This is a genomic window from Plantactinospora sp. A48 (genome assembly GCF_055793945.1).
In genome coordinates this window covers 115,343-341,127 of record NZ_JBTIXF010000001.1, presented here as the reverse complement: position 1 = coordinate 341,127, position 225,785 = coordinate 115,343, and the positions used below count along the sequence as shown (strand labels likewise).

Annotated in this window: 202 protein-coding genes and 2 riboswitches (2 of these 204 running past the window's edge); of the genes, 110 read left to right on the top strand and 92 right to left on the bottom strand. The window is 72.7% G+C overall.

The window, feature by feature from the left end:
• Nucleotides 1–385, top strand: partial view of a hypothetical protein gene (locus ACXN5W_RS01555; protein ID WP_473156278.1) — the end only. It extends 518 nt beyond the left edge of the window; only the last 385 of its 903 coding nucleotides appear in the window; its start codon lies beyond the left edge, outside the window; it ends in the stop codon at nucleotides 383–385.
• 166 nt (nucleotides 386–551) lie between these two features.
• On the top strand, nucleotides 552–950 hold the full coding sequence (locus ACXN5W_RS01550) for a nuclear transport factor 2 family protein (RefSeq protein WP_473156277.1): 399 nt from the start codon (nucleotides 552–554) through the stop codon (nucleotides 948–950).
• Nucleotides 951–1,134: 184 nt separating this feature from the next.
• On the opposite strand, the gene ACXN5W_RS01545 is transcribed toward ACXN5W_RS01550, so the two are convergent.
• From ACXN5W_RS01545 to ACXN5W_RS01515, 7 genes are all read right to left on the bottom strand, one after another.
• Nucleotides 1,135–2,175 carry an ABC transporter permease subunit gene (locus ACXN5W_RS01545; RefSeq protein ID WP_473156276.1) on the bottom strand — a complete coding sequence of 347 codons (1,041 nt, stop codon included), beginning with the start codon at nucleotides 2,173–2,175 and terminating at the stop codon, nucleotides 1,135–1,137.
• Nucleotides 2,172–3,071 carry an ABC transporter ATP-binding protein gene (locus tag ACXN5W_RS01540; protein WP_473156275.1) on the bottom strand — a complete coding sequence of 300 codons (900 nt, stop codon included), beginning with the start codon at nucleotides 3,069–3,071 and terminating at the stop codon, nucleotides 2,172–2,174. The genes ACXN5W_RS01545 and ACXN5W_RS01540 overlap by 4 nt, the downstream gene beginning before the upstream one ends.
• The gene (locus ACXN5W_RS01535; protein ID WP_473156274.1) at nucleotides 3,068–3,457 is read right to left on the bottom strand and encodes a GntR family transcriptional regulator; all 390 of its coding nucleotides are present in this window, start codon (nucleotides 3,455–3,457) and stop codon (nucleotides 3,068–3,070) included. Before ACXN5W_RS01535 ends, ACXN5W_RS01540 begins: the two co-directional genes overlap by 4 nt.
• Nucleotides 3,458–3,682: 225 nt before the next feature.
• Nucleotides 3,683–4,153, bottom strand: coding sequence for a hemerythrin domain-containing protein (locus ACXN5W_RS01530; protein WP_473156273.1), 471 nt, complete (start codon nucleotides 4,151–4,153; stop codon nucleotides 3,683–3,685).
• A gap of 89 nt (nucleotides 4,154–4,242) precedes the next feature.
• The gene (locus tag ACXN5W_RS01525) at nucleotides 4,243–5,163 is read right to left on the bottom strand and encodes a hypothetical protein (protein WP_473156272.1); all 921 of its coding nucleotides are present in this window, start codon (nucleotides 5,161–5,163) and stop codon (nucleotides 4,243–4,245) included.
• Nucleotides 5,164–5,192: 29 nt separating this feature from the next.
• A complete protein-coding gene (locus ACXN5W_RS01520) occupies nucleotides 5,193–6,032 on the bottom strand; it encodes an SAM-dependent methyltransferase (RefSeq protein ID WP_473156271.1) in 840 nt (279 codons plus the stop codon).
• A 166-nt stretch (nucleotides 6,033–6,198) separates the two neighbouring features.
• Nucleotides 6,199–6,807, bottom strand: a complete 609-nt coding sequence (locus ACXN5W_RS01515) for a nucleotidyltransferase domain-containing protein (protein WP_473156270.1) — start codon at nucleotides 6,805–6,807, stop codon at nucleotides 6,199–6,201.
• A gap of 145 nt (nucleotides 6,808–6,952) precedes the next feature.
• Here ACXN5W_RS01515 and ACXN5W_RS01510 point away from each other — a divergent pair, with 145 nt between their 5' ends.
• A complete protein-coding gene (locus ACXN5W_RS01510; RefSeq protein WP_473156269.1) occupies nucleotides 6,953–7,285 on the top strand; it encodes a YciI family protein in 333 nt (110 codons plus the stop codon).
• The gene (locus ACXN5W_RS01505; RefSeq protein ID WP_473156268.1) at nucleotides 7,282–8,502 is read left to right on the top strand and encodes an RNA polymerase sigma factor; all 1,221 of its coding nucleotides are present in this window, start codon (nucleotides 7,282–7,284) and stop codon (nucleotides 8,500–8,502) included. The genes ACXN5W_RS01510 and ACXN5W_RS01505 overlap by 4 nt, the downstream gene beginning before the upstream one ends.
• A 99-nt stretch (nucleotides 8,503–8,601) precedes the next feature.
• Here the strand turns inward: ACXN5W_RS01505 and ACXN5W_RS01500 are convergent, their stop codons facing one another.
• A complete protein-coding gene (locus ACXN5W_RS01500; protein WP_473156267.1) occupies nucleotides 8,602–9,840 on the bottom strand; it encodes an MFS transporter in 1,239 nt (412 codons plus the stop codon).
• Nucleotides 9,841–9,865: 25 nt separating this feature from the next.
• On the opposite strand from ACXN5W_RS01500, the gene ACXN5W_RS01495 reads away from it, so the two are divergent.
• A complete protein-coding gene (locus ACXN5W_RS01495; RefSeq protein WP_473156266.1) occupies nucleotides 9,866–10,753 on the top strand; it encodes a winged helix-turn-helix transcriptional regulator in 888 nt (295 codons plus the stop codon).
• 37 nt (nucleotides 10,754–10,790) lie between these two features.
• Here ACXN5W_RS01495 and ACXN5W_RS01490 read toward each other — a convergent pair whose 3' ends face one another.
• From ACXN5W_RS01490 to ACXN5W_RS01475, 4 genes are read right to left on the bottom strand one after another with little or no spacing between them, the layout of a single operon-like run.
• Entirely contained in the window at nucleotides 10,791–13,565 is a 2,775-nt protein-coding gene (locus ACXN5W_RS01490; protein ID WP_473156265.1) for an FtsX-like permease family protein, read from the bottom strand.
• On the bottom strand, nucleotides 13,565–16,837 hold the full coding sequence (locus ACXN5W_RS01485) for an FtsX-like permease family protein (protein ID WP_473156264.1): 3,273 nt from the start codon (nucleotides 16,835–16,837) through the stop codon (nucleotides 13,565–13,567). The genes ACXN5W_RS01490 and ACXN5W_RS01485 overlap by 1 nt, the downstream gene beginning before the upstream one ends.
• A 19-nt stretch (nucleotides 16,838–16,856) precedes the next feature.
• Nucleotides 16,857–17,537 (bottom strand): ABC transporter ATP-binding protein, encoded by a 681-nt coding sequence (locus tag ACXN5W_RS01480; protein ID WP_473156304.1) that lies wholly within the window; start codon nucleotides 17,535–17,537, stop codon nucleotides 16,857–16,859.
• Between the two features lie 14 nt (nucleotides 17,538–17,551).
• Nucleotides 17,552–18,478, bottom strand: a complete 927-nt coding sequence (locus tag ACXN5W_RS01475; RefSeq protein ID WP_473156263.1) for an ABC transporter ATP-binding protein — start codon at nucleotides 18,476–18,478, stop codon at nucleotides 17,552–17,554.
• Between the two features lie 313 nt (nucleotides 18,479–18,791).
• Between ACXN5W_RS01475 and ACXN5W_RS01470 the strand changes: the two genes are divergently transcribed.
• On the top strand, nucleotides 18,792–19,574 hold the full coding sequence (locus ACXN5W_RS01470) for an alpha/beta fold hydrolase (protein WP_473156262.1): 783 nt from the start codon (nucleotides 18,792–18,794) through the stop codon (nucleotides 19,572–19,574).
• 6 nt (nucleotides 19,575–19,580) lie between these two features.
• Here ACXN5W_RS01470 and ACXN5W_RS01465 read toward each other — a convergent pair whose 3' ends face one another.
• The 10 genes from ACXN5W_RS01465 to ACXN5W_RS01420 all read right to left on the bottom strand — a co-directional run bounded on the left by ACXN5W_RS01465 (nucleotide 19,581) and on the right by ACXN5W_RS01420 (nucleotide 32,711).
• Complete coding sequence (locus ACXN5W_RS01465) at nucleotides 19,581–20,429, bottom strand: ECF transporter S component (protein ID WP_473156261.1); 849 nt, start codon at nucleotides 20,427–20,429, stop codon at nucleotides 19,581–19,583.
• A complete protein-coding gene (locus ACXN5W_RS01460) occupies nucleotides 20,426–22,054 on the bottom strand; it encodes an ABC transporter ATP-binding protein (protein WP_473156260.1) in 1,629 nt (542 codons plus the stop codon). Before ACXN5W_RS01460 ends, ACXN5W_RS01465 begins: the two co-directional genes overlap by 4 nt.
• Nucleotides 22,051–23,289, bottom strand: coding sequence for an energy-coupling factor transporter transmembrane component T (locus ACXN5W_RS01455; protein ID WP_473156259.1), 1,239 nt, complete (start codon nucleotides 23,287–23,289; stop codon nucleotides 22,051–22,053). Before ACXN5W_RS01455 ends, ACXN5W_RS01460 begins: the two co-directional genes overlap by 4 nt.
• Complete coding sequence (locus ACXN5W_RS01450) at nucleotides 23,282–24,178, bottom strand: hypothetical protein (protein WP_473156258.1); 897 nt, start codon at nucleotides 24,176–24,178, stop codon at nucleotides 23,282–23,284. Before ACXN5W_RS01450 ends, ACXN5W_RS01455 begins: the two co-directional genes overlap by 8 nt.
• Entirely contained in the window at nucleotides 24,175–25,644 is a 1,470-nt protein-coding gene (locus ACXN5W_RS01445) for a prenyltransferase/squalene oxidase repeat-containing protein (RefSeq protein ID WP_473156257.1), read from the bottom strand. Before ACXN5W_RS01445 ends, ACXN5W_RS01450 begins: the two co-directional genes overlap by 4 nt.
• Nucleotides 25,645–25,780: 136 nt before the next feature.
• Nucleotides 25,781–25,895: riboswitch (cobalamin riboswitch) on the bottom strand.
• A 205-nt stretch (nucleotides 25,896–26,100) separates the two neighbouring features.
• Complete coding sequence (locus ACXN5W_RS01440; protein WP_473156256.1) at nucleotides 26,101–26,586, bottom strand: hypothetical protein; 486 nt, start codon at nucleotides 26,584–26,586, stop codon at nucleotides 26,101–26,103.
• A gap of 35 nt (nucleotides 26,587–26,621) precedes the next feature.
• A complete protein-coding gene (locus tag ACXN5W_RS01435) occupies nucleotides 26,622–27,764 on the bottom strand; it encodes a peptidase (protein WP_473156255.1) in 1,143 nt (380 codons plus the stop codon).
• Between the two features lie 97 nt (nucleotides 27,765–27,861).
• Nucleotides 27,862–27,984, bottom strand: a riboswitch (cobalamin riboswitch).
• Between the two features lie 126 nt (nucleotides 27,985–28,110).
• A complete protein-coding gene (locus tag ACXN5W_RS01430) occupies nucleotides 28,111–28,872 on the bottom strand; it encodes an aminoglycoside phosphotransferase family protein (protein ID WP_473156254.1) in 762 nt (253 codons plus the stop codon).
• 138 nt (nucleotides 28,873–29,010) lie between these two features.
• Nucleotides 29,011–29,856, bottom strand: a complete 846-nt coding sequence (locus ACXN5W_RS01425; RefSeq protein ID WP_473156253.1) for an SAM-dependent methyltransferase — start codon at nucleotides 29,854–29,856, stop codon at nucleotides 29,011–29,013.
• A gap of 239 nt (nucleotides 29,857–30,095) precedes the next feature.
• Entirely contained in the window at nucleotides 30,096–32,711 is a 2,616-nt protein-coding gene (locus ACXN5W_RS01420) for a CHAT domain-containing protein (protein ID WP_473156252.1), read from the bottom strand.
• Nucleotides 32,712–32,896: 185 nt separating this feature from the next.
• On the opposite strand from ACXN5W_RS01420, the gene ACXN5W_RS01415 reads away from it, so the two are divergent.
• The 3 genes from ACXN5W_RS01415 to ACXN5W_RS01405 are packed head-to-tail and all read left to right on the top strand — an operon-like array spanning nucleotide 32,897 to nucleotide 35,332.
• The gene (locus ACXN5W_RS01415; protein ID WP_473156251.1) at nucleotides 32,897–34,210 is read left to right on the top strand and encodes a S8 family peptidase; all 1,314 of its coding nucleotides are present in this window, start codon (nucleotides 32,897–32,899) and stop codon (nucleotides 34,208–34,210) included.
• Nucleotides 34,207–34,893 carry an RNA polymerase sigma factor gene (locus ACXN5W_RS01410; RefSeq protein WP_473156250.1) on the top strand — a complete coding sequence of 229 codons (687 nt, stop codon included), beginning with the start codon at nucleotides 34,207–34,209 and terminating at the stop codon, nucleotides 34,891–34,893. The genes ACXN5W_RS01415 and ACXN5W_RS01410 overlap by 4 nt, the downstream gene beginning before the upstream one ends.
• The gene (locus ACXN5W_RS01405) at nucleotides 34,868–35,332 is read left to right on the top strand and encodes a hypothetical protein (protein ID WP_473156249.1); all 465 of its coding nucleotides are present in this window, start codon (nucleotides 34,868–34,870) and stop codon (nucleotides 35,330–35,332) included. Before ACXN5W_RS01410 ends, ACXN5W_RS01405 begins: the two co-directional genes overlap by 26 nt.
• 61 nt (nucleotides 35,333–35,393) lie before the next feature.
• On the opposite strand, the gene ACXN5W_RS01400 is transcribed toward ACXN5W_RS01405, so the two are convergent.
• Nucleotides 35,394–36,419, bottom strand: a complete 1,026-nt coding sequence (locus ACXN5W_RS01400; RefSeq protein WP_473156248.1) for a hypothetical protein — start codon at nucleotides 36,417–36,419, stop codon at nucleotides 35,394–35,396.
• Between the two features lie 235 nt (nucleotides 36,420–36,654).
• Here ACXN5W_RS01400 and ACXN5W_RS01395 point away from each other — a divergent pair, with 235 nt between their 5' ends.
• Both ACXN5W_RS01395 and ACXN5W_RS01390 read left to right on the top strand, forming a co-directional pair.
• Entirely contained in the window at nucleotides 36,655–37,047 is a 393-nt protein-coding gene (locus tag ACXN5W_RS01395; RefSeq protein WP_473156247.1) for a hypothetical protein, read from the top strand.
• A gap of 86 nt (nucleotides 37,048–37,133) precedes the next feature.
• Complete coding sequence (locus tag ACXN5W_RS01390) at nucleotides 37,134–39,596, top strand: DUF4132 domain-containing protein (RefSeq protein ID WP_473156246.1); 2,463 nt, start codon at nucleotides 37,134–37,136, stop codon at nucleotides 39,594–39,596.
• A 71-nt stretch (nucleotides 39,597–39,667) separates the two neighbouring features.
• Here the strand turns inward: ACXN5W_RS01390 and ACXN5W_RS01385 are convergent, their stop codons facing one another.
• Complete coding sequence (locus tag ACXN5W_RS01385; protein WP_473156245.1) at nucleotides 39,668–40,732, bottom strand: glycoside hydrolase family 10 protein; 1,065 nt, start codon at nucleotides 40,730–40,732, stop codon at nucleotides 39,668–39,670.
• Nucleotides 40,733–40,830: 98 nt separating this feature from the next.
• On the opposite strand from ACXN5W_RS01385, the gene ACXN5W_RS01380 reads away from it, so the two are divergent.
• Nucleotides 40,831–41,916: a hypothetical protein gene (locus ACXN5W_RS01380; protein ID WP_473156244.1), complete on the top strand. Its 1,086-nt coding sequence runs from the start codon at nucleotides 40,831–40,833 to the stop codon at nucleotides 41,914–41,916.
• A 10-nt stretch (nucleotides 41,917–41,926) separates the two neighbouring features.
• On the opposite strand, the gene ACXN5W_RS01375 is transcribed toward ACXN5W_RS01380, so the two are convergent.
• Nucleotides 41,927–42,766, bottom strand: a complete 840-nt coding sequence (locus ACXN5W_RS01375; protein WP_473156243.1) for a hypothetical protein — start codon at nucleotides 42,764–42,766, stop codon at nucleotides 41,927–41,929.
• A gap of 445 nt (nucleotides 42,767–43,211) precedes the next feature.
• Between ACXN5W_RS01375 and ACXN5W_RS01370 the strand changes: the two genes are divergently transcribed.
• From ACXN5W_RS01370 to ACXN5W_RS01355, 4 genes are all read left to right on the top strand, one after another.
• Complete coding sequence (locus ACXN5W_RS01370) at nucleotides 43,212–44,483, top strand: ABC transporter substrate-binding protein (RefSeq protein WP_473156242.1); 1,272 nt, start codon at nucleotides 43,212–43,214, stop codon at nucleotides 44,481–44,483.
• Between the two features lie 73 nt (nucleotides 44,484–44,556).
• Entirely contained in the window at nucleotides 44,557–45,513 is a 957-nt protein-coding gene (locus ACXN5W_RS01365) for a carbohydrate ABC transporter permease (protein ID WP_473156303.1), read from the top strand.
• Nucleotides 45,510–46,379, top strand: coding sequence for a carbohydrate ABC transporter permease (locus ACXN5W_RS01360; protein WP_473156241.1), 870 nt, complete (start codon nucleotides 45,510–45,512; stop codon nucleotides 46,377–46,379). The genes ACXN5W_RS01365 and ACXN5W_RS01360 overlap by 4 nt, the downstream gene beginning before the upstream one ends.
• The gene (locus ACXN5W_RS01355) at nucleotides 46,376–48,523 is read left to right on the top strand and encodes a family 43 glycosylhydrolase (protein ID WP_473156240.1); all 2,148 of its coding nucleotides are present in this window, start codon (nucleotides 46,376–46,378) and stop codon (nucleotides 48,521–48,523) included. The genes ACXN5W_RS01360 and ACXN5W_RS01355 overlap by 4 nt, the downstream gene beginning before the upstream one ends.
• On the opposite strand, the gene ACXN5W_RS01350 is transcribed toward ACXN5W_RS01355, so the two are convergent.
• Entirely contained in the window at nucleotides 48,466–49,215 is a 750-nt protein-coding gene (locus tag ACXN5W_RS01350; protein WP_473156239.1) for an alpha/beta fold hydrolase, read from the bottom strand. The two genes, ACXN5W_RS01355 and ACXN5W_RS01350, sit on opposite strands and share 58 nt — an antisense overlap.
• An 85-nt stretch (nucleotides 49,216–49,300) precedes the next feature.
• Between ACXN5W_RS01350 and ACXN5W_RS01345 the strand changes: the two genes are divergently transcribed.
• Nucleotides 49,301–50,119: an AraC family transcriptional regulator gene (locus tag ACXN5W_RS01345; RefSeq protein WP_473156238.1), complete on the top strand. Its 819-nt coding sequence runs from the start codon at nucleotides 49,301–49,303 to the stop codon at nucleotides 50,117–50,119.
• Between the two features lie 193 nt (nucleotides 50,120–50,312).
• Nucleotides 50,313–50,972 carry a hemerythrin domain-containing protein gene (locus ACXN5W_RS01340; RefSeq protein WP_473156237.1) on the top strand — a complete coding sequence of 220 codons (660 nt, stop codon included), beginning with the start codon at nucleotides 50,313–50,315 and terminating at the stop codon, nucleotides 50,970–50,972.
• 73 nt (nucleotides 50,973–51,045) lie between these two features.
• On the opposite strand, the gene ACXN5W_RS01335 is transcribed toward ACXN5W_RS01340, so the two are convergent.
• Nucleotides 51,046–51,798 (bottom strand): GNAT family N-acetyltransferase, encoded by a 753-nt coding sequence (locus ACXN5W_RS01335; RefSeq protein ID WP_473156236.1) that lies wholly within the window; start codon nucleotides 51,796–51,798, stop codon nucleotides 51,046–51,048.
• Nucleotides 51,799–51,802: 4 nt separating this feature from the next.
• On the bottom strand, nucleotides 51,803–52,783 hold the full coding sequence (locus tag ACXN5W_RS01330) for an RNA polymerase sigma factor (protein WP_473156235.1): 981 nt from the start codon (nucleotides 52,781–52,783) through the stop codon (nucleotides 51,803–51,805).
• A gap of 217 nt (nucleotides 52,784–53,000) precedes the next feature.
• On the opposite strand from ACXN5W_RS01330, the gene ACXN5W_RS01325 reads away from it, so the two are divergent.
• From ACXN5W_RS01325 to ACXN5W_RS01315, 3 genes are read left to right on the top strand one after another with little or no spacing between them, the layout of a single operon-like run.
• A complete protein-coding gene (locus ACXN5W_RS01325; RefSeq protein ID WP_473156234.1) occupies nucleotides 53,001–54,827 on the top strand; it encodes an AfsR/SARP family transcriptional regulator in 1,827 nt (608 codons plus the stop codon).
• Nucleotides 54,828–54,863: 36 nt separating this feature from the next.
• Entirely contained in the window at nucleotides 54,864–55,715 is an 852-nt protein-coding gene (locus ACXN5W_RS01320; protein WP_473156233.1) for an alpha/beta fold hydrolase, read from the top strand.
• A 32-nt stretch (nucleotides 55,716–55,747) separates the two neighbouring features.
• Entirely contained in the window at nucleotides 55,748–56,254 is a 507-nt protein-coding gene (locus ACXN5W_RS01315) for a hypothetical protein (protein WP_473156232.1), read from the top strand.
• 357 nt (nucleotides 56,255–56,611) lie between these two features.
• Here the strand turns inward: ACXN5W_RS01315 and ACXN5W_RS01310 are convergent, their stop codons facing one another.
• On the bottom strand, nucleotides 56,612–57,109 hold the full coding sequence (locus ACXN5W_RS01310; RefSeq protein ID WP_473156231.1) for a cupin domain-containing protein: 498 nt from the start codon (nucleotides 57,107–57,109) through the stop codon (nucleotides 56,612–56,614).
• A 226-nt stretch (nucleotides 57,110–57,335) separates the two neighbouring features.
• On the opposite strand from ACXN5W_RS01310, the gene ilvC reads away from it, so the two are divergent.
• The 5 genes from ilvC (at nucleotide 57,336) to ACXN5W_RS01285 (ending at nucleotide 63,886) form a co-directional block, all read left to right on the top strand.
• Nucleotides 57,336–58,343, top strand: a complete 1,008-nt coding sequence (gene ilvC / locus ACXN5W_RS01305; RefSeq protein ID WP_473156230.1) for a ketol-acid reductoisomerase — start codon at nucleotides 57,336–57,338, stop codon at nucleotides 58,341–58,343.
• A gap of 292 nt (nucleotides 58,344–58,635) precedes the next feature.
• Nucleotides 58,636–59,325, top strand: coding sequence for a TMEM175 family protein (locus ACXN5W_RS01300; protein WP_473156229.1), 690 nt, complete (start codon nucleotides 58,636–58,638; stop codon nucleotides 59,323–59,325).
• A gap of 164 nt (nucleotides 59,326–59,489) precedes the next feature.
• On the top strand, nucleotides 59,490–62,525 hold the full coding sequence (locus ACXN5W_RS01295) for an AfsR/SARP family transcriptional regulator (RefSeq protein ID WP_473156228.1): 3,036 nt from the start codon (nucleotides 59,490–59,492) through the stop codon (nucleotides 62,523–62,525).
• Nucleotides 62,526–62,640: 115 nt separating this feature from the next.
• Nucleotides 62,641–63,174, top strand: coding sequence for a hypothetical protein (locus tag ACXN5W_RS01290; RefSeq protein ID WP_473156227.1), 534 nt, complete (start codon nucleotides 62,641–62,643; stop codon nucleotides 63,172–63,174).
• 190 nt (nucleotides 63,175–63,364) lie between these two features.
• The gene (locus tag ACXN5W_RS01285; RefSeq protein ID WP_473156226.1) at nucleotides 63,365–63,886 is read left to right on the top strand and encodes a YbaK/EbsC family protein; all 522 of its coding nucleotides are present in this window, start codon (nucleotides 63,365–63,367) and stop codon (nucleotides 63,884–63,886) included.
• 92 nt (nucleotides 63,887–63,978) lie between these two features.
• On the opposite strand, the gene ACXN5W_RS01280 is transcribed toward ACXN5W_RS01285, so the two are convergent.
• Complete coding sequence (locus tag ACXN5W_RS01280; RefSeq protein WP_473156225.1) at nucleotides 63,979–65,262, bottom strand: ATP-grasp domain-containing protein; 1,284 nt, start codon at nucleotides 65,260–65,262, stop codon at nucleotides 63,979–63,981.
• Nucleotides 65,263–65,477: 215 nt separating this feature from the next.
• Here ACXN5W_RS01280 and ACXN5W_RS01275 point away from each other — a divergent pair, with 215 nt between their 5' ends.
• A complete protein-coding gene (locus ACXN5W_RS01275; RefSeq protein WP_473156224.1) occupies nucleotides 65,478–66,812 on the top strand; it encodes an MDR family MFS transporter in 1,335 nt (444 codons plus the stop codon).
• Nucleotides 66,813–66,887: 75 nt separating this feature from the next.
• Here ACXN5W_RS01275 and ACXN5W_RS01270 read toward each other — a convergent pair whose 3' ends face one another.
• The 14 genes from ACXN5W_RS01270 to ACXN5W_RS01205 form a co-directional block, all read right to left on the bottom strand.
• Complete coding sequence (locus ACXN5W_RS01270; protein WP_473156223.1) at nucleotides 66,888–67,586, bottom strand: hypothetical protein; 699 nt, start codon at nucleotides 67,584–67,586, stop codon at nucleotides 66,888–66,890.
• A 224-nt stretch (nucleotides 67,587–67,810) separates the two neighbouring features.
• Nucleotides 67,811–68,635, bottom strand: a complete 825-nt coding sequence (locus ACXN5W_RS01265; RefSeq protein WP_473156222.1) for a thioesterase II family protein — start codon at nucleotides 68,633–68,635, stop codon at nucleotides 67,811–67,813.
• Between the two features lie 48 nt (nucleotides 68,636–68,683).
• Nucleotides 68,684–69,748: an HAD-IIIC family phosphatase gene (locus ACXN5W_RS01260; RefSeq protein ID WP_473156221.1), complete on the bottom strand. Its 1,065-nt coding sequence runs from the start codon at nucleotides 69,746–69,748 to the stop codon at nucleotides 68,684–68,686.
• Complete coding sequence (locus tag ACXN5W_RS01255; protein ID WP_473156220.1) at nucleotides 69,745–70,917, bottom strand: acyl-CoA dehydrogenase family protein; 1,173 nt, start codon at nucleotides 70,915–70,917, stop codon at nucleotides 69,745–69,747. The genes ACXN5W_RS01260 and ACXN5W_RS01255 overlap by 4 nt, the downstream gene beginning before the upstream one ends.
• A gap of 51 nt (nucleotides 70,918–70,968) precedes the next feature.
• Entirely contained in the window at nucleotides 70,969–71,235 is a 267-nt protein-coding gene (locus ACXN5W_RS01250; RefSeq protein WP_473156219.1) for an acyl carrier protein, read from the bottom strand.
• Between the two features lie 32 nt (nucleotides 71,236–71,267).
• The gene (locus tag ACXN5W_RS01245) at nucleotides 71,268–72,152 is read right to left on the bottom strand and encodes a 3-hydroxyacyl-CoA dehydrogenase family protein (RefSeq protein WP_473156218.1); all 885 of its coding nucleotides are present in this window, start codon (nucleotides 72,150–72,152) and stop codon (nucleotides 71,268–71,270) included.
• A complete protein-coding gene (locus ACXN5W_RS01240) occupies nucleotides 72,149–78,013 on the bottom strand; it encodes a type I polyketide synthase (protein ID WP_473156217.1) in 5,865 nt (1,954 codons plus the stop codon). The genes ACXN5W_RS01245 and ACXN5W_RS01240 overlap by 4 nt, the downstream gene beginning before the upstream one ends.
• Nucleotides 78,013–80,010, bottom strand: a complete 1,998-nt coding sequence (locus tag ACXN5W_RS01235; RefSeq protein ID WP_473156216.1) for a non-ribosomal peptide synthetase — start codon at nucleotides 80,008–80,010, stop codon at nucleotides 78,013–78,015. The genes ACXN5W_RS01240 and ACXN5W_RS01235 overlap by 1 nt, the downstream gene beginning before the upstream one ends.
• Nucleotides 80,001–80,795, bottom strand: a complete 795-nt coding sequence (locus ACXN5W_RS01230; RefSeq protein WP_473156215.1) for a 4-hydroxy-tetrahydrodipicolinate reductase — start codon at nucleotides 80,793–80,795, stop codon at nucleotides 80,001–80,003. Before ACXN5W_RS01230 ends, ACXN5W_RS01235 begins: the two co-directional genes overlap by 10 nt.
• 1 nt (nucleotide 80,796) lies before the next feature.
• Entirely contained in the window at nucleotides 80,797–81,828 is a 1,032-nt protein-coding gene (locus ACXN5W_RS01225; RefSeq protein ID WP_473156214.1) for a hypothetical protein, read from the bottom strand.
• Complete coding sequence (locus ACXN5W_RS01220; RefSeq protein ID WP_473156213.1) at nucleotides 81,825–82,115, bottom strand: acyl carrier protein; 291 nt, start codon at nucleotides 82,113–82,115, stop codon at nucleotides 81,825–81,827. The genes ACXN5W_RS01225 and ACXN5W_RS01220 overlap by 4 nt, the downstream gene beginning before the upstream one ends.
• A gap of 23 nt (nucleotides 82,116–82,138) precedes the next feature.
• Nucleotides 82,139–83,659, bottom strand: a complete 1,521-nt coding sequence (locus tag ACXN5W_RS01215; protein WP_473156212.1) for a class I adenylate-forming enzyme family protein — start codon at nucleotides 83,657–83,659, stop codon at nucleotides 82,139–82,141.
• Complete coding sequence (locus ACXN5W_RS01210; RefSeq protein WP_473156211.1) at nucleotides 83,656–84,969, bottom strand: acyl-CoA dehydrogenase family protein; 1,314 nt, start codon at nucleotides 84,967–84,969, stop codon at nucleotides 83,656–83,658. Before ACXN5W_RS01210 ends, ACXN5W_RS01215 begins: the two co-directional genes overlap by 4 nt.
• 56 nt (nucleotides 84,970–85,025) lie before the next feature.
• Nucleotides 85,026–86,441, bottom strand: a complete 1,416-nt coding sequence (locus ACXN5W_RS01205) for a nitroreductase family protein (protein WP_473156210.1) — start codon at nucleotides 86,439–86,441, stop codon at nucleotides 85,026–85,028.
• Nucleotides 86,442–87,153: 712 nt separating this feature from the next.
• On the opposite strand from ACXN5W_RS01205, the gene ACXN5W_RS01200 reads away from it, so the two are divergent.
• Nucleotides 87,154–88,632, top strand: coding sequence for a family 43 glycosylhydrolase (locus ACXN5W_RS01200; RefSeq protein ID WP_473156209.1), 1,479 nt, complete (start codon nucleotides 87,154–87,156; stop codon nucleotides 88,630–88,632).
• A gap of 62 nt (nucleotides 88,633–88,694) precedes the next feature.
• On the opposite strand, the gene ACXN5W_RS01195 is transcribed toward ACXN5W_RS01200, so the two are convergent.
• From ACXN5W_RS01195 to ACXN5W_RS01180, 4 genes are all read right to left on the bottom strand, one after another.
• Nucleotides 88,695–89,846 carry an MBL fold metallo-hydrolase gene (locus ACXN5W_RS01195; RefSeq protein WP_473156208.1) on the bottom strand — a complete coding sequence of 384 codons (1,152 nt, stop codon included), beginning with the start codon at nucleotides 89,844–89,846 and terminating at the stop codon, nucleotides 88,695–88,697.
• 176 nt (nucleotides 89,847–90,022) lie between these two features.
• Entirely contained in the window at nucleotides 90,023–90,784 is a 762-nt protein-coding gene (locus ACXN5W_RS01190) for a succinate dehydrogenase/fumarate reductase iron-sulfur subunit (protein ID WP_473156207.1), read from the bottom strand.
• On the bottom strand, nucleotides 90,781–92,715 hold the full coding sequence (locus ACXN5W_RS01185) for a fumarate reductase/succinate dehydrogenase flavoprotein subunit (protein WP_473156206.1): 1,935 nt from the start codon (nucleotides 92,713–92,715) through the stop codon (nucleotides 90,781–90,783). Before ACXN5W_RS01185 ends, ACXN5W_RS01190 begins: the two co-directional genes overlap by 4 nt.
• Nucleotide 92,716: 1 nt before the next feature.
• A complete protein-coding gene (locus ACXN5W_RS01180) occupies nucleotides 92,717–93,394 on the bottom strand; it encodes a succinate dehydrogenase cytochrome b subunit (protein ID WP_473156205.1) in 678 nt (225 codons plus the stop codon).
• Nucleotides 93,395–93,474: 80 nt separating this feature from the next.
• On the opposite strand from ACXN5W_RS01180, the gene ACXN5W_RS01175 reads away from it, so the two are divergent.
• Together ACXN5W_RS01175 and rfbB (ACXN5W_RS01170) are read left to right on the top strand one after the other, a co-directional pair.
• Nucleotides 93,475–94,410 (top strand): LysR family transcriptional regulator, encoded by a 936-nt coding sequence (locus ACXN5W_RS01175; RefSeq protein ID WP_473156204.1) that lies wholly within the window; start codon nucleotides 93,475–93,477, stop codon nucleotides 94,408–94,410.
• A 233-nt stretch (nucleotides 94,411–94,643) separates the two neighbouring features.
• Nucleotides 94,644–95,699, top strand: a complete 1,056-nt coding sequence (rfbB, locus tag ACXN5W_RS01170) for a dTDP-glucose 4,6-dehydratase (protein WP_473156203.1) — start codon at nucleotides 94,644–94,646, stop codon at nucleotides 95,697–95,699.
• A gap of 181 nt (nucleotides 95,700–95,880) precedes the next feature.
• Here the strand turns inward: rfbB (ACXN5W_RS01170) and hrpA are convergent, their stop codons facing one another.
• A complete protein-coding gene (gene hrpA / locus ACXN5W_RS01165; RefSeq protein ID WP_473156202.1) occupies nucleotides 95,881–99,945 on the bottom strand; it encodes an ATP-dependent RNA helicase HrpA in 4,065 nt (1,354 codons plus the stop codon).
• Between the two features lie 222 nt (nucleotides 99,946–100,167).
• Between hrpA and ACXN5W_RS01160 the strand changes: the two genes are divergently transcribed.
• Complete coding sequence (locus tag ACXN5W_RS01160) at nucleotides 100,168–100,653, top strand: cytidine/deoxycytidylate deaminase family protein (protein ID WP_473156201.1); 486 nt, start codon at nucleotides 100,168–100,170, stop codon at nucleotides 100,651–100,653.
• Nucleotides 100,654–100,789: 136 nt separating this feature from the next.
• Nucleotides 100,790–102,964 carry a multicopper oxidase family protein gene (locus tag ACXN5W_RS01155; RefSeq protein ID WP_473156200.1) on the top strand — a complete coding sequence of 725 codons (2,175 nt, stop codon included), beginning with the start codon at nucleotides 100,790–100,792 and terminating at the stop codon, nucleotides 102,962–102,964.
• Here the strand turns inward: ACXN5W_RS01155 and ACXN5W_RS01150 are convergent.
• The gene (locus ACXN5W_RS01150) at nucleotides 102,961–103,614 is read right to left on the bottom strand and encodes a hypothetical protein (protein ID WP_473156199.1); all 654 of its coding nucleotides are present in this window, start codon (nucleotides 103,612–103,614) and stop codon (nucleotides 102,961–102,963) included. The genes ACXN5W_RS01155 and ACXN5W_RS01150 overlap by 4 nt on opposite strands.
• Nucleotides 103,615–103,784: 170 nt before the next feature.
• A complete protein-coding gene (locus ACXN5W_RS01145) occupies nucleotides 103,785–104,516 on the bottom strand; it encodes an SDR family NAD(P)-dependent oxidoreductase (RefSeq protein ID WP_473156198.1) in 732 nt (243 codons plus the stop codon).
• Nucleotides 104,517–104,585: 69 nt separating this feature from the next.
• Here ACXN5W_RS01145 and ACXN5W_RS01140 point away from each other — a divergent pair, with 69 nt between their 5' ends.
• From ACXN5W_RS01140 to ACXN5W_RS01125, 4 genes are all read left to right on the top strand, one after another.
• Complete coding sequence (locus tag ACXN5W_RS01140; protein ID WP_473156197.1) at nucleotides 104,586–105,413, top strand: LysR family transcriptional regulator; 828 nt, start codon at nucleotides 104,586–104,588, stop codon at nucleotides 105,411–105,413.
• Between the two features lie 588 nt (nucleotides 105,414–106,001).
• Complete coding sequence (locus ACXN5W_RS01135) at nucleotides 106,002–106,754, top strand: hypothetical protein (RefSeq protein WP_473156196.1); 753 nt, start codon at nucleotides 106,002–106,004, stop codon at nucleotides 106,752–106,754.
• Entirely contained in the window at nucleotides 106,754–107,746 is a 993-nt protein-coding gene (locus tag ACXN5W_RS01130) for a hypothetical protein (RefSeq protein WP_473156195.1), read from the top strand. The genes ACXN5W_RS01135 and ACXN5W_RS01130 overlap by 1 nt, the downstream gene beginning before the upstream one ends.
• A gap of 59 nt (nucleotides 107,747–107,805) precedes the next feature.
• On the top strand, nucleotides 107,806–108,075 hold the full coding sequence (locus tag ACXN5W_RS01125; protein ID WP_473156194.1) for an HIT family protein: 270 nt from the start codon (nucleotides 107,806–107,808) through the stop codon (nucleotides 108,073–108,075).
• Between the two features lie 48 nt (nucleotides 108,076–108,123).
• Here ACXN5W_RS01125 and ACXN5W_RS01120 read toward each other — a convergent pair whose 3' ends face one another.
• Together ACXN5W_RS01120 and trmB are read right to left on the bottom strand one after the other, a co-directional pair.
• Entirely contained in the window at nucleotides 108,124–110,625 is a 2,502-nt protein-coding gene (locus tag ACXN5W_RS01120; protein ID WP_473156193.1) for a DEAD/DEAH box helicase, read from the bottom strand.
• A 50-nt stretch (nucleotides 110,626–110,675) separates the two neighbouring features.
• On the bottom strand, nucleotides 110,676–111,494 hold the full coding sequence (trmB, locus tag ACXN5W_RS01115) for a tRNA (guanosine(46)-N7)-methyltransferase TrmB (protein WP_473156302.1): 819 nt from the start codon (nucleotides 111,492–111,494) through the stop codon (nucleotides 110,676–110,678).
• 194 nt (nucleotides 111,495–111,688) lie between these two features.
• On the opposite strand from trmB, the gene ACXN5W_RS01110 reads away from it, so the two are divergent.
• Entirely contained in the window at nucleotides 111,689–112,240 is a 552-nt protein-coding gene (locus ACXN5W_RS01110; protein WP_473156192.1) for a hypothetical protein, read from the top strand.
• A gap of 100 nt (nucleotides 112,241–112,340) precedes the next feature.
• Complete coding sequence (locus ACXN5W_RS01105; RefSeq protein ID WP_473156191.1) at nucleotides 112,341–112,913, top strand: class F sortase; 573 nt, start codon at nucleotides 112,341–112,343, stop codon at nucleotides 112,911–112,913.
• 191 nt (nucleotides 112,914–113,104) lie between these two features.
• On the opposite strand, the gene ACXN5W_RS01100 is transcribed toward ACXN5W_RS01105, so the two are convergent.
• The 3 genes from ACXN5W_RS01100 to ACXN5W_RS01090 form a co-directional block, all read right to left on the bottom strand.
• Nucleotides 113,105–113,896: an exodeoxyribonuclease III gene (locus ACXN5W_RS01100; RefSeq protein WP_473156190.1), complete on the bottom strand. Its 792-nt coding sequence runs from the start codon at nucleotides 113,894–113,896 to the stop codon at nucleotides 113,105–113,107.
• Nucleotides 113,897–114,033: 137 nt separating this feature from the next.
• Entirely contained in the window at nucleotides 114,034–114,951 is a 918-nt protein-coding gene (locus ACXN5W_RS01095; RefSeq protein ID WP_473156189.1) for a proteasome assembly chaperone family protein, read from the bottom strand.
• Complete coding sequence (locus tag ACXN5W_RS01090) at nucleotides 114,944–115,105, bottom strand: hypothetical protein (protein WP_473156188.1); 162 nt, start codon at nucleotides 115,103–115,105, stop codon at nucleotides 114,944–114,946. Before ACXN5W_RS01090 ends, ACXN5W_RS01095 begins: the two co-directional genes overlap by 8 nt.
• A 183-nt stretch (nucleotides 115,106–115,288) precedes the next feature.
• Between ACXN5W_RS01090 and ACXN5W_RS01085 the strand changes: the two genes are divergently transcribed.
• The gene (locus ACXN5W_RS01085) at nucleotides 115,289–115,438 is read left to right on the top strand and encodes a hypothetical protein (protein WP_473156187.1); all 150 of its coding nucleotides are present in this window, start codon (nucleotides 115,289–115,291) and stop codon (nucleotides 115,436–115,438) included.
• A 14-nt stretch (nucleotides 115,439–115,452) separates the two neighbouring features.
• Here the strand turns inward: ACXN5W_RS01085 and ACXN5W_RS01080 are convergent, their stop codons facing one another.
• A complete protein-coding gene (locus tag ACXN5W_RS01080) occupies nucleotides 115,453–116,301 on the bottom strand; it encodes a GDSL-type esterase/lipase family protein (RefSeq protein ID WP_473156186.1) in 849 nt (282 codons plus the stop codon).
• A 126-nt stretch (nucleotides 116,302–116,427) separates the two neighbouring features.
• Between ACXN5W_RS01080 and ACXN5W_RS01075 the strand changes: the two genes are divergently transcribed.
• The 7 genes from ACXN5W_RS01075 (at nucleotide 116,428) to ACXN5W_RS01045 (ending at nucleotide 122,233) form a co-directional block, all read left to right on the top strand.
• Nucleotides 116,428–116,697 (top strand): hypothetical protein, encoded by a 270-nt coding sequence (locus ACXN5W_RS01075; protein WP_473156185.1) that lies wholly within the window; start codon nucleotides 116,428–116,430, stop codon nucleotides 116,695–116,697.
• A 12-nt stretch (nucleotides 116,698–116,709) separates the two neighbouring features.
• Entirely contained in the window at nucleotides 116,710–118,119 is a 1,410-nt protein-coding gene (locus ACXN5W_RS01070; protein ID WP_473156184.1) for an NADP-dependent succinic semialdehyde dehydrogenase, read from the top strand.
• Between the two features lie 59 nt (nucleotides 118,120–118,178).
• Nucleotides 118,179–119,141, top strand: coding sequence for a TIGR03885 family FMN-dependent LLM class oxidoreductase (locus ACXN5W_RS01065; protein WP_473156183.1), 963 nt, complete (start codon nucleotides 118,179–118,181; stop codon nucleotides 119,139–119,141).
• A 35-nt stretch (nucleotides 119,142–119,176) separates the two neighbouring features.
• Nucleotides 119,177–120,745, top strand: a complete 1,569-nt coding sequence (locus ACXN5W_RS01060) for a Na+/H+ antiporter (RefSeq protein WP_473156182.1) — start codon at nucleotides 119,177–119,179, stop codon at nucleotides 120,743–120,745.
• A complete protein-coding gene (locus tag ACXN5W_RS01055; RefSeq protein ID WP_473156181.1) occupies nucleotides 120,742–120,996 on the top strand; it encodes a UBP-type zinc finger domain-containing protein in 255 nt (84 codons plus the stop codon). The genes ACXN5W_RS01060 and ACXN5W_RS01055 overlap by 4 nt, the downstream gene beginning before the upstream one ends.
• Nucleotides 120,997–121,259: 263 nt before the next feature.
• Nucleotides 121,260–121,406 carry a hypothetical protein gene (locus tag ACXN5W_RS01050; protein WP_473156180.1) on the top strand — a complete coding sequence of 49 codons (147 nt, stop codon included), beginning with the start codon at nucleotides 121,260–121,262 and terminating at the stop codon, nucleotides 121,404–121,406.
• An 89-nt stretch (nucleotides 121,407–121,495) separates the two neighbouring features.
• Nucleotides 121,496–122,233 carry a PP2C family protein-serine/threonine phosphatase gene (locus ACXN5W_RS01045; protein ID WP_473156179.1) on the top strand — a complete coding sequence of 246 codons (738 nt, stop codon included), beginning with the start codon at nucleotides 121,496–121,498 and terminating at the stop codon, nucleotides 122,231–122,233.
• A gap of 180 nt (nucleotides 122,234–122,413) precedes the next feature.
• On the opposite strand, the gene ACXN5W_RS01040 is transcribed toward ACXN5W_RS01045, so the two are convergent.
• Both ACXN5W_RS01040 and ACXN5W_RS01035 read right to left on the bottom strand, forming a co-directional pair.
• Nucleotides 122,414–123,229: a SigB/SigF/SigG family RNA polymerase sigma factor gene (locus ACXN5W_RS01040; RefSeq protein WP_473156178.1), complete on the bottom strand. Its 816-nt coding sequence runs from the start codon at nucleotides 123,227–123,229 to the stop codon at nucleotides 122,414–122,416.
• 194 nt (nucleotides 123,230–123,423) lie between these two features.
• Nucleotides 123,424–125,013, bottom strand: a complete 1,590-nt coding sequence (locus tag ACXN5W_RS01035) for a phospholipase D family protein (protein WP_473156177.1) — start codon at nucleotides 125,011–125,013, stop codon at nucleotides 123,424–123,426.
• Between the two features lie 156 nt (nucleotides 125,014–125,169).
• Here ACXN5W_RS01035 and ACXN5W_RS01030 point away from each other — a divergent pair, with 156 nt between their 5' ends.
• Entirely contained in the window at nucleotides 125,170–125,295 is a 126-nt protein-coding gene (locus tag ACXN5W_RS01030; RefSeq protein WP_473156176.1) for a hypothetical protein, read from the top strand.
• Nucleotides 125,296–125,591: 296 nt separating this feature from the next.
• Here the strand turns inward: ACXN5W_RS01030 and ACXN5W_RS01025 are convergent, their stop codons facing one another.
• Genes ACXN5W_RS01025 through ACXN5W_RS01015 form a run of 3 tightly spaced genes read right to left on the bottom strand, consistent with a single transcriptional unit; the run spans nucleotide 125,592 to nucleotide 127,877 of the window.
• On the bottom strand, nucleotides 125,592–126,350 hold the full coding sequence (locus ACXN5W_RS01025; protein ID WP_473156175.1) for a class I SAM-dependent methyltransferase: 759 nt from the start codon (nucleotides 126,348–126,350) through the stop codon (nucleotides 125,592–125,594).
• Between the two features lie 41 nt (nucleotides 126,351–126,391).
• Nucleotides 126,392–127,381 (bottom strand): pirin family protein, encoded by a 990-nt coding sequence (locus ACXN5W_RS01020; RefSeq protein ID WP_473156174.1) that lies wholly within the window; start codon nucleotides 127,379–127,381, stop codon nucleotides 126,392–126,394.
• Nucleotides 127,382–127,391: 10 nt separating this feature from the next.
• The gene (locus ACXN5W_RS01015; RefSeq protein ID WP_473156173.1) at nucleotides 127,392–127,877 is read right to left on the bottom strand and encodes a MarR family winged helix-turn-helix transcriptional regulator; all 486 of its coding nucleotides are present in this window, start codon (nucleotides 127,875–127,877) and stop codon (nucleotides 127,392–127,394) included.
• 133 nt (nucleotides 127,878–128,010) lie between these two features.
• Between ACXN5W_RS01015 and ACXN5W_RS01010 the strand changes: the two genes are divergently transcribed.
• Nucleotides 128,011–128,589 carry a DUF1684 domain-containing protein gene (locus ACXN5W_RS01010; RefSeq protein WP_473156172.1) on the top strand — a complete coding sequence of 193 codons (579 nt, stop codon included), beginning with the start codon at nucleotides 128,011–128,013 and terminating at the stop codon, nucleotides 128,587–128,589.
• A gap of 110 nt (nucleotides 128,590–128,699) precedes the next feature.
• On the opposite strand, the gene ACXN5W_RS01005 is transcribed toward ACXN5W_RS01010, so the two are convergent.
• Nucleotides 128,700–129,329, bottom strand: a complete 630-nt coding sequence (locus ACXN5W_RS01005; RefSeq protein WP_473156171.1) for a YflT domain-containing protein — start codon at nucleotides 129,327–129,329, stop codon at nucleotides 128,700–128,702.
• Nucleotides 129,330–129,541: 212 nt separating this feature from the next.
• On the opposite strand from ACXN5W_RS01005, the gene ACXN5W_RS01000 reads away from it, so the two are divergent.
• Nucleotides 129,542–130,042, top strand: coding sequence for a metallophosphoesterase family protein (locus ACXN5W_RS01000; protein WP_473156170.1), 501 nt, complete (start codon nucleotides 129,542–129,544; stop codon nucleotides 130,040–130,042).
• A 107-nt stretch (nucleotides 130,043–130,149) separates the two neighbouring features.
• On the opposite strand, the gene ACXN5W_RS00995 is transcribed toward ACXN5W_RS01000, so the two are convergent.
• Nucleotides 130,150–130,365: a DUF3072 domain-containing protein gene (locus ACXN5W_RS00995; protein ID WP_473156169.1), complete on the bottom strand. Its 216-nt coding sequence runs from the start codon at nucleotides 130,363–130,365 to the stop codon at nucleotides 130,150–130,152.
• 182 nt (nucleotides 130,366–130,547) lie between these two features.
• On the opposite strand from ACXN5W_RS00995, the gene ACXN5W_RS00990 reads away from it, so the two are divergent.
• Complete coding sequence (locus ACXN5W_RS00990; RefSeq protein ID WP_473156168.1) at nucleotides 130,548–131,627, top strand: NAD(P)/FAD-dependent oxidoreductase; 1,080 nt, start codon at nucleotides 130,548–130,550, stop codon at nucleotides 131,625–131,627.
• A 112-nt stretch (nucleotides 131,628–131,739) separates the two neighbouring features.
• Here ACXN5W_RS00990 and ACXN5W_RS00985 read toward each other — a convergent pair whose 3' ends face one another.
• The 3 genes from ACXN5W_RS00985 to ACXN5W_RS00975 form a co-directional block, all read right to left on the bottom strand.
• Nucleotides 131,740–133,020, bottom strand: a complete 1,281-nt coding sequence (locus ACXN5W_RS00985; RefSeq protein WP_473156167.1) for a cation:proton antiporter domain-containing protein — start codon at nucleotides 133,018–133,020, stop codon at nucleotides 131,740–131,742.
• 130 nt (nucleotides 133,021–133,150) lie between these two features.
• Nucleotides 133,151–133,828 (bottom strand): HAD family hydrolase, encoded by a 678-nt coding sequence (locus ACXN5W_RS00980; protein WP_473156166.1) that lies wholly within the window; start codon nucleotides 133,826–133,828, stop codon nucleotides 133,151–133,153.
• Nucleotides 133,829–133,837: 9 nt separating this feature from the next.
• Nucleotides 133,838–135,991 carry an ATP-binding SpoIIE family protein phosphatase gene (locus tag ACXN5W_RS00975; RefSeq protein ID WP_473156165.1) on the bottom strand — a complete coding sequence of 718 codons (2,154 nt, stop codon included), beginning with the start codon at nucleotides 135,989–135,991 and terminating at the stop codon, nucleotides 133,838–133,840.
• 202 nt (nucleotides 135,992–136,193) lie between these two features.
• On the opposite strand from ACXN5W_RS00975, the gene ACXN5W_RS00970 reads away from it, so the two are divergent.
• The gene (locus tag ACXN5W_RS00970) at nucleotides 136,194–137,036 is read left to right on the top strand and encodes a membrane protein (RefSeq protein WP_473156164.1); all 843 of its coding nucleotides are present in this window, start codon (nucleotides 136,194–136,196) and stop codon (nucleotides 137,034–137,036) included.
• Nucleotides 137,037–137,199: 163 nt separating this feature from the next.
• On the opposite strand, the gene ACXN5W_RS00965 is transcribed toward ACXN5W_RS00970, so the two are convergent.
• Together ACXN5W_RS00965 and ACXN5W_RS00960 are read right to left on the bottom strand one after the other, a co-directional pair.
• On the bottom strand, nucleotides 137,200–137,577 hold the full coding sequence (locus ACXN5W_RS00965; RefSeq protein WP_473156163.1) for a DUF6401 family natural product biosynthesis protein: 378 nt from the start codon (nucleotides 137,575–137,577) through the stop codon (nucleotides 137,200–137,202).
• 160 nt (nucleotides 137,578–137,737) lie between these two features.
• On the bottom strand, nucleotides 137,738–137,950 hold the full coding sequence (locus ACXN5W_RS00960; protein ID WP_473156162.1) for a hypothetical protein: 213 nt from the start codon (nucleotides 137,948–137,950) through the stop codon (nucleotides 137,738–137,740).
• A gap of 321 nt (nucleotides 137,951–138,271) precedes the next feature.
• On the opposite strand from ACXN5W_RS00960, the gene ACXN5W_RS00955 reads away from it, so the two are divergent.
• Nucleotides 138,272–139,492, top strand: a complete 1,221-nt coding sequence (locus ACXN5W_RS00955) for an MFS transporter (RefSeq protein ID WP_473156161.1) — start codon at nucleotides 138,272–138,274, stop codon at nucleotides 139,490–139,492.
• A 70-nt stretch (nucleotides 139,493–139,562) separates the two neighbouring features.
• On the opposite strand, the gene ACXN5W_RS00950 is transcribed toward ACXN5W_RS00955, so the two are convergent.
• Both ACXN5W_RS00950 and ACXN5W_RS00945 read right to left on the bottom strand, forming a co-directional pair.
• Nucleotides 139,563–139,841, bottom strand: coding sequence for a hypothetical protein (locus tag ACXN5W_RS00950; protein ID WP_473156160.1), 279 nt, complete (start codon nucleotides 139,839–139,841; stop codon nucleotides 139,563–139,565).
• 159 nt (nucleotides 139,842–140,000) lie between these two features.
• On the bottom strand, nucleotides 140,001–140,411 hold the full coding sequence (locus tag ACXN5W_RS00945; RefSeq protein ID WP_473156159.1) for a DUF2795 domain-containing protein: 411 nt from the start codon (nucleotides 140,409–140,411) through the stop codon (nucleotides 140,001–140,003).
• A 257-nt stretch (nucleotides 140,412–140,668) separates the two neighbouring features.
• Between ACXN5W_RS00945 and ACXN5W_RS00940 the strand changes: the two genes are divergently transcribed.
• Nucleotides 140,669–141,103, top strand: a complete 435-nt coding sequence (locus tag ACXN5W_RS00940) for a ChaB family protein (protein ID WP_473156158.1) — start codon at nucleotides 140,669–140,671, stop codon at nucleotides 141,101–141,103.
• Between the two features lie 143 nt (nucleotides 141,104–141,246).
• Here the strand turns inward: ACXN5W_RS00940 and ACXN5W_RS00935 are convergent, their stop codons facing one another.
• On the bottom strand, nucleotides 141,247–142,686 hold the full coding sequence (locus ACXN5W_RS00935; protein ID WP_473156157.1) for an aldehyde dehydrogenase family protein: 1,440 nt from the start codon (nucleotides 142,684–142,686) through the stop codon (nucleotides 141,247–141,249).
• A gap of 133 nt (nucleotides 142,687–142,819) precedes the next feature.
• Here ACXN5W_RS00935 and ACXN5W_RS00930 point away from each other — a divergent pair, with 133 nt between their 5' ends.
• Nucleotides 142,820–144,409 (top strand): phytoene desaturase family protein, encoded by a 1,590-nt coding sequence (locus ACXN5W_RS00930; protein WP_473156301.1) that lies wholly within the window; start codon nucleotides 142,820–142,822, stop codon nucleotides 144,407–144,409.
• A 162-nt stretch (nucleotides 144,410–144,571) separates the two neighbouring features.
• On the opposite strand, the gene ACXN5W_RS00925 is transcribed toward ACXN5W_RS00930, so the two are convergent.
• Complete coding sequence (locus ACXN5W_RS00925; protein ID WP_473156156.1) at nucleotides 144,572–145,339, bottom strand: polyprenol monophosphomannose synthase; 768 nt, start codon at nucleotides 145,337–145,339, stop codon at nucleotides 144,572–144,574.
• Nucleotides 145,340–145,622: 283 nt separating this feature from the next.
• Here ACXN5W_RS00925 and ACXN5W_RS00920 point away from each other — a divergent pair, with 283 nt between their 5' ends.
• Genes ACXN5W_RS00920 through ACXN5W_RS00890 form a run of 7 tightly spaced genes read left to right on the top strand, consistent with a single transcriptional unit; the run spans nucleotide 145,623 to nucleotide 153,848 of the window.
• On the top strand, nucleotides 145,623–147,314 hold the full coding sequence (locus tag ACXN5W_RS00920; RefSeq protein WP_473156155.1) for an HAD-IIIA family hydrolase: 1,692 nt from the start codon (nucleotides 145,623–145,625) through the stop codon (nucleotides 147,312–147,314).
• Complete coding sequence (locus tag ACXN5W_RS00915; protein ID WP_473156154.1) at nucleotides 147,311–148,282, top strand: glycosyltransferase; 972 nt, start codon at nucleotides 147,311–147,313, stop codon at nucleotides 148,280–148,282. The genes ACXN5W_RS00920 and ACXN5W_RS00915 overlap by 4 nt, the downstream gene beginning before the upstream one ends.
• A complete protein-coding gene (locus tag ACXN5W_RS00910; RefSeq protein WP_473156153.1) occupies nucleotides 148,267–149,481 on the top strand; it encodes a glycosyltransferase in 1,215 nt (404 codons plus the stop codon). The genes ACXN5W_RS00915 and ACXN5W_RS00910 overlap by 16 nt, the downstream gene beginning before the upstream one ends.
• Entirely contained in the window at nucleotides 149,481–150,401 is a 921-nt protein-coding gene (locus tag ACXN5W_RS00905; protein ID WP_473156152.1) for a D-sedoheptulose-7-phosphate isomerase, read from the top strand. The genes ACXN5W_RS00910 and ACXN5W_RS00905 overlap by 1 nt, the downstream gene beginning before the upstream one ends.
• Nucleotides 150,398–152,035 (top strand): PfkB family carbohydrate kinase, encoded by a 1,638-nt coding sequence (locus ACXN5W_RS00900; RefSeq protein ID WP_473156151.1) that lies wholly within the window; start codon nucleotides 150,398–150,400, stop codon nucleotides 152,033–152,035. Before ACXN5W_RS00905 ends, ACXN5W_RS00900 begins: the two co-directional genes overlap by 4 nt.
• Nucleotides 152,032–152,733 (top strand): SDR family oxidoreductase, encoded by a 702-nt coding sequence (locus ACXN5W_RS00895; protein WP_473156150.1) that lies wholly within the window; start codon nucleotides 152,032–152,034, stop codon nucleotides 152,731–152,733. The genes ACXN5W_RS00900 and ACXN5W_RS00895 overlap by 4 nt, the downstream gene beginning before the upstream one ends.
• Nucleotides 152,730–153,848, top strand: a complete 1,119-nt coding sequence (locus ACXN5W_RS00890) for a glycosyltransferase family 9 protein (RefSeq protein WP_473156149.1) — start codon at nucleotides 152,730–152,732, stop codon at nucleotides 153,846–153,848. The genes ACXN5W_RS00895 and ACXN5W_RS00890 overlap by 4 nt, the downstream gene beginning before the upstream one ends.
• A gap of 51 nt (nucleotides 153,849–153,899) precedes the next feature.
• Here ACXN5W_RS00890 and ACXN5W_RS00885 read toward each other — a convergent pair whose 3' ends face one another.
• A complete protein-coding gene (locus tag ACXN5W_RS00885) occupies nucleotides 153,900–154,691 on the bottom strand; it encodes a TetR/AcrR family transcriptional regulator (RefSeq protein ID WP_473156148.1) in 792 nt (263 codons plus the stop codon).
• Between the two features lie 321 nt (nucleotides 154,692–155,012).
• Here ACXN5W_RS00885 and ACXN5W_RS00880 point away from each other — a divergent pair, with 321 nt between their 5' ends.
• Nucleotides 155,013–156,548, top strand: a complete 1,536-nt coding sequence (locus ACXN5W_RS00880) for an MFS transporter (protein ID WP_473156300.1) — start codon at nucleotides 155,013–155,015, stop codon at nucleotides 156,546–156,548.
• A gap of 96 nt (nucleotides 156,549–156,644) precedes the next feature.
• On the opposite strand, the gene ACXN5W_RS00875 is transcribed toward ACXN5W_RS00880, so the two are convergent.
• The 3 genes from ACXN5W_RS00875 to ACXN5W_RS00865 all read right to left on the bottom strand — a co-directional run bounded on the left by ACXN5W_RS00875 (nucleotide 156,645) and on the right by ACXN5W_RS00865 (nucleotide 160,034).
• On the bottom strand, nucleotides 156,645–157,148 hold the full coding sequence (locus tag ACXN5W_RS00875) for a hypothetical protein (protein ID WP_473156147.1): 504 nt from the start codon (nucleotides 157,146–157,148) through the stop codon (nucleotides 156,645–156,647).
• 140 nt (nucleotides 157,149–157,288) lie between these two features.
• On the bottom strand, nucleotides 157,289–158,926 hold the full coding sequence (locus tag ACXN5W_RS00870) for a RecQ family ATP-dependent DNA helicase (RefSeq protein WP_473156146.1): 1,638 nt from the start codon (nucleotides 158,924–158,926) through the stop codon (nucleotides 157,289–157,291).
• A 154-nt stretch (nucleotides 158,927–159,080) separates the two neighbouring features.
• On the bottom strand, nucleotides 159,081–160,034 hold the full coding sequence (locus ACXN5W_RS00865; protein WP_473156145.1) for an LLM class F420-dependent oxidoreductase: 954 nt from the start codon (nucleotides 160,032–160,034) through the stop codon (nucleotides 159,081–159,083).
• Between the two features lie 132 nt (nucleotides 160,035–160,166).
• Between ACXN5W_RS00865 and ACXN5W_RS00860 the strand changes: the two genes are divergently transcribed.
• Nucleotides 160,167–160,940, top strand: a complete 774-nt coding sequence (locus ACXN5W_RS00860) for a methyltransferase domain-containing protein (RefSeq protein WP_473156144.1) — start codon at nucleotides 160,167–160,169, stop codon at nucleotides 160,938–160,940.
• Here the strand turns inward: ACXN5W_RS00860 and ACXN5W_RS00855 are convergent.
• Nucleotides 160,909–161,931: an MBL fold metallo-hydrolase gene (locus ACXN5W_RS00855; RefSeq protein WP_473156143.1), complete on the bottom strand. Its 1,023-nt coding sequence runs from the start codon at nucleotides 161,929–161,931 to the stop codon at nucleotides 160,909–160,911. The genes ACXN5W_RS00860 and ACXN5W_RS00855 overlap by 32 nt on opposite strands.
• A gap of 139 nt (nucleotides 161,932–162,070) precedes the next feature.
• Here ACXN5W_RS00855 and ACXN5W_RS00850 point away from each other — a divergent pair, with 139 nt between their 5' ends.
• From ACXN5W_RS00850 to ACXN5W_RS00840, 3 genes are all read left to right on the top strand, one after another.
• Nucleotides 162,071–163,105 (top strand): DUF5937 family protein, encoded by a 1,035-nt coding sequence (locus tag ACXN5W_RS00850; RefSeq protein WP_473156142.1) that lies wholly within the window; start codon nucleotides 162,071–162,073, stop codon nucleotides 163,103–163,105.
• A 361-nt stretch (nucleotides 163,106–163,466) separates the two neighbouring features.
• A complete protein-coding gene (locus ACXN5W_RS00845; RefSeq protein WP_473156141.1) occupies nucleotides 163,467–164,447 on the top strand; it encodes a helix-turn-helix transcriptional regulator in 981 nt (326 codons plus the stop codon).
• Between the two features lie 267 nt (nucleotides 164,448–164,714).
• Nucleotides 164,715–165,428, top strand: a complete 714-nt coding sequence (locus tag ACXN5W_RS00840) for a GAF and ANTAR domain-containing protein (RefSeq protein ID WP_473156140.1) — start codon at nucleotides 164,715–164,717, stop codon at nucleotides 165,426–165,428.
• Nucleotides 165,429–165,508: 80 nt separating this feature from the next.
• Here the strand turns inward: ACXN5W_RS00840 and ACXN5W_RS00835 are convergent, their stop codons facing one another.
• Nucleotides 165,509–166,660: a DICT sensory domain-containing protein gene (locus ACXN5W_RS00835; protein WP_473156139.1), complete on the bottom strand. Its 1,152-nt coding sequence runs from the start codon at nucleotides 166,658–166,660 to the stop codon at nucleotides 165,509–165,511.
• A gap of 74 nt (nucleotides 166,661–166,734) precedes the next feature.
• On the opposite strand from ACXN5W_RS00835, the gene ACXN5W_RS00830 reads away from it, so the two are divergent.
• On the top strand, nucleotides 166,735–167,937 hold the full coding sequence (locus ACXN5W_RS00830) for a GNAT family N-acetyltransferase (RefSeq protein ID WP_473156138.1): 1,203 nt from the start codon (nucleotides 166,735–166,737) through the stop codon (nucleotides 167,935–167,937).
• 658 nt (nucleotides 167,938–168,595) lie between these two features.
• On the opposite strand, the gene ACXN5W_RS00825 is transcribed toward ACXN5W_RS00830, so the two are convergent.
• The 3 genes from ACXN5W_RS00825 to ACXN5W_RS00815 form a co-directional block, all read right to left on the bottom strand.
• Entirely contained in the window at nucleotides 168,596–170,068 is a 1,473-nt protein-coding gene (locus tag ACXN5W_RS00825) for a M1 family metallopeptidase (protein ID WP_473156299.1), read from the bottom strand.
• A 283-nt stretch (nucleotides 170,069–170,351) separates the two neighbouring features.
• The gene (locus tag ACXN5W_RS00820; RefSeq protein WP_473156137.1) at nucleotides 170,352–170,486 is read right to left on the bottom strand and encodes a hypothetical protein; all 135 of its coding nucleotides are present in this window, start codon (nucleotides 170,484–170,486) and stop codon (nucleotides 170,352–170,354) included.
• A 75-nt stretch (nucleotides 170,487–170,561) separates the two neighbouring features.
• Nucleotides 170,562–170,849, bottom strand: coding sequence for a GNAT family N-acetyltransferase (locus ACXN5W_RS00815; RefSeq protein WP_473156136.1), 288 nt, complete (start codon nucleotides 170,847–170,849; stop codon nucleotides 170,562–170,564).
• A gap of 486 nt (nucleotides 170,850–171,335) precedes the next feature.
• Here ACXN5W_RS00815 and ACXN5W_RS00810 point away from each other — a divergent pair, with 486 nt between their 5' ends.
• From ACXN5W_RS00810 to ACXN5W_RS00780, 7 genes are all read left to right on the top strand, one after another.
• A complete protein-coding gene (locus tag ACXN5W_RS00810) occupies nucleotides 171,336–171,647 on the top strand; it encodes a hypothetical protein (RefSeq protein WP_473156298.1) in 312 nt (103 codons plus the stop codon).
• A 110-nt stretch (nucleotides 171,648–171,757) separates the two neighbouring features.
• The gene (locus ACXN5W_RS00805; RefSeq protein ID WP_473156135.1) at nucleotides 171,758–172,579 is read left to right on the top strand and encodes a DUF1206 domain-containing protein; all 822 of its coding nucleotides are present in this window, start codon (nucleotides 171,758–171,760) and stop codon (nucleotides 172,577–172,579) included.
• A 129-nt stretch (nucleotides 172,580–172,708) separates the two neighbouring features.
• A complete protein-coding gene (locus ACXN5W_RS00800; protein ID WP_473156134.1) occupies nucleotides 172,709–173,911 on the top strand; it encodes a mechanosensitive ion channel family protein in 1,203 nt (400 codons plus the stop codon).
• A 237-nt stretch (nucleotides 173,912–174,148) separates the two neighbouring features.
• Nucleotides 174,149–174,583: a phage holin family protein gene (locus ACXN5W_RS00795; RefSeq protein WP_473156133.1), complete on the top strand. Its 435-nt coding sequence runs from the start codon at nucleotides 174,149–174,151 to the stop codon at nucleotides 174,581–174,583.
• Nucleotides 174,580–174,891: a DUF3618 domain-containing protein gene (locus ACXN5W_RS00790; protein WP_473156132.1), complete on the top strand. Its 312-nt coding sequence runs from the start codon at nucleotides 174,580–174,582 to the stop codon at nucleotides 174,889–174,891. The genes ACXN5W_RS00795 and ACXN5W_RS00790 overlap by 4 nt, the downstream gene beginning before the upstream one ends.
• Nucleotides 174,888–175,160 (top strand): DUF4235 domain-containing protein, encoded by a 273-nt coding sequence (locus ACXN5W_RS00785; RefSeq protein WP_473156131.1) that lies wholly within the window; start codon nucleotides 174,888–174,890, stop codon nucleotides 175,158–175,160. Before ACXN5W_RS00790 ends, ACXN5W_RS00785 begins: the two co-directional genes overlap by 4 nt.
• A gap of 291 nt (nucleotides 175,161–175,451) precedes the next feature.
• Complete coding sequence (locus tag ACXN5W_RS00780; protein WP_007075740.1) at nucleotides 175,452–175,655, top strand: cold-shock protein; 204 nt, start codon at nucleotides 175,452–175,454, stop codon at nucleotides 175,653–175,655.
• A gap of 201 nt (nucleotides 175,656–175,856) precedes the next feature.
• On the opposite strand, the gene ACXN5W_RS00775 is transcribed toward ACXN5W_RS00780, so the two are convergent.
• Nucleotides 175,857–176,057, bottom strand: coding sequence for a hypothetical protein (locus ACXN5W_RS00775; protein WP_473156130.1), 201 nt, complete (start codon nucleotides 176,055–176,057; stop codon nucleotides 175,857–175,859).
• 155 nt (nucleotides 176,058–176,212) lie between these two features.
• Here ACXN5W_RS00775 and ACXN5W_RS00770 point away from each other — a divergent pair, with 155 nt between their 5' ends.
• Complete coding sequence (locus tag ACXN5W_RS00770; RefSeq protein WP_473156129.1) at nucleotides 176,213–176,989, top strand: trans-aconitate 2-methyltransferase; 777 nt, start codon at nucleotides 176,213–176,215, stop codon at nucleotides 176,987–176,989.
• A gap of 35 nt (nucleotides 176,990–177,024) precedes the next feature.
• Nucleotides 177,025–178,050: an adenosine deaminase gene (locus tag ACXN5W_RS00765; protein ID WP_473156128.1), complete on the top strand. Its 1,026-nt coding sequence runs from the start codon at nucleotides 177,025–177,027 to the stop codon at nucleotides 178,048–178,050.
• 452 nt (nucleotides 178,051–178,502) lie between these two features.
• On the opposite strand, the gene ACXN5W_RS00760 is transcribed toward ACXN5W_RS00765, so the two are convergent.
• The 4 genes from ACXN5W_RS00760 to ACXN5W_RS00745 form a co-directional block, all read right to left on the bottom strand.
• A complete protein-coding gene (locus tag ACXN5W_RS00760) occupies nucleotides 178,503–179,894 on the bottom strand; it encodes a HAMP domain-containing sensor histidine kinase (RefSeq protein WP_473156127.1) in 1,392 nt (463 codons plus the stop codon).
• 29 nt (nucleotides 179,895–179,923) lie between these two features.
• Entirely contained in the window at nucleotides 179,924–180,613 is a 690-nt protein-coding gene (locus ACXN5W_RS00755) for a response regulator transcription factor (protein ID WP_473156126.1), read from the bottom strand.
• A 111-nt stretch (nucleotides 180,614–180,724) separates the two neighbouring features.
• On the bottom strand, nucleotides 180,725–182,485 hold the full coding sequence (leuA, locus tag ACXN5W_RS00750; RefSeq protein ID WP_473156125.1) for a 2-isopropylmalate synthase: 1,761 nt from the start codon (nucleotides 182,483–182,485) through the stop codon (nucleotides 180,725–180,727).
• Nucleotides 182,486–182,522: 37 nt separating this feature from the next.
• On the bottom strand, nucleotides 182,523–183,338 hold the full coding sequence (locus tag ACXN5W_RS00745) for an AfsR/SARP family transcriptional regulator (protein WP_473156124.1): 816 nt from the start codon (nucleotides 183,336–183,338) through the stop codon (nucleotides 182,523–182,525).
• A gap of 330 nt (nucleotides 183,339–183,668) precedes the next feature.
• Here ACXN5W_RS00745 and ACXN5W_RS00740 point away from each other — a divergent pair, with 330 nt between their 5' ends.
• From ACXN5W_RS00740 to ACXN5W_RS00710, 7 genes are all read left to right on the top strand, one after another.
• A complete protein-coding gene (locus ACXN5W_RS00740) occupies nucleotides 183,669–184,523 on the top strand; it encodes a UbiA family prenyltransferase (RefSeq protein ID WP_473156123.1) in 855 nt (284 codons plus the stop codon).
• 126 nt (nucleotides 184,524–184,649) lie between these two features.
• Nucleotides 184,650–185,651, top strand: a complete 1,002-nt coding sequence (locus tag ACXN5W_RS00735; RefSeq protein WP_473156122.1) for a sensor histidine kinase — start codon at nucleotides 184,650–184,652, stop codon at nucleotides 185,649–185,651.
• 1 nt (nucleotide 185,652) lies between these two features.
• Nucleotides 185,653–186,321: a response regulator gene (locus ACXN5W_RS00730; protein ID WP_473156121.1), complete on the top strand. Its 669-nt coding sequence runs from the start codon at nucleotides 185,653–185,655 to the stop codon at nucleotides 186,319–186,321.
• A 234-nt stretch (nucleotides 186,322–186,555) separates the two neighbouring features.
• The gene (locus ACXN5W_RS00725; RefSeq protein ID WP_473156120.1) at nucleotides 186,556–187,092 is read left to right on the top strand and encodes a flavin reductase family protein; all 537 of its coding nucleotides are present in this window, start codon (nucleotides 186,556–186,558) and stop codon (nucleotides 187,090–187,092) included.
• 159 nt (nucleotides 187,093–187,251) lie between these two features.
• The gene (locus tag ACXN5W_RS00720; RefSeq protein ID WP_473156119.1) at nucleotides 187,252–188,520 is read left to right on the top strand and encodes a beta-ketoacyl-[acyl-carrier-protein] synthase family protein; all 1,269 of its coding nucleotides are present in this window, start codon (nucleotides 187,252–187,254) and stop codon (nucleotides 188,518–188,520) included.
• Complete coding sequence (locus ACXN5W_RS00715) at nucleotides 188,517–189,803, top strand: ketosynthase chain-length factor (RefSeq protein ID WP_473156118.1); 1,287 nt, start codon at nucleotides 188,517–188,519, stop codon at nucleotides 189,801–189,803. Before ACXN5W_RS00720 ends, ACXN5W_RS00715 begins: the two co-directional genes overlap by 4 nt.
• On the top strand, nucleotides 189,800–190,060 hold the full coding sequence (locus ACXN5W_RS00710) for an acyl carrier protein (protein WP_473156117.1): 261 nt from the start codon (nucleotides 189,800–189,802) through the stop codon (nucleotides 190,058–190,060). Before ACXN5W_RS00715 ends, ACXN5W_RS00710 begins: the two co-directional genes overlap by 4 nt.
• 195 nt (nucleotides 190,061–190,255) lie before the next feature.
• Here the strand turns inward: ACXN5W_RS00710 and ACXN5W_RS00705 are convergent, their stop codons facing one another.
• Nucleotides 190,256–190,915, bottom strand: coding sequence for a dTDP-4-dehydrorhamnose 3,5-epimerase family protein (locus tag ACXN5W_RS00705; protein WP_473156116.1), 660 nt, complete (start codon nucleotides 190,913–190,915; stop codon nucleotides 190,256–190,258).
• Between the two features lie 159 nt (nucleotides 190,916–191,074).
• Here ACXN5W_RS00705 and ACXN5W_RS00700 point away from each other — a divergent pair, with 159 nt between their 5' ends.
• From ACXN5W_RS00700 to ACXN5W_RS00665, 8 genes are all read left to right on the top strand, one after another.
• Nucleotides 191,075–192,145: a glucose-1-phosphate thymidylyltransferase gene (locus tag ACXN5W_RS00700; RefSeq protein WP_473156115.1), complete on the top strand. Its 1,071-nt coding sequence runs from the start codon at nucleotides 191,075–191,077 to the stop codon at nucleotides 192,143–192,145.
• Nucleotides 192,142–193,116, top strand: a complete 975-nt coding sequence (gene rfbB, locus ACXN5W_RS00695; RefSeq protein ID WP_473156114.1) for a dTDP-glucose 4,6-dehydratase — start codon at nucleotides 192,142–192,144, stop codon at nucleotides 193,114–193,116. The genes ACXN5W_RS00700 and rfbB (ACXN5W_RS00695) overlap by 4 nt, the downstream gene beginning before the upstream one ends.
• A gap of 114 nt (nucleotides 193,117–193,230) precedes the next feature.
• On the top strand, nucleotides 193,231–194,400 hold the full coding sequence (locus ACXN5W_RS00690) for a nucleotide disphospho-sugar-binding domain-containing protein (RefSeq protein WP_473156113.1): 1,170 nt from the start codon (nucleotides 193,231–193,233) through the stop codon (nucleotides 194,398–194,400).
• Nucleotides 194,397–195,842 carry an NDP-hexose 2,3-dehydratase family protein gene (locus tag ACXN5W_RS00685; protein ID WP_473156112.1) on the top strand — a complete coding sequence of 482 codons (1,446 nt, stop codon included), beginning with the start codon at nucleotides 194,397–194,399 and terminating at the stop codon, nucleotides 195,840–195,842. Before ACXN5W_RS00690 ends, ACXN5W_RS00685 begins: the two co-directional genes overlap by 4 nt.
• Before the next feature lie 41 nt (nucleotides 195,843–195,883).
• Entirely contained in the window at nucleotides 195,884–196,888 is a 1,005-nt protein-coding gene (locus ACXN5W_RS00680) for a Gfo/Idh/MocA family protein (RefSeq protein WP_473156297.1), read from the top strand.
• Nucleotides 196,889–196,907: 19 nt separating this feature from the next.
• Nucleotides 196,908–197,663 (top strand): NAD-dependent epimerase/dehydratase family protein, encoded by a 756-nt coding sequence (locus tag ACXN5W_RS00675; RefSeq protein WP_473156111.1) that lies wholly within the window; start codon nucleotides 196,908–196,910, stop codon nucleotides 197,661–197,663.
• Nucleotides 197,664–197,718: 55 nt separating this feature from the next.
• On the top strand, nucleotides 197,719–199,065 hold the full coding sequence (locus ACXN5W_RS00670) for a nucleotide disphospho-sugar-binding domain-containing protein (protein ID WP_473156296.1): 1,347 nt from the start codon (nucleotides 197,719–197,721) through the stop codon (nucleotides 199,063–199,065).
• On the top strand, nucleotides 199,062–200,156 hold the full coding sequence (locus ACXN5W_RS00665) for a MupA/Atu3671 family FMN-dependent luciferase-like monooxygenase (protein WP_473156110.1): 1,095 nt from the start codon (nucleotides 199,062–199,064) through the stop codon (nucleotides 200,154–200,156). The genes ACXN5W_RS00670 and ACXN5W_RS00665 overlap by 4 nt, the downstream gene beginning before the upstream one ends.
• Nucleotides 200,157–200,429: 273 nt before the next feature.
• Here ACXN5W_RS00665 and ACXN5W_RS00660 read toward each other — a convergent pair whose 3' ends face one another.
• Nucleotides 200,430–200,735, bottom strand: a complete 306-nt coding sequence (locus tag ACXN5W_RS00660) for a DUF6059 family protein (protein ID WP_473156109.1) — start codon at nucleotides 200,733–200,735, stop codon at nucleotides 200,430–200,432.
• Between the two features lie 431 nt (nucleotides 200,736–201,166).
• On the opposite strand from ACXN5W_RS00660, the gene ACXN5W_RS00655 reads away from it, so the two are divergent.
• Nucleotides 201,167–202,390 carry a nucleotide disphospho-sugar-binding domain-containing protein gene (locus ACXN5W_RS00655; RefSeq protein ID WP_473156108.1) on the top strand — a complete coding sequence of 408 codons (1,224 nt, stop codon included), beginning with the start codon at nucleotides 201,167–201,169 and terminating at the stop codon, nucleotides 202,388–202,390.
• Nucleotides 202,391–202,529: 139 nt separating this feature from the next.
• Here ACXN5W_RS00655 and ACXN5W_RS00650 read toward each other — a convergent pair whose 3' ends face one another.
• The gene (locus tag ACXN5W_RS00650; protein ID WP_473156107.1) at nucleotides 202,530–203,495 is read right to left on the bottom strand and encodes an aldo/keto reductase; all 966 of its coding nucleotides are present in this window, start codon (nucleotides 203,493–203,495) and stop codon (nucleotides 202,530–202,532) included.
• Nucleotides 203,496–203,823: 328 nt separating this feature from the next.
• Here ACXN5W_RS00650 and ACXN5W_RS00645 point away from each other — a divergent pair, with 328 nt between their 5' ends.
• From ACXN5W_RS00645 to ACXN5W_RS00565, 17 genes are all read left to right on the top strand, one after another.
• Complete coding sequence (locus ACXN5W_RS00645; protein ID WP_473156106.1) at nucleotides 203,824–204,777, top strand: aromatase/cyclase; 954 nt, start codon at nucleotides 203,824–203,826, stop codon at nucleotides 204,775–204,777.
• A complete protein-coding gene (locus ACXN5W_RS00640) occupies nucleotides 204,770–206,437 on the top strand; it encodes a class I adenylate-forming enzyme family protein (RefSeq protein WP_473156105.1) in 1,668 nt (555 codons plus the stop codon). Before ACXN5W_RS00645 ends, ACXN5W_RS00640 begins: the two co-directional genes overlap by 8 nt.
• Nucleotides 206,438–206,477: 40 nt before the next feature.
• On the top strand, nucleotides 206,478–206,780 hold the full coding sequence (locus ACXN5W_RS00635) for an antibiotic biosynthesis monooxygenase family protein (RefSeq protein WP_473156104.1): 303 nt from the start codon (nucleotides 206,478–206,480) through the stop codon (nucleotides 206,778–206,780).
• 43 nt (nucleotides 206,781–206,823) lie between these two features.
• A complete protein-coding gene (locus ACXN5W_RS00630) occupies nucleotides 206,824–208,674 on the top strand; it encodes an FAD-dependent oxidoreductase (protein ID WP_473156103.1) in 1,851 nt (616 codons plus the stop codon).
• A gap of 72 nt (nucleotides 208,675–208,746) precedes the next feature.
• Nucleotides 208,747–209,769: a methyltransferase gene (locus ACXN5W_RS00625; RefSeq protein WP_473156102.1), complete on the top strand. Its 1,023-nt coding sequence runs from the start codon at nucleotides 208,747–208,749 to the stop codon at nucleotides 209,767–209,769.
• Nucleotides 209,770–209,906: 137 nt separating this feature from the next.
• On the top strand, nucleotides 209,907–211,181 hold the full coding sequence (locus ACXN5W_RS00620) for an FAD-dependent monooxygenase (protein ID WP_473156101.1): 1,275 nt from the start codon (nucleotides 209,907–209,909) through the stop codon (nucleotides 211,179–211,181).
• Nucleotides 211,182–211,197: 16 nt separating this feature from the next.
• A complete protein-coding gene (locus ACXN5W_RS00615) occupies nucleotides 211,198–211,989 on the top strand; it encodes a cyclase family protein (RefSeq protein ID WP_473156100.1) in 792 nt (263 codons plus the stop codon).
• Nucleotides 211,986–212,519, top strand: a complete 534-nt coding sequence (locus ACXN5W_RS00610) for a nuclear transport factor 2 family protein (RefSeq protein ID WP_473156099.1) — start codon at nucleotides 211,986–211,988, stop codon at nucleotides 212,517–212,519. The genes ACXN5W_RS00615 and ACXN5W_RS00610 overlap by 4 nt, the downstream gene beginning before the upstream one ends.
• Before the next feature lie 31 nt (nucleotides 212,520–212,550).
• Nucleotides 212,551–213,783, top strand: coding sequence for a nucleotide disphospho-sugar-binding domain-containing protein (locus ACXN5W_RS00605; protein ID WP_473156098.1), 1,233 nt, complete (start codon nucleotides 212,551–212,553; stop codon nucleotides 213,781–213,783).
• Nucleotides 213,783–215,009 carry a nucleotide disphospho-sugar-binding domain-containing protein gene (locus tag ACXN5W_RS00600; RefSeq protein ID WP_473156097.1) on the top strand — a complete coding sequence of 409 codons (1,227 nt, stop codon included), beginning with the start codon at nucleotides 213,783–213,785 and terminating at the stop codon, nucleotides 215,007–215,009. The genes ACXN5W_RS00605 and ACXN5W_RS00600 overlap by 1 nt, the downstream gene beginning before the upstream one ends.
• 32 nt (nucleotides 215,010–215,041) lie before the next feature.
• Nucleotides 215,042–216,040 (top strand): NAD-dependent epimerase/dehydratase family protein, encoded by a 999-nt coding sequence (locus ACXN5W_RS00595; protein WP_473156096.1) that lies wholly within the window; start codon nucleotides 215,042–215,044, stop codon nucleotides 216,038–216,040.
• Between the two features lie 53 nt (nucleotides 216,041–216,093).
• Nucleotides 216,094–217,401 (top strand): lipopolysaccharide biosynthesis protein RfbH, encoded by a 1,308-nt coding sequence (gene rfbH, locus ACXN5W_RS00590; RefSeq protein WP_473156295.1) that lies wholly within the window; start codon nucleotides 216,094–216,096, stop codon nucleotides 217,399–217,401.
• Between the two features lie 5 nt (nucleotides 217,402–217,406).
• Entirely contained in the window at nucleotides 217,407–218,432 is a 1,026-nt protein-coding gene (locus tag ACXN5W_RS00585) for a ketoacyl-ACP synthase III family protein (RefSeq protein WP_473156095.1), read from the top strand.
• Nucleotides 218,429–220,204, top strand: coding sequence for a class I adenylate-forming enzyme family protein (locus tag ACXN5W_RS00580; protein WP_473156094.1), 1,776 nt, complete (start codon nucleotides 218,429–218,431; stop codon nucleotides 220,202–220,204). The genes ACXN5W_RS00585 and ACXN5W_RS00580 overlap by 4 nt, the downstream gene beginning before the upstream one ends.
• A gap of 6 nt (nucleotides 220,205–220,210) precedes the next feature.
• Complete coding sequence (locus ACXN5W_RS00575; protein WP_473156093.1) at nucleotides 220,211–220,534, top strand: phosphopantetheine-binding protein; 324 nt, start codon at nucleotides 220,211–220,213, stop codon at nucleotides 220,532–220,534.
• Nucleotides 220,534–221,286, top strand: coding sequence for an SDR family NAD(P)-dependent oxidoreductase (locus ACXN5W_RS00570; protein ID WP_473156092.1), 753 nt, complete (start codon nucleotides 220,534–220,536; stop codon nucleotides 221,284–221,286). Before ACXN5W_RS00575 ends, ACXN5W_RS00570 begins: the two co-directional genes overlap by 1 nt.
• 15 nt (nucleotides 221,287–221,301) lie before the next feature.
• Nucleotides 221,302–222,834 (top strand): nucleotide disphospho-sugar-binding domain-containing protein, encoded by a 1,533-nt coding sequence (locus ACXN5W_RS00565; RefSeq protein WP_473156091.1) that lies wholly within the window; start codon nucleotides 221,302–221,304, stop codon nucleotides 222,832–222,834.
• 59 nt (nucleotides 222,835–222,893) lie between these two features.
• Here the strand turns inward: ACXN5W_RS00565 and ACXN5W_RS00560 are convergent, their stop codons facing one another.
• Together ACXN5W_RS00560 and ACXN5W_RS00555 are read right to left on the bottom strand one after the other, a co-directional pair.
• Nucleotides 222,894–223,769 (bottom strand): aminoglycoside phosphotransferase family protein, encoded by an 876-nt coding sequence (locus tag ACXN5W_RS00560; protein ID WP_473156090.1) that lies wholly within the window; start codon nucleotides 223,767–223,769, stop codon nucleotides 222,894–222,896.
• 124 nt (nucleotides 223,770–223,893) lie between these two features.
• A complete protein-coding gene (locus ACXN5W_RS00555; protein WP_473156089.1) occupies nucleotides 223,894–224,928 on the bottom strand; it encodes a ketoacyl-ACP synthase III family protein in 1,035 nt (344 codons plus the stop codon).
• 338 nt (nucleotides 224,929–225,266) lie between these two features.
• Here ACXN5W_RS00555 and ACXN5W_RS00550 point away from each other — a divergent pair, with 338 nt between their 5' ends.
• A protein-coding gene (locus ACXN5W_RS00550; RefSeq protein WP_473156088.1) for an acyltransferase domain-containing protein crosses the window boundary here: on the top strand, nucleotides 225,267–225,785 show its 5' end (the start). The gene runs 723 nt beyond the window's last position; the window shows 519 of its 1,242 coding nt (coding positions 1–519); its start codon is at nucleotides 225,267–225,269; its stop codon lies beyond the right edge, outside the window.

Below are 225,785 nucleotides of genomic sequence, written 5' to 3'. Positions count from 1 at the left end.
GCTGCGGCAACTTCTGGCCGCGCTACTGGCCGCGTTGGGTGCGCTGGTGGCGCTGGCCACCGTCGCGTTGGGCGCGGCGTTGCAGGTCACTCAGCGGTCCCAACCGACCGAGGTGGTGGTGTTCGGTGCGGCGCTGTCGGTGATCGTGGCGGTGTCGTACGCGCCGGCCGCCGGAGCGCTCACCGGGTCTGCCCGGCAGGTGTGCCGGGAGATCACGCCGTTGGGCGGCCTGACGGCCGCCGACCTGCCTGCTCGACTCGACGAGCGGCGCCGGATGGAAACCGCCCTCGGCGTCGATCGGGGTCTGCTCGCCGACCTGCAGTCCGGGATCATCATTGTGGCGCCGCTCCTGGCCAGTGCCGCCGCGGCCTTCCTGCCAGGTTGACCGTCCGCCCTCATGCGTGTGCCAACACATCGGTGGTGGTGATGTCCGACCGTAGCGCTGGTTGAGCACGCCGTACCAGCCTGCACCCGCTTGCTATTCGGGGACGTCCCCGATTACGGTGCAGAAGGGAAACGGGGAATTCCCCACTTAAGTCGAGGGGGTAGCGGTGCTGACTGCGGCGGATCGGGTCGCCATCGAGGACATCATTAATCTGCACGGGCATCTGACCGACCGGGGCGACTTCGCCAACATGCCCCTGCTCTTCACCGAAGACGTCACCTACGACGTCAGCGCGCTCGGCGGTGGCGTTCTCGCCGGACTGGCCGGGGCGCGGGACGCGGCACTCGCCCTCGGCGAGGCGAACCCGCTGGCCCACCATGTCACGAACATCGTCCTCGAAGAAGCATCGGACGGAACGGTCCACGCGCTGTCCAAGTACCTCGGTGTGATGGCGAACGGGTCCGTCGCGAGCGGGACCTACGAGGACACGGTCAAGCTCGGCGACAGCGGTTGGCGGATCACGCACCGAGTCATCCGGCCGCGCCGCATCCCCCTGCAACCATGACGCGGGCGCCTGATCCGTCGCACCCGGCAGGGTCCGCGGGCCACGGCGCCCGAGTCGGCGCGACCGGGGATCGAGCAGCGCCGGTCGCCCCCGGCGGGGTCAGGACCCGTCCTTGCACACCTGCCTGAGCGTCCCGTCGATCTCGCCCAGCCACCCTGATCCGCCAGTTGGGCGGTGATCCCGGTCAGTTCTGTCGGCGGCGGATCCGCCAGAAGCAGGTACCGGCCAGCGCTCCGGCGAGCACGAGGAAGATCCCGGTTTCCATCAACTGCAACGGCCAGTAGTGGCTCGCGGGGTGGTAGGTGACCGTCTGGTGGAGGTTGTCCTTGGCGAGGCAGGCGCCGATCTGGCCCAGATCCGGGGCGTCACCCGGGTTGTCCGGGAAACAGTCGGGGTAGCTCTCGATGCGGACCACCTGGCCGGCCGAGTTCATCACGGGTGGCTGGGACGTCAGCCATGCGCCCCGGGGTATCGGCAGGTCGAAGCGAAATTCCGTCTGCGAGCCCCCGAAGCTGCGGAACTGGCTGGCGCTGGCCTGATTGATCGGGACGGTGGCCGTGGTCGACGGCAGCAGGTGGGGCCGGAGAAGAGTGGGTACGAGAATCTGGACGGCGATGAACACGGCGAGGGTGACGGCCATGGCCGGAAGGGTGCGGCGCAGCAGCAGTCCCAGCGTGGTACCCAGGGCGAAGGCGAACGCGGCGTAGCCGAGCGGGACGATGTCGCGCGACGCGAAGGTCATCGCCGCCCACCGGTTCCCGTTGAGGTCGTCCAGCGGCCCGGCCCACCAGGTCAACAGCCAACTGAGGATCGCGGTGGTGGCGATCGCGGCGACGCCGACGACGGTGAGTTTGACCGCGAGCCACCGGGTGCGCGTCACGGTCTGGTTCCAGGCGAGTTGGTGCGTACCGGTTTCCAGTTCGCGGCCGATCAGTGGCGCGCCCCAGAAGATGCCGATCAGCGCCGGTACGGCGATCACGAGGAGCTGGAGGAGCTGGAACGTGGGCTCGTAGCTTCGCTGCAACTGGTTGATCTGCGCGCCCAGCGCCCGCGCGGCGGGGGTTGCTCCGTCACAGGCGTGCGGTTGAAGACACGCGGCCAGGTCCGCGGCGTAGCTGTGGTGCATCCGTAACCCGGTGGTCAGGAAGACGATCGCGGCGGCGGCGAGCAGGACCAGCACGGTGAGGGCCTGGACACGGAACTGCCGCCAGGTCACCCAGATCATCGCGCTTCTCCCGTCGATCGCCGCGCCGAGCTCCCGCCGTGGCCGACGGACCTTTCCAGGTAGGTCAGCACGAGATCCTCCAGTTCGAGATGTTCGGCGGACCAGTCCCCGACGGGCAGTTCGGTGGCGCTCCGCACGACGAACGTGGACTGTCGGTCGGTGTGCTCCGCCGAGATGACCTCCAGCCCCGCGGGCAGGTCGGACTCGTGGCGCCGGGTGCACACGATCCGGTAATGCTGCGCGATCAGCTCCTCGGTCTCGCCGGCCAGCTGTACGCGGGAGGCGACCAGCACGACCAGGTAGTCACAGACGCGTTCCAGGTCGGAGACCAGGTGGGAGGAGAGGATGACGCTGGTGTCGTGCTCGGCGACCGACTCCATCAGGTGGCGCAGGAAGTCGCGGCGGGCCAACGGGTCGAGGCTGGCGACCGGCTCGTCGAGGATGAGCAGTTCGGGTCGCTTGGCGACCGCGACGGTCAGGGCGAGCTGGGCACGCTGCCCGCCGGAGAGCCGGCCCGCCTTCTGCCTCGGGTTCAGGCCGAGCTGCTCGACGCGGTCCTGTGCGAGCCTCGCGTCCCAGGCCGGGTTCATCTTGGCGCCGAACTTCAGGTGGTCGGCGACGGACAGGCTCGGGTAGGTGGGGGTGTCCTGGGCGACGTACCCGACCCGGGCAAGTTGCGCGGTTCCACCGTTGGGCTGTTCGCCCAGCACCTCGATCCGCCCCGTGGTCGGTGCGAGCATGCCGCAGGCGATCTTCAGCAGCGTGGTCTTGCCCGCGCCGTTGGGTCCGACCAGTCCGACGACGTGCCCCGCCGGGAGTTCGAGGGTGCAGTCGGCCAGCGCCTGCCGCTGGCCGTATCTCTTGCCCAGCTCGTGGGCTTGCAGTATCGCGTTCATTGCTCCTCTTCGGCGCTCTCGCGCAGGGTGTTCTGGAACATCGCCTCGATGCCCGGCTCAGTCAGGCCCGCGCTGCGAGCCTTGGCCAGCCAGGCGCGCAGCTCCTGCTGCAGCGGACCGTGCTCGGTGAGTGAGGCTTCGCCGAGCGATCGGGTGATGAAGGTGCCCACCCCCGGCTTCGCCGCGGCCAGGCCGAGGTGTTCGAGTTCGCGGTACGCCTTGCTCACGGTGTTCGGGTTGATCGCCACCTTGGCGACCACCTCCTTGACCGTGGGCAGCTTGTCGCCCTCGGCGAGCAGCCCCAGCAGCAGTGCTTGGCGTACCTGCCGGACGATCTGCAGGTACGGGGCGATCCCTGAGCGCGCGTCGAGGTGGAAGTCGATCACCCGTAATCCTGTTCCACTAGGTTACTAGTGGAACTAGAGTGCACGGGAGCCGGGCACGTGTCAAGCAGCTGGCGTCGGTGAAAGCCGCCGGGAAGGCCGATGCTCACCGAGTGGCTGGCGGGCAGGCTCTGGCGGGCAGGCTCAGGCGGGCAGGCTCAGGCCGTGGCTGAGTTCAGCGACTGGGGACGGGCCGGCCGGACCTGCCGGTTCGCGGGTCCGGGTTGCTCACAACGGGCCCAGGATCTCCCCGGGCGGCGCGTCCAACGAGAGCGTCTCGAGCACGCCGAGCAACTCGCGTTCCTCGTACCGGAAATGGCTCTCCATAATGGCCGCGACACCCTCGACGTGCCGAGCCAACTCGGCGGCCGGAGCGCCTCGATCGACCGCGGCCTGCAGGCTGGCGAGCAGGTGCGAGATCATCGAGTGGTCCTGGCTGAGGTTGCGGAGCACAGGCTCCAGTTCCGGGTGAGCCTTCCTGATCGCCGGGAACAGGGTGTCGTCCTCGCCCCGATGGTGTCCGTCGAGGGCGGCGCAGAACCCGTGGCAGTACAGCAGCAGGTCACGGCCGGGCCCCTCGCCGGACCGGCCCTCGGCAACCGCGGCGCGGGTGAGGCTGAGCGCCTCGCGCAGGCGCGCGTGTGCCCGGCGAAGCTCGTGGCTCCAGGCGATGAGCCTGGTCGTCTCGCGATCAGTCACGCGAATACGAAGGATACGACGTTGACATCGTCGGTCTCCCCAAGTTGGGCGCCTCCATGCCTGACACGGTCTGCCACCGGTACGCGACGCTACTCGAAGCGTAGTGCAAGGCGCGATCCTGGCTCCTGGCCGTGTAGCAGTTCCAGAACCCACAATGTCTCAAGCCGGTCGACGGGGTCGCGCAGGGCGCGTAGCAGGACCGGATGGTCACACCCGGCCGCTGCGAGCTGATCGGCCAGTTCGGCGGGATCCGGGTCTTCTCCCGTGGCGGCCCTGGCTCGGATCGCGGGCAGCGACCGCCAGGCGGGATCGACCGTCGCTTCGTAGGCGGCCACGACGTCGTTCATGAACGTCGCCCACTGCCGGAACGGGAAATCGGGGCTGTCCGCGCTGCGGAGGGTGAGCGAGCCCCACCCGTCCTCGTCGGTTTCCGTGAGGACCCAGCCTTCGGCACCGAAGACCCACCGCTGGCCTGAGCCGTCCGCACGGCAGTCCCAGTGATCCAGGTGATATGCCAGCCGCTCCGACAGGCTGGGGCCGAAGCGCGGCTCCGGCAGCGGCGGTCCGTCGCTGAGCAGGTCCAGCGCGACAGCCAGCATCGGGCGGCCGACGCGGATTTCCTCGTCGCTGGTCAGCGGCGTGAAGCGTGACAGCAGCGCCAACAACGGACCCGGATGGCGCAACCGCGCGTCGCGCAGGGCGGCGAGCCGGGCGATGTACTCCAGCTCGACCCAGCGGAAGGTCCAGGGCAGGAACTGGGCGCAGTCGTCGTCATAGCCCAGCTCGGGCAACAGCTCAGCGCCCTGCCGAAGGAAGAGCGTCATCAGGTTGGGGTTCTGCAACATCCGAACCTCCAACGAAATCTCACCAGCGGTCAGGAGCGAGAGCTCCGAGACACGTTCGGGTGGATCGTCGTCGGGGTCCTCCCAGGGGCGGTCGAGATAGCCGTCCCAGAACCCGTAATCCAGCACGATTCGCCGGATCAGATCACGACTCGCGGGCAACACCACGCAGTGATCCTCTGCCCCGCTGAGCTGGGTCAGGGCTTGCGGCCCAGGCCGGCCCCGATGATTTTCCCGGCGAAGCTCATCGGCTCCGGTACGACGTCGCCCGGATCCGGCCGCCACAGCGGGTTGTAGACAACGCCCGGCTCCAGCAGCTCCATCCCGGTGAAGAAGCCACGGACCTCGTCGAAGCTCCGGAACCGGCCGCTGCCCAGGTCGCTGAGCAGCACCCGTTCGATCTCGGCGGTCTCCTCGCCGCCGTCGATGAAATGGGTGATGAAGACGAAGCTGCCGGACGGGACCGCGTCCAGGTAACGCGCGACCAGCTCGCCGGGGCGCTGGGCGTCATCGAGGTGGTGGAGGACGGCGACCATCAGCAGCCCCACCGGGCGATCGAGATCGATCAGAGTGCGTAGATCGCGGTTGTTCAGCACCTCGTCGGGTTCACAGAAGTCGGCCGTGATCACCGTGGTGTTCCCGTTCTCGGCCAGCAGGGCGCGACCATGGACCAGCACCATCGGATCGTTGTCGACGTAGACCACCTTGGCCTGCGGATTCTCCGCCTGCGCGACCTCGTGGGTGTTCTGCACCGTCGGCAGTCCGGCGCCGAGGTCGATGAACTGATCGATGCCCTGCTTGACCATGTGCCGGACACCCCGGCCCAGGACGGCTCGATTGTAGAGCGGCACGTTGGCCCCGCCGGGAGTCAGCCGCATGAGCTGGTCCGCGATGGCCCGATCGACGGCGAAGTTGTCCTTACCGCCCAGCAGCGCGTCGTAGACCCGCGCCACGCTCGGCACCGTGGCATCCACCCCGACCGGCATCTTCCGCTTCAGGCCCTGGGTGTCGTCGACGGATTCGGCGGTGTGATCCACTGTGTACTCCAGGGTCAGCGGGGAGCTGGGAGGCACAGCGTACCCGGCCTGATCGATGTCACCCAGCCGGCCTTCGGAGATCTCCGACTACCGTGCGTCACGGTGGGCCGCCTTCCGCGACCAGAGGTGTGATGGCCGATGCGGGATCACTGCTACGTCGGCCGCTTCAAGCCGACCTCAGTCGGGCTCGCCACGGGTGCCCGGGGTGGATGAGGCCGAGTGTCGCGTCGAGCCAGCCGCGTTCGGCTCGGGACAGCAGCGGCAGCGCGCCGGTGAAGTCGGCTTCGTCCTTGTCCCGGGTGTGCTTTGCCTTGAACAGCAGCACGGCCTCGATGCCCAGGTACGGGATGCCGTCGTCGGTGTGCGGGATGACCTCGCGGTACGGCCGGCGGATCCGCCGTTCGTCGCGGCGGCAGATCCAGACGTCACCGTCGTGCGGCTCCCGGAAGATGTCGAAGCGCCACCGGCCAGCCGCCGGGTCCCAGGCCCAGGTCTGATGCGAGTCGCCGGCCAGGGTCTCGGCCGTCAGGGGCGCCAGCACGCCCTTGCCCGCCGGCACCCAGAAGTCAAGCTCGGGAAACAGCGGCGGCAGGAACGGGAAGTGCGCCGACGGTACGGCGATCTCCAGGTCCCCGTGGACGCGGGTCTGCTCACCGCGGAACAGGTCCACCGCCCAGCCGGCCGCGACGTACCAGGGCAGGGGCAGGTCGCGGAGGCGTTCGGCCAGGTGGTTCGGATGCCAGGCTTCCCATGCGTCGATGTCGGGATGGGTCACGCGGGCGAGCCTATGGTGTGGGAGACGTCCCGGTCATCCCGGAATCAGGGAAGGCTCGGCGGAGCGTGTCGGATCGGGGCGGCGGCGTTCGTAGCAGGGTGAGGGGCAGGCCGAGGGGTCGGCCAACGACGACAGGAGATGGGCCGTGGCGCGGTATCTGATGTCCGTCCTCGACGAGACGACCGACCTCGCCACCGCCCAGGAGATGGCCGCGATCGACGCCTTCAACGAGCGTCTGAGGGCCGACGGGCAGTGGGTTTTCGCCGGAGGACTCGCGTCACCCGGCACGGCCACCGTGGTCGACGGCCGGTACGGGGAACCGGTGTTCACCGACGGCCCCTACCTGGAGGCGCCGGAACACGTCGTCGGGTTCTGGGTCGTCGAGGCGCCCCACCTGGACGTGGCGCTGCGACTCGCGGCCCTCGGCTCGAAGAACTGCAACCGGAGGATCGAACTCCGGCCGTTCCTGAGCCGATGACCGATGTCGGTGAGGTGATCGCCCGGGTCCACCGCGAGGAGTGGGCCCGGGTGGTCGCGACCCTGGCCAGAAGGTTCGGGGACCTCGACATCGCGGAGGAGATGGCCGCCGAGGCGTTCGCGACCGCGGTCGAGCGCTGGCCGGTCGACGGCGTACCGCCGGGTCCCGGCGCGTGGCTGACGACCACCGCCTACCGCAAGGCCATCGACCGGCTTCGCCGGGAGGCCCGGCGCGACGAGAAACACCGGGAGGCGCTGATGCTGTTCGACACCGCCGAGCCGCTCGGCGCCATCGACGACGACCGGCTGCGCCTCATCTTCACCTGCTGCCACCCCGCACTGGCCATGCCGGCGCGGGTGGCGCTGACCCTGCGGATGGTCGGCGGGCTCACCGTGGCTGAGATCGCCCGCGCGTTCCTGGCCCAGGAGACCGCCATCGGCCAGCGGATCACCCGCGCGAAGGCGAAGATCAGGGCGGCGAAGATCCCCTACGGCGTGCCGTTGCGCGCGGACCTGCCGGGTCGGGTCACGGGGGTGCTCGCCGTGCTCTACCTGATCTTCAACGAGGGTTACCTGGCATCGGGCCCCGAGCCGGAGCCGGTCCGCGGCGAGCTGACCACCGAGGCGATCCGGCTGACCCGGCTGGTCCGTGCGCTGATGCCGGCGGATGACGAGGTCGCCGGGCTCCTGGCGCTGATGCTGCTGACGGAGGCCCGCCGGGCGGCGCGGCTGTCACCGGCCGGAGTGCTCGTCACCCTCGGTGATCAGGACCGTGGCGCCTGGGACCGCGAGCTGATCGCCGAGGGCCACGCTCTGGTCCGCGCGTGCCGCACCACCGGCCGGGCGCCGGGCCGCTATCAGATCCTCGCCGCGATGAACGCCGTCCACACGGCCGCCCGGGACGCCCGGGACACCGACTGGTCGCGGATCGTCGCGCTCTACGACCAACTGGTCCAGCTCGATCCCTCACCGATCGTGCGGCTCAACCGGGCGGTCGCGGTCGCCGAGTCCGACGGCCCGGAGGCCGCGCTCACGGAGGTGAACGTCCTGCCGTTGGAGGGTTACCACCCGTACCACGCCACCCGCGCCGAGCTGCTGCGCCGGCTGGGGCGGAGCGAGGAGTCGCGGGCGGCGTACGACCGGGCCATCGAGCTGACCGGCAACACCGCCGAGACCGCGTACCTCACCCGGCGCCGCGACGAGCTGGCCGGCCGTTGACGGGAGCCGGTGGCTGACCCGGGCCCGACGATGGCGTGGGCCCGTGGATGACGAGGCCGGCCAGCTGCGCGGGTCCGCGGCTGACGGGGGCGGCCCGGTTCACACCCGGACCTCGGCGCGTTCCTCGGCGGCGCCGAGCGGCAGATCGCGCAGCCGGCGGATCGGGGTGGACAGATAGATGAGCGGGGACAGCACGGTGAGCGCCCCGAAGACCAGCAGGGTGGTACGGGCACCGAGCGGCCCGGCCAGGACGCCGGCGAGGAGGCCGCCGAGCGGGATGGCGCCCCAGGAGACGAACTTGACCGTGGCGATCACCCGGGAGAGGAGTTCCGGCGGGCTGGCGAGCATCCGGTAGGTGCGGGTGGTCACGCTGAGCACCACCGTGGAGCCGGCGAAGATGAGGTTGCCGGCGGCGAAGGCGAGGTAGCCGGCGGTGCCCGTACCCAGCGGGATGATGAGCGCGCCGGCCACGCCGACGACGGCCGCGATGATCAGCCCGCGCGCGGTGCCGAACCGGTCGGTGAACCGGGTGGTCAGCGCGGCGCCGACGAGCGTGCCGAGGCCGTCGGCGGCGACCAGCAGCCCGACCATGACCGGCGGCGCGTGCAACTCGCGGACCAGATAGTACGGAAAGAGCGCCAGCATCGCGCCGCAGACGAAGTTGGTCGCGGTGGCGTCCCACATGGCCGGTCCGATGATCGGGTGCCGGAGCACGAAGTGCCAGCCCTCGCGGATCATCGTGACCATCGGCGGTCGCTGCGCCGGTTGCCGTACCCGGCGGGCCGGAAGGGTGCGCAGCAGCACGGCGGAGATCAGGTAGCTGGCCGCGTCCACGAACAGCGTCGGCACCGCACCCAGCAGTTGCACCGCGAGCCCGCCCAGGGAGGGTCCGCCGAGCTGGGTGGCGGCGTGCGTGCCGGAGTTGAGGCTGTTCCGCGCCTGTAGCTGCGCGGCCGGCACGATCTCCGGCAGGAAGGTCTGGTTGGCCACGTCGAACAGCACGTTGGCGAAGCTCACGACCAGGGCGACCGCCACCAGTTGGGCCACGGTCAGGGTGTCGAACCACCAGGCCAGGGGGATGGACGCGATCGCGGCGGCGCGGATCAGGTCCGACGCGACCTGCATGCCGCGCAGTGGCACGCGCTGCACGAACACTCCCGCCGGCAGGCTGATCAGCAGGTACGCGAGGTAGCCGGCCGCCGTGATGAGACCCATCTGGAAGGCCGACGCGTTCAGCACGGCGAGTGCGGTCAGCGGCAGGGCCACCCCGCCGACCGCCGAACCGAGGTGGCTGGTGGTGCCGGCGACCCACCAGCGCCAGAAGGCAGTCAGTTTCATAATGGAACTGACTATAGTGGTGGGTGTGAGAAAAGTCGACCTTGCCGATGCGGACTGCGGCATCGCGCAATCCCTCGGCGTGCTGACCGACTGGTGGACCTTCCTGCTCATCCGCGACGTCGCCGGCGGCGTGACCCGGTTCGACGGCCTGCAACGAGGGCTCGGAATGAGCCGCCGCGCCCTGACCGAGCGCCTCGCCGCCCTCGTCGAGCACGGCGTGCTGCACCGCCGGCGGTACACGGACCGCCCGCCGCGTTACGACTACCTGCTCACCGCCAAGGGCGAGGGCCTGCTCCCGGTGCTGATCGCGCTGCAGGAGTGGGGCGACCGGCACGTGCTCGGCGACGGGTCGCTCACCGCAACGGCGGCGACCGGCTCGGCGGAGGCACGCCGGCTGCACGCCCACATCGGGCGCCGGCTTCCCGAGCTGACCCTGGTACGCCACGACGGCGTACCGGTGCCGCCCGCCGACCCGGCCGCCTGGACGGTGCTCTACTGCTTCCCCGGCGCCTTCGTCCCCGGCGTGCAGGGCCTCCCGCCGTACTGGTCGGACATTCCCGGCGCCCCCGGCTGCACGCTCGAATCCAGCACCTACGCGGCACGGGCCGCCGACTTCGTCGCCGCGGGTGCCCGGATCCACGGGGTCAGCACCCAACGCCCGGACCAGCTGGCCGCCTTCGCCGCGCACGCCGACCTGCCGTTCCCGCTGCTGTCCGACGCCGACGGGCGGCTCGCCGCGGCACTGCTGCTGCCCACCTTCCGGGCCGCCGGCGTCGACCGGCTCAAACGGGCCACGCTGCTGCTCGACCCGGGCGCGACGGTGCGCGCGGTCCAGTTCCCGGTGACCGATCCGGCCGGCTCGGTCGACGAGATGCTGAACCTGGTCCGCGATCACGTTCCGGTCGCCGGATAGCGCCGACCACACGGATACGGCGGACGGTGCGCCGGAGTTACCGCTCCCCGACCCGCAACACGTCGCCGAGGCGCCGGCGGCGGCGCAGCGCGGACTCCACGGGGACGATCACGGCCACGGCGGCCAGCGGCAGCGCGGCGATCGGAACGACCATCCACCAGGGCAGGACCAGCGCGGGGTTCGTGGCCTCGCCGGTCAGCAGCCGCAGCGCCAGCGCGCCGACGGCGACACGGGCGACGAGCAGGCCGAGCAGCGGACCGCCGACGGCGGCCAGCAGCGCGGCGGGGAGCAGCTCACCGGCGGCGACCCGGCGGGCGTCCCGGGGTCGCAACCCGAGGGTGCGCAGCCGGGCCAGCGTCTGCCACCGCTCGGGCGCCCCGGCGGCGGCACCGAGGACGAACGCGAGCAGGCCGAGGCCGGCGAGCAGCGTCGCGGCCACCCTCGCCAGCTCCAGCAGCCCCGTGGTCAGCGGGGCGCCACGCAGCTGGCGTAGCACCTCGGCCCGCAGCACCACGCCGGCGGGGACGGCGCTGCCGGCCACCGCCCGCGCGGCTCCGGGGCCGGTGGCCCACACGGTGTTGAGCGCCGCCGGCTGGCCGGCGGCGGCGAGGGCGGCGGCGTCGACCACCACCACGTCGTCGTCGGCGTCGCCCACCGGGGGTGCCGTGCCGACGATCGTGAGGGCGATCGAGGGGGCGTTCTCGCGGAGCAGTTCGAGGCGGGTTCCGGGACGCAGGTCGCCGTCGACGGAGCGGACCAGGGCCGGTACGCCGGACCGGCCGTGGGCGGTGAGCAGGCTCAACTGCGGCGCGTCCGGCAGTGGGCTGGTGGCGAGCAGGGCCTGGAAGGCGTTCGCGTCGACGACGACGAGCCGGGGCGCCACGACGAGCGAATCGGCCGCCATCTGGGTCCGGTCGGTGACCTGGGCGGCAACCGCCCGCTGGACACCGGGCGCGGCCGCGATGCGGGCGGCGAGTTCCGGGGTGGACCGGGCGACGTCGGCGGGCACGTCGAGACGGGCGTCGCCGCCGACGCTGCGCCACGCGCCGGCCTCGATACCCCGAGTGGCGGTGGCGTCGATGGTGCCGGCGAGGGTGGCCAGCGCGAGCGCGGCGATGGTGGCGAGCAGCGGCAGGACCCGCCCGGCGGTGTCGGCGGCGCGGGCGGCGCCGAACACGGGGAGCGGCCGGCGGGAGCGCAGCGCGCGGCGGAGGGTCAGCCGGGTCGCGGCGGGCAGCAGCCGCAACAGGATGAGGGCGCCGGCGAGCACGCCGAGGGCGGGCGCTCCGGTGGGCAGCGCCGAGCCACCCGCCGGTCCGGCGTCCGGGCCGGCGACGGTACCAGCCGGGCCGGCGGCCCCGGTCGGTCCGGCGGCGCCGGTCGGGAGGACACCGCGCTGGTGCAGGGCCACGAACGCGGCAAGGGCGGCGGCGAGCACGGCCGCCTCGATCGCGGCGCGGCGCAGCCAACGGGTCCGCGCGGCCCAACGGCGGGCGGTCCGGTTGGCCGGCGCGCGGCGGGCGCTGGTGGCGCGTGCGGCGGTGACCATCCCGAGCACCGGACCCGCCAGGGCACCGGCGAGCACGATGGGCGGGAGCCAGGCCCAGGCGAGGTGCGTGGTCAGGCCACGGGCGACGGCGACGCCGGCCAGGGTGGCCGCCAGGGTCAGCGCGACGGACTCGACGAGCAGCTCGGCGCCGAGGGCGGGCAGGGCGGCACCGCGCTGGCGGGCGGCGGTGAGCTGCGGGGCACGGCGCCGCACGAGCAGGTCGGCGGCGAGCAGCAGGACGAGCACCGCCGCCGTGAGCACGGCGATCAGGAGCACCGCGGCCTGCGCGGACGCGGCGGCCACCCGGGTACGGGCGCCGCGGATCGCCGCGTCCAGCCAGGTGTCCCAGCGCGGCGACCGGTCCGCCGCGCTGGACGAGCCGGAGGTGGCCTTCAGGGTGACGACGGCGGCCGCGATGTCCGGCGCGTTGGCCCAGTTGAGCGCGGCCGGATCGGCGCCGAAACGAACGCTGGGCCGCAACTGATCGTCGTCGAAGGCCAGCCGGGCGTCGGGCAGCGAGTCCCGGGACAGCAGACCGACGAGGCGGGTGGTGCCGACGCCGTCGGCGCCGGATGCGGGGTGCAGCAGTCCGGGAACGAGCCGCCAGGCGGGATCGTCCTCGTCGACGGCCCGGAAGACGCCGCTGACGCGGACGTTCTTGACGATGCCGTGTTCGTCGGCGACCGGGACGGTGGCGCCGGGACCGGCACCGAGGGCTCGCGCGTCGGCCTCGGACAGGCCGACCTGTACCGGCCAGGCGGGAGCGCCGACGCCCCGCTCGACGCTGCCGCCGTCCGCCGGTCCGGGGGCGACACCGGCGGTCCAGACCACGGCGGGACCCCCGGCGTTGCCGGCCTCGGCGAGATAGGCCAGTTGGAACGTGCGCAGCGTGCTGCCGTCGGTGACCTTGAGGATGGTGCTGGTGACCGTGGCGACGGGGGGCCGGAGCGCGGCGTCCAGGCCGGGTCCGAGCGCTTCGGCGGCCCGACTGGTCAGGTCGTCGAGTTCGTCGGCGAGGCGTGCGTCGCGGAGCCGTCCGTCGGTCGGACCGTCGTCGGGCTCCCACCGGGCCCCGACGACGAGGTCGGCGTCGGGGCCGGCGTCGGCGACGGCGTCCCGGACGGCCCGGTCGGCGGTGCCGTGCAGCAGCCCGGGCGCGGCGGCGGCCAGCGCGCTGACCACCGCCAGCACGGCGGCGGCCAGCAGCAGCGGTCCGCCATCGCGCCGGGCCCGGCCCCGCACACTCGGCCAGTGTGGTGTCATCACGGCATCCGCAGGGTGGCGGTGTCGGTGCGGCGGACCTGGACGGTGGTCACGATGGTGACCACCAGGAGGCAGCCGAGCACCAGCCCGCCGAGCAGTGCGGCCTCCGGGGCCCACGGCCACCGGGGTACGGCGGCAGGCAGCGGGGCGGCACCGGTTTCGGCGCGGACGAGCAGCGGCGCGACGAGGTACGTGGCGAGCGATCCGATGGCGGCGCCCGAGGCCAGCAGGACCAGCAGGACGCCGCTGTGCTGGGCCATCAGCATGCGGCGGATGGTGCGGCGGGACAGGCCGAGGCCGTGCAGCCGGGCCAGCTCCAGCGCGCGCTCGCGCAGGTCGTACAGGACGTGCAGGGCGACGCCGGCGAGCAGGAGCAGCGCGGCGGCCGGGACCAGCAGGAGCAGCGCGGCGGGCAGGCCGGCACCCAGCGGACCGTGGGCCAGCCGGTCGGTTTCGGCGACGCGGCTGGTGACGGTGCCCAGCGCGAGTGCCGAGGCGCGTTCGGCGGCACCCGGCGTCGGGTCACCGACCCACCAGGCGTCGACGGGACAGGCGAAATCGCCGTAGCCGGCCAGGGCGCGGGAGAGGGTGTCAAGGTCGGCGAGGACGGCGGCGGCGCCGGGCGCGGCGGGTACGTCCGGCAGGATCGTGGCGACGACGAGCGGGACCGGAGTGGCCCCCACGGTGATGGTGAGCCGGGTCCCGGTGTGGACGCCGAGTTCGTGGGCGAGACGGGTGTTCACGGCGACCGGTACCTGGGTGGGGATGCCGAACGCGGTCGCCACGAGGATGCGGGCGGCTTCCTGCGGGCCGAAGAACTGCACGGTGGTCGCCAGGGTCAGGCGGGTCCCGGCCGGACCGGCGGTGACGGTGATCGCGGGGTCGATCAGCTGCCCGGGGGCAGGCGGCGCCGAGGTGGCGGTCCAGCCGGCGCCGGCCGCACCAGGTGGGTCCGCCGCGCCGGGCGGGTTGCCCGCGCCGGAAGGGCTGGGCGGGTCCGGGTCCGCGACGTCCGGTGGGTCCGCCGCGCCGGGGACAGCCGGCCGGGGCACGGTGACTGTGATCGTGACGTGCGGCGGGCCGACCAGGTCGTCAACGGCTTCGGGCAGGGTGAACGGCACGGCGACGCCGATCAGCCGTACCCCGTCCGCCTCGGCGCAGCCCGGCAACGGATACTCGGCGCCGTCGAGGACCATCGGGGGGCCGGTGCAGGCGGATCGCAGGCCGGTGGCGTCCTCCAGCAGGAGCCGTGGAACGACGGTGAGGTTGGCGCCGTCGGAGGCGGTCCCGGTGAGGGCGAGGGTCGCGCCGGCCGGGACGGGGACGCCGGTCACCGGGCCCGAAGGTGCGAGGCTGGCGCCGACATCGGCCCAGCGGCGCCCGTCGAGGCGACCGCGCAGCAGCGTACCGGCGCTGGTGGTGTCGACGGCGACGAGCCGGGGCGGGTCGCCGGCACCGCCGAGCCACTGTCCGACCGCGACGCCCCGGTTGGCCGCCGGCCGCACGGTGCCGCCGGTGGCCGCGGCGAGCTGGGCTCCCTGCCCGACGGCGGGCGGGCCGGCGAGCGCGACGGCGAGATCCGTGCCGACGGCCAGGTCGGCCTGGTCGTGCTGGGAACGCTGCCAGGTGGCGTCGAGGCCGAGGCCGAACGTGGCGGTGGCGCAGGCCAGGGCGACGAGCAGGCCGGCCGCGACGGCCTGGGGGCGGCGGGCGGCCCCGAACGCGGCGAGTGGCAGCACGAGGCCCCGCGCGCGGCCGGCGAGGCGTTCGACGGCGCGCAGCAGGGCCGCGGTGGCGCGCAGCGCGAGGGCGGCGCCGCCGACGAGCAGCAGCGCCGGGGCGAGGACCTGGACGGTGTCGGTACGGACGTCGGCGGCGGTGGGCTGGGCGTGCAGCTGCCACCACCCGGCGGCGGCGAGCGCGACGAGCAGGACATCGACGCCGGTCCGGGCGCGGGCGCCCCGGGGCCGCTGCCGCTCCGGTGCCGGTGCGGCGAGGTCGAGGCCGAGCAGCACGGCCGCGAAGGCGGTGGCACCGGCGGAGACGGCGAGCGCCTGCGGGACGGTGACGGCCGGGGCCTCGGCCAGCCCGGCGGCGGACAACCATGGCAGCCGGGTCAGCGCGGCGTGCAGGGCGGTCGAGGCGGGGACGGCGATCCCGGCGGCGAGCAGGGCGACAGCACCGGCCTCGGTGCCGGTGGCGACCGCCAGCCGGCCCCGGCCGCTGCCGAGCGCGACGAGCAGCGCCCGTTCGCCGGTACGGATGCCGGCGGCGAGCCGCCCGGCCAGCGCGAGCGCGGCGGCGGTGAGTACCCCGCCGAGCACGGCGATGGTGAGAACCACGGCGGCGTTGACGAGTTGCTGGTCGCGGGCGGCTGCCAGGGTCTGCGGCAGGCGGGAGGCGACGCGCTCGATCTGGACCCGGTCGCCGAGCGCCCGGGCCAACCGCCGGTCGGCACCGTCGACGGCCCCGGCGGTCTCGGCGAGGTGCCGGCGGGTCGGCGCGGACAGGTCGGGGTGGGCGGTGATCTCCAGCCGGTCCACCGTGGTGGCGCCGGCGAGCAGGTCGGTGACGTCGACGATGACCGGCCCGTAGACGGTGACCGGCTGGGCGAACCGGCTGTCCCGGTAGGCCTGGGCGTAGCCGGTGCCGGCGAGCGGGTCGCGGTTCCAACCGGCCCCCGGCAGCGCCCGGACGATGCCGACGACCGTCACGTCCAGTGGCGCGCCGGCGCGGGCGGGTGCTTCCGGGCCGAGGCGGATGCGGGCCCCGACGGCCACGCCGAGTCGCCGCGCGGTGGGCTCGAGGAGCACGGCCTCCAGCGGCACGTCCGGTCCCGCTCCGGGGTCGGCCGCGCGCGGCCAACGGCCGGCGGTCAGCCGGGCGCTGGCGGTCAGGTCGTCGCGCCCGGACAGGTATGTCTGGCCGGCCGGGCCGGCGCCCGGGACGAGGCCGGCGGGCAACGGCCGTGGCGCCGAGGAGAGCTGCGCGACGGTGGTCGACCGGAACGGCGCCAGCGTCGAGGTGAGCACGTCGCGGGTTTCGGTCGCCACGTCCCGGGCGTCCCGGCCGCGCACGGTGACGGCGTAGGCGGTCACGTCGACATCGGCGGGCATGGCCCGGGACGCGGCGACCTCCAGGGCCCGGTCCGCCGTACGGGTGACGAGCAGGGCGCAGACGCCGAGCAGGGTGGCGCCGATGGCGACGACGGCGAACAGGGCGGCCAGCAGCGACCACTGGGCGCGGGCGCGCAGCGCGAGCAGCCTCAGCACCGGCCGGTCCGAGGGGTCATCAGGCCGGGTCCGCCGGGTCGGACACGCGACCGTCGGCGATCCGCAGCACCCGGTCGGCGAGGGCGACCATCACGGGGTCGTGCGTGGACACCAGCGCCGTGACACCCTCGGACTCGACGACACCGCGCAGCAGCGCCATCACCGACAGACCTGTCTCGGCGTCGAGTTGGCCGGTGGGCTCGTCGGCGAGCAGCAACCGGGGCGAGGCGGCCAGGGCCCGGGCGATCGCCACCCGCTGCTGCTGACCGCCGGACAGCTCGGCGGGTCGCTGCCGGGCGTGGTCGGCGAGGCCGACCAGTTCGAGCAGCGTCGCGACCCGCCGCTCGCGCTCCGCCGGGGCGACCCGGGCCAGCCGTAGCGGAACGCCGACGTTCTCCGCGGCGGACAGGACCGGGATCAGACCGAAGGTCTGGAAGATGTACGCCACCTTCCGCCGCCGCAGCAGGGACAGGCCCTCCTCGTCCAGGGCACCGACGTCGGTGCCGTCGACCTGGACGGTTCCGGCGTCGGGCCGGTCGAGGCCACCGATGACGTTCAGCAGGGTGGTCTTGCCGGACCCGGACCGGCCGACCAGCGCGACCATGGTGCCGGCGGCGACATCGAAGGTGACGCCGCGCAGCGCGTGGACGGTCGCCGGCCCGGTGCCGAAGGTGCGCCGGACGTCCTGGAGGGCGAGCATCGGCGGGCCCGCGCTCACCGCTGACCGCCGACGTCGGGTCGGATCGCGACGTGGTCGGACTCGAGGGCCAGCCGGACCCGGCGGGTCAGCGCGAGCGCCTCGCGGAAGTCGCGCGGGACCTGCACCCGACCGGCGCGGTCCATCACGGCGTACTCCTCGGCGATGACGTGGGTCCCGCCGTCGTCGGCGGTGGCGGTACGGCGCAGCACCTCGCTGCTGGTGCGACCGTCGCGGATGGCGACGGTCCGCTCGACCTGGCCGCTGACGGCGGCGTCGTGGGTGACCACCACGACGGTGACCCCGAGGTCCTGGTTGACCCGGCGCAGCACCCCGAACACCTCGGCCGAGGTGGCCTGGTCCAGTTCCCCGGTCGGCTCGTCGGCGAGCAGCACCCGGGGCTCGTTGGCCAGGGCGACGGCGATGGCGACCCGCATCTGCTGGCCACCGGAGAGCTGGGCCGGACGGCGGTCGGCGCAGTCGGCGATGTCGAGCGCGAGCAGCAGCTCGGCCACCCGGGCGCGGCGGACCCGGGCCGGGGTGCGGGCCGTGGTCATCGGCAGGTCGACCATCTGCGCGGCGGTCAGGTACGGGATGAGGTTGCTCGTCGACTGCTGCCGGATGAACCCGACGGTGTGCCGGCGGTAGCGGACCCGATCGGAGCCGGACATTTCGAGCAGGTCCCACCGGTCGACCCGGACCCGGCCGGCGGTGGGGGCGTCGATGCCGGCGAGGATCGCGAGCAGCGTCGACTTGCCGGATCCGGAGGCGCCGACCACGGCGATCAGCTCACCTCGCTCGACCACGAGGTCGAGCCCCTGCAACGCCTGGACCTCGATGGTGCCGGTCTGGTAGATCCGTACCAGGCTCTCGCAGACGATGAGCGCGTCGTCGCCGGACCCGGGGGCGGGTAACTGCGGCTGCGGCAGAGCCAGTGGAGTCATCGACGGGCGGTGGGGCGCCGGCCCAGCTGGATCATCCGTGCATGATAGCGGTCATCTCGCGGGCGGGGGGACCGTCGGTCCGGGCCGTCCACGACCGCCCGGGGCCCGGTCGGAGGAATCCACCGGCTTGGGACGTCCATCTCTCCACGGCACCAACCCCGCCGGCCGATGTCCGTCCGTGTCGGTGTCCGTGTCCGTGTCCGTGTCCGTGTCCGCAGGTTAGCCGAGCCGATCCCCGGGAAACCGCGTCCCTCCTCGTCGCCCCGCTCCCGCACCACGTACCCGTGGTGCGGCGACGAGAAGGGAGACGGACATGAGTCAGGTCGCGACGGGCGGCGCGCTCGTGCCGTACCGGGTGCTGGGGACCGGCCGGCCGCTCGTTCTGGTGCATGGGACCGGTCCGGGGTCGAGCGCCTGGGACGGCCTGGTCGGGGCGTTGGCGGAAACCGGCACGGTGGTGCTGCCGGACCTGTCGGGCAGCGACGCGGCCCGGGACGACGGGCGGGACCTCACCGTCGACCTGCTCGCCGGGCAACTCACCGCCGTGCTCTCCGACCTCGGCCGGTCGCCGGCCGACGTGGTCGGACACTCCCTGGCCGCTCCGGTGGTCGCCGCGTTCGCCGCCGCCCGACCCGACCTGGTCCGCCGGCTCGTGCTGATCGCGGGCTGGGCCGGACCGGGTGACGAATACCTCCGCAACGTGATGACCGTCTGGCGCGATCTCATCGGCGATGCCGGCACCTTCGCGCGATTCTCGATGCTCACCGCCTTCAGCCGCGAGTGGCTGAACTCCATCGGTCACACCGCCGTGGCGGAACTCGCCACGGCCTACCAGGCGAATTCCGGCCGGCTCCGGCAGATCGAGCTGGGTCTGCGGCTGGACGTCCGCGACCTGCTGCCACGGATCCAGACACCGACCCTGGTGATCGGATGTGCCCGCGACGCGCTGGTCCCGGTGGAGAACTCCGCGGAGTTGGCCTCGGCCATCCCGGGTGCCTCGTACGCGGAACTGGACAGCGGACACGTGGCGATGGTCGAGCGGCCGAAGGAGCTGCTGCGGCTCATCCGCGACTTCATCGACCAGGGAGTTGGTTGACCGGATTCACCCCTGGTGAGGCTGCTCATCCCCGCCCGGCGGCGGGTCGGGTGCGGCGAAGGTGACCGGGGCGTCGAACGCGGCCCGCCGGGCCGCGCGGCGGAGTGCGGCGAGCACCGCCGGGCCGGCGAGGACGATCGCGACAGCGGTGGTGATCGCCCGCCCGGTGTCCCAGCCGAACGTGGAGGTGACGGCGGTGAACAGCGCCAGGCGGTGCAGGTTCTCCAGCACCGGCGCACCGGGAACGTAGGAGAGCTGGGTGTGCGCGCCGGTGCTGAACGGCCAGAACCACAGGTTCATCAGCAGGCCGTAGCCGTATGCGGCCAGGGCGCCGTAGCCGGCCAGGAGCGCGGTCTCGGCCCGGCCGCGCAACCGGCCCGGCAGCAGCCCGGCACCGAGGCCGATCCACGACGCGCACAGCATCTGGAACGGCAGCCACGGTCCGACACCGGCGGTGAGCAGCGCCGAGGCGAACAGCGAGACGGACCCGAGCAGAAACCCGAAGCCGGGACCGAAGACCCGGCCCGCGAGCACCAGCAGGAAGAAGACGGTCTCGATGCCCGCGGTGCCGGCGCCCAGCGGACGTAGCGCGGCGTTGACCGCGGCGAGCACGCCGAGCATGGCCAGGGCCTTGCTGTCGATGCCGCCGGAGCTGAGTTCGGCCAGTACGAGAGCCACGAGTACCGGCAGCATGATGACGAAGACCAGCGGGGCCTCACCGGTGCGGCCCGCGCCGTCGGGCTGCGCCGGAACGAAGAACGGCCAGGTGAACGTGGCCAGCGCGGCGGCCGACGCGAGGGCCAGCACCACGACGGTACGCGGCGCGACCCGCAACACGCTGCGGTGGAACCTCATGGCGGCCCCTCGCCGCGCTCGCGCAGAGCGGCGGCGACCTGCTCGACGGTCAGCCACGGCGCGGGGGCGAGCACCTTGGCCACCTGCGGGGCGAAGGCCGGTGAGGCGAGCATGACCTCCGCCGTGTCGCCGTCGGCGACGATGTCCCCGTCGGCCATCACCACCACCCGGTCGGCGAGGGTCGCGACGAGTTCGACGTCATGCGTCGCGATCACCACGCTCGTGCCGGCGGCGGCCAGGGCACGGATGACCGCGCCGAACTGCCGTTTGGCGTGGTAGTCCAGCCCCCGGGTCGGTTCGTCGAGCAGCACCACCGGCGGTGCGGCGGTGAGCTGGACGGCCAGGGCCAGCGCCAACCGCTGCCCCTCGGACAGGTCGCGCGGGTGCCGCTCGCCGGGCAGACCGGGGGAGAGCCGGTCCAGCAGGGCCAGACAGGTCCCGGGGGGCGCCATCGTCTCCCGGTCGGCCTGGGCGCACTCGGCGTCGACCGTCTCCAGGTACAGCAGGTCGCCGGAGTTCTGCGGGACGAGTCCGACGTGTCGGCGGGCCCGACCGGCCGGCAGGGCCCGGGGGTCGACGGTGCCGCCCGCGACGGCGACGGAGCCGCCGTGCCGGGGACCGCTGCCCTGTAGCGCCCACAGCAGGCTGGACTTGCCGGAGCCGTTGCGGCCCATCAGCGCGACGACCCGGCCGGGGTGCAGGTCGAGGTCGACGCCGGCCACGGCCAGCGTGCCCGGGTACCGCACGACGACCTTTCCCGCGGTCAGCGCCGGGGTGGTCACCGGGGGCGGCGGAGGCTGGCCGGGGGTCGCCTCGGCGAGCCGCTGGCGCAGCCCGGCGGCTCGGCGTCGGGCGTCGCGCACCGACAGCGGCAGCGGCACCCAGCCGGCGAGTCGGCCCAGTTCGATCAGCGGCGGCGCGAGGTCGACCCGGGCCAGCACGGTGGCCGGATCGCCGTCCTCCACCCGGCCGTCACCGGGCAGGTAGAGCAACCGGTCGGCGTACTGCACGACCCGTTCCAGCCGGTGTTCGGCCAGCACCACGGTCACCCCGAGGTCGTGTACCAGCCGGGTGACGGTGGCGAGCACGTCCTCGGCGGCCGTGGGATCCAGCGCCGAGGTGGGTTCGTCGAGCACCAGCACCCGGGGATGGCTGGTGAGCACCGCGCCGATGGCGACCCGCTGCTGCTGCCCGCCGGAGAGCGTCCGCAGTGGCCGGTCGCGTAGCTCGGCGATGCCCAGCAGGTCCAGCGTCTCCTCCACCCGCTTGCGCATCACCGGTGCCGGCAGGGCCAGCTGCTCCATGCCGTACGCCAGCTCCTCCTCGACGGTGTCGGTGACGAAGCCGGACAGCGGGTCCTGGCCGACCACGCCCACGACGTCGGCGAGATCGCGCGGCGGGTGCCGGCGGGTGTCCCGGCCGTCCACAGTGACCGTGCCGTGCAGGGTGCCGCCGGTGAAGTGCGGCACCAGCCCGTTGATGGCCCGCAGCAGGGTCGACTTTCCCGCCCCGGTGCGGCCGGCGACCAGGCAGAGTTCGCCCTCCTCGATCTGGAGCGTCACGTCCCGCAGCGGTGGGGGACCGCCATCGGCGTAGCGGACGGTGACCCGGTCGAAGACGATCATGGGTGGCCTCCGGTTCCGGCCGACGACGCGCCGGGACGCCCTGCGTCCGCCGGTACCCGTGCGGTGATCGGCGGATCCACCGTCGACGCGTGGGCGGCTCGCGCGACCGGCGGCGGTGGCGCCAGCCAGGCCGGTGCCACCGCGGCCGCGATCGCGAGCAGCACCGGCGGCGTCAGCTCGGGCCAGGTGAGCGGGCTGACCGGTGGGTAGAGCAGGTCCGGAGCGAGCCGGCCGGCGTAGCTGGTGAGGACCGCGGCGGTCAGCCCGCAGCCGGCCACGAGCAGTTCCGCACCTCGCCAGCGGTCCGGCCGGTAGCGGCTGCGCCGGACCCGGCGGCCGGCCAGCAGCATGCCGGCCACGGCGGTGGCCAGCCCGGCCAGCAGCATCGGCAGGCCAAGATAGCCGGGACCGGTGGCGTCGAGCAGCCCGTACGTGCCGGCGCACACCCCGATCAGCCCGCCGAGCACCAACACACCCGTGGTGGCGCGCTGCCCGGCCGGCACCGCCGCGGTGCGACCGTAACCCCGCGAGTCCATGGCCGCCGCCAGCGCCAGGGACCGGTCCAGGGCGTCGGCCAGCACCGGCAGGGCGATGCCGCGCAACGCCCGCATGCCCCGCCCCGGTACGCCGCGCAGCCGTCGCGCCCGGCGGACCCGCAACACGCTCTCCACCAGTTGCGGGGCGACCGAGAGCGCGACCACCACCGCCGTACCCACCGCGTACAGCGCCCCGGGTACGGCCTTGAGCAGGCGTTTCGGGTTAGCCAGGGCGTTCGCCGCGCCGAGACAGACCAGCATGGTCGCCAGCCGCAGCCCGTCGTAGAACCCGCCGAGGATCTGTTCGGCGGCGACCGGCCCGAACAGCCGGATGCCCGCCGCCCACGCGGGCAGCGGAACCTCCGGCAGCCGGACCAGCACGTGTTCGCCCTGCCCACCGCCGAAGACGACCCGGAACACCACCCGCAGGGCCACGACCACCGCGCCCAGCCACACGTACATCCGGAACGCCAGCGCCCACGGGGCGTCCCCGCGGCGACGGACCACCACCAGCGCGGCGGCCCCGACGAGCAGGCCCAGGGCCAGCGGGTTGGTGGTGTGGCTGGCCGCCGTGGCCAGACCGAGCGCCCACAGCCACCACGCGCCCGGGTGCAGGCCCCGGGGCAGCCGGACCACCGACCACCGGTACGGGTTCGGGCCGGCGGACCGGGCCGGCGATCGGTCGATGGCCTCAGCCATCCGCGTCGGCGGCCCGGCGCCGCCGGGCGACGATCAGCCCGGCGGCGGTGAGCAGGGCCAGCAGCAGCACGCCGAGCAGGGTGCCCAGCGGTGGACCGGTACGGTCGCGGGGCGCGGCCACATCGGTCACCGGCGACCCGTGGGTGGCCTCGTCCGACGCGCCGGTGCCGGCACCCGACCCCGGGCCGGGAGCCGACGCGCTGGCGCTCAGCGGCAGGGCAGCGCTCGCCGACCCGCCGGGGGCGACCGGTGAGCCGCCGGCCTCGCCCGGCGGGCTCGACGTGCCGGGCCGGGCGGCGCCGGTCGGCGCGCCGGGCGTAGCCGCGACCGGTGGCGGCACCACCGGACCGCCACCGGCCGATGGCGTCCGGGGTGGCGGCGGCGGGGGCGGGGCCGGCCGCTTCGGCGTGACCCCGGGTCGTGGCAGGTCGTTGGCGTTGCGGTTGAGCGCGAAGGACCAGCCTTCGAAACTTCCGGCCGGTGGCCGGCGGCCCAGCACCCCCTGGTCGCTGTACGTCCAACCGCCGCCGTTCGAGGCGTGCCAGTACGACCAGTACGCGCTGGCTGGCGGCGTGTCGACGCACTTCTCCGCCGCCGTCGAGGGCTTGCCCTCGATCCGGCAGACGAACCCCTCACCCCAGCGCAGGGTGCCGGTCACCTGGAAGCCCGCGTTCTTGAGCGCCGTCAGACCGCTGGCCTGGTCACCCGGTGCGCACCGGATCACCGTTCCACCGCCGAGTTCGTTGAAGTCGACCACGACCGTGACGCCGGAGGCGTCCGGGCAGAAGCCCGCCGACCCGGCGGCCGTCGCCGGACTGCCCCATCCGGTCGCGGCACTCGCCGTGACCAGCACGACGACCAGCCCGGCCCGGGTGGCCCGGGCGGTCATGCCCGGCGCCGGCGGCCGAGCACCAGCAGCAGCACCCCGCCCCCGACCAGCAGGAACGCGATCAGCAGGTAACCGGTGATGGCGGCGCCGGTGGTCGGCAGCCCGCCCGGCCCCGACGGCCCAGGCGTGCCGGTCGGACCGGTGGTGGGCGCCGGGGAGGTGCTGCCGGTCGGTGCCGTCGGCACGGCGGAGCCGGTGGGGGACGGCGTTGGACCGGCCGAACCCGTGGCGGTCGGTGACCCGCTGGCCGTGGCGGTGACCGTGGCGCTGGGTGTGACCGTGGCGGTGGGTGTGACTGTGGCGCTGGGCGTGGCCGTGGCGGTCGACGTCGGCGGCGGGTCGAGGCCGATCCGGCCGAGGGGCACCTGGGCGAGCCCGAGCAGCGCCTGCGCGGTCGCCCGGCGCCACTGGTCCCGGTCGGACTCCGGGATACCGGCCGTCGGGGCGGACGCGAACCCGGCCGGGTTGTAGGCGATGGCGCCGGCGTCGGCGGCGCCGCCGCTGGCCGGGGTGCGCTGCACCGCGGTGAGCGCCCGCGCCGCCCGCGCGGCTTCGGCGTCGTGTCCGGCGGCCGCGAGGGCCTGCCCGGCCAGACCGGTGCTGTTGGAGTTCGCGCCGGTCGTCGGCCCGGAACCGCCGAAGGAACCGTCGCTGTGCTGCTGGGCGACCAGCCAGTCGGCGCCCTTGCGTGCCGCGTCGGCCGCACCGGTGGCGCCCTTCCCGGCGGCGGTCAGCAACGCCTGCACGGCGATGGCGGTGGAGTCGACGTCGAGGATGGCGCCGGCCTGGTCGTCGCACGACGGTGACGGGCCGGCCGCGGTGTCCGGGTAGAGCCGGAAGCCGCCGGCCGCACACTGCTGCCGGCTGAGGAAGTCCACGGTGTCCTGCGGCAGGTCGCCGCTGCGGGCCAGGCCCAGCACCGCGAAGGACTGGTCGAAGGTGTTGCTGGCATCCGGGCCGCTGTCGGCGGTGGTGCGGCTGGTGATCCGTCCCCGCTGGGCTCCGGCGTCCGCCCCGGCGATCAGCGACAGGGTTTCGGCGCGCAGGTCGAATTCGCCGAAGTCGGTGGGATCCGCGCCGGCGGCGGAGGCGGCGTAGAGCAGTTTCGCGGTGGCCCCGCCGTCGGTGAAGCCCTCGATGCCCCAGTCGTCATAGCTGTTGTAGGACCGCACGTGCGCCGCGATCTGCGCCGTCGCGGCCTGCCGGACCGGGGTGTCCACTCCGGTGGCGGACAGGGCGAGGACGCCGTCGATGGTCAGCCCCCAGTCCTGGCCGCCGAACGGGCCCGGCAGCGTCCCGTCGGTGAACTCACCGGCCAACCAGGACGCGGCCGACCGCGCGGCGGCGGCGTCGGCCGGGTCCGGTGCGGCCACCACGGCCCAGGGTGCGGCGGCGAGCGCGACGAGGGTCGTCACCGCGGTGGTGACGAGACCGGCGCCGATTCGCCAGGATCGGGGCAGGGGCATGAGAGGTGCCTTTCGCAGAGCGGTCGGTGAGGGCTCCGGAAAGCAGCCGAGGACACGACACCCCGCTCGTCGCAGACGTGAGCGGGGTGGGGTCGGACCTCGATGGTCCGGACTTCACCCTGTAAACCTCGACAGTGGAAGCCGCTCGTCCCGGGCGGGGCATTCCGACTCGCGAGAGGACTCTCGCTCACGGCTGCGGGTCAGTGCCGGCTTCTACCGGCTTCCCCCCACCACGGGACGTATGCAGTTGGATGCCCGGCGTACACACCGGGGTGTCGACACCGTACCGCTCGCACGTCCGCGGACGCCAGAGCGGCGGCGGACCGGCCCCCCGACGCGGTCCCGGCCAGACCGCCACGCCGGCCGACACGGCGGCGGCCAGACCGCGACGCCGGCCGGCACGGCGGGCAGACCGTGCCGGTCGGTCCGGGTGTGGCGGTCAGACCGCGACGCCGGTCAGGGCGCCGTGATGCTCGGCGCCGCACCCGCGCCGAAGGCCCAGCCCTCGACGCTGCCCGGCGCGGGGTTGTAGCTGCTCGCCCCCGACGAACTGAAGGACCACGGGCCACCGTGCGGGGCGTGCCAGTACGACCAGTACGCGGTGACCGGCGGGGTGTTGACACACGGTTCGGTGGCCGAGGTCGGCTTGCCGTTGATCCGGCAGACGAAGGCCAGGCCCCAGCGGGCGGTGCCGGTCACGGTGAAGCCAGCACCCTGCAGCGCGGCTGTTCCGGTGGCCGGATCGCCCAGCGCGCAGGCGACCTGGACCCCGCCGCCGAGCGCGGCGAAGTCGACCACGACGGTGACCCCCGAGGTGCCGGTGCAGGCGGCGGCGTGCGCGGCCCGGGGTGCCGGTTCGACGGCGGTCAGGGCGACGGCGGCCAGGGCAGCGGCCAGCAGCCCGGCGATCCGGACGCGGATGGCGGATCGGTGACGGAACACGGGTCCTCCTGAGATCGGGTGAGCTACGGGACGGGTCACGGGCAGGTGGGGGCAGGTGCGCCGGGGGTGGCGCCGGCGGCGGACAGGTGGGCGTACCCGGTGCCGGTCAGACCGAGGACGGCCTGGCTGGTGGCCCGGACCGCGGTGTCGGGGTCGAACGCGCCGCCGTCGAAGTCGACCGCGCCCCGGTCGGTCGGTGTCCCGGCGCAGCCGACCTGGAGCCCGGCCAGGAACGCGCGGGCCCGAGCCCAGACCAGCGGCCGACCCCCGGTCCGCAGCGCCTGCGCGGCGAGGCCCGTGCTGTTGGCGTTCGGGGTGCCGGCCGCGTTGCCGAAACCGCCGTCGGAGCCCTGCACCGACGCCAGCCAACGCAGCCCGGCGGCGGCGTCGGTCGGGCGGTCGGCGGCCTGTAGCGCCTGCACCGCGAGTGCGGTCGCATCCACATCGGAGGTGCAGACCGGCTGCTCGGGCAGGACCGGATAACCCCCGTCGGCACACCGGGTACCGGCCAGCCAGGCGGCCGCCCCGGCGGGCGCACCCTGCGCGGTGCGGTCCAGGGCGAGGATCGCGAACGACTGGCTGAACGCGTTGCTGAAGTCCCCGTACGCCGACCGGTCGGTGAACCGTCCGGTGGCCGACTGGAGCGAGCGCAGCCGGGCGGTCAGGTCCACCCCGCCGACGTCGCTGGGGTCACCACCGCGCACCTCGACGGCGAGGGCGAGCTTGGCGGTGGCGCCCGCGTACGCCTCGGCGGTGCCGTCGCCGAGGTATCCGTCGCGGATGTCCGGCCGGGTGACCCAGGCCAGCGCCCGGGCGCCGAAGTCGTCGGCGACACCGGCGGCGGCGAAGGCGAACACCGCGTCCAGGGTGAGCCCCTGATCGGGGTAGGTGACGCCGTCGAAGACCGCCTCGAAGCGTTCTCCGTCGACGAGTTGCCGGGCGAGCCAGCCGGCGGCGGCCGCCGGGCGATTCACCACCGGTGGTGTGCCGGCCCCGGTCGCGGGTTCGGCGGTTCCGGTCAGCGCGGCGGCCGGCCCGGGTATGCCGGCGGCGGTCGCGACAGTGGTGGCGGCGGTCGCGGATCCGCCGGCGGCGCTGGCGGGTGTGCCGAGGGTGAGGGCGGCGAGCGTGCCGCAGAGCAGGGTGAGCAGGCGGTGCCGGCTCAGGCGGACGACCATCGGAAGCGCCTTTCCGGCCCGGCGGTCGTCAGAACCCGGCCGACCACCGACGCGGCGGGTCGACCGGGACTCCGACCCGTGGGCCACGACGGGTGGGGGAGCGGATGCGGGTACGGCGGGTATTCGGGCTCACCGTCGAGATGCCTCTCGACCGTCTACCGTTGCGGGCCAGCGCCGGACTTCGACCGGACTTCCCCCGCGCGTACGGGCTGATTGAGTTGTGGCGTCAGTCTGGCCAGGCGTGGCCGCCGGTGTCAAACACCGGTCGGAAGCTGGTGCCGTGGGTGCCCAATCTTCTGCGGGCGACCGCCACCCGTGGACGGGATCGGCGAGAATGCGGGTTGCCTCACATCCGGGATCTCAGCACGTCGACCTCGCAGCCCGGCGATGAGGGGTCGAAGCCGTGCTCGGCCAACCAGCGGATCGCCAGCAGGCTGCGCAACGACCACCACGCGCGGATCACGTCGAGATCGACGTCGGTGCCGTAGCCGGCGACGACGTCGGCAAGGTGCTCCGGGTGTCCCAGCGTCAGGCTGGCGAGGTCGTACAGGGCGTCGTCCCGGCCGGCCTCCGACCAGTCGATCACGCCGGTGACCTGATCGTCGTCGACGAACACGTGGGCGACCTGAAGGTCGCCGTGCGTGAAGACGGGCGTCCACGGCCGGAGCGCGACCTCGGCGACCTCGCGGTTGCGGACGACCAGGTCGGTGGGCAGGACGTCGTTCGTGACGAGCCACTCGCATTCGCCGTCGAGGCGCGATGTGATCTCGTCGAGGTTCCGACCGGGCCATGGTGGCGGTGGGGCCTCGTGCAGCTTCCGGACGGCGGCCCCCGCCGCGGCCCACGCCGCCGGCGACGCGGTCGACGGCTGGCCGAGGCGGCCGAGAGCCGTCCCGGGGAGGGCGGCGAGCGCGAGCACCGGCGGTTTGCGCCACCGGACCTCCGGGGTCGGGATCGGCGCCATGGCCATCGCGGCGACCTCGATGTCGGTGCGCGTCTGATCAGCGTCGATCTTGAGGAACACGTCACCGACGCGCAGGGTCGCGCGCTCCTGATGGGCGACGATGACCTTGACCTCAGCCATGTCGGTCGCCATGGCGGAATCCATGCCGACCACTATGGCGGACTGGCGCCGAGGCCACCACGGGTTTGTCGGCCCGGCCAGCGACCCTCGGTCCGTTGCCCTGCCCGCCCCGGACGGCCCGGTCCCCGGCCCGCCGACCGGGCGAACGTTTCCGGGGTCGCGCTAGCGGATCTTCGCGACCGCGCCGTACATGGCGGTCTCGGCCGCGCTGGGGCGGGGCGGCACCTCGTCCTCGGCGTGCCACTCGGCCACCGAGACGATGCCCGGCGGCACGAGTTCCATCCCCGGCAGGAACCGGGCCAGCTCGTCGCGGCCGCGGAACTGGAACGACACCTGGGTACGCTTGTCCGCCTCGTTGACCGCCGAACTGGTCTCCGGCGGCATGTGGTCGTCGGTGGCGTGGGTGATGGTGAGGTAACTGCCGGCGGGCATGGCGGAGGCCAGTCGCGCGACCGCGCTGTACGGGTCGTCGTCGTCCGGTACGAAGTGCAGGATCGCGAGCAGCATCAACCCCACCGGTTGACTCAGGTCCAGCGTGGCGTGCAGTTGGGGATCCTCGATGATCCGCTCCGGATCCCGCAGGTCGGCGTCCAGATAGGCCGTCCTGCCCTGCGGGGTGCTGGTGAGCAACGCGCGGGCGTGGACGAGCACGATCGGGTCGTTGTCGACGTAGACGATGCGGGACTCCGGGGCGATCGCCTGGGCCACCTGATGGGTGTTGTTCGCGGTGGGGATGCCGGTGCCGATGTCGAGGAACTGCCGTATCCCGGCCTCGCGCGCCAGGTACGTCACCGCCCGGCGCAGGAAACGCCGGTTCTCGATCGCGGACGTACGGACGGTGGGGAACGCGGCGGCCACGGCGTCCCCGGACTCCCGGTCGGCGGCGAAGTTGTCCTTGCCGCCCAGCCAGTAGTCGTACCGCCGGGCCGGATGGGCGACGTCGGTGTTGATCCGGGACGCCAGGGAGCCGCCTTCGGTCGGATCGGGCTCGGTCACCGTTGCCCCCATCGATCGCCGGTCTCCGGGCATCCTCGGCAGGCCCGAACTGCGGTCGAGTCGGACATCCGAGCCGTTATCGTAAGCCGCCGATGCGCGTCGGTGGCGTCCGGGTGCGGCAGCTCACCGTCCGGCCCGGACGGTCACGGGTGCGGCAGCTCACCGTCCGGGTCGGCCGGTCACGGGTGCGGCAGCTCACCGGTCGGGCCGGCCGGTCGCGGGTAGGGCCGCTCACCGTCCGGGTCGGACGGTCAGCCGGCGCCGAGGCAGACGAACGCCGCCGCGGTGGCCCGGACGGTGCTGTCCCCGGACGCGACGAACGCCCGTTGGGCGTCGGCCAGCGCCCGCGCGGGCCGGGCACCGGACCGCATCCGGCGGTGCAGGTCCAGCATGAGCGCGGTGGTGGGCTCGGCGGGCACCGGTAGCACGGTGGCGATCAGGCACCGGGTACCCAGTGCCAGCAGCACCGCGGCGAAGCCCATCACCTCGTCGCCGGGGCGTACCCCGGTCAGGCCCGATTCGCAGGCCGACAGGACCACGCAGCCGGGCGGCCGGGCGACCCGCTCCCACTCGTACGCGAACAGGGGTCCGTCGGCCAGTTCCAGGGTGGAGAACTGGGGATTGTCGGCCCGGAACCTGCCGTGCGCGGCGATGTGGACCAGCCCGGCGCCGTCCAGCGCCTCGGTCAACGCCCCGGCGGTGGCGTCCGACCCGGCCAGCAGCCGCGCCCCGGGCAGTACCCGGGCGAGCCGGTGGACCTCGGCCTGGGCGGCCGGCAGGCGCGGCCCGCCGGCCAGGACCGGTGGGCCGGTCGGCGCCTCCCGGTGGTCCGCACCGAGCCAGACCGTGGCCGACGGGGCGACCGTCACGGCGCGCCCGGCACAGGTCGGCAGTCCGGACCACGGCACGGCGTGCAGTGCCCCGACCGGGACGATCACCATGGCACGGTCGGCCAGCTGGCGCCGCAACGGATCGAAGAGCTGGCGGTCGAGCGCCGTGGCGGCGTGCGTCGCTCCGGCCCGGGCGGCGGCCGAGTCCCCGGTGGTGATCAGCCGGCGCAGGGCGAACCGGTACCGGCGGGCCAGGCCCACCGCCTCGGCGAGCGGACCGAGGTCGTGCAGGCTGGCCCGCCCGTCGCGGACCAGCACCGCCCGGAGCCGGTCGCCGTGGGCCACCAGATCGACAAGTACGCGGCAGCCGAGCCGGTCGGCCAGCCTGCCCACTCCGGGCGGGCTCACCACACCGGGCGCGCCGGGCACCCGCCGGGCCAGATCCCGGATGCGCTGCTCGAGCCGGGCCTGCCGGCCCCGCAGGACGCTCGCCGGCCGGCCGGCCAGCACCTCGTCCTCCAGCAGTCCACTGACGAGCCTGAGTTCGGTCAGCGCGGCGACCAGGTCCGGATCGTCGGGCGGAAGCGCCGCCCGCATCCGCAGCGCGTTGGCCCGCCACCGTTCGGCCCAGGCCAGAACCCGGGCCGGCGCACCGGACCGGACCGCGATGTCCAGGCCCTCGGCCGCCAGTTCCCGCCCGTACGCCCCGCTGTGCGCCCGCAGTTCCGTGGCGCCGAGCGATGTCCGGTACCGGTCGAGTACGGCCAGTCCCCGCCGCAGCGCCTGGGCCGCGCCGCGGTCGTCCCCGCCCAGCCGACGGGACAGGGCCAGCGCGTACCAACCCTGCCCACGCCGGGTGGCGGTGCCCCGGCGGCGGGCTCGGGCGGCCGTCGCGAACAGCGTCGCCGCCCGGTCGGCGTGCCCGGTCGCGGCGGCAAGTTGACCGGCCTCGATCCGGGTGGTCAGTGCCGGACCCGACCAGCCGGTGGCGTCGAGCTGGTCGGCGGTGCGCGCCATCGCCGTGAGCAGGGCTGTCGACCGGGTGCCCCGGCGGAACTGGGCGCGCAGTTCGACGTGCCGGGCCAGGACCGACCAGGTGCGCCGGCCCTGCCGCTGGAACCGGACCCGCGCCTGCGCGGCGGCCTCCGCGGCGGTGTCCAGGTCGTCGGCCAGCAGCGCGGCCCGGGCCCGGGCCAGCAGTGCCTCGGCCAGGTCTGACGCCATTCCCCGGTGTTGCAGCTCCCGGATCGCCGTGCTGGCGACCTCGACGGCCTCGTCGACCAGGGGCACCGAGAGCAGCAGCTCGAAGCGGTCCAGCAGCAGCGCCGGCCGGGGAATGGCGAGCCGCCGGTACTCCTCGTCGACCTCGGCGAAGCAGCGCAGCGCCCCCACGACGTCGCCGCGTTGGCCGGCGGCGATCCCGCCGTTCCAGCGGGCGTCCGCCGCCGCGAGGTCCAGCCCGAGCCGACCGAAGGCCACGGCCGCCCGGTCAAGGTCGTCGTCGTTGCCGCCTGCGGCGCCCCGGTGGGCGTTCAACAGGCCCCGGTTGTTGCGGGCCCGTGCCTCCAGCAGTTGGTCACCCTCGCGCTGGGCGATCTCGATGGCGACCTCGTAGTCCCGCACCGCCTCGTCGTACCGGCCACGGAAGTGCAGCACGACGCCGCGCTGCATCCGGGCGCGCCCGGAGTCGGCCCCGGTGAGCTGGGGCAGCGCCGCGGTCACCGCCCGCAGCGCCGCGGCGGTACGGCCGGCGTTTGCCAGCACGTACCCCAGGCTCATCTGGGCCAGGGCCCGGGTCCGGGGCGTGCCGGCGATCCGCACGGCGCGGCGCAGATGGCGCACCGCGCCGGGCAGGTCGTTGAGTTCCCGCAGGGCCAGCCCGGTGGCGCGTTCGGCGGTGGAGCGTTCGTCGTGGTCGACGGCGCGGCCGGCGGCGAGTACCCGCTGGGCGATCGCGATCGCCTGCCGTGGGGAGCGCTGGACGGCGTCGAGCGCGGCCCGGGCCGTCCCGGCACCGGAACCGGCGCTGTCGGGCATGCCCCAAAGAGTCCATCATCCGGGCGCGGCCGTCAACGTCGACAAACCGTCAGCGAGAATGCTCATGAATGAGCTCTCCACCATTCAGGTAATTGACAACGGGCGATTGTTCGGAAGAATCAAGTGCGCCAGGAAATTCGTCTTCCTGGGCGGTGAGCATTTCTTGGTGACCGCATGGAGGACCGGTGCAACCTGACCACTCCACCCCGTCGCGTCCGCTCCACCGGCTGTCCCGGCGCGGGCTGCTGACGATGTCCGCGCTGGCCGCGGCCGTGGTGCCGCTCGGGGTCGGGCCGCGCCCCACCCCGGCATTCGGCGACGGCAACGACGACGGCGCCTACCAGAAGGCGTTCCAGGACGCGCTCGCCGCCGATCACAACGTTCGCCGGTACACGGTGCCGGGCCGGGAGATCCTCTATCGGCCCCGACAACTGCTCGTCGCCAACGCCGACACCCAGCGGGTCATGGCCTGGCTGGCCAGCCGCGGCTATCCGGTGACCCTGGGCGCCGGCTTCGCCGGGGTCAGCCGGCTGCTGTTCGCCCAGGAGACCGACATTCCCGCCGTGGTGCTGAAGCTGCGCGATCCCCAGCAGTGGGCCGGCCGGCCGGTGCCGCTGGTCCAGCCGCACCATGTGCTCCTCGGCCTGGGCAACATCATGGGTAATCCCGGCGGACCACCCCAGGCGGCCGGCGCGCTGCCGCCACCGGACCCGGCCCGGCTCGGCGAAGGGGCGGGCGTGACGGTCGGAATCTGCGACACCGGCATCTGGCGGCAGGCCGGCAGTTACCACCCGCTGTGGCTCGGCGGCGCCTACCTGCCGGAACCCGACGACGAGGACACGCTCTACGCCTACGCCGACGTGCTCGCCCCGCAGGGCGGTCACGGCACGTTCGTCGCCGGGGTGGTCCGGCAGGCCGCACCGGGGGTACGGGTCGACCCGGAACAGGCGCTGAACCCGACCGGAGTGGGTGACGAGTCGACGGTGGTGGCCGCCATGGGTCGGCTCGGGCCGGACGTCTCCGTGATAAACCTGTCCCTGGGCGGGTTCACCCTCGACGACCAGCCCTCGCTGCCGCTGGCCAACGCCGTGGCGGCGCTGTCCCCGAAGACCGTCGTGGTCGCGGCGGCCGGCAACGCCAGCACCAGCCGACCGATCTGGCCGGCCGCCCTCGAACAGGTCCTGGCGGTCGCGGCGGTCAGCCGCGGCTCCAAGGGTCTGGTGCCAGCGACCTACAGCGACTACGGGCCGTGGGTCGACGCCTGCGCGCTCGGCGAGTACGTCAGCACGTACGTCGAGGGGGAGCTGGCGCTGCCCGGCCTGCCGATCCGGGTCATCCACGGGTTCGCCACCTGGGCCGGCACGTCGTTCGCCACGGCGTACGTCTCCGGTCGGCTCGCCGCCATGATGACCGCCGGTGGCCTGACCGCCGACGCGGCCCGCACGGCGCTGCTGGCGACGCCCCGCTGGCAGCCCGACTACGGAGTGCTGGTCGGATGACGGGCCCGGCGGGCGACGGGGTGGCGCCGTCGACCGGGCGCGGCGTGACCAGCCTGGTGTCCGCCGCCGTGCGCGGCGACGAGTCGGCGTGGGCCGAGCTGGTCCACCGGTACACCCCGCTGGTCTTCTCCGTGATCCGGTCCCACGACCTGAGCCGCGCCGACGCGGCCGACGTCAACCAGACCGTCTGGCTGCGCCTGGTGGAGCACCTCGGTCAGCTACGTGAGCCGGAGGCGCTCGCCGCCTGGTTGTCCGTCACCACCCGCCGGGAGTGCTACCGGATGTCCCGCCTCGGCCGGCGCATCCAGCCCGTCGACCCGTACGACGGGTCGCTGGACGCCCACCAGGAGCTGTTCCGGGCGGCGGACGCGGCGACCCCGGACGAGGAGTTGCTGCGCGCGGAGCGGCGGCAGGCCCTGCGGGAGGGCTTCGCGCAGCTCCCGCCGCGCTGCCAGAAGCTGCTGTCGCTGCTGATCGGCGAGCCTCCGCTGAGCTACCGGGAGGCGGCCGAGCGGTTGACGGTGCCGCTCGGCAGCATCGGGCCGACCCAGGCCCGGTGCCTGCGCCGGCTGCGCGAGTGTCCGGCGCTCGCCCCGTACCTGGTGCAGCCCCGGGTCGTCAGCACCAGAGTCGCCAGCACCAACGGAGGTGAACGCGATGGAGCCGTGGCCGCCGGTCGATGACGACGCGCTGACGGGGGAGTTGCGTACCGCGCTGCGGGACACCGGGTCGGTCCCGGAGGAGTTCGTGGCGGCGGCGCGGGCGGCGTACGCCTGGCGGACCGTGGACGTCGATCTGGCGCTCGCCGAGCTGATGTTCGACTCGGCCTGCGACGCGGCGCCGGCGGGGCCGACCCGGTCGGCCGGTTCCGTGCGGACCCTGTCCTTCCGCAGCGGGCCGGTCGTGCTGGAGATCGAGGTGAGCGATGCCGGGATCGTCGGCCAGCTCACCCCGGCCGGGGGCGGACGGGTCACCGCCCGGACGGCGTCCGGCACCTACGACGAGGCGCCGGTGGACGCGGTCGGGTTCTTCTCGCTGGGCGTTCCGCCGTCCGGTCCGGTCCAGCTCCGCGCCCGGGCCGACGGGTACGTGGTGGCCACCACCTGGGTCTGCCTGCGTTGACGACCGGCGACGGGGTCACGGGCCGGACGGCCCGCGACCCCGCGCGGTCGTGCTGCGAGTGCTAGCCCTTTCCGGCGCTGACCAGGTACTCAACGCCGCCGAGGTCGGCTCGGCCGGCTCCACTTGAGTCCGGTCCGAACTGGGTCACGTCGAGCGCGATCTCCTTGTCGAAGGCGACGCTCGCCGAGAAGGAGATCGAGAACTCCAGCCGCTCACCCGGATTCAGCGTCAGGTTGCCGAGGCTCGCCTTGGTCGGATCCAGGATCTCCAACTGGGTCTCGCCCACCTGGCGGACGTTCGTGGCGGTCTTGCCACCGGCCTGCCAGCGCTCGAACAGGGTCTGACCGAGGTCGACGACGACCCGGCCGCCCACGTTCTGGAACGGTTCGGTCGCGGTGAAGGCCAGCTCGTTCCGGGTCGCGGTCTGGAGCGAGTTGCCAATGGCGAAGGGCCGTATGACAGGCTTACCCACGATGATCCGTACCGAGTCGACATTGCGCCAGGCGATGTTGTTGTTGTAACGGGTGTTGATGTGGATGTCCGGACCCTCGATGGTCATCGGGTCGGTGGGGGACACCCAGCGGGCCAGCAGGCAGAAGTGCCCCGGTCCCGGCACCCCGGTCCACGGGATCGTCACCGTCGTGGTCCCCGCGGGCACCGGAACCCCGACCGTGGCGATCTGCGTCCAGGCCGTCGGCCAGGTGGCGCCGCCGCCCGGCGTGGTCCGGTACATCTTCAGCTGACCCTGGTCGGTGCCCGAGCCGTACGGCCCGGGGTTGTGGAGCTTCACGAAGATGTAGTTGGTCACGCCGACGATCGGGTTCTGGCTGACGGCGCACTCGATTGCGGTCGGGCAGACCTTGATGTCGGGGCTGGCCCAGAGCGGGTTGTACGAGTGTGGCTGGTAGCCGACATCCGCGGCGACGTCCCGGATGTAGACGTCGGTGCGAGCCGCCGCGACGGCCCCCGCCGACGTCGTTTCGACCGGTGCCGCGGCGGCCGCGGTGACCGTCAGCAGACCGATCAGGGCCGCACCCCCGAGCACGGCGAACGCCGCACGCCGGATGTGTCTCTCCACGATGTCCATGACAGGCTCTTCCCATCGAAGGGGCGCCGGATCCGACGGGTTTCGGTGCCGGGTCGGCGAGGTGACGCTCTTAAGAGCCGCTGACACCGCCGGAAATACCTTTGGGACGCGGGTTCACCGTCAGATGGCGCCAGGGAGGGCGAAATGGAGGAAAAGCCTTCGAGGTGGGCGCCGCGTCCGGCGGTGGACTTCACGGCCGGGGACCTGTCGGAGGGCTGTCCTAGACTGCGGCGCCATGGCGATGGTGAGTTTCGTCGACGAGACGACCGCGGGTGAGCGCAGTGCCGCGTGGCATCTGGAGATCTTCGAGGAACGCCTGCCGCTGCGGGAGGTGATCCGCCGCCGGGTCTTCCAGGAGGTCGCCGAGCACAACGCGAAGGACGGGGACGTCTTCCGTGGGTTGGTGCAGCCGACCGACACCGAGCGGACGCTCAACGGCTTCAAGTTCAAGCGGCCACGTCGGGTCGATCCGGAGGAGCAGGCCGCCCTCGCCCTGGCGGCGTTCTCCCGCAACGGCTTCGTCGTCTTCGTCGACGACCGGCAGGTCGAGGAGCTGGACACGGTCGTGGAGCTGACCCGTGGAACACAGGTCACCTTCCTCAAGCTCGTGCCGCTGGTCGGTGGATGATGCCGACCACGACACCCCTTTCCGACCGGACGACGACGGGGTCCGCCCCGGCCGAGGCAGCGGCGGAGTCCAGCCTTGCCGAGCGGATGGCCGAGTCCACCCGGCGTGGTGACGTCGAGGGCCTCGCCGACGAGGTCATGGAATACACCGCCGGTTACTCCGGCGACTGGGGCCGGGAGAGCCGGTACGTGACCGACGCGCTCGCTCTCGTCGCACCCGCGCGCAAGCCCGACCTGCTGATGGCGCTCGTCGACCGGTGCAGCCGGGTCACCGGGGCGGAGCAGCGCCGGGTCACCAACGACCTGCTGGAGATCCTGGTCAAGCCCTACGGCGCCAGCGGGACGACGGATCCGGACTCGGCGGCGGTCGCGCTCGCCTTCGCCGCCCGGCACACCTCCTACTTCGGCGGCGACGCGCAGCGGCGGATGGCCGAGCAGCTCCTCGACGCCGGCCGGCCGCTGCCGTTGGACGTCGTCGCCATGATGCGCCGCACCGTCGTGCAGAGCTACTGGAGTTCGGCCGGGGCACTCAAGCCGCTGCTGGACCGGCTCGACGTGCCGGTGGTCAACCCGGGCGAGGCCTGGGCCGATCGCGCCCTGACCGAGGTCGCGTCGCTCGACCCCGCCGAGGCCGACCGATGGCACGGGCTCTTCCGGCACGCGGCGACCGCGACCAGCGCCAAGCCGTCGCCGAAATGGGAAGCGACCGGCCGGAAACTGCTCACCGAGCTGACCGAGCCAGGCGACCGGCTACGGACCTGGCTCGCGCTGGTCGGGCGCCCGCGCACCATCCGGCTCAACCGCGCCCGGTGGGAGCACGACGTCAACGAGGCGTTCGACCAGTTCAACGCGACGACGCTGCGTGGGCTCGTCTGGCTGACCGCGTTCCTGCCTGAGCATCCCGAGACGCCACGGGTGCTCGGGGCGCTCGTCGAGACGTCACTTCGGAAGGTCGCCGGCCTCGGCCCGCGTAATCCGAAGGTCGCCAACGCCGCGGTGTACGGGTTGTCGCGCAGTCCGGCCGAGGGGGCGCTCGCCCAGCTCGCCCGGCTCGCCGCGCGGGTGACCTACAAGGGCACGCTGAAGGAGTTGAACGCGGCCCTCGACGCCCGGGCGTCGGCGCTGAACCTCAGCCGGGACGAGGTCGAGGAGCTGGCCGTCCCGACGTACGGGCTGACCGAGGTGGGTCGCCGGGTCGAGCACTTCGGTGCCGCCTCGGCCACCCTGGACGCCACCTCCGGGACGGTCGCGGTCACCTGGCGCAACAGCGCCGGGAAGATCGTCAGGTCGGTCCCCGCCGCGGTGCGATCCGGGTACGCCGAGCGGCTCGCCGAGTTCAGGAACGCGGTCAAGGACATCGAGAAGATGCTGTCGGCCCAGACGGAACGTCTGGACCGCCAGTTCCTCGCTCAGCGGGTCTGGCCGTTCGAGGCATGGCGCGCCCGCTACCTGGACCATCCGCTGGTCGGCACGCTGGCCCGCCGGCTGATCTGGCTGGTCGACGACGTGCCGTGCGCGTACTGGGACGGGGCCCTGCGCACCGGTGCGGACCAGGAGATCGCGGCGGGGGAGACGGTGCGGTTGTGGCATCCGATCGGTCGCGAGCTGGACGAGGTGCTGGCGTGGCGCGGGTGGCTGGAGGCCAGGCGCGTGACCCAGCCGTTCAAGCAGGCGCACCGCGAGGTCTACCTGCTGACCGCGGCCGAGGAGAACACCCGGGTCTATTCCAACCGGTACGCCTCGCACATCCTGCGCCAGCACCAGTTCCACGCGCTGGCCGCGGCCCGGGGTTGGCGTAACAAGCTCCGGCTGATGGTCGACGACTCGTACGAGCCGGCCACCCGCGAGCTGCCGCAGTGGGGGTTGCGGGCGGAGTTCTGGATCGAGGGTGCCGGCGAGAACTGGGAGACCGACACGACCGAGTCGGGAGCCTACCTGCGGATCGCCACCGACCAGGTCCGGTTCTATCCGATCAAGGCGCCCGAGAACTACGCGCACGCCGGGGGCGGTGGCTACGAGCAGTGGGTGGATCCCGACGCGCGACCCACCGACCCGCTGCCGCTGGCCGAGATCCCGCCGCTGGTGCTCAGCGAGGTCCTGCGGGATGTGGACCTGTTCGTCGGCGTCGCGAGCGTCGGCAACGACCCGACCTGGCAGGACGGCGGCCCCGAGGGGCGGTTCCGCGAGTACTGGGCCTCCTACAGCTTCGGCGAGCTCAGCGGCACGGCGCAGACCCGCAAGGAGATGCTCGAACGCCTCGTTCCCCGGCTGGCCATCGCCGACCGGGCGAAGGTCGACGGTCGCTTCCTCGTTGTCCGGGGTGACCTGCGCACCTACCGGATCCACCTCGGATCGGGCAACATCCTGATGAGCCCGAACGACCAGTACCTGTGCATCGTGCCGAAGCAGTCGGTCGGCTCCTCGACCGGCGACCTCTTCCTGCCCTTCGACGGGGACCGGGTGCTCGCCGTCATCCTCAGCAAGGCGCTCATGTTGGCGAAGGACACCCAGATCACCGACCCGACGATCACCCAGCAACTGCGTCGCTGACCGGACATGCCGGTGCTGGTGCCGACCCGGCACCAGCACCGGCGCGACGTCGACGGCGCGCGGGCGACACCTCAGAGCGTGGACAGCACCGCGTAGTAGGCGGGTTTCGGGTTGCCGGCCGCGTCGAACAGCACCGGGGTGTCGCTGCTGCGCCAGGAGTCGATGTCCCGGACGCCCCAGACCGTGAGCCCCGAGCACCTGGGGGTCACGAGGCAGGCGATCACCGCCCGGCGGTAGGTGTCGGCCTGCGGGGAGCCGGAACCGGCCACGTCCAACTCGCTGACCTGCACCTCGATGCCGAGCGCCGCGAACTCGGCGAGGGTGCGCTGGTAGTTGCTCGGCAGCGGGTAGGTGGCGGCGAAGTGGCTCTGCAGGGCGACGCAGTCGATCGGCACGCCACGGGCCTTGAAGTCGCGGACCATCGCGTACACGGCCTGGGTCTTGGGCTTGTTGAAGTCGTCGATGTTGAAGTCGCTATAGCACAGGGTGGCGGCGGGGTCGGCGGCCCGCGCGGTGCGGAAGGCCGTCTCGATGAAGCTGCTGCCGAGGTACGTCTCGAACTGCGAGTGGCGTAGCGTGCCGGTCTCGCTGAACGCCTCGGTGACCACCCCCCAGGAGCGGATCTGTCCCCGGTAGTGGGTCAGCATGCTGGTGATGTGGTGGTTCATCGCCGCGGTTATGCTCGCCGCGCTGCCCAGGTTGCTGAACCAGACGGAGTGGATGTTGCCCGGCGTGACCAGGCTGCGTCCCCGGACCGTCATGTCGTTGGCTCGGGCGTGCGCGACGATCTGGTCGGCACGGGTGAAGACGAACTGGCCCTGGAGCGGTTCGACCGAGTCCCACTCCAGTTCGGTTTCCGGGGTGACGGAGTTGAACTCCCGGTCGAGGATGCCGGTGTAGGCGGGATCGCCGAGCTTGTACGCCTGGGTGGCGGCGCCGATGTGCCGGCCCCGGGCCGTGAAGCCGGCGCGCAGGGTGTTGGCCGTGATGGTGGCACTGTGGCCGGTTCGGCTGGTGTGGTCGACTTGACTGGTGTGGTCGGCCCGGGCCGGGGTGGTCGGGCCGAACGCTGTACCGAGGGCTAGGACCAGGCCGAGCGCGAGAACTCGGACGGGTTGGTGGGCGTGGCGCCGCATGAGAGCCTCCTGACCGGACAGGGGGCCTGATTATATGGAAAATTATCGATCGATGGAGGGGTGGTTGACGCGCCCCGCCAACACCTTGGGGAGGACGGATGCGGGCCGAGGACATCGTCCAGGCGTTGCACGGCTTGGTGGCGGAGGTGTACGTCGCGGCCGACGACCGGGTCGAGGTCCGGATACCGGCCGTCGGTGATCGGGTGCGGCTGCGACCCGACGACGTACGGCGGTTCCGGCGGATCTTCGCGGTCACCGGCGATCCGGCGGTGGAGTTCGCGGTGGCCGACGGGCCCGACGAATGGCCGCTGATAATCATGCGGAACGACGTGGTGTTCGCGCCCGTCGCCACCGAGGGGCTGCTCGACTCGAGTCTGCCGGTCGTGGTGCGGGACGTGCCGCCGCTGGTGGCGTACTCGGAGATGGCCCGGGACGCCGAGGCGGCGGCCCGGGTCCCAGCGGACCAGAACCTGGTCGCCGTCGCGGGTCTGCTGTTGATGCTGCGGGCGTTCGTCGCCGGCGCGACCCGGTTCGGGCTGCGGCCCGTCCACACCGCCGCCTGGTGGGAACGGGCCCGCGCGGCCACCGGCGCCGATGAGCTGCTGCCGCCGTTCCGGCCCGATCCGGTCTGGGACGAGCTGATCCGCGCGGCGGCCGAGCTCACACTGCCTTGCACCGCGCCGGAGCCTGACCGGGTGGAGTCGGCGGCTGGACCGGTGACGGCGGCCGACTTCATCGCGCTGGAACCGACCCTGACGGCGACCCCGCTCGACGAGGAATTCCTGGCCTGCTGGACGAGGTGGGTCGGCATCCCGCCCGCCGTCGTCGCCCGGACCCTGACCGAAGGCATCGCCGACGGACGGGCCGATGTCTCGCTGTACCCGGAGGGTACGGCGGGTGTCGACCTGCGGATCCACCACGGTGACCGGCTGGCCGCGCTGCTCCAACTTCGGGTCTCGTTTCCGCAGCGGCGGATGATGGTGGACGAGGTCCGGATCACCGACGCGGCCAAGGGCGGTGGGCTGTTCCAGCGGCTGATGTTCAACGCCGACCAGCTGGCCCGGTTGTTCGGGCTGGCCGAGACGACCGTGCTCGCCACCGGGATCGGGGCGTACGCGCTGGCTGCCGAAGGTGTCTACCCGCGCGATCCGGAGCTCCACCGGCGGACCCGACGGCGGCCGTGACCCGGGCGGATCAGGTCGAGCGGGCCACGATCTGCCGGCGCAGCCGGGCCAGCGCCTCCGGCCCGACGGCGGCCTCGACGGCGGTGGCCAGGCGGGCGCACAGGGCCTTCGCCCGGTCCAGTTCCGTGCCCGCCGTCGTGAGCTGAGCGCGGAGCCGATCCGCGTGGTCCGCCGAGGACCGCGTGCGGACGTCCCGCACCTCACGCCGGCGTACCTCGCGGATGCCGTCCGCGAGTGCCAGCACGTACTCGGCCCGCTCGGTGTCCAGACCGTCCGGTCCGACGTATCCCCGAGCGGTCTCGAGCATGCGCCGGACCTCGGCGACGGGCAGGAAGAACAGTGTGGTGGTCGAGTAACGGCTCTGCTCGACCTGTTGCAGCCAGCGGGTGAGCAGCCCGGACTTGGCGTCGAGGAACGGCACGAGGTCGAGGGAGAAGCCGACGTCGACGGTGGCGAGCAGGACGCGGCTGTCGTCCAGCCGGCGACGTACCTCCGCCACCGTGGACACCTGGGCCCGCAGCAGCCGGTCGAACTCGGCCACCCGGTCGGCATCCACCGCAGCGGCCCCGGCCGGACCCACCGGCCCGGCCTCGGCCGGACTCACCGCACCAGATCCGGCCGGACCCACCGGCCCGGATCCGGTCGGACCCTCCGGCTCGGATCCGGCGTCGAGGAAACCGTGCATCAGGGCGAGCAGGCGATCCCCGCGTACGCACAGTTGCTGGAGGTCGAGCACGACGAGCAGCAGCCGCTCGGCGACCTCGCTGTCCCGGGCCACCCGTCGACCGTCGAGGATTCGGCCGGCATGCGCGGAGATGACGTCCAGCAGCATCGACAGCATCGCGAACATGTGACCCCCGATCCCGCAGAGGTACCGGAGTGTACCGATGGCCACGCCGGACCACGGCGCTGTTCCACGCCGCCGGTGGATCCTCGCGGCCGGGGCGCCGAACGGGCCGAGCGGTCCTCCCGTCGGGCGCGGCACGGGTCGAGCGGGTCCCGGCCGTGACCGGGCGAGGGGTCGCTCAACGGTTGTCGATCTTCCGGGCCGCAGGTCATTGACGGACTCTGTGATGTTGAGTACCGTCATACGACACATGACAGATTGATGTAGTTCAAAGCCGCGTCTGCGTCATGCGGCAGATAGGCGATCTCGACGGGGCCGTCGCTCACGTCTGAGCCGTACGTGCGGTGGCCGCGTCACCACCCTCTGCGGTCCGGTCGTTAACCGGCTCATGCCATTTACCGTGATCGCTTGAGTCGCCACAGTTCACGACCATCGTATGGAGGGCCGCTTGAAGCGCGTCATCACCACCGCAGCCGTCTTCGCCACAGCCGCGCTCCTGGTGGTCGGCTGTTCGCCCGGGTCGGGCGGCGACTCCGGACCGTCGGATTCGAAGACGTTCGAGTTCTGGTCGTTCAGCGGAATCAACCAGAAGGTCGACGTCGAGGCGTACAAAAAGAAGCATTCGGACATCAACATCAAGCTCACCGAGGTGGGCAGCACGAGTGAGACGGCCCAGGCCCTCACCACCGCGCTGGCCGGCGGCAAGGTGCCCGACCTCGTGCTGATCCAGGGCGACGACCTGCCGAAGTTCATGCAGTCTCCGGAGAACTTCGTCGACCTGAACACGCTCGGTGCCGACAAGATCAAGGGCAACTACCTCGACTGGGTGATGGCGCAGCCGACGACCCAGGACGGCAAGATCATCGGGATCCCGACGGATGTCGGCGGGATGGCTGTCGCGTACCGCACGGACCTGTTCAAGGCCGCCGGCCTGCCCACCGACCGCGACCAGGTGTCCAAGCTGTGGCCGACCTGGGACGCCTTCATCGAGACCGGTAAGAAGTACGTCCAGGCGACCGGCAAGCCGTTCATCGACAACACCCCGACGAGCGTCTTCTTCCAGGCCGTCAACCAGGGATCCGAGCGCTACTACGACGCGGACCACAAGCTGTCGTACGACAAGAACCCGCAGGTCAAGTCGGCGTTCGAGCTGACGCTGAAGGCCTTCGGCGCGGGCATCTCCGCGAAGCAGCCCTCGTTCGACACCGGGTGGACCGCGGGCATGGGCAAGGGTAGCTTCGCGGTCGTCTCGGCGCCGGCGTGGATGCTCGGCTCGATCCGGACCAACGCCCCCGGCACCACCGGTAAGTGGGACGTCGCCACCATCCCCGGTGGGTCTGGAAACTGGGGCGGTAGCTACCTCGCCATCCCGAAGCGGGCGAAGAACCCGCAGGCGGCCTGGAACTACATCACCGAGATGCAGTCGCCGGAGGGCCAGCTCGAGAACTTCGTGGCGAAGGGGAACCTGCCCACGACGCCGTCCGTGTACACGGACCCGAAGCTCGTCGGCAGGCAGGACCCGTTCTTCTCCAACGCGCCGGTCGGCAAGATCTACACGCAGTCCGTGGTGAACGTCAAGCCGTTCTACATCGGTCCCGAGGACGGCACCATCGGCACGGAGTTGCTGAACGTGCTCACCAGCGTCGAGCAGGGCAAGGTCGCTCCCGACAAGGCGTGGGACACCGCGATGACCAACGTCAAGAACGCCATCCGCGGCTGAACAGACGACTGATGCGCGGCGGCCGGGGCTGACCCGGCCGCCGCTCGTCGGGAAGGTGACCGCTGTGACCATCATGCTCAGTCCGGCCGCGGGCGCCGAGGCCGCCACCGCGCGGCCCGCCCGGAACCGCCGCATCCAGCAGGGGATACGCGAGCGGCTGGCGCCCTACGCGTACATCGCGCCGTTCTTCCTGCTCTTTCTCATCTTCGGCCTCTTCCCGCTGCTGTTCACGTTCTACGTCGCCCTGTTCGACTGGAACCCCATCGGCGAGCATCGCTTCGTGGGCCTGGCCAACTTCAGCCAGCTCATGCAAGATGCGCGGTTCTGGGACGCGATGCGGAACACGTTCGTCATCTGGGTGCTGTCGACGGTGCCGCAGCTGTTGCTCGCGCTGGGCACGGCGCACGTGCTCAACCACCCCCGGCTGCGGGGGGCCACGTTCTTCCGGATGTCGGTGCTGGTTCCCTACATCACCTCGGTGGCGGCGACGGCCATCGTGTTCGCCCAGCTCTTCGACCGCGATTACGGCATGCTCAACTGGTTCCTCGGGCTGCTGGGCTTCCAGCACATCGACTTCACGGCCTCGGCGTGGGGCAGCCAGATCATGATCGCCGTGATGGTCGCCTGGCGGTGGACCGGATACAACACCCTGCTCTACCTCGCCTCACTCCAGGCGGTTCCCCGCGAGCTGTACGAGGCCGCCGCCGCGGACGGCGCGAACGGTTGGAAGCAGTTCCGCCACATCAGCGTTCCCATGCTGCGGCCGATCATCGTGTTCACCGTCATCACCTCGACGATCGGCGGGTTGCAGATCTTCACCGAGCCGCTGCTGGTCAACCCGGTGGGCGGCCTCACCTGCGGGGCGGCCCGGCAGTGCCAGACCCTCACCCTGTTCCTCTTCGAGCAGGCCTTCGGCCGGTTCCACTTCGGCTACGGCGCCGCCGTCGGCGTGGCGCTCTTCGTCATGGTCGTGATCATCACGGCGATCAACTACCTGCTGGTCACCCGCATCCGCTCGGAGCGCCGATGAACCCCATCTCCTCGACCGCCACACCCGCAGCGCGGCGGCGGCGTAGCGTCAACCGCGTCTCCCTCGGGGTGTACGTGCTGCTGTGCGTCATGGCGTTCCTCAGCATCTTTCCGCTCTACTGGATGTTCGTGGTGGCCACCACGGACTCGGCCACCGCGTACAGCCTGCCCCCGCACGTCCTGCCCGGCGGCAACTTCTTCCATCTGGCCGGCCTGGTGTTCGACACCGTGCCGTTCGTGCAGGCGCTGATCAACAGCATCGCCATCGCCACCGCGATCGGCGTCGGTCAGGCACTGCTGTGCGCGCTGGCCGGTTTCGCCTTCGCCAAGCTGTCCTTCCCCGGTCGCAACACGCTGTTCCTCATCGTCGTGCTGACCATGACGGTCCCGGCCCAGCTGGCGGTCATCCCGCAGTACCTGATCATGTCGAGGCTCAACTGGGTGGACACCCTCCAGGCGGTGTTCGTCCCCGGGCTGGTCAGCGCGTTCGGCATCTTCTGGATGCGCCAGCACATCGGCAACACCATCAACGACGAGCTGATGCACGCGGCCCGGGTGGACGGCGCCACGACCTGGCAGATCTTCTGGCGCATCGCGTTCCCGCTGGTCCGCCCGGCGGCCTTCGTCCTGGGGCTGTTCACGTTCGTCTACAGCTGGAACGACTTCCTGTGGCCGTTCATCGTGTTGAAGTCCCCGGAGCGCTACACCGTGCAGATCGCCATCAAGGCGCTGCAGAACCACCGGGACATCGACCTGGGCCTGGCGATGTCCGGCTCGTTCCTGGCCACGTTGCCGCTGCTGGTGCTGTTCGTCTTCGTCGGGCGGCGCCTGGTCCAGGGGATCATGGAAGGAGCGTTCAAGGGTTGACGAACTCCAGCGTCGCCACCCAGGTCCGGGTGGTGCTGCCGCCGGTCCTCGGCTCGGGTACCGCCATCCCGGCCGGTGTCCAGCTCGACGCCGACCACCCCGACCTCGACGTCACGGCCGGCGTGCTGACCAGCCGGTCGGCGACCGAGGTCGTCACCCGGATCAGGGTACGGACCGTGCCCGAGGCCGCCGACGGCCGCGAGGCCACCGATGGGCCCGAGGCCGCCGACCGGTCCGAGGCGACCGACCCGGCCGAGCAGACCGGGACGTACGAGGTCACCGTGCTGCCGGCGGACGCGCCGGTGCTGCTGGTCGGCACCCGGACCCCGGACCCCGACCCGGCGGTCTACGCGCCGCAGATCGCGTTCAGCCTGCACCTGGCGTTGGCGACGCCGGACGGCGCGGTGAACCGGCTCAACGACGACCGTGGGGTCCTGTTCCCCCGCGCGGTTCCCACCGAGCACGTGGACAGCTACCGGCTGCGTACCCTCACCGATCCGTGGGTGTTCGCCGTCCCCGGCGGGTACGTCGTCGTCGCCTCGCCGGCCCGGTCGGATGGAACACCGGAGCCCTCGGCCGACTCGGCGGTGCTGCTGTTCGACTCGCCGGACCTGATCACGTACCGGGAGATCGGCCTCGTCCCGGTCGCGGCCGGCGGCGGCGTGCGGCGACCGCGCGGGGTGTACGACCAGGCCCGCGCGGAGTTCCTGCTGTGGTGGACCGACGACGAGGACCGGGCGTGGTCGGCCGGCGCCACCGAACTGCCCGGCCCGTGGACGTCCCCGGTTCCGGCGGCGCCCGTGGTGCTCACGCCGGCGGTGCCCGACGGGGCGCCCGGACACGTCCTGACCGGTGCGCTGCCGATCGGCGAGGCCGACGCGATGCGGCTGCGGCACCGGTTCGGACGGATCCGCAACGTCGCCGTCGAAGTCCCGCCGATCGAGACCACGGCGGGGGAGGCCCCCCGTGAACTGCCGTGGGCCCGGCTGAGCTACGACGACGGTTCCACCGCGCGACGCCCGGTCGACTGGGATCCGGACAGTCTCGCCGGTGTCGAATGGGATCAACCGGGCGAGTACGCGGTGACCGGCACGGTGCGGCAACGGGTCTACCCGTTCCCGTTCGTCGTCGATCGCGCCGATCCCACGGTGCTCGCCTACGGTGGCCGGTACTACTTCATCGCGACCGACGACCTGGGCGGTGACTGCGTGTCCCGGACCGGGTTGCTGCTGCGCGTCGCGGACAGCATCGCCGGGCTCGCCACCGCGCCGGACCACACGATCCTCGAGGTCGGTCCGGCGGACATCGCCGGCTGCTTCTGGGCGCCCGAACTGCACGTGATCGGGGGTCGCCTGTGTTGCCTGTTCGCCCCCAGCGTCGGCGCCGCGGACTGGACGAAGGTGCGCTGCCACGTGCTGCGGCTGCGCGACGGCGGCGACCCGGTGGTCGCCGCCGACTGGGAGGCGCCCCGCCCGGTGCTCCAGGCCGACGGCGCGCCCCTGCAACGTGACCCCGAGCACCCGGGGCTCAGCCTCGACATGACGTACCTCGAGGACGGTGGGCGCGGCTACGTCATCTGGTCCCAGCGGTACGTCACCGACCACATCGGCGACGCCGAGCTGTGGATCGCGACCATCGACCCCGCCGACCCGTGGCGGCTGACCAGCGATCCGGTCCGCATCGTCACGGCCGGGTACGGCTGGGACCACCCGGTCGCCGAGGGGCCGTTCGCGCTGCGGCACGACGACCGGCTGGTGGTCACCTACTCCGGTTCCCAGGTGGGGCCGACGTACGCGGTCGGGGCGATCGAGGCGCGCAGCGGTGCCGACCTGCTCGACCCGGACGCCTGGACCAAGGCCGCCACGCCGGTGCTCGGCACGGGCAGCAACTTCAGCCACTGGGGACCCGGCCACAACACGTTCAGCCGGGACGAGGACGGCGTCGAACTCGTCGTCTTCCACGCACACCCGACAATCACCACCCGCGGGCGGTGCTCGGCGCTGCGCCGGATCCACTGGGCCGCCGACGGACACCTGGTGCTCGATCAGCGGCCCGACGAGGAGGTCGCGCCGCACCTGCGCCGGGTTCACGCGGTCGTCCGGGTCGGCGCCGAACACTTTCCGACCCGGACCGACAGCTCCTGACGGTGTCGAATCATCCGTCCCGCCCGGCGCTCGTCGAGTAGCAGGGCGGCGACGGCCTCCGGTGCCTCGTGCATCGCGTCGTGGCCGGTTGGCAGGTCGTGGACCTGCCAACCGGGATCGGCTCCGAGTCGGGACCGGAGTTCGGCGAAGGGCGTGCGGTCCCAGCCGGAACAGAAGACGAACTCGCGGCGCGGGACCTGGGCGAGCACGCCGCTGAGCCGGATCTTCTGCAGGAACGAGGCGAGGGGATGCGGACGGCGGCGGGGATCACCGCCGTCCGGTGGCTGGACGGCGTACCCGGTGATCGCGGCGCCGGCGGCGAACAGGTCCCGGAAGTGCTCGTTCGTTGCCGACCAGCACGAGTCGCCGTCGCCCGGGACGTAGGCGTCGAGGTGGACCAGCCGGGAGACCCGGCCCCCGGCGCGATCGGCCGCGGCGGCGATCACCATCCCGGCGTAGCTGTGGCCGACCAGCGTCGCGTCGGTGATGTGGGCCCGATCGAGGCGCCGCAGCACGTCGTCGGCGTGCGTGTCGAGGTTGGCGGTCGCGACCGCCGCGTTGTCGTCGTCCGGGCGCAGGCCGGTCAGGGTCAGGGCGTGGACGGTGTGACCGGCCCGCTCCAGCAGCGGAACCACCGCCTCGAACGACCAGGATCCCTTCCAGGCACCGGGTACGAGAACGAACGTCGCCATCTGTTCCTCCACTCTGGGGATCGCTCCACCTGGGGGAAGTCTCACCGGATCGAGGGATGGCCCACCACCGGTAGAATGCCAATCGATGCCCGTTCCCCGCCAACCTCGCCGGGCCACCGGCGTGACGTCACAGCTGTGGCCCTCCGGTGGGCGCCACCTCTGGCCCTCCGGCGGGACCAGCGCGGCCCAGTCGCACACCCGGGGACACCTGGTGTACGCGGCCAGCGGCGTCCTGGCGGTGCACAGCGAGCACGGCACGTCGGTCGTCCCCGCCAACCGGGTCGGCTGGACCCCGGCCGGGTTCACGCACCAGCACCGCGCCCACGGCGACACCGACATGCGGATCGTCTTCCTCGCTCCCTCCCTCGCCCGGCTCATGCCGGCCCATCCCGCCGTGTTCCTGACCTCCGACCTCGCCCGCGAGATCCTGCTCGCGTTGACCGGCCCCCGGGACCATCCCGACGCGGCACCCGGTCCGGTACCCGCCCACAGCCGCGCCGCGCGTTCCCGCCTGCTTCGGGTGCTCGTCGACGAACTCCGGGAAACCCCCGAACAACCGCTGCGACTGCCGGAGCCCCGGGACGACCGGCTGCGGGCGATCGCCCGGGTGCTGCGCCAGAGGCCGGCGGACAACGCCACACTGGCCGAACTCGGGAAGAGGGTCGGCGCCAGTCCCCGTACCCTCAGCCGGCTGCTCCGCGACGAACTGGGCATGACCTTCTACGAGTGGCGCACGCAGCTACGGGTCTACCACGCGCTCGTGCTTCTCGCCGACGGTCTCGACACGGCCCAGACCGCGCACGCCTGCGGATGGGCGAATCCCAGCAGCTTCATCGCGGCGTTCAGCGGCATCATCGGGACCACTCCCGGCCGTTACCGGGCCAGTCGCGAAACCACCGGTTGAGGGTTCAGTTTTCGTAAAGAGCGGGCCGATACGGTTGTCCGGACGGGCCATTCGGCGACGAAGCGCTGAATAGCACCCGAACTGCCGAATGACCAATTGCGGTGCTGAACGGCCACCCGTGGGGCTTGGGTCGTCGCAGAACGCGACCCCGTTCCACCAGCATTCTGCCTTCAATCGAGACGGAGAGAAATACATGGCCGACAGCCGTGACATGTACGTCGTCCACAGCGCCTTCCGGCGCGAGTTTCCGGCCGCCGCGGTCCTGATCCGGAGCGTGGCCGCGAATGACAGCGCGTCCGCCGCACGGGTCGCCGACCATGTGCTCCTGCTCACCGGCATGCTGAACCTGCACCACACCGGCGAGGACGAGCACGTCTGGCCGAAACTGCTGCGGCGCGTCCCGGACGAGATCGCGCCGTTGGTCGAGACCATGGAACGTCAGCACGAGGGTCTGCACGAGGCACTGACCGAGGTGGAGAAGCACGCCAGCGCCTGGGCTCGGACCGCGACACCGGCCGACCGGGACGCGCTGGCCACGGCCGTCGACGCCATGATCGCGCCGATGCTGGAGCACCTCGCCACCGAGGAGACGCACGTGCTGGCGTTGATCGACAAGCACCTGACGGACAGGGAGTGGGCCGAGGTGGGCGAGGCCTCGATGGCCTCGGTGCCAAAGAGCCGGTTGCCGTTGGCCTTCGGGATGGTGCTGCGCGACGGCCGGCCCGAGCACATCGCCGCGCTCAGGGCGGTCATCCCGGGCCCGGCCTGGTTCGTGCTCTCCCGGCTCGGGCCCCCTGCCTACGCCCGGTACGCCCGCCGGCTGGGCCTGGACCGGGTGCGCAGCGTCGGCTGACCCGGATCGGGCAGTTCCGTGAGGAGAGGCAGCCGGTTTCCCGGCTTCCTCACCTCACAGCCCCACCGGATACTCACTCGGGGAGTTCGTAGAGGCGGTAGCGGGCCACGGTTTCGAAGCCGATCTGCCGGTACACCGGCTCGCCCTCGCTGCTCGCCTGCAGGGTGACGATCCGCCGACCGGACTCGCGCGTGATCCGCAGCGCCTCCCGGGTGAGCGCGGTCGCGATACCGCGCCGGCGGAATCCGGGATCGGTGGCGATGCAGTACAGGGCGCCGACGTCGGTGGCCAGCGACAGGGTGCAGGTGCCGACGGTGCGGCCGGCCACGGTGCCGGCGAGCCGGACCACGTCCGGGTAGGCGAAGTCGCGTTCCCGCTCGGCGACGAGCCCGAGATCACCGGAGAAGCCGAGCGGTTCCGCGTAGGCGCCGACGTACTCCCGCAACTCGGCCGGGTCGACGGCGGGCCGGATCTTCAATTCGGCGGGCGCCTCGGTCTCGGCCACGGTGGTCACGTCCACCGCCATGACCGGCATGTCGCTGATCTGCTTCGCACCGCGCGCGAGCAGACCCTCGGCGGTGCCCTCGGCGCTGTCCGCACCCACCCACCAGGCCCACCGCGAGCCGGTCAGGTGCTTGCGGGCCTCCTCGATCGCGTCGTCGAGTTGCCGGTCGCGGACCCGAAGGACCCCGTTGAGCAGGGGATGGGGGAGGTCGGTGCGATAGGTCGGCAGGTCGACGTCGGGATCGGAGCCGGCCCAGCCACACCAGTACCGGCGGTTGGCGGCGAGTTGCGGTTCGAGGTCATGAATGGAGGTGGTGGTCATACCTTCAAGAGGTGGGCCGGCGGGCAGAAGTTCGGTTCTCCCGGCAGGTGACCTCCGGTCGGTCCGGTCGCGGGGTGTGCAGCAGGCGCACCTCGCGCACGATGCCGGCCTTCTCGCGCAGCAACCAGGTCCCGCCGGGTGGGCAGTGGTACGGGTCCTCCGGCGGGTTGATGAAGGCGTTCTCCCAGATCGTGATGCCGGAACCGGCCACCACTCCGGTGATCCTGGCAGTCACCCCGGAGTCGTAGTCCCGCCGCATGGTGTCGAAGAGCGGTTCTCGGCCGATTGTCCGGGTGCCGCCCGGCCAGCGGAAGGTGACGTCCTCGGCCCAGCGCGCGGCCACCTTGTTCATCGGGGCGCCGTCGGGCACCGCGGACAACATGGTCATGGCCTCGTCGCGGCGTTCGGCGGTCAGCGCCGCGGCGTCGTCGTGCCGCTCGTCCCGGACCCGGGGGAGGACCTCGGCCAGTTGGCGGCGCGCGTCGCTCAGCCGGCTGCGCACGGTGCCGATCGGGATCCCGCACAGTTCCGCGATCTGCTCGTACGAGTTGTTCTCGGTGAAATAGCGCAGCATCGCCACCATCTGGGCGGCTGGCGACAACTGTTGCAATCCGTGCCAGATCCAGTCCCGCAGCGCGCTGCGTTCGATGCGGGCGACCGGGTCGTCCAGCTCCGAGGCGAGCAGGTTCTCCCCGGCCACCCCGACCGGCACGGGCCGGCGGGCGCGCAGGAACGACCGGCAGTTGTTGCGGACGATGGTGTGCAACCAGGGGCGCACCGCGGCGGGGTCGCGCAGCTCACCGATCCGGCCGAACGCCGTGATCGCCGCATCCTGGCAGGCGTCCTCGGCCTCGGGCACGGCACCCAGAATGTGGTGGGCCACCGCGAGCATGCCGGCGTAGTGGAGTTCGAACAGCAGCGTGAAGCCTCGAGGATCGCCCTGTTGGGCGGCCCGGACCAACTGCTCGGTCTCGTCAGCCGTCATGGGTCCCGTGGTTGACAGCAGCATGTTCCGAACGCTAGCTCGGCCCAGTGGAAAACCTCTGTACCGGATCGAACTTCCGTCCGGGCGACCGCATCTTGCAGGACATGAGTATCGACACAGGAGGGAACCACGGCCCCGGTGCGGCGACCGGGGAATGCCTCGGTCAGCCCCGAAGTCCGTTTCGGCGGACCCGACAGGTTCCGGTTCCGGGCGCCGGATGACTGGCGCGTTACGCCTGCAGATCATGGGCCCGCTGCGACTGTGGCGCGGCGAGGTCGAGCTCGACGCGGGACCGCGCCAGCAACGCTGCCTGCTGGCGGTTCTGCTGGCCCGCGCGGGGCGTCCGGTCAGCACCGGCGACCTGATGGACCTGATCTGGGGGCCGGAGCCGCCGGCCAGCGCCGTGAACGTGATCCACAAGTACGTCGGGGCGTTGCGCCGCCTGCTCGAACCCGGGTTGCCCGCCCGAGCGGCCGGCTCGTACCTGCTCCGGCACGGCAACGGTTACCGCTTCGCGGCCGGACCGGAGACCCTCGACCTCGTCGAATTCCGCCGGCACGTCTCGGCGGCGCAGACCAGCCTGGGACAGGACCGTCCCGCCGAGGCTCTCGACCACTACCTCGACGCCCTTGAGCTGTGCCACGGTTCGGCGGGTGACACCCTGGGCGGCGGCGGCGCGGCGGCGATCTTCGCGGGCGTCGACGGCGAGTTCTTCGACGCCGCGATCGCCGCCGCCACCATTGCGGTGCGGGTGCGCCAGCCCGCTCGGGTGCTCGCTCCGCTGCGGCTCGCGGCGGAACTGGGCCGGCTCAACGAGCCGGTCCAGGCGAGCCTGGTGACGACCCTCGCCGCGGCCGGCCATCAGGCCGAGGCGTTGGCGGTCTACGGCGTGGTCCGGGCGCGGCTGACCGGGGAGCTGGGCATCGATCCCGGCGGCGACCTCCAGGACGCCCACCGGCGGGCCCTCACCCAGACGGTGCTGCCGCCCGCCGGGGAGCCGGGTCCGACGCCCCCGCCCCCGGGCCCGGGTCCGGCGGTTCCGGCTCCGCCCTCGGCCTTCCGGGAGCCGGGTCCGGCGGCCTCGACCCCGTCTTCGGGGATCCTGGAACCGGCGGTCGCGGAAGTCCGGCCGGCTCCACTGGTACGCCCGGCCCAGCTTCCCCCGGACCTGCCCCGCTTCGTGGGTCGCGGTGCCGAGCTGACGATCCTGGAGGATCTCGTGACCGGGCTGCGGGCCGCCGGACGGACCAGCCCGGTGGTGATCGCGCTGGACGGCATGGGCGGAGTGGGCAAGTCGACGCTCGCCACCCATTTCGCGCACCGGGTGGCCGACGCGTTCACCGACGGCCAGCTCTACCTCGATCTTCGGGGCTGTGCCGGCGACGCGGCGGTCCTGCCGGCCGGGGAGGCACTGCGTTCCCTGCTGTACGCGGTGGGTGTGCCCGCCTCGGACGTACCCGACATCTTCGACGCGCGCCTCGGGATGTACCGCAGCATGACCGCCCGAAAACGGATCCTGATCCTGCTGGACAACGTGCACGACGCCGCCCAGGTGCGTCCGTTGCTGCCGAACTCGGCGGAAAGCCTCGTGCTCGTCACCAGCCGGCGGCCGCTGGTCGGCCTGGCCGCGTTCGACGGTGCCCAGCTGCTCCGGGTCGACCTGCCCGACCCGGTGACCGCGCGGCGGCTGTTCGTGGATCGGCTCACCGGTCCGCCGAGTCGGATCGTCGACGACGCCGCCAGTGCCGAGCTGATCGACGAGATCATCGAGCTGGGCGGCCGGCTTCCGCTGGCGCTGGCCCTGCTGGCCGCCCAGCTCGCCGCCAGTCCGAGGCTGTCGCTCGGCACCGTCGTCGCCGAACTGCGCGACGGGGTCCGCCGGCTCGACGCGTTCCCGGGCGGCGAGGGTCGCCACGATCCGCGTACCGGGTTCTCGTGGTCCTACCGGCGGTTGCGGCCCGGAGGTACCGGCCCGACGAGGAGGGATCAACCTCACAGCGGCGGGGCCGCTCCGAACCTTCGCGCGGCGAGACGCATCGGTTAGGCGATGACCCTCGAACCCCATAGGGAGTTTCGCTCGATGAGCAACCTCGCCCCCGGCACCCACACCTTCACCGCCGACGGCGTCCGGCAGGTCTATCACGTCGCCGGTACCGGCCCGGTGATGATCAGCCAGTCGGGAGGACCCGGTACGGAATACACCTACCTGCGCTCCACGCGACTGGAGCGGAATTTCACGATGGTCTATCCGGAGCTGCCCGGTACCGGCGCGTCCGGACCGCTTCCCGAAGGCTCAACCTTTGTGGACGCGTACGTCGGTTTCCTCCGCGCTCTCCTCGACCATCTCGGCGAGGCGCGGGCGTACCTGCTGGGCCACTCCCACGGCGGCTTCACCGCCCAACGGTTCGCACTCGACCATCCCGACCGGGTAGCCGGTCTCGTCCTCTACAGCACGTCCCCGACCAATGGCGCGGAGTTCTGGGACGTCGGGCGGGCGGAGATCGACAAGTACCTGACCCGGCACGCCGACAACCCGGAGATCCCGAGGGTGGCGGCGATCCGCAGCTCCGTCCCGGCGCAGACCCACGCGGAGAAGACCGCCCAGCTCCGGGACTACCTGCCGATCTACTTCGCCGACTTCTGGGGCCGGCGCGCCGAGTTCGAAGCTCTCCGGGAGAACGTGCTGGCCTGGGTGGTACGGCTGGCGGACACGACGTTCGACTACCGGCCGGAGCTGTCCTCGATCACCGCTCGCACCCTGGTGATCACCGGCCGGCACGACTTCATCTGCGGTCCGGTCTGGTCCGAGCTGCTGCACGAGGGCATCTCCGGCTCCCGGCTCACGATCCTGGAGAACAGCGGTCACTTCGGCCACCTCGAAGAGCCGGAGGCGTTCCACGAGGCGGTGGACTGGCTCCTGGCCGACCGCTGAGCGCCGCCGGCGAGGTCGTCCGGATCGAGGCGTTGGCGCTGCGCAGGTTCGTCGCCCGACTCCTCTTGTCGAACACCTGGTTGGACGCCTGGTCGTTGTCCGGACGCGCGCTGATCCGGTCGGCCGGTGCCGGCGAGGCGGACCTGCCGATCGTGGTGATCGACGGCGCCGGGAACCGGCCGACCGTCGTTCTGACCGATGGTTCCCGGGTCCGGGCGGGCGCGGTGATCGCGGCGACCGACGCGCACCACCGGCGCATCGACATCCCGCGCTGGGCCGAGTTGGAGGGGATCAGGATCCACGCCGACAGCACGGTCCGGGACCTCGACGGGGACGGGATGCTCTCGTCGGTCACCGTCGAAGGACCCGACGGTGGCCGGGAGCGGCTGGACTGTCGATCACTGTTCTGCCTCATCGGCGCCGACCCGGTATCCGGCGCCTCGGTCGACGAGTTGAGGGCGCCGATGGCCAGGGCCGGTGTCAAGGATGGCCTGTCGGTTCGGTGGGGCGCCGCCGGCCGTTCGCCGACGACACCGTGAGTGATGACGCCGGCGAGCATCACGTCCGTGACATTCGGTAGTCGCCGGGGAGGGCTCGTCCACCGCCTGTTCCTCGCTTTGCAATGCTTCCCTCCCGGCGACACCGGCACTGGTCTGCGGTTCTGGCTCGGCGCCGGGTTCCTTCGGGCCAGACCGCTGGTTACGCGGTGTGCCTGTTGCCTGGAGGGAAGCATTGCAAAGGCGGGTGAGGGCACCCGAGCGGAGGGCACCTGGCGCTCACTTTCGGTGAGCGGGCGCTCCCGGAGAATGGTTCGGTGACCCGATGCAGGCTGGTGGACTGCTGGTGGACACCGCACCGGCGCGCTACCCGGCGTTGCCCGTGGCCTCGGACTCCCGCTATTCCTGGTCGCGAAGCTGACTCCACGGACGGCCCTCGTCGCCCGGAAGCGACGTGGTGGCGAAGCGCTCGTTGATGGCGGCGAGCTGATCCGCCGTGGGGTCGGAGCCGAGTTCTCCGAGCTCGACGAAGAGCTGTTCGTTGCCGGCGGGCGCGCTGACGAACAGGAGCTTGCCGCCGGTGGGCGTCACGAAGGTGTGATAGGAGCCGCGCGGAACGACGACAGTGGTGCCCGGCCCGCCGGAGAATTCGGCGTCACCGACCCGGAAATGGTATGTGCCTTCGATTACGTAGGCGATTTTCATGAAGTCGTGGTGCGCGTGCGGCGGATTCTGCGTAATGACGTCGTGGTGGAACACGAACGCGCCGAGGGCCCCGTCGACGTCCGCGCCGGACACGAGGATTTCCGGCCGGTGTGGGCCCCCGAGCTGGATCGACGTTCCCGTGCCGGACTGAACAGCCCAGCCGTCCCGACCCCAGTCCTTCCGTTTGGTCATGGCCGGAAACCTAACATCGCGCCACACAACTCCGAGTGAACTCTCCGTCCACTCGTGCCGCTGGTCCGATGAAGTGGGTGTTCACCGGGTGTCCACTGGATCCTTTTACGCTGCCAACAGCGGCGGTCCTTAGGTGCCAGCCCGAAATCATGTGCCAGTCCGAAATCGTCCGGTGGCACCCGGGCGGGTCCCCGCGCAACACCCGGACCACGAGAGAGAAGCGAGAATGACCGCAACGGTGTACTACGACGCCGACCTGTCCGTCATCCAGGGTCGGAAGGTCGCCGTGATCGGCTACGGCAGCCAGGGGCACGCGCACGCACTGTCGCTGCGCGACTCGGGTGTCGACGTGGTTATCGGTCTGCCCGCCGACTCCAGGAGCCGGGCCAAGGCCGAGGAGCAGGCCCTGCGGGTCTTCTCACCGGCCCTGGCGTCCGCCTGGGCAGACGTGATCATGGTGCTCGTCCCGGACACCGCCCAGCGTTCCGTCTATGCCAACTCGATCGCCCCGAACCTGCACGCCGGGGACGCGCTGCTGTTCGCGCACGGGCTGAACATCCGCTACGACCTGATCAAGCCCCCCGCCGACGTGGTCGTCGCGATGATCGCGCCGAAGGGACCCGGCCATCTCGTCCGCCGGCAGTACGTCGACGGCAAGGGCGTGCCGTGCCTGGTCGCCGTCGAACAGGACCCCACGGGCCGGGGCCTCGAGTTGGCCCTGTCGTACGCGAAGGCGATCGGTGGCACCCGGGCCGGGGTGATCGAGACGACGTTCACCGAGGAGACCGAGACGGATCTGTTCGGCGAGCAGGCGGTGTTGGCCGGCGGCGTCACCGCGCTGGTCCAGACCGGCTTCGAGGTGCTGACCGAGGCCGGCTACGCGCCGGAGACCGCGTACTTCGAGTGCCTGCACGAACTCAAACTGATCGTCGACCTGATGTACGAGGGTGGCATCGCCCGGATGCGGTACAGCATTTCCGACACGGCGGAGTTCGGTGACTACACCCGGGGACCCCGGGTGATCGACTCCCGGGTCAAGGACGTGATGCGGAAGATCCTCTCCGAGATCCGGACCGGCGAGTTCACTCGCGAGCTGATCGAAGACGACGACAACGGCCGCCCACTGCTGACCGGGTACCGGCGCCGCGCCGCCGAGCATCCCATCGAGATCACCGGGCGAAAACTGCGCGAGATGATGAGCTGGGTGGACCGGCCGATCACGGAAACCGCATGAGTTCGCGGCGATGCCCTGTCCGGCACTGCGGGTCCGGGCCGAAGCCCGGCGTGGCCAACGGTGGATGGACGGGAAGCAGGTGTGGCCGGCAGTCGAGGAGACACCCCTCCGGTGCGACGGGTGGCGGTAACCGATGAAGACCCCGGAGGAGGCTCGGCGGTGACCGGCTCCGGCTCGAACCGACCGTGGGAGCGCCGCTGACCGTGGCATCGCTTCCGACCGCGGGTTCGCCCCGGAGGGGGCCTCTCCGAATCATGGCCAACGGCCGTGAACCGGCTGTTAGCCTGCGGCAATGTCCGGATCTCCAGGAGAGGCGTCGCCGACCGGGCCCGGACACACGGTGGCCGATGCCGGCCGGCTGGCGGCGTTCAGCGACGGGGTCTTCGCCATCGTCATCACCCTCCTGGTCCTGGACCTGCGGGTGCCCGACTTCCACCGGGGTCAGCTGGCCGATTCGCTCGTCGGAGAGGCTCCGGCGTTCCTGGCGTTCGCCGTCTCGTTCATCTACATCGGCGTCCTCTGGCTCAATCACCACGCGGTGCTCCGGCTGGTTCGTGGCACCACCCTCACGCTCAACTGGATCAATCTCGGTCTCCTCTTCGGCGCGGTGATCATTCCGTTCCCGACCGCGGTCCTCGCGGCGGCACTCGCCGACGGCGACGCCGAGGACCTGCGGGTGGCCGTTGTCATGTACGCGGTCGCGGCGGCGCTGATGTCAGCACCCTGGCTGGGGTTCTTCGGCTACCTGCGTCGCCATCCCACCCTGCACGGGGAGCATGTCGGCCGGGATCAGGTCCGCGCGCAGGAGGCGCGACCGATCACGGGCCTCGTCGTCTACAGTCTCACCGGACTGCTCGGCTGGTTCGTGAATCCCCTGCTCGGGCTGCTCGGCATCATTGCGATGATCATCTATCACGGGGTCACCAGCGAAGGCGTCCGCCCCAGACGGGTCCGTCGGACGCCGGCTTCCCGCGGGGACTGATCGACAGCACGGTACGCGGAACCGGTCGCCGAACGATTCGGGGTTATGCTCTGCTTTGTCCGTTCGTTGCGATGTCGGGCCTGGTCGGCGCGGCCGGACGTAGGCTTGCCGACAGAGGTAGCCGCGAGAGGCTCGCGATCCGTCAACCGCAACAGGAGATCGAATTGTCGAACTCGGCCGGCGCCCGCCGGTCCGACGACGAACCACGGCCGGCCGGCGGCGCGCCGTACTTCCAGATCCTGGGCCCCCTGCGATTCTGGCGCGACGGTGTCGAGGTGGACCCCGGCCCGCGGCAGCAGCGCCAGCTGCTGGCCCTGCTGCTGGCCCGAGCGGGGCGACCGATCAGCGTGACCGCCCTGATCGAGCTGGTCTGGGGCGAGAACGCGCCGGCGAGTGCCACCAATGTCATCCACAAGTACGTCGGCGCGTTGCGACGGATGATGGAACCCTCGCTCCCACGGCGGGCGACCGGCTCGTACCTGCGGCGGCACGGTGGCGGTTACCTGTTCGTGCCGGACCCCGGCACGCTGGACCTGGCCGCTTTCCGTGAGCTGACCGGCGCCGCCAGGGCGAACCTCGGCCGGGGGGACCGGGACGCGGCGCTCGATCGTCACGTAGAGGCACTGGACCTGTGGCGGGGACCGGCCGGCGACACGTACGCCGACGGGACGGCGGCGACGTCCATCTTCACCGCGCTCGACCGCGAGTTCCTCGACACCTGCGTATCCGCTGCCGAACTCGGGCTGTCGCTGGGCCGGCCGGAGCGGGTCCTGCGACCCCTGCGGCTGGCCGCCGCGATGGCGCCGTTGAACGAACCCGTGCAGGCGAACCTCATCTCCGCCCTGGGCGCGGCCGGTTACCAGGCCGAGGCGCTGGAGGTGTTCCGGACGGTACGCGTCCGCCTCGCCGAGGACCTGGGCATCGATCCCGGTGTGGTCCTCGCGGAGGCCCAGCGGCAGGTGCTGACCCGGTCGACGGCGCCGGTGGCGGTCAACGGTCCGGCCACCGATCAGCCACCGACCGTCGACCGCCTCCCGCCGGTGCCGCCGGTACACCCGGCGCAACTGCCCCCCGACCTGATCACCTTCGTCGGCCGCACCGAGGAGCTGGCGACGCTCGGCGCCCTGTGCGCCGGCCCGGACCCCGCCCGGACCGCCCGGCAGACCGGCTCGGCCGCCGGCCGGACCGCCCGGCAGACCGGCTCGGACCCCGCCCGGACCGGTCCGCTGATCATCGCTCTCGACGGGATGGGTGGGGTCGGCAAGTCCACGCTGGCCGCCCACTTCGCACACCTGGTCGCCGGCGGGTTCACCGACGGCCAGTTGCACCTGGACCTGCGCGGCGACCAGGCCGGGAGCGAGGGCGGGTCCGCCACGGAGGCGCTGGGTTCGCTGCTGGCCTCACAGGGCTTCCACGTGTCCAGCATTCCGGAGGCGCTCACCGCGCGAATCGGTGTCTATCGGAGCCTCACCGCCGGTAGGAGCGTCCTGGTGCTCCTCGACAACGCGCGGGACGCCGCGCAGGTGCGCCCGCTGCTGCCGAACTCGCCGGAAAGCCTGGTGCTCGTGACGAGCCGCAAGCCGCTGGTCGAGCTCGCCGCCCTCGACGGAGCCCACCTGCTGCACCTCGACCCGCCGGACCTGCGGACCGCCCGCGAGCTGGTCCGGCGCCGACTCGAACACGCGCCGAACCGCTGCCTGGCCGGCGCGGCCGTACCGGCCGACCTCCTCGACGAGATCATCGAGCTGTGCGGCCGGCTTCCGCTGGCGCTGGCGATCCTGGCTGGGCGGCTGAGTGCCCGGCCGCGACTCGCGCTCGCGGATGTGGCCGCGGAACTCCGCGACGACACGCGGCGGCTCGCGGCCTTCGCCAGCGGTCCCGGCGGGCATGACCCACGGGCCGCCTTCGCCTGGTCGTACCGCCAGCTCAACCCGGATGCCGCCCGGCTGTTCCGGCTGTCGTCCGTCGCCATGACCGCCGGCCTGTCGGCCGCGGCCGCCGCGAGCCTGTCCGGGAGCCCGCCCCGGGTCGCGGGCGCACTGCTGCGGGAACTCGCCGACGCGGCGCTGCTGGACGAGGACGACAAGGGCCAGTTCACCTCCCACGTGCTGGTCAGGGCGTACGCGCAGGAGCTGTTCCTGGTGGCGGAGTCCGCCCCGGACCGGACCGCGGCGCTCACCCGGCTCCTGCGGCACTATCTGCACAGCGGTCACCACGCGGCGCTCATGCTGGCGCCGGACCACTCGATGGTCCCGCCGTCGCCGCCACCGGCCGGGGTCTACCCGGAGCGGCCCGTCAGCTACGCCGAGGCGATGCGCTGGTTCGACAACCACCGCGAGGTGTTGCCCGAGGCGGTCCGGCGGTCGGTCGAGGGAAACCTCGACACCCTCCCGTGGGAGTTGGCCCTCACCATGCAGCCGTGGTTGCGGCGCAGCGGACGGTTCCACGACTGGCAGGACGTCATGCGGGTCGCGCTGGAGTCCGCCCGCGACCGGGGGGACCGGATCGGCGCGGCACAGGTCATGCTCAGCCTGGCGGACTCCCGCTGCTACTTCGCCGCCTACGACGAGGCCCTCGACCTGCTCTCCCGGGCACAACAGATCTTCGCGGCGCACGGCATGCTCCCGGAGCAGGGCAGGGTCCACACGATCCGACACCGGATCCACAGCGAGCTGGGCCGGCACGAGCAGGCGCTCAGGGAGATCGATCGCGCGTCGGCCCTGTACCGTGCCGCCGGCGTCGAGCAGGGTGAGATCCGGGCATCGGCGGCCCGGGGACGTTCGCTGGTCCGGCTCGGCGCTTCCGGGGCGGCACTGCCGTACCTGGAGGAGGCGCTGGCCCGGGGGGAGAAGAGCGAGCGGAACACCGACGAGGCGGAGCTGCGCATCGCCATGGCCGAGGGTCTGGGCGCGACGGGTCGTCAGCGTCAGGCCGTGACCCAGCTCGAACGGGCGGTCGAGGCGGCGGCCGAGGCACGGAACCGGATCACCATCTTCGGCGCGTCGATCCTGCGCTGCGAGGTGCTCCTGGATCTCGATGACGTGTCCGGCGCCTGCCAGGCGTGGCGGCATGCCTGCGACGCCATGCACGCCATGCAGAACGGTGGGACCCGGACCATGCGGGAGAGGGTCTGCGACCTGGGCGGCAGGCTCACCGAGGTCAGCGAATTCGCCCCACGGTCCCGCGACGCCCAGAGCTGACCCGCACCGTCGGGTGGGAACGGTCCGCACCGCGCCGCCAGGCGCCGGGTGCGCCGGGTCGACGGCGGGCGCGGGTACGTCGCCAGGCGACTCACCGGGCATCTACGCTTGCCGAATGATCCTCTCCGACTTCGCCGGATCCTGGGCCGGCACCAACGGCTTCCGGTTGATGCCCGGCGACCCGCTGGTCGAGTTCCCGGCCACGATGACCGTGACGATGGCCGCCGGCGGGCACCTGACCTCGGTGGCCTACTCATGGCAGCACCCGGACGACGGTCCCCAGGACGGCCTGCTCGTTGTCGGTTCCGCCGGTGAGGGTGGCTCGCTGGTCGCCGTGTGGGGGGACTCCTGGCACCAGAAGCCGGCGCCGATGTCCTTGCCGGGCGGACCGGGCCCGGGTGGGACGTACGAGTTCGACGGCGACTACGGCGACGGATGGGGCTGGCGGATCGTGCTCATCGGCACCGGCACCGGCACCACCGCCGGCCTTGGCGCTGCCACCGAGGTCGGTCCTGGTCCCGATTCCGGCGTCGCCGGTACCGGCGCGCTGCGGATGCGGATGGACAACGTGATTCCCGCCGCCCAGGCGACGGCCGAGATGGCTGCCGGGCCGTACCCGGTGATGGTCATGGACGTCCGCCGCGGCTGAGCGGTAGCGCCGGGGCGGGTCGTGGGGTGTTCGTCGGAGACACCGCCCGCACCGCCAGGAATTGGATCACGGTGGGGAGAATCGGCTCGCCGGACGGGCCGAGTGGGGCCCGCACAAACCGGATCTCGATCGCCGTGCCGGTTATTCTGAAGGCCGCGCGAGGATAGCGCCACTGGTAGAGTCACGGCTCGTGACTTCCCCATCACCCGGTTCCAGTGAGTCGATCAAGGCTGATGTCCGGCGCCACCTCGACAGTTTGGGTACGCCGTACCGGATCGTGGAAATCGATCCGGCCTATTCGGACACCGCTTTGTGTTGCGAAAAGTACGACTTCACCCTCGAGCAGTCGTTGAACTGCATCCTGGTGGCCGCCAAGACCGAACCGCGCCGGTACGCGGCCTGCCTGGTGCAGGCCACCCGGCGGCTCGACGTCAACGGCACGGTGCGGCGCCAGTTCGACGTCCGCAAGGTCTCGTTCGCCACCGCGGAGGAGACCGTGGCGCTCACCGGCATGACCCCGGGCGGCGTGACCCCGTTCGGGCTTCCGCCGGAGGTGCCGCTCTACCTCGACGCCTCGGCGCTGGAACTGGCCGAGGCGGTGCTCGGCGCCGGCGTCCGGGAGGAGAAAATCGTCATCGCGGCGTCCGCTCTGGCGAAGCTGCCGAATGCGACCGTGGTGGAGAACCTTTCGAAACCGCCGGTGGCCGCCTGATCCACCGCCGATCCAGCGATGCCACCCTGGCGGGTCACTCGCCAGGGCGGCATCGCGGTCGTGCCGTCATTCGATTACGCCGCGGTCGGCCGTTACTCGATGACGGCGACCAGCAGTTTCCGGGCCTCGTTCATGCTGTCGAGAACCCCGTCGTACGTCTCGCCGCGAACGAGGACATGGGCGAAGTTGACCCGAGGATTGCGGGGATAACCCTCCGGCACCACCTGGCCGGGAACCATGTCCCACTTGATGTCCACCACCCCGGGCAGCGCCCGCACGGCTTCCTCGCCATCGAAGCGCGCGATCTTCCGACCGAAGACGTCGACCGAGAGGCTGACGAAGCCGGCCGGTTGCTGCCGCCCGGTCGGGGGCGTGAGTGGCCGCCCGCTCACGGCGTTCAGGTATTCGCGGAAGCCGTACCGGCCGGTGGACAGTTCGAAGGTCTCCTGGACGTGTACGGCCATCCCGCCGAGCCGGCCGTTGACCTCGATGATGACGGGCTCGCCCCGGTCGTTGATCCGCGCCTCCACGTGGGCCGCGCCGCACACCGCACCGCTGGCCCGCAGGGCGCGGATGGCGGTCTCCCGGATCGCCTGCTGGGTGGACTCGTCGAGCCGGGACGGCGTGACCACGAGCCGCTCGAGGAAGTAGGGCTCCTCCCACTCGAACGGCTTGTCCATGATCCCCAGCACGTCGAACTGGTCGTCGCGGTACACGATGTCGAGGCAGACCTCCGGGCCCTCCACGTAGGACTGCAACAGGACGGCGTCCGCCCCGGGGTAGGTCAGCACCCGACCCACGTTGGGGACGCTGGCGTCGCCCTCGCCGAACGCGGCGTCGTCGTAGATCCGGTCCACGACGCCGAACGCGCGCCGCAGATCAGCGGCGTCGTTGACCTTGATCACGCCCTGGCTGGCCGCGCTGGCCTGGGGCTTCACCACGATCGGGTAACCCAGCCGCTCGGCCGCCGACTCGGCCTCGGCGAGTGAGTGGGCGATCTCGGTGGGCGGGGTGGGGACCCCCGCCGCGCTGAACACCTCGTAGCTGCGGAACTTGTCGCGCATGTTGCGGACGGCCTCGGGCCGGTTGCCGGGCAGCCCGAGCCGCTCGCACAGCTGCGCGGCGATGTGGATGCTGCCCTCGTAGTAGCAGGCGATCGCGTCGATCCGGCCCCCGCGATCGAGGTACTCGGTCACCGCCGCGATCACCGCGGCCTCGTCGGTCTCCGACGCCTGGATGAATTCGTCGTACAGCGTGGCGTCGGCCGGCGGTTTCGCTGCCACCACGGTGAGGTGGAAGCCCATCTCCCTGGGCGTACGCAGCACCTCGGGGCGGAAACCCGGCGCGATCAGCAGGAGGTGTTCCATGTTCGACATCGAGCCTCAGCAACCTTCCGGACGTGTGCGGGATCTGGGCGCAGGGCGAGGCTCGGTGCCCTGCAACTGCCCACACGTCACCCGTTCTCCGGGCCTGACCCCCGCTTCGCCGAGGCTAGTGAGCGGTAACCGGGCGTGTCTACGACCAAAAGACGGCAGGGATCTGCCATGACCGTAGGGTCGGCGATCCCGGCACGATCCGGATAATCGGGCCCATGGTTCCCTCTCTGCGTCGTCGGCCACCCGGTCCGGCACAACGTCTGCCTCGGGCCTTCTGGGTGCTGTGGGCCGGGATGCTGGCCAACCGTCTCGGCGCGATGGTGGTTCCGTTCCTGTCCCCGTACCTGACCAGGTCGCAGGGCCTGTCGGTGGTCGCCACGGGGTGGGTGATCTTCGGGTTCGGCGCCGGTTCCCTGGTCTCCTACCTGGTCGGTGGCTCCCTGGCCGACCTGCTGGGACGTCGGGTGACGGTGCTGATAAGCATGGTCAGCACCGCGGCGATGCTGGTCACACTGTGTTATGTGAACGGCGTTGTCGGCGTCGTCGCCACGGTGTTCGCACTGGGCATCACCACCGACATGTACCGGCCGGCCGCCACCGCGATCGTCGCCGACATCGTGCCGCCGGCCCAGCGTCCCTGGGCGTACAGCCAACTGTACTGGGCGGTCAACCTCGGCTTCTCCATCGCGACCGTCACCGGCGGGCTGCTCGCCACCGTCGGTTTCAGGTGGCTGTTCTGGGTGGACGCGGTGACCTGCCTGGCGTTCGCGGCCGTGGTGTGGTGGGGGGTCACCGAGACCGGACACCGCCGCTCCGCGCCGGGGCCGGGCTCCGCCGCGCCGGAGTCCGCTGCCGCGCCGGGGTCGGCCGCCGCGACGGCCGGTTCGTACCTGACCGTCCTCACCGACCGGGTGATGCTCGGCTTCACCGGCATCAGTGTCATGTACGCGGTGGTCTTCATCCAGGGCACCACCACGCTGCCGCTGGTGATGAGCTCGGTGGGACTGTCCTCGGGAGCGTACGGCGTGGCCATCGCGGCGAACGGGGTGACCATTCTGGTCGCCCAGCCGCTGATCGCCCGCGGTGTCGCGCGGCTCGACCACAGCGTGGTCGCCGCGGCCGGGATGGCGCTGCTCGGCGGTGGTTTCGGCGTCGCCCTGTTCGCCCACGAGACCTGGCGGTTCGCGCTGTCGGTCGTGGTGTGGTCGCTCGGCGAGGCGACGGTGATGGTGGTGGCGCAGACGATCGTCGCGCAACTCGCACCGGTCCAGCTGCGCGGGCGGTACAACGGCGTCTACGGCGCCACCTGGTCCGCCGGCCTCATCATCGGACCGGTGCTCGGGACCTGGCTGATCGGTACGACGGGCAGCACCGCACTGTGGGTGGCCTGCCTGTCCACCGGGCTCGCAGGGGCCGTCGCCCAGCTCGCGCTCGGCCCGGCGGTGCGGAGCCGGGGCGAGCGGTCGGCAGCCGCCGGGTCCGCCGCCGACACGCCGACCGGCACGCCCGGCGGAGCCGGCCAGGCCGTCATGGACGCCACGGCGGGATGACCGGGCGACCGACCGCGACAAGCAGCCGGACCGCTACCCTGGTCAGGCCGCGGCCGCTGCCGGAACCGGGGTCCGCTACCAGACCAGGCCGCGCTGCGCCGCGTGGACGATCGCCCGGGTACGGTTCTGCACGCCGAGTCGGGAGTAGAGCTGATTGAGCAGTCGGTACATTTCCCGTTCGGAGTATCCTTCCGCGACAGCGATCTCCGATACGGTGGAACCGTCGGCGAGCGCCTGCAACCACCGGGTCTCCCGGTCACCCTTCTGGACGCCGGGCTGTCGAACGTCGGAACCCAGTGAGATGGCGGTGGACACCGCAGCCGGGAGCAACAGCCAGCCGTCCGCACTGGCGCGTACGACACGGCAGATGTAATCCAGGCTCTCGTTCTGGTCGACCATGCCCGCCGCGCCGGCCAGCAGGCATCGACGATAGACGGCGATCGAGGCATCGGCGAGTAGGACAACGACCGGGACCCCCTCGTACCGAGGAGTGTGCAACCGCGCGAGAAGCTCCATCTGGTCGCTGTTGCGACAGGTGCCGAGAAGGATGAGTCGGCGTCCGCCGACGGTGAGCCACTCGTCGATGTCCGTCACGTGTTCGTCGACCAAAAAGTTGTCGGCTTCCAGGGTGATGGTGATTCCGCGAGAGACGGCGGGTCGATCGTCGACTATTCCGACGCGCGTCGTCAAGGTCTCGTCAAAATCATGATCGCGCTCGGTGACGACTCGGCCTGCAGCTTCGAGGTGCAGCTTGTTCCCTCGCTTCGCAGACAAGGGTTCCCCCAAAAATGACATTGAAAAGCCCGGTGAAGCATTCCGTGGCGGATAACATTAATATCCTAGGCTCACATCGGCCGAAGGCCAAACGCCGCGGACCGACGGCATTGATCACCGGCCGCGTACCGATGGCATTGATCAACGGCCGCGTACCGGCGGCATTGGTCACCGGTTGTGCCGGACGCCGGTACGGCCCGGGCGGCGAGCGCGATCCGCCTGGCTCAGTCCGACGGGCGACCCGGCCCGTTCGGTCCGGCGCCCGGGGCGAGCGACCGCATCCGGCGCCGGGACACGATGACCCGGCGCAGCACCTGGTCCACGGTCGACAGCAGCGTGTCGGCCGAGTCACGCAGATAGAAGTGGCCGCCACGGAACAGGTACAGCCCGAACGGTCCGGTGGTCTGCTGCTGCCAGGCCATCAGCCCCTCGCAGTCGACGTCGGGGTCGTTCAGCCCGCCGCAGGCCGTGGTCGGGCAGCTCAGCTGGGGCCCCGGCCGGTAGACGTAGGCGTCGTTCACCGCGAAGTCGGCGCGCAGCACCGGCAGCAGCGTGGCCATCAACCGGGGGTCGGCGAGGATCTCCTCCTGGGTGCCGCCCAACCGGCGGACCCCGGCGAGGAACTCGTCGTCCGGCAGTGTGTGGATGGCCGGCTTGCTGGCCGGCAGGTGCGGTGCCCGGCGGGCGGAGACGAACAGGTGCGCCGGCTCGGGCAGGGCGCGCTCCTTGAGCCACCGGGTCAGTTCGAACGCGACGAGGGCGCCCATGCTGTGTCCGAAGAAGGCGAAGGGCTCGTGACAGTGTGGGACCACCGCCTCGGCCACCGCGGCCACCGCCGGGGCGATGTCGGCGAACGGACGCTGCATGATCCGCGACTCCCGCCCCGGAAGCTGTACGGCGTACAGCTCGACCTGCGGCGACAGGTGCCGGTTCCAGCCGGCGAACACCGAGCTGCCCCCGCCCGCGAACGGGAAGCAGAACAGCCTCAGGGACGGGTTCGGGTTCGGGTTCAGGCGGACCAGCCCGACCCTGCCTGTGGAGATCGACATCGCTCCTTCTCCTCGTCGGCGACCGTGGTGGGGCGAACGGGCCGGCCGTCAGGCGGGTACGTCGACCCGCACATAGTCCGGAAACCCCGGGAGATTGGTCGGGTCGGATTCCAACCGCACCAGGTCGCCCTCCCGGCCGATCTCCCGGAAGCCGTTGAACCGGTAGGTGACGTGCATCATCCGGTTGCGGCCGTTGGGCAGGAACTCCGCCTGCAACCGGGCCCCGGCGTCGTGGGCGATCCGGCGCAGATAATTGATCATGATCGTGCCGACGCCCCGGGACATCACCCGGCAGGACATCAGCAGCAGCTTGATGGTCCACACCGGGCCGTCCAGCTCGAGCAGCGCGAGCCCGATCGTGCCGTACGGCCCGTACCGGTCATCGAGCCGGGCCACGAACAGCCGGTGCCGGCTGGACGTGCGGAACCGGTCGAGTTCCTCCCGGGAGTAGGTGTACCCGGTCGTGTTCAACTGGTTGGTGCGCACCGTCAGCTCCTCGGCTCGGAGCAGATCGTCGGGTCCGGCGACCTTGATCCGGAAGTGCATCCGCAGGGTGGCCAGGAACTCCTCGGTCGGCCCGGCGAACTGCTCCTCGGCCGCGCCCCGGGCCTCGTCCGCGCGGTACATCAACCGCCGGCGCCGGGCGTCGTCGGTGACCAGCACCGGACGGAACTCGGGCCGGTCGGCCAGGCCCGCGGCATCCACCGCGTCCAGGCACCACACCTCCGGGATCTCGAAGGCCACCTCGTCGCGCTCGAACGAGTCGTCGTCGACGAAGACGAGCGCGTCCAGCCCGATGTTCAGGGATTTCGCCACCGCGCGCACCGACGCCGACTTGGGGCCCCAGTTGATCTGCGGATGCAGGAAGTAGTCGAGCAGGCCCAGTCGCCTGAGGGCGGCGACCGCGGTGTCGTGGTCGTTGCGGCTGGCGATGGAGTGCAGGATGCCGCGCTCGTCCAGCGCGGCGATCGTCTCCGCCACCCCGGGACGCAGGCGTACGTCCGGGTCCTCGAGCAGGATGCCGTCCCACACGGTGTTGTCGAGGTCCCAGACCACGCACTTCACCGGCTTGCGGTCGGACGGGGCGGCTGGCGTGGACGTGCCGTCGTTCATGGCGTGACACTCTCCCTAACGGCGGTCGCCCTGAGCCGCCGATCACGGTTCTGGTAGGCGGAACTGGCGATGGTGATCTGCTGGAGCTGGGTGTTTCCCTCGATGATTTCCATGACCTTGGCGTCCCGCAGATAGCGGGCCACCGGATGGTCCCCGCCGATGCCCTGCGCCCCGTGGATCTGGACCGCGTCGGTCGCGGCCTTGAACGCGGTGTTGGCGGCGAAGTACTTGGCCAGCCAGGTGGCGTGGACCGACCCGGGGTCGCCGGCCTCGCGCAGCCGACCGGCCTGCTGGCAGAGCAGCCGGGCGGCGGCGGTGTTGGTGACCATGTCGGCGAGCATCGCCTGGACGAGTTGGTGTTCGCGCAGCCGCCGGCCGAACTGCTCGCGCTGGTCGGCGTAGCTCAGGGCGGCGTCGGAGCAGGCGGCGGCGATCCCGACACACCCCCAGGCGACGCTGTAGCGGCCCACCTCCAGCGCGCTCGCGGCCACGGCGGACAGTCCGAAACCGGGCCGGGACAGCAGCGCCGTGGCCGGCACCACGCAGTCACGCAGCCGTACCTCGGCCAGCATCGACGCCCGGGTGCCGAACACATCGCCCTGCGGCACCACGGTCACGCCCGGTCGGTCCCGTTCCACCAGGAAGGCGACCTCCCGGCCGGCCAACCTGGCGAACACCAGGAACACCCCGGCGTACTGGCCGAACGTGATCCACCGCTTGTCGCCGTTGAGGACGAACCCGCCGTTGGCCTGCTCGGCGCGGGTCGCCAGGCCGCGTACGTCGCTGCCGGCCTCCGGTTCGGTGAGCGCGAAGGCGCCGACGCACCGGCCGCTGGCCAGTTCCGGCAGCCAGCGCTCGCGTTGCTCGACGGTGCCCCAGCGGCCCACCGCGTACGCCACCATGCTGTGCACGGTCAACAGGCTCCGCACCGACGAGCAGGCCCGGCCCAGCTCCTCGTTGAGCAGCCCGAAGGTGACCTCGTCCAGCGGCTGCCCGCCGTGTTGCTCGGCGATGACCGCACCGAGGTAGCCCTGCGCGCCGAGCAGTCCGACGACCTCCCTCGGCAGGTGCTCGGTCCGGTCCCACTCGCCGGCGTACGGGGTGACGTGCCGGTCGGCGAACGCCTCGAACGACGCCTGGGCCAGTCGTTGCTCCGATGTCAGTTGCACTCTCATCCTCTGTGGTTCATCGCCCTGGTCGCGGTGCCGGTCGGGGCGGGTTCAGCGCACCCCGATGGCGGATCGGTGCCGGGCGACCATGCCCGCGATCGCGTTGACGCTGCGGAAGTTGTCCATTTCGAGGTCCTCGTCCTCGACCGGGCAGGCCAGCTCGCTCTCGACGAACAGCACGAGCTGCATGACGAACAGCGAGTTCACGTAGCCGGTGGCGAAGATGTCCTCGTCGTCGCCGAGCTGGTGGTCGCCGAGAAAGCCGGCGAGGAATTCACGGGTCCGGGTCTTGACGTCCTCGATGCCGGTGTCGCCCATTGGTACTGCCTCTCCGTGGTGGGTCAGAATCGTTACTTTCCGAGGGTTCCGGCGGCAGGATTGCCGTACGAGTAGAAGCCCTGCCCGTTCTTCCGGCCCAGCAGGCCGGCGTGCACCATCTGGCGCAACAGCGGGCACGGCCGGTATTTGCTGTCGCCGAAACTGTCGTGCAGCCCTTCGATCGACTGCAGAATGGTGTCCAGCCCGATCAGGTCGGCCGTCTCCAGCGGACCCATCTTGTGCTCGAAACAGCCCTTGAAAATGCGGTCGATGTCCGCGACCGGGGCGACCCCCTCGTGTACCAGGAACGCCGCCTCGTTGATTGTCAGCATCAGCACCCGGTTGGTGACGAAGCCCGGCGAGTCGCGTACCACGATCCCCTCCTTGCCCATTCGGGCCAGGAGCGAGTGGGCAAGGTCGACGGTCCTGTCCGAGGTGTGGTGTCCGCGGATCATCTCGACCATCGGCTTCAACGGCACCGGGTTCATGAAGTGCATGCCGAGCACGTTCTCCGGCCGGCGGGTCACCCCGCCGAGCGCCGTGATCGGGATGACCGAGGTGTTCGCCGCGAAGACGCACTCCGGACGGCACACCGCGTCGATCGTCCGGTAGACGGCCTCCTTGGTGGCCCAGTCCTCGGTCACGTTCTCGATCACGAAGTCGGCCGGTGCCAGCTCCTCCAGGTTCGTGGTGTACGTGATCCGCTTGAGCACCTGGGCCCGGTCCTCGTCGGAGGCGTCCGGGCGCAGCAGCCGTTGCAGGCGTACCCCCGCGCGGATCTGCTGCTGCGCCACCGTCAGGATCTCCGTCGACCGGTCCGTCAGCACCACGTCGAACCGCGCCTGCGCGAGGGCCTGGGCCACGCCGGTTCCCATCACCCCGGCGCCGACCACACCGACCGTCTGCAACGAACTCATGAATCTCCCTCCTCGCGGGACTCGGCCCGCTCCGTCGACTCGGCCCGCTCCGTCGACTCGGCCCGCTCCGTCGACGACCGCGCGCCGAGCGGATCGGCGGTGGCCCGGATCAGCTTTGCCAGCTCGGCTATGGTTCGGGCTTCGAACAGGTCGCCGAGCCCGATCTGGACGCCCCACTCCCGACGCAGCCGGCCGATCAGTTCGAGACCGAGCAGCGAGTGCCCGCCCAGCTCGGCGAAGAGGTCGTCGACACCGACCTGCTGCACGCCGAGCAACTCCTGCCACAGCTGGGCGAGCCGCTGCTCGGTCGGATCGGACGGCGCCCGGTACGGGGTCAGGACGTTGGGCCGGGGGTGCGGCGCGGCGCGTTCCGTGGTGATCGCGGTGGCTGGGTCGAGCCGCGCCCGCGCCAGGTCGGCGATCACCGCGGCCAGATCCTTGGCGACCACCACCACCCGCGGTCCGATGTCGGCCGCCAGCACCCGGGCGAACGCCTCCGCGCCCTCGTCCGGCCGGATGCCGTTGGCCAGGTGCGTGCCCAGCATGCCGCCGCCCGGACTTCCCGACTGTCCGGCGGCGGGCCCGGGCCGGGGGTAGGTGAAGAAGGCCACCTCCGCCGAGCGGCCGGCGCGGGCGCCGTCGAGCGTCTCGCGCAGCGCCGGTACCCGCTTGAGCACGAAGTCGTCGATCCGCACCAACTCCCGCCCGTCGGCGTCGAGCAGGACGATGTCCGCGGAGATGGTCTCCTTTCCGGCCCGGTCCGTCTCGCGGTAGTGGTGCCTGCTGAACATCCGCCGGGTCAGCGGCCGGAAGCAGCGCAACCGTCCGTACGAGATGGGGATGCGGAACTCCTTCGCCAGGTAGATGCCGACGAAGCCGGCGGCGAGATCCAGCAGCGAGGGATGCAGCAGCAACCGTTCGAGGTCCTCGGCGTACCGCTCGGGCAGTTCGAGTTCGGCCAGCGCCTCGTTGTCGCCCAGCCAGACCCGCCGCAGACACCGGGACCGCGGGCCGAAGCCCATCGGTCCGTCGTGCACCGGCTGGCCGAGATCGGTCAGCCGTCCGCCGTCGATCAGCCCGGTCAGGTCGTACGGCTCGACCCGGGCCGGAACGGTGACCGGGCACACGGTTCCACTGGCGTGGGCCTGCCAGCGCGGCTCCTCGGCGGCGCCGTCCTCGGGATAGCGGGTCACCGTGGTGAACCGCATCGGCACGGTGGTCTTGTCCAGCACGACGTGCAGTTCCCGTTCCTCGCCCTCGGGCACCACGACCGGCGTGTAGAACCGGACGTCCCGCAGTTCGGTGGCGTCCGCGTCGGTCAGGTGCGTGAAGGCCGCCCGGACCAGCTCCAGGTGTCCGGTGCCGGGCACCACCGCGTCGCCGAGCATCCGGTGCTCGTCCACCAGCCAGGAGCTGTCGATCGCGAAGGTCGCGCGGTAGACGGCGTACTCCGGCTCGTCGACGAGGCACCGGTCGAGCATCGGGTGGCCGGTCGGGCCCACCCGGCTGCCGGCGCCGGGGGAGTCCCCGGCGCCGACCGTGCGCGCCGCGATGCCCACGTCCTGCCAGGCGTCCCAGTTGACGGAGACGAACTCGGGGCCGTCGGTCGTCCCGGCGTGCTCGGCCACGGCGTCGAGCACCGCGTTGGCGGCGACGTAGTCGACCTGGCCGACGCCTCCGGTGATGGCGAGCGTCGAGGAGCAGAGCGCCACGAAGCGTGCCCGCTGTTCGCGGGCGATCCGGGCGACCGCCATGGTGCCCCGGACCTTCGGGGCGAGTACCCGTTGCGCCTGCGCCGCCTGCTTGAGTTGGATCAGGCCGGCGCCGGGCACCCCGGCCGCGTGGATGATGCCGTGGATCGGCCCGAGGTCACGGCTCGCCCGGGCCGCCGCCGCGGACAGGGCGTCCGGCTGGGTGACGTCGGCGGCGAGCACGAGCACCCGCGCGCCGGCACGTTCCAGCTCGCGTACCTCGCGGATCCGGTCGACCGTGCCCGGGTCGGTCGCCGGGTCGTCGAGCAGCCGGGACCACTCCTGCGGGGCGGGCAGCGCGGTCCGGGTCACCAGGGCCAGACCGGCCCGCTCGGTCTCGGCCAGGTACCGCGCGAGGGTGAGCCCGACGCCGCCGAGCCCGCCGGTGATCAGGTAGGTCCGCCGGGCTCCGGACGGATCCGGGGACCCGGCAGGTCCCGTCGAGTCCGCCGCCGGCCCTGCGGGTTCCGTGACCGGTCCCGTCGGTTCCGCCGCCGGTGGGGCGGTCGGGCCGAGCCGGACCGGTTGGAACACCTGCCGCCAGCGCCGGGTCCCGCGCAGCGCGATCACCGGCTCGTCCACCGGGGACAGCAGTTCGGCGAGCAGGTGTTCGACCGCCCGGCCCCACCCGGGCGGATCCGCCGGTGGCGCGGGGTCCGCCGGCAGCGCGATGTCGACGCTGCGGCAGGCGATCTGCGGATGCTCCAGCGGGAGCACCCGGCAGGGACCGAGCACGGCCGCCTGCCGGGGATCACCCGTCTCGGCGCCCGTGACGACCTGCGTCTCCCGGGTGACGACCGACAGCCGTACCGGTTCCGCGCCGGGCTGGCGGCCCAGTGCCTGCGCCAGCGCGAGGAGGCTGAAGAAGCCGCGGTTCAGGGCGTCGTCCCCGGCGCCGTCCGTACCGGCGCCGTCCGTACCGGCGGCGTCCAGCGCCGGGTCCGGGTGGAGGTCCAGACACCACAGGTGGACGATGTGGTCCGGATAGCGGCCTTCCTCGCGGAGCACGGCCAGCAACTGGTCGTAGTCGCCGTGACCGGCGGGCATGGTGAACCGGTGCGCGTCGACCCGCAGCGGCGCCGGGTGGGCGTCGGGCGGCGCGGACACCGGATGGGCAGCCGAGGCCAGCTGAACCGTGGTGACCGGCCGGCCGGCCGCCTCGATCCGGCGGGCGAGTTCGGCACCGACCCCGCGCTCGTCGGCCAGGACCAGCCAGGTCCCCGAGATCCCGGTGACCCCGCCGACCGGGCGGGCGTGCGGCGGAAGCGGACTCCACGCCGGCACCTGGAACCAGTCGGCGAGGTCCGGCTTCTTGGCCAGCGACAGGGCCGGCGCGGGTGGCTGCCCCTCCGGCGCCGGGTCCACCCAGTACCGGCGGCGCTGGAACGGATAGGTGGGCAGGGGCACCCGGCGTGCGGCCGGCGCCGACAGGGCGGTCCAGTCCAGGTCCACCCCGGCCAGCCAGGCCTTGCCGGCGGTACGCAGGAAGAACACGTCCTCCGGCTCCCGGTCGAACGGGCCGGGCAGGCTCGCGAGCGCGTAGCTGACCGGGGAGGTCGCGCCGGTGGCCGTACCGGTGGGCCGCAGTGGCAACGCCATGCTGCTGAGCGACTGTCCCGGTCCCACCTCGACCAGCAGCCGGTTGGGGTCCTGCCAGAGCGTCGCCGCCCCGTCGGAGAAGCGGACCGCCTCCCGCAGGTGCCGCCCCCAGAAGGCCGGGTCGGTGGCCTGCGCCGCGGTCACCCACGTCCCGGTCACGTTGGACACGTACGGGATGCGCGGCGCCCGCAGCCGTACCGACCCCATCAGCTCGACGAACGCCTCGACGATCGGCTCCATCATCGGCGAGTGGAAGGCGTGCGTGGTGGGCAGCCGGCGGGCCGGGATGCCGCGTTCCGCGCACCGGTTGGCGACTTCCGCGATGGCCGGCACCGAGCCCGCGACGGCGCACAGCCGGGGACCGTTGACGGCAGCCACGGCCGCGCCGGGCACCACGAGATCGGCCGCCTCGGCGGCGGACAGCGGCAGGCCGAGCATCGCGCCGGGTGGCAACTGCGCGATGAGGTTGGCCCGGCCGGCGACCACCCGCAGCGCGTCGGGCAGCGACAGCACGCCGGCCAGGCACGCCGCCACGTACTCGCCGAGGCTGTAACCCATCAGCGCCGCCGGCTGCACGCCGACGGCCAGCCACAGCCGGGCCAGGGCGTACTCGGTGACGAACACCGCGGGGTGGGCGTGGTGGGTCTGGTCGAGCCCGGACTCCGTGACGGGTTGCCGGCGCCGGCCGAGCATCCGGCGCAGGTCGATCTCGCCACCGGTGGCCGCCGGCGGCTGGTCCGGATCGCCGGCGGACGCCCGCGGCCGGTCCCGATCGGCGGCCGGTGGGTCGGGATAGAGCACGCCGCGCAGGTCCATACCGAGGATCGGGCCCAGCAACTCGGCGCACTCGTCCACCGCGGCGCGGAAGACCGGCTGGGTCCGGTAGAGCCCGGCGCCCATGCCCGGGTGCTGGTCACCCAGCCCGGGAAACACGAACGCCACGTGGCGGGCGGCCGTCGCGGTGCCGCTGGCCACCCGGCGGGGATCACCGGACCGCAGCGCCTGGGCGGCCTCCGGCGCCTCGCCGGCGACCACGACGCGGCGGTGGGTGAACGCCCGCCGTCCGGACTGGAGGGTGTACGCGACGTCGGCCAGGTCGAGGTCGGGGTGTTCGGCGAGGTGCTCGGCCAGCCGGGTGCTCGCGGTGTCCAGCGCCTGTGGGTTGGTGGCCGAGACCGGCAGCAGCAGCCGGCCGCCCGTCGTACGCCGTCGGGCCGCCCGGGTCGGCGCCTGTTCCAGCACGACGTGACCGCCGGTCCCGCCCATCCCGAACGAACTCACCCCGGCCCGGCGCGGCCCGTCGACACTGGGCCACGGCCGGGCCCCGGTGTTGACGAAGAACGGCGAGCTGGCGAAGTCGATCGCCGGGTTGGGCTCGCTGAAGTGCAGGCTGGCCGGGATGAGATCGTGCTTGAGCGCCAGGATGGTCTTGATCAGACCGGCCACCCCGGCCGCGGCGTGGGTGTGCCCGATGTTGGTCTTGACCGAGCCGATGGCACAGCCGCCGGTCCGCGCGCCGCCCGCCTGGAACACCTCGGTCAGCGCCTCGACCTCGATGGGGTCACCCAGCGGGGTGGCGCTGCCGTGGGTCTCGACGTACCGGATCGTGCCCGGGTCGACCTCGGCCATCGCCTGCGCCGCGTGGATGACCCGGGCCTGGCCGGCGACTCCCGGGGCGGTGAAGCCGACCCGGTCCGCCCCGTCGTTGCCGATCGCCGAACCGAGGATCACGGCGTGGACGGTGTCGCCGTCCTCGAGCGCGTCGGCCAGCCGTTTCAACAGCACCACCCCGGCGCCGTTGCTGGCCACCGTGCCCTCCGCGCGGGCGTCGAAGGCCCGGCAGTGCCCGTCCGACGAGAAGATCCCACCGGGCTGGAAGTGGTATCCGGCGACCTGGCGGGCCCGGACGGTCGCCCCGCCGGCCAGGGCCAGGTCGCACGCCCCGCTCAGCAGCGCCTGGGCGGCCAGGTGGACCGCCACCATGGACGTGGAACAGGCGGTCTGCACGGTCAGCGCCGGTCCCGACAGGTCGAGCTTGTACGCCACCCGGGTGGCCAGGTAGTCGCTCTGGTTGGCGATGTTGCGGGCGAACTGTTCGGCGGGGTCACGGGCCAGCGGCAGCTGCGGAAGGTAGCTGTTGTAGTAGCTGCCGAGGTAGACCCCGATCGGTCCGGTGGCTCGGGCCGGGTCGTAACCCGCGTCCTCCAACGCCTCCCAGCCGCACTCCAGCACGACCCGGTGCTGCGGGTCCATCACCGAGGCCTCGTTGGGGCTGATCGAGAAGAACTCGGCGTCGAACAGCTCCGCGTCGGGCAGCACGCCCTGGGCGCGGACGTACGAGTCGTCGGCGACCGTGTCGGCCGGGACACCCGCGCTGAGCAGCTCCTCGGGGCTGAAGAAAGTGATGGACTCGGTGCCGGTGGCCAGGTTCCGCCAGAACTCGGCGGGGGTACGCGCACCGGGGAACCGGCACGCCATCCCGATGACCGCGATCTCCAGACCGGTCGACATCAGCTCACCTCCGGACCGCGCGCGTCGCGCTGGTCCCGGGCCCGCACCCGGCGCTGGCGCGACATCCGGTCCCGGCCGTCGGCCAGCCGGCGGACCTGCCCGGCGTCCGGCCGGAAGGCGGGCTCCTCGGTGCCGCTCAGATGCCGGGCGACGGCGGCGACCGTCGGGTAGCGGGCCAGCGTGGCGGCTGACACCTCGACGCCGAGTTCCGTGCCGAGCTGGGCGCTGATCCGGGTCAGCATCAACGAGTTGCCGCCCAGGTCGAAGAAGTTCTCGCCGGTGCCGACCTCGGGTACGCCGAGCACCTTGGCCCAGACCCGGGCGATGGTCTCCTCCACCGGGCTGGTCGGCGCCACGAGCGGCTCCCGTTCGGCGGTGGCGAACCGGTCGGTCAGCCGCAACCGCTGCACCTTGCCGGTGGCGTTGCGGGGCAACGCGTCCACCAGGAAGACCCGGCTGGGCACCTTGTAGTCCACCAGCCGCTCGGCCGCGTAGCCGCGGATCTGCTCCGGGGTCACGGTCCGGCCGGCGCGGGGCACCACCGCCAACGCGACATCCTCGCCGAGCGTGGCGTGCGGCAGCGCGAAGGCGGCCACCTCGGCCAGGTCGGGATGCTCGATGAGGACCTCGTCCACCTGGGCGGGGGACACCTTGGACCCGCCCCGGTTGATGATCTCCTTGACCCGTCCGGCGATGAACAGGTAGCCGTCCTCGTCGAAGGAGCCGTAGTCGCCCGTCCGCAACCAGCCGTCCACGAACGCCGTGGCGTTGGCGGCGGGATCGTTGCCGTATCCACCCATCACGTTCGCGCCCCGGATGGCGATCTCGCCGGGCTGGCCGGGTTCGACGGGCGAGCCCGCCGGGCCGAGGATCGTCACCTCGGCGCCGATCGGTACGCCCACCGAGCCGCGCTTGCGGACGCCGGGCGGCAGCGGGTTGCTGGTCACCAGCGAGGCGGCCTCGGTCATCCCGTACGCCTCGATGACCGGTGCCTGGAAGACCCGCTCCAGCTCGTCGAGCACGGGTCCGGGCAGCGGCGCGGAGGCCGAGCGGATGAACCGCAGGCGCGCGGCGGTCAGCGCCTGCGGAAACCTGGCCGCGACGTCGAGCAGCGCCCGGTGCATCGCCGGGACGGCGCTGTACCAGGTGGGCTCGAACTCGGCCAGCCAGGCGGGGAAGCGGTCGGCGTCGAATCCGGGCGTGCAGACGACGGAACCGCCCACGATGATCGCCGCGAGCAGGGTGCTGGTCAGCCCGTGCGCGTGGAACAGCGGCATGATGTTGAGACAACGGTCGGCCGGGCCGAGCGCGAAGGCCCGGGCGGTGTTCGTCGCGGCGACGCTGAGGTTGGTGTGCGTCAGCGGGACCAGCCGGGGCGCGGCGATCGTCCCGGAGGTGAACAGGATCATGGCGACGTCGTCCGGTCCGCCGCCCGCGCCACCGGCTCCGCCGGGCGCCGGGTCCGTGGTGCCGGCTGTGCCGGAGGCGGGGCTCGTGGTCCCGGCTGCGTCGGCGGCCAGGTCCGTGGTGCCGGCTGCGCCGGGTTGCCCGGGTACGCCGGTCAGCGTGAAGTGCCCGGCCGGCGCGTCGGTCCGGGGGGTCAGTTCGATCACCCGTACCCCCTGCGCCTGGGCGACCTGCCGGAGCGGCGGATCGGTTCCGGCCGGGACGATGACGGCCCGGGCGGCCAGATCCCCGAGCAGACCGGCCACCTCACCCGGCTGCAGGGCCGGATTGAGCGGTGCGCACTGCGCGAACGCCGCCACCCCGAGGAAGGCCACGGCGAGTTCCGGCCCGTTCGGCAGCGCGACGGCGACCCGGTCCCCGGCGTGGACACCAAGCTCGTCCAGCGCGGACCCCGTGTCGCGGACCTGCTGCGCCAGCGCGCGGTAGGTCAGCGGCTCGCGGCCGGGGGCGAGCAGCGCGACGGCGTCACCGCGGACCCGGGCGTGTTCCGCCAGCAGGTCGCGGAGCTGGATCGGGGTGGTCAGGTCCACAGTACGTCCTCCAGACGGTAGAGCCCGGGGGCGGCGGAGTCGGCGAACCGGACGGCCGCCAGCACGCCCGGCACGAAGGCGACCCGGTCGTTGATCCGGTGGCAGAGTTCGACCTGTTCACCCCGGCCGGCGGCGAGCAGGCGGTGCTCGCTGACCCCGTCCCCCATCCGGAACGACGCGATGTCCGGCAGTGCCGCGTCCGGGCCGCGCTCGGCCCGCCACGCACCGGCCAGGGCCTGCGCGGTCGCGCTCGGCCGATCCCGCTTCCCGGCGAAGTGCGTGTCCAGCACGCCCGCGGTCCAGCTGTCGTCCGTCCGGGCGGCCAGCTCCCGGATCAGGCGGGTCACCAGGGCCAGGGCGAGGCTGAAGTTGGCGGCGTACACGATCGCCCGGTCGGCGGCCAGGTCGCGCATCGCCGCGTGGTCCCGCTCGGTGAGCCCGCTGGTGCCGATCACCAGGGCGCACGGCACCGTGGCGGCCTCCCGCAACAGCGCCGCGGTCGCCTCCCGCGCGGTGAAGTCGATGACCACCGGCGGCGGTGAGCCGGCCACGGACAGGCTGGTCAGCACGTCCGGGGCGGCGTCGACGGCCGGCGCGGACCCAGCCGGCGCGGACCCGGCCGGCGTGGACCCGATCGGCGCGGACCCGGCCGGCGTGGACCCGGCGGTGCGGTCCCGCAGCGACAGCCGGCCGGTCAGCACGAGCGAGTCGTCCGCGCGTACCGCCGTGCTGAACAGCGTGGACATCCGTCCGGTGCGGCCACAGACGATGGTCGAGACACCCATGTCAGCGCGGCCTCCGAGCGAGACCCATCCGCCGGCCGAGTTCGGCCTCCGCCATCCGCCGGCCGCCGAACTGACCCGTCAACGCCGCCGTGCGGGCGCCGAGGGTGCCGGCCTGCGCGGTCGCGGGCAGACCGAGGTCGGTCACCAGGTCCTCGGTCAACCGCGCGGTGCGGAACAGCAGATCGGTGGCGGCCGCGAGGATCGCGGCGGCGGCCTCGCCGCCGGGCGGTTCGGCGCGCAGGGCCGGGCCGGACCGGGCCGCCACCCGCAGCAGCGACACCTCGATCTCCAGCCGGGTCAGCTCGTGGGCCAGGAACTGCGAGGTGCTCAACACGTCCGTGCCGGCCGGTACCTCCCGAGGCGTGCTGGCGAGCGTCCGGCGCAGGTCGGCGATGGTCCGCCCGGCATGCCGGGCCACGACGTCGCTGTACACCCAGGCGTACGCCTCGACCGCCGGGACCAGCGGGCCCGCCGGGGTCCAGTCGACCGGTGCCGAGACGAGGCGGGCGTCCAGGAGAGCGTCGCTGGCCTCGGCCCAGCCCTGCGGGTCCGGCGCCACGGTGTTCACCCGGATGCCCGGGTGCTCGTGCGGTACGAGACACAGCCGCAGCCCGTCGTCCGTAGCGGCGGTGACGACGCTGGCCCGGACGCCGGGGTGGCCGAACCGGAACCGTCCGTTGAGTTCGACCCGGTCGCCCTGGTGGCGGAGGCGAACCGCCGGCACGGTCAGGTCCAGCAGTGAGTTGGGGGTGAACAGGGCGAGCGCGGTCGGCAGCGTGCCGTCCCGTACCGCCGCGAGCGACGGGTGGTCGTCGCGCCACAGCGACAGCAACGGACGGACGCCGACCAGGTGCTCGGTCGCCGCGACGGCCGCCGGGAACGGCAGGACGGCGAACAGCCGGTCCGTCGACTCCGGCTCGTCCACGTCGGTGTCGGCCGGGCTCCCGGCCGTGGACAGCGCGGTGATCAGGTTGCGGGCGACCAGTTCGCGGTCGGCGGTCCGGGCCGCGCCCCCGGTCGCGGTGGTCGTCACTGCGCCACCCCGACCGCCCCGGCGCGAAGCGCCGCCACGATTCCGTCGACAGTGCTCAGCGCGTCCGGGTCGGCCTCCGGGTCGACGACCACGCCGAACCGCTGCGCGAGCGCCTCGATCAGGTTGATGTAGGCAATCGAATTCACTCCGGCGGCCTCCAGCGAGCCGTCGCTGGCGCGCAGGTCGGACACGGAGATGGCTCGGCCGGTGGCGAGCACCACCAGGTCCTCGACCTGCTCGCGCAGGCCGTCCCGGTGGGTTTCGGCGGGTGGGCGGGATTCGGTCACTGGTTCTCCTGGGTCGGCTCTCGTCAGGGGCGGATCGTCGGCTCTGGTACGTGTTCGACCGCCCGGGGCGACGCGTCGGCGGGCCGCGCGTCGTCGTCGTCCGCGAGCAGCCGCCGCAGATCGGCGAAGCGCACCTTCCCCGCACCCGACCGGGGGATCTGCGTCACGAAGGTCACCCTCGTGGGGATCTTGTACGGCGCGAGCCGGCCCCGGCAGCCGGCGATGACGTCGCCGCGACCCAGTCCCGGGCGGGCGCACAGCACCACGTGCAGGCCGACGTCACCGTCGCCGTCCTCGTGCGGCAGGACCACCGCGTCGTGTACCCCGTCGACGGCCAGCACGGCCTGCTCCACCTCGGTGGGGTCGACCTTGCGCCCGGCCAGGTTGATCGGACCGCCGACGCGGCCGGTCACGAAGAGCCGGTCGTCGGCGAGGTAGCCCAGGTCGCCGGTGGCGTAGAAGTCGTCGGCGTCGCGGCGGCTCTCCAGCAGGCCCGGCGCGTTCAGGTAGCGGGTCGCCATCGACGCCGTCCGCACCTGGATCTCCCGCTGGTCGGTGTCCGGGACCGGCGCGGTGCGGATCGTGACCCCGGGCAGCGGGGTGCCCAGCCCCCGGCGGTGGGCCGGATCGCGTTCGAAGGTGCAGGGGCCGACCTCGGCGATGCCGTAGTAGTCCGCCATCCGGATCGTGGTCCGCGACTCGAACTCGGCCCGCACGTCGGCGGGCAGCACCGCGCCGGCCGAGATCGCCATCCGCAGGCCGGCGCACTGCTGCGCCGTCACTCCGGCCCGGACCAGTCCCCGGTACGCGACGGGGAAGGCGACCAGGCGGGTGGCGGCGGACTCGGCGATCGAGGCCACGATCCGGGCGGAGACCGGAAGCCCGCTGTAGATGTGCAACTCGGCGCCGACCAGGAAGCTGGACAGCAGCGAGGTGTTGAAGGCCAGCCCGTTGGTGAAGGAGGCGAGGCACAGGGTGCGGTCGGTGCCGGCCAGGCCGGTGCCGTGCACCCAGTTCACCGCGGCGGAGTGCACGGCGGCGCCGGAGAACTCCAGGCACTTCGGCGCGCCGGTGGTGCCGGAGGTGAACCGGCAGACCGCGGTGTCGGCGTGCAGGGCGGGCACCCGCTGCCCGAGGGCCTCGGTCAGCAGCAACCCGTGCCGGCCCTCCGGCACCGGCAGCGGCTCCCCGGGCAGCGCCGCCGGTGGGTTGCCGACCCGGTCCACGACGAAGCAGCGGACTCCGCAGCGCGCCCGGATCTCGTCGAGTTCGTTCGTCCCGAACTGGGGGTCGATGAGCAGCGGCACCCGACCGGTGCGCAGGATGGCGAAGTAGGACAGGACGTAGTCCACGCTGTTGCCGGCGTACAGCCCGAGCCGGTCGAGGTCGGCCGGCAGCATCCGGTCCAGCGCCTCGGCCCGCTGCTCGACCCCGTCGGCGAGCTGGCCGTAGCGCAGTTCCCGCTCCCGGTCGCGGACGGCGGTGCGGTCGCCGTACCGCGCACAGGCCGCGAGCAGCGCGTCGGGCAGGATCGCGGTGTTCACGCCGGGACCCCGTCCCGGGTGGCTCGGACCGGATTCGGCGTCCCGGCACCGTCACCCCGGCCGGACGCGCCGGCCGGACCGGTCGGCCCGGCCGGGCCGGGCGTGCCGTTCCGCCCGGGCGTGCCGGCCCGCCCGGACGCGCCGGTCCGGGTCAGGTCCGGGTCGATGGCCAACTCCGCCCGGCAGGCCAGACTGTGGTTGGCGATGGTCAGCATGGTGGTCTGGCTGCCACCGGCCATCCGCAGGCCTCGGAGCTGGGCGTAGGCGTTCAGGGACGGGCTGTCCCACATGTACCCGCGGCCACCCTCGAGATCGCAGCACAGGGCCGCCAGCGCGCAGGCGCGGTCCACGCAGAACCACTTGAGCTGGCTGATCTCCGGCACCGGCGGGTTGCCCTCCTCCAGTTGGGGGAGGATGTCGGCGATGCCGGCCGCCATGAGTTCCTGGTCGGCGCGGGCTCGGGCCAGCGCGTGCAGGTTCACCGGCCAGCCGGCCAGCGACCGCCCACCGAGCTGCCGGTCCGTCGCGTAGTCGCGGATGTGCGCCAGCAGCCGTTGGTGGCTGAGGTACGCGTCGACCGCGATCAGGTAGCGCATCCGGGACATCACCCGGTTCCAGTGCAGGGCCTGACCCAGGCCGCCCCGCGAGACCAGGTGGGTGGCGGGGACCCGCACGTCGGCGAACTCGATCGCCGCCGAGTCGACGGACCGGGTGCCGAGCTTGTCGTACACCGTCGTGACCCGGACGCCGGGTCGGCCCTTCTCCACGAGCACGATGGCGGGCGCCTTGTCCAGCAGGACGTTGACGAAGCACAGGTCGGCACCGGCGCCGTTGATGACGAACAGCTTGGCGCCGCGTACCACGAGGTCGTCGCCGTCGCGGACGGCGGTGGCCCGCTCGGCGGGCGACGGGTCGGTGTCGGCCTGGCAGGCCACCAGGCTGCCGTCCAGCAGCCGGGGCAGGTACCGCTCCCGCAGCACCTCCTGCCGCGAGCTGACCAGCCAGTAGGCGGCCACGTCGTTGTGGACGTGCATCGCCAGCAGCACCCCGGCCTCCAGGGACCGGGACATCGCCTCGCCGAGTACCAGGCTGCCCAGCATGCCCAGGCCCTGGCCGCCGTGGGCGGTCGGCAGGGACACCCCGAGCAGTCCCTGCCGGGCCAGCTCCGGCCAGGCGGCCTTGTCGAGGTACCCGCCGTGGCCGGTGCGCTGTCCGGCGAACCTCCCGTCCGCGAAGCAGGCGGTGGCCCGGGTCAACAGGTCATGGTGGGCCGGGGTCATCCGCCCGGCCAGGATGCCGTCGGTCAGCATGTCGCCTCGCTCATCTGGTCCGTCCTGTCGTTCGCCGGTCGTCGGTGCCGTGCCGCTCATTCGCGTCCCGTCGTTCCGGAGCCATGGCTGTACGCGATGGCCAGCCGGTCGTGCTTGGTCGCGCTCTCGTCGGGGGTTCCGGCGGCGAGCAGATAGATCACCTCGTCCTGTTCCGGCAGGAAGGTCAGCGCGGCGCAGCGCACCTCGTCGAACCCGCCGACGCAGGTGATTCCGACAGCGGACCGGGCGCCGGCCAGGCACATCCGTTGGGCCACGTGGGCGGCGTGGAAGTGCAGCTCGGCGAGGCCGGCGTGGCCGTACTCGCGCAGCAGCGGGCGCAGCGCCGCGTGCAGGTGGATCAGGACCGCGGCGTGCCGCAGCCCCTCCTGGCCCATGCAGGCCGCGACGATGCTGTCGGCGTCACTGTTGCGCGGTACGCCCAGCGGGTGCAGCGTGCGGTCCGCCGGCGCGTACCCGTAGGACCCCGGTGGCAGCCCGTCCACGGCCCGCACCAGCAGGCGTACGCCGACGCCGAGTCCCGGGCTTGCGCAGTCGGCATGGAGCTGGCCGTCGACGTCCCGCAACAGCGCGGCGAGCTGCGCTCGGCTGATCGAACCGGGCCCGAATCCCTTGGCGGAGCGACGGCGTACGGCCACCGTCCCGAAGTTCTCGGTGGTCACCTCCCGGGGCGGGTCGGCCAGCCGTACCGGATCCGGGCGGCGGGCCGTGGTGGGCCCGGTGAGCGCGGCGGTCACCGTCGAGCTGATCGGACCGAGGGCCGGGGTGTTCGCGGGTTCGTGGTAGGCGGTGACCCCACGCAGCTGGCCCCAGTTCTCCTCCTCCCGGCGGTCCGGGAGTTCGAGGCCGGTCCGCTGTTCCTCCCAGCGGGGCACCCGGACGTCTCCGGGCCGGACGGCGATGTCGGTCCCGACCCGGCCGGCCGGCTGCCCGGTCCGGGAGAGCGTCACGACGACCTGTGGTTCCCGGCAGGAGTCGGGCAGCCCGATCGCCTCGACGAGTCGCTGCCGGCGGAACCGCAGGTGGACCGTGGGCGTCAGGCCGACCGCGCTGGCCGCCAGCGCGATGTTGCTCGCCGCGTGACCCACGTCGAGGTACGTGTACAGGTAGCCGCGCTGGCCGTACTTGGCCATCGCCAGCCACGGCCGGGCGAGCAGGGTGATGACCGCCCGGGGTCCCGGCTCAGGTCCCGGACCGGTCACCCCGGCGGCGCGCAGCTCCGCCTCGGTACAGGTCCGCGCGGTGGCGAGCCGGCTGATCCGGCATCCGGGTACGTCGTACACGTAGGTCGAGAACCCGTCGCCGTCCCGTACCGTGACCAGTACCTCGAATGGATAGAGCGCACCGGCGGACGGGGTGGTACGAGCCTGGATCGGGATGCGTCCCTTCGCCACGACGGTGCCGGAGCGCAGGCCGCAACCGGCGGCGAGAGACAATGCGAGCAGTGCCCGCAATGACTCGTCGTCAGCGATTTCGGAGGCGTCTCTCGCCGGCCATTGCTCGTTTCCGGCGCGAAGCCTGGTGGCCTCCCAGAAACGGATCAGTGGGCCGTCTGCCGGTGCCTCGGTTCGCATATCACCTGGCCATGGTTGTGAGCGGCGCGAGGGCTCAGCGCCCTGTCGCGGACGGACATCGTCGATCACCCAGATCGAAGAGCGCGCGTTGGCGGTGGGACACGAGCCATGGCGAGGCTCACGACCCGATCCAACGCGCGAACGCACTGTGGGACGGAAGATGGTGAGTGGGATATCAGAAAACGACCTTGCAAACCGACGCGAACATCCTTGGTCGCCCGCCGCTATCGACCCCGGCGAATAGTCGGCGCACGGATGAGACTAGGCAACGAAGGGTCCGTATCGGTACGTCCGCGGCTGGCAGAGTTCTGCCATCGATCGGCAGCGTTCACTGTGTGAGGCGTCGAAAATTACTCACCGTGCCGTAACGATCGCCCATCGTCGCGACGTTTCGACACCCGACGGGGCCGGTCGGGCTCGGCGTCCCGGGCGTCCCGGGTCGGTGCGCCGGGCTACGGAAAGTGATGTAGCAAATGCGGACCGTGCGACTAGGTGCGAAGCGGGCAAAGGGTCTGGATTGATTCATCGACAACCTTGACATTCTCGGTTGCGAGCGTGAACATCTGCGAATCGGCGGGATGGGAGTACGTGGATGCGCGGGATCAGGCTCCGGACACCGATCGTGGTCGCGGCGGCGGCCATGCTGCTGGCCGGTACGACGGCGGCGGTCGCCGCGCGGGCGGCCGCTTCCGGCTGCCAGGTCGATTACACGGTGACCAGCCAGTGGCAGGGCGGGTTCGGCGCCAACGTGTCGATCATCAACCTCGGTGACCCGGTCAGCTCCTGGACCCTCACCTGGTCCTACCCGGCCGGCCAGTCGGTCACCCAGGCGTGGAACGCCACGGTCACCCAGAGCGGCACCCAGGTCACCGCCACCAACGCGAGCTACAACGGCAGCCTGGCCACCGGCGCGTCGACGAGCTTCGGCTTCAACGGTGGCTGGACCACGAGCAACCCGGCCCCGACGTCGTTCACGTTCAACGAGACGACCTGCGGCGGCCCGACGCCGACCCCGTCCGCCAGCACCGGCGGGCCCGACCCGTCACCCTCGGCGTCGGCGTCGGCGTCGCCCAGTCCCTCGGCGTCCGTGTCGCCCAGCCCGTCGCCCTCGATCTCGGCGTCGCCCAGCCCTTCGGTCACGCCGAGCCCGACCGCCGCCGCCACGCCGACCAACCCGCCGGCCGCCTACCCGAATCCCGGCCGGGTGACCGGCAACACCGGCACCCACGACCCGGCGCTGGTGAAGACGCCGGGCGGTACCTACATCCTGCCGTACACCGGAGCGAACATCCCGATCAAGACCTCCCGGGACCGCACCGCGTGGACCGAGGCGGGGGTGGCCTTCCCGAACGGCGCCTCGTGGACGCTCGCCTACACCGGGGGCAGCAACGTGCTGTGGGCGCCGGATGTCTCGTACCACAACGGCACCTACTACATGTACTACGCCGCCTCCACGTTCGGCTCCAACCACTCGGGGATCTTCCTGGCCACCAGCTCGACCGGGTTGCCGGCCAGCTGGACCAACCGGGGCCTGGTCATCGAGAGCAGGACGTCGGACAACTTCAACGCGATCGACCCCAACCTGATCGTCGACACGGCGGGGCGGTGGTGGCTGACCTTCGGCTCGTTCTGGACCGGGATCAAGCAGATCGCGATCAACCCGTCGACCGGCCTGCGGCTGGACAGCACCCTCCGTGGCCTGGCGCAGCGGACCGGCGCCACGACCGCGATCGAGGCGCCCTTCGTCTTCCACCACGGCGGCTACTACTACCTGTGGGTCTCCTTCGACCTGTGCTGCCGGGGCGCGTCGAGCACCTACCGCATCATGGTCGGCAGGTCCACGAGCGCCAACGGCCCCTTCGTGGACCGCAACGGCACCGCGATGACCTCGGGTGGCGGCACCCAGGTGCTGGCCACGCACGGCGGGATCGTCGGACCCGGTGGCCAGTCCGTGGCCACCGACTCCGACGCCGAGGTGCTCTACTACCACTACTACGCCAGCAGCGGCGCGTCGTACCTGGGCATCAACCTCATCGGGTACGACTCGTCCGGCTGGCCGTTCGTCTACTGACCCGACCCGGCCGGATCCGTACGCCCGGTCGGGCCACGGTCCGCCGACCTCGCGCGGCCCGGTCAGGCCACCGTCTGCCACCAGCCGTCCACGGCGGGCGGCTCGGCGACGTCCACCCGCTCACCCGGCCGGGGCACGGCGAGCCGCACGTCCCGGGCCTTGGCCTCGCGCCAGATCCGGTTCACCGGCTCGTCCCAGGAGTGCAGGGCCAGGTTGAAGGTGCCCCAGTGGACCGGGATGAGCAGGTCACCCCGCAGGTCGAGGTGCGCGGTGACCGCCTCCTCCGGGAACATGTGGATGTCCGGCCAGGCCCGGTCGTACGCGCCGATCTGCATCAGGGTGGCGTCGAACGGCCCGTGTTCGGCGCCGATCTCGGCGTACCCGGGAAAGTAGCCCGAGTCGCCGGTGTAGAAGACCTTCCGCCGCTGGCCCGCGATCACCCACGACGCCCAGAGCGTCTGGTCCCGGCGCAGCGTCCGGCCGGAGAAGTGCCGGGCCGCGGTCGGGGTGAGTTCCAGTCCGGCGATCGGCACCGTCTCGTCCCAGTCCAGCTCGACGATGCGCTCCTCGGGCACCCCCCACCGTTCCAGGTGCGCGCCCACCCCGAGGGGGACCAGGAACGGCGTGGTCTGGGTCCGGGCGAGCGTGCGGATGGTCGCCATGTCGAGGTGGTCGTAGTGGTCGTGCGAGATGAGCACCGCGTCCACCTGCGGCAGTTCGGTCAGCGGCACCGGCACCGGGTGCAACCGGCGCGGCCCGACCAGCCGGGACGGCGAGCACCTGTCGCTCCACACCGGATCGATCAGCACGCGCCGACCCTCGATCTCCACCAGCACCGAGGCGTGGCCGTACCAGACGACGGCCAACCCGTCCGGGGCCGGCGCGGCCGGCGCGGGCCGCTGCACCGGGACCGGGCCGGTGGGCCGCCGGCGCTGGTCGCCGAGCAGCATCTCGCGCAGCAGGTGACGGTCCTCGCCCTGACGCTCGTCCGGCGCCACGATCGTGCGGGTGCCCACCGGGTTGCGGAAGGTGCGACCGCCGAACTGCGGCGACCGGGCCAGCCGGTCGGCCCGGGACCCGGTCGGCCGCCCGCCGAGGGCCGCCGGTATGTCCCAGACCGCCCAGGCCGCCGCGCCCAGCACCCCGGCGACGAGCGCCGCCCGGCGCCAACCGCGCCCGGTGCGGATCCGATCCCTGTCGCGTTCTCCCGCCATCGCTCCCCACCCATGCCGTCGATCGATCAGGTACGCGCGACCCACGCTACGCCGCGCCACCCCCCGGTGCCGACCACCACCACCCCGGCGATCTTGCGGTTGCCGGGTTCGCCGGGCGCGGCCCGTCCCGCGACACCTACGAGACCACCGGGAGAGCTGTCCGGGGGAGGCGGAGGTCAGGCGCCGGGGGTGTCGTCGCGTTTGACAGAGGCGGCCAGGAAGTCCCGGTTCAGCCGGCCGATGGTGCTCAGCGGGATGCCCTTGGGACACACCGCCGTGCACTCCCCGGCGTTGGTGCAGCCACCGAACCCGGCCTCGTCGTGCGCGTCCACCATGCCGATCACCCGGGTGTACCGCTCGGGCTGGCCCTGCGGCAGCAGGCTGAGCTGGGTCACCTTGGCGGCCGTGAACAGCATGCCCGAGCCGTTCGGGCAGGCCGCCACGCAGGCGCCGCAGCCGATGCAGGCGGCCGACTCGAACGCGGTGTCCGCGTTCGCCTTGGCCACCGGCGTCGAGTGCGCCTCGGGCGCGCTGCCGGTCGGCGCGGTGATGTACCCGCCGGCCGCGATGATCCGGTCGAACGCGCCCCGGTCGACGACCAGGTCCTTGACCACCGGGAAGGCGCGGGCCCGCCACGGCTCGATGTCGATGGTCTCGCCGTCGGAGAAGTGCCGCATGTGCAGCTGGCAGGCGGTGGTGCCGCGCTGCGGCCCGTGCGCCTCGCCGTTGATCACCATGCCGCAGGCGCCGCAGATGCCCTCCCGGCAGTCGTGGTCGAAGGCGACCGGCTCCTCGCCGTCGAGGGTCAGTCGCTCGTTCAGTACGTCGAGCATCTCCAGGAACGACATGTCCGCGGAGATGTCCCGGACCGGGTAGGTGACCATCCGGCCCTTGTCGTCCGGGCCGGACTGTCGCCAGATCCGCAGGGTGAGGTTCACTTGTAGCTCCGCTGGCTGGGGTGGACGTAGGCGAACGTCAGGTCTTCCTTGTGCAGCACGGGCGGCTGGTCGGCGCCGGTGAACTCCCAGGCCGCGACGTAGCTGAAGTGCTCGTCGTCGCGCTGGGCCTCGCCGTCCGGGGTCTGGCTCTCGGCCCGGAAGTGCCCGCCGCAGGACTCGGTGCGGTGCAGCGCGTCGACGCACATCAGCTCGGCCAGCTCGAAGAAGTCCGCGACCCGGCCGGCCTTCTCCAGCGCCTGGTTGAGTCCCTCGCCGTCGCCGGGCACCCGCACCCGCCGCCAGAACTGTTCGCGCAGCCCGCGGATCTCGTCGATCGCCTTGCGCAGCCCGGCGTCGGTGCGTTCCATGCCGCAGTGCTCCCACATGATGTGCCCGAGCTCCCGGTGGAACGAGTCGACGGTCCGGTCGCCGTTCACCGCCAGCAGCCGGGCGACCCGGTCCGCCACGTCGGCCCGGGCCCGGACGGCCTCGGGGTGGGACTCGTCGACGGGCTCGAACGGCCCACCGGCCAGGTAGTCACCGATGGTGCTGGGCAGCACGAAGTAGCCGTCGGCGAGGCCCTGCATCAGTGCCGAGGCGCCGAGCCGGTTCGCGCCGTGGTCGGAGAAGTTGGCCTCGCCGATCACGAACAGGCCGGGGATGGTCGACTGGAGGTCGTAGTCCACCCACAGCCCGCCCATCGTGTAGTGGACGGCGGGATAGATCCGCATGGGAACCTCGTACGGGTCCTCACCGGTGATCCGCTCGTACATCTCGAAGAGGTTGCCGTACCGCTCCTGCACGGCCCGGCGGCCGAGCCGGGAGATGGCGTCGGCGAAGTCCAGGTAGACGCCGAGCCCGGTCGGTCCGACCCCCCGGCCGGAGTCGCAGACGTTCTTGGCGGCCCGGGAGGCGATGTCCCGGGGCACCAGGTTGCCGAACGACGGGTACATCCGTTCCAGGTAGTAGTCCCGCTCGTCCTCGGGGATGTCCCTCGGTGACCGGTCGTCGCCGGCGGCCTTCGGTACCCAGACCCGGCCGTCGTTGCGGAGCGACTCGCTCATCAGGGTGAGCTTGGACTGGTGGTCGCCGGAGACCGGGATGCAGGTCGGGTGGATCTGCGTGTAGCAGGGGTTGGCGAAGTACGCGCCCTTGCGGTGCGCCCGCCAGGTGGCGGTGACGTTGCACCCCTTCGCGTTGGTGGACAGGAAGAAGACGTTGCCGTAACCGCCGGAGGCGAGCACCACGGCGTCCGCGAAGTGTGTCTCGATCTCGCCGGTGACCAGGTCACGCACCACGATGCCGCGGGCCCGGCCGTCCACCACCACCAGTTCCAGCATCTCGTGCCGGCTGTGCATGGTGACGTGGCCGAGCCCGATCTGCCGTTCGAGCGCCTGGTACGCGCCGAGCAGCAGCTGCTGGCCCGTCTGGCCCCGGGCGTAGAAGGTCCGCTGCACCTGGGCGCCACCGAAGGAGCGGGTGTCGAGCAGGCCGCCGTACTCGCGGGCGAACGGCACGCCCTGGGCGACGCACTGGTCGATGATCTCGACGGAGACCTCGGCCAGCCGGTGGACGTTCGACTCCCGGGACCGGAAGTCACCACCCTTGACGGTGTCGTAGAACAGCCGGTGGATCGAGTCGCCGTCGTTGCGGTAGTTCTTCGCGGCGTTGATCCCGCCCTGGGCCGCGATCGAGTGGGCCCGGCGCGGGCTGTCCTGGTAGCAGAACGAGGTGACCTGGTAGCCCAGCTCGCCCAGGGTGGCGGCGGCGGATCCGCCGGCCAGACCGGTGCCGACCACGATCACGTGCCGCTTGCGCCGGTTGGCCGGGTTGACCAGCTTCGCCTCGAACCGGCGGGTGCTCCACCGGTCCGCGATCGGCCCGTCCGGGGCCTTGGTGTCGGCGATCGGGTCGCCCTCGGTGAACAGCATGTCAAGCCACCAATCCGGTCAGTACGGCGAACGGGACCACCAGGTAGCCCGCGCAGAGCCCGACGGCGAAGACCAGGGCCGCCCGGCGGGCGGTCCGCTCGCCACGCGGGCGCTGCTGGCCGAGGCTGCGCAGCGCGCTGAAGACGCCGTGCCGCAGGTGGAAGCCCAGGGTCACGATCGCGAGGGCGTACCAGAGGGTCACGTACCAGCGGGCCGGGGCGAAGTCGGCCACGACGTTCGCGTACGGCCGGCCCGGGTCGCCCACCGGGTTGACCGTGCCGGCGGTGAGGTCCAGCAGGTGGTAGATCACGAAGAGCAGGATGATCACGCCACCCCACCGCATGGTGCGGGCGGCGTAGCTGCCCCGCACGGGCTTGCGGTGCGCGTACCGGACCGGCCGGGCGGCCCGGGCCCGCAGCGCCAGCACCGTGGCCGCCCAGATGTGCGCGACCACCGCGACGAGCAGCACCGCCCGCTGGATCCACAGGTACCAGGTGCCGGGCAGCAGTGGGGTGCCGATGGTGCGCAGCCAGTGCGCGTAGTGGTCGAACGAGGCCGCACCGGTGAAGATCTTGAGGTTCCCCAGCATGTGCGCGACGAGGAACAGCACCAGCACGATGCCCGACACCGCCATCACGGCCTTGAGGCCGACGGAGGACCGGACCGGAGAGCGACTCATGGTTACCACGGGTTCGACGCTAAGGCGAGGCCATCCAGTCGTCCAATGCATCGAATACCCAGTTCTGATAGCTATAGGCTATGCAGATGCGCCTCCAGCAGTTGCGGTACTTCGTAGCGGTCGCTGAAGCACGACATTTCACCCATGCTGCCGATTCGGTGGGCGTGACCCAACCCTCACTCAGTAAGCAGATTCACGCTTTGGAGACCGATCTGGGCGCCCCGCTGTTCGAGCGGGTAAGGGGCAACATCACCCTCACCCCCGCCGGTGAGCTTCTGCTGCCGGTGGCCAAGCGGATCCTGGCCGACGTGGACGCCGCCCGGGCCCAGGTGCAGGAGCTGGTCGGGGTCCGGCGCGGCCGGGTCCGGCTGGGCGCCACCCCGAGCCTGTGCACCTCGCTGGCGCCCACCGTGCTGCGTCGGTTCCACGACGCGCACCCGGGGGTCGACCTGCGGGTGGAGGAGGGCGGGTCGCAGGACCTGGTCCGCGACCTGCTGCGTGGTGACCTGGAGTTGGCGCTGATCATCGAGCCGGCCCGGGGGGTCGATCCGGCGCTACGGACCGAACCGCTGCTCCGGGAGGGTCTGGTGGTCGCCTCGCTGGAGCCGTTGTCCGGGGCCGGGCCGGAACACCGGGTGGCGATCGGTGAGCTGCGGGACCGGCCGCTGGTGATGTTCCGCAGCGGGTACGACCTGCGGGACGCCACCCTCCGGGCCTGCCGGGAGGCCGGCTTCGAGCCACGGTTCGCGGTCGAGGGCGGCGAGATGGACGCGGTGCTCAGCTTCGTCGAGGCCGGTCTCGGCGTCGCCCTGGTGCCCGGCATCGTGGTGTCCCGCCGGCCCGGCATCCACGTCACCCAGCTCGCCCCGCCGGGCATCCGCCGGACGATCGCGCTGGCCCGGCGGCGGGATGTCGCGCTCAGCCACGCGGCCGGTGAACTGCGGCGGATCCTGCTCGGCTTCATCCGGGAGACCGCCGAGGGCGGCAACCTGCCCCGGGGTGTCGAGCCGTACTGACCCGGGTCGGTTCACCCGCTGGGGGTGTCATTTCCCCCGACCGTCACGTTATCTCCATCGTGGGCGGTTTGGTCCCCTACTATGGGTCCTCTATGGGCGAGTATCTGGCTTTTATCCCGTATCTGCGAGCGGAGGCCGCGGGTTAACGACCGGGTGGTCGGCGGCAAGGACGGCTCCCGCAGGTCCGCGGCGGGCACGAGGACGCGAAGGCTCGCGTGGTAGGAGGGCCACACATGAAAATCCTGGTTACCGGCGGTGCAGGCTTCATCGGGTCACACTTCGCCAGGTGCCTACTGGACGGGCGGTACGTCGGTTTCGAGGACTGTGACCTGACGGTGGTGGACAAGCTGACCTACGCCAGCGACCGGAGCAGCCTGCCGACCACGCATCCCCGGCTGACCTTCGTGGAGGGCGACATCTGCGACCGTCGACTGCTCGCCGAGGTGGTGCCCGGCCACGAGGCGGTGATCCATTTCGCCGCCGAGTCGCACGTCGACCGGTCCATCGACGACCCGGCGGTCTTCTTCGAGACCAACGTGATGGGATCGCACCTGCTGATGGCGGCCTGCGTCCGGGCCGGCGTGGAACGGGTCGTCCACGTGTCCACCGACGAGGTGTACGGCTCGATCACCAGCGGCTCGTGGACCGAGCGCAGCGTGCTGGAGCCGAACTCGCCGTACGCCGCGTCCAAGGCGGCCAGCGACTGCGTGGTCCGCTCGTACTGGCGCACCTACGACCTCGACCTGTCGATCACCCGCTGCGCGAACAACTACGGCCCGTACCAGCACATCGAGAAGGTGATCCCGAGGTTCGTCACCAGCCTGCTCGCCGGGCACGACATCACCCTGCACGGCGACGGTCGGGCGGTGCGGGAGTGGCTGCACGTCGACGACCACTGCCGGGCGGTGTCGCTGGTGCTGGGCAAGGGTCGGGCCGGCGAGATCTACAACATCGGCGGTGACGTCGAGCTGACCAACCGGGAGCTGGCGGAGCGGATCCTCGACCTGCACGGCGCCGACTGGGACCGGGTCCGGTACGTCGCCGACCGCAAGGTGCAGGACCAGCGGTACTCGCTCGACTACCGGAAGATCCAGGACGAGCTGGGCTTCGAGCCGCAGATCCGGTTCGCCGACGGCCTCGGCGAGGTCTACCGCTGGTACCGGGACAACCCGATCCGATGGGTCCAGGAGTACCCGCCGGTGGAACCCCCGGTCAACGCCCGGATCGACCGCGCGCGAGCAGCGGTGAAGGTGCCGGTCGGACGTACCGCGCCGGTCCGGGTGCGCTGAACCGCCGCTACCACCGCCATGGCTCCGGTCCGCCACTGCTCCGCCAGACCCTGGCCCACCGCGGCTCTGATCTGCCGGTGGCGGTGACCGGCCCTGTCTGGGAGTCATTTTCATGACTCCCAGACAGGGGCCTCGAAGAGCGTTCGTCCACCCCGCCCGGTTGCTCACCGTGACGGTGCCGTCAGCGACCCTCGGCCTCGTCCATGGCACGGTAGATGCGCTGCTCCGACACCGGGTACGGGGTACCCAGCGCCTGCGCGAAGACGTTCACCCGCAGCTCCTCGATCATCCAGCGGATCCGGAGCACGGCCTCGTCGTTCCGTCGGCCCGGCGGTAACGCCGCCAGCATGTCCCGGTACTCCTGCTGCACCACCGCGACGCGGTCCTGCTGGGACTTGTCCCGCTGCGGATCACCGGACAACCGGTCGAGCCGCCGCTCGATCGCGGTCAGATAGCGCAGCAGGTCGGGCAGGCGCGCGTACCCGGTCTCGGTGATGAACCCGGCGTGCACCAGCCCGGAGAGCTGCTGACGCAGGTCGGCGAGCGCGGCGACCACCGCGAGGTTGCGGGTCGCCCCGAGTCGTTGCTCGACCGCGTACGCCGCGGCGAGCACGGTGCGGACCCGGTCCATCACCTCGACCACGGTGTCGACCAGATCGGCCCGGACCCGGTCCCGCAGCGCGGCGAAGCCCGCGGCGTCCCAGGCGGGACCGCCGGCGTCGCCGACCAGCTTGTCGATCGCCGCGCCGGCGGCGTCGGCGATGAGTGCCTGGACCCCACCGTGTGGATTGCGGCTCAGCGCAAGCTTCGCCTCGTTGCTCAGCCGACCCTGGAGGAACTTCGCCGGCGACGGCACGGTCAACCGCAGCAGCCGCCGGGTGCCCGCCCAGTGCGCCGCGGCCTGTTCGGCCGGCGAGTCGAACACCTTCACCCCGACCGTCGCGCCCTCGTCCACCAGCGCCGGGTACGCGGTCACCGCGTACCCGGCCCGGACCTGCTCGATGCTCTGCGGCAGGGTGCCGATGCTCCACTCGGTGAGGCCGGTCCGGGCCACGTCGGGCGCGGCGGCGGCGACGACCTGGCGTACCTCCTGGCGGAGCTGGCGTTGCAGGGCCGGCAGGTCCTTGCCCTCGGCGACCGGTTTGTCGTCCTCGCCGAGGACCCGGAAGCTGACCCGCAGGTGGGGTGGGAGCCGGGTCAGGTCCCAGGCGTCCCGGGGGACCGTGACGCCGGTCATCCGGCGCAACTCCCGGGTGAGCGCGTCGAGCAGCGGCTCCGCGCCCGGGGTGATCGCCGCGAGCACCGCGCGGGCGTAGTCGGGCACCGGTACGAAGTTGCGGCGGACCGGCTTGGGCAGCGACCGGAGCAGCGCGATGACCAGTTCCTCGCGCAGGCCGGGCACCTGCCAGTCGAAGGTCTCCGCCGGCACCTGGTTCAGCAGCGGCAGCGGGATGTCCACCGTCACGCCGTCGGTCGGGGTGCCCGGGTCGAAGGTGTACGTCAGCGGCAGGGCGACCCCGTCGGCCTGCCACTGGTCCGGATAGTCCTCCTCGGCCACCCCACCCCGGCCGGCGTTGATCAGCAGTTCCCGGGTGAAGGTCAGCAGTTCGGGCTGGTCCCGGCGCGCCTGCTTCCACCAGGCGTCGAAGTGCCGGGCCGAGACCACGTCGGCCGGGATCCGCTGGTCGTAGAACCCGTACAGGGTCTCGTCGTCGACCAGGATGTCCCGGCGGCGGGCCCGGTTCTCCAGCTCGGCCACCTCGTCCAACAGCTCCCGGTTGGCGGTGAAGAACCGGTGGTGGGTCTGCCAGTCGCCCTCCACGAGCGCGTGCCGGATGAACAGGTCCCGGCTGAGCACCGGGTCGATCCGGCCGAAGTTCACCTTGCGGGAGGTGACCAGCGGGACGCCGTACAGGGTCACCTTCTCGTACGCCATGACGGCGCCCTGCTTCTTCTCCCAGTGCGGCTCGCTGTAGCTGCGCTTCACCAGGTGCTGTGCGAGCGGTTCCACCCACTCGGGCTCGATCCGCCCGGCCACCCGGCCCCACAACCGGGAGGTCTCCACCAGCTCGGCGGCCATCACCCAGCGCGGTGGCTTCTTGAACAGGGCCGAACCGGGGAAGATCCCGAACCGGGCGCCCCGGGCCCCCAGGTACTCGTTCTTCGCGGTGTCCTTGAGCCCGAGGTGGGACAGCAGGCCCGCCAGCAGCGCCTGGTGCACCCGTGGGGTGTCGATCTCCTCCGGCAGGTCGGCGCCGGGTCCGGACCGACCGTTGCCGCCCTCGGCCGGCCGGGCCCGCTCGGCACCCCGACCGCGGCGCCCGCGCGGGTCCGGCGCCACCGGGTCGGTACGCAGCGCCTGGCGGAGCTGACTGACGATGTCCTGCCACTCGCGTACCCGCAGGTAGTTCAGGTACTCCGCCCGGCACATCCGGCGGAACGCGCTGGAGGACAGCTCCCGCTGCTGGGTGCGCAGATACCGCCACAGGTTGAGGAAGGTGACGAAGTCCGACTCCCGGTCGGTGAACCGGGCGTGCGACTGGTCGGCCTGGGCCTGCCGGTCCGCCGGGCGCTCACGCGGGTCCTGGATGGACAGCGCGGCGGCGATCACGACCACCTCGGTGAGGCAGCCGGCACGCTCGCCCTCCAGCACCATCCGGGCCAGCCGGGGGTCCACCGGCAGTTGGGCGAGCCGGCGGCCCAGCGGGGTGAGCCGGCGGTCGGTCTCGGTGCCGGCCGGGTCCAGCGCGTTCAGCTCGTGCAGCAGGTTGACGCCGTCGGTGATGTTGCGCCGCTCCGGCGGCTCGACGAACGGGAACGCGCCGATGTCACCGAGCCCGATCGCCGTCATCTGCAGGATGACCGAGGCCAGGTTCGTGCGCAGGATCTCCGGATCGGTGAACTCCGGCCGGCCCAGGAAGTCCTGCTCGTCGTACAGCCGGATGCAGATGCCGTCCGAGGTGCGCCCACACCGGCCCTTGCGCTGGTTCGCCGACGCCTGCGAGATCGGCTCGATGGGCAGCCGTTGCACCTTGAGCCGGTTGCTGTACCGGGAGATCCGGGCGGTGCCCGGATCCACCACGTACTTGATGCCGGGCACCGTGAGCGAGGTCTCCGCGACGTTGGTGGCCAGCACGACCCGGCGCCCGGAGTGCCGCTGGAAGACCCGGTGCTGCTCGGCGCTGGACAGCCGGGCGTACAGCGGCAGGATCTCCGTCCCGCGCAGCGCCGGAACCCGCTGCACCAGCTTGCCCAGCGCGTCGGCGGTGTCCCGGATCTCCCGTTCCCCGCTGAGGAAGACCAGGACGTCGCCCGGCCCCTCGGCGGCCAGCTCCTCGACGGCGTCACCGATGGCCTGGACCTGGTCGCGGACCGTGTCGGTGTCCTCGTCGTCCTCGGCCGCCTCGACCAGCGGCCGGTAACGCACCTCGACCGGGTACGTCCGGCCGGACACCTCGACGATCGGCGCCGGCTCGGGCTCGGGCTCGCCACCGTCCCGGGCCGGCTTGGCGAAGTGCCGGGCGAAACGTTCCGGGTCGATGGTGGCCGAGGTGATGACCACCTTCAGGTCCGGCCGTTTCGGCAGGAGCTGCTTCAGATAGCCGAGGATGAAGTCGATGTTCAGGCTGCGTTCGTGCGCCTCGTCGATGATCAGCGTGTCGTACTGCCGCAGCATCCGGTCGTGCTGCAACTCGGCGAGCAGGATGCCGTCGGTCATCAGCTTGACCAGCGTCCGGTCGCCCACCTGATCGGTGAACCGGACCTTGTATCCCACCACGTCACCGAGTTCGGTCCCCAACTCCTCGGCGATCCGGTCGGCCACCGTCCGGGCGGCCAACCGGCGCGGCTGGGTGTGCCCGATCCGGCCCCGGACGCCCCGACCCAGCTCAAGGCAGATCTTCGGAATCTGGGTGGTCTTGCCCGAGCCGGTCTCGCCAGCCACGATCACCACCTGGTGGTCGCGGATCGCCGCCGCTATCTGGTCCCGGCGTTCGCTGACCGGCAGTTCCGGCGGATAGCTGATCACGGGCACGGCGGCGCGGCGCGCGGCCAACCGGGCCTCGGCGGACGCGACGTCGGCGGTGATCTCCTCGACCGCGCGCTGCCGGCGCTGCGGGTCCCGGATCTTGCGGATGCCGTCGAGTCGGCGCTGGATGCGGCGCTGGTCGGCGTAGCCCAACTCGGCCAGGCGGGCACTCAGGCCGGCGGCGGGGGAGTCGAGCGCGGCGGGCGGTGAAGTCTGCATGTCGTCGCCAAGGATAGGCACGCGACCCTCCCCACGGCCCGTGGTTATCCCGCCCAGGGAGAAAGGAAGGGCCCCCTATTATCGCTTTTCGTATAGGAAGGGCCCCCTCCTAACTCCTGATCTTGTGGCGCTCCGGCGTTCCTGATTTTGTGGTGCCCGGGTCGGCCCGGTTGACTGGGCGGCGGCGGAGGGTCGGGGCGACCGATCGGATCGGGGGATGCGATGGAGGCGACCGAGCGGGCGCTGGTGCAGGCCGCCGGGGCGGTTGCCCGGCTGCGCAGCCAGGGTGACCGGCACGCGGTCGCGGCGGCGGTGCTGTCGCCCGAGGGCCGCGTGTTCACCGGGGTGGACGTCCGGCACGAGACCGGGGGCGCCTGCGCCGAGGCGGTCGCCGTGGGCACGGCCGCGACCCAGGGGGTACGCGAGCTGAGCACCATCGTGGTGGTGGGCGATCGGGGCCGCAGCGTGCTGTCACCCTGTCCCCGGTGCCGCCGGCTGCTGGCGGACTACTTTCCGGGCCTGCGGGTCATCGTCGGTCCGCTCGACGCGCTGAGCGTGGTCCCGCTCACCGAACTGCCCCCCGAGGACGCCCCGCCCGAGAATGCCCCGCCCGAGGGTCCGCCAGTCGGTGGTCCGCCGCCCGGGGGTCCGCTGGCTGAGGGTCCGCCAGCCGGTGGTCCGCCAGTCGGTGGTCCGCCGGCCGGTTGACGGTGATCGGCGGGGCTTGACCGCCGGGCCGGTCCCCCACACGGGCGGTTGTGCGGGCAAAATCCGTAAAACGCTCAAGACCCGAAAAAGCGAGCGATTTACTCCTTACGTCCCAGACGGTACGGGAGGAGCACTCGTGACAACTCGTCGACGACTCATCGTGGGTGGCCTGACCGGCGGGGCGGCGGCCCTGTTTCCCGGTCCGGCCGCGCTGGCCCGGCTCCGTGGCTCGGCCGGCCCGGCACTGCTGCGCGACTCGGGCCCGCCGGACCGGTCGCTACCGGCCGACCCGGCGCCGCCGCTCGACCCGCTGACCATCCCCAAGTACGTGACCGCGCTGCCGGTGCCCGGACGGATGCCGGCGACCCGGTCCGGCAACGGGATCGACGAGTACCGCATAGCCGCCCGGCAGTTCCGTCAGCAGGTACTGCCGTCGGGCCTGCCGGCCACGACGGTCTGGGGGTACGGCTCGGCGGATCACCCGGGCACCTTCGGCTGGCCGGCCCGCACGATCGAAGCGCGGGTCGACCGGCCGACCCGGATCACCTGGGCCAACCAGCTCCTCGACGCGCAGGGTCGGTACCGGCCCTGCATCCTGCCGGTGGACCCGACGCTGCACTGGGCCAACCCGGCGGGTGGGACGGGCGGGCGGGACACCGCTCCGGGGCGTACCGCCGGAGGGACCACCCGGTACGCCGGCCCGATCCCGCTGGTGACCCACGTTCACGGCATGCTCGTCGATCCGGAGTGCGACGGCTACCCGGAAGCCTGGTACCTGCCGGACGCCCGGGACATCCCCACCGGCTTCGCCCGGGTGGGCAGCTGGTACGACCGGCACGCCGAGGTCGCCCACGACCGGGACGGGGTGCGCTGGCACCGGGGCTCGGCCACCTGCCGCTACCCGAACACGCAGCAGGCCGGTACGCAGTGGTATCACGACCACGCCCTGGGCATCACGCGGGTGACCAACTACGCCGGGCTGAGCGGGTTCTACCTGCTGCGCGGCGGCTCCCACGACCTGCCGGCCGGGGTGCTGCCCGGACCGTCGGCGGCCGGCGGCGCGGCCGAGATCCCGCTGATGATCCAGGACCGGTCCTTCCGGGCCGACGGCTCGCTGTTCTACCCCGACCGGAGTGCCACGGCCGGCGGAGGCTCCGGTGCGACGGCATCGGCCGGCGCGGGTGCCCCGTTCGGCGCGGGTGACACGGGCGGCACGGCGTCAACCGGGGCCGCCGACGGGGGCGGGAGCGCGCCGCCGATCTGGGAGCCCGGGTTCAGCGGGACCGTGATGGTGGCGAACGGGGTCACCTGGCCGGTGCTGCGGGTCCACCGGCGCCGGTACCGGCTCCGGCTGTTGAACGCCTGCAACGGTCGTACGCTGATCCTGTCGATCGCCGCCGACCCGACGGCACGGCCGGCCCGGGCCGAGGTGCCGCTCTGGCGGATCGGCACCGACAACGGCTTCCTGCCGGCGCCGGTGTGTCTCGACCGGGTGGTGCTCGGCTCGGCCCAGCGGGCCGACGTCATCGTCGACTTCACCGACGTGCCGGAGGGTACGGCGCTGTACCTGGTCAACGAGGGCCCCGAGACGGCGTTCGACGGGAATCCGCGAAGCGCCCCGGCGGATCCCCGGACCACCGGACAGGTGTTGAAGCTGGAGGTGATCGGCCGCGACCGGGTGGACCGCAGCGTACCGCCGGACCAGCTCTCGCTGCCGGCGACCGCGCCGGTCGGTCCGGCGCGGCGGACCCGCCGGCTGCTGCTGGCCGGCCACGGCGGACCCGGGACGGTACCGCCGGCCTTCCTGCTCGGGACGCTGGACGACCGGGGGAACCCGCGGCCGCTGCACTTCGACGCGCCGGTCACCGAGACCCCGGTGGTGGGCGAGCCGGAGATCTGGGAGCTGCACAACCACACCCCCGACGTACACCCCATCCATCTGCACGGGGTCCACTTCGAGCTGGTGGGACGCGGGATGGACGGCGGTCGGCCGCCGCAGCCGCAGGAGCGTGGGCCGCTCGACACCGTGCTGGCCTATCCCGGCGAGACGACCCGGATCCTGGCCCGGTTCACCATCCCCGGCCGGTTCGTCTGGCACTGCCACAACCTGGAGCACGAGGACAACGACATGATGCGGCCGACGGAGGTGCTGCCCCGGGGCGGTGCCGGCACCGGCGACGGCGGCGGGACACCGCGGCCGGCCGTCGGACTCGGGGTGGCCGGGGCGGTGACCCTCGGTGCGGCCGCCGCGGCGACGGTGGCGCTGCGCCGGGCCGGCACCGCCAGGGGTGCCGGCCCGGAATCGCCCTAGGCGGCCGTGGACCAGATGGCCCGGAACGCGGCGGCCTCGCCGGCCAGCCAGCGTTCCACCTGGTCGGGCTTGCCGCTCGGCTGTACGCGGTGCGCCACGCCGCGCCGGACGTCGACCAGCACCGGTTCGGCGTGTGGCAGGACCTGATCGGTGTACCGGCCCATCAGGTGCAGAGTTGCCAGTACGGCCTCGTCGCTCGGCGGCGCCTCGTCGAAGTGCAGGCGGACCGCCTCGGTGCGGCCGTCGGCGTAGCGCAGGCCGAGTTGGGGGTTGATCTTGACGGGCAGTTCACCGACCATGCCGAGCGCGTCCCGGGTCTGGGCCAACTCGACCTGGTCGGGGTCGCCGAGCGAGTTCAGGTACGCGATCGCGCCCGGAACCAGGGTCTCGTAGAGCGGGCGCCAGCGGGGCTTGACCACCTCGACAATCTCGTGGAGGTGCCGACCTCCGGTCCGGAAGGCGATGTCGGTCTTGAGCGCCTTGACGAGTTGGCCGTGCGGGTTGAATCCGGAGCCGCTGGCGCGCTGCTTGCGCAGGCCACCGACGAAGTTCGCCTTGGCTGGCCCGGTGCGGTCCACGTACCGGGTGAAACCGAGCAGTGTGGCGTAGGGGAGCGGGGTGGTGGGGACGGTGGCAGCAGGCGCAGTCACGGCTGTCCTCCCAGTTCAGAGCCTTAATTCGTACATACATTCTAATCGACGCAGGCCGCTTCGCCCAGTGAACTTCGGGTCCGGATGTGTCGCGTCCAGGCGAACCTCGCGGAGTCCGTAACCACCTTGCGAATCACTGGCGATCGCCTCGATCATCCGCGGTCTGGAACTCACCACGGCACCTTCCCGCCGTCGTCGAAGAACCCGCCGCTGGGGCACTCCCGCCCGAGCAGGGCCAGCCGCACCACCACCGCCGCGCCCTCGGCGGCCGTCCGGGACAGCTGAAACGGAAGCCCCTTGGCGAAATCCGTGTCACACGCACCCGGTGCGATCGCGTTCACCAGGATCCCGTCCCCAGCCAGCGCCTTCGCATACTGCACGGTCAGCATGTTCAGCGCCGCCTTGGACACCGGATAACCCAGCGACGCCGGCATCCGGCTCAGATAGTGGGTCGAGTCGGTCATCCACGCCATCGACGACGTGCCACTGGAAACGTTCACAATCCGCGCCCCGGCCGAGCGGCGCAGCAGCGGCAGCATCGCCTCGGTCACCGTCACCACCCCGAACAGGTTCGTCTCGAACACCTCCCGGATGCCGTCCAGCCGAGCCGTTCCCGGCGCCTGCGCCGTGCGGTCACCACCGATCCCCGCGTTGTTGACCAGGATGTCCAGCCGGCCGAACCGGGCCCCGATCGCCTCGGCGGCGGCGGCGACCCCGGCCGGATCGGTCACGTCCAGCCGGATCGCCGACGCACCCTCGATCTTCGCCGCGGCCGCCGCTCCCCGCTCCGGGTCCCGGGCGCCGACCAGCACGGTGATCCCTGACTCGGCGAGGCCCTCCGCGACCGACCGCCCGATCCCCTTGTTCGCCCCGGTCACCAGCGCGATGCGTGCTTCACTCATGTCCCGAGCCCACCACCGGCAGGGCTCGCGGACCAGGACCGAACCGGTCCGCGGCGATACCGTTGCGGTATGGATGACGTCGAGACGCGCGAACTGCGCTACTTCGTCGCGGTCGCCGAGGAGCTCCACTTCGGCCGTGCCGCCCAGCGTCTCGGCATCGCCCAGCCACCCCTGTCCCGCGCGATCCGCCTGCTCGAACGCCGGATGGGCGTCACCCTGCTGGAACGCACCAGCCGCGCGGTCCACCTCACCCCGCCCGGCGAGGTGCTGCTCACCGAGGCCCGCGGCGCGCTCGACGCGGTCGAGGCGGCGATCCGGCGTACCCGAAACGCCGCCCGGACCACCCCGCACCTGACCCTGGCCCTCAAGCCTGGCGGCGACGCCGGACTGCTGCGCGCCATCCTCGGACGCTACGCGGCATCCCCCGGCGCCGTCCCGGTCGACCTCGCCTTCAGCGTCGGCGAACGCGCCGCCATGGTCCGCGACGGGCGTGCCGACCTCGCCCTGCTGCACCGACCGCAGAACGACCTGAGCGGTCTGGACAGCGATGACCTGCACACCCAGGGCCAGGTCGTGCTGCTACCCGAGGGACATCGGCTCGCCGAACGCGCCACCGTGTCGATGATCGACCTGCAGGGTGAGCCGATGCCCCGCTGGCCCGAAGCCCGCCCCGGTGTCACCGGCTACCCGGTCGCCGACAGCAACCAGATGCTGCACCTGATCCAGCTCGGCCGCCTGATCGCGGTCGTCCCGGAATCGGTCGGCGAGCACCTGCCGCCGGGCCTGACCAGCCGCCCGGTCCCGGACGCCGATCCGGCCACCCTGGTCCTGGCCTGGTCGCAGACCAGCACCTCGCGCGAGGTCGCAGCCTTCGTCCGCGCCGCGGTCACCGTCTGACACCGGCGCACGGCCGCAACGGCATGGCCGGCGCGAGGCACCCCCGGCTACCGGAGCCGCAGGCGATCTGCTCCCCGAACGAGTGACGCTGTCGCTCACGACCCTGTGGCTTGCGCTTCCTGCCCACCCCCGGGGCACTCCTCGGGCGGGGCGTAGGCCCGAATGGTGCCGTTGTGTCGGGCGACTCTTCCGTCGGCGGTGAGGGCTACGAGGCGTTTGCAGACGGGGCACCGACCCCGCCGGTGCTGCGAGCGCTGGCTCACCCTGCCTCCCGGGTGTGGCTGGACGCCGGCCCAACCTCCGCCGTGCGCCGGGCTCAGCGCGGCGGCGAAAACGGATCGGTACGACGCGAAGTGGTCGGCTTCCCGGCGTCCTCCAGCGGGTCGCCGGCCGACACGGCCAGCCGCTCCGCCTCCGCGCGCAGCGGACCCGCTGGTTTGCCGGTCCGATCATCCGGACACGTCGCCGATTCCGGTGACCCTCCGCGACAACTCGATCATGCATAGTGATGAAGGTGAGGTGACTGGATGGTCGGCGGGATCCCGCGTCGGGTGAAAGCCAAACTCCGGGACGGCGTGGAGACAGATCATGAAGGTTGACGGATTCCTGGCCCGCGCGGTGGCGAGCACGACCGTGCTGCTGCTCATCGTGTCGAGCGCGGCCTGCGGATCCACTCGACACGACGCCGATCCGACCGCGTCCACCTCGGCGGGCTCGTCCACGGCGGCGGAGGCCGGGCCGGGCGCCCCGCCGTTGGAAACGGCGCCCACCCAGACGGGCACCGAACGGTCGCCGGCCGTGGAGGGTTCCGGCCCGGAGAAGCCCGCACCCCCGGTCCCGAAGAAGCCGTCGATCCCCATGCCGCGACTGCCGTACGGACCGGACGGCGGCCCGACGATCACCGAGCGCGGCAAGGTCTACTGCCAACCGGTCTACTGGCTCGGGCCGCCCATCCCGGCCGGTTACAAGATCACCGTGCGTACGGTGACGGTCAGCGGGGCGGCCGGTTCGTTCAGGGTCAAGCGGCACGCCTGCAAACCGGAGTGTGACCAGCTCCGCGGTCCGATGGACTACCGGGCCGACGCGAGCCGCTGCCGGATCGGCGTCGAAGCCGTCGACTACGGCGAGGGAGAGCTGATCATCAAGGGGGAGTTGACCACCTGCCCGAGTGGCCACCAACGCGAGTGCCGGGACTTCGCGGCGGCGGCATCGGAGCCGGTCAACAACGGCACGATATTCGTCGAGTTCCCCGAACCGGATCCCGCGGAAAGCCCCGTACCCACCGAGGAGGCACCGACGACCCCGCCGGGCGGCGCCGGCGGCGGGGATCCGGCTGAGTGATGCCGGCCGACCCGGATGCCCCCACCGGCCGGATCGCGGGCTGGCTGAGCGCGTGGGCCGGCGTCATCGCGCCCGTCACGGTGGTCAGCACCCTGCTGTTCTATTTCGGGTACGTGGCGTCGCGCGCCCAGTACGAATACTTCGGCATCGATGTCGACGTGGTCGGGCTCGGCACCCGGGAGTACGTCATGCGCAGCCCACAACCGTTGCTCGTGCCGCTGCTCACCTTCACCGTGCTGGGCGCCGCCCTGCTCCATGGCCACGTCCGGCTGAGGCAACGGATCGCCCGGGCGCTCGCGACCACCGCCGCCACCGCCACCACCGCCACCGCCACCGACGGCGACGGCGACGGTGAGGCGCCCGGCCGGGCCGCCGCCCGGATGACGCTACGCCGACTGCGCCGTGGTACCCGGGTCGCGGTGTTCGCCGGACTCATCCTGCTCACCGCCGGTGTGCTGCTGTTGTTCAGTTACCCGGCGCTGCGCGACTGGTGGCTGTACGACTTCGCCACCCCGACCGCCATCGCGCTCGGCGGCATCCTCGTCGGGTACGGCTGGCAACTCATCGAGACGGTGACCCGGTTGTCCGATGCCCGCCCGGACGACAACGCCGCGTTCCCGCGCCGTACCGCGCGGATCCTGCTGTTCGCGCTGACCGCCGTGAGCCTGTTCTGGACCACCGCGACCGTCGCGCAGTGGTCGGGGCGGGACCTGGCCCGCGACACCGCGCTGCACCTCGACCGGCTGCCGCGCGTCATTCTGGACACCCGCGAACCGCTGTATCTGCGTTCCCCCGGGGTCACCGAGACGTTGCTTCCCGCGTCGGAGGGGCAGACCTATCGCTACCGCTACCGTCAACTGCGCCTGCTCGTCATGGGCCGCGACCACATGTTCCTGGTGCCGGAAAAATGGTCCGCCAGCAACTCCACCCTGGTGGTGCCGCTCGACGACTCGGTCCGCGTCCAGTTCCAGTTCGTCAACGAACAACCCTGAGCCGCAGCGGGGCCATGGAACGGCTGCCGACGACCGCGCCGGTCCGGCATGCTGTGTCGATGGACTGCCCCGCCGAACTGCGGACGATGATCGGGCAGGCGCACCGGCCGGACGGCTGGAACGTGGGCTGGAACGTCGAGCCGGTGGGCGGCCAGTCGGTCCCGCACGCGCACTGCCACCTCGTGCCACGGTATCGGGAGGAGCCGCTGGCCGGCCGAGGGATCCGGGCCTGGATCAAGGATCCCGGCAACCGGCCGCCGCAGCACGCGCCGCTGCGTACCCCGTCCTGGCAGCGGGCCGCCGACCGGACCGCGCAGCGTACCGGCTGAGTATCCGCGCCGGGGCGTGCCGGCGGGATACGCGTCGTCGCGTACCGGCTAGAGCTGGCCCACGTCGGTGATCCGGACGACCGCGGCCCCGGCCTCGTCGGAGGCCGCGAGGTCCACCTCGGCGCTGATGCCCCAGTCGTGGTCACCGGCCGGGTCGTCGAAGATCTGCCGGACCGTCCACCGCTCCCGGCCCTGGTCGATCATCAGCAGCGCGGGACCGCGGGCGTCCGGGCCGGTGCCGAGCGAGTCGTACGTCTGGAAGTACGGCGCCATGGCCTCGGCCCAGGCGTCGGCGTCCCAGCCGGCCTCGGCGTCCAGTTCGCCAAGGTCGAACCAGCGGCGCAGCGCGGCCAGCTCGACCCGGCGGAACAGCGCGTTGCGGACCAGCACCCGGAACGCCCGGACGTTGCCGGTGACCGCCGGCGGTCGCTCGTCGAGCACGGCCGTCTCGGGCGCGTCGGTCGGGTTGCGCAACCGTTCCCACTCGTCGATCAGGCTGGAGTCCACCTGCCGGACCAGCTCACCCAGCCACTCGATCAGGTCGACCAGCTCGTCGGTCTTGGCGTCCTCGGGGACGGTCTGTCGCAGCGTCTTGTACGCGTCGGCGAGGTACCGCAGCACCAGCCCCTCGGAGCGGGACAGGCCGTAGAACGCGACGTACTCGGTGAACGTCATGGCCCGCTCGTACATGTCCCGGACCACCGACTTGGGCGACAGCTCGTGGTCGGCCACCCACGGATGTCCCTGCCGGTACATCTGGTACGCCGCGTCCAGCAGCTCCGCCAGCGGCTTCGGCCAGGTCACCTCGTCGAGCAGTTCGATCCGCTGCTCGTACTCGATGCCGTCGGCCTTCATCGCGGCCACCGCCTCGCCACGGGCCTTGAACTGCTGGGCCGACAGCACCTGTCGTGGGTTGTCCAGGATGGACTCGATCACCGACAGGACGTCCAGGGCGTACGCCGGGGACTCCCGGTCGAGCAGTTCGATGGCGGCCAGGGCCAGCGGGGACAGCGGCTGGTTCAACGCAAAGTCGAGTTGGAGGTCGACGGTGAGCCGGACCCGCCGGCCGGTCTCGTCCGGCTCGGCCAGCTGTTCCACCACCCCGCCGGCCAGCAACGCCCGGTAGATGGCGATGGCCCGGCGGATGTGCCGGCGCTGCGCGGCCCGGTCCTCGTGGTTGTCGGTCAGCAGGTGCCGCATGGCCGCGAAGGCGTCACCGGGCCGGCCGATCACGTTCAGCAGCATCGAGTGGCTGACCTGGAAGCTGGAGGTGAGCGGTTCCGGATCGGCCGCGACCAGGCGTTCGAAGGTGGGTTGGCCCCACCCGATGGAGCCCTCCGGCGGCTTCTTCCGGACCACCTTCCGGCGCTTCTTGGGGTCGTCGCCGGCCTTCGCCAGGGCCTTCTCGTTCTCGATGACGTGTTCGGGCGCCTGCACCACGACCCGGCCGACGGTGTCGAAGCCGGCCCGGCCGGCCCGGCCGGCGATCTGGTGGAACTCGCGCGCCTTGAGCAGCCGGGTCCGCACCCCGTCGTACTTGGACAGTCCGGTGAACAGCACCGTCCGGATCGGCACGTTGATCCCGACCCCGAGGGTGTCGGTGCCGCAGATCACCTTGAGCAGGCCGGCCTGGGCCAGGGTCTCCACCAGGCGGCGGTACTTGGGCAGCATGCCGGCGTGGTGTACGCCGATGCCGTGCCGGACCAGCCGGGACAGGGTCCGGCCGAAGCCGGCGGTGAACCGGAAGTTGCCGATCGCCTCGGCGATCATGTCCTTCTCGGCCCGGGTGCAGACGTTCACGCTCATCAGCGCCTGGGCCCGTTCCAGGGCCGCCGCCTGGGTGAAGTGGACGACGTAGATGGGCGCCTGCTTCGTACCGAGCAGTTCCTCCAGCGTCTCGTGCAGCGGAGTCATCGCGTACGAGAAGATCAGCGGGACCGGCCGCTGGGCCGAGGTGACCACGGCGGTCGACCGGCCGGTACGCCGGCTCAGGTCGTCGACGAACCGGGTGGTGTCGCCCAGCGTGGCCGACATCAGCACGAACTGGGCCTGGGGGAGTTCGATCAGCGGAACCTGCCACGCCCAGCCCCGGTCCGGTTCGGCGTAGAAGTGGAACTCGTCCATGATCACCAGCCCGACGTCGGCCCGGCGACCCTCCCGCAGCGCGATGTTGGCCAGGATCTCGGCCGTGCAGCAGATGATCGGCGCGTCCTCGTTGACGCTCGCGTCCCCGGTCAGCATGCCGACGTTGTGCGCGCCGAAGATCTCGCAGAGCGCGAAGAACTTCTCCGAGACCAGCGCCTTGATCGGGGCCGTGTAGAAGCTCACCCGGTTCTCGGCCAGCGCCGCGAAGTGGGCGGCCGTGGCCACCAGGCTCTTGCCCGAGCCGGTGGGGGTGTTCAGGATGACGTTGGCGCCCGAGACGATCTCGATCAGCGCCTCTTCCTGGTGTGGGTAGAGGTCCAGGCCGCGATCCTTGGCCCAGCCCGCGAAGGCTTCGTAGAGGGCGTCGGCGTCGGCCTCGGGCGGCAGCTGTTCGGTGAGCGTCATAGCCGATCAATCGTGCCCTGATCTTGCCCGCTGCGCCAATCCTTCCGCGCTCAACCGTTAAGAAGGGGCCCTTTCACCGCGGAAAGCGATAACAGGGGGCCCTTCCTTTCGAACTCCAGGTCGAAGATCGGGCGGTGCGCCGCCAGGGCCCGGCGCTCGAACTTCGTCACCGGCCGGTCCGCCGGGCGCGGGGCGAACCCCGGGTGGACGTTGGTCAGCTCGGGGTCCGCCGCCAGCGTCTCCCGCATCGCCTCCGCGTAGTCGGACCAGTCCGTCGCGCAGCGCAGCCGGCCGCCCGGCACCAGCCGGTCGCGCAGCAGCGCCACATGGTCGGGCTGGATCAGCCGGCGCTTGTGGTGCCGGGCCTTCGGCCACGGGTCGGGGAAGAAAATGTTGATCACCGCCAGCGTCGCGGGCGCGACCAGGTGACGGAGCAGCACCAACGCGTCCCCCTCGGCGACCCGGACGTTTGTCAGGCCGCGCCGATCGACCACGGCGAGCAGGTTGGCGATGCCCGGGGTGTGTACCTCGACGGCCAGGTAGTCCCGGTCGGGGTCCGCCGCGGCCATGCTCGCGGTGGCGTCACCCATGCCCGAGCCGATCTCCAGCACCACCGGAGCGGTCCGGCCGAACAACGTCGCGAGGTCCACCGGGCCGCCTTCGGCCTGCGCCGTCAACCCGTACCGCGGCCAGAGCTGTTCGAGCGCGTCCAGATGCCGACCGCTGAGCCGGCCACGCCGGGGGTGGAAGGTCCGGATCTCCGCCGGACGATCGACGGGTACGGCTCGCGCCGGGTGGTCGGTGGGCAGGGCTCCTGCCGGGTGGTCGGCGGGTACGACTTCCGCCGGGCGGTCGGAGGGTGCCGGCATGACGAGGATCCGGTCGTGGGAGCTCACGGGGACCCGAGCCTACGCGGCCGCGCCCCGCCGAGCCAGCCGAGTGGAAAACCGGACGGGCGACGCGGGGTGGACGGAACCTGTCCGATCCCCCCGACGGGTGAGAAGATTCTCGGCAGTAGGGCGGACGCGATCGTTCGACTCCTCGTCCGAGGGGAGGTGGCCCAATGTTGTCGACGTTACGCCTCGGCGTCGCCCGACGGTCGGTGCGCGGCAACGGTGGCTGGCGGTCCGTGGTCGGGCTCGGACTCGTCGCGGGCGTCTGCCTGGCCCTCGCGACGACGCCGGTCGGCGCCGGACCGGCCCGCGCCGCTGCCGACGTCTTCGTCCAGCTCAACCCCGACACCGCGCAGGCCGGCAGCCTGGTGGGCATCCGAGCGAGTTGCCGGGACAACACCCGGACCGCCACCGTCCAGTCCGACGTCTTCGGCACGGTGACCGCGCACCCCCAGGACGGTGTGCTGACCGCCGCCGCCCAGTTGCCCGCCGCCGCCGACGCCGGCACCTACCGGGTCCGACTCACCTGTCCGGACGGTCCGGGAGGCCGGGCCAACCTCATGGTCGTGGCGGCCGGTCGGCCCAGCCACGGCCCGGCGACCGGGTTCGGCGGCGCCGCGGGGAGCGCGGGGGGTCCGCTGCTCACGGTCGGCCTGCTGGCGCTGCTGCTCGGCGCGGTGCTCGGCCTGGTAGCGCTGCGCACCCGCCGTCATGGACCCTAGGGCCCGGTCGGGAGCGTCACGGAGCCCCCGACCGGCGGCATCTCCCGGGGCCACCCGGCCGTGGCGTCGCTGGTCCGGGCCGGCGGCGGCGATCCTGCTGGTGTTCGGCGTCTTCGCCACCGGCGCCGGACTGGGCCAGTTGACCGTTGGGCCGTGGGACTGGCTCAGCGGCGGCAGCAAGCCGCCACCCCGGTCGTTCCCGGTGCTCGGGCCCAGCAGACCGGTCAAACTGGTGGTCAGGTCGATCAAGGTCGAGGCGCCGGTGATCCGGGTGGGTCTGGCTGCCGACGGTTCGATCGCGGTGCCCACGCTGGCCGAGCACAACCAGGTCGGCTGGTACGACCGGGGCCCGACACCCGGCCAGTTCGGTCCGGCGATTCTGGTGGGGCACGTCGACACGAAGACCGGCCCGTCGGTCTTCCACGATCTGGTCCGGCTCCGGCCGGGCGCCCGGATCGAGGTGACCCGGGCGGACCGGACGACCGGGATCTTCGAGGTCAACTCGGTGGAGCACTTCGACAAGGGAAAGCTGCCGGCCGACCGGGTCTACGGGGACTACCGCCGGCCGCAGTTGCGCCTGATCACCTGTGGCGGCCGGTGGCGCGGCAGCGGCCTCGGATACTCCGACAACGTGGTCGCGTTCGCCTCGCTCGTCGACTCCCGCCGTCCCTGAGCCGCGCCCGGGCCACCGCCCGCGCGACGCCCCGCATCACGCCCGAGATCGGGGCCCCGTCGGCGGCGGGGAGCGGTCGTCGGTCACCGGGTGGTACGCCAGCGACCTCAAGCCGGTCGGACAGGGTCGCTGGCGTACCACTCGGGCTCGGTCACCGTCCGGTCCTGGCGTGGCCGTGCGGACGCGCCGTCTCACCCTGCCGGCGGGCCCGGCTCCACATCGACCACGATCGGGGCGTGATCGGACGGGCCCTTGCCCTTGCGGGCCTCCCGGTCGACGTACGCGGACCGCACCCCGTCGGCGAACGAGGCGGTGGCGTAGACCAGGTCGATCCGCATGCCCTTGTTCTGGTGGAACATCCCGGCGCGGTAGTCCCAGTAGGTGTACGGGTGCGGGCCCTTCATGGGGGTCGGCACGACATCCACCAGGCCCAGCTCACGCAGTTCGGCCAGGGCCCGCCGTTCGGCCGGGGTGACATGGGTGGAGTTCACGAACAGGGTCGGGTCCCACACATCGGCGTCGGTGGGCGCGACGTTGAAGTCACCGCAGACGGCCAACGGGGCACCCGGGCGCAGTTCGTCGGCCAGCGCGTCACGCAGCGCGGCGAACCAGGCCAGCTTGTAGCGGTAGTGCGGCGAGTCCGGGGTCCGGCCGTTCGGCACGTACACCGACCACACCCGGACTCCGGCGCAGGTCGCCGCGATGGCCCGGGCCTCCGGTAGCGGAAAGCCGGGTTCGTCGGGAAACCCCATGGTCACGTCGGCGAGCCCCACCCGGGACAGTACGGCCACCCCGTTCCACCGGCCGTCGCTGTGACTGGCCACCGTGTAACCCAGTTCACCCACCTCGTCGGCCGGGAACGCACCGTCCGGGCACTTCGTCTCCTGTAGGCACACCACGTCCGGTTTCGTGCTGGCCAGCCAGTCGAGCAGCCGGGGGAGTCGGGCCTTCACCGAGTTGACGTTCCAGGTCGCCAGGCGCATGGTTCCAGCCTGCCCGACGCACCGGGCCGACGCCCGCGTGCCCCGCCCAGCGACGGCGATCCCGCCCAGCGACGGCGGACCCGGGCGGCCCCATCGCGCCCGCGGGAGGCGGTCTCGGGCGGCGAACCGGTAACCGGTCAGCCGCCCGGATTCTCCTCCCGGTTCTGCTCGGCAAGGAAGCGCTCCAGCTCGGCCCCCAACTCGTCGGCCGTCGGCAGCGGGCCGGACTGCGAGGTCAGCAGGTTGCTGCTCTCGCGGCCGCGGGCGAACGCGTCGTACTGCTCCTCCAGCGCCTTGACCAGGGCGTCGGCCTCGCTGGTCTCGGCGATCTGCCGGTCGATGTCCGCCCGCACCGTCTCGGCGGCCTCCCGCAGCGCGTCGGTCGGCAGGAGCAGCCCGGTGCTGCTGGAGACCGAGCTGAGCAGCAGTTCCGCCGCGGCCGGGTACTCGGTCTGGGCGACGTAGTGCGGTACGTGCGCGGCGAACCCGAGGGCGTCGCGCCCCCGCTCACCGAGCCGGAACTCCAACAGGTGCCCGGCGCTGCCCGGTACCTGCACCCGCTGCAACCACGGCTCGTGCCCGGCGATCAGGTCGGGGCGGGTGGCGTGCGCGGTCACGCCGCCCGGACGGGTGTGCGGCACCGCCATCGGGATGGAGTTCAGCCCGATCGTGAGCCGGACGCCCAGCCGGTCGATCACCTCGATGACCGCCGCGACGAACCGTTCCCACTGGTTGTCCGGCTCGGGGCCGGTGAGCAGCAGGAACCGCACACCGGCGTCGTCGGTGAGGGCCCGCAGCTCCAGGCGGGGGTCCTCGTACCGCTGCCAGTGGTCCTCCACGAAGATCATCGGGGGACGTCGCGACCGGTAGTCGATCAACTGGTCGACGTCGAAGCTCGCCACCAGCTGGTCGTCCAGCGTGGCGGCCAGGTGTTCCCGGGCGAGCCGGGTCGCGTTGCCGGCGTCAACGAACCCGGTCAGGGCCTGGATCAGCACCGGCTGACCCAGCTCCGGCAGGTCGTCGGCAAGTTCGTACAGCTCGTGCGGATCACGCACCGGTCCAGACCTCCTCACCGCCACGGGGGGCGTCGGCGGACACTCCCTCGTGCAAACGCTGCTGCCATCCTCGTCCATACCAGCCAACCACCCCGACCCGGTGGTACCGGTGTGGACCGGCCGTGACGTGGATCTCCACGAGACGCTGGATCACCTGATCACCGCCGGGAAGTGTCCGCACCGGCGGCGGAGGAGCGGCCGGAAGGCATCCGTACCGGCGGCGGGGTGATCCGGAGACGTCCGGGTTGGCGCCCCGGCCGGTCGGGTAAGTAGGCGGTACCGAACCGGACGGACCATTCTGGGCGGTACCAGTCCGGGCGGACCAGGAGGACCGACGATGTCAGTATTGCAACGGATCACCGTGTTCCTGCAGTCGCCGCGCGGCCAGCGACTGGTCGCCCGGGGTCGACAGGAGTTGGCCAAGCCGTCAACGCAGGCCAAGCTGCGGCAGTTGGCCGGCCGGCTCGCCAACAACCGGCGCCGCTGACTCGCGGCGCTCGGTCAGTCGGCGAGGCCCCAAGCCCGCCAGGTCAGCCGGGCCAACTCGTGCTGCCCGTCGATGTCCGGATGGAACGAGTCCAGCGGGTTCACCATGTCCAGGTTGATCGCGGCCCGGTGTACCGCACCGCCGTCGTACCGGCAGCGGGAGCCGTAGGCGGCGCAGGCCGCGGCGAGTTGCCGGTTGTAGGCGTCGACCCGGGCCGCGAAGGCCGCGCGCCGCCGGACGTCGGGACCGGCGGTCGAGGTCGGGTTCGCCAGCAGCGCGGGGCACACCCCGTGCGACCACACCCGCACCGCAAGCCGGTCGGTGTGCCCGACCTCCCAGAGCCGGTTCAGATCCGGAATGCTGGCCACCAGCAGGTGCGCCTTCGGCCGCCCCTTCTTCACCACCGCGAGCGCCCGGTCGAGGTCGGCCCGGAACCCGTCGACCCCGGTCATCCCGTCGAGGTTTTCCGCGCAGGCGTCGTTCGCGCCGATCAACACCGTCACGTAGTCGGCCCGGTGCCGTACCGCCGCGGTTGCCTGGTCGGGCAGGGCGGCGACCCGCGCCCCGGCGGCGGCCTCGTTGTGCGCCTGGACGGTTCGGGACCGCTCGCCGTCGGCCAACCGACTGCGGATGCTGTCCACCCGCGTGCTGGTGCCGGTGGACCAGGAGTTGCGGGGGCACGAGGCCAGCGCGAGGCAGGAACCGAAGGCCGTGGTGATCGAGTCACCGAGCGCGGACAGCGCGACCGGTTGCCCGGACCGGGACGGTGCGGGGTGCGGTCGGTTGGCCGTACCGCCCTCGCAGGCGATCGCAACGGCGGCGAGTACGGCGGTGGCCAGTGCGGCGACCCAGCGGCGAGGCATCCGGCTCCCCGATGTTGACCCAAGGCGATGGCCTGGTAACTCTACGGTTTCCAGGGTCTCCGGCGGAAGCCCGTCCGGGCGGTGGGCGTCAGGTTATCCGCGCTCCGGGCCGGGTAGTTCCCCACGATGGGAGCGAGACGGCAGCCGAGCGGTGCCCGGGGCACGGTCGGGCATCCCTACAGCGCGCTGAACCTGCGGCTGATCCTGGCATCGTTCGGCCTGGTGGTCAGCCTGGCCCTCGGGGTGCTGACGGCGCTGGCCGGATACTGGGTGCCGGCGGCGCTGCTGTTCCTGCTCGCCGCGGTGGCCATCGTCGACCTGGTGGTGATCCAGCGGCGCCGGGCCGCCCGCCGCCGCGTCGAACCACCGGGTACGCACCACTCGCTCTTCGAATGACGGGAGTACGAAATGCCCATGGCCAGCGTCAACCCCGCGACCGGCCAGACCGTGCAGACCTTCGCCGAAACCCCCGACGAGCAGATCGAGGCCGCCATCGGCCGGGCCCAGGACGCCTTCGAGGCGTTGCGGGGGACCGGTTTCGCCGACCGGGCCGGCTGGCTGACCGCCGCCGCCGACCTGCTGGACCGGGAGATCGACGACGTTGCCCGGATGATGACCACGGAGATGGGCAAGACGTTGGCCTCGGCCAGGGCGGAGGTCAGCAAGTGCGCCAGCGCCTGCCGGTTCTACGCCGGACACGCCGAGGGGTTCCTGGCCGATGAGCCGGCCGACGCGGCGGCGGTCAACGCGACCAGGGCCTTCACCCGGTACCAGCCGATCGGGCCGGTGCTCGCGGTGATGCCGTGGAACTTCCCGCTCTGGCAGGTCATCCGGTTCGCCGCCCCGGCCCTGATGGCCGGCAACACCGGGCTGCTCAAACACGCCTCGAACGTGCCGCAGACCGCCCTGTTCCTCGGCGAGCTGTTCACCCGGGCCGGCTTCCCACAGGGAGCGTTCCAGGCCCTGCTGATCGACTCCAAGCAGGTGGAGCGGGTGCTCTGCGACCCCCGCGTCCGGGCCGCGACGCTCACCGGCAGCGAGCGGGCCGGACGCTCGGTCGCGGAGATCGCCGGGCGGGAGCTGAAGAAGACCGTGCTCGAACTCGGCGGCAGCGACCCGTTCGTGGTGATGCCCTCGGCCGACCTGGACCGGGCCGCCGAGGTGGCCACCACGGCCCGCTGCCAGAACAACGGGCAGTCCTGCATCGCGGCCAAGCGGTTCATCGTCCACACGGAGGTGTTCGACGCGTTCGCCGAGAGGTTCGTGGCCCGGATGTCGGGCCTGCGGGTCGGCGACCCGATGGACCCCGATACCGACGTTGGTCCGCTGGCCACCGAGCAGGGCCGCGCGGACGTCGAGGCGCAGGTACGCGACGCGGTCGACCTGGGTGCCCGGGTGCTGTGCGGCGGGCAGCGGCCGGACGGGCCGGGTTGGTACTACCCACCGACCGTGGTGACCGAGCTGACACCGGAGATGCGGATGTGGTCCGAGGAGGTCTTCGGGCCGGTCGCCGGCCTGTTCCGGGTCTCCTCCTATGCGGAGGCTGTCGAGCTGGCCAACGGCACCTCGTTCGGACTGGGTTCGAACGCCTGGACCCGGGACGAGGCGGAGCAGGAACGGTTCGCCACCGACCTGGTCGCCGGCAGCGTCTTCATCAACGGCATGACCACGTCGTATCCGCAACTGCCGTTCGGTGGCGTGAAGAACTCCGGGTACGGGCGCGAGTTGTCGGCGTGGGGCATCCGGGAGTTCTGCAACGTCAAGACGGTCTGGGTCGGCTCGGGCGCGGCAGCGGGCGGCACGGCGCACGCCGAATGATCATCCGTATCCCCCGGGACGCGGTTGACCGACGCGTCCGGGGGGTACGGATCGGCGGCATGACGAAGTACGGCATCCACTGCTCGCACGAACAGGTCCATCCCGCCGAACTGCTCGCGGCGGTGGTCCAAGCCGAACAGGCCGGCTTCGACGCCGCCATGTCGTCCGACCACTTCTCGCCATGGAGCAGCCGACAGGGCCACTCCGGCTTCGCCTGGTCTTGGCTCGGCGCGGCCCTCCAGGCCACCTCGCTGCCGTTCGGCATCGTCAACGCCCCCGGCCAGCGCTACCACCCGGCGATCATCGCGCAGGCCATCGGGACCCTCGCGGTGATGTACCCGGGGCGGTTCTGGGCGGCGCTGGGCACCGGAGAGGCCAGCAACGAGCACATCACCGGTGGCGGGTGGCCGCGCAAGGACGTCCGGACCGCCCGGCTGCGCGAGTGCGTCGCCATCATCCGGGACCTGCTGGCGGGGGAGGAGGTCAGTCACGACGGGCTGGTGACAGTCGACCGGGCCCGGTTGTGGACCCGCCCCGAGCAACCGCCGGCGCTGGTGGGTGCGGCGGTCAGCGAGGCCACCGCGCGCTGGTGCGCCGAGTGGGCCGACGGACTGATCACCGTGAACGCCCCGGTTGGCCGGCTGCGGCGGCTGGTCGAGGCGTACCGGGAGGCGGGTGGGCGTGGAAAGCTGCACCTGCAGGTACACCTGAGCTGGGCGCCCGATCAGGCCGAGGCCGCCCGGATCGCCCACCACCAGTGGCGCAGCAACGTCTTCGCGCCGCCGGTCTGCTGGGACCTGGAGCTGGCCGAACACTTCGACGCGGTGTCCGAGGGGGTGTCCGTCGAGCGGGTGGCCGAGGTGGTCAACATCTCCGCCGACCTGTCCCGGCACGCCGAACTGCTGCACTCGTACGCCGAACTCGGTTTCGACGAGATCTACCTGCACCACGTCGGGCAGCGGTTGGACGACTTCGTGGCCGCGTTCGCCGGCGAGGTGCTGCCCAAGCTGCGTACCGCATGATCGGTACCGGCCCGGTGGCGCCCTAGGCTGTTGACATGCATGGACTGTTCGACGTCGTGATCCTGCTCGCGGTCGCGGTGCTGGGAGCGGCGTTGGCGCGCCGGCTGGGCATGCTCTCCCCGATCGTGCTGGTGGTGGTCGGGCTCGTCCTGTCGTTCGTGCCGGGATTCCTCAACATCCACCTGGAGCCCGAACTCGTCCTGGTCGGCATCCTGCCGCCGCTGCTCTACGTCTCGGCGCTGGAGACCTCGGTGCCGGCGTTCCGCACCAACCTGCGGCCGATCCTGCTGCTCGCCATCGGCCTGGTGATCTTCACGGCCGTGGCGGTGGGCCTGGTCGTCCACCTGCTGATGCCCGCGCTGCCGCTGTCGATCTGCGTCGCCTTCGGTGCCGTGGTCGCACCGCCGGACGCGGTGGCCGCCACCGCGGTGGCCCGGCGGATCGGCCTACCTCGCCGGTTGGTCACCATCCTGGAGGGCGAGAGCCTGATCAACGACGCCACCTCCCTGGTGCTGCTGCGGGTGGCGGTGGCCGCGGCGACCGGACCGGCCCTGGACGCCCTGGAGGTCACCCGGGAGGTGGCGGTGGCCGCCGGCGGCGGGATCGCGGTCGGACTGGTCGGCTTTCTCGTCGTCGGTTTCCTGCACAAGCGCATCACCGACCCGCTGCTGGACAACGCGCTGTCGCTGATCACGCCGTTCGCGGTGGTCCTGCTGGCCGAACCGATCGGCGCGTCCAGCGTGGTGGCGGTGGTGGTCACCGGGTTGGGACTCGGACACAAGCTGCCGGTGCTGATGTCGGCCGCCTCCCGGCTGCAGATGGGCGCCTTCTGGCGGCTGGTCCGGTTCCTGCTGGAGGGCCTGGTGTTCGTGCTGGTCGGGTTGCAACTGCGGGACGTCGTCACGGGCCTCGACCAGCCGCTCGCGGTGGTTGCCGGGATCACCGGTGCGGTGCTGCTGACCGTCTTCGTCACCCGGTTCGTCTGGGTGTTCCCGGCGAACTACCTGGCCCGGCTGGTGCCCCGGACGCGCCGTGATCCGTCACCACCGCCGAGTTTCCCGGCGGTGGTCGGCTGGGCCGGGATGCGTGGCGTGGTGACCCTCGCCGCCGCCCTCGCGCTGCCGCTGTCCCTGCCGGGCGTCGGCTCGTACTCCCGGAACCTGTTCGTCTGGATCGCGTTCGCGGTCATCGTCTTCACCCTGGTGGTCCAGGGCGCGACGCTGCCCGCGGTGGCCCGGATGCTGCGGCTGCCCGCCGACGACCCGATCCAGGACACCCTGGCCGAGGCCGGCGTGCAGCAGCAGGCCGGCCGGGCGGCCCGGGAGCGGCTGGAGGCGCGAGCCGAGGGCGCCCCGGAGGCGGTGCTGAAGCGGCTGCACCGGGTCATCGAGGACCGCACCAACACGGCGTGGGAGCGGCTGGGTGGGGACGAGCGGGAGACGCCGTCGCAGGCGTACGGTCGACTCCGGCAGGAGATGATCGACGCCGAACGTGAGGTGTTCCGCCGGGCCCGGGACGAGGGCCGGATCGCCGACGAGGTGCTGGTACGCGCCTATCGTGACCTGGACCTGGAGGAGTCGATGCTGAGACGGAGCGAGGAATGAACTGCACCCACCTGGCAACGGCGGGCGAGGCCGAGCCGGAGACCACGAGCGAGTGCCCCGAGTGCGCGGTGACCGGCGACGACTGGGTACACCTGCGCTCGTGCCTGACCTGTGGACACGTCGGCTGCTGCGACTCGTCGCCCAACCGGCACGCCTCGAAGCACTTCCAGGCCAGCGGGCATCCGGTGATGCGGTCCATCCAGCCGGGCGAAGCCTGGCGGTGGTGCTTCGTGGACGAGTTGATCGGCTGACCCGGCCGGTTGATCGGCTGATCCCGGCCGGGCCGTGTCGACACGCCGGGCGGTCGCCTCGGCGCGGGTCCGTCCGGTGGCGCGCGACCGGTCTCCGCCCTGGTGAGCACCCCGCTGATCGGCACCGGTGCCGGGGGCCGGGCGGCTCGGTCGCCGTGGCGCGCCCTCGGAAGTGTCGCGGCCAGCCGGGTATCCGTCACAATGGGTCCCCTCGGTGGAGAACTCCAGCGACGGCGCCGGGTCCGTGGCGCGGTTCATGGCGGGTGACGCCGGACGACGACTCGACGGGAGAACGGTTCGTGCCGAACGAGGAGGTGCGTGCCCAGGTGCTCGGTCCGGAAACCGCCCGGCTGCCGGTGGGCGCCGTCCGGGTACCCGGCGGTTCGGTGTCGCCGGAGGTGCCGGGATGACGGCCGAACAACCACCCTCGATGTGGTGGACAGCGACCCGCGGTGATCTAGTAGAGACATCCGACGCGGGTGATGGCAGGCTGCCTGCCATGACCCTCAAGCTGCGGTCCATGGCGGTGAGCGACCAGGGCCTGATCCGGACCAGCAATCAGGACGCGGTACACGCGGGCGCCTGGCTGGCGGCCGTCGCCGACGGCATGGGCGGGATGGCCGCGGGCGACCTGGCCAGTGCGATCACCATCGAGGCGGTGTCCGGGCTCGACGTCCCGACCCCCGACGACGCGCTGGTGGTGGCGCTCCAGGGCGCGATCGAGGTGGCCAGCGGCCGGATCCGGGAGGCGGTGGAGGAGGACCCCACCCGGCAGGGCATGGGTACGACGCTCACCGCGTTGCTGCTGTCGGTGACCGGGACCTGTCTCGCGCTGGCCCATGTCGGCGACTCGCGCGCCTATCTGTTCCGGGAGGGCGTCTTCACGCAGGTCACCCGGGACGACACCTTCGTGCAGATGCTCGTGGACGAGGGGGTGATCACAGCGGAGGAGGCGAGCAGCCATCCCCGGCGGGCGGTGGTCACCCAGGCGTTGCAGGGCGACACGGTCCGGGCCGCCTACCTGACCGTCGAACCACAGGCCGGTGACCGGTGGCTGCTGTGCAGCGACGGGCTGACCAACGTGGTCCGGGCGGACACCCTGGCCGAGGTGGTCAGCGGCTACGCCGACCGGGAAGCCTGCGCGCGGCGGCTCGTCGACCTGGCGTTGCGGGCCGGCGGGCCGGACAACATCACGGTCGTGGTGGCGGACGTCCTGCCGGAGGACGGCGGTTCCTGACCGTCGGGCCGGCTCATCCTCCCGGATTCCGAAGCGGGCATGATCTCCCGACTGGCCCTTGCGCTGCCGCTGACCGCCCGCGGAGACGAGACAGGGGACCGACCGCCGTGGCGGTTGGCCCCCTGCCCGAGACGCAGTACCGGTGAAGCACACTCCCGGGTAGGTCCGGGACGGTTGCGATCAGTAGGTGCCGGCGAGCTGGCCGCGCAGCTTGGTCAGGGCGCGGGCGAGCAGCCGGGAGACGTGCATCTGGGAGACGCCGATCTGCTCGGCGATCTGCGACTGGGTGAGGTTGCCGTAGAACCGGAGCGTGAGGATCTTCTGCTCGCGCTCGTCGAGGGTGGCTAGCGCCGGTCCGAGCGCGACCCGCAGCTCGGCCAGCTCGAACTCGCCGTCCTCGCCACCCAGCATGTCGCCGAGCTCGGTGGCCCGCTCACCGTCGCCGGTCGGGGTGGACAGGGACACCGCGTTGTACGCGCGGGCACCCTCCAGGCCCTCCAGGACCTCTTCCTCGGTGACCTTGAGGTGGGCGGCGATGTCGGCGACCGTCGGCGACCGGCCGAGCGACTGGAGCAGCGTGCTGTTCGCCTCCGAGATGGCCAGGCGCAGCTCCTGGAGCCGCCGGGGCACCCGGATGTCCCAGGTGCGGTCCCGGAAGTGCCGCTTCAGCTCGCCGATGATGGTCGGGATCGCGTAGCCCGCGAAGTCGACGCCACGGCTGGGGTCGAACTTGTCGACGGCCTTGATCAGGCCGACCGCGGCGGTCTGGATCAGGTCGTCACTCGGCTCGCCCCGGCCGCTGTAGCGGTGGGCGAGGTGCTGCGCCAGCGGGAGCCAGGCTTCGATGGCCCGGTCCCGAAGGGCGGCCCGGGACGGGTGCCCGGCCGGCAGCGCGGCCATCGCGCTCAACAGCTCGGTGGCACTGTCGGCCGGTGCGGTGGGCCCGGGCGCTGTGGTGGCCGGCGTGGTGGACTGCTCGGTCATCGTCGCGGTCATGGTGGTCCTCCCTGCACCTCGTCCGCGGATATAAGACAGCTGGTGCTTTCGGTGTGCTTCAGTTGGCCTTTCGCGGAAAACCTTAACCCGATCAGGTCCCAGAAATCTAGCCGAAAGGCTGATGGATAAGCTTCGTGTATCACCTCAAAACTGGACATCGTGCCAAAGATGTTTGTCACAAGGCCAAGGCTTGGTCACCACGTCCGGCGCAACCGGGCCCGAATCGGCCGGCCGTCCGGGTCGTAGACGAGCCGGTACGCCGGCAGTGCCCAGAGCTTGGTCGCCCAGCCCAACCGTTCCGGACGGTGCGGCCTGAGCCGGCCCGGCGGCCGAGGCCCGCGCCGCCCGCCGTCGTACCAGTCCTGCAGCGCATCGGCGGCGGCGGAGATCGCCTCCACGGCCCGGTCCGGCTCCAGCAGGTCGCCGTCCCCGCTACCGTCGGCGGCCCGGTCCAGATGCTCCCGCCACAACCGCAGGCGCAGCTCACGGGCGTACCGCCGGGCGCCGTCACCCAGCCCCGCCGGATCGGTCGGCTCCCGACCGTCGGGCGTGTCATCCAGGACCGCGCAGGACAACTCGCTGTCATGGGTCCAGGACCGCCGGTTGAAGTTGTCGCTGCCGACGCTCGCCCACACGTCGTCCACCACGCACACCTTGGCGTGTACGTAGACCGGCGTCCCGGCGTGGTTCTCCACGTCGAACACGCGGACCCGATCCCCACCGGCGCGCTGGCAGACCTCCAACGCGATCTCCCGGCCAACCTGGTTGGGCGGCAACGCGAACCTGCCGTCCACGTCCGGATGCCGCGGCACCACGGCCACCAGGTGCAGATCCGGGTTTTCCCGCAGGGCGGCGGCGAACAACTCGGCCACATCCTTGGACCACAGGTACTGGTCCTCCAGGTAGATCAGCCGGCGGGCCCGCCGGACCGCCTTGGTGTAGCCGCGCGCGATGCTCCGTTCGCCGTCCGGGGCGAACCGGTAGGCCGGTCGGACCGCGGGGTACGTCCGCAGCACCTGGATCCGGTGCGGCCCGGCGGCCGGTGGGTCGGGCGGCTGGGCGGGCAGCGGATCGGGCCGCAGATCCGCGCCGCGCAACCGGTCCCGGACATACGCCACCGGATTCTCCGAGTCCAACGGCATCGGGTCGGTCCAGCGTTCCCGGAACACGGTGTCCAGGGCGCCCACCACCGGGCCGCGCAGCTCCAACTGGACGTCGTGCCACGGCGGGTGCTCGCCGTACCGGGCGGACATTCCAACCGGCTGCGGATCGCCACCGTGCTCGGCGTCGTCCCGCCGGCTGTGGCACAGGTCGATGCCGCCCGCGAACGCCACATCCCGCTCCGGAGCGGCCGGGTGCCGCAACACGATCAGCTTCTGGTGGTGCGAGCCGAGTCGGCGTACCCGCTGGTCGAGCAGCACCTCGCCACCCGCCTCCGAGACCTGCTCGCTCAGATTGCGGTTCTCCTCCTCGCTGTACTGGAGCCGGTCGAGGTGGGACCGCCAGACCAGCCCCTTGACCACCACGCCGCGCCGGGCGGCGGCCGCGAACAACTCGGCCACGGTCGGTCCGTCCGTACGCAGCCGCTGATCCGGGTCACCCCGCCAGTCGGCGAAGAAAAGGTGGTCACCGGCGTCCAGCGCCTCGACCTCGGTCACCAGGCGGTCGAAGTACGCCGCTCCGTGCACCAACGGCTCGGCCTGGTTTCCGGCGCTCCAGACGGGTAATCCCGATGTCGGGTTGGCGCGTTCCCGTGCGGTGAGGAACCAATCCTCGATCGCCACGTGCAGCCCCTTTGGGTCGACAACGTCCTCACCGTAGGACGGTCACCACATCCACGCACGTCGGATGGGGGTTCGCCCGGACCCCGACCCGGACGCCCGTCGATGGAACGGATGAGAACGGACGCAAGTGCAGAACCGTGAGCCTGGGGAGGCAGCATGACCACCGAAACGGCGCGTACCGACACCAGCAACGACCAGCACCTCGAGGGTGAGCGGGGGATCATGCTGGCCATGCTCGTGATGGTGCTGCTGGGAGTGGCGGGGATCTTCGTCACGACCTGAGCTTTTTGTCGGTCTTCGCCTGGGGTGGGGGTTTCGCCGGGGCGCAGGCTTGATCCCGTCGTGGGCGGGCCCGGCGAAACCCGGGGCGAAAGCTTGATCCGGTCGTGGGCGGGCCCGGCGAAGCCCTTGTGGCTGACCGACGCCGCTACCGTGACCGTGGATTATCAGTGCCCCTGATGGGGCAGCAGGAATCCACGATGACCATCCACGGGCGGGCGTGAGGTGCGGTTTCGGTTCCGGGTTGGGGCGGGGCTGACGGGACGCCTTGGCGGCTGGCTCGAACGTGGATCGTGGGCTCAGAAGGGGTGGAAGTCCGTGAACGGCGGCTCGACCGGTTCGGGTAGGCGGTATGCCCCGCACCGGTCCACCAGGGCGGCCCGGGGATCGTCGCCGACCCGCCGCAGTGTGCCGCCCGGGAAGGCGTCCGGAACCCGCGTCCAGCCCAGGTTCCGCTCGTAGTAGCGCACCGCCGTCCACACGGAGGGCGTCCAGAGATCGTCGAGGATGACCAGCCCGCCGGGCCGGACGATCCTGCGCAGGAAGTAGAGGTCGACGAAGACCTCGTGGAAGCGGTGGCTGCCGTCCACGAACGCCGCGTCCGCGACGAGGCCCTCGGCGACGAGTTCCGGCAGGGCGATCGAGGACACCGTGGACATCAGGGTCGCGATCCGGTCCAGTCCGGCGTCACACAGCAGGTCCCAGCCGGCATTCGACCAGGCGCTGCCCTGGAACGGGTCGATGATGACGTGCCGGGGACGTGGCGGGTCGATGGTGGCCAGGTCCTCGACGGTGACCGGTTCATCGACGGCGGCCAGGGCCTCGACGGTGGTCAGGGCCTCTCCGATCGCGAGGGCCGAGCTGCCGTACGCGAGACCCACCTCGACCACCGTCGCCGCCTGCTCCGCGACCAGCAGGTCACGGAGCAGGTCGCAGTCGGTCTCGGGCAACGTCACCGTCTCGAAGTCGAGATCGCGGTCGCGGGTCCGGGGCGGACCCTCGTGGGCCAGGCGTTGGCGAACCTCGCGGATCCGGGCACTGGATTCCCTCGTCGGCATGCCGCGAGTCTTCGCCCCTGCGGCGCCCGAGGCAAGTCGGGCTACGGCCGGCCGGTCTCGCCGCCGGTGTGCGGCAGCCGCTCGGCGGGTACGACGCCGAGCCGGCCAGCCTGGTAGTCCTCGAACGCCTGGACCAGCTCGGCACGGGTGTTCATCACGAACGGGCCGTAGTGCGCGACCGGCTCCCGGATGGGCCGGCCGCCCATCACGTACAACTCCAGGGCCGGGGTGTGGGCGTCCTGGCGGGCGTCGGCGGCGAACCGGATGACGTCACCCGGCCCGTACACCGCGAGTTGCCCGGTACGCACCGGCCGGCGGTCGGTGCCGACGGTGCCCCGGCCGGCGAGCACGTACACCAGCGCGTTGAAGTCCGGCCGCCATGGCAGGTCCACCTCGGCGCCCGGCTGCACCGTCACGTGGCTGATGGTGATCGGGGTGTGCGTCGACCCCGGTCCCTGGTGTCCGGCGACCTCGCCGGCGATCACCCGGACCAGGGCACCGCCGTCCGCGGTGGTGACCAGGGCCGACTCCCGGCCCCGGATGTCCTGGTAGCGCGGCGGGTTCATCTTGGCCGACCGGGGCAGGTTCACCCAGAGTTGCAGGCCGTGGAAGAGACCGCCGCTGGCCACCAGGTGCTCGGGCGGCGCCTCGATGTGCAGCAGGCCGCTGCCGGCCGTCATCCACTGGGTGTCGCCGTCGGTGATGGTGCCCCCGCCACCGTTCGAGTCCTGGTGGTCCATGATCCCGTCGATCATGTACGTGACGGTCTCGAAGCCGCGGTGCGGATGCCACGGGGTGCCCTTCGGCTCGCCCGGCGCGTAGTCCACCTCACCCATCTGGTCGAGGTGGACGAACGGGTCCAGCTCGCTCATCGGCACCCCGGCGAAGGCCCGGCGGACCGGGAATCCCTCGCCCTCGTACCCGCTGGGCGCGGTGACCAGCCGGCGGACCGGACGGTAGCTGGTGGTGGCGGGGTCCTGGTGGGGCAGGCGGGGCAGGATCAGGACGTCGTCGACGGTGATCGCGGGCATGGTGCGCTCCTTACGGCTTGCTCTGACTCGGGGGGACCGCGGGGCGGTCGGCGCGCAACCGCGCACCGAGCCGCTGGAAGACGCGGGTGAGGCAGGCGATCTCGGCGTCGTCGAGGTCGTCCATCAGGTACGCGCGGACGGCGGCCAGGTGTCCCGGGGCGGCCTCGCGCAGGGCCAGCAGCCCGGCGGCGGTCAGCACGGCCTCCTGGCCCCGGCGGTCGTCCGGGCAGGACTGCCGGGCGACGAGGCCCCGACGCTGCATGGCGGAGATCTGGTACGTCAGCCGGCTCGGCGAGAAGACGAGCCGGCTGGCCAACTCGCCCATCCGGAGCCGCTGGCCCGGCGCCTCGGAGAGCAGCACCAGCACGTGGTAGTCGGCGAAGCTCAGCCCGCTGTCGGCCCGCAGGTCCTCCTCGATCCGGGTGAGCAGCAGCTGGCTCGACTCGACGTACGACCGCCAGCCGGCCAGCTCCGCCGCGCTCAGGCTCTCCGTCATGGGCCAAGAGTAGCGCTAGTTCAAAATTTAACAACCTTCGCTCGTCATGAGTGACACGCATCTCAGCATCGTCGGATGGCCCTGTACTTCTTATTTGAAGAGCCGACCGTCGGGCGCGGGCTACGGTTGCCCGATGGACGACCTCGACGTACTGGACTGGCGGGAGCGGACCGCCCGGCTCTACCTGTCGACGGAGGATCTCGGCGGCTTCCGGGCGGCCCGCGACCGGCTGTTCGCCGAGCACCCCGCGTCACCGGCGGCCGGTGATCCCGGCTTCACCGGTCTGCGTTACTTCCCGCCGGCCACCGACGCGATCTGCGAGGTGCCACTGGAACCCGCCGAGGGCACCGAGCGGATCGACACCGGCGGACCGGACGGAGTTGTCACGTACCGCAGGGTGGGTGTCGCGCGGACGCCCTGGGGCGCGCTCACGCTGTGGTGGATCGAGGCGTACGGCGGGGGACTGTTCGTGCCGTTCCGCGACGCCACCTGCGGCCGGGAGAGCTACGGCGGCGGCCGTTACCTGACCGACACGGTGAAGGGCACCTTCGGCCGGGGCCTGACCGTGCTGCCGGACCGGCGGGTACGGCTCGACTTCAACTACGCGTACAACCCGAGCTGCTGCTACTCGGACGACTGGGCCTGCCCGCTCGCGCCACCGGAGAACCGGCTCGACGGCGCCGTCCGGGCCGGCGAACTCACCTACCGCTGAAGGCTGAAAGCCTGAAACGGCTGAAAGGAAGGGCCCCTGTTATCGCTTTTTGTATAGGAAGGGGCCCTTCCTGACGTTCGGGTACGGGATCGGCGCCTCGACGGGCCTGGCTAGTGCGGCGCCTCGGGCGGCCGGGCCGACTGGTTCGGTTGGGATCTGGCCATCGACTGCCAGCTGAGCCGGCTCAGCATCTGCCGCGCCTGCTCGGCGAAATCCGCGTCGGCGGTCACCGCGTACTCGCTGGCCTGTAGCGAACTCGCGGAGCTGAAGTCCCGGCGGCCACCGGTCATGGCGTGCGCGATGGCGCCGAAGATCGCCCCCCAGATCGCGCCGATGATCAGCGCGATGACGATGATCGCCAGCCAGTTGCCGGCGGTGAAGATACCGAACAGCAGACCGATGAACAGACCGAACCAGGCCCCCGTGCCGGCCCCGGCCAGCGCGGCCCGGCCGTTCGTCATCCGGCCCAGTACCGTTTCGACCAATCGCAGGTTCGTCCCCACGATCGCCGTGTGTTCCACCGGGAACCGATTGTCGGCCAGGTGGTCTATCGCCCGCTGCGCCGAGGCGTAGTCGGGGTAGGAGCCGATCGTCACGCTCGGCCGGCCCAGCTCCGGACCACCACCATCGCCGCTCGGCGCGGTGGCGGGCTGACCGGTCGGTCCCGGAGGAAAGGTGTCGGTCCTACCCGACATGCCCGACGGCGTCGGCACCCAGCCCGGTGTCGTGTTCCTGGTCATGAGCTGCCTCCTTCGTCCGCGCTGGATTCCCGGTCGGCCCGGTGGTAACCACGCGGCGCCGGCCCGATGTCCGCGCGGCGCCGACCGCGCGGCGCCGACCGCGTCGACACACGGCGCCGACCACCCGGCGCTGCCGGCGTCGACACACTGATCACCGCGACGTCGACGGTGTCCCGGGGCAGATCGCGGGCCCGGCCGGGCACAATGGGCCGATGCGCCTGGTCGTCACCGCCGACACGCACGTACCGAAGCGGGCCCGGGACCTCCCGGCGCGGCTGTGGAGCGCGGTCGAGAGCGCCGACGTGGTGCTGCACGCGGGCGACTGGGTGACGGAGGAGCTTCTCGACGCCATGACCGCGCGCAGCCGCCGGCTGGTCGGGGTGTACGGGAACAACGACGGCCCGCAACTGCGGGCCCGACTGCCCGAGGTGGCCCGGATCGAACTCGGCGGGCTGCGGTTCGCGGTCGTCCACGAGACGGGGCCCAGGCAGCGGCGCGAGGAACGGTGCGCGGCACGGTTTCCGGACGTGGACATCCTGGTTTTCGGGCACTCCCACATCCCGTGGGACACCGTGGCTCCGGGTGGTCTGCGGCTGTTGAACCCCGGCTCACCGACCGACCGCCGGTCCCAACCGCAGGCCACGTATGTGACGGCCGAGATCGCGGACGGGCGGCTGGTCGAGGTCGAATGGCACCGCCTGCCGCCGCGCTGAGGCCACCGCTTCGCGCTGAGGTCAGCGCCCGCGCTGAGGGCACCGCCCGTGATCCCACGGTCGGACCCGGCGCATCCGGGCGCCTGCCGCGGGATCGCGGGAGCGGCTCACTGGCCGCGGCCGGTCTGCTCCTGCAACTGCTCGATCCGCTTGGCCGCGTCGGCCTTGGTCATCGACTCCGGGGCCTCCGTACCCGCCTCGCGGGACAGGGTCTCCAGGTACGAGCGCTGGGCGGCGGTCCACGGCTCCTCTCCGGTCACCCACTCGTCCGGATCCTTGATCGCACCCTGCGCGTTGGCCTGCGGGCTGTTCAGATCGCTCATCGTCTCCACCTTCTCTCGAACGCGCGTACCAATACCCCCGCCGCCTCGCGGCCATGCGTACCCGGGGATCTTTCTCGCCGTCGCCGTCGCCGTCGCCGTCCCGCCCGCTGCGCCGCCTGCTGATCGCGCCCCCGGCGCGTTTCCGTCGCCCGCTGAGCGGGATGGTCGATAGGATCCGCCGAGTGAGCGGTGGCAGCGCGGGCGTCACGGTCGTCGGAGCCGGCATCGCGGGACTGGCCTGTGCCGGGGAACTCGCCGCGGCCGGCGTACCGGTCCAGGTGCTTGAGCGGGGCCGAGTGCCCGGCGGTCGGATGGCCAGCCGGCGCTTCGACGGCCGGCCCGCGGACATCGGCGCCGCGTATTTCACGGTCGGCGACCCCGACTTCGCCGCCACCGTCCGGCGGTGGGCGACCGCCGGCCTCGCGCGGGAGTGGACCGACACGTTCGTGGCGTACGACGGCGTGGACCGGCGAACCGTGTCCGGCCCGATGCGCTGGGCCGCCCCCGCCGGCCTGCGGTCGCTGGTCACCGAACTGGCCACCGGTCTGTCGGTGACGACCGACCGGCTGGTCACGCTGGTCGAGCCGGGACCGAGGGTGGACGGGGAACCGGCTGGCGCGGTGGTCCTGGCCATGCCGGGTCCCCAGGCCCTGCGGCTGCTCGACACCCCGCTCACCACCGCGCTGCGGATCGCCGAGGCGCAGCGTTGGGCGCCCAGTCTCGCCGCCGTGCTGCGCTACCCGCACCGCCGCTGGACGGACTTCGCCGGGGCGTTCGTGAACGGCCATCCGGTGCTCAGCACCGTCTGCGACGACGGTGACCGGCGCGGGGACCGGGCCCCGGTGCTGGTGGCGCACACCACGGCCGACTTCGCCGGGGGATATCTGCCGCAGCCCACCCTCGCCGGCCCCGAGATCGAACGTGCGGTGCGGGACCTGCTCGGGCTGCCCGAGCCCGCGGCCGAGGTCTTCGTCCACCGCTGGACCTACGCCCGCCCAGATCACCAAACCGGGCCCGACCACCAGACCGGGCCCGACCACCAGACCGGGCCCGACCACCAGACCGGGCCCGATCGCCGAGTCGGGCCTGATCACCGGGTCGGGCCCGATCACCAGACCGGGCCCGGCCCGCTGGCCCTGCCGTACCACCTGGACGACGACGGGATCGGGTTGGCCGGGGATGCCTTCGGCAAGCCCCAGGTTGAGACGGCCTGGAGGTCCGGGCGGGCCCTGGGCCGCGCCCTCGTCGAGCGGCTCGGCTGATCGACGGCGGGTCGAGCCTTCGGCCCTCGCCCAGCGGCTCGACTGCTTGGGGACCGACCCGGCGCCGGATCCGCGGCGAGGGATCCGGATGGTCCCGGGCGGGCGAAGGCGCTCAGGCGGGGGAGTCCGCGGGGACCCGCGGGGCCGGGGTGGCGGACCGCTCGCCCAGGCGGTCCAGCCGGCGCATCACCGGAGTGGCCGCGACGCCGTGTACGACCACCGAGACGATCACCACCAGCCCCACGGTGGCCCACAGCAGGTCGGCCTGCGGGAAGTCGGCGTGCGAGGTGGCGTACGCGAGATAGTAGAACGAGCCGACGCCCCGGATGCCGAACAGCGCGATGACCCAGTGTTCGGCGGGTAGGCCGGGTGCCCCGCGCAGCGACAGCCACCCGGTGAGCGGACGGACCACCAGGACGAGGGCGAGCCCCACCGCCACCGCCGGCCAGGTGAGCGGCTTCAGCAGGCCGCCCACCACCGCCCCGCCGAACAGCAGCAGCAACAGCACGGTCAGCAGCCGTTCGACCTGCTCGGCGAAGTCGTGCAGCACCTGGTGGAACTCGTGTGACCGTTCGGCCGACCGGATCGCCCGGGCCGCCACGAAGACGGCGAGGAAGCCGTACCCGCCGGCGACCTCGACCAGGCCGTACGCCAGGAAGGTGGCGGCCAGCGCCAGGAAGCCCTCGGCGTGCTTGGCCAGCCGAAGCGTCTCGGACGGTGCGCGGAAGAAGAGCTTGCCGAGCAGCCACCCGATCAGCAGTCCGCCCCCGACGCCGACGGCCAGCTTGTACAGCACGTCCACGGTGAACCAGTGGGCCAGCCAACCCGCCGGGGCCAACCCGGCCGTGGCGACGGCGACGGCCGCGTAGACGAAGGGGAAGGCGAGCCCGTCGTTGAGTCCGGCCTCCGAGGTGAGGGCGAACCGTACCTCGTCCTCGAAGTCCTCCGCGTCGGTCGGTTCGCCGACCTGGACGTCGGAGGCCAGCACCGGGTCCGTCGGCGCGAGGGCGGACCCGAGCAGCAGGGCGGCGGCCGGCAGCAGCCCGGCCCACCACCAGCCGAGCAGCGCGACCGCGCCGATGCACAGCGGCATGGCCACGGCCAGCAGTCGCCAGGTGGAGGACCAGCGGCGCCACCCGAACGGCCGGTCGATCTTCAAGCCGGCGCCCATCAGCGCCACGATCACCCCGATCTCGGTGAGGTGCGTGGTCAGCGTCGGACTGGCCAGCGGATCCGGCCGGGGCAGCCCGGTCGGCAGCAGGAACAGCAGCATCCCGAGGCCGAGGAAGGCGATCGGCATGGACAGCGGCCGGTGCTCCAGGACCCGGGGCAGCACCCCGGCGAGCAGGGCGGCCACGCCGGCGAGCGCGAACACCAGATCGACCGCGTCCACGCCGCCTCCGTTCTCTGTGTGCCCCCACGGGGGTTGTCACCGGGTCACCACCCGGTCGAGGGGATGTCTGCCCGCCCCGCATCCGACGTACGCGGGAACGTGCGGTAGGTCTCAGCCGGTGCGGGCCGGTTCAGGTCAGCTTCGCCAGCGGGGAGTCGTCGAACGACGCCAGCAGGGCGGCCGGGTCGTCGTACACGGCGATCGCGCCGGCCCCGGCCAGTTCCTCCCGGCTGGTCCCACCGCAGGTCAGCCCGACGCAGCCGATGTCCAGCCCGCCGGCGGCGATCACGTCCCAGACCGAGTCACCGACGAACAGCACCCGGTCGGCGTCCAGCCCGGCCTGCTCCAGCGCGGTCGCCACGATGTCCGGGGCGGGCTTGCTCGCCTCGGCGTCCGCCTTCGAGGTGGCGGCGTCGACCACGTCGTCCACACCCAGCGCGGCCCGCAGCGCCCGCAGTTCCGGCTCGGAGGCCGAGGAGGCCAGCACCACTCGCAGGCCCCGGTCCGCGCAGGCCCGTAACAGGTCGCTGGCCCCCGGCAACGGACGCAACCGTTCCCAGTACGCGGCGAACAGCGCGGTGTGGCCGTCGACCAGCTTCTGGTCGGCGTCCCGGTCCCGCTCCGGCCCGAGCAGGTGGTCCAGCAGCTTGTCGGAGCCCATCCCGACAGCCCGGTGGATCCGGGCCATCGGTACGTCCTGGTCCTGCTGTCGGAACGCCTGCCACCAGGAGACCGCGTGCAGATAGGTGGTGTCGACGAGGGTCCCGTCGACGTCGAAGAGCACTCCGGCGGGTCGGTTGGCGTCCATGCGCCTCTGTTACCCCGCGCCACCCCTGCCGACGCGCGGTGCGGCGGACGGGATCAACATCTCGAACCACACCGTGGAGCCACGGACCGTCGGATCGGTGCCCCAGGCGTCACTGAGCTGCTCGATCAGGCCGAGACCTCGACCTCGGCTGCTCAGCGTGTCGGTCTGGGCGCGCACCACCCGACCCCGGGTGCCGCTGTCGGCGACCGAGACCAGCAGCCGCTCGGGGGTGAGGTCGATCTCCACCCGGGCCGCGGTGCCGGCGTGCAGCAGGGCGTTGGTGGTCAGCTCGCTGGTGCAGAGCACGGCGGCGCCGATCACCTGTTCCGGCACCTGCCAGGCGGTGAGCTGATCGGTCAACCAGTGCCGCACCCGGCTCGGCGCGGTCGGCTCGGCGGGCACCTCCATGGCCGCGGACCGGCTGGGCGAGACGGCGTACTCGACCGCCAGCACGGCGACGTCATCCTCGGTGGCACCCGGAACGGCCGTACTGGCCACGGCGCACAGGGTCCGGGGGTCGCCGGCGGGAGCGCCCGCCACGACGGTGGCCAACCGGTCGAACCCGACGGCCAGGTCCTGCTGGCGCCGCTCCACCACCCCGTCGCTGTACAGCAGCAGCGTGTCGCCGGGGAACAGCCGGGTGGTGGTCGCGGTCCGCCGGCCACCGAGCCCGAGCGGGGCACCGGGCGGGACGTCCAGGTAACTGGCCCGCGCCCCGCCGCCGTCCCGGGGGGTACGGCGGAGCAGCGGGGCCGGGTGACCGGCGCTGGCTATCCGCATCCGGCCACCGTCCGGCTCGATGACCCCGTAGACCACTGTCGCGAACAGCTCGTCGCTGCGTGCCTCGGCGCCGAGGCTGGCGATCAGCCGATCGAGGCCGCGCAGCACCCCCGCCGGGTCCGGATCGCTGAGGGCCAGGGCCCGCAGCGCGGCGCGTACCTGGCCCATCACGGCGGCGGCCTGCACGTCGTGCCCGGCCACGTCACCGAGCACCACGGCCAGTTCGCCGTCGGAGAGCCGGAACGCGTCGTAGAAGTCGCCCCCGGCGGCGTTGCCGTCGACGCCCGGCTCGTACCGGGCGGCCAACCGCAGTTGGGGCAGGTCGGGCAGGGTCTCCGGCAACATGCTGCGTTGCAGCAGCTGGGCCGTACCGTGCTGGTTCTCGAATCGCCGGGCCCGCTCGGCGGCCTGGGCGATCAGCTCGGCCGCGGCGGCCAGCAATGCCCGCTCGGCGGGAGCCCAGGTGTGCGGGTCGCGGTACCCGACGGTGATGGCCCCGCGCAGCGAGGGGGTACGCAGCGGCAGCGCCGCGAGCGCCCGGACGAGCTGGTCGTGCCGGTCGGCGGCGGTGGCTCGCAGCGGCTCGCCGTCGGCCACGAAGACCGGGTGCCCGCTGCGGGCGGTCACGACCAGCGGCGCGGACGAGTCGTCGGACTGGCGGCGCCAGAGCGGTGGCAACCGCTCGTCGACCTCGTCCAGCTGGTCACTGCGGATCCGGCGGACCATCCGCCACGCCTGGCCGTCGTCCACCCCGAAGGCGACCTGCTCGGCGTCGAAGGAGGCCAGGGCGTACCGCAGGGCGACCCGGGCGACGTCGTTCAGGGTGAGGCTGCCGGACAGCGCCGAGGTCAGCTCGCCCAGGTTCCGCAGCCGCTGGGTCAGCTGCGCCGTCTCGACGACCACGATCAGGACGCCGAGGACGTTGCCCTGATCGTCGCGTACCGGGGAGAAGCCGCCGCAGAAGACGCGGTATCCCGGTCGGCCCGGCTCGATCGGGCCGACCGGGAAGACCTGCTCGGGGTCGTGGGCGGACTTGCCGGTGTGGTAGACCCGCTCCACGAGATCACCGATCCCGGGCGGCCCCCACATCGTGGCGACGGCCTCGGCGGCGGGTCGGCCCAGGGCGTCCGGGTCGGCGCCGACCAGCTCGGCGAACTGGTCGTTGAAGATCAGCGCGTGGCCCGCTCCGCAGGTGACGGCCATCGGTACGGCCGCGTTGAGCACCATGTCGACGGCGGTACGCAGTGCGGGCTGCCAGTTCTCGGGCGCACCCAGGCGGCTGTCCGGCCAGGGCAGCCCGGTGGACCCGGACCCGCCAGGGCGCGGCACCGGACCCGACACCGCAGCCGGGGGTGCGGGGATCCGCCCTGCCGTACCTGACATGGATGCAGCGTAACGGGAGTGGACAGCCCGGTCCCGATCGGTGACCGGCGCCGTCGGAACCCGATCGGGGGCGGGTGGTATCGGGGGGTGTCAGGCGAATAAGGGGATTATGGGGGAATTTCTCCCGCCGTCCGGCCGGTTGTGGGGCTGGCCGCGGGGTAACCGGCCGGCGCGAACTTCCAGGTGGCAGGGGAGGAACACGATGTCCGAGACCGTCGCGGTGCAACAGGCCGACGTATCGGCCGCGTTGACAGAATTCTGGCGTTATGTAGTTCTCTTCGTACCCAGGGCCGTTGCGTCTCTCGTGATCCTCATCGTGGGCTGGCTGGTCGCTCGGGCGGTTCTCAAGATCGTTGACAAGGTGCTGGAACGGGTCGGCTTCGACCGGGCGGTGGAACGCGGCGGGATCGGCCGGGCGCTGGAACGCAGCCGGTACGACGCGAGCGACATCCTGGCCCGGCTGGCGTACTACGCGGTCCTGCTGTTCACGTTGCAGTTCGCCTTCGGGATCTGGGGCTCGAACCCGATCAGCGACCTGATCGGCTCGATCGTGGCCTGGCTGCCGCGCGCCTTCGTGGCGATCATCGTCTTCGTGGTGGCGGCCGCCATCGCCAGCGCCGTCCGCGACCTGATCACCGGGGCGCTGGGCGGACTGTCGTACGGCCGGTTGCTGGCCGACGTCGCGGCGATCTTCGTGATCGCGCTCGGCGTGATCGCCGCACTGAACCAGATCGGCGTGGCCACCACGGTGACCACCCCGGTGCTGATCGCCGTGCTGGCCACGATCGCGGGCATCCTCGTGGTCGGTGTCGGTGGCGGTCTGGTCCGCCCGATGCAGGGACGGCTGGACGGCTGGCTGAACCGGATCGAGGAGGAGACCCGGGAGCGTCGCGGGCAGGCGTACGCGGCCGGCCGCGGTGACGTCGAGCGCCAGATGGCCGACCGCACCGGCGGGACCGCGCGGCATCCGGCGGGATCGTCGACCGGTGGCGTCTACCGACCCGGCTCGGGACCTCCGGAGGCGGACCGGCCGATCGGTCGGTGACGATCAGAGCATTACCCGGTCCGGGTGCCCGTCGGGTGCCCGGACCGGACGGCGTACCGGTTGCTCCCGGCCGGCCGTCGCGTTTCTCCCTGACCAGGCGGGTTGTCGCGCTTCGTCCACCCAGGCCGAATCCGGGTCGAGGTGGGCCTTTGGCCGTGCGCCGTCAGGCGCGCAGACCGCCACTGCGGGCCAGGGCGCAGACGGCGAGCAGGCGGACCGAGACCCAGTCGGGCTCCGACCAGTCGACCGTGCTGGTCGGCGGTTGCCAGCCGTAGTCCGCGGCGGCCGACCGGACGCCCTCCGCGTACGCGGCGAGGATGTCCAGCCGGGGTACCCGGGCGCCGTGGGTGGGGTCGGGTGGTGTGCCGACGAGCCCGTCCCGGATGGCGGCGGCGTGCTGGTCGACGCTGGCCAGCAGCGCCGGCCGGTGGGCCGCGGCGGCCAGACCGGCGGCACCGAACGACGACAGCAACTGGACGAGTGCCGGTGGTGCCGACCGGTGCCGGGACCGACCACGCACGGTGGCGAACGGACCTCTCATGTCCGCTGAGGCTACCGGTCGGTATCGCGTCTCGACCTCGTCCGGTCGGCCGACCCCGTGACCCGCTCGCGGGTCGCTCGGCGTGCCCCCGTCCGTGCCGAACAGGACGACCGGTCGTGAACCGTCGTCCGGTCGTGAACCGTCGTCCGGTCGTGGGGCGCTATTCGCTGATCTCGGCGTCAGCCGGGCGCCGGCGCGAGGCGTCATCGGCGAGGATGACCGTCGCGACGAGAAGGGCGACCACGACACTGAACAACCAGGACTGGTCGGACAGCAGGCGGGCGGCTACGGGAGCCTGGAGCGCGGCCAGCAGGAAGCCCAGCCACGCGAGGCGGCGCTGGCGCACGGTGAGGAAACCGGAACCCTGATGCATCCGGCAAGTCTCCCCGTTACCGCCGCGAATGCCCTCAGCCGATCGGACCAAATCCGGGGGTTAACTGTCGGTTCCGTCCGTCGTGAGGCTTGTGCGTGCCGGCCGGGTCGGGTATCACCGGACACCCATGCCGGGCGGTCCGGCCTGGCCCCCGTCCCGGAAACGCCCGACGGAACCCCCGGGGCCGGCTCGATCCGGGTGTCGCTCGGGCTCGACGGGACGGTCCGGTCGGCATTAGGCTCTGGACCGGTAAAGGCCGGGCGTCGCCGCCGGTACGTTTCGCGGCGTTGCCGGCCCGGTACCAGCGCCAGGAGTGCCGCCATGCCGAACGCAGCCCCCAGTGACAGCGGGCTGGCCGCACCACCCAGCGCCCGGGTCAACCCCCGGCTGTCCCTGCTCATCCTGGCCTACCTGGCGTTCGTCAGCCTGGGACTGCCCGACGGACTGCTCGGGGTCGGGTGGCCCTCGGCGGCCGCCGACTTCGGCGTACCCGTCGCCGCGGTCGGACTGCTGCTGACCGCCTCCACCGCCGGATATCTGACCTCCAGCGTCGTGGCCGGTTTCACAGTCGCCCGGCTCGGTGTCGGCGGCCTGCTCGCCGGCAGCACCGCACTGGTCAGCCTGGCCCTGGCCGGGTACGCGGGCGCACCGGTGCTGGCCGTGATGATCGGCTGTGCGCTGCTGGCCGGACTCGGCTCCGGGGCGATCGACAGCGGGCTCAACGCCTACGCCGCCGCCGCTTTCGGCCCTCGGCACATGAACTGGATGCACGCCTTCTTCGGTCTGGGCGTCGCGCTCGGTCCGATGATCATGACCGCCGCGCTGAACACCGGGCTCGGTTGGCGGTGGGGGTACGCGATCGTCGCGGTGGCCCAGGCCGGACTCGCGCTGGCGTTCGTGCTCACGGTCCGCTCCTGGGCCGCCGGCCGACCGTCCGTGCCGGCCGGCGACGCCCGGGTCCGGGTGCCGATCCGGCAGACCCTGGCCCTGCCCCCGGTCTGGCTCGGCGCGCTCGCCTTCGCCGTGTACGTCGCGGTCGAGGTCGGCGCGGGACTGTGGGCGTACCCGGTGCTCACCAACGGGCGGGGCATGGGCACCACGGCCGCCGGGATGGTGGTGGCGCTCTACTGGGGAAGCCTGTTCGCCGGCCGGGTGGTGCAGGGACTGGTCGCCGAGCGGATCGGTAGCGCCGTCGTACTGCGGGGCAGCCTGCTCGGCATGGTGGCCGGGGCGGCGCTGGTGGCCGTACCCGGCCCGGGATGGCTGGCCGCGACGGGCCTGGCCGTGCTGGGCTTCGCGGCGGCCCCCGTCTTCCCGCTGCTCACCCTGACCACGGCGGACCGGGTGGGTGCCGAGCACGCCGACCGGGTGATCGGGGTGCAGATCGGCGCCGCCGGTCTGGGTGGCGCGCTGATCCCGGCCGGCATCGGCGTGTTGATCGGCCGGTTCGGGTCGGCGGCGCTGGGTCCCGCGCTCGTCGTGCTGGCGGTGGCGCTCACCGCGCTGCACCTCGCCGCGCGGCGACCGGGTCAACCGGGCTGACCGCGCCGACCCGGGTCGACCGGGGCAACCGAGCCGGGTCGGCGCGGTTGCCTGCCCTGGTCCCGGCGGCTCAGTGCGGACCGGTGCGGCCGGTGGTCGACGGTCGGAACGGGCGGTCCGGGTCGGTGGCCTGATGCCCGGTGTCATCGACGGCGTCCGGTTCGGTCGACGAGGTGTGGTGTCGGTCGGTGGCCACCGCGCCGTGCCCGAACGCCGACTCCTCGCCCGCGTCGTTGCCGGTCACATCCTCGACCTGGCCGTCACCGGGGGAGGTGGCGATCGCCTGTTCCAGTTCGCTCAGCGGCAGGCGCTCTTCGTCGCGCCACACCCGCGGGTCGTTGTCGGTCATGCCTGCAGCCGTACCCCAGGACCCCGGCGGCAAACGGCCGCGGTCCCTTCCGGGCCGCGGCCGGCCGTCGCGTTCGATCCACCCGCATCGAGCGTTGTCGTGTCGGCACCCGCCCGGGCCGCCGTTGCCCGGGGCTCGCCCGGGACCGGCGGCCCGGGGTCACCAACGGTGGGTCTCGTTGTTGTGACCCAGCGCTGCCCACACCTCGCTCACGGTCTGGAACTCGACCCCGTCGGGCAGCCCGTCCAGGGCCGCGACGATGTCGTCGGGCGCCTCGTTGTCGGTGGCGCTGTCCCGCAGCGTCGTCCGGTCACCGGGCAGCGCGGACAGGCTGATGAACCGGCCCAGCCGGCTGCGCTGCTCGACCTCCTCGGTGGTCATCCCCTGCGGTACGCCGCTGCGGGTGTCGCCGCCGGGTATGGCTGTCGGTTCGGGCTGGTCCTCGCCGGCCGGCTCAGGGGTGTGCCACTCCTCGATCCGGGCACCGGCGCCGCCGGCCACCTGCTCGTTGGCCTCTCGGCTCATCTGGTTGTCGACCCGCGGTCCATGCTTGCTGCTACCACGCTCCATGGCTGATGCGCTACCCGTCGGTATGCCGGCTAAACGCCTGCGGCGGGCGCGGCGGGCGCGGTGGGTGCGGCGGGCGCGGTGGGTGCGGCGGGCACGGTGGGTGCGGCGGGCACCGTGGTCGCCAACGGCGTCCGGGCGGCGTTCGCCGGTCGCCGGTCGTTGGGCGGCGTTTGCCGGTCGCCGGTCGCTGGGCGGCGTTTGTCTTCGTCCGACCCGGGAACGCGGCGGGTCGCTGCTGCTCTGATGGGGAGGACGGCATGCCAGGACGCGAAGTGCTGCCCAGCACGCTGCGCCGGTCCGACGTGAAGGCGCAGGACACCTGGGCCAGGACGCACGACTCGGCGGTGAACACCTACGGTGAGGGCGAGCGGGCCCACCGCACCGCCTTCGCCGCGGTGAAGCACACCCACGAGAAGGTGGGCGACCACTGGGAGCCGAAAGGGCGCAAGGGGCCCAGCGACCGGCAGGCGGCTGGTGGCGGCCCGGCCCGGCGGGCACCCACGGCCGGCGGAGTGGACGCGAACGCGCCGAAGGAACACCTGATGGCGGTGGCCAGGAAGCTGGACGTGCCGGGTCGGTCCCGGATGACGAAGCCCGAGCTGGTCACGGCGATCCAGAAGGCGAACAATCGCCGCACCACCGCTGCCCGGGGGCGCGGGCGTACCGCAAACCAGGGCGGGCGTAGCCGCTGACCAGCCCGTCTCGTGCGCGCGGCGACGGTGTGCCCGGCGCGGAGCCGAGACGGAAGGCGGCTGTCCACCTCGCCGCGGCCCTGGCCGTGGCGCTCTGGCGCGCGATCAGCGCCGGGGGAAAATCTCATGACCGCCTTTCAGCGCTACCAGGGGGGTGAGGCGCCGCCGGGGCCGTTCAGGTGGACCACCTTGGTCACCGTCATCTCGTCGAGCAGCTCCGGGCCGTAGCCGAAGCCCTCGCCACTGCCCCGCCGCGGCTGCGCGGCCCCACCCGGCGCACCACCGAAGACCGAGTTGATCTTTACGGTACCGACCGGAAGCTCCCGCCAGGCCCGCTGAGCCCGCGCCATCGACCCGGTCAGCACCGTGGCTGCGAGCCCGTATCGGGAACTGGCGGCCCGGGACAGCGCCTCGTCGAACGACTCGACCACCATCACCGGGGCGACCGGGCCGAACGTCTCGTCGCGCAGCACGAGCATCTGGTCGGTGCAGTCGGCGAGCACGGTGGCCGGGTAGAAGGCGCCGGGTCCCGTGGGGACCACACCACCGAGCAACAGCCGGGCACCGTCCGCCACGGCGGCCTCGACCTGGGCGTGTACGTGCTCACGCTGCCGCCGGTCCACCAGTGGCCCCAATTCGGTCAGCGGATCCCGCCCCGGACCCATCCGCAGCGCCTCGGCCCGCTCCACCAGCGCGGTCAGGAACCGGGCGGCGACATCCCGCAGTACGTAGATCCGCTCCACCGACACGCACAGCTGGCCCGAGTTCGCGAACGCGCCCAGGGCCGCCTGCTCGGCGGCCCAGCGCGGGTCGACGTCGGCGTCCACGATCAGCGGGTCGCTGCCGCCGTTCTCCAGCAGCGGCTTGGCGTAGGTGCGGGCGCAGGTGGCCGCGATGGACCGGCCGGTGGCCGTCGAACCGACGTGGGCCACCAGGTCGACCTCGGCGGCGGCCAGCGCGGCGCCGACCGTACCGTCGCCGGTGAGCAGCGAGAGCACCCCGGACGGCAGGTGTTCGTCCAGCAGCCGGGCCAGCAGCCAGCCCGTGCCGGGGGTCCGTTCGCTCGGCTTGTGGACCACGGTGTTGCCGCTGACCAGGGCGGCGCCCAGCAGGCCGCACGAGACGGCGACCGGATCGTTCCAGGGGGTCAGCACGGCGACCACCCCGCGCGGCTGCCGGACCATCACGTCGATCGCCCCGGGGTCACCCTGCAACGAGCGGCCACCGTGCAGCGGGCCCAGTTCGGCGTACTGCCGGAGGGTCGCGACCCCGGCTTCCACGGCGGCGCGGGCCGCGCCGATCGGCCGTCCCATCTCCGCGGTCTGAGCGGCGGCGAGTTCCTCGGTGGCGGCCTCGACGGCGTCGGCCGCCCGGTGCAGCGCGGCGGCGCGCTCCGCGGCCGGGGTCTGCGCCCAGCGGACCCCGGCGGCGTGGGCGGCCTTCACGGCCGCGGCGACCTCCTCGCCGGAGGCGACCGGCGCGGTGGTCACCGGCGTATCGTCGGCGGGATCACAGACCTGGAACTCGCCGGCCCCGTCCGTGGCGCCCCAGGCGCCCGCGATGAGTTGCTGTACCCGGTACATGCCGGTCAGGTGCCCCGGTCCGGGCGAAACAAACGCCGCCACGGTTGCCCGCCGGGCGTGGTTCGGTTGGACCGAGCGCCGCCACGGCCGGGTCCGGCCGTCGGCGCGGTGGGAAGGGGAGCGCCTGGTGTCGGTGACGACGGTGGACGCGGTGGTGATCGGTGCCGGCCACAACGGGCTGGTGGCGGCCAACCTGCTGGCCGACGCCGGCTGGGACGTGATGGTGCTGGAGGCGACCGGCGAACCGGGTGGCGCGGTGCGCTCCGCCGAGGTGACCGCGCCGGGCCATCTCAGCGACCTCTACAGCTCCTTCTACCCGCTCGCGGTCGCCTCGCCGGTGCTGCGTGGGCTGGGTCTCGACCGGTACGGGCTGGCCTGGCGGCACGCTCCGACCGTGCTCGCCCACCTGCTTCCCGACGATCGCGCGGCGGTGCTGGACCGTGACCCGCGGACCACCGCCGGCTCGCTCGACGGGTTCGCGGCCGGTGACGGGCAGCGTTGGCTCGACCTGTACGACGAGTGGCGCCGGATCTCCGGGCCGCTGCTCGACGCCCTGTTCACCCCGTTCCCACCGGTACGCGCCGGCGCGGCCCTGCTGGCCCGGCTACGGACCGCCGACGCGCTGCGGTTGGCCCGCCGGATGGTGCTGCCGGTGGACCGGCTCGGCGCCGAACTGTTCCGGGGGGAGGGGGCGCGGTTGCTGCTGACCGGCTGCGCCCTGCACACCGACCTGGCCCCGTACGACGTCGGCTCGGGCGTGTACGGCTGGCTGCTGGCCCTGCTCGGCCAGCAGGTCGGCTGGCCGGTGGCCGCCGGTGGGGCGGGCCGGATCACCGACGCCCTGCTGGCCCGCCTCGCCGAGCGCGGCGGCCGGGTCTGCTCCGGGGAGCGGGTGGACCGGGTGCTGGTGGCCCGGGGACGGGCCATGGGGGTCCGTTCGACCGGCGGTATGTGGCGGGCCCGGCGCGCGGTGCTGGCCGACGTACCGGCCCCGGCGCTGCTGCTCGATCTCGTCGGGCCGCGCTGGCTGCCGCCGCGACTGGTCGCCGACCTGGAGAACTTCCGGTGGGACGGCTCCACCGTGAAGGTGGACTGGGCCCTGTCCGCCCCGGTGCCGTGGACCAACCGGCAGGTGGCCGGCGCCGGCACGATACACCTGGGCGGTGACGCGGCGGGACTGCGCCGGTACGCGGCGGCGCTCGCCGACGGTGAGCTGCCGAGGGAACCGTTCCTGCTGGTCGGGCAGTTGGCGACGGCCGACCCGGGACGGGCGCCGGCCGGTGGCGAGACGCTGTGGGCGTACACCCATCTGCCGTTCCGGCGGGACTGGCCGGCGGGGGAGGTCGCCGAGCTGGTCGGCCGGATGGAGGCGGTGTTGGAGCGGCACGCGCCGGGCTTCGGCGCGCTGGTGACCGGGCGTCACGTGGCCGGTCCGGGTGACCTGGAGCGGGCCGAACCCAGCCTGGTGGGCGGTGCCGTCGGTGGTGGCACCGCCGCGGCGTACCAGCAGCTGGTGTTCCGCCCGGTGCCCGGCCTGGGGCGGGCGGACACGCCGGTGGACCGGCTCTTCCTGGCCAGTTCGTCGGCGCATCCGGGCCCCGGCGTGCACGGCGGGCCCGGCTCGAATGCCGCGCGGGCGGCGCTGGCCCGCGACCGGGCCGGCACCGGTGGCCTGTACGCGGCGGTGCTCGCCGGCGCGCACCGGGCCGTCTACCGCGACTGACCGCGCGCGGCGCGGCATCCCCGAACGCCGCCGCCCGGCACCGGCACCGGCACCGGCACCTCAGGATTTTCCGCGACCGCAGGGTCCCCGGCGCCGCCCGGAGTCCCCGCGTTCCTGACGGCGCGGCGGGGACCCCTGGGCGGGGGTGGGCCTCCGGGCCGGCTACCGGCCCAGGCCGCGGTGCCGGCTGCGCAGCTTGAACGGCATCAGCGCGCTTTCGATCTTGGTCGCGGTGGTCATCTTCGAGGCACCGTCGCGGCGTTCCTCGAACCGGATCGGCACCTCGACGATGGTGTGCCCCAGCTTGGTGGCCAGGTAGTGCATCTCCACCTGGAAGCTGTAGCCGTTGGACTGCACCCGGTCGAGGCCGATGTCCCGCAGGGCGTCCGCGCGCCAGATCTTGAACCCGGCCGTGAGGTCACGGATCCGGACCTGCAGCAGGGTGTGAACGTACAGGTTCGCCCAACCGCTGAGCGCCCGCCGGTAGATCGGCCACGCCTCGTCGAGCTGGCCACCGGGCACGTACCGGGAGCCGATCACCACGCCGGCCTGGGTGGAGAGCAGCGCGCCGAGCATGCCGGGCAGGGCCTCCGGCGGGTGGGACAGATCGGCGTCCATCTGGGCCACATACTCGGCCCCGGCGTCCAGGGCCCGGCCGATCCCGTCGATGTACGCCCGGCCCAGCCCTTCCTTGCCGGGCCGGTGGGCGACCTGGATCCGGTCGGGGTGTTCGGCGGCGAGCTTGTCCGCGACCTCACCGGTGCCGTCGGGCGAGTTGTCGTCGGCGATCAGGATGCTCATCCCGGGCAGGGGCAGAGCCAGCAGCCGCTCGACCAGCACGGGCAGGTTGCCGGCCTCGTTGTAGGTCGGAACGACGACGGTAAGGCGTGCGTCCCGCCAGGGGGAGGGCAGCTGCACGGGTTCGGTCATGCGGATCATCCTCGGCTTGCCGACAGCGGTTCAAGGTGGAAAGGGTACCCAGTCGGACTGGGAACGCGGCGTTGGGTGTGTACCGCAGCGGGTCGGGTGTCGAAACGTGACGGCCGGTTAGCTTCTCCGGGACGGCGGGTATCGCACCCGGTGACGGCCCGGCACCAGGCGGTGTGGGCAGGGGTTTACTTCTCCTGCCCCAGGGAACGCGCCGCCCGTGCGCAACGACCGGGTTGACCCGTATCAGCGCAGGTCAGGCGCCTACGAAGCCGGCCGTGCGACGGTGCCGGGCGGCCTGGGTCGGACCGCGCGGCTGTTCGACGCGGTGCTGCTCGACCGGGACGGCACGCTGATCCACGATGTGCCGTACAACGGCGATCCCGACCTCGTCCGCCCGGTCCCGGGCGCGCGGGCGGCGCTGGACCGGCTGCGCGCCGCCGGCCTGTCGCTGGGCGTGGTGACAAACCAGTCCGGCCTGGCCCAGGGTCGGTTCACCGAGGCCGACCTGGCCCGGGTGAACGCCCGGGTCGAGCAGCTGCTGGGCCCGTTCGACACCTGGCAGGTCTGCCCGCACGCGGCGGCCGGCGACGGTACCGGCTGCCGGTGTCGCAAGCCCGAGCCGGGCCTGGTCCACGCCGCGGCCCGGGCCCTGGGCACGGTGCCCGCCCGGTGCGTCGTGGTCGGGGACATCGGGACGGACCTGGTGGCCGCGGGTGCCGCGGGCGCGGCGGGGATCCTGGTCCCGACGCCGGTGACCCGGCCCGCGGAGATCGCCGCGGCGCCGGCCGTCGCCGCCGACCTGGCCGAGGCCGTCGAACTGATCCTGCTGCGCCAACGACTGTTCGCCGGGCAGGTCCGCCCGACCCGGTCCCGGCGGCGCGGCGTGCTCGTGGCCCGGACCGACTCGGCCGGCGACGTCCTGGTCACCGGGCCGGCGATCCGGGCGGTGGCGGCCGGCGCCGAGCGGGTGGTGCTGCTGTGCGGGCCGCGCGGACGGGCCGCCGCCGAGCTGCTGCCCGGGGTGGACGAACTGGTGGAGTGGCCGTTGCCGTGGATCGATCCCCGCCCCCGGCCCGTCGACAGGTCCGGGATGGATGAACTGGTCGACCGGCTCGCCCGGGTCGGTGCCGAGGAGGCGGTGCTGTTCACCTCGTACCACCAGTCGGCGTTGCCGCTGGCCCTGGCCCTGCGGATGGCCGGGGTGGGTCGGATCAGCGCGATCAGTGACGACTATCCGGGTGCCCTGCTCGACGTGCGGCACCGGGTGCCGCCGGGCATCCCCGAACCGGAGCGGGCGCTGTCGCTGGCCGCCGCCGCCGGCTTCCGGCTGGCCGCCGACGACGAGCCGGGCCTGCGGATCCGTACCGACCGGCTCGCCGCGCCGGTGGCCGGCACACCCATGGATCCCGGGTACGTCGTGGTGCATCCCGGCTCCTCGGTGCCGGCCCGGGCCTGCCCGCCCGAGGTGGCCGAGCGGATCGTCGGGGCGCTGACCCGCGCCGGTCACCGGGTGGTGGTGACCGGCGGGGCGCGGGAACGGGCGCTGACCGCCCGGGTCGCCGGAGAAACCGGTATCGACCTGGGCGGCCGGACCTCGCTGGCCGGGTTGGCCGCCGTGCTGGCCCGGGCCGGTTGTCTGGTCGTGGCCAACACCGGTCCGGCGCATCTGGCGGCGGCGCTCGGCACGCCGGTGATCAGCCTGTTCGCCCCCACCGTGCCGTTCGGGCAGTGGGGGCCGTACCGGGTGCCCGTGGTCCGGCTGGGGGATGCCGGTGCCGCCTGCCGGGACACCCGGGTGACCGCCTGCCCGGTGCCGGGTCACCCGTGCCTGTCCGGGGTGGACCCCGGGGATGTGCTGGCGGCGGTCCGGCTGCTCGGCGTGCGCCCGGGCGGTGCCCAACCGGCGCCGAGCGGCCAGCTCCGGGCCACGCCGCCGGCCGTGCCGGCGCTGGCCGTACCCGAGGTGGCGTCATGAACATCCTGCTGTGGCACGTACACGGGTCCTGGACCACCGCGTTCGTCCAGGGCAAGCACCGTTACCTGGTGCCGGTCACCCCGGACCGTGGTCCGTACGGGCGGGGACGGGCCGACACCTACCCGTGGCCGGACACGGTCGTCGAGGTCAGCCCCGAGGAGCTGGCCGTCGAGGACGTGGACCTGGTCGTCGTGCAGCGACCCGAGGAGGAGGACCTGGCCCACCGCTGGCTGCGCCGCCGGCCCGGCCGGGACCTGCCGTTCGTCTATGTCGAGCACAACACCCCCAAGGGCGACGTGCCGTTCAGCCGGCACCCGGTGGCCGACCGGGACGATCTGCTGCTGGCCCACGTCACGCACTTCAACGAGCTGTTCTGGGACGCCGGCGGCACCCGGAGCACCGTGGTCGAGCACGGGATCGTGCCACCGGTCGCGCAGTGGACCGGTGAGTTGGACCGGCTGGGTGTCGTGGTCAACGAGCCGGTCCGGCGGGGCCGGGTCACCGGCACCGACCTGCTGCCCCGGTTCGCCGCCCTCGCCCCGCTGGACGTGTACGGCATGGGGGTCGCCGGACTGCCCGAACACCTCGGCCTGGCCGACCGGATCACCCCGTACGACAACCCGCCGCAGGCCCGGATGCACGCCGAGCTGGCCCGGCGGCGGGTCTACCTGCACCTGTGCCGGTGGACCTCGCTGGGTCTGAGCCTGATCGAGGCGATGACCATGGGAATGCCGGTGGTGGCGCTCGCCACCACCGAGGCGGTCGCCGCGGTGCCACCGGAGGCCGGGGTGCTGTCCACCCGGATCGACGACCTGGTGAACGCCGCGCGGTGGCTGCTCGACGAGCCGGCGCAGGCGCGTCGGCTGGGGGATCGGGCCCGGGTTCTCGCCCGTACCCGGTACGGCCTGGAGCGGTTCCTCGCCGACTGGGACCGGCTGTTGGAGGAGGAGCTATGCGCATCGCGATGATCTCGGAGCACGCCAGCCCGCTCGCGGTGCTCGGCGGCGAGGACGCGGGTGGCCAGAACACCCACGTCGCGGAGCTGGCGACCGCGCTCGCCGAGGCCGGTCACGACGTGCGGGTCTACACCCGCCGCGACGACGGGCGGCTGCCCGAGCTGGTGCCGGCCGGCGCGCGGGTGACCGTGGTACACGTGCCGGCCGGGCCGGCGGCACCGGTCGCCAAGGACGAGCTGCTGCCCCACATGCCGGAGTTCAGCAGGTGGCTGACCGAGGCGTGGCGGGACGACTGGCGCCCCGACGTCGTACACGCGCACTTCTGGATGAGTGGGCTGGCCGGGATCACCGCGGGGCGGCGTACCGGGGTCCCGGTGGTGTTGACGTACCACGCGCTGGGCACGGTCAAGCGTCGCCACCAGGGCGCCATGGACACCAGCCCACCGGGCCGGATCGACTACGAACGGGCCCTCGGCCGGGCCGTCGACCGGGTGATCGTGCAGAGCAGCGACGAGGTGGGGGAGCTCGCCCAGCTCGGCGTGCCGCGCGACCAGCTCAGCGTGATCCCGTCCGGGGTCAACCTCGCGGCGTTCGCGCCCACCGGCGAGGCCGCGCCACGGGACCCCGACCGGCCCCGGGTGTTGACCGTCGGCCGGCTGGTCGAACGGAAGGGCTTCCAGGACGTGATCCGGGCGATGCGGTCGGTGCCGAACGCCGAGTGCCTGATCATCGGCGGACCGCCGCCGGACCGGTTGGCGACCGACCCGCAGGCCCGCCGGCTCACCGAGCTGATCGACCGGTCCGGCCTCGCCGACCGGGTCCGGCTGGTCGGCGCGGTGCCCCGGGAGCGGATGTCCTACTGGTACCGGTCGGCGGACGTGCTGGTCGCCGCCCCCTGGTACGAGCCGTTCGGCCTGACGCCGCTGGAGGCGATGGCCTGCGGCGTACCGGTGATAGGTACCGCCGTGGGCGGCCTCACCGACACCGTCGTGGCGGGCCTGACCGGTGACCTGGTGCCGCCGCGCGACCCGGCGGCGCTGGGCGCCGCGATCGCCCGGCTGCTGTCGAACCGACTGCGCCGGTTCGCCTACGCGACGGCCGCGCTGGACCGGGCCCGCAGCCGGTACTCCTGGCAGCGCACGGCCGACCAGCTCGCCGCCGTGTACGCGGCGGTGGGGCGGGTGCGCGAACCGAGCCGGGTGGGCGCGTGATGTCCGACGGGGCGGGGGCCCTGGACAGTCACCTCGCCGGGCTCGCCGCGACGCTGCTGCCGTACCGGGAGGCCGCGGCCCGGCTCGGGCAGTGGGGTGGTGAACTGGCCTGGCGTCTCGGCCACGGCGGCCGGCTGCTGATCGCGGGCAACGGGGGCAGCGCGGCCGAGGCCCAGCACCTCGCCGCCGAACTGGTGGGGCGGCTGCGCGGCGACCGGGTGCCGCTGTCGGCGCTGGTGCTCAGCGCCGACACCTCGACCCTGACCGCCATCGGCAACGACTACGGGTACGACGAGGTCTTCGCCCGCCAGGTGCGGGCGCACGGGCGGCCCGAGGACGTGCTGTTGCTGCTGTCGACCAGCGGTCACAGTCCCAACCTGATCCAGGCGGCCCGCGCCGGTACCGAGCTGGGGCTGCGCTGCTGGGCGCTCACCGGCCCGGCGCCCAACCCCCTGGCCGAGGTCTGCGCCGACGTGCTGGCCGTACCGTCGACGGATCCCCAGGTGGTGCAGGAGCTGCATCTGGTCTCGGCGCACGTGCTCTGCGAGTACGTCGAGGCCGCGTTGCTGACCGTGCTGGGGCCGGCCGGGTTCGCCGGCCGGGCGGTCGGGTCGGCCGGCGCGGCCCGGTCCGGCACGGCCGGTCGCCCGACCGGCGTGTCGCCGCTGGCGTCGCCTGCGCCGCTGGCCGGACCCGCGATCGGCGTCCCCACCGGACTGCCGGTGACGGCCCCGCCGGTGCGGCCGGCCGCGCCCGCCCCGCCAGTCGAGCCGGTCAGGATGGCACCGCCGGTGGAACCGGTGGTGACCGGCCCGCCGGCCGGTCCGGTGCCGCCGGACGCCGAGCCGGTGGTACCGCCGGCCGGGGTCGAGGTGACCCTGACCGAGGCACCGGACGACGCGCCGGGGGCCGGCCGGTGAGCGGGCCGCTGGTCGTCCTCGGCGACACGCTGCTGGACCGGGACGTCGAGGGGGTGGTGAACCGGCTCTGCCCCGATTCGCCCGTACCGGTGCTCGACGAGGGCGAGTCAGCGGACCGTCCCGGCGGCGCGGGCCTGGCGGCGCTGTTCGCGGTCGGGCACGGCCGGGAGGTCGCGCTGGTCACCGCGCTCGCCGACGACGCCGGTGGGGCCCGGCTGGCCACCCTGCTGACCGCCGCCGGGGTGCGGGTCTACGCGCTGCCGATGCGCGGCGCCACCCCGGAGAAGATCCGGCTGCGGACCCGCGGCCAGGTGCTGCTGCGGCACGACCGGGGCGGTCCCGCCGGCCCGCCGGGGGACCCGGCCGACGCCGTGCTCGACCTGATCGCCGAGGCCGCCGGCGTGCTGGTGGCCGACTACGGCCGGGGGGTGGCCCGGCATCCCGCGCTGCGGGCCGCGCTGGCCGCCACCCGGGCGCCGGTGGTCTGGGACCCGCACCCGCGCGGGCCGGTCGCGGTCGCCGGGGCGCGGCTGGTCACCCCGAACGAGAACGAGGTCCGGGAACTGGTGGGTGCCGCCCCGGGCGGCTCGCGGCTGTCGGCGGCGGCCCGGGGGGCGCAGGGCCTGCGTCAACGATGGCGGGTGGCCGCCGTGGCGGTCACCCTCGGCGGCGACGGTGCCCTGCTCAGCCACGCCGGGTCGACCCCGCTCGTGGTCCGGGCCCCGGTCGCGGCACCCGGTGACACCTGCGGCGCCGGGGACCGGTTCGCCGCCACCGCGACGGTCGCGCTGGCCGACGGCGCCCTGGTCTCCGAGGCGGTCGAGCGGGCCGTCGCCGAGGCGTCGGCCTACGTGGCGCGCGGTGGGGTGGCCGCCGCGGTACCCGCCGTGCCGGTCACGCCCGCCGTGCCGGTCACGCCCGCCGTGCCGGTCACGCCCGCCGTGCCGGTCACGCCCGCCGCGTCGGCCCCGTCGGTCCCGTCGGTCACGTCGGCCGCGCCCGCTGTGCCGGTCACGCCGGCCGCGTCGGCCGCACCCGCCGGCTGCGCGTCGCCCGCGTCCGCTCCGGCGGCCGGAGCGCGCCGGGCGGTGTCCACCGCGGTCGACCGACCGGCCGTACCGGACGACCGGATCGGCGTGGGGGCCGCCGGCGCGGTGGTGGCCCGGGTACGCGCCCGAGCCGGCACGGTGGTGGCCACCGGCGGCTGTTTCGACCTGCTGCACGCCGGTCACGTCGCCACCCTGGAGGCGGCCCGTCGGCTCGGTGACTGCCTGATCGTCTGCCTCAACTCGGACACCAGCGTGGCCGGCCTCAAGGGACCCGACCGGCCGCTGGTCCCGCAGGCGGACCGGTGCCGGTTGCTCGCGGCGCTGGGCTGTGTCGACGCGGTCATGATCTTCGACGAGTCGACCCCGCACGCCGTGTTGTCCTGGCTGCGCCCGGACATCTGGGTCAAGGGCGGCGACTACGCGACGGGCGCCGGTGACGAGCCGCAGCTACCCGAAGCGGAGATCCTGCAACGGTGGGGTGGGCAGACGGTGGTGGTGCCGTACCTCGACGGACGGTCCACCACCGAGATGATCGAGGCGGCCCGCTCGGGCACCGGCCCCCAGCCGGCGAAGGAGGCACGGTGACCGGAAACTCCTCGCGGTCGGGCCCGTCGGTGCTGGTGACCGGCGGGTCCAGCGGGCTCGGCGCGGCCGTGGTGGAGGCGGTGCTCAAGGCCGGTGGCCGGCCCAGCGTCCTGGACCGGCAGCCGCCGGCCGACGGACTGCCGTTCATCCGGTGCGACCTGGCCGACACCCGGGCGGCCGAGACCGCCACCCGGCAGCTCGCCGAGCAGGCCGGCGGACTGGACGGCCTGGTCACGGCGGCCGGAATGGACGTGCCCGGCCGGCTGGCCGAGGTGCCGGCCGAGACCTGGGAACGGGTGGTCACCGTCGACCTGCTGGCCACCGTCGCCGTGGTCCGGGCCGCGCTGCCCTACCTCGAACGCTCCGCCGGCCGGGTGGTGACGGTGGCCTCCACGCTGGGTGTCAAGGCGGTCTCCGACGCGACGGCGTACTGCGCGGCGAAGTTCGGGGTGGTCGGCTTCACCCGGGCGCTCTCGGCGGAGCTGGCCGGGGTGGTCGGGGTGACGCTGCTGATCCCCGGCGGGATGCGGACCGCGTTCTTCGACGAGCGTGACCCGAAGTACCGGCCCGGCCCGGACGCGCGACTCAGCGATCCGAGCAGCGTCGCCAAGGCGGTGCTGTTCGCCCTCGGCCAGCCGCCGGGCTGCTCGATCCGGGAACTGGTGGTGTGCGCCGACGAGGAGACGTCGTACCCGTGATCCTGGTGCTGCGCGCGCTCGGCATCGGTGACCTGGTCACCGCCGTACCGGCGCTGCGCGGGCTGCGGCGGGCCCGGCCGGACCATCCGTTGGTGCTGGCCGCACCCGCCTGGCTGGCCCCGCTGGCCCGGCTGACCGGATGCGTCGACCGGCTCGTCCCCGTCGACGGCCTGGAAGTCGACGGCCCGGAACTGGACGGCCTGGAAATGGACGGGTTGTCGCTGGACGGGTTGTCCGGGCACGGTGTGCCGGGGGAGGGCTTGTCGAGGGACGGCCGGCCGGCGGGCGGCCGGGCCGGGGACGGCCGGCCGGGGGACGGTGCCCTGGCGGGTCGCGGGACGGTGGGCCGGCGGGGCTCGTCGGACGGCGTGGTGCCGGCCGCGTACTGGGCGGTCAACCTGCACGGCCGGGGACCCGAGTCGCACCGCCTGCTCCGCCGGGTCGCCCCGGCGCCGCTGCGGGCCTTCGCCTGCCCCGAGGCCGGCCACACCGACGGGCCGGCGTGGCGTTCCGACGAGCACGAGGTCCGCCGCTGGTGCCGGCTGCTCCACTGGTACGGGGTACCCGCCGACCCGGCCGACCTGGATCTGCCCCGGCCGGATCCGTCCCGGTCACCGGTGGGGGTGACCGTGGTACACCCCGGCGGCAAGGAGCCGGCCCGCCGCTGGCCCGCCGACCGGTTCGCGGCGGTGGCCCGGGAACTCGACCGGCTGGGCCACCGGGTCGTGGTCACCGGTTCGCCGGTCGAGCGGGAACTGGCCGGCCGGGTGGCCGAGGGCGCCGGGCTGCCGTCGAGCGCCGTCGCCACCGGTCTCGACCTGGCCGGGTTGGCGGCGCTGGTCGCGCACGCCCGGCTGGTGGTCAGCGCGGACACCGGGGTGGCGCACCTGGCCACCGCGTACCGGACGCCGTCGGTGGTGCTGTTCGGCCCGGTCCGACCCGAGCACTGGGGACCACCGGCGGACCGTCCCTGGCACCGAGTGCTGTGGCACGACCCGTTCTCCGCGCCGGTCCCGGGTGCGGAGCCGGTCGACGGGCTGCACCCGACGCTTGCCGCGATCCCCGTACCCGAAGTCCTGGCCGCGGTCGCCGACCTCACCCGCCTGTCGCGTTGATCATGAGGTTGACTGGCGTTTGGGAGATCGAACAGGCCGCTAACCTCATGATCAACCCGGGGGGTTCTGGGTGGTGGTGGTGGGTGGGGCGGTGGTGCGCTGGTTGATGAGGGCGGCTATGCCGGCGAGGATGCGGTCGAGGCCGAAGCCGAAGTCGGCGTCCGGATCGACGGCCTCGTCCTCGACCAGCAGGCCACCCACGATCAACCCGTGCAGCTCGGGAAACCGGTCGGCGTCCACCAGCCGGACCAGCCGCTGGCCGTACGTCGTCATCGCCTCGTCGGCGGTCACGCCGCTCGCGCTTGCCGCCGCCGCGATGTCCAGGGTGACCTGTGCCCAGTAGCGGACGTACCCGGACAGCAGCATCGCGGTGGACAGCTTCTCCGGGCCCGTGAGACCGGTGTCGCGCAGCACGACCAGGGCGTTCTCCATCCAGCGCAGCTGGTTGGGCAGGATCGGTGGCGAGTTGATCGGGATGTGCCGCAGCCACGGGTGTCGGCGGTACCCGTCGAGCACCGCGCGGGCCCATCGGTCGAGGCCGGCCCGCCAGTCCTGCTCGGGATCCGGCGCGGGTGGGGGGCCGTAGGCGGCGTCGGTCATCAGCTCGACCAGTTCGCCCTTGGCGCCGACGTACCGGTACAGCGCCATGGTCCCGGCACCCAGTTCCTTGGCCACCCGGCCCATCGAGACGGCGGCCAGGCCGTCCGCCTCGGCCACCGCGATGGCGGCCCGGACGATGCGGTCCAGGCTGAGCGCCGGCCGGGGCCCCTTGGCTGGCCGGTCCCGCAGGCCCCAGGCGGTCGCCAGGCTCGCCGGCAGGCCCGTCCCGGTGTCGTCTTCCATCGTTCCGCCTCCGTGGGGTTGACCATCATCCTATTACTGCGTATAACTTACGCAGTAGAGCGTATGACATACGCAGTAAGTTGTCTTGAGGGGTAGGTGGCCGCGATGAACGCGGTGAGCGGTGAGAAATCCCGGGCGGAAGCCTCGGGCCGGGGCGGCCTTCCGCCGCAGCCCGGCTCCGGCTCCGGTTCCGGTTCCGGTTCCGGTTCCGGTTCCGGCTCCGGCGGTGTGCCGGCGGGGAAGGCGGTTCCACCGCAGCCCGGCTCCGGTCCCGACGGTGCGCTGGCGGGGCGCCGGGAGTGGACCGGGTTCGGGGTGCTCATGCTGCCGCTGCTGCTGGTCTCGATGGACGTGTCGGTGCTCTACTTCGCCGTGCCGTTCCTCAGCCGGGAACTGCGGCCGACCGGCACCCAGCAACTGTGGATCTTCGACATCTACGGTTTCGTCCTGGCCGGCCTGCTGATCACGATGGGCGCGCTCGGTGACCGGATCGGCCGGCGCCGGCTGCTGCTGATCGGTGCCGCCGCGTTCGGCGCGGCGTCCCTGCTGGCCGCGTACGCCAGCAGTGCGGAACTGCTGATCCTGGCCCGGGCGTTACTCGGCGTCGGTGGCGCCACCCTCATGCCGTCCACCCTCGGGTTGATCCGGGCGATGTTCCGGAACGAACGGCAGCGCGCGAAGGCCATCGGCATCTGGACCGCCGCCATGGCCGGTGGCATCGCCATCGGCCCGGTGCTCAGCGGGCTCCTGTTGGAGCACTTCTGGTGGGGGTCGGTCTTCCTGATCAACCTGCCGGCGATGGCCGTACTGCTGCTGCTCGGTCCGGTCCTGCTGCCCGAGCACCGTGCCCCGGCGGCCGGCGGATTCGACCTGCTCAGCTCGCTGCTGTCCCTGGTGACCATCCTGCCGGTGATCTACGGGATCAAGGAGTTGGCCCGCTCCGGTCCGGCCGTGCCGCCCGTGCTGGCCATCGGACTGGGCCTCGGGTTCGGCGCCGCCTTCCTGCGCCGCCAGCGCGGCCGGGCGTACCCGATGATCGACCTGGCGCTCTTCCGGCGGCCCGCCTTCGGTGGTTCGTTGCTGGTCAACGTGCTGGGCATGTTCGCGCTGGTCGGCTTCGCGATCTTCACCACCCAGTACCTGCAACTGGTGACCGGGATGAGCCCGCTGCGGGCCGCGCTGTGGAGCCTGCTGCCGACCGTCGCCGTGGGCGGGGTGGCGCCGCTGGCCGCCGGGCTCGCCGTCCGGGTCAACCGGGCGTACGTCATGGCCGGTGGCTTCGTGCTCGCGGCGGTCGGCTTCGGGGTGCTGACCCGGGTGCCCGCCGATGGCGGTCTCTGGGTGCTGCTGGTCGGTGCCACCGGCTACGCCGCGGGTGTCATCGCGGTGCTGTCCCTGGTCACCGACGTGGTGCTCGGGGCGGCGCCGGCCGAGCGGGCCGGTACCGTCTCCGGACTGCTGGAATCGGCGACGGAGTTCGCCGGCGCGCTCGGGATGGCCCTGCTGGGCAGCCTCGGCGGTGTGGTGTACCGACGCGAGATCACCGGCTCGCTCACCGGCCTGCCGGCGGCCGTCGCCGACCCGGCCCGGGAGACGCTGGCCGGCGCGTACACCGGGGCCGGCGCCCTGCCCGGGTCGGCCGGGGCCGCGCTGCTGCACGCGGCCCGGGCGGCCTTCCTGACCGGGCTGCACGTCGCGGCCGTCGCCGCGCTGCTGGTGATGCTGCTGGCCGCGCTGCTGTGCGTGCTGCTACTCCGGCACGCCCACCGGCCCACCATTCCAGCCGAACCTGAACCGCCCACCACCATCCCAGCCAGGCTTGCGCCACCCACCGAGGCGGCGCCCCTGGACCGATAGGTTGATCATGAGGTTGACTGGCTGATTCGTCTCGGATCGACCGGTCAACCTCATGATCAACCATTGGGGGTGGGGGTGGGGGCCGGGGGGGTGGGGTTAGTCGTTGAGGAGGTGGGAGAGGTTGTCGCGGAACTGGCGCTCGGACTCGCTGACGGTTTCGCCGCCCAGGCCGAGGAAGCCACCGCTGGGGGCGGCGGTGACCACCTGCTCGGCGATCTCCACCAGCCACAACTTGTACGCCCCGGCGTCACCCTCGGGCGCCTTGGCGTTCAACAGCGCGACCGCCGTGCGGGCCCGCCCGAGTACGTCCGCGATCATTCCGCTGGGGTCGTCGGGTTGGATGACCGGCAGTTCCTCACCGGTCTCCGGGTCACCGGTGCGGTGTATCACCTCACCGGCGACCGCCGAGACCAACCGGCTCGCCGACTCCCGGCCGGCGCCGATGGCGTCCAGACCGGCGGCGTTCTCCGCCATGGTCCGCCGGGTGCTGTCGGACTCGGCGGCGCTCGCCGCGGTCAGCACCGCCTGCGGCAGGTTGACGAGCAGGCTCCACTCGTCGTCGGTGAACCCGAACTCGCTGTGCAACGGCTGGTCCGTCACGTCATCGTCCCCCTGCTGTATCTGCTGTGTGTTGTCGCGTTTCCAGTGGTCAGCGCCGCGACCGGGGTCAGGATCACCGACGCCGAGGGCATCGGCGCGGTCACCGGTCGGCGGCAGTCAGCCTAGGTCAAGGGTGGACCTCAGCGGCTGTCGGCGGTGAGCAGACCCTGCTCGCTCACCACCGGCACCGACAGGGTCTTGTACCCCACCTCGTCGAACAGCACCGTCATCTTGTCCGCCTCGTAGCTGAGCACCAGCCCGGTGCCCCACTCGTTGTGCCGCACCTGACTGTGCACCGGGAACGGCCCGCTCGCGCGGTCGTCCGGGACACTCGTGCCGGCGGCGCAGTTGTCGCAGTGCCCGCAGACGTCGGTCATCTGCTCGCCGAAGTAGGCCAGCAGGGTCTGCCCACGGCAGGACCGGGTCTCCGCGTACGCCCGCATCATGTCGGTGCGCGAGCGCTGCACGGCCTGCTGCCGGTCCGCCTCGGCGAGTGCGGCCCGCGCGGCCTCGGCCGGCGACGGCGCGTACCGGGGACTGGTGAGCAGGTGGTTGCCGGTTGGCGCGGCGGCACCCACCTGTTCCAGCAGGGCGAGCAGGTTGCCGAGCTTGCGCGGGCCGAGCCCGGACCGTTCGCGCAGCGCGGCCCTGGTGGCCGGTTCCGCACGCAGCAGGGCGGCCAGGTCGGACAGCTCCTTCTCGTCCGGCCGACCGCCCGAGAAGAACCGTTGCAACCCGATGTCCTCGGACTGCCACAGCAGCAGAGCCCGGGCCGGCTCACCGTCCCGACCCGCCCGGCCGATCTCCTGGAGGTAGCTGTCCGGGGAGTCGGGCAGCGCCATGTGGACCACCCAGGCGATGTTCGGCTTGTCGATGCCCATGCCGAACGCCGAGGTGGCCACCATGATCGGTACGCGGTCGTCGAGGAACGCCTCGTGCAGTTCGTGCCGGGCCCCCGCGGGCATCCCACCGTGGTAGAACTCCGCCGGGAAACCGGCCTTGGTGAGCTTCTCCGTCAACTCCTCGGCGGCGCGCCGGGTCGGCACGTAGATGATGCCCGGCCGGGTGTCCTCGCGCAGCAGCGCGATCAACCGCCGCCACCGGTAGCTCTCGGTGGGGCACTGCGCTACCTCGACGAAGATGTTCGGCCGGTCCAGCCCGGAGACCACGATCCTCGGATCGTTCAGACCGAGCCGCGCGATGATGTCCTCCCGCACCGGCGGCGACGCCGTGGCGGTCAGCGCCACCACCGGCGGCCGGCCGAGACCGCGGATCAGGTGGCCCAGCGCCAGGTAGTCGGGGCGGAAGTCGTGCCCCCAGGCGGAGATGCAGTGCGCCTCGTCCACCGCGACCAGCGCCGGCCGCAGCGCGCGTACCTCGGCCATCCGGTCCGGGTTGCTCAACTGCTCCGGGGTGATGAACAGGAACTCGGCCGAGCCGTCCCGGATGGCCGCGATGGCCGCGGCCTGCTGCGCCGCCGACTCGTGCGAGCTGATCCGGACGGCCCGCAGCTCGGGGCGTTCCCGCTCGTTGAGCGAGGCGATCTGGTCCTGCTGCAACGCGAGCAGCGGCGAGATCACCACGGTGGGACCCGGGATCAGGCTGGCCGGGATCTGGTAGATGGCCGACTTGCCGGCCCCGGTGGGCAGCACCACGAGGGTGTCCCGGCGTTTCATCACCGAGCGCATCGCCGCGAGCTGGTTCGGGCGCAGCGTACGCCAGCCGAACAGGTTCTTCGCGGCACGCCGGAGGCGGTTGGAGTGCAGTGGCAGCTTCATCGACCGCACTGCTACCCGTGGTGGATCTCCGCGAAACGGGACCGGGGTAAGGAAGGGCACCTTGTTATCGCTTTTTGATGTACAGGGGACCCCTTCTAACGCACCGGTCGTCCCCGGCCGGCGGGACGGTGTCGGCGAGGCTCCGGGGGGTGGTTCAGCCGCGCAGCTTCGGCAGGACCTCCCGAGCGTAGAGGTCGAACAGGCCCTGGTAGTTGGGCCCGATGTTGGCCACGTACAGCTCGTCGAACCCGGCCGCGGCGAACTTGTCGATCATTTCGAGGTGCTTCGCCGGGTCGTTCCCGCAGACGTACGTGTCCTTGATCATGTCCTTGCTGACCAGTTGCGTCGCCTGCTCGAAGTGTCGAGGGGAGGGGAGCACCTGGGACAGTTCCCCGGGCAGGCCACCGTTGGGCCACCTCCGGTGGGCGATCTCGGCGCCCTCGTCCTCGCTCGGGGCGTACGCGGCCTTGAAGCTGGCCTGGCACGGCTTCTCGCCGCCGCCGCCCTCCCGGAACCGCGTCACCAGGTCGGCGTCCGGCATGACGCCGATGTACCCGTCACCGATCCGGGCGGCCAGGTGGATGGCCTTCGGGCCGAAGCCCGACACGTAGATCGGCGGCGGCGTCTCGGGAAGGGTGTAGATCCGCGCGTTGTCCACGGTGTAGTGCCGGCCGTCGTGGTCGACGAAGTGGCCCGTCCACAGCTTCCGGATGACCTCGACCGCCTCCTCCAGCATGTCCAGCCGGACGTCGGCACTGGGCCAAGGATCACCCAGGATGTGCTCGTTCAGCGCCTCGCCGCTGCCCACCCCGAGCACGAACCGGCCCTCCAGCAGCACCGCGCTGGTGGCCGCGGCCTGGGCGATGATCGCCGGATGGATCCGGACCGTGGGACAGGTCACGGCGGTGGTCACCGGTAGCCGGCAGACCTGGCTGACCGCGCCGATGGTCGACCAGACGAACGGGCTCTGCCCCTGCGCGTCGTTCCAGGGGTGGAAGTGATCGGAGATCCACAACGCCTCGAAGCCGGCCCGCTCGGCGCCGCGCGCCTGGTCCAGCAACTCGGCCGGGGTGTACTCCTCGCTCGACAGGGCGTATCCGATGCGCATGCCACTCTCCTCGCCGGTCGATCGGGCGTACGGTCTCCAGCCACCGCCGTCCGGGTTCAGTCGGGGCCGTACCCCCGCCGGAGGCGTTCATGCTCCGTACCGTCCGATTGTCGGTTGTGCTCCAATCGGCGGATGACCACGCTCAGCCTCGACCCGGCGGCCCCCGACCCCATCCGGTACCTGGACGCGGCGGCCCGGACCGGCGTCGGCCTCGACTACAAGCGGCGGCTGGCCGACGCCCTCGCCCTCGCCGCCGGCCACGCCGTGCTCGATCTCGGTTGCGGTCCCGGCACGGACCTCGGCCTGCTCGCCGACGCCGCCGGGCCGACCGGCACGGTCCTGGGAGTGGACCGCGACCCGGCGATGCTCACCGAGGCCCGCCGCCGGTTGGCCGACCATCCGACGGTACGGGTGTGTCGCGGTGACGCGCACGCGCTACCGGTGGCCGACGCGAGCGTCGACCGGGTGAAGGTGGACCGCGTCCTGCAACACCTGGCCGACCCGGCCGGGGCGATCCGGGAACTGCGTCGGGTGCTGCGACCGCACGGGCTGCTCGGGATGGCCGAGCCGGACTGGGACACGCTGGCCGTCGCGCACCCGGACGTGCCGACCAGCCGAGCGTTCGCCCGGTTCGTGGCCGGGCGGGTCCGGAATCCCACGATCGGCCGGCAGCTCGCCTGGTTGGCCACCGAGGCGGGCGCCGAGGTCCGGTCGGTCACCCCGGTCGCGGTCGCGTTCGCCGAGTTCGACGTCGCCGACCAGATCCTCGGGCTGCGCCGCAACGCGGCCCGGATGGTCGAGGCCGGCGAGTTCACCCGGGCGGACGCCGAACGGTGGTTGGCCGGCCTCACCGCCGGGCCGTTCCTCGCGGGCTTCACGTTCTATCTCGTGACCGCACGCGCCTGACGGGGGCGAGCACGAACGGCTGCCGCAGGTGCGCGGTCGCCAGCAGGGCGCGCCGGTCCGCGGCCTCCGCCAGCAGGGCCCGTCGGGTCCGCCGGGCGATGTCCTGGTCGTCCTCGAAGACGTACCCGACGTCCGGGTTCACCAACTGGACGGCGTGTACCAGCACGTCCCCGGTGACCACGAGCCGCCGCCGCCCGCCGTCGACGAGCAGGGACTGATGCCCGGGGGTGTGCCCGGGTGTCGGCACCAGCGTCACGGCCGTGGCAGGTCGGCCGGTGATCCGGGTACGCCCGTCGACCTCCCACAGTTGCCCGGTCCGGCGCAGCGGCTCCACCACGTACGACAGCATCGCCTCGGCACCGCCGGCCACCAGCGCGGCGATCTCGGTGCGCTGGATCGCGTACCGGGCGTTCGGGAAGGTCGGCACGCCGTCCGGGCCCACCGCCCAACCCACATGATCGCTGTGTACGTGGGTCAGCACGACCACGTCCACCTGCTCCGGTTCGATGCCGGCCGCCCGCAGCCGCTCGGGCAGGTGTCCCGGCACCGGTGCCCAGCCGGAGGCGGGGCTGCCCACCGGTCCGACGCCGGTATCCACCAGGATCACCCGACCGTTGGGTCGGCGGATCGCGTAACAGCGGAAGTCCAGGTTCCAGGCCCCCTCGGGACCGAACGCGGCGGGATCCAGCAGGGCGGCGCGCCGCCAGTCCCGCGCGGTCGCGGTCGGGAAGGCATCCTGACGGGTGGTGAAGAACGGCCCGGTCGCGTCGTAGAGGGCGATCACGTCGTACGGTCCGACGGACCGGGACGTGGCCAGCCCGCCACCGTTCCGGATGGTCGGCTCACCGTTCCGCCCGGCTGTGGTGTCCGCGTCGTTCCGGGTGCCGGCCTCGGCGGTCGCCACCGTGCCGAGCTGTGCGACGCTGACCCCGAGCGCCGCGGCGCCGAGCAGGATCTTCCGCCGGTCGATGGGGCGGTGTGCGTGGTCCATCTGGACTCCTTCGTCTGCGTAGCCGAGGTCGGGTCGGATGCCGGCCGGGGCGCCGGTCGGCTGGTGCGGGCCAGTCGACCAGCCGACGCTTACGACGACGAGGGATTCGAAGGTTCTCGAATGCGGAGGTGGGCCGGCCATGATCTCGCTGGCGGTCGACGCCGGGCGGCTGGCGCGATCCCGGTTCGCCCTGTCCCGGCTGGCCGAGTTGAGCTGCGGGCTGGAGGTGCTGACCCATCCGGAGCGGGCGCCGTACGCCCATGGCTGGGTGCTGGACACCCGGCGCCGCGCCGACCTGACCGACCTGGCGGTGCTGCTCACCCTGGTCGAGCAGGCATCGTGGTACGTGCCGGACTTCCTGGTGCCGGTCCCCGCCAGCTACGAGCCGAGTCTGCGGGAGGAACTCGACGCCGTCACGGCGATGCCTGTCGAACTGGTCCGCCACCAGCTGGAACTGGCGTTCCGGATCGGCGCGCCACCGCCCGAGGCCCTGACCCGGACCGGCGCCGGGGCCGGTCGGGATCCGCGGGCGCCGCTGCCCGCCCCGGTCGGGGACGTGCTGGCGGCCGGTGCGCAGGCCCTGTTGGACTGCGTGGCCGAGCAGCTGGAACGCTCCTGGCAGCGGGTCCTGGCCGGGTCCTGGCCGGACCTGCATCGCATCCTCGACGAGGACGTCCGGCACCACACCACGAGGGCCGGCCGGATCGGTTTCGGCGCGATCGTGACGGACCTGCACCCCCAGCTCGACTGGGACGGCGACTGGGTGAGGCTACGGCTGCCCGTCGACGCCGAGGTGGACGCCGCCGAAGGACTGGTCTTCACTCCCTCGGTGTTCCTGCCCCGGCCCGCGCTCTGGCTCGGCCGCCCGGGTCAGGCGATGGCCGGCTATCCGGCGCGGGGCCGGGGACGGGTCTGGGCCGCTGTACCGGCGGGCGCGGAGATGGAAGGTGTCGACCTGCTCGGGCCGCGCCGGGCCGCGTTGCTCGCCGACCTGGAGACCCCGCGAACCACCACCGACCTGGCCGCTCGGCACGGGTTGAGCGCGGCGACGGTCTCGTACCATCTCGGCCGGTTGCGCCGGGCGGGGCTGGTGACCGGACGGCAGGCCGGGCACGGCGTCCTCTACCAGCGCACCGCGCGGGCGACGCTGCTGCTCGGCGTCGTCGGGCGTTAGCCTGGGAACCAGCCATCTTCCCTCGCCGGTGGGAGAGCCCGAGCCGTGGCCGCGGAGACGGTGACCGGTCGTGCTTCTCGACGCACCCATGTCGTCCCGCACCCATGTCGTCCCGCACCCATGTCGTTCCGGCGACTGACGCGGACGCGAACGGTCGGACGCGGGTGCCCCTGCCCGACTGCTTGACCAGGGGCACCCGCCGGATCGCCCCGGCAACGGCCGGACACGGCGATCCACCTGATGCATATCCGCGGCCGGTGCCCTACCGCCAGGAGAGCGGGCGGCGCGCTACGCCTGCCGCACAAATGATGCGTATCGTGGATAGATTGATCGCCCGGCGTTCTGGACAGGAGAGGCGGACATGACAGCTGGCACCGTCTACTCCGGCTCGCACTGGCAGCGCTACGCCACCCGCGACACGGACGCGGCCCACGACTTCGTCCGGCGGGCATTCCTCGACATCAAGGTGCGGTCCTCCGGTGCGGGCCGCGACGGAACCGGCCTACGCAGCGTCACCACCGCGCTCGCCGACCTCAGCGTGACCCGGCTGCACTACTCGGCGTGCACCCGGGTCCAGACGGTCCCGGACGGCGACCTGAACATCACCCACCTGATAGGCGGCCGTTTCACCGTCACCAGGGCCAAGGACGAGTACCGCCTGCGGCCCGGGGACGTCATGCTGATCCTGCCGGACCACTCCGAGGACCTCGCCTACGACGACGTCGACACGTTCGTCGCCCGCCTTCCCCGCGCCCTGCTGGAGAAGGTCGCCCACGTGCAGACCGGCATCAACGGTGCGGACCTGCGCTTCGACAGCTCCCGGCCGATCTCGGTGGCGCTCGGTCGGCACTGGACCGCGACCCTCTCTCACCTGACCCGCACCGTGCTGTCCGACCCCGCGCTCATGCTGAACCCGCTGATCGCCGAGAACACCCGTCACCAGCTCGCGGCGACGGCCCTGGCCGTGTTCCCCAACACCGGTCACGACGCGGCCCTGCGGTCCGCCGGTGAGGTCACGCCATGGGCGTTACGCCGCGCCGTGGCCTACATCGACGACCACGCAGACCGGCCGATCACCGTCGACGAGATCGCCGCCGCGGCCGGCGTACGCCCCCGCGCACTGCAACTCGCGTTCCGCCGCTACCACGAAACCACCCCGACGGGGTACGTCCGCCAGGTCCGGCTGGAACGCGCGCACCGCGATCTGCGGGCCGCCGACCCGACCACCGGTGTCACCGTCACCACGATCGCCACCCGTTGGGGCTTCACCCACCTCGGACGCTTCAGCACCGACTACCGCGCCGCCTACGGCAGCAGCCCCAGCCACACGCTGCGCACCTGACATCCGCCGCGTCGCCGTACCCGGGGCACCTGACACCGTCCCGCGGCCACTCTGCAGCTCGGGCGCTCGACGAAGCGGGGTACCCTGGCGGGCCTGTAGCCCACATCCGCCGTACCACCGGATGTGGCGAATCGGCGTCGAGCATCCGGCGTCGGTCCCGGTTCCGCCCTGGTGGGTCCGTGCAGCGCCCGCGACGCGTGGGCTGCCATCCGCACGCCCACCCCTTTCCAGGCTCCGTCGGCGTGCTCCCGGTGAGGAACTCGTGCCATGGCCCCCCTGCCGACGGACCCCGCTGACGCCTTCGCCGAACTCGGTCGCATCAAGCTTGGCGAGGTCGGTCTCGATGATGTCCTGCAACGCGTCGCCGAGCTGGCCAAACGCGCCCTGGACACACCGGTGGAGGTGTCGGTCACCCTGGTCCGCAGCGGCACGGGACACACCGCGGCGTTCACCGACGAGCTGGCGCTCGACATGGACGAGCGGCAGTACGCGCGGGGAAGCGGCCCCTGCCTGGACGCCGCCGCCGGCGGCGACATCCTGTCGGTGCCCGACCTCACCGCCGAGGACCGGTGGCCGAACTGGGTCGAACGTGGAGTGCAGGCAGGAGTCGGAAGCTCGCTGTCGATCGGCCTGCCCATCCAGGACGCGGTTGTCGGCGCGCTCAACGTCTACGCCCGCACCCCGCACGCGTTCGGCGACGACACCGTCGCCGTCCTGGAGACCTTTGCCGCGTACGCCGCCGTCGCCCTGGCCAACGCACACCTCTACGACAGCACCGCCACCCTCGCCCGACAGATGCAGGAGGCGATGGCCAGCCGCGCGGTCATCGAACAGGCCAAGGGCATCATCATGGCCGAACGCCGCTGCACCTCCACCGAGGCGTTCAACATCCTCGCGAAGGTGTCCCAGGGCTCCAACCGCAAGGTTCGCGACGTGGCCCAGGCCCTCGTCGACCGGGTGGCGCGGACACCCGGGCGCTGACCCGCCCCCGGCTGTCGTCCACCGCCGGGACGGGCGGTGGTGGCAGGTGCCGCTGCGGATGGTCAGGTCCTTCAGCAAGGTCAGCCGGCGGGTGCCGTCGCCTCGGGGGGCAGCGCCGCCACCGGGACACCCTGGGTCACGGCCCAGTCCAGCGCCCGGCGGATCTCCTCGACCGGCAACGGCCGGCGCCGGGTCACGGCGACCACCGAGGTGCCGGTGAACGGCACGAACGGGTACGTCCCGGCCAGCCCGGCCAGGTCGGTGCCGATCCGGTACGCCACCTGGAGCGCGTCGTCGGCGGGCAGCGCGGGCAGGATCAGCAGGTACTCGTCCTCGGCGAGCCGGGTCACCCGGTCGATCGGGCGCAGCCCGCCGGTGAGCACCTGGAGGACGGCCTGCAACTCGCGGGCCGCGCTGCGCCGACCGAGCCGTTCGGGCGCGTTCGGCGGCTCACCGACCCGGACCCCGATCAGCGCCACCGGCAGCGTGCCGGAGGCGGTGGTGCCGTCCGTTCCCGCCCAGCGGCGTACCGCTGCCTCGTCGGCCAACCCGGAGAGGCCCGACTCGGCCGCCGGTCGCCGGGCCGTGGCCAGTTGCCGGCGCAGATCGTCATGCCGGTCCAGGGCGCCCCGTACCCGGTCGACCAGCAGCCGGATCGCCGCCTCGGTCCGAGCCTCGCCGGGAGCCGGTGGCAGGTCACGGACCCGGTCCACGGTCCGGTCGATGGCGGCCAACGCCGCCGACGGCATCCGGTCGGCCAGCGCGCGGCGGAGCCGGAGCAACTCGTGCAGGGCCTCGTCCCGGCGGAACCGCCACCAGCCGTCGAACAGCCGGCCACCCTCCAGGGTCGCCGCGGTGGCGGTGACCTCCTCCCGGTCGTGGGCCGCCAGGACCGCACCGAAGCGGGGCGTCAGGGCCACCACCGTCCATTCCCGGGCCAGCTCCTCGGCCGGGTCGAGCCGGATCCCGTACGACCCGTCCGGCACGGCGGGGGGTCGCTCGTCCACCAGGCCGACGATCGTGACGGCGGCCCGCTCGGCGAGCGTCTCGTAGACGGCGCGTTCCCGCTCGAAATAGGGCATCCGTTGGAACAGCGCCACCACGACCAGCGGCCCGTCCTCCGCGGCGGCCAGCGCCGCCCGTTCGATCGCGTGCGAAACGATGACCATCGTCCGCTTGGTGAGCAGTTCCACCACCGGTCCGCCGCCGTGTGCCTGTTCGCTGTCCCGCACGGGCCGGAGCCTACGGCACCGCCCAGACGAAAATCCCTGGCGTTGGCGCGAGCCCGGGCGGCTATCATCGCGCGATGCGGGACACGATCGAGGTACGTGAGCTGGCCGAGGACGAGTTGGAGCGGGCCTGGCAACTGGGCCGGCTGGCCTTCGGTGGTCCCGCCGAGGCGTCTCCGCGCGCGCTGCGACCGGCGCCCGGGCTGACCCGGTGGGGCGCCTTCGACGAATCCGGTGCGCTGCTCGGCAGGGCCATCGACCTGCACTTCGGGCAGTGGTGGGCCGGCCGACGGGTCTCCTCGGCGGACGTCGCGGGAGTGGCCGTGCTACCCGAGGCGCGTGGCCGGGGAGTGGCGCGGGCGTTGCTGACCGGCCTGCTGCGCGGGGCCCGGGACCGGGGTGCCGCGATCAGCGCGCTGTTCCCGACGATCGTCGAGCCGTATCGGTCGGCCGGCTGGGAGGTCTGCGGCACGTTGCGCACGTACGACCTGCCGACCTCGGCGTTGCCCCGGCACCGGCCGGCCGACGGTCCGACGGTCCGACCTGCCACCGCGGCCGACCTGCCCGGGGTCCGACGGTTGTACGAGGAACACGCGCGGCGCCGGTGCGGCCTGCTGACCCGGCAGGGCGGCTGGTACGGGGAGGACTGGACCAGCGACCTGTTGACCAACGCCGACGGTCTGACCGTGGTGGAGGAGGCCGGTCGGTTGGTCGGGTACGCGCTCTGGGACCGCGGCCGGGGCTACGACGCCAACTCCGTGCTCACCGTCGAGGACCTGGTGGCCGCAACGCCCGAGGCGGCGCGGGAACTGGTCGGCCTGCTGGCCAGCTGGGCCAGCGTGGCGCCGACGATCCGGCTGCCCGCGTCCGACTTCGACGCGGTCACGGCCCAACTACCGCTGGCGGTGGCCCGCGAGTACTCCCGGCGGCCCTGGATGCACCGCCCGGTGGACGTGGTGCGCGCGGTCGCCGAGCGCGGCTGGCCGACCGGGGTACGCGGGACCGTCGCCTTCCGCCTGACCGATCCGTACGCGGAGTGGAACAACGGCAACTGGCGGCTCGAACTGGCCGACGGGCGCGGCGTGCTGGAGCCGGCCACCGACGCCGAGGCCGCCGATCTGGAGCTGACCGTACGCGGGTTCGCGCTGCTGTACTGCGCGGCAGCGGGCGCCGCGGAGCTGGTCGAGGCCGGACTGCTGCGGGTCGCGCCTGGCAGCGATCCGTCGGCGCTGGACCTGCTCGCCAGCGGGCCGCGTGCCCAGCTGCTCGACTACTTCTGACCCTCGACTATCCCCGACCACCTCTGGCCCTCGGCTGCTGCTCGACCACCTCTGGCCCTCGGCTGCTGCTCGACCACCTCTGGCCCTCGGCTGCTGCTCGACCACCTCTGGCCCTCGGCTACTGCCGGACTACTTCTTGGCCTTCGACGGTCGCTTACTCTGAGCGATTGTCCCGCTCCGTAGGACGATGTTGCGGTGTGTGATGGTCGCTGCGGCGTCCGGTGCCGGGGCCATGTCGCTTTGCAATGCTTCCCTATTGGCTACAGCGAGGCTGAGCTTGGGTTTTGTTGGTGCTGTTCTCCGGACGGCATTCGGCGTGAGGTGACGGTGCGTGCCTGTCGCCGGGAGGGAAGCATTGCAAAGCCTGGCGGTGGGGTTGCCGCTGGTGGGCGTGGTTGATCACTGAGGGTGATGAATCGGCTCGGGACCTGTCGGTGGAACCGGGGCCTGTCGGTAGAGCCGGGGTGCCGTCAGTGAAGCCATGGGTCGCCGTCAGCGACGGTCGTGGGCGGCAGATAGCGGCGGACGGCAGATAGCCGTGAACAGCAGCAGCCGTGAACGGCAGGTAGCCGTGAACGGCAGGTAGCCGTGGACAGCAGCAGCCGTGAACGGCAGGTAGCCGTGGACAGCGTCAGCAGGTAGTCGTGGTCCGCGGGCGCTAGCGGGTCAGCAGTTCGTGCCGGGCCTGGCGCAGCTTCGGCCAGGACTTCGGCTGGGCCGGCGCGGTCCAGGCGCGGGCTCCGGCGCCGGTCAACTCGGGCCGGCCCGCAGTGAACAGCCACGTGGTGAACAGCGCCGTCAGGTCCTGACCGGACAGTTGCTCGGCGAGCGCCTCGAACTGCTCGATGGTGCCGTTGCCGTACCGCCGGTCGGAGGTCCAGGCGCGCAGGATCCGGAAGAAGTCGTCGTCGCCGACCGCGAGCCGCAGCTGGTGCAGCGCCATCGCGCCACGGTCGTAGACGGCGTCGTCGAAGAGGTCGTCCGCGCCCGGGTCACCCGGCAACACCTGCCAGAATGGGTCGTCGGCCGGGTACGAGGCGTACGTGTAGTCGAAGACCTCCTGCGCGGTGCCCTCGCCCTGCCGCTCCGACCACAGCCACTCGGCGTAGCTGGCGAAGCCCTCGTGCAGCCAGATGTTCCGCCAGTCCGCCACCGCGACGGAGTCGCCGAACCACTGGTGGGCGTTCTCGTGGGCGATGACGTAGGTGTTGGCGCCGCGCCGCCAGAAACCCGGCCCGTACACCGGGCGGGTCTGCGCCTCCAGCGCGAAACGGACGCCGTCCGGGGGACCGGCCACCCCGCCCCGGGCCTCGAAGGGGTACGGACCGAACACCTCGCTCTCCCAGTCGACGATCTCGGAGGTGCGTTCGACGCTGGCCCGGGCCGCGCCGTCCAACTCGCCGAGCCGGGTGCTGTACGCGTTGACCACGGGCTGGCCGTCGGGGGCGGTGTCGGTGACGATGTCGTACTGGCCGATCGCCAGGAAGGTCAGGTACGTCGACTGCGGCCTGGCACTGCGCCAACTCCACCGGGTCTGGCCGCGTGGCTCGCGGACCGGCGGGGCCGGCTGGACCCCGTTGCTGATCACCTCGACCCCGTCGGGCACCGCGACCGAGACGTCGAAGGTCGCCTTGTCCAGGGGATGATCATTGCTCGGGTACCACCACCAGGCGATCTCGGGTTCGTTCACCGCGAGCGCGCCGTCGGCGGTCCGGGTCCAGGAGGTGTAACCCTGGTACTTCACGGTGGACGGCACACCGCTGTAGGTGACCACGATGGTCAACGCCTGACCCCGCTCCACCGCGCGGGCCGGGGTGACCACCAGCTCGTGCCCGCCCGACCTGGCGTGTCCGGCCACCCAACCGTTGACCCGGACCGACGAGACGTCCAGCAGGAAGTCCAGGTCGAACCGGGACAGGTCCTGGGTGGCCCGGGCCAGGATCGTGGTGGTGCCGCTGAGCTGGTCGGTCGCCGGGTCGTATCTGAGTCGGATGTCGTAGTGCTCGACGTCGTACCCGCCGTTGCCGTAGTCCGGGTAGTAGCTGTCGCCGATGCCGGGGCTACCGGGTTGCGGTGCCAGCCGATGCGTCCGGCCCCGGCCCGCCGGGCCGCCGGGTCCACCGCCAACCATGGCCGCGGTGCCGGCAGTTGTGGTCGCAGTGCCGGCAGTTGTGGTCGCGGTGCCGCCGGCCGTGGTCGTGCCGCCGACCGTGGTGCCCCCGGCGGTGGTCGCGGTGCCGGCCGTGGCCGTACCGCAGGTGCCGGCGACCGTGACGATCGACATGGCCAGGGCGGTGGTGGCCGCCACCAACGCTCGTCCCACGAGGAGCTCCCTCCGTCGGGTACCGTCCCACGGCCAAGCTAATCGAAGAATATGAACGTCGGTAGCGAATTGTCGCGACCGGGCGGTCCGCTCACCTGCCCTTGCCGAACATCGACCGGATCGCCGCCACCAGCAGCAGCGCGCCGGCGATGGCGCCGATGATTCGGACACCCGGGATGTCGTACCAACTCGTGTCGGCGGTCGCGGCGAGCCGGATCTGGTCCATGTCCGCACTCTGCCACGCCCGCCGCACCGACCACCACGGGCGATCGGCGTGGCGGTCGGCGCGGCGCCGCGCGGGTCAGCCCTCGTCGGTCAGCAGGTCCTGGTATTCGGCGTGGCGCTTGATGTACGCCGCGATGAACGGGCAGCGCGCCACCACCCGCTCGCCGCGCTCGCGTACCTGGTCGAGGGCGCCCTTGGCGAGTACGCTCCCGACCCCCTTGCCCTCGTACGCGGGCTTCACCTCGGTGTGGATGAAGATCACCACGCCAGGACGCTGCTCGTAGACGGCGATGCCGGCCAGACTGTCGTCCACCAGGATCTCGAACCGGTGTTGGGCGGGGTTGTCCTCGACGAGCATGCTCATCGCGCCATTGTGCCCGCCCCGCCCGCAAGGAAGGGCCCCTTCTTATCGCTTTTCGTATAGGAAGGGCCCCCTCCTAACGAGTCGGACCACGAGCGGGACCACGAGGACAACCACGAGCGGGACCACGAGGGCAACCACGAGCGGATCACGAGGGCAACCATGAGCGGATCACGAGGGCAACCACGAGTGGGATCGCGCGGCTCGGGGCCGACCGGCAGCACCTCGGCGGGATGCCGGCGCTGGGTGACCGGTGGGCGGTGCTCGTACCCTGGTCCGATGATCCGAGGCAGCAGCCCCCCGATGCCCGATCCCGAGCCGGCCGACTCCCCGACCCGGCCGACCACGGCGCCGGCTCCCCGGACACCGGTGTCGAACCCCGGCCGTTCCGCGCGGGCCGCCGCTCCGGACTCCCGCTCGGTTCCCCGGGCGGGGTCCGTCCGGGTCCCCGCCCCGCGTCGGCCCCGCCGACCGGGCCCGACCGCCGGGCTGCTGGCGGGTCTGACCCTCGGTGCCGCGGTGCTCGCCGGCTGCGGTGGTCAGAACACCGAGACCGAGTGTGGCCTCGACTCCTGCCTGGTGACCTTCGACCGCGGGATGACGGCCGAAACCAGTGTGCTGGGCGTGGATGCCCGGCTGGTCGGCGCCGACGGTGACACGGTCACCGTGGAGGTGGCGGGGGAGCAGTTGGTGCTCTCCACCGGAGAGCGGGCCGCCCGGGTCGCCGGCCTGTACGTCTCGGCCGAGGCGGTGAACGACCAGCAGGCGGTGATCCGGATCGGCCGGTCGCCCAGTTCCTGACGGACCCGCCGCCAGTTCCTGACGGACCCGCCGGAGGGATTCACACTCTTTGTGCCGGTCGGATCACCGGGCACGTTTGAAAACCGGCCCGACCGGTGATTCTCCGGGCCATGTCAGTCACCTCTGGTACCCACGCCACCGCGTCCCGGGCGGCGAACAGCAAGCCGCTGGAGCTGCTCGCCCGCGCGGGCTTCATCGGCTACGGGATCATCCACCTGCTCTTCGCGTGGCTGGCCCTGCAGATCGCGTTCGGCGGCACCGGCCAGGAGGGCGACCAGACCGGCGCCATGCAGACGCTGGCCGGCAAGCCGCTGGGCGAGACCCTGCTGATCGTCATCGGTGTCGGCATGGCGGCCATGGCGCTGTGGCAGCTGCTGGAGGCCGCCGTCGGGCACCTGGCCGAACAGGGCCGGTCGCGTACGTTCGAGCGGGTCGCCTCGGGCGCCCGGGCCGTGGTGTACGCCTGGTTCGCCTGGACCGCCTTCAAGGTGGTCAACGACGCCCAGCAGTCCAGCGCGGACAAGCAGGAGGCACTGTCCCAGCAGCTCATGTCGAACACCGGCGGACGGCTGCTGGTCGGCCTGATCGGACTGGGTGTGCTCGCGCTCGGGTTCGGGATGGCGATCTACGGCGTCAAGAAGAAGTTCGAGAAGAAGCTGCACACCGAGCGGATGAACCAGCACACCCGGACGCTGGCCCGCCGGCTGGGCATGGCCGGGTACGTCGCCAAGGGTGCCGCGCTGGCGATCGCCGGTGTGCTGGTGGTCACGGCCGCCGTGCGCTACGACCCGGACAAGGCCCGCGGTCTGGATGCCGCGCTGCGGACCCTGGCCGACAAGCCGTACGGGCCGTTCCTGCTGGCCCTCGTGGCCCTGGGCATCGCGGCCTTCGCCGCCTTCTGCGTGATCCAGGCCCGCTACCGCAAGGTGTGACCTGGCGGAGTGTGACCTGGCGGAGGTGATCCGGCGCAGGGCGGTTGACCTGGACGGTCGGGAAAGGGTCGGGGCATCCTTGGGTGCCGCCGACCCTTTCCCGGTTCCAGAGAAGGAGACGACAACCTCGTGCAGCCCATTCTGTGGACGCTCGTGGCCGCGGCCGGTGCCGCGGCCATCGCCCTGCTGGTGGTGGAGATCATCCACCGTGCGACCCGGACGCTCGGCAAACGCTCGCAGCTGATGACCGAGCTGGCCGACCACACCCACCGGCCGTTCCAGGTGGCCGCGACGGTCTTCGTGGTCCAGGTCGCCATCCGGATCGGCACCGGGCAGTTCGCCATCGGCACCGGGTGGCGACAGACGCTGCTGCACTTCCTCGTCCTGCTCATCATCGCCACCACCTCCTGGCTGGTCGCCTCCCTGCTGCTGGCGGTCGAGGACACCGCGCTGGCCCGGTTCCGCACCGACGTGCCGGACAACCGCCAGGCACGGCGGCTCAGGACCCAGATGAACCTGCTGCGCCGGCTCACGGTGGCGGTGATCGTCATCCTGGCCATCGGCGTCATGCTGATGACCTTCCCCGCCGTACGCGGCATCGGCACCAGCGTGCTGGCCTCCGCCGGGGTGATCGGCGCGGTGGCCGCGCTGGCCGCGCAGAGCGTGCTCGGCAACGTCTTCGCCGGCCTGCAACTGGCGTTCAGCGACGCGGTCCGGCTGGACGACGTGGTGGTGGTCGAGGGGGAGTGGGGCCGGATCGAGGAGCTGACCCTCAGTTACGTGGTCGTACACATCTGGGACGACCGCCGTCTGGTGCTGCCCACCTCGTACTTCACCACCACGCCGTTCCAGAACTGGACCCGGACCCAGGCGGCGGTGCTGGGCACAGCGGAGTTCGACGTCGACTGGGCGGTGCCGGTGCAGGCCATGCGGGAGGAGCTGCGCCGGCTGGTCGAGGGCACCGACCTGTGGGACGGGCGGGTCTGCGTCCTCCAGGTCACCGACGCGGTGGCCGGGATGGTCCGGGTCCGCGCCCTGGTCAGCGCCGCCGACGCCGGGCGGCTGTGGGACCTGCGCTGCCTGGTCCGGGAACACCTGGTGGGCTGGATCCGGGACCAGCGGCCGGTGGCGATGCCCCGGGTACGCACCGAGCTGGGTGACGCCGGCAGCCACCTGCCCTGGCAGTGGGTGCAGCCCCGGCGACCGACCCAGCGTCCGGAGTCGGACGTGCCGGACGACGCGCGGGTCTTCGGCGGCAGCGATGACGGGGAGGCGCGGAGCAACGTCTTCGTCGGTCCCGAGGAGCCCGTCGACGCGGCCACCCGGCCGTGACCACCGGCGGGCCGGGCCCCGCCGGAGCAGTCCGGCCGTGACCACCGAGCGGTCCGTCGGGCCGGGGACGCCGGGCTGACGCCGGGGACGCCGGGCTGACCTGACGTGGTTGGGGTCCGATCCGGCGGTAGATCCGCCGGATCGGCGTTTCGGGACCCACCAGACCGTGTCCTGTGGCCAGGATTGACCAGCGCACAGCCGGGGCATACAGCCCGGGGACGTGGAAAGGAGGGCATCATGGCCGATGTCGTCGAGGGCGGTCGATCGCGACCGGTCGCCGAGCAGTCCGCCGCCGAACTGGTGCAGCGGGCGACCGAGCAGATTTCGACGCTGGTCCGGGACGAGCTGGCCCTGGCCCGCGCGGAGCTGGCCGAGAAGGGCAAGCACGCGGGTATCGGAGTCGGGTTGTTCGGTGGGGGCGGCGCACTGGCCCTGTACGGCCTCGGCGCGTTGGTCGCGGCCGCGATCATGCTGCTGGCGCTCGTCCTCCCCGGCTGGCTGGCCGCGTTGATCGTCGCCGTGCTGCTCTTCGTGGTGGCGGGTGTGCTGGCCCTGATCGGCCGGAAACAGGTCCGTCGCGCGGTGCCTCCCGTACCATCGGCGGCAGCCGATAGCCTGCGGGCTGACGTCAACGCGGTCACCACGGCGGTCAAGGACGGGAGGCGGGCATGAGCGTCAACAACGGCAAACAGGATCCGGCGGCGCTGCGCGCGGAGATCCAGCGGACCCGGGTCGAGCTGGGTGAGACCGTGCAGGCGCTGGCCGCCAAGGCGGACGTCAAGGCGCGGCTGAAGGAGTCGGCGGCGCAGACCAAGGCCCGGGTACGGGAGCAGGCGGCGCAGCGCACCGAACGGGTACGCGAGCAGGCCGGCCAGACCGCCGAGGCGGTCCGGCGTGACCCGGTGCCGTGGGCGGCCGTGGCCGCCGGGGTGCTGGCCCTGGTCGCCGTGGTGCTGGTGGTACGAGGGAGGCGCAGGTGAGCAAGGCGATCAACAAGGTTGCCTACAAGCCCGTCGGGCTGCTGCTCGGCATGGCCGCCGGTCTGGTGGCCGGTGCGGTGTTCAAGCAGGTCTGGAAGGTCGCTGCCGGGGACGGTGACGCCCCCAACGCCACCGACGAGGAACGTGGCTGGGGCGAGGTGCTGGCCGCCGCCGCCCTCCAGGGGGCGATCTTCGCGGTGGTGCGCGCCGCCGTCGATCGTGGCGGAGCCGTCGGGGTTCGCCGACTGACCGGCCACTGGCCGGACTGAGCTGGTGACCCCCGGTCCCGACCCGCCGTACCTGGTGGATCGGGGCCGGTTCGCGTTGTCCTGTGGGTGTCCCAGGCGGCGGGAGGTCGTTCGTCAGGTCACATGTCGGAGAATTTCCTCGGGTAGGCTGTGCGAAGTTTTTGCGTACGTGGTTTGCTGTTCCACGCTGTTGCGAGATGGCGTGGGTTGAGAGAAGTCCTCCTTCGTGGGGGCCGCCTCAGGCGCCGCTGCTCGAAAACGGCCAACCGGCCGCACGGCGTGCTCGGCCGCCAGTTTTAGAAGGAGATACACATGGCGCAGGGAACCGTGAAGTGGTTCAACGCAGACAAGGGCTTCGGCTTCATCACCGTCGACGGCGGGGGTGCTGACGTGTTCGTCCACTTCTCGGCCATCCAAACCAGCGGCTACCGCACGCTGGAGGAGAATCAGCGGGTGGAGTTCGAGATCGCCCAGGGCCAGAAGGGCCCGCAGGCGGAGCAGGTCCGCCCCATCTGATCCGGCACCCGGTCGCGGCCGGGATCCGAACCAGGGACCACCGACAGGCCCCGCATCCGGACCTCCGGATGCGGGGCCTGTCGTCGTACCGGTGCCGCCAGTCCGGCGGGCTGTACCGGTGGTGCCGCCAGTCCGGCGGGCTGTACCGGCGGCCCGGCGGGCCGTGTCGATGGCGCTGCCGGCCCGGCCGGTGTGGCGCGCTCAGGGCAGGCGTCGGCCTCGCCTACGCAGGCCGACCACGAGCAGCGTCAGCCCGCCGAGCAGCACGGCGGGTCCCACGATCGCCCACACCCGTTCGCCGCTCATCATGCTGCCGGCGAGGTAGCCGAGGCCCTGCACCGTCCACACCGCTCCCACCACGACGGCCAGCAGTCCGACGGCCAGCGGAAGCCACCCCTTCATCCGGATCCCCCCTGATCTCGCGTACCCGGAGCTTCTTGTACCCGGACCAGGATCTCCCGGCGACGGTCGGTCGTCGAGTTGACGGGCCGGTTGCGCTCGCCGAGGACCCATCGTAGTCTCTCACAAGACGTACGTACGGTTTCTGAGGAGGCGCCGTGTGGGATCCGGAAACCTACCAACGGTACGCCGACGAGCGGTCCCGGCCGTTCGTGGACCTGCTCGCCCGGGTCGGTGCCGAGGAACCCCGTGAGGTGGTGGATCTGGGCTGCGGCCCCGGCACCCAGACCGCCACCCTGGCCGCCCGCTGGCCCGGGGCGCGGGTCATCGGCCTGGACTCCTCGGCCGAGATGATCGACAAGGCGACCGGGCTGGGCGCGTCGGTGGAGTTCGTCGTCGGTGACGTCCGGGGCTGGCGTCCCGGACCGCGTACCGACGTGGTGGTGGCGAACGCGCTGTTCCAGTGGGTACCCGGGCACCAGGAGCTGTTCCGGTCCTGGGTGGCCGACCTGCCGGCCGGGGCCTGGTTCGCCGTGCAGGTCCCCGGCAACTTCGCCGCGCCGTCCCACCGGGCCCTGCGGGAGGTCGCCGCCCGGCCGCGCTGGCGGGACCGGGTGGCACCGCTGTTGCGGTCCGATCCGGTCTCCGACCCGGCCGGGTACGCCGAACTGCTGACCGGTGCGGGGTGCGTCGTGGACGCCTGGGAGACGACGTACCTGCATCTGTTGCCGGCCGACGGGGCCGAGCATCCGGTGCTGCGCTGGCTGGACGGCACCGCCCTGCGCCCGGTGCGGGCCGTCCTCGGGGCCGGCTCGGACTGGTCGGACTTCCGGGCCGAGCTGTCCGAACTGCTCGTCGCGGCCTACCCCGACCGGAGCGGGCTGGTGGCGTTTCCCTTTCGGCGTGTCTTCGTGGTCGCCCGGCCGGCCGGGTAACCTGCCCACCGACCCGATCCGTGTGAGGAGATCCCGTGACCGACCTGACGGCCTTCGTCGCCGGACTGCCGAAGGTGGAACTGCACGTACACCATGTCGGCTCCGCTTCGCCGCGTATCGTCGCCGAGCTGGCGGCCCGGCACGAGGGTCGCACCCCGGTGCCGGCCGACCCGGCGGCGCTGGCCGACTACTTCGCCTTCCGCGACTTCGCGCACTTCGTCGAGGTGTACCTCAGCGTCGTCGACCTGGTCCGGGACGCCGACGACGTCTGGCTGCTCACCTATGAGATCGGCCGGGAACTGGCCCGGCAACACGTCCGGTACGCCGAGCTGACCATCACGCCCTACTCGCACGTGCGGCGCGGCGTGCCGGCCGAGGAGTTCTGCGCGGCCATTGAGGACGCCCGGCGCCGGACCGAGACGGACTTCGGCGTGGTGCTGCGCTGGTGCTTCGACATCCCGGGCGAGGCCGGGCTGCCGGCCGCCGAGGAGACGCTGCGGATCGCCCTGGAGCAGCGGCCCGACGGCCTGATCAGTTTCGGTCTCGGCGGTCCTGAGATCGGCGTGCCGCGACCGCAGTTCAAGCCGTACTTCGACAAGGCCCGCGCCGCCGGCCTGCGGTCGGTCCCGCACGCGGGGGAGACCACCGGACCGGAAACCATCTGGGACGCCCTGCGGGACCTGGGCGCCGAGCGGATCGGCCACGGAATCTCGGCCGCCAGCGACCCCCGGTTGCTGGAGCACCTGGCCGAGCGGGGGATCCCGCTGGAGGTCTGCCCCACCTCCAACGTCCGGACCCGCGCCGTGGCCGCGATCGAGGAGCACCCGCTGCCGGCGCTGCTCGCCGCCGGGGTGCCCGTGTCGATCAACTCGGACGACCCGCCGATGTTCGGCACCACACTCAACGACGAGTACCTGGTGGCCGGGCGGCTGCTCGGCTACGGCCCGACGGAGGTGGCGGGGTTGGCCCGAGCCGGGGTGACCCAGTCGTTCCTGCCGGTCGCCGACCGGGACCGGATCCTCGCCGAGATCGACGCCTACACCGAGGCCGTCCTGGCCTGACCGGCCCGCGCCGCCCGGTGCCGAGCCCGCTGTCCCGGGCGGGCCGGTTCCGGTGGGCAGAGCCCCGGGCGGGGCGGATCCGGTGGGCAGAGCCCGGGCGGGGCGGATCCGGTGGGCAGAGCCCCGGGCGGGGCGGTTCCGGTGGGCAGAGCCCCGGGCGGGGCGGATCTCGGAGGCTGACCCGGCGCGGGGTGCTGCGGGCGGCCGCGCCGGGTCAGCGATCCGGGGCCGTTTCCGGCGATGCGCGCGACGGGGGCCTGGTGTGGGGTACCCGGCCTCGCCGCGCGCTGTTCCGCCCACACCGGAGAGGAAGTCGCCGACGGCGTCTGGCCCGGTGGAGCGGTTGGGATCTCCTGCGATGTTGCCAGTCCGAAGCCTGCCCCGGTGCGCGGTTAATCCAGACCTAAGGAGAACTTGCGCAAGGGTAGAGAATTGACCGCTTGGTCAGTCGGTCACTCCTGCCGGCCACGCGGCCGGGGCCAGCGTCGTCCGGATTCGCGCTCCCGGGCCAGCCGGCCGACCAGACCGAACCGGCTGACCTGCCGGGGCGTCGCCTCCGGGTCCGCCAGCAGCATGACGACACTCGCGCCGCCCAGCCGGGCGCGGGCGATGCTGACCGACCCGTTCGCCTGCCGGGCCACCCGGTGGGCGATGTCCAACCCGAGGCCGGTGGAGCCCTGGTCGCTGGCACCCCGCCGCAGCGCGCGGTCGGGGTTGGCGATGCCCGGGCCCGCGTCGTCGACCCGGATGGCGACGTAGCCGTCCCGGCGGGAGACCGCGACCTCGAACGCGGTGCCCTGCGGGGTGTACCGGAAGACGTTGCCGAGCACGGCGTCCAGCGCCGCCGCCAGTTCGGCGCGGGGCACGGCCACCGGGATCCGTAGCTGGGCGCCGAGCACCTGGTACGTCCGGTTCTGGTCGCTGGCCAGCGCGGCCCAGAAGACCATCCGGTCCCGGACCACCTCGCTCGCGTCGCACATCCCGGGCCCGGCCTCCTGGGCCGCGACGGTCTTGCGGGTGGTGTTGATCAGGACGTCGATCTCGCCTTCCAGGGTCACGATGGCCTGCCGGATCCGCCGGATCGTGCGGCGCCGGTCCAACTCGGCCTCGGTGAAGAACCCGACGCTGGTGTCGTCGGAGTCCAGCGCGTCGGCATCGAGCCGCAGCACGGTCAACGGGGTGCGCAGCCGGTGCGACAGGTCGGCCACGAGCTCCCGCTCGTCGGTGCGGGACACCACCAGCCGGTCGGCCATCCGGTTGAAGGCGTACCCCGCCTCGGCCAGCTCGCGCGGGCCGCTGGGCTGGATCCGTACCCCCAGGTCGCCGTCGCCGACCGCGAGCGCGGCCTGGACGAGTTCCCGGGCCGAGGTGACGGCCCGCGCGGCGATCCGGTCGACCACCACCACGGTGGCCACGACCAGACCCAGGGCGATCGCGCAGAGCACCAGCCAACGGCCACCCGCCCCGCGGTCGAGGTCGGCACTCGGGACGAAGACCTCCACAACGCCGGTCTCCGGCCCAAGCGGTACGGGTTCCAGCCGGACCAGGCCGCCGGTCACCGGTACGAGGATGGGCTCGCCCTGTGCCTTGGCCCGCTCCACGGCGTCCGCGTCGGCCCGCACGACGCCCCCGGTGTCCAACCCGTGCACGACCGGCCGCCGGGTCGGGTCCCCGCCGGCGGTGTCCAGCACCTTGCGGATGACCCTGGGGTCCCGACTGACCGCCAGCGCGCCGGTGACGGTGGCGCTGCGCCGCGCGGCGTCGGCCAGAACCTGTTCCCGGACCCCGTCCTGCCACGAGATGCCGAGCGGGATGAGGAAGACCAGTGCGATGATCGTGGCCATGCCGGCCCCGAGGTAGGCCAGGGCCAACCTCAGTCCGGTGCCACCAACCGGAATCCGACCCCCCGCACGGTGCGCAGGTAGCGGGGCTTCGCTGCGGACTCGCCCATTTTGCGGCGCAGCCAATACAGATGTACGTCGATTGTCTGGTCCTCGCCGACCGAAGGCTGCCGCCATACCTCCTCCAAGAGCTCCCGGCGGGACACTACCCGCCCGGGTCGGGCCGCCAGATAGGCCAGCAGGTCGAACTCCTTGCGGGTCAGCGCGAGGGGCTCGCCGTCCAGCGTCGCGCTGCGTTCCCCGACGTCCACCCGCAGGCCGCCGACCTGGTGCACGGCGGGGGTGACCGCGCGGCTGGCCCGGCCGGCCCGGCGCAGCACGGTGGTGATCCGGGCGTCGAGGTGGGCGCCGGTGAACGGCTTGACCATGTAGTCGTCGGCCCCGGCCCGCAGCAGCCGGACGATGGCCTGCTCGTCGTCCCGGGCTGTGGCGATGATGATGGGGATGTCCGTGATGCCCCGGAGCATCCGCAGAGCGTCCGCACCGTCCAGATCCGGCAGCCCCAGATCGAGCACCACCAGGTCCGGAGTCTCGGCCGCGACCCGCCGCAGGGCGTCGAGCGCCGTGCCGACCGCGTGCACGGCATGGCCCCGGTCGGCCAGGGAACGCAGCATCGCACCGCGGACGACGTGATCGTCTTCGACCAGCAGTACCGTCGCCACCCCCAGACCGTACTGCCCGTGGCAAGTCGACGGCCCGAGTGGTCGGTGGACACGCGGCGGGAAACACCGCATGGGGTGATCCGGCCCGCTCGGCCGGATCACCCCGGGGGGTCATCCGGCGGCGGGGGACCGGGGGTCGGCCGGGGTCGCGGCGGCGCGGCCCGTGAGCGTGCCCGGTCGGGGGGCCTGGGCGATCGCGCTCACCGTCGCCTTCAGCGAGGCGCTGACCAGATCGCCGTCGATCCCGACACCCCACCGGGTGCCGTCGGGCGTCCGGCACTCGACGTACGCGACCGCCCGCGCGTCGGCGCCGGTCGCGAGGGCGTGCTCGGCGTAGTCCAGCACCCGCACGTCGAGGCCGATCCCGGCGAGGGCCTGGACGAACGCCTCGATGGGGCCGCTGCCGTGTCCGGTCACCGTTCGGGCGGTGCCGTCGAGATCGATTCCGGCGTTCACCCGTACCCCGTCGTCCTCCGGCGCCGTGGCGTACGAGCGGAGCGCGAGCCAGCGTTCGGTCAGGTAGTGGTCCGTGAAGATCTCCCACAGCCGCTCCGCGCTCACCTCGCCGCCCCGGTCGTCGGTGTACCGCTGGACCACCGCGGAGAACTCGATCTGCAACCGGCGCGGCAGGTCCAACTGGTGCTCGGTCCGCATCAGGTACGCCACGCCACCCTTGCCGGACTGCGAGTTGACCCGGATCACGGCCTGGTAGGAGCGGCCCACGTCCCGGGGATCGACGGGAAGGTACGGGATGTTCCACGGATGTTCGGCCACCGGGGTGCCGGCCACCGCCGCGTCCCGGGACAGCGCCGTGAGGCCCTTGGCGATGGCGTCCTGGTGCGACCCGGAGAACGAGGTGTAGACGAGGTCGCCGGCGTACGGGTGCCGCTCCGGCACCGGCAACTGGTTGCAGTGCTCCACGGTCCGGCGGATCTCGTCGAGGCGGGAGTAGTCGATCTGCGGGTCGACGCCCTGGGTGAACAGGTTCAGCCCCAGCGTCACCAGGTCGACGTTGCCGGTCCGCTCGCCGTTGCCGAACAGGCAGCCCTCGACCCGGTCGGCGCCGGCCAGCAGCCCGAGTTCGGCCGCGGCCACCCCGGTGCCCCGGTCGTTGTGTGGATGCAGCGACAGGCACACCTCGGCGCGCCGGCTCAGCCGGTCACCGAGCCACTCCACCAGGTCCGCGTACCGGTTGGGGGTGCTCCGCTCCACGGTGGCCGGCAGGTTCAACACCAGCTCCCGGTCCCGGTCGGGGCTCCAGGCGTCGGTGACGGATTCGCAGACCGCGAGCGCGAACGACGGCTCGGTGTCGACGAAGTGTTCAAGGGAGTACTCGTATCCGAGCGCGGTGTTCGGCAGCAACTCCTCGGCGTACTTCATGATCTGCCGTGTTCCGTCGGTGGCGAGATCGAGGCACTCGGCCCGGCTCATCCCGAACACGACCCGGCGAAACAGCGGGCTCGTCGCGTTGTACAGATGAATGGTGGCCCGGTCCGCGCCGGTGAGGCTGCGGACGGTGCGCTCGATGAGTTCCTCCCGGGCCTGGGTGAGCACCGAGATCTGCACGTCGTCCGGAATTAGGTCTTCTTCGATCAGTAGCCGGACAAAGTCGAAGTCGGCCTGACTCGCGGCCGGAAAGCCGACTTCGATCTCCTTGAATCCGATCTTTACCAGGAGCTCGAAGATCCGCCGTTTCCGGGACACTCCCATCGGCTCGGGCAGCGCCTGGTTCCCGTCCCGCAGGTCCACGGCGCACCACCGGGGTGCCGCCGTCAGCCGGGCGTCGGGCCAGCGGCGCGCGGGCAGGTCCAGGACCGGGTACGGCCGGTACCGGTGGTTGGGCATCCCGCTCGGGCGTTGGCGGTTGGTCATGGCTCGCTCCGCTCGCCGGTCCGACGTCGCCGCCGGGTCACGAGGCGGCGGCCAGCGACGGCCGCATCCGCAGGCCGAAAACGGGAGCCTCGGGGGCGCCCGAGGTGAGCACCTCGCGTTGCAGCCGTTGCAGTTCCGGCTGTGGGTCGAGGCCGAGCTGGTCGTTGAGCACGGTGCGCAGGTGCTGGTACGCGCCCAGCGCCTCGCTGCGCCGCCCGCACCGGCTCAGTGCGGCGATCAGCTGGCCGTGGAACCACTCGTTGAGCGGGTGGGCGGAGACCAGTCCGCGCAACTCGCCGATCAGCTCGTGGTGCCGGCCCAGCTCGGCGTCGGCCAGGATCCGCAACTCCAGGGTGCGCAACCGCTCCTCCTCCAGGTGTACGGCGTGCGCCTGGAGGTGTCGGCCGGTGAGCACGTTGGCCAGGCTCGGCCCGGACCAGAGGTCGAGGGCGCGCCGCAGCATCGTGGCCGCCTCCGCGGTGCGTCCGCCGTCGAGCAGCTGGCGACCCTGCCAGGACAGGTCGTGGAAGGCGTTGGCATCGACCTGCTCGGCGGTGGCGTACATGAGGTAGCCGGGCGGCGTGGTGATCAGCCAGTCGGCCCGTCCCGGGGTGACCGCCGACCGTCCGAACGCGCGGCGGAGCTGGTAGATGTAGGTCTGCGCGGTGGTGACGGCGCTCTGTGGCGGCTCCTCGCCCCACAGCTCCTCGATGAGCGAGTCGACCGGCACCACCTGGTTCGCCCGGAGCAGAAGCAGGGCGAGAACCTGGCGTACCTTGGGGGCGGTGGGTGTGTGAACGGCACCGGACGAATTGACGACCTGAAGCGGACCGAGCACCTTGAAATTGAGCATGGCTGTTTCCTCCGGGTTAACGTTTAGGATTCGGAAAACCGGGTAAGAACCAACGCTGGACCGCGTTCGCCGGTGGCTCTCTGGATTCGTACCCTAGAGTGACGGTCGTCGCCTCTTCAAGATGAACTACACGGAGGGTGCGGTGTCGTTGACGTATCGATGTAGTGCGTTGGCCCGGGGATGTAGGTCGCGCTACAACTTTGGTCGTAGTGCCATTGACCGGCGGGGCGGGACGGATACCTTATAGATATGTCGGTGGATGTACTGAACCCTGCTCCTACCGTCACACGCCCAATCTGGTCGCTTCCACGTAACCTCCGGTCCTGCCTGGTGGAAGCCCGCCCGTCCGTTCAGATGATCTTCCTGCTGCGCCTGGTCGCCGGCTTCGTGCTGACCCGTCCGGTCGGTGTCGTGGTGCCGCTGGGCCGACTGGCGCTCGCCGCCACCACCTGGGAGCTGGCGGTCGTCTCGGCGTACCTGTTCGACGGCGTGATGGACGTGGTGGAGGACCGGCTCAACGGATCCGCCCGCCCGATCGCCTCGGGCGAACTGTCCCGGGGGTTCGCGGTCGTGGTCTCCGCCGGCACCGGGCTGGCCTCGCTGGGTGGCGCGGTCGCGCTCGGCGGGCCGTATCCGGTGTTCGTCGGGATCTCGCTGCTGCTCGGCTACGCGTACTGCGCACCACCGGTACGGCTCAAGCGGTCGTCCGGCGGGGCCGGCGCAACCGTGATCATCTGCGGACTGCTCACATTTCTCGCCGGGGCCAGCCTTTATGGATCAGTACGAATAAACGCCGACCTGACCATATTCGCGGTAGTGATGTCGCTATGGATGGGCCTGGTCGGCGCGTTGGCCAAGGACTTCTCCGACACGACGGGCGACGCCGCGGCGGGCTGCCGGACGACCGCGCTGGTCAAGGGGGACGCCCGGGCCCGCCGGCTGGTGGCCGGCAACGCCGTGACGGTCGGCCTCGGCTTCACCGCGACCTCCGCGGTATTCGCGCCGGCGCTGGTCTGGCCGGCACTCACGATGCTGGTCGGTGCGACAGTGGTGGCGGCGCTGACCCGCAGCCCTCTCTCGCGCGGCAGCCGTACCCGGCGCCGGTTGCCGTACCGCGCATTTATGACGACCCAATATGTGGTTAATGGTGTCCTTATGATTACCGGCCTGATGTTGCCCTCCTGAGAACCCACCGCTAATCTCATCGCAATCGCATCATCGCGGGCGAGGAGACCGGCGTTGGCCGAAAGTGAATGGCAGGGCTTGTCTCCGGCGCTGGCGTCCTCGCTCAGAGCGGCACATCCGGACATTATGGCGTCGTTCGAGCGTCGCCTCGCGGAAGAGGACAGCCCGCTGTTCCGCAGCGAGGTTTCGCGCCGGCAGATCATCGCGCACGCGGGGGCGTTGCTGGACGACCTTCTGGACGAACTGACCGGGCAGCACAAGGAGGCGGTGCGGCGCACCCTGGCCGCCGACATCGGCGCCACCCGAGCCGCCCAGGGCTTCCACCCGGGCGAGTCCCTGCGGGCCGCCGGCGCCCTGTTCGACGTGCTGCTGCGGTCCGTCGACGAAACCGTCCGAGACGCCGCCGACCGCTCCGAACAGACCCTGCTCATCGCCCTGACCATGAACGCCGTGCTGGTCCGGGCGCTCGGCCAGGCCGCCGACGCGTACGGCGGGTTCCTGCTCAACCGGCTGCACGGCGCGTACGTCGAGGAACGCCGCCGGATCAGCCGCGAGGTCCATGACCGGATCGGGTACGGGGTAACCGTCGCGCACCGCAACCTCGAACTGTTCAACATCTACCGGGAGAGCCAGCCGGTGCACGCGGTCGCCCGGGTGGGGGTCGCCTACGACGCGCTGCGGGAGACCCTCGACGCGATCCGCGAGGTGATCTCGAACCTGCGGGTGGGTGAGTCGCTGGACAGCCTGGAGAAGGAGATCCAACGCTTCCTCGACTCGGCGCAGCGGCCGGAACTCGCGGCGCACATCGAGGTGAACGGCGACGAGCACTGGGCCTCGCCGGAGGTCCGCAACGAGGCGTTCCTCATCCTGCGCGAGGCCGTCCGCAACGTCGTGGCGCACGCCGACGCCGGCCACCTGCTGGTACGGGTCGACATCACCCCGGACGAACTGCGGGGAACCGTACGCGACGACGGGGCCGGCTTCGACCCTCGCGAGGTGCCGGCCTCCCGGGCCGGCATCGCGTCGATGCGCGAACGGGTCGCGCTGCTGGGCGGCACGGTCAACGTCGAGAGTGCGCCCGGCCGGGGGACCGTGGTGGAACTGCTGGTGCCGTTGGGGGAGGCGTGAGGTGGACGAGGGGCCGACCCGACTGGTGCTGGTGGACGACCACATGCTCGTGCGTGAGGGAATCCGCGGCATCCTCGAAGTGGAACCCGACCTGCGGGTGGTGGGCGAGGCCGGTGACAGCGCGAGCGCCGTGGCCACGGTGACCGCGCTGCGGCCGCACGTGGTGCTGCTCGACGTGGAGATCGTCGGCGACGACGTGGTGACCACCGTCCAACGGATGCGCGCTGCCGCGCCCGAGACCGAGATCATCATCCTGAGCATGTACGACGGGCCGCACCTGCTGCAGCGGTTGCTGGCCCTCGGCATCCGGGGCTACCTGCTCAAGAGCGCCCGGCGTGAGGAGCTGATCTCGGCGATCCGGGCCGTCCGGCGGCGCGACGACCGGATCATCCTGGGCGTCTCCCGCCAGAGCCTGGCCCGGGTGCGCTCGGCACCGGCCGACCCCGGACTCTCGGCCCGGGAACTCGACGTCCTGGAACTCGCCGCCCAGGCCCTGACGAACGCGCAGATCGCCTCCCGGCTCCGGGTGACCGAGGCGACGGTGAAGCGCCACCTGAGCAACATCTTCAGCAAACTGGGCGCGGTGTCCCGGATCGACGCGGTGAACAAGGCGCTCCAGTCGGACCTGATCAGCTCGCCCCGCCCCGGCGTACACGGCGGCCACGGGTAACCACCCGCCACCCGCCGGTCTGCCCCGACCAGGGGCGGGTCCCGGCCAGTCGGTGGGTCCCGGCCAGTCGGTGGGTCCCGGTCCGTCGGTGTGGTCCCGGTCCGTCGGGGTGTGGCGGTCCCGGCCGGTACGGCGCGGCAACGGCGAGTCCCGTCCTCCACCGGGCCTTTAGGACGGCCGGCCACGATGTGCGGGCCGGCGACGGCTGGACGGGCCGTCGGGAGGGAGGCGGCCGTGTTCATCGAGGAGCTCAGTGGCGGTACCGGCCGGTCCGTGGCGCATCCGGAGCCGCCGCCCGGCCTGGAACCCGACGAGTTCCGCCGGGCGCTGGCCAGGTGCGCGGCCGGAGTGGTGGTGGTCACCGTGGCCGACGGTCCCACGGGGATGACCGCCAGTTCGTTCACCTCGGTCAGCCAGTCGCCGCCGCTGGTGTCGTTCTGCGTCGACCGCGACTCGGGCAGCCGGGCCCGGCTGTGCGCCGCCGACCACTTCGCGGTGAACGTGCTCGCCGCCGACCAGGCGGAGGTGGCCACCGTCTTCGCCCGGCGGGACGTGGACCGGTTCGCGCTGACCGGGTGGCACCGGCAGCGGTACGGGCTGCCGCTGCTCGACGGCGCGGCGGCACAGCTGATCTGCCGTCGCCACCGGGTCGTGCCGCTCGGCGACCACGTCCTCGTGGTCGGGCTCCTGATCGGTGCCGAACATCCCCGGCCGGACCCGCCGCTGGTCTACCACCACGGCCGGTACGGCCGGTTCACCCCGCATCGCTGACCGGCCGGGTGAGTCGGATCGGTCCGCTGTGCCGGCCCGACCGTCCCGCTGACCGCTACCGCACCGCCTCCAGGCCGGCTCGATGCCGCCCCCACCGCCGGCCGGGACGCTCGACGAGACGTCGAACCGCCGGGCGGACGACGGAGGAGAGGAGACGGCATGACCCGACGTGTCGCGATAACCGGGATCGGCGTGATCGCTCCGGGCGGCATCGGCACCGATGCCTTCTGGAACCGCATCCTGTCCGGGCGCAGCGCCACCCGCACGATCACCACCTTCGACCCGACGCCCTTCCGGTCCCGGATGGCCGCCGAGTGCGACTTCGAACCAACCGAGCACGGCCTCAGCCCGCAGGAGATCCGCCGGATGGACCGGGCGGCACAGTTCGCGGTGGTCTGCACCCGGGAGTGCCTGGCCGACTCCGGCCTGTCCACCGGGGAGGTGGCGGCGACCCGGACCGGGGTGACCGTCGGCAGCGCCGTCGGCTGCACCATCAAGCTGGAGAACGAGTACCTGGTGCTCTCCGACGGGGGCCAACGGTGGCACGTCGACCCCGGATACGCCGTGCCACACCTCTACGACTACTTCGTGCCGAGTTCGCTGGCGGCCGAGGTGGCCTGGCAGGTCGGCGCCGAGGGACCGGTGTCGGTGGTGTCCGACGGCTGCACGGCCGGGATCGACGCCATCGGCCACGCCTGCCAGCTCATCCGGGACGACGAGGCGGACGTGGTCATCGCCGGTGGCACCGAGGCGCCGATCGCGCCGATCACGGTGGCCTGCTTCGACGCCATCAAAGCCACCTCGGCGCACAACGACGACCCCGAGCACGCGCTGCGCCCGTACGACGTCAGTCGCAACGGGTTCGTGCTGGGCGAGGGGGCCGCGATGTTCGTCCTGGAGGAGTTGGAACACGCCCGCCGCCGGGGCGCCCGGATCTACGCGACCATCGACGCCGTCGCCACCCGGGCCAACGCCTTCCACATGACCGGGCTCCAGGCCGACGGCCGGGAGATGGCCGAGGCCATCCGGGTCGTGCTGGACCGGGCCCGGGTACGGCCCGAGCAGGTCGGCTGGGTGAGCATGCACGGCACCGGCACCAAGCAGAACGACCGGCACGAGACCGCGGCGGTCAAACGGAGCCTCGGCGCCCACGCCTACCGGACGCCCGCCAGCTCCATCAAGTCGATGGTGGGCCACTCGCTCGGCGCGATCGGCGCCATCGAGACCGCCGCCTGCGCGCTGGCCATCACACACGGGATGGTCCCGCCCACGGCGAACCTGCACGAACAGGACCCCGAACTTGACCTGGACTACGTGCCCCTGCACGCGAGGGAGTGGACCGTGGACGTGGCACTGAACGTGGGCAGCGGATTCGGCGGCTTCCAGAGCGCCATGCTGCTCTCCCGCCCCGAGGCGGTGGCCCGGTGACCCGGGCGGTGGTCACCGGGTTGGGTGTACTGGCGCCCACCGGCGTCGGCGCCGAGGCGCACTGGGCCGCGACCGCGGCCGGTACGGCGGCCATCGGGCCGATCAGCCGGTTCGACGCGAGCACCTACCCGGTACGCCTGGCCGGCGAGATCACCGGCTTCGACCCGGCCGAGCACCTGCCCGGCCGGCTGATCCCGCAGACCGACCGGATGACCCAGCTGGCGCTGGTGGCCACCGAGTGGGCGCTGGCCGACGCCGAGCTGACCGTCGACGGGCGGCGCGACTTCGACTTCGGTGTGGTCACCTCCGCCTCGGCCGGCGGCTTCGAGTTCGGCCAGCGCGAGTTGCAGAAGCTCTGGACGCAGGGCCCCGGGACGGTCAGCGCGTACATGTCGTTCTCCTGGTTCTACGCGGTGAACACCGGTCAGATCTCGATCCGGCACAAGCTGCGCGGGCCGGCCGCCGCACTGGTCACCGACCAGGCCGGCGGGCTGGACGCGGTCGGCCACGCCCGGCGGCTGGTCCGGGACGGCACCCCGGCGGTGATCATGGCGGGAGTGGACTCGTCGCTGTGCCCGATGGGCCTGGTCTCGCAGCTACCCAGCGGCCAGCTCAGCCGGCGCCGGGACCCGGCCACGGCGTACCGCCCGTTCGGCGCCGACGCCACCGGCGGGGTGATCGGGGAGGGCGGCGCCGTACTCATCGTCGAGGACGCGGCCGCCGCACGCCGGCGCGGCGCACCACGCAACTACGGCGAGATCGCCGGGTACGCGGCAACCTTCGACCCGCCACCGGGCTCCGGTCGGGAAAACGGGCTGGGTCGGGCGGCCGCGCAGGCGCTCGCGCAGGCGGACGTGCTCCCCGACGACATCGACGTCGTCTTCGCCGACGCGGCCGGCTGGCCGGAGGCGGACCAGGCGGAGGCGCAGGCGCTGGAGAAGCTGTTCGGGCCGTGCGGGGTGCCGGTCACCGCGCCCAAGTCGATGACCGGGCGGCTCGGTGCCGGTGCGGGCGCCCTGGACGTCGCCACGGCGCTGCTGGCGATGCGGGCCGGCGTCGTACCGCCGACCGTGAACGTCGGCGACCTCGCACCCGGCCACCAGATCGACCTGGTCACCACGGCACGGCGGATGCCGGTGCGTACCGCCCTGGTGCTCGCCCGCGGCCATGGCGGGTTCAACGCGGCCGTCGTACTGCGCGACGGTCGGGAGACGTACCACGACGAGGCCGGCCGGGACGAGGGTCCCGGGGCGGCGAACACCGAGGAGAGGGGTTCCAGATGAGCCAGTTCACCATCGACGACCTGAAGCGGATCATGCGTGAGTGCGCCGGCGAGGACGAGGGCGTCGACCTCGACGGCGACATCGGCGAGACCGCGTTCGACCAGCTCGGCTACGACTCCCTGGCCCTGCTGGAGACGGCCGCCCGGGTGGAGCGGGAGTTCCGGGTGTCGCTGCCCGACGACGTGATCGGCGAGGTCGACACGCCAGCGGCGTTCGTCGCCTTCGTCAACGGCCGGTTCCTGGCCCAGGCCCGGTGAACCGGGCGGCCCGGTCCGCACCCCCGGACCGGGCCGCCTGAGCCGCGCCGTGCCGGGCTGGGCCGGGCCGCGCTGGGCCGGGCCGGGCCGTTAATTAACAGGGGGCCCTTCCTATACGAAAAGCGATAACAGGGGGCCCTTCCTTTCCCCATCGCGGCGGCTGGAAGCGAAGCTTCCGGCCGCCGCCGACTGTGTTCAGCGCAGCACCGGGTGCTGGGCCTCGTCGTGCTCGGGGCGGAGTTGGCCGGCCTGGTAGGCGCGGCGCTGGGCGGTGTAGTGCGCGCGGCACTGCGCGTACGTCGGCAGCAGGCCGGTCCGGATCGCCTCGGTCAGCCCCGGCGCCTCCGCGTCCTTGCGGGACATCAACGGCGGCTCGGTGAGCCCCCACGGCAGCGCCAGTTCGGGGTCGAGCGGGTTCACCTCCAGCGGCGTGCCCGGCACGTAGGTGGTGGAGCACACGTACCCCACGCACGTGTCGTCGGTGAGCGCCAGGAATCCGTGTCCCAGTCCCTCCGCCACGAACACCGCCGCGCCACCGGTGGCGTCCAGCAGGTTGACCGCGTGGGCGCCGAACGTCGGCGAGTCGAGCCGCAGGTCGACCACGATGTCCAGCACCGCGCCCCGGACGCAGTTGACGAACTTCGCCTGTCCCGGTGGGAGCCGCACGCCGTGGATGCCGCGCAGCGTGCCGCGGCGGGAGACCGAGAAGTTCGCCTGCCGCGGGGTGAAGGCGTGTCCGGTGGCCGCCAGCAGGCTGTCGCAGCGCAGGGACTCGTAGAAGCAGCCTCGCGCGTCCTCCAGCCGGCTCGGGACGATCCGGTACGCATCGAGCACCGCCAACGGATGGATCTCCATGCCCGGAAGTTAGTCACGGCGGCTCAAGCCTGGGTCGAACCGGCGGCGCCGCCGACGTTCTTGGACCGGTCCTCGAAGGCATCTCGTGGATCGGTCCGTATCCATTGAGGTGCCCGGCCGCGCGAACGTGCCAGCGGCCCGTCGAGAGTGGGTTACCGCATGAAGGCTCTGGTCCTTGCCGGGGGCCTCGGCAGCAGGCTCCGGCCGTTCAGTTACAGCATGCCCAAGCAGCTGGTGCCGGTCGCCAACCGGCCCGTGCTGCTGCACTGCCTCGACCGCCTGCGCGAGGTCGGCATCGTCGACGTCGCCATCGTGGTCAGCAGCGAACGAGGTCAGGCGATCCGCGACGCGGTGGGGGACGGGAGCCAGCACGGTCTCCGGCTCACCTACCTGTCGCAGGAGGCACCGCTCGGCCTGGCACACTGCGTCCGGCTCGCCGCGGACTTCCTCGGCGACGACGACTTCCTGATGTACCTCGGCGACAACATCCTCGCCACCGGTCTCGGCGAGCTGACCGAGACGTTCAACCGGGACCGTCCGGCGGTCCAGCTCGTGGTCACCAAGGTGCCGGACCCGTCCGAGTACGGCGTGGCCGAGGTGGACCCGGACGGCCGGGTCAGCCGGCTGGTGGAGAAGCCGCCGAACCCGACCAGCGACCTGGCGGTGATCGGCGTGTACTTCTTCACCGCCGCCATCCACGAGGCGACCCGGCGGATCCAGCCGAGCGCTCGGGGCGAGCTGGAGATCACCGACGCGATCCAGTGGCTGGTCAACGGCGGCTCGGACGTGCGCGCCGCCCTCTACACCGGGTACTGGCGGGACACCGGCCGCATCGACGACATGCTGGAGTGCAACCGGGTGCTGCTGGAGTCCACCGAGCACCGGGTGCTCGGCGAGGTGGACGGGGCCAGCGAGATCTGCGGGCCGGTGGCCATCGAGCCCGGCGCGCGGGTGGTGCGGTCCCGCATCGTCGGGCCGGCCGTGGTGGGCGCCGACAGCGTGGTGGTGGACAGCTACATCGGCCCGTACACGGCGCTGGGCCGGGGTTGTGTGCTCGCCGGCGCCGGCATCGAGTACTCGATCGTGCTGGACCGGGTCTCCGTGCGGGACGTGCGGGGCATCCACGGTTCCCTGATCGGGCGGTCCGCCGAGGTGTCCCTGTCGGCCGGCGACATCGCCCGGCACCGCCTGGTCATCGGCGACGACACCCGGGTGGAGGTCGTGGCATGAGGCTGCTGGTCACCGGCGGTGCCGGCTTCATCGGCTCGAACTACGTACGCGGGCTGCTCGCCGGCCAGCACGACGGGTACGCCGACGCCCGGGTCACCGTGCTGGACAGGTTCACCTACGCCGGCAACCGCGACAACCTGCCGGCCACCCATCCCCGGTTGACGGTCGTCGAGGGGGACATCTGCGACGCCGGCCTGCTCACCGACCTGCTGCCCGGACACGACGCGGTGCTGCACTTCGCCGCCGAGTCCCACGTGGACCGGTCGGTCGCCGGCGCCGCGCCGTTCGCCCTGACCAACGTGGTGGGCACCCAGACCCTGCTGGAGGCGTGCGTCCGGACCGGCGTGGGGCGGGTGGTGCACGTCTCCACCGACGAGGTGTACGGCTCGATCGACTCCGGTTCCTGGACCGAGTCCTGGCCGTTGCGGCCCAACTCGCCGTACGCGGCCACGAAGGCCGGCAGCGACCTGGTGGCGCGGTCGTACTGGCGCACCCACGGACTGGCCGTCTCGATCACCCGGTGCTGCAACAACTACGGCCCGTACCAGTACCCGGAGAAGGTCATCCCGCGGTTCGTCACCAACCTGCTGGAGGGGGAGCCGGTCCCGCTGTACGGGGACGGCCGCAACGTCCGGGAGTGGCTGCACGTGGACGACCACTGCCGGGCGGTGCAGCTGGTGCTGACCGGCGGCCGGGCCGGCGAGGTCTACAACGTGGGCGGCGGGGTGGAGCTGAGCAACCGGGAGCTGACCGAACGGCTGCTGCGGCACTGTGACACCGACTGGTCGATGGTGCGCCGGGTCGCCGACCGGCCGGGCCACGACCTGCGGTACTCGCTGGACGACAGCAAGATCCGCACCGAGCTGGGCTACCGGCCGCTTGTCGACTTCGACCGGGGACTGGCCGAGGTCGTGCAGTGGTACCGGGACAACGCCTGGTGGTGGAAGCCGCTACGGGGAACGCGGCGCTAGGCGTCCGTGGCGTCGGCAATCCGTGGCGCCAGGAATCCGCGGCGTCGGCAATCCGTGGCGCCCGGCAATCCGTGGCGCCAGGAATCCAGAACGCCGCACAGACAGGGAGGCATCATGCGAGTACTCGTCACCACGGCCCCGTTGCACGGCCACTTCTTCCCACTCGTGCCGCTGAGCTGGGCGTTGCGGGCCGCCGGGCACGACGTGCTGGTGGCCACGCCGGCCAACTTCATCGACGAGGTCGCCGCGACGGGCCTGCCGGCGGTGCCGTCCGCCGGCGCGATCGAGTTCGCCGACTTCATGTTCCACGACCGGGACGGCCGGCGGCTGACCCAACCCAGCGACCCCGCCCAGCGCCGGCACTCCAGCGGCCGGGCCTGGGGTCGGTTGGCCGCCCGTACCCTCGACGGCACCCAGGACCTGGTCCGGGACTGGCGGCCGGACCTGGTGGTCGGTGAACCCACCGAGTACGCCGGCGCCATCGCCGCGGCCACCGCCGGCATCCCCTGGGTGGAGCATTCCTGGGGGCTGGCCGCGCAGCCGGAGTACCGGCCGGCGGCCGAGGCCGAGTTGCAGCCCGAGTGCGCCCGGTTCGAACTGGCCGGCCTGCCCGAACCGGCCCTGCGGATCGACGTCTGCCCGCCGTCGGTGCAGCGCCCCGGCACCCCGCCCGGCCAGCAGATGCGGTACGTGCCGTTCAACGGCCCGGCCGTGCTGCCCGACTGGGCACGGGAACCGGCCGACCGGCCCCGGATCTGCCTGACCCTGGGCAGCATGCTGCCCCGACACGGCCTGCTGGACTTCGCCGGGATGCTGCGGGACTGGGCGAGTGCGCTCACCGGGCTGGGCGTCGAGGTGGTCGTCGGAGTGGCCGACGAGGTGGCCCGGTCCTGGACCGACCTGCCCCCCGGAGTGCGGGCCAGCGGCTGGCTGCCGCTGCACCTGGTGCTGCCCGGCTGCGCCGCCGTGGTCCACCACGGCGGGCCGGGGTCGCTGTTCACAGCGCTCGCGCTCGGCGTACCCCAGCTGGCGCTGCCGCAGACCGCCGACCAGTTCGAGAACAGCGACCGGATGGCGGCGGCCGGCGCCGGCCTGCGACTGCTGCCGGCGGAGCGCACCACCGACGCGGTGGTGTCCGCCTGCCGCGAGCTGCTGGCCGAGTCCCTGTACCGCAAGAACGCCGAGTCGATCGCCGAGGAGAACGCCGTCGGGCCCAGTCCCGCCGAGGTCGTCGGGGTTCTCGAACGGCTCGTCGCGACGGATCTCTGGAAGGAGATGACGTGACCACCACCGCAACCCACCGCCCGCTGGTTCTCGGGCACGGCCGCCGGACGGCCGACCGGTTCACCGAGTCGGCCCTGGCCACCGACGGCCGGCTGCTGCCGACCGAGCGGTTCGGCGACTGGCTGGCCGAGCGGGCCGAGCGCAACCGGTTCGCCGTACACCGGGTGCCGTTCGCGGACCTGACCGGCTGGCGGTTCGCCGAGCACACCGGCAACCTCGTACACGCCAGCGGCAAGTTCTTCTCGGTGGAGGGCCTGGAGGTCCGCACCGACTTCGGCCCGACGCCCCGGTGGACCCAGCCGATCATCCACCAGCCCGAGATCGGCATCGTGGGCATCCTGGTGAAGGAGTTCGACGGCGTCCTGCACTGCCTCATGCAGGCGAAGATGGAACCGGGCAACGTCAACACCCTCCAGCTGTCGCCCACGGTGCAGGCCACCCGCAGCAACTACACCCGGGTGCACAAGGGCAGCGCCATCCCGTACCTCGAACACTTCGTCGCCCCGCGTGCCGGCAGCGTGCTGGTGGACGCGCTCCAGTCCGAGCAGGGCGCCTGGTTCCTGCACAAGCGCAACCGGAACATGGTCGTCGAGACCGACGAGGAGATCGAGGTCCGCGAGGACTTCTGCTGGCTGACCATCGGCCAGATCCACGAGCTGCTCCGGGTCGACAACCTGGTCAACATGGACGCCCGGACGGTGCTGGCCTGCATGCCGTACGGCCGGCCGGCCGGACCGGGGCGCGCGGTGGCCGGCGACGAGCCGTTCCGGGCGGCGCTGGTGGAGTCGATCGGCGGCCAGCGCGGCGCGCTGCACTCCGCCGCCGAGGTGCTGAGCTGGTTCGTCGAGGCGAAGTCCCGGTACGCGATCGCGCAGCGCCGGATCCCGCTGCGTGACCTGGAGGGTTGGCGGCGTACCGACGAGGCGATCTCGCACGAGGACGACAAGTACTTCCAGATCGTCGGGGTGCGGGTGGAGGCCAGCAACCGCGAGGTGTCGAGCTGGACGCAGCCGCTGGTGGCGCCGGTCGGGCACGGCATCTCGGCGTTCCTCACCCGCCGCGTCGACGGGGTGCTGCACGTGCTGGCGCAGGCCCGCGCCGAGGCCGGCACGCTGGACGTGGTGGAGGTGGCGCCGACCGTCCACTGTCTGCCCGCCAACTACCGGGACGTCCCGCCGGAGCGCCGGCCGCCGTTCCTGGACCACGTGCTGTCGGCCGACCGGTCCCGGATCCGCTACGAGGCGTTGCAGTCCGAGGAGGGTGGCCGGTTCTACCACGCGCAGAACCTGTACCAGATCATCGAGGCGGACGACCTGCCGCTGACCACGCCCCCGGACTACCGGTGGGTGACGGTGGCGCAGCTGATGGGGCTGCTGCGGCTGTCCAACCATCTCAACGTGGAGGCACGCAGCCTGGTCGCGTGCCTGCAGACGCTGTGGTGACCGACCCCGGCGCCGCGCCGCCGAGTCCCGGCGTCGCCACGCTGGCCCGGTCCGGTGACGCCGTCGCGCCGATCCGGCTGGGTGTGCTCGGCTGCGCCGACATCGCCTGGCGCAAGACCCTGCCCGCGCTGGCCGACGTACCCGAGCTGCGGTTGACCGCGGTGGCCAGCCGGCGCCCGGACCGGGCCGCGCGGTTCGCCGCGCGGTTCGGCGCCGAACCGGTGACCGGCTACGACGCGCTGCTGGAACGGGCCGACGTGGACGCCGTCTACCTGCCGCTGCCGGCCGCCCTGCACGCGCCCTGGGTGGACCGGGCGTTGCGGGCCGGCAAGCACGTGCTGGCCGAGAAGCCGCTGGCCACCGTGGCGGCGGACGCCCACCGGCTGGTGGCGCTGGCCGCCGAACGGGGACTGGTGCTGGCGGAGAACTTCATGTTCACCCGGCACGGCCAGCACGCCGAGGTGCGCCGGCTGGTCGCGGCCGGGCTGGTCGGGGAACCCCGGCTGCTGACCGCGGCGTTCGCCATCCCGGCGCTGCCCGCCGACGACATCCGGTACCGCCCGGATGTCGGCGGCGGGGCCCTGGCCGACGTCGGCGGCTATCCGCTGCGCGCGGCCACCCTGCTGCTCGGTGAGGACCTGGAGGTGGTCGGCGCGACCCTGCGCCGGGACCCGGTCCGTGGCGTCGACCTGTCCGGCACCGCCCTGCTGGTCAACCCGGACGGCGTGGCGGCCCAGCTCGCGTTCGGGATGGAACACGCCTACCGGTGCGAGTACGAGATCTGGGGCAGTACGGGCCGGCTGCGGCTGGACCGTGCCTTCACCCCGCCGGCCGACCACAAGCCGGTGCTGCGGATCGACCGGGGCGGCGAGGTCGAAGAGCGGATCCTCCCCCCGGAGGACCACTTCGCGGCGGCGCTGCGCGCCTTCGCCGGTGCCGTCCGGACCGGCGCGGACAGCGGGTTGCAGGGCGCCGCGATCCTCCGCCAGGCAGCCCTGGTGCAGCGGGTCCGCGACGTGGCCCGCTACTCGGACGTCCCACACTGACCGGCGGCGAGGAGCGCGGATGGACATCATCGGACGGGGCTTTCTGGCCAACCACCTCGCGACGCTGGCCGCCGACCACGACGGCGTGCTGGCACTGGCCGCCGGGGTGTCCGCGGCCAGCGGCACCGCACAGGCGGACTTCGACCGGGAGACGGCGCTGGTCACCGACGCGGTACGGCGGTGCGTCGCCGACGGGCGGCGGCTGTTGTTCTTCTCCACCGCCTCCACCGGCATGTACGGGGCGGCCGGCCGGGGTCGGGAGGACGAACCGGTCCGCCCCGGCACCCCGTACGGCCGGCACAAGCTGGCCATCGAGGGCATCATCCGGGACTCCGGGGTGGACCACCTGGTGGTCCGGCTGGCGCACGTGGCCGGCCCGGACCAGCCGCCACACCAGCTGCTGCCCTCGCTGGCCAGCCAGGTGCTGACCGGTCAGGTCCGGCTGCACGCCGGAGCCCGCCGGGACATCATCGACGTCGTCGACGTGGTGGCCGTCATCGATCACCTGCTGGCCGCCCGGGTCAGCCGCGAGGTGGTGAACATCGCCACCGGGTACGCCGTACCGGTCGAGCGGCTGGTGGACCGGATCGAGCAGCGGCTCGGGGTGCGGGCCCGGCGCACCCTGGTGGCGACGCCGCCGGTGAACCACCTCGTCTCCACCGAGAAGCTGCGCCGGCTGGTGCCCGCGGTGCGCGAGATGGGCTTCACCGACCACTACTACGCGGCGGTGCTCGACCGGTACGTGGTCGCCCGCCCGCTGATCCGCACGGCCTGACCGGGCCGGCGGTGTGCCGGCCGGCCCGCCGGCTGGAGGAAGGAGGAACGTGGCGATGCGGATCCTGTTCGTCGCCTCGGCACTGCCGTCGCACTTCTTCGCGATGGCGCCGTTCGGCTGGGCCGCCCACGCGGCCGGCCACGAGGTGCGGGTGGCCACCCCGCCGGGCCTGGTGCCGGTCGTGGCCCGGTCGGGCCTGCCGACCGTACCGGTGGGTGCCGACCTGGACTTCGCCGGCGGCTACCGCGCGCGGCGGCCCGGCTCGTCGGCCGATCCGAAACTGATGTTCGCCGCCGTGGCCGAGGCCATGGTGGCGGACCTGGTGACCCTGGCCCGCGGCTGGCGACCCGGCCTGGTGGTCTGGGAGCCGACCTCGTTCGCCGGCCCGGTCGCCGCCGCGGCCGTCGGGGTGCCGTCGATCCGGTACCTGTGGGGTCCCGACATCGTCGGCCGGGGGACCGGCGGGCGGGACCGGCTGCCCGAGCCGGTGACGGCGCTCTTCGACAGGTACGCCGGCGGGCTGGCCGGGGTGCCGGAGTGGACCACCGTCGACCCCTGCCCGCCCTCGGTCCAGGTGCCCACCAGCGGCCCCTGGCGGCACGTGCGGTACGTCCCGCACAGCACGGCCAGCCGGGTCGAACCGGCGGCGCTGCGGGCACCGGACCGGCCCCGGGTGCTGGTCACCCTCGGCATGTCCGTCACCGATCTGGTGGGCCGGCGTGCCTTCCTGCCGCCGCTGGTGGTCCGGGCACTCGCCGACTCCGACGTGGAGACGCTGGTGGCGCTGCCCGCCGGCCAGGTGGCGGCGCTCACCGACGGCGGCCCGCTGCCGGACAACGTCCGGGTGGTCGCCGACTGCCCGCTGCCGGTGCTGCTCGCGCACGCCTCGGTGGTGGTGCACCACGGCGGCGCGGGCACCCTGCTGAGCGCCGTCAACGCCGGTGTGCCGCAACTGGTCCTCGCCCAGATGCCCGACCTCGCGTTCTACGGCGACCGGGTGGCCGCCACCGGCGCCGGGCTGCGACTGGGCGCGGAGGTCACCGAGGCGGCGATCCGGGACGCGGTGGCCGCGCTGGGCGCCGGATCCGGGTCGCCGGCCGGCCAGGTCGAACTGGCCGGCCCGGTCGAACGAGCCGAGCCGGTCGAACTGGTCGAGCCGGTCGAACTGGCCGGGCGGGCCGGGCGGGCCGGGCGGGCCGAACTGCCCGGGCCGCCCGAGCGGGCCGAGCCGGTCGAGCGAGCGGGGGCAGCCCCGTCTGCCGCCGGTCGACGGTCCGATCCCGATCACCGGGCCGCCGCGCTGCGGCTGCGCGCCGAGGCGCTGCGCCAACCCACCCCCGCGCGGCTCTGCGCCGAGCTGCTCGGACCCGCCAACCAAGCCCAGGAGGAGCTCGTACCATGAGCGGTCGGCAACTGAACTTCGGCCTGTTCTTCTTCGCCGCCCTCGGCGACGACGCACCCCGGACCTACCGGTTGATGCTCGACGCGGCCCGCCGCGCCGAGGAACTCGGCCTCGGCTTCGTCTCCACCCCCGAGCGGCACTTCCACCGGTTCGGTGGGGCGTTCCCGAACCCGGCGCTCACCTCGGCGGCGCTGGCCGCGGTCACCAACCGGGTGCAGATCCGGGCCGGCAGCGTGGTCACGCCGCTGCACCCGGCGCTGCGGATCGTCGAGGACTTCGCACTCGTCGACTGCCTCTCCGGTGGCCGGGCCGCGATCTCCGTCGGCTCCGGCTGGAACGTCAACGACTTCGTCCTCAACCCGGCGGCGTACCCCGACCGGCGGGACCGGATGCTGCGCGACGTGGCGGAGATCCGCCAGGTCTGGCGGGACGGCACCTGGACCGGCGCGAACCCGGTCGGCGCCGAGGTCACGCTGCCGGTGTTCCCCCGGCCGGTGCAGCCCGAGCTGCCGATCTGGGTGACCGTGTCGCGTAGCCCGGAGACCTTCCGCCAGGCCGGCGAGCTGGGCGCCAACGTGCTCACACACCTGGAGAACCAGGACGTCGACGCGTTGCGCGACAACATCGAGCTGTACCGGGAGTCGTTCGAGCGGCACCACCCGGGACGGACCGGCACGGTCACGCTGATGATGCACACCTACGTGGCGGAGAGCACCGAACGGGCCCACGAGGTGGCGCTGCCGTGGCTGCGGTCGTACCTGCGGACCGCTGTCGACCTGGAGTCGCGGGCGGTCGGTGCCGGCGGCCGGATGAGCGGCGGCCGGACCGGCCGGGAGGTCATGACGCAGGAGCGGGCCCGGGACCGGCTGGTGGAACTCGCGGTGCACCGGTATCTCGCCGGCACCTCGCTGATCGGCTCGGTGGCCGACTGCCGGCCGGTCGTGGACGCGGTCCGGGCCGCCGGGGTGGACGAGATAGCCGCGCTGGTGGACTTCGTCGGGGACCCCGACGCGGTGCTCGCCGGCCTGCCCCACCTGGCCGCCCTCGCTGCACCAGTCACCAGCCCGATCCCGACCCCCGTCCCGGCTTGATCCTCGTCCCGGCCTGATCCCGGCGCCGGCCCGATCCCCTGGCCTTGTCGGTCGGCCGAGCGAGATCTTGGACGGAAACCGTTCGCTGCGAACGGTTTCCGTCCAAGATCGCGGTGTAGCGGTGACGCCCTCGCGCCGCGCCGCTCGGTGGAGCGGGCGCGGAGGTGGGGTGGGCGCGGAGGTGGGGGCCGGGAGGGTGGGTCAGGGAGGTGGGGGCCGGGAGGGTGGGTCAAGGAGGTGGGGGGTCAGGGAGGGCGGGTCAGGGAGGGCGGGTCAAGGGGTGGGGGGTCGGGAGGGGTCGTTCAACCAGTCGACGTCCCGCCAGTCCAGATCGTGCCAGCCCAGGTCGCGCCAGAGCCGCAGCTCCACGGCGGACGGCGGGATGTCGCCGGCGGCGTGTTCGGGATGGCCGGGCAGCACCGGCACTCCCGGCCGCCGGCCGGCCCGCCCCCACCGGAGTACGTCGGCATCCGGCACCGGGTCGACCCAGCCCGGGACCATCGGGTGCATCCGGCCGACCATGCCCAGCCCGGACACCAGGTACCGCAGCAACCGGCGCCAGCCGGCCGGGCCGGTCACCGGACCACCCGGGCCGGGACACCCGTCATCGGCGTACCTGCCTGCTGGGCCGTCATGGGCACACCTCCGTGCCTCGACGTGGACCGGTGGTCCGGGCGTGTCGCCGGAGCCGGCCACGGATCACCCATGCTGTTCCGGCGGTTTCGAGCAGCGGTCCATCGACGGTGGAGGTCTGGGCTGGATGCTGACCCCGCGGCACCGCCCCGCGGCACCGCCCCGCGGCACCGCCCCGCGGCACCGCCCCGCGGCACCGCCCCGGGCGCTGCCCGTGGTGACCGCCCCGCGCTGCCCGTGGTGACCGCCCCGGGCGCTGCCCGTGGTGACCGCCGCGGAGCGGCCGCAGACCCGGCGTGGCGCTGGATTCCGCCTCGATCCCGGTACCGCACGCTGGCCGGAGCCGACCGCGACGAGGCGCTACTACAGGAGGCGGTATGCGGGTCATGTGTACGGTGTCGGCCTGGCCGAGCCACTACTACCCGATGGTCCCGGTGCTGTGGGCGTTGCGGGCAGCCGGGCACGACGTCCGGGTGGCCTGCGCGCCGAGCCAGGCCGAGCCGGTGTCCCGGGCCGGGCTGACCCCCGTGCCGGTGCTCGGCGAGCTGGACATCCCGTTCCTGGCCCGGCTGCGTAACGTCTGGGACGCCCAGGCGGGCACCTGGCCGTACGACTGGGTACCGCCGCACCCGGTGACCGGCGCCGAGATGACCTCGGTGGCGGAGTTCGGGTACGCCGACTTCGCCCGGGCCACCTCGGAGCGGATCGCGACCCCGGTGGCCCGGGGCGGTACGGCGGCCATCGAGCTGGCCCGCCGGTGGCGGCCGGACCTGATCCTGCACGAACCGCTGTCCATGGAGGGGCTGCTCGCCGCCCAGGTGGTCGGCATCCCGTCGGCGGTGCACCTGTGGGGCCCGGTCGGCAGCCACGAGACCGACCCGGCGGTCCGGGCCGTGACCGAGTACCCGGTCGGCTCGTTCAAGCCGCACCGGGCCGGCAAGGTCGAACTGGACACCGTCAGCCACGTCATCGATCCCTGTCCGGTCGGCCTGGCCCCACCCGTCGAGGCCACCCGGCTGCCGGTTCGCTACACCTCGTACAACGGACCGGGAAGCATGCCGGAATGGGTGCTGGCCGAGCCGGCACGACCGCGCGTGGCGGTGGTCTGGGGCAACTCGCTGACCGCGATGTTCGGTCCGGCGTCCCTGGCGGTGCCGCTCATCATGGCGGCGCTGGCCGACCTGGACGTGGAGGTGCTGGTGGGCACCGGCGGCCAGGACGCCGGCGCGGTGGGCGCGACCCCGGCGAACGTCCGGGTCATGGACCGGGTGCCGTTGCATCTGGTGTTGCCCGGCTGCGCCGCGGTGGTCCACCACGGTGGCGCCGGTTGTCTGATGACGTCGGTCGCCGCCGGGGTACCGCAACTGGTCATCCCCACCGGGATGGACCAGCCGGCCAACGCGCGGCGGCTGGCCGCGACCGGCGCCGGGATCTGCCTGCCCCGGGTCGAGGCGACCGTGGAGTCGGTCCGGGACGCCGTGACGGCGCTGCTCGACACGCCCGCGTACCGCGCCGCCGCGGTCCGGTTGCGGGGTCAGAACGAGGACCGGGCCACGCCGGCCGATCTGGTCGCAGACCTGGAGAAGCTCGCCGCCGGCTGATCGGGCCGGTCCCGGTTGCCACCCGGCGACCGGCGGATCCTGGCTGCCCCGGCCATCCGGCCGGCCCGTTCCCGAGGATCCACCGGCTGTTCCGGGGTTCGCCTCCCTCCCCCCCGGGGGGGGGGCCGCCCCGCGACCGTCACCGACGGGGTACGCGGTCCCCGCTCACCTCTTCCGACGGGATCGTCTCGGTCAGCAGTCGCAGCTCGGCCGGGGTCAACCGGACCTGGGTCGCCGCCACGTTCATCTCCAGGTGGGTGGTGCTGCGGGTGCCGGGGATCGGCACGATGTCCTCGCCCTGCGCCAGCAACCAGGCCAGCACCAGCCGGCCGACGCTGACGTCGCGCTCCGCGGCCAGCGCCTCGGCCCGACTCACCAGCGCCCGGTTCCGGGTGAAGTGCTCGGGCCAGAACCGCGGATGGTTCCGCCGGTAGTCGCGCTCGCCCAACTGGTCGACGGAGGTCAACCGGCCGGTGAGCAGACCCCGGCCCAGCGGGCTGCACGCCACCAACCCGACCCCGAGTTCCCGGGCCACCGGCAGCACCGTCTCCTCGACCTGGCGCTCGAACAGCGAATACTCGCTGGCCAGCGCGGCGATCGGATGCACCGCGACCGCCCGGCGCAGATCCTCGGCACCCACCTCGGACAGGCCGATGTGCCGCACCTTGCCGGCGGCGACCAACCCGGCCAGGGCGCCCACGCTCTCCTCGATGGGCACGGCCGGATCCACCCGGGCCAGGTAGTACAGGTCGATGCGGTCGACGCCCAGCCGGCGCAGTGAGGCGTCGCAGGACCGCCGGAGTCGCTCGGGGCTGGCGTCCACGCCGAGCGGCCGGCCTTCCGGGGTGAACAGCGCACCCCCCCGGGTGGCGACGACAGCGTCGTCACGACGATCCTTGATCGCCTCGCCGACGAGGGATTCCACGGCACCGCCGCCGTAGAAGTCGGCGGTGTCGAGCAGCGTGACGCCAGCGTCGAGGGCGTGCCAGACCGTGCTGACCGCCTCCTCCCGGTCGACCGGGCCGTAGCCGCCGGTCAGGCCGAGGGTGCCCAGGCCGATGGCCGAGGTCACCGGTCCGGAGCTGCCCAATCTGCGGAGCTGCATGAACTTTCCCTTTCTGCTGCCAGATGCCCGGCCGGCCCTCGTGGCCCGGGGCGCGATCCGGCGGCACACGCCCGCGGGACCTCGGGCGCCGTCGCCGGTTCGACGCAGCGTGGCAGGCGCCGATCGAAGGTGCTTTGAGGCAATCCGGTGCTGCCGGCGACCGTGGCCGCCGACCGTGCCCGGCGACCGTGGCCGCCGACCGTGGCCGGCGACCGTGGCCGGCGGCTGCCACCCTTCACAGCCGCTCGACCGGCCCTCGATCCGGCGTCGCCACGATCGGCACCGACACGACCGGGGTGAGGGCTCCGGCCCGGAAGGATGGTGCGCGGTGTCGCAGTCAGGACATGTCGAGGTGGCCCAGCAGGTGACCGTGGAGGCACCCGCCGGCGAGGTCTTCGAGCTGATCGTGGACGTGCGGCGGTGGCCGCAGTTCTTCGGCTCCCTGGTCCACACCAGCGTCGGGCCCGCCGACGGGGACGCCACCGACGAGGTGCGGCTCTGGGGTGTCCGGGGTGAATCGGCGGTACGGGCCTGGTCGGCCCGCCGCTGGGTGGACCGGGAGAACCTGCGGGTGACGTTCGACAACGACCCGCCGCCGCCCGGGGCCACCAGCCAGCTCGGGCACTGGGAGGTCGAGTCGACCGGTACCGAGACGTGCCGGGTCACGTTGCGGCACTCGGTGGTCGGCGCTGACGCCCCGGCCGAGGTACTGGCGCGGGTCGGCGAGGAGTTCGACAGGCACTCCCGGGCGCAGCTCGCGGAGCTGAAGTCGGCCGCCGAGCGGCGCAAGGACCTGGAGGAGCTGGTCATCGGTTGGGAGGACACGCTGTTCGTCTCCGGCTCGGCCGAGGACGCCTGGACGATCCTCTACGAGGCCGGCAAGTGGCCGGAGCGGATCCCGCACGTGGCGCGGATCGAACTGACCGAGCCCAGCCCCGGCATCCAGTTCTTCGACATGGACACCTCCACCCCGGACGGCCGTGCCCACACCACCCGCTCGGTGCGGGTCTGCCTGCCGTACGAGCTGATCGTCTACAAGCAGATCACGCTGCCGCCGATGCTGGAGGCGCACACCGGGCACTGGCGGTTCGAGCAGACGCCCGAGGGCACGATCCTCGGCGCCCGGCACACCGTGACGCTGAAGCGGTCCAAGTTGTCGATGCTCGGCCCGGACACGACGGTGGCGGACGCCCGGCGGTACGCCCGGCGGGTGCTGGGCACGAACAGCATGAAGAACCTCCAGATCGCCAAGGCGTACGCGGAGGAGCGGGCCGATGGCTGACGCCGCCGTACCCGCCCCGGCCGGGTCCGGGCCGACCGGAGCCCCGCCGACGGCGCTGGTGGGATCCCCGCCGGGGCCCCGGCCGCCGCTGGACTACCCGGCGATCCCGGTGGACGGACTGCTGCGCGCCGCGGCCCGGCGCTGGCCGGAACGGACCGCCATCCGGACCGGTGCGGGACGGGTCAGCTTCGCCGAACTGGACGCCGCCGCCGACCGGGCCGCCGTCGCGATCACCGAGCTGATCGGTGGTCCGGGGCGCCGGTGCGCGATCACCACGGCGCTCAGCCCGGCGTTCGCCAGCGCCTTCTACGGCATCGTCCGCGCCGGCAACGTGGCGGTCTCGGTCAATCCGCTGCACCGCCCGGAGGCGATGGTCGGCACCATCGCCGCGTCGGGCGCCGCGCTGGTGCTGGCCGATCCCCGGACGCTGGACCGGCTGGCCCCGTTCGCCGACCGGCTGCCTCCGCTGGTGCCGCTCGCCGACACCGCGCCCGAGGAGAGCGGCCCGAGCAGCCCGAGCGGCCCGAACGGCCCGAGCAGCCCGAGCGGCCCGAACGGCCTGAACGGCCTGAACGGCCCGAGCGGCCCGGCTCGACCGGATGACGTGGCCTGCCTGCACTACACCAGCGGCACCACGGGCGAGCCCAAGGGCGTACTGCTGACCCATCGGAACCTCGTGGTCAACGCCATGCAGACCGTCCAGGCGCACCGGTTGGACGCCACGGCCGTCGCCTTCAACGGGCTGCCCGCGTACCACCTGATGCATCTGAACGCGGCGGTGTGCGCCGGGACGACCCAGTACCTGTACGGCGCGCCGGCCCTGCTCGGCGCGGCGAAGGTCGCCGACTCGGTGCGCGAGGCCGAGCGGGTGGGCGCCACCCACTACTACACGCTGCCGGTGCTGCTGTCGATGCTGGCCGCCGACCCCGACCTGGACCGGCTGTCGGTCGACTCGGTGCGGGGCATGTACTGCGGCGGCTCGGCGCTGCCCGAGCCGGTCGCCCGCCGGTTGGGTGACCGGTTCGGCATCCCGGTGGTGCAGGGCTTCGGGCTCGCCGAGGCCAGCTCGATGACTCATCTGGACCGGCCGGACCGGCCGCGCCCCGGTTCGGTGGGTGTGCCGGCGGCCGACACCGGGTGCCGGGTGGTCGACGTGGAGTCCCGGGCGCCGCTGGGCGCCGGCCAGGTCGGCGAGATCCAGGTCCGGGGTCCGCAGCTGATGGCCGGGTACGCGGACGGCCAGCCCGGCGTCGACGCGGACGGCTGGTTCTCCACCGGCGACGTCGGCCGGATCGACGCCGACGGCTACCTGTTCCTGGTCGACCGGCTCAAGGACGTGTTCAAGTGCGACAACGAGCTGGTGTCGCCCTCGGAGCTGGAACGGGTGCTCGCCACCCATCCGGCGGTGCGGGACTGCGCGGTGGTGGACCGGCCGGATCCGCTGCACGGCGCGGTGCCGGTGGCGCTGCTGGTGCTCGACGACCTCGCCGGCACCGACCCGGACGAGCTGGCCGGGGACGTGCTCGGGTACGCCAACGCACGGCTGGCGGCGTTCCAGCGGATCGTCTCCGCGCGGGTCGTGGACGCGGTGCCCCGGACCCCGATCGGGAAGATCGCCCGCCGTGCCCTGCGTGAGGCGTACGCGGTGGTCCCCGCCTGACCCGTACCACCACCAAACCATCCATAAGGGAGGAACCGTCATGCTCACCCTGATCAACGAGTTCACCGTCACGGGCGACGTCGAGGAGTTCCAGCGGGTGCTGGAGGACTTCAACCGGTACATGTCGGCCCAGCCCGGCGCGGGCGGCTACCGGCTGCTGCGCTCCACCCTCCGGCCCGAGGTCTTCGTCGAACTGGCCGACTGGGAGAGCGCCGAGGCGCACCAGGCGGCGGTCCGCAGCGAGGGGTTCCTGCCGCTGGTGGCCCGGTTGCGTCCGCTGGTGGAGAAGTCGGTCCCGGACCTCTACCAGACGGTGCGGGCCGAGGAGACCGTGGCCGGCTGACCCCGATCCGCCCGATCCATCCGATCCCGCGAGGAGCCGTTCCATGTCCGAGTCGATCGACGTCCTGGTCGCCGGTGCCGGCCCGGTGGGCCTGACCGCCGCGTACGAACTCGCCCGCCGGGGGCTGCGGGTCCGCGTCGTCGACGCGGCTCCCGGGCCCGCGACCACCAGCCGGGCCATCGCCACCCACCCGCGCACCCTGGAGACGTACGACCAGATGGGCCTCGCGGAGCGGATGATCTCCCGTGGCCTGGTGGTCCAGGCGTTCACCATGTACTCCAACGGGCGACGGCTGGCCCGGCTGGACGCCGACTACACCGAGATCCCCACCCGGTTCCCGTTCACGCTCGCCATCGACCAGGTGTTCACCGAGGAGGTGCTCCGGACGGCGCTCGCCGAGCGGGGCGTGTCCGTCGAGTGGGGCACCCGGCTGGAGACGTTCACCCAGCACGACACCGGGGTCCGGGCCACCCTCCGGAGCACCGCCCCGGCCGGCGCCACCGCCGCCACCGCCGGTGGCACCGGCGCCACCATCGCCGCCGACCGGACCGAGCTGGTGGACGCCGGTTGGCTGGTGGGCTGCGACGGCGGGCACAGCGTGGTACGCAAGCTGCTCGGCCTGCCGCTGATCGGCGAGGCGAACGAGACCTGGTTGATCGCCGACGCCGAGGTCGAGACCGCGTTGCCCCGCAACAGCATCTACTGGATCCGGTCCGGCACCGGCACGCTGATGCTGGCCCCGCTGCCCGGCGAGCGTCGGTGGCGGATGCTGGACACCGTCGAGGTCGACTACGACGGCGACGCGGCGGTGATCGCCGAACGGTTCGGCCGCAAGCTGACGGCCGGCACCGGAACGCCGGTGTCGGTCCGGCCGCCCGGTTGGGTGTCGGTGTTCACGGCGCAGCAGCGGATGGTGCCGGCCATGCGGCGGGACCGGGTCTTCGTCGCCGGTGACGCCGCGCACGTGCACAGCCCGGCCTCCGGCCAGGGCATGAACACCGGCATCCAGGAGGCGTACAACCTCGGCTGGAAGCTCGCCCAGGTGGTACGCGGCGAGGCCGACGCGACGCTGCTGGACACCTACGGCGCCGAACGGGTGCCGATCGGCCGCGAGCTGCTGGGTTCGACGAGGCGGGCCACCGCCCTGGTCGCGCTGAAGAACCGGCTCGCCGGGGTGGCGCTGCCGGTGGTCTTCGGCATCGTGCAGCGGGTGCCGGCGCTGCGGGTCCGTGGCCAGCGCACCGCGCTGGGGCGGGTGTCCGGGCTGAAGCTGGGCTACCCGGCCGGGCCGCTCACCACCCCGGGGCTGACCCCGCCGGACGCGCCCGCGCCCGGCGAGCGGGTGACCCGGGTGCATCCGGCGCAGGCCGCCAGCCCCGGCTGGCGGGCGCTGCTCGCGCAGCTGCGGGACGTCCGGTGGACGCTGCTGGCCTTCGGGCCCGCAGCCGCCGACACCGCTGGCGGGATCGCCGCCGTGGCGCCGGACTGGCTCCGCGTGCGTACCGTCGCCGGGGCCGACCCGTCCGGACCCGCCGGCACCGCCGGGGCCGACCCGTTCGAGCCCGCCGGCACCATCGGGGCCGACCCGTTCGAGTCCGCCGGCACCGCCGCCTCCGGCACCGACGGTGGTGTCGTCCCCTGGTCCGGCGACGCCGCCGGGACCGGCGGGCGGCCGGTGCCGCTGCCGGATCCGGACGGGACGCTGGCGACCACCCTCGGCTGCCCGGCCGGCGGCTGGCTGCTCATCCGCCCGGACGGCTACGTCGCCGCCCGCGGCGCCGAGCTGACCCTCGACGCCGTCGTGACGGCGCTGCGCCCGGCCGGACTGGTCGGGGCCGGCCGGTTCACCCGGCGCGGTCCGCTCCGCGCCGCCGCGCCGGTACCCACCTCCTGATCGTCTCCAGCGGCCGGACCGCGCCCGGGTCGACCGGGTCACGGCCGGCGGCAACCACAGAAGGGAACAACCGTGACCACGACCCCCGCGCAGACCCCCGCCCCGACCCGACTCAAGGAACTGGCGCTGGGCCTGGCGTACGCGGCGATGCTGCACGCCGCCACCCGGCTCGGCCTGGCCGACGCGCTCGGCGACGAACCGGCGACCGTCGAGGAACTGGCCGCCGCGGTCCAGGCCGACCCGCCGACGCTGGCCCGCCTGCTGCGCGGGCTGGCCCTGGACGGCATCTTCGCGGTGACCGACGACGGCCGGTACACCCACACCGACCTGTCCCGGCTGCTGCGTGCCGACGCCCCCACCCCGATGGCCGACATGGTGCTCTGGGCCGGTGCGGCCTGGGCCTGGGACGCCTGGCCGAAGCTGGCCGACGCGGTCCGCACCGGCCAGCCGGTGGTACCGGACCTGTACGGCAAGGACTTCTTCACCTACCTGCGCGAGGATGGCGGCTCGGACGCCGCGGTGTTCAACCGGGCGATGACCCAGTCCAGCGGCCAGACCTCGCGAGCGGTCGCGGAGGCGCTGGACGTCGCCGACGCCAAGACCGTGGTCGACGTCGGCGGTGGACAGGGACACCTGCTGCGCACGCTGCTGGAGCGGCACCCGCACCTGCACGGCCTGCTGTTCGACCTGCCGTCGGTGGTCGCGGTCGCCAACCCGGAGCTGCGCGAGGGCGGGTCGCTGGCCGGACGTACCACGATCGTGCCGGGCGACTGCCTGGAAGCGGTGACGGTGGACGCCGACATCTACGTCGTGAAGCAGGTCCTCAAGTGGGACTTCGACAGTTCGGTGCGGGTGCTGGAGAACATCCGCGCGGCGGCCCGACCGGGCGCCCGGATCGTGGTGGTGCAGAACCTCATCGACGACACCCCGGAACCGCGCTACGCCGCCGCGATGGACCTGCTGCTGCTGCTCAACGTCGGCGGTCGGGAACACACCCTGGACGAGTTCCGGCGGCTGTTCGACCGTGCCGGCCTGCGGTTCGCCGGGGTGACCCGGACCCGCACCTCACTGCGGCTGATCGAGGCCGTGGTCTGAGCCGCGCCGGTGACGGGGCGCCCGGTGGCACCGGGCCGGCCGCGTCGACGGTGTCTCGAAGGCGGTTCTGCCGGCCTTCGAGACACCCCGGTCATGGTGGCTGCAATCGGCAATCGGCGAACGGGAGAGGAGGAGCGGTGGACGATCCGGGTACGGACGTGTGCGTCGTCGGCGGCGGGCCGGCCGGGCTCACCCTGGCCCTGTTGCTGCTGCGGTCCGGGGCGGCTGTGACCGTGGTGGAGAAGGCCCGGTCCACCGACCGGGAGTACCGGGGTGAGATCCTCCAGCCGGGCGGCCTGCGGATCCTCGACCAGCTCGGGGTGCTCGCCGGGGCGCGGCGGCGGGGCGGGTACGAGCTGACCCGGTTCCAGCTCATCGACGGTGACCGGGCGGTCCTGGACATGGACTACCGGCGGCTCCCGGCGCCGCACAACCACCTGCTGAGCATCCCGCAACGGCACGTGCTGGCCGAACTGCTCGACCAGTGCGCCCGGCACCACGGGTTCCGCTACCTCGCCGGGCACCGGGTCAGCGCGCTGATCCGGGACGGCGCCGATCCGGTCGCCGGGCCGGGTGCCGCTGTCGGGCAGGTGACCGGCGTCGTCGCCGAGCACAACGGCACCCCGGTCCCCGTCCGGGCCCGCTGTGTGGTGGGTGCCGACGGCCGCTACTCCAAGATCCGCCAGCTCGCCGGCATCGCCAACGACCGGCACGAGGTCTTCGACCAGGACGTGCTGTGGTTCCGGCTGCCCGCCGCCGGACCGCCGACCGGCCGCGTGCGGATCTTCCGGTCCGGTGCCGAGCCGCTGCTGGTGTACGACTCGTACCCGGACGCCGTGCAGATCGGCTGGACCGTGCCGCACGGCCGGTACCGCGAGGTCACCGGCGGGGGCGTGGAGCAGGTGCGGGCCACCGTCGCCCGGTGCCTGCCCGAGTACGCCGACGCGGTGCACCGGCACGTGCGTACCTGGTCGGACCTCACCCTGCTGGACGTGTTCGGCGCCCGCGCCCGGCGCTGGGCCGACCCCGGTCTGCTCCTGATCGGCGACGCCGCGCACACGCACAGCCCGCTCGGCGCCCAGGGCATCAACCTGGCCATCCAGGACGCCGCAGTGGCCCACCCGCTCCTGGTCGCGGCGCTGAACGCCGGTGATCTGGGCGCGGACCGGCTCGGTGAGTTCGAACGCCGACGCGGCCGGGACATCGACGCGGTCATGCGCTTCCAGGTGATGCAGAGCAGGGGCATGTTCGCCGCCGGCGGTCTCGCCGGGTTCCTCCGGCCCAAGGTGGCCGGTCTGCTGATGCACACCCCGGTCGGCGCCAGGATCACCCGCCACGTGACGTTGGGCAACCCGGCCATCCGGGTGCGCCACGACGTCCGGCTTGTCAACCAGCTCGCCACGAACCGCTGACCCCCAGGAGGACGACGTGCGGATCATCGACCTGTCCACGGCCGTGGACGCCACCAAGTGGGAACCCGAGACGGTCACCCACGCCATCACCTCGCCGGCCGAGGGCGCCGTACACATGGCGGAGGAGATGGCCGCCAACTTCGGGCTGGAGATCTCGCCGAGCGATCTGCGGGACGGTGAGCTGCTGTCCATCGACACGCTCACCCTCACCACCCACACGGGCACTCACATCGACGCGCCGTCGCACTACGGCTCGCGGTGCACCTACGGTGACGGCCGGCCCCGCAACATCGACGAGCTGCCGCTGGACTGGTTCTACGGCCGGGGCGTGGTGCTGGACATCAGCGAGGCGGAGAGCGTCGCGGACCAGGCGTACCTGGAGCGGGAGCTGAAGCGGATCGAGTACACGATCCAGCCCGGCGACATCGTCCTGCTCTACACGGGCGCCAGTCAGTTCGCCGGTTCGATGCTGTACTTCACCAACTTCGTCGGGCTGGAGGCGACGGCCACGAACTTCCTGCTGGACCAGGGTGTGCGGGTGATCGGCACCGACGCGTTCAGCCTGGACGCGCCGTTCGGCGACATGATCGGCCGGTTCCACGAGACAGGCGACAACGGCGTGCTGTTCCCGGCCCACTTCGTCGGCCGGGACCGGGAGTACTGCCAGATCGAGCGGCTGGACAACCTCGACGAGCTGCCGTCGCACGGGTTCACCGTGGCCTGCTTCCCGATCAAGGTCGCCGGTGCCGGCGCCGGTTGGACCCGCGCCGTGGCCATCGTCGACGAGCCGGCCGGGGCGTCCCGATGACCGCGCCGACGGTCACCGCGCCCGACACCGCGCCCACCACGACCGCGCCCACCACGACCGCGCCGGCCGCGACCGACCCCGCGCCGGCGGTGACCGGGCCGGCCGGCCTGGCCGAGCTGTACGCGCAGGTCCAGCAGTTCTACGCCCGGCACTTCCACCTGCTCGACTCCGGCGACGCGCGGGCCTGGGCGGAGACCTTCACCGAGGACGGGTGGTTCTGGCCGCAGGTGCTGCCCGAGCCGGTCGTCGGCCGGGCCGCGCTGACCGCCGGGGTGCTGCGGACCCGGGAGAAGCTCGCCGCGGCGAACGAGCAGCACCGGCACTGGCACGGCATGGTCCACGTCGAGCCGGTCGACGAGCGGACCGTGCGGGTGCGCTGCTACGCCCAGATCTTCGCCATCCCCGCCGGTGGGCCGGCCCGGCTGCACCTGCACTGCGTCTGCGAGGACGTGCTGGTCCGCGACGGTGACCAGTGGCGGGTCAGCCAGCGCAAGGTCAGCCGGGACGACCTGCCGGCGCGGGACTTCTGACCACCCATCCGAAGCGGAAGGGACGCATCCGATGCGCGTGTTGTTCGCGGTGTCCGGCTGGCCGGGGCACTACTACCCGATGGTGCCGCTCGGCTGGGCGCTCCAGGCCGCCGGTCACGAGGTGCGGGTGGCCTGCGCGCCGAGCCAGCAGGCGGCGGTCAGCGCGGCCGGGCTGACCCCGGTGCCGGTGCTGGACGGCATGGACATGGTGTTCCTCAGCCGGCTGCGCTACCTGTGGGACGCCCAGGCCGGCAGGTGGCCGTACCCGTGGCGTCCGCTGCACCCGCTGACCGGCGAGGAGGTCGGCGACCTGCGGGAGTTCGACTTCGACAGGTACGTCAGCGAGCACACCGGGGAGACCTTCGGTGCCCTGGTGCGCAGCTTCGACGCCGTGGTCAGGCTGGCCCGGGACTGGCGGCCGGACCTGGTGGTCCACGACCCGCTGGCCACCGAGGGGGCGCTCGCGGCCGCCGCGACCGGCGTGCCGGCGGCGCTGCACCTGTGGGGGCCGACCGGCACGCACGAGCCGGCGGAACACGGGTTGGACATCGTGCCGGAGTATCCACCGGGGACGTTCGCCAGGTGGAAGGTCCGGGCGCTGGGCCGGGACAACGTCCGGTACGTCATCGATCCCTGCCCGGACGAGCTGGCGCCACCGACCGCCGCGCGGCGGCTGCCGGTGGGGTTCGTGCCGTACAACGGGCCGGGTGGGGCGCCGAACTGGGTCCTGGAACCGGCGGAGAAGCCGCGGGTGTGCGTCGTCTGGGGCACCTCCACCACCCGGATGTCCGGCCCGCGCTCGTTCCTGCTGCCGGCCGCCGTCGAGGCGGTGGCCGGGCTGGACGTCGAGGTCGTGGTGACGGCCACCGCCGAGGACCTGGCCGCGGCCGGACCGCTGCCGTCCGGGGTGCGCGTCCTGGAGCGTTGCCCGCTGCACCTGGTGCTGCCCGGCTGCGCCGCGGTGGTCCACCACGGCGGCGCCGGCTGCGCGATGACCGCGCTGCACAGCGGTACGCCGCAACTGGCCCTCACGTTCGCCATCGAGCAGGCGCTCAACGGGGAGCGGATCGCCGCCACCGGGGCCGGCGCGCACCTGCCCGGTCACCTGGCCGACGTGTCGGCCATCCGGGCCGCCGTCGCCGGACTGGTCGAGAAACCCGGTCCGGGGGAGGCCGCCGAGCGGCTGCGGTCCGAACTGGCCGGCCGGCCCAGCCCGGCGGAACTGGTCGACACCCTCGTCGCCCTCGCGGTCGGCGGTGCCTGATGCGCGTGCTGTTCACCGTCTCCGGCTGGTCCGCGCACTGGTTCCCGATGGTGCCGCTCGGTTGGGCGCTGCGGGCCGCCGGGCACGACGTCCGGGTCGCGTGCCCACCCGACCAGGCCGGCGCGGTCTCGGCGGCCGGCCTGGTCCCGGTCCCCGTGCTGGGCGAACTGGACATGACGTTCCTGCTGCGCTACGCCAACCTGTGGGCGGCCCGGACCGGCAACTGGCCGTACCCGTGGGCGCCGCTGCACCCGGTGACCGGTGACCCGGTCGACCCGGCGACCTTCGACCTGGACGCCTTCGCCGAGACCGCGAAGCGGCGGATCGCCACCGAGACCGAGGCCGGCTTCGCGGCGGCCCTCGGCTACGCCCGGCGGTTCCGGCCGGATCTGGTGCTGCACGACCGGCTCAGCGCCGACGGGCTGCTCGCGGCGAAGGTGCTGGACATCCCGGCCGTCGCGCACCTGTGGGGGCCGGTCGGCACCGACGAGAGCGACCCGGAGTTGTACCCGCTGCCGGTCGACTACACCCGGGCGTTCCCCCGGCACGGGGTGGGTGAACTCGACGCCGACGCGCTCCGGTACGTCGTCGACCCGTGCCCGCCCGGCCTGAGTCCGCCGGTCCGGGGTGAGCGGCTGGACGTGCGGTACCACCCGTACAACGGTCCCGGCCGGACGCCCGAGCTGCCCCCGCCGGGCGACCGGCCCCGGGTCTGCGTGGTGTGGAGCAACTCGATGAGCCGGATGTACGGCGCCGGGGCGTACCTGGTGCCCCGGGTGGTCCGGGCGCTCGCCGAGCTGGACGTCGAGGTGGTCCTGCCGGCGCACCCGGACGACGTCGCCCGGCTGGGTGAGCTGCCCGACCGGGTCCGGGTGCTGCCGGCCACCCCGCTGCACCTGGTGCTGCCCGGCTGCGCCGCGGTGGTCCACCACGGCGGGGCGGGCTGCGCGATGACCGCCCTGGCCGCCGGGGTGCCGCAACTGGCGCTGACCTTCGGCACCGAACAGCGGGCCATCGGCCGGCGGGTCGCGGCCACCGGCGCGGGGCTGGACCTCGCCGGCCACCTGGCCGACACCGCCGGTGTCCGGGACGCGGTGGCCGCCCTGCTCGACGATCCCCGGTACGCCACCGCGGCGGGCGAGCTGGCGGAGCGGAACGCGGCCCGGCCCACGGCCGCGCAACTCACCACGACCCTGGAGAAGCTGGCCGCCCTGCCGGTGGCCTGACGACTCCCACGGCGGCTCCCCGGGAGGTGAGTGTGTTCCGTCAGCAGCACATGGCGGCGCCCGTACTCGTGTTCGGCGGTCACGGTTTCCTGGGCCGGCACGCCTGCGCGGCGCTGGCGGCGGCGGGTGACGAGGTGATCGCGGTGTCCCGACGGCCGGCGCGGCTGCCGGCCGCCCGGTCGATCGCGCTGGACCTGGCCGCCACCGACCAGGCCACCCTCACCGGCATGCTCACCGCCATGCGCCCCCGGGTCGTGGTGAACGCGGCCGGCGCGGTGTGGGGGGTCAGCGACGAGGACCTGACCGCGTCCAACGTGACGCTGGTCCGCCGGCTGGTGGCCGCCGTCGCCGAGCTGCCCTGGCGGCCCCGGCTGGTCCACCTCGGGTCGGTCCACGAGTACGGGCCGGTGCCGGCCGGCACGCTCATCCGGGAACGCGACGAACCGCGCCCGGTCAGCCCGTACGGCCGGACGAAGCTGCTGGGCACCGAGGCGGTGCTCGCGGGCGTCCGGTCCGGTGCGGTGGACGGCACCGTACTGCGCGTGGTGAACGTGAGCGGCCCCGGCACGCCCGCGAAGAGCCTGCTGGGCCAGGTGGCCCGGCAGCTGTGCGCGCACCGGGACGCGCTGTACCCGGCCGTGCTGCGGCTGGCCCCGCTGCGCGCCCACCGCGACTTCGTGGACGTGCGGGACATCGCCGGCGCGGTCTGCGCGGCCGCCGCCGCCCCCGACCCCCCACCGGTGACGAACATCGGCCGGGGCGAGGCGGTGAGCGTCCGCTGGCTGGTCGACCAGCTCATCGCGGCCAGCGGCGTGCCCGCCGAGATCGTCGAACACGCCGGACCGGTGGCGCCGTCGGAGCGCGGTCCCGGCATCGAGTGGCAGCGGGTCGACATCACCGAGGCGCGCCGTCGGCTGCGCTGGCGCCCCCGGTGCGGCCTGCCCGAGTCCCTGGCGGCGCTCTGGGCCGAGGTCAGCGCCGAGTCCTCGGTGGACCGTGGACCGGTTCTCGAACGGTCTCCGGCACCGTAACTGTCATGGCGGAACCCCACCGGTATCCGCGCACGGACCACCTGGAGGTGAAGCTGATGACGGATGCGCAGGAGCTCATCCTGGAGCAGGTCCGCAAGTACCATCGCGAACAGCAGTCCGACCCGGGTTTCGTACCCGGTGTGACGCCGTTGCTGCCGTCGGGCGCGGTCATCGACGAAGATGACCGGGCCGCGCTGGTCGGCGCGGCGTTGGACCTGCGGATCGCGGCTGGCGTCAGCTCCCGGCGGTTCGAGCGGGAGTTCGCCCGCACGCTGGGGCTGCGCAAGGCGCACCTCACCAACTCCGGCTCCTCGGCCAACCTGCTGGCGCTGACCGCGCTGACCCAGCGGGAGCTGGGGGACCGCCGGTTGCGGCCGGGCGACGAGGTGGTGACGGTGGCCTGCGGCTTCCCCACCACGGTCAGCCCGATCATCCAGAACGGGCTGGTCCCGGTCTTCGTGGACGTCGAGCTGGGCACCTACAACACCACCACCGAGCGGGTCGCGGCGGCGATCGGGCCGCGGACCCGGGCCATCATGCTCGCCCACGCGCTGGGCAACCCGTACCCGGCCGACGAGATCGCCGAACTGGCCCGGGAACGCGGGCTGTTCTTCATCGAGGACAACTGCGACGCCGTCGGCTCGTACCTGCACGGCCGGCCGACCGGCACCTTCGGGCACTTCTCCACCACCAGCTTCTATCCCGCGCACCACCTGACGATGGGCGAGGGCGGCTGCGTGCTGACCAACGACCTGAAGCTGGCCCGGGTGGTCGAGTCGCTGCGGGACTGGGGCCGGGACTGCTGGTGCGAGCCGGGCGAGAACGACACCTGCAAGAAGCGGTTCGGCCAGCAGCAGGGCCTGCTGCCGTACGGGTACGACCACAAGTACACGTTCTCGCACGTCGGGTACAACCTGAAGAACACCGACCTGCAGGCCGCGCTGGGGTTGAGCCAGTTGGGCAAGCTCGCCGAGTTCGGCGCCGCCCGCCGCCGCAACTGGCGGCGGCTGCGGGACGGGCTGGAGGGCGTACCGGGGCTGATCCTGCCCCGCCCGACGCCCGGCTCGGACCCGAGCTGGTTCGGCTTCGTGATCACCGTGGAACCCGACGCCGGCTTCACCCGGGGGGAACTCACGGCGTTCCTGGAGGCCCGCCGGATCGGCACCCGGGTGCTGTTCGCCGGCAACCTGACCCGGCACCCGGCGTTCGTCGACCAGCGCTACCGGGTGGTCGGCGAGCTGACCAACAGCGACCTGATCACCGACCACACCTTCTGGATCGGGGTCTACCCGGGGCTGACCACCGAGATGATCGAGTACATGGCGCGGTCCGTCCGCGAGTTCGTCGCGGGCCGGAGGTGACGGCGGTGCGCTGGGACAACCTGTACCTCGCCGGCCTCGGCAGCTGGCTGCCCGCCGCCACGCCGGCCCGGGAGGCCGTCGACACCGGCCTGCTGGACGCCGAGCGGTTCAAGACCCTCGGCTACACCTCGATCAGCGTGGCGGACGACGTCGCGCCCCCGGACATGGCGGTCGACGCGGTCCGCTCGGCGCTGGACCGGGCCGGCGTCACCCGCCGGGACGTGGCACTGCTGCTGCACGGCAGCCTGTGGTTCCAGGGCCTGGACATCTGGCCCGCCGCGTCGTACGTGGCCGACCGCACCGGGCTCGCGGCGGTGCCCGCGTACGACGTGCAGCAGCGCTGCAACATCGGGCTCGGCGCCGTCGAACTGGCCGCCGCCACGCTCGGGGTGTCCCGGGGTACGGCGGCCGTCGTGAGCACGGCCGACCGGTTCTCGCCGCCCGCCGTCGACCGCTGGAACATGCACGACTTCAACGTGTACGGCGACGGCGGCACCGCGATGGTGCTGTCCACCCGGTCGGGGTTCGCCCGGATCCGGTCCACCGCCACGGTGGCGGACAACGGGCTGGAGGGACAGACCCGGGGCGACGCGCCGTTCACCACCGCCTCACCGGCCGCCGCCGAGCCGGTCGACCTGCTGGCCCGGTCCACCGCGTACGCCCGGACCAACGACAGCGTGCAGACCAGCATCCGGATCGGCCGGGTGCTGGTGATGGCCCGCAACGCCGCGCTGAAGGAGGCCGGGGTGAAGGCCAACCAGATCCGTCGGGTGGTCACCCCGGCCACCGGCCGGCTGCCCGGCGACTCGCAGCTGCACGACCTGCTCGGCGTGCCGGAGTCGGCGACGACCTGGGAGTACGGCCAGACGACCGGCCACGTCGGCGGCGGTGACTGGGCGCTGGGTCTGGAGCACCTGCTACGGACCGGGGCCCTGGCCGCCGGTGATCATGTTCTGCTGCTCGGCGGCGGGGCCGGCTACACCTGCACGGCCGCCGTCGTCGAGATCGTCGAACCTCCGGAGTGGACATGACCGCCCCGGCCCATTCCCGGACCGCACCCGCCCGGACCACGCCCGATCCCGCCCGGACCATGCCCGATCGGGCCACGCCCGATCCCGCCCGGACCATGCCCGATCGGGCCACGCCCGGGACCGGCCGGGCCGGGCCGGCCGCCCCGGACCTCGACGCGGACCGGATCGCGACCGTCGGTGACCTGTTGCGGGTCGCCGCGGCCCGCTGGCCGGCGGCCCCGGCCGTCACCGACCCGGAGGGCCGGTGGAGCTACGCCGAGTTGGCCGCCGCCGCCGAGTCCTGCGCGGCCTGGCTGGCCGGGCTCGGCGTCCGGCCGGGGGACCGGGTGGTGGCCCGGATCGGCAACACCCGGGAGTTCCTGGCGCTGCTGTTCGGCACCCTGCGCCACGGCGCGGTGTTCGTACCGGTGAATCCGGAGATGCGCCCGTACCACCTGCGTAGCGTGCTGGCCGACGCCGAGCCCCGGGTGGTGGTCAGCGCGGACACCGACCTGCCGGCGGTCGCGGCGCTGACCGGGGGTCGGGTGTGGCCGCTGGCCGCGCTGCGTCGGGCGCTGGCCGACCCGGCCACCGGGTCCGGCCCGGACGTCGGTGCTGACATGGTCACCGCCCCGGATGCCGGCTCCGCCGTGCCGGACACCCCGGCGGCCGGCGGCGAGCCGGACCGGATCGCGTTGCTGATCTACACGTCGGGCAGCACCGCCGCCCCCAAGGCGGTGGTCAGCCCGCATCGGGCCGTGGTGTTCGCCACCCGGGCCATCGCGGCCCGGCTGCGGTACCGCGCCGACGACGCGGTGCTGGTGGCCATCCCGCTCGCCTTCGACTACGGCCTCTACCAGGTGTTCCTGGGTCTGCTCGCGGGAGCGCACCTGGTGCTCGGCGAACCGGCCCGGCACGTCCGGCTGATGGCGACAATCGCCGAACACGGCGTGACCGTGGTGCCGGTGGTACCCAGTCTGGCCGAGATGCTGGTCCGGCTCGCCGGCCGCCGCACCGGCGCCGCGCCACCGGTGCGGCTGTTCACCAACACCGGTGCGGCGCTCACCGCGGCGCACGCGGCCGGGCTGCGGCGGGCCTTCCCCGCCGCCGCCGTGGTCCCGATGTTCGGCACCACCGAGTGCAAGCGGATCACGGTGGCGGAGCCGGACGCCGACCTGACCCGGCCGGGTTCCGTCGGTCGCGCGCTGGACGGTACCCAGGTGCTCATCCTCGACGACGCCGGTCGCCCGCTGCCGGCCGGCCGCTCCGGAGAGATCGCGGTGCGGGGACCGCACGTGATGGCCGGCTACTGGCGGGCGCCGGAGCTGACCGCCCAGCGGTTCCGCCGGGACCCGGTGACCGGTGAGGTCACCCTGCACACCGGCGACTACGGCCGGCTGGATCCGGACGGACACCTCTACTTCGAGGGCCGGCGGGACGACCTGTTCAAGCGACGTGGCCTGCGGGTCAGCGCGTTGGAGATCGAGGCGGCGGCGTGTGACATCGACGGCGTGACCGCCGCCGCCGTGCTGCCCCCGGCGGACGGCCGGGACGCGGAACTGGCCGTGGTCGGCACCCTGCCCGCCGATGACGTGCTACGGCGGCTCACCGAGCGGCTGGAGGAGGGCAAGGTGCCCCCGGTCTGCCACGTGCTGCCCGAGCTGCCGTTGACCGCCAACGGCAAGACCGACAAGCGACGACTGGCCGAGCTGTTCGGCCGACCTGCCGGTGGCCCGAGCCCCGTGCCGGGCGATGCGACGACCGCGGCTCGGCAGCCGCGAGACGAGGGGTGAGAACCGATGAGCGTTCCCTGGGATGCCCGATTCGAGGAACTGCTGCGCGACGTGTTGCCGAAGCTGACCGAGCTGGCCGGCGACACCTGCCTGCGCTCGTCCGGGTTGGACTCGCTGGCCACCATCGAGCTGCTGCTGCGGCTGGAGGAGACGTACGGGGTGAGCGTCCCGGACCGGCTGCTCACGGCGGAGACCTTCGGCACCCCCGCCGCGCTGTGGGCGATGATCGACGGGCTGCGTCCCGGCCAACTCCCGGCCGACGGCCGGTTCGGGGCCGACCCGTCCGCCGCCCGGCCCGTCCCGGCCGAGTCGACCGCCGGGGGGCGATGATGGGCCGCCTGACCGGCCGGGTCGTACTGGTGACCGGCGCCGGGCGGGGAATCGGGGCCGCCCAGGCCCGACGCCTGGTCGCCGAGGGCGCCCGGGTGCTGGTCACCGACCTCGACGCCGTCGCCGCCAAGCAGGTCGCCGCCGAGCTGGGTGACGCAGCCCGAGGCGAAGGACTCGACGTACGCGACGCCGCGCAGTGGGACGCCGCGGTCGAACGGGCGACGGCGGAGTTCGGCCGGCTCGACGGGTTGGTCAACAACGCCGGGGTGCTCGCCATCGGCACCGTGGCGGACCTGTCCGAGGAGTCGTTCCGGGAGGTCACCGACGTCAACCAGGTCGGGGTGTTCCTCGGGATGCGCGCGGTGGTCCCCGCGCTGCGTGCCGCCGGCGGCGGGACCATCGTGAACATCTCGTCCATCGACGGCCTGACCGGCTTCAAGTACCTCTCGGCGTACTGCGCGACGAAGGCCGCTGTGCTGGCGCTGAGCCGGACCGCCGCCATGGAACTCGGACCGGCCGGCATCCGGGTGAACGCCGTCTGCCCCGGCGTGATCAGCACCGCGCTGACGGAGGGGCTGGACGAGCGGGTGTCCGGGTGGCTGCACAAGACCCTTCCGCTGCGCCGGCTCGGCACCCCCGAGGAGGTGGCCGCGGTCGTCGCGTTCCTCACCTCCGACGACTCGTCGTACGTCACCGGAACGGAGATCGTCACCGACGGCGGCCTGCTGGCCGGCTTCCTCATGCCCGGCTGACGCGAAGGGGCCCCGATGCGCGTGTTGTTCTCCGTCTCGGCCTGGCCGGGGCACTACTACCCGATGGTGCCGCTCGGCCGGCGGTTGCTGGCGACCGGGCACGAGTTACGGGTGCTCTGCGCCCCCTCGCAGACCGCGGCGATCACCGCCGCCGGGCTGCCGGCCGTGCCGGTGCTCGACGGGCTGGACATGGTGCTCCAGGCCCGGCTCAGCCACTACTGGCAGGCCCAGGCGGGCGGCTGGCCGCACCCCTGGTTGCCGCCGCATCCGGAGACCGGCGTCGAGCTGGCTCGGCTGGCCGACTTCGACTTCCCGGCGTACCGCAAGGCGCACCGGGCGGCCACCCTGGCCGCCACGGCCCGCAGCTTCGACGCCGCCGTGGAGGTGGCCCGCGAGTGGCGGCCCCACCTCGTGGTCCACGACCGGCTCAGCCTCGAAGGACTGCTCGCCGCGCGGGTCACCGGGGTGCCGGCCGCGTTGCACCTGTGGGGACCGGTGGGCCTCGACGAGCCCGGCGACCTGCGGCTGATGCCGGGCGACCCGACCGGCGCGTTCGCCCGGTACGGCGTCGCCGACCCCACCCCCGAATCGATCGGGTACGTCGTCGACCCGTGCCCGGAGCGGCTGCGCCCACCGCTCGGCGGCGCCACCCGGCTCGACGTCCGGTACACCGCGTACCCCGGACAACTGCCCGGTGAGCTACCACCGGATCTCGCCGGTCCCGGCGACCGCCCCCGGGTCTGCGTGGTGTGGGGGACGTCGGTCACCGCCATGGTCGGTCCGCGTTCGTTCGTCGTTCCGGAGCTGATCGAGGCGCTGACCGGACTCGACGTCGAGGTGGTGGTCCTGCTCAGCACGGCCGACCGGCACCGGCTGGTCGGCCCGACCGGCACTGCTCGGCCGGCCGCTGGCGGGTCGGTCGGCGCAGCCGATGGTGAACGGCCGGCCGGTGGCGAGTTGGTTGGCGCAGTCGGCGGCGGCTCGGTTGGCGCAGCCGGTGGTGGACGGCCGGCCGGTGGCGAGTTGGTTGGCGTAGTCGGTGGCGGCTCGGTTGGCGCGGCCGGTGGTGGACGGCCGGCCGGTGGCGAGTTGGTTGGCGTAGTCGGCGGCGGGTTGGCTGGCGCGAGCGGTGGTGGGGAGTTGGTCGGCGCGGCCGAGGAAGGCCGGTTGCCGGGCCCCGGGTCGGTCCGGGTACTCACCGGGGTGCCGTTGGACCGGGTGCTGCCCGGCTGCGCCGCCGTGGTCCACCACGGTGGTGCGGGCTGCGTGATGACGGCCGTCGCGGCGGGCGTACCTCAACTGGCCGTGACGTTCGCCGGTGAGCAGGCCGCGAACGGCGATCGGGTCGCGGCGGTTGGCGCCGGCCGGCACCTGCCGGGTGCGGAGTTCAGCCTCGACGTGGCCCGCAAGCTGGTGGGGGAGCTGCTCACCGACCGGTCGTACCGGAGCGCGGCCGGGCTGCTGCGCGACCAGCACGAGCGCCGGCCCGACCTGGACACTCTGATCACCCGCCTGGCCGCCCTCGCCGATTCGCGCGACACGCTCTAGATCAACTCAACTTCGGCGAACTTGGGTTTGACCTGACGGGCGGTGCGGCCGGGCGGTTGTCAGGCGACGACGGGGTCGGTGAGGACGTGGCCGAGGATGCGCCGCTGGACGTCCATGCTGTCCGGGCTGGACTGTCCGGCCAGCGTCACCAGTGCCTTCCACAGGGCCCAGCCACGGGCCCGCCGCCAGGCGTCGTCGGGCAGCCCGGCCGCCTCCCGGAAGACCTGCCGGTCGACCCCCACGAACCAGGTCCACGCAGGTACGAGGTCACAGGCGGGGTCACCGACGCCACAGGCGCCGAAGTCGATCACGGCCGCCAGCCGGCCCCCGGACACCAGCAGGTTCCCGGCGGCGACGTCACCGTGGAACCATACCGGCGGATGCGGCCAGGCCGAGGTCAGCGCGTCCGCCCAGATCGCCTCGCAGGCGGCGACATCGACGGTGTCCCGGAGCTTGTCCAGGGCGAACTCGACCTGGTCGCCGTGGACGCTCGGGTGGCAGCCCCGGAACTGGGAGTGCCGACCGGCGGCCGGGCCGGGTCGGGCCGGGACCGCCCGTAGTGCGGTGAGGAACCGCCCGAGGTCGCCCGCCAGCTCGGCCTGGTCGACGTCGTCGGTGGCCTCCAGGGTTTCGCCGGGCAGCCAGCGGCGGACCGACCAGGGGAACGGATATCCGGCACCGGGATGACCGGTCTCCACGGGCGCCGGCACCGGCACCGGCAGGTGCCGGGCCAACACGGGCAACCAGCGGTCCTCCTTGGCGATGCCGGCCACGTAACCCTCGGCGCTGGGCAGCCGGACGGTCATCCGGTCACCGAGTCGGAAGGTCCGGTTGTCCCAGCCCTGCGGGACGACGGGCACCACGGGCAGGTCGCGCCACTCCGGGAACTGTTCGGCGATCAGGGTACGGACGAGGCCGACCGTTATGTCGATCACCACTCCAGTGTGGCCACCGCCCGGACCCGACGACCACGGCGGATCGTGGATTTCTGCGGCCCCTCCAGGGGCACCGGAAATCCACGATCCAGCGGCGCCGCCACGATCGCCGCGGCGCGACCGGTCAGGAATTCGGCGGGGCGGGGTCGGCGGTCAGTTCGAGGATGGCGCACGACCAGCTGAAGCCGCCGCCGACGCCGAGCAGCGCACACAGGTCACCCGCGCGGAGCTGACCGGTGTCGAGCAGGTGGGTGAGGCCGGCGAACTGGTCGCCGGCGCCGAGGTGGCCGATCGCGCGGCCCCACGGCCAGGTGGTGCGGGCCGGGTCCAGTTCGAACGGCTGGAAGAAGCTGGTCTCCATCCGACGTCGGCCGAAGTTGGGCAGCACGAAGCGTCGGATGTCGGCCAACTCGACACCGGCCTCGGCGAGTGCCGCCTTCACCACCGCCCGCTGGCCGGCGGCCATCCGGCCCAGCACGAACGACGCGCCCTCGGCCTTCAGGAAGGCCCGGGTCGTGTGCCGGACATCCAACGGTGTCCGGATGGTCATCGGCGCCGGGCTGAACGGGTCATCGCCGCGGTGCATCTCCTCCAGCGAGCTGTCGCTGCGCAGGACCAGGCTGCGCAGCCGGGCGAACCCGGTGCCCCGGGCCACCAGCACGGCCGCGCCGCCGTCGGCGAAGACGGTGCCCGGGTCGCTGCGCCACCGGTCGATGCCCGGCGGGCAGAACCGGTCGCCGCAGGTCAGCAGCGCGGCGTCGCCGACCGGCCGGTGCTCCAGGAAGGTGGCCGCCAACGCCAGGCTGGCCATCCCGCCGTTCGAGGTCTGCCGGATGTCGACCGCCGGGCAACGGTCCCCGACGGTGTGCCGGAGCACGTACGAGGCGGGCGCCCACATGTCGTGGCCCTGGTAGTACAGCGCGCTGTGCAGCAGCAGCTCCACGGACTCGGCCACGGTACCGGCGCGGGCGAGCGCCGCGCGGCCGGCGCGGACGGCCAGCTCCGGACCGGCCAGGTCGGTCGAGACGGTGACGGCGGCCATCGAGTTCTGTGCGGCCAACGCGGCGTCGCACAGCCCTCGGGCGGCGGCTTCCGTGGCGGTGACGGCCGGCGGTAGCCAGCTGCCGTACCCGGCGATGTAGATGTCGTCGAACCTCACCAGCAGCCCTTCATCCTCACCGGACGCGCCACGCCGCCGGGGCCGCCCGGCTCGTGGCGTGGGCGGTTCCCGGCGGTGGCCGGTACAGCGGAGTCGGCGGATCGCGCCTGACCTCACCCTCGTCGGCTCGGCTCGACGCCCGAACGAGCCCGAGCCGAGCCGGAAAGGAAGGGCCCCCTGTTATCGCTTTTCGTATAGGAAGGGCCCCTTGTTAACGCCGTACCCCGATGTCCGCGCGACCGTCGGTCGAGCCGGGCTCGAACCGCGCCGGCCAGCGTGGTCGGGGCCGGCAGCGTGGTTTCGGGGCCGGCAGGTGAACGGCATCTCCAGGGGGCGCCATGGCCAGCGGTACCAGGACCACGACCCGCCGTCCGAACACCGCGGCGCCGGGCGCGCCAGCTTCCGACAAGCCGGCGCCGGGCCAGGTGAGGCCGGACGGCCCCCGTCCGGTCGCGCTGCTGTTCGCCGGGCAGGGCGCTCAGCGGGTACGAATGGCGGCGGGCCTGTACGGCGCCGATCCGGTCTTCACCGACTCGATGGACGAGATCTTCCGGTGCTTCGGCGCCGACGGGCCCGCCCTGCGGGCGGACTGGCTGGCCGAGCGACCGGTCGTGCCGATCGACGCGGTGTCCCGGGCCCAGCCGCTGCTGTTCGCGGTCGGCCTGGCGCTGGGCCGGATGGTGCTCAGCTGGGGCTGCCAGCCGGCCGCGCTGCTCGGGCACAGCGTGGGTGAGGTCGCCGCGGCCACCCTGGCCGGGGTGTTCGAGGTGGCGGACGCGGTGGAGTTGCTGCGGCACCGGGTGGCCGGTAGCGCGGACGCGCCGCCTGGCGGCATGCTGGCGGTGGCGGCGAGCGTC

Coding starts and splice junctions, on each gene's coding strand:
- ACXN5W_RS00820 (WP_473156137.1), bottom strand. CDS start 170,486: ATGGACCAGATCCGGCTCGCCGCGACCGCCGACACGAGTTGGTACGAC.
- ACXN5W_RS01070 (WP_473156184.1), top strand. CDS start 116,710: ATGCCCATGGCCAGCGTCAACCCCGCGACCGGCCAGACCGTGCAGACC.
- ACXN5W_RS00780 (WP_007075740.1), top strand. CDS start 175,452: ATGGCGCAGGGAACCGTGAAGTGGTTCAACGCAGACAAGGGCTTCGGC.
- ACXN5W_RS01260 (WP_473156221.1), bottom strand. CDS start 69,748: ATGAACGACGGCACGTCCACGCCAGCCGCCCCGTCCGACCGCAAGCCG.
- hrpA (WP_473156202.1), bottom strand. CDS start 99,945: ATGCAGACTTCACCGCCCGCCGCGCTCGACTCCCCCGCCGCCGGCCTG.
- ACXN5W_RS00565 (WP_473156091.1), top strand. CDS start 221,302: ATGCGCGTGTTGTTCTCCGTCTCGGCCTGGCCGGGGCACTACTACCCG.
- ACXN5W_RS01375 (WP_473156243.1), bottom strand. CDS start 42,766: ATGTTCGCGATGCTGTCGATGCTGCTGGACGTCATCTCCGCGCATGCC.
- ACXN5W_RS00940 (WP_473156158.1), top strand. CDS start 140,669: ATGCCAGGACGCGAAGTGCTGCCCAGCACGCTGCGCCGGTCCGACGTG.
- ACXN5W_RS01280 (WP_473156225.1), bottom strand. CDS start 65,262: ATGTCGAACATGGAACACCTCCTGCTGATCGCGCCGGGTTTCCGCCCC.
- ACXN5W_RS00790 (WP_473156132.1), top strand. CDS start 174,580: ATGAGCGTCAACAACGGCAAACAGGATCCGGCGGCGCTGCGCGCGGAG.
- ACXN5W_RS00665 (WP_473156110.1), top strand. CDS start 199,062: ATGAGCGGTCGGCAACTGAACTTCGGCCTGTTCTTCTTCGCCGCCCTC.
- ACXN5W_RS01055 (WP_473156181.1), top strand. CDS start 120,742: ATGAACTGCACCCACCTGGCAACGGCGGGCGAGGCCGAGCCGGAGACC.
- ACXN5W_RS00650 (WP_473156107.1), bottom strand. CDS start 203,495: ATGCAGCTCCGCAGATTGGGCAGCTCCGGACCGGTGACCTCGGCCATC.
- ACXN5W_RS01135 (WP_473156196.1), top strand. CDS start 106,002: ATGAAGGTTGACGGATTCCTGGCCCGCGCGGTGGCGAGCACGACCGTG.
- trmB (WP_473156302.1), bottom strand. CDS start 111,494: ATGCCGGCACCCTCCGACCGCCCGGCGGAAGTCGTACCCGCCGACCAC.
- ACXN5W_RS01025 (WP_473156175.1), bottom strand. CDS start 126,350: ATGCCGACGAGGGAATCCAGTGCCCGGATCCGCGAGGTTCGCCAACGC.
- ACXN5W_RS01450 (WP_473156258.1), bottom strand. CDS start 24,178: ATGACCGCCCGGGCCACCCGGGCCGGGCTGGTCGTCGTGCTGGTCACG.
- ACXN5W_RS01130 (WP_473156195.1), top strand. CDS start 106,754: ATGCCGGCCGACCCGGATGCCCCCACCGGCCGGATCGCGGGCTGGCTG.
- ACXN5W_RS00975 (WP_473156165.1), bottom strand. CDS start 135,991: ATGTCAGGTACGGCAGGGCGGATCCCCGCACCCCCGGCTGCGGTGTCG.
- ACXN5W_RS01125 (WP_473156194.1), top strand. CDS start 107,806: ATGGACTGCCCCGCCGAACTGCGGACGATGATCGGGCAGGCGCACCGG.
- ACXN5W_RS00640 (WP_473156105.1), top strand. CDS start 204,770: ATGGCTGACGCCGCCGTACCCGCCCCGGCCGGGTCCGGGCCGACCGGA.
- ACXN5W_RS00610 (WP_473156099.1), top strand. CDS start 211,986: ATGACCGCGCCGACGGTCACCGCGCCCGACACCGCGCCCACCACGACC.
- ACXN5W_RS00830 (WP_473156138.1), top strand. CDS start 166,735: ATGCGGGACACGATCGAGGTACGTGAGCTGGCCGAGGACGAGTTGGAG.
- ACXN5W_RS01040 (WP_473156178.1), bottom strand. CDS start 123,229: ATGACCGCGACGATGACCGAGCAGTCCACCACGCCGGCCACCACAGCG.
- ACXN5W_RS01060 (WP_473156182.1), top strand. CDS start 119,177: ATGCATGGACTGTTCGACGTCGTGATCCTGCTCGCGGTCGCGGTGCTG.
- ACXN5W_RS00845 (WP_473156141.1), top strand. CDS start 163,467: ATGACAGCTGGCACCGTCTACTCCGGCTCGCACTGGCAGCGCTACGCC.
- ACXN5W_RS01065 (WP_473156183.1), top strand. CDS start 118,179: ATGACGAAGTACGGCATCCACTGCTCGCACGAACAGGTCCATCCCGCC.
- ACXN5W_RS01470 (WP_473156262.1), top strand. CDS start 18,792: ATGAGTCAGGTCGCGACGGGCGGCGCGCTCGTGCCGTACCGGGTGCTG.
- ACXN5W_RS00605 (WP_473156098.1), top strand. CDS start 212,551: ATGCGCGTGTTGTTCGCGGTGTCCGGCTGGCCGGGGCACTACTACCCG.
- ACXN5W_RS00950 (WP_473156160.1), bottom strand. CDS start 139,841: ATGACCGACAACGACCCGCGGGTGTGGCGCGACGAAGAGCGCCTGCCG.
- ACXN5W_RS01300 (WP_473156229.1), top strand. CDS start 58,636: ATGTCCGGATCTCCAGGAGAGGCGTCGCCGACCGGGCCCGGACACACG.
- ACXN5W_RS00970 (WP_473156164.1), top strand. CDS start 136,194: ATGTCCGAGACCGTCGCGGTGCAACAGGCCGACGTATCGGCCGCGTTG.
- ACXN5W_RS01545 (WP_473156276.1), bottom strand. CDS start 2,175: ATGATCTGGGTGACCTGGCGGCAGTTCCGTGTCCAGGCCCTCACCGTG.
- ACXN5W_RS01400 (WP_473156248.1), bottom strand. CDS start 36,419: ATGGACATCGTGGAGAGACACATCCGGCGTGCGGCGTTCGCCGTGCTC.
- ACXN5W_RS01540 (WP_473156275.1), bottom strand. CDS start 3,071: ATGAACGCGATACTGCAAGCCCACGAGCTGGGCAAGAGATACGGCCAG.
- ACXN5W_RS01350 (WP_473156239.1), bottom strand. CDS start 49,215: ATGGCGACGTTCGTTCTCGTACCCGGTGCCTGGAAGGGATCCTGGTCG.
- ACXN5W_RS00955 (WP_473156161.1), top strand. CDS start 138,272: ATGCCGAACGCAGCCCCCAGTGACAGCGGGCTGGCCGCACCACCCAGC.
- ACXN5W_RS01100 (WP_473156190.1), bottom strand. CDS start 113,896: ATGCGCCTGGCGACCTGGAACGTCAACTCGGTGAAGGCCCGACTCCCC.
- ilvC (WP_473156230.1), top strand. CDS start 57,336: ATGACCGCAACGGTGTACTACGACGCCGACCTGTCCGTCATCCAGGGT.
- ACXN5W_RS00935 (WP_473156157.1), bottom strand. CDS start 142,686: ATGTACCGGGTACAGCAACTCATCGCGGGCGCCTGGGGCGCCACGGAC.
- ACXN5W_RS00700 (WP_473156115.1), top strand. CDS start 191,075: ATGAAGGCTCTGGTCCTTGCCGGGGGCCTCGGCAGCAGGCTCCGGCCG.
- ACXN5W_RS00745 (WP_473156124.1), bottom strand. CDS start 183,338: ATGCTCAATTTCAAGGTGCTCGGTCCGCTTCAGGTCGTCAATTCGTCC.
- ACXN5W_RS01435 (WP_473156255.1), bottom strand. CDS start 27,764: ATGGTCGTCCGCCTGAGCCGGCACCGCCTGCTCACCCTGCTCTGCGGC.
- ACXN5W_RS01345 (WP_473156238.1), top strand. CDS start 49,301: ATGCCCGTTCCCCGCCAACCTCGCCGGGCCACCGGCGTGACGTCACAG.
- ACXN5W_RS01420 (WP_473156252.1), bottom strand. CDS start 32,711: ATGCCCGACAGCGCCGGTTCCGGTGCCGGGACGGCCCGGGCCGCGCTC.
- ACXN5W_RS01405 (WP_473156249.1), top strand. CDS start 34,868: ATGGAGCCGTGGCCGCCGGTCGATGACGACGCGCTGACGGGGGAGTTG.
- ACXN5W_RS01340 (WP_473156237.1), top strand. CDS start 50,313: ATGGCCGACAGCCGTGACATGTACGTCGTCCACAGCGCCTTCCGGCGC.
- ACXN5W_RS01425 (WP_473156253.1), bottom strand. CDS start 29,856: ATGGGGGCAACGGTGACCGAGCCCGATCCGACCGAAGGCGGCTCCCTG.
- ACXN5W_RS01250 (WP_473156219.1), bottom strand. CDS start 71,235: ATGGGCGACACCGGCATCGAGGACGTCAAGACCCGGACCCGTGAATTC.
- ACXN5W_RS00655 (WP_473156108.1), top strand. CDS start 201,167: ATGCGGGTCATGTGTACGGTGTCGGCCTGGCCGAGCCACTACTACCCG.
- ACXN5W_RS01240 (WP_473156217.1), bottom strand. CDS start 78,013: ATGTCGACCGGTCTGGAGATCGCGGTCATCGGGATGGCGTGCCGGTTC.
- ACXN5W_RS00735 (WP_473156122.1), top strand. CDS start 184,650: ATGGCGTCGTTCGAGCGTCGCCTCGCGGAAGAGGACAGCCCGCTGTTC.
- ACXN5W_RS00865 (WP_473156145.1), bottom strand. CDS start 160,034: ATGCGCATCGGATACGCCCTGTCGAGCGAGGAGTACACCCCGGCCGAG.
- ACXN5W_RS00870 (WP_473156146.1), bottom strand. CDS start 158,926: ATGAAGCTGCCACTGCACTCCAACCGCCTCCGGCGTGCCGCGAAGAAC.
- ACXN5W_RS01080 (WP_473156186.1), bottom strand. CDS start 116,301: ATGCCTCGCCGCTGGGTCGCCGCACTGGCCACCGCCGTACTCGCCGCC.
- ACXN5W_RS01320 (WP_473156233.1), top strand. CDS start 54,864: ATGAGCAACCTCGCCCCCGGCACCCACACCTTCACCGCCGACGGCGTC.
- ACXN5W_RS01005 (WP_473156171.1), bottom strand. CDS start 129,329: ATGACCAGGAACACGACACCGGGCTGGGTGCCGACGCCGTCGGGCATG.
- ACXN5W_RS00880 (WP_473156300.1), top strand. CDS start 155,013: ATGCTGCCGCTGCTGCTGGTCTCGATGGACGTGTCGGTGCTCTACTTC.
- ACXN5W_RS01360 (WP_473156241.1), top strand. CDS start 45,510: ATGAACCCCATCTCCTCGACCGCCACACCCGCAGCGCGGCGGCGGCGT.
- ACXN5W_RS00635 (WP_473156104.1), top strand. CDS start 206,478: ATGCTCACCCTGATCAACGAGTTCACCGTCACGGGCGACGTCGAGGAG.
- ACXN5W_RS00915 (WP_473156154.1), top strand. CDS start 147,311: ATGAACATCCTGCTGTGGCACGTACACGGGTCCTGGACCACCGCGTTC.
- ACXN5W_RS00815 (WP_473156136.1), bottom strand. CDS start 170,849: ATGAGCATGCTCGTCGAGGACAACCCCGCCCAACACCGGTTCGAGATC.
- ACXN5W_RS01195 (WP_473156208.1), bottom strand. CDS start 89,846: ATGGCGGGAGAACGCGACAGGGATCGGATCCGCACCGGGCGCGGTTGG.
- ACXN5W_RS01290 (WP_473156227.1), top strand. CDS start 62,641: ATGATCCTCTCCGACTTCGCCGGATCCTGGGCCGGCACCAACGGCTTC.
- ACXN5W_RS00960 (WP_473156162.1), bottom strand. CDS start 137,950: ATGCATCAGGGTTCCGGTTTCCTCACCGTGCGCCAGCGCCGCCTCGCG.
- ACXN5W_RS01325 (WP_473156234.1), top strand. CDS start 53,001: ATGACTGGCGCGTTACGCCTGCAGATCATGGGCCCGCTGCGACTGTGG.
- ACXN5W_RS01410 (WP_473156250.1), top strand. CDS start 34,207: ATGACGGGCCCGGCGGGCGACGGGGTGGCGCCGTCGACCGGGCGCGGC.
- ACXN5W_RS00570 (WP_473156092.1), top strand. CDS start 220,534: ATGGGCCGCCTGACCGGCCGGGTCGTACTGGTGACCGGCGCCGGGCGG.
- ACXN5W_RS01000 (WP_473156170.1), top strand. CDS start 129,542: ATGCGCCTGGTCGTCACCGCCGACACGCACGTACCGAAGCGGGCCCGG.
- ACXN5W_RS01275 (WP_473156224.1), top strand. CDS start 65,478: ATGGTTCCCTCTCTGCGTCGTCGGCCACCCGGTCCGGCACAACGTCTG.
- ACXN5W_RS01160 (WP_473156201.1), top strand. CDS start 100,168: ATGGAGGCGACCGAGCGGGCGCTGGTGCAGGCCGCCGGGGCGGTTGCC.
- ACXN5W_RS01390 (WP_473156246.1), top strand. CDS start 37,134: ATGGCCGAGTCCACCCGGCGTGGTGACGTCGAGGGCCTCGCCGACGAG.
- ACXN5W_RS01010 (WP_473156172.1), top strand. CDS start 128,011: ATGGACGACCTCGACGTACTGGACTGGCGGGAGCGGACCGCCCGGCTC.
- ACXN5W_RS01180 (WP_473156205.1), bottom strand. CDS start 93,394: ATGAGTCGCTCTCCGGTCCGGTCCTCCGTCGGCCTCAAGGCCGTGATG.
- ACXN5W_RS01030 (WP_473156176.1), top strand. CDS start 125,170: ATGACCACCGAAACGGCGCGTACCGACACCAGCAACGACCAGCACCTC.
- ACXN5W_RS01230 (WP_473156215.1), bottom strand. CDS start 80,795: ATGGGTGTCTCGACCATCGTCTGTGGCCGCACCGGACGGATGTCCACG.
- ACXN5W_RS01210 (WP_473156211.1), bottom strand. CDS start 84,969: ATGCTGACCGACGGCATCCTGGCCGGGCGGATGACCCCGGCCCACCAT.
- ACXN5W_RS01075 (WP_473156185.1), top strand. CDS start 116,428: ATGGGAGCGAGACGGCAGCCGAGCGGTGCCCGGGGCACGGTCGGGCAT.
- ACXN5W_RS01145 (WP_473156198.1), bottom strand. CDS start 104,516: ATGAGTGAAGCACGCATCGCGCTGGTGACCGGGGCGAACAAGGGGATC.
- ACXN5W_RS01330 (WP_473156235.1), bottom strand. CDS start 52,783: ATGACGGCTGACGAGACCGAGCAGTTGGTCCGGGCCGCCCAACAGGGC.
- ACXN5W_RS00905 (WP_473156152.1), top strand. CDS start 149,481: ATGTCCGACGGGGCGGGGGCCCTGGACAGTCACCTCGCCGGGCTCGCC.
- ACXN5W_RS00910 (WP_473156153.1), top strand. CDS start 148,267: ATGCGCATCGCGATGATCTCGGAGCACGCCAGCCCGCTCGCGGTGCTC.
- ACXN5W_RS00860 (WP_473156144.1), top strand. CDS start 160,167: ATGACCACGCTCAGCCTCGACCCGGCGGCCCCCGACCCCATCCGGTAC.
- ACXN5W_RS01200 (WP_473156209.1), top strand. CDS start 87,154: ATGCGCGGGATCAGGCTCCGGACACCGATCGTGGTCGCGGCGGCGGCC.
- ACXN5W_RS00855 (WP_473156143.1), bottom strand. CDS start 161,931: ATGGACCACGCACACCGCCCCATCGACCGGCGGAAGATCCTGCTCGGC.
- ACXN5W_RS00925 (WP_473156156.1), bottom strand. CDS start 145,339: ATGACCGAACCCGTGCAGCTGCCCTCCCCCTGGCGGGACGCACGCCTT.
- ACXN5W_RS00690 (WP_473156113.1), top strand. CDS start 193,231: ATGCGAGTACTCGTCACCACGGCCCCGTTGCACGGCCACTTCTTCCCA.
- ACXN5W_RS00705 (WP_473156116.1), bottom strand. CDS start 190,915: ATGGAGATCCATCCGTTGGCGGTGCTCGATGCGTACCGGATCGTCCCG.
- ACXN5W_RS01245 (WP_473156218.1), bottom strand. CDS start 72,152: ATGAGTTCGTTGCAGACGGTCGGTGTGGTCGGCGCCGGGGTGATGGGA.
- ACXN5W_RS01020 (WP_473156174.1), bottom strand. CDS start 127,381: ATGCCCGCGATCACCGTCGACGACGTCCTGATCCTGCCCCGCCTGCCC.
- rfbB (WP_473156203.1), top strand. CDS start 94,644: ATGAAAATCCTGGTTACCGGCGGTGCAGGCTTCATCGGGTCACACTTC.
- ACXN5W_RS01460 (WP_473156260.1), bottom strand. CDS start 22,054: ATGATCGTCTTCGACCGGGTCACCGTCCGCTACGCCGATGGCGGTCCC.
- ACXN5W_RS01365 (WP_473156303.1), top strand. CDS start 44,557: ATGCTCAGTCCGGCCGCGGGCGCCGAGGCCGCCACCGCGCGGCCCGCC.
- ACXN5W_RS00760 (WP_473156127.1), bottom strand. CDS start 179,894: ATGGCCACGATCATCGCACTGGTCTTCCTCATCCCGCTCGGCATCTCG.
- ACXN5W_RS01335 (WP_473156236.1), bottom strand. CDS start 51,798: ATGACCACCACCTCCATTCATGACCTCGAACCGCAACTCGCCGCCAAC.
- ACXN5W_RS00795 (WP_473156133.1), top strand. CDS start 174,149: ATGGCCGATGTCGTCGAGGGCGGTCGATCGCGACCGGTCGCCGAGCAG.
- ACXN5W_RS01140 (WP_473156197.1), top strand. CDS start 104,586: ATGGATGACGTCGAGACGCGCGAACTGCGCTACTTCGTCGCGGTCGCC.
- ACXN5W_RS00575 (WP_473156093.1), top strand. CDS start 220,211: ATGAGCGTTCCCTGGGATGCCCGATTCGAGGAACTGCTGCGCGACGTG.
- ACXN5W_RS00580 (WP_473156094.1), top strand. CDS start 218,429: ATGACCGCCCCGGCCCATTCCCGGACCGCACCCGCCCGGACCACGCCC.
- ACXN5W_RS01045 (WP_473156179.1), top strand. CDS start 121,496: ATGACCCTCAAGCTGCGGTCCATGGCGGTGAGCGACCAGGGCCTGATC.
- ACXN5W_RS00775 (WP_473156130.1), bottom strand. CDS start 176,057: ATGAAGGGGTGGCTTCCGCTGGCCGTCGGACTGCTGGCCGTCGTGGTG.
- ACXN5W_RS01385 (WP_473156245.1), bottom strand. CDS start 40,732: ATGCGGCGCCACGCCCACCAACCCGTCCGAGTTCTCGCGCTCGGCCTG.
- ACXN5W_RS00630 (WP_473156103.1), top strand. CDS start 206,824: ATGTCCGAGTCGATCGACGTCCTGGTCGCCGGTGCCGGCCCGGTGGGC.
- ACXN5W_RS01120 (WP_473156193.1), bottom strand. CDS start 110,625: ATGACGCTCACCGAACAGCTGCCGCCCGAGGCCGACGCCGACGCCCTC.
- ACXN5W_RS01490 (WP_473156265.1), bottom strand. CDS start 13,565: ATGACACCACACTGGCCGAGTGTGCGGGGCCGGGCCCGGCGCGATGGC.
- ACXN5W_RS01310 (WP_473156231.1), bottom strand. CDS start 57,109: ATGACCAAACGGAAGGACTGGGGTCGGGACGGCTGGGCTGTTCAGTCC.
- ACXN5W_RS00805 (WP_473156135.1), top strand. CDS start 171,758: ATGTCAGTCACCTCTGGTACCCACGCCACCGCGTCCCGGGCGGCGAAC.
- ACXN5W_RS00980 (WP_473156166.1), bottom strand. CDS start 133,828: ATGGACGCCAACCGACCCGCCGGAGTGCTCTTCGACGTCGACGGGACC.
- ACXN5W_RS01085 (WP_473156187.1), top strand. CDS start 115,289: ATGTCAGTATTGCAACGGATCACCGTGTTCCTGCAGTCGCCGCGCGGC.
- ACXN5W_RS01185 (WP_473156206.1), bottom strand. CDS start 92,715: ATGCTGTTCACCGAGGGCGACCCGATCGCCGACACCAAGGCCCCGGAC.
- ACXN5W_RS00885 (WP_473156148.1), bottom strand. CDS start 154,691: ATGGAAGACGACACCGGGACGGGCCTGCCGGCGAGCCTGGCGACCGCC.
- ACXN5W_RS00720 (WP_473156119.1), top strand. CDS start 187,252: ATGACCCGACGTGTCGCGATAACCGGGATCGGCGTGATCGCTCCGGGC.
- ACXN5W_RS00670 (WP_473156296.1), top strand. CDS start 197,719: ATGCGGATCCTGTTCGTCGCCTCGGCACTGCCGTCGCACTTCTTCGCG.
- ACXN5W_RS01465 (WP_473156261.1), bottom strand. CDS start 20,429: ATGAGGTTCCACCGCAGCGTGTTGCGGGTCGCGCCGCGTACCGTCGTG.
- ACXN5W_RS01480 (WP_473156304.1), bottom strand. CDS start 17,537: ATGCTCGCCCTCCAGGACGTCCGGCGCACCTTCGGCACCGGGCCGGCG.
- ACXN5W_RS00995 (WP_473156169.1), bottom strand. CDS start 130,365: ATGAGCGATCTGAACAGCCCGCAGGCCAACGCGCAGGGTGCGATCAAG.
- ACXN5W_RS01380 (WP_473156244.1), top strand. CDS start 40,831: ATGCGGGCCGAGGACATCGTCCAGGCGTTGCACGGCTTGGTGGCGGAG.
- ACXN5W_RS01475 (WP_473156263.1), bottom strand. CDS start 18,478: ATGACTCCACTGGCTCTGCCGCAGCCGCAGTTACCCGCCCCCGGGTCC.
- ACXN5W_RS01015 (WP_473156173.1), bottom strand. CDS start 127,877: ATGACGGAGAGCCTGAGCGCGGCGGAGCTGGCCGGCTGGCGGTCGTAC.
- ACXN5W_RS00710 (WP_473156117.1), top strand. CDS start 189,800: ATGAGCCAGTTCACCATCGACGACCTGAAGCGGATCATGCGTGAGTGC.
- ACXN5W_RS00965 (WP_473156163.1), bottom strand. CDS start 137,577: ATGAGAGGTCCGTTCGCCACCGTGCGTGGTCGGTCCCGGCACCGGTCG.
- ACXN5W_RS01395 (WP_473156247.1), top strand. CDS start 36,655: ATGGCGATGGTGAGTTTCGTCGACGAGACGACCGCGGGTGAGCGCAGT.
- ACXN5W_RS01455 (WP_473156259.1), bottom strand. CDS start 23,289: ATGGCTGAGGCCATCGACCGATCGCCGGCCCGGTCCGCCGGCCCGAAC.
- ACXN5W_RS00600 (WP_473156097.1), top strand. CDS start 213,783: ATGCGCGTGCTGTTCACCGTCTCCGGCTGGTCCGCGCACTGGTTCCCG.
- ACXN5W_RS00675 (WP_473156111.1), top strand. CDS start 196,908: ATGGACATCATCGGACGGGGCTTTCTGGCCAACCACCTCGCGACGCTG.
- rfbB (WP_473156114.1), top strand. CDS start 192,142: ATGAGGCTGCTGGTCACCGGCGGTGCCGGCTTCATCGGCTCGAACTAC.
- ACXN5W_RS01110 (WP_473156192.1), top strand. CDS start 111,689: ATGTTGTCGACGTTACGCCTCGGCGTCGCCCGACGGTCGGTGCGCGGC.
- ACXN5W_RS01500 (WP_473156267.1), bottom strand. CDS start 9,840: ATGAAACTGACTGCCTTCTGGCGCTGGTGGGTCGCCGGCACCACCAGC.
- ACXN5W_RS01265 (WP_473156222.1), bottom strand. CDS start 68,635: ATGTCGATCTCCACAGGCAGGGTCGGGCTGGTCCGCCTGAACCCGAAC.
- ACXN5W_RS01430 (WP_473156254.1), bottom strand. CDS start 28,872: ATGGATTCCGCCATGGCGACCGACATGGCTGAGGTCAAGGTCATCGTC.
- ACXN5W_RS00850 (WP_473156142.1), top strand. CDS start 162,071: ATGATCTCGCTGGCGGTCGACGCCGGGCGGCTGGCGCGATCCCGGTTC.
- ACXN5W_RS00945 (WP_473156159.1), bottom strand. CDS start 140,411: ATGGAGCGTGGTAGCAGCAAGCATGGACCGCGGGTCGACAACCAGATG.
- ACXN5W_RS00840 (WP_473156140.1), top strand. CDS start 164,715: ATGGCCCCCCTGCCGACGGACCCCGCTGACGCCTTCGCCGAACTCGGT.
- ACXN5W_RS01445 (WP_473156257.1), bottom strand. CDS start 25,644: ATGCCCCTGCCCCGATCCTGGCGAATCGGCGCCGGTCTCGTCACCACC.
- leuA (WP_473156125.1), bottom strand. CDS start 182,485: ATGACCAACCGCCAACGCCCGAGCGGGATGCCCAACCACCGGTACCGG.
- ACXN5W_RS00825 (WP_473156299.1), bottom strand. CDS start 170,068: ATGGTTGGCGGTGGACCCGGCGGCCCGGCGGGCCGGGGCCGGACGCAT.
- ACXN5W_RS01175 (WP_473156204.1), top strand. CDS start 93,475: ATGCAGATGCGCCTCCAGCAGTTGCGGTACTTCGTAGCGGTCGCTGAA.
- ACXN5W_RS01505 (WP_473156268.1), top strand. CDS start 7,282: ATGACCGATGTCGGTGAGGTGATCGCCCGGGTCCACCGCGAGGAGTGG.